The sequence below is a fragment of the Streptosporangium sp. NBC_01810 genome, from assembly GCF_035917355.1.
In the GTDB taxonomy this organism is placed as follows: Bacteria; Actinomycetota; Actinomycetes; order Streptosporangiales; family Streptosporangiaceae; genus Streptosporangium.
Window position 1 is genome coordinate 1 of record NZ_CP109070.1, and the last position, 230,686, is coordinate 230,686.

Sequence of the window (230,686 nt, forward strand, 5' to 3'; positions counted from 1 at the left end):
TGTACGCGTCCGTTTCTTGAGAACTCAACAGTGTGTTAAAAGCCAGTGCATGAAGCACAACCCTGTCCGACCTGCCCTTTGGGGTGGGAGGACGGATTCCTTTGGTTGAACATCCATCATGTGAGATGGGTGCTTTCAGCCGGGAGCAACTGTTCAGACATTGTTTGGAGAGTTTGATCCTGGCTCAGGACGAACGCTGGCGGCGTGCTTAACACATGCAAGTCGAGCGGAAAGGCCCTTCGGGGTACTCGAGCGGCGAACGGGTGAGTAACACGTGAGTAACCTGCCCCTGACTCTGGGATAAGCCCGGGAAACTGGGTCTAATACCGGATACGACACCTCCCGGCATCGGGTGGGTGTGGAAAGTTTTTCGGTTGGGGATGGACTCGCGGCCTATCAGCTTGTTGGTGGGGTAACGGCCTACCAAGGCGACGACGGGTAGCCGGCCTGAGAGGGCGACCGGCCACACTGGGACTGAGACACGGCCCAGACTCCTACGGGAGGCAGCAGTGGGGAATATTGCGCAATGGGCGAAAGCCTGACGCAGCGACGCCGCGTGGGGGATGACGGCCTTCGGGTTGTAAACCTCTTTCAGCAGGGACGAAGTTGACGTGTACCTGCAGAAGAAGCGCCGGCTAACTACGTGCCAGCAGCCGCGGTAATACGTAGGGCGCAAGCGTTGTCCGGAATTATTGGGCGTAAAGAGCTCGTAGGTGGCTTGTCACGTCGGGTGTGAAAGCTTGGGGCTTAACTCCAGGTCTGCATTCGATACGGGCTGGCTAGAGGTAGGTAGGGGAGAACGGAATTCCTGGTGTAGCGGTGAAATGCGCAGATATCAGGAGGAACACCGGTGGCGAAGGCGGTTCTCTGGGCCTTACCTGACGCTGAGGAGCGAAAGCGTGGGGAGCGAACAGGATTAGATACCCTGGTAGTCCACGCTGTAAACGTTGGGCGCTAGGTGTGGGGACCTTCCACGGTTTCCGCGCCGTAGCTAACGCATTAAGCGCCCCGCCTGGGGAGTACGGCCGCAAGGCTAAAACTCAAAGGAATTGACGGGGGCCCGCACAAGCGGCGGAGCATGTTGCTTAATTCGACGCAACGCGAAGAACCTTACCAAGGCTTGACATCGCCCGGAAACACTCAGAGATGGGTGCCTCTTCGGACTGGGTGACAGGTGGTGCATGGCTGTCGTCAGCTCGTGTCGTGAGATGTTGGGTTAAGTCCCGCAACGAGCGCAACCCTTGTTCAATGTTGCCAGCACGCTCCTTCGGGGGTGGTGGGGACTCATTGGAGACTGCCGGGGTCAACTCGGAGGAAGGTGGGGATGACGTCAAGTCATCATGCCCCTTATGTCTTGGGCTGCAAACATGCTACAATGGCCGGTACAGAGGGTTGCGATACCGTGAGGTGGAGCGAATCCCTAAAAGCCGGTCTCAGTTCGGATTGGGGTCTGCAACTCGACCCCATGAAGTCGGAGTCGCTAGTAATCGCAGATCAGCAACGCTGCGGTGAATACGTTCCCGGGCCTTGTACACACCGCCCGTCACGTCACGAAAGTCGGCAACACCCGAAGCCCGTGGCCCAACCAGCTTGTCTGGGGGGAGCGGTCGAAGGTGGGGCTGGCGATTGGGACGAAGTCGTAACAAGGTAGCCGTACCGGAAGGTGCGGCTGGATCACCTCCTTTCTAAGGAGCATCGGCTGCGGTCGTCTTCGGGTGGTCGTGGTTCAGGTCGTGTCTGCAGGCGTATGTTCTGCACACGGCGCGCTCATTAGTGGAGCGCTGGCTATTCGGTTCGGCGGGATCGCTGATCGGTTAGTACCGCCTTGGTTCTTCGGAGCCGGGGAGTGGGAACGGCGGTTGCGGGGTTTCGCTGGGGTGAACACACTGTTGGGTCCTGAGGAAACGGACTTTGAGGTGGGCCCGCTTGCGGCGGGCTTGCTGTCTGTTTGGGCCTCATGCGGGACCGATCATCTGTCATACCGGCTCGTTCGTGGCGCACCGTGGGTGCGACCCGGGTGGGTGTTGGTGGCGGGTCTGGTCTGGTCGCTGTTTGTTGTTTGAGATTTGCATAGTGGACGCGAGCATCTTTGTGGCCAAGTTTTTTAGGGCACACGGTGGATGCCTTGGCATCAGGAGCCGATGAAGGACGTGGGAGGCTGCGTTAAGCCCCGGGGAGTCGCCAACCAGACTTTGATCCGGGGATGTCCGAATGGGGAAACCTAGCACCAGTCATGTGGTGTTGCCTCCGCCTGAATGTATAGGGCGGTTGGTGGTAACGCGGGGAAGTGAAACATCTCAGTACCCGTAGGAAGAGAAAACAAATAGTGATTCCGTGAGTAGTGGTGAGCGAAAGCGGATCAGGCTAAACCGTAGGCGTGTGATAGCCGGCAGGCGTTGCGTTTACGGGGTTGTGGGACCCTCTGGGAGGGGCTGCCGTTCCTCCGGACAGTAAGAAATCCTTTCGATAGCCGAAGCTTCTGGGAAGTGGCGCCGTAGACCGTGAGAGTCGGGTAGGCGAAATCGGTTGGACTGTTGGAGGGGATCCCAAGTAGCACGGGGCCCGAGAAATCCTGTGTGAATCTGCCAGGACCACCTGGTAAGCCTAAATACTCCCTGATGACCGATAGTGAACAAGTACCGTGAGGGAAAGGTGAAAAGCGCCCCGGTGAGGGGTCGTGAAATAGTACCTGAAACCGTGTGCCTACAAGCCGTAGGAGCGTAAACATTCTTCGGAGTGTTTGTGATGTGACTGCGTGCCTTTTGAAGAATGAGCCTGCGAGTTATGGTGTGTGGCGAGGTTAACCCGTGTGGGGGAGCCGTAGCGAAAGCGAGTCTGAATAGGGCGTTTGAGTCGCATGCTGTAGACCCGAAGCGGAGTGATCTAGGCATGGGCAGGTTGAAGCGCGGGTAAGACCGCGTGGAGGACCGAACCCACCAGGGTTGAAAACCTGGGGGATGACCTGTGTTTAGGGGTGAAAGGCCAATCAAACTCCGTGATAGCTGGTTCTCCCCGAAATGCATTTAGGTGCAGCGTTGCGTGTTTCTTGCCGGAGGTAGAGCACTGGATGGCTAATGGGCCCGACAAGGTTACTGACGTCAGCCAAACTCCGAATGCCGGTAAGTGAGAGCGCAGCAGTGAGACTGCGGGGGATAAGCTCCGTAGTCGAGAGGGAAACAGCCCAGACCACCGACTAAGGCCCCTAAGCGTGTGCTAAGTGGGAAAGGATGTGGAGTCGCAGTGACAACCAGGAGGTTGGCTTAGAAGCAGCCATCCTTGAAAGAGTGCGTAATAGCTCACTGGTCAAGTGATTCTGCGCCGACAATGTAGCGGGGCTCAAGTACACCGCCGAAGTCGTGGCATTCACACATGTATCCGAGCCTTTGTGGTTTAGGTGTGTGGATGGGTAGGGGAGCGTCGTGCGGCCGGTGAAGCAGCGGAGTGATCCAGCTGTGGAGGCTGTGCGAGTGAGAATGCAGGCATGAGTAGCGAATCAGAAGTGAGAAACTTCTGCGCCGGATGACCAAGGGTTCCTGGGGCAGGCTAATCCGCCCAGGGTAAGTCGGGACCTAAGGCGAGGCCGACAGGCGTAGTCGATGGACAACGGGTTGATATTCCCGTACCCGCTACGATGCGCCAATACTGAATCCAGTGATACTAAGGGTCCTTAACCCCTCCGAGCCTTCGGGTTTGGGGTGAGGGTGAACGCCTGGCCTGAATTGGTAGTAGGTAAGCGATGGGGTGACGCAGGAAGGTAGCCCAGCCCAGGCGATGGTAGTCCTGGGGTAAGCATGTAGGGAGGATCGTAGGTAAATCCGCGGTCCATGTATCCTGAGATGTGATGCCGAGCCGATTGTGGCGAAGTGGGTGATCCTATGCTGCCGAGAAAAGCCTCTAGTGAGTGTCGTGGCGGCCCGTACCCTAAACCGACTCAGGTGGTCAGGTAGAGAATACTAAGGCGATCGGGTGAACTGTGGTTAAGGAACTCGGCAAATTGCCCCCGTAACTTCGGGAGAAGGGGGGCCTTCGCTGGTGATGAGTCTTGCACTCTGAGCTGGTGGGGGTCGCAGAGGCCAGGGGGAAGCGACTGTTTACTAAAAACACAGGTCCGTGCGAAGTCGTAAGACGATGTATACGGACTGACGCCTGCCCGGTGCTGGAACGTTAAGGGGACCGGTTAGTCGCACGTGTGTGGCGAAGCTGAGAACTTAAGCGCCAGTAAACGGCGGTGGTAACTATAACCATCCTAAGGTAGCGAAATTCCTTGTCGGGTAAGTTCCGACCTGCACGAATGGCGTAACGACTTCCCCGCTGTCTCAACCGCAGACCCGGCGAAATTGCACTACGAGTAAAGATGCTCGTTACGCGCAGCAGGACGGAAAGACCCCGGGACCTTCACTATAGCTTGACATTGGCGTTTGGAACGTCTTGTGTAGGATAGGTGGGAGACGGTGAAGCTATCACGCTAGTGGTGGTGGAGTCATTGGTGAAATACCACTCTGGTCGTTTTGAACGTCTAACTTCGGTCCGTGATCCGGATCAGGGACAGTGTCTGGTGGGTAGTTTAACTGGGGCGGTTGCCTCCTAAAGAGTAACGGAGGCGCCCAAAGGTTCCCTCAGCCTGGTTGGCAATCAGGTGTCGAGTGTAAGTGCACAAGGGAGCTTGACTGTGAGACCGACGGGTCGAGCAGGAGCGAAAGCTGGGACTAGTGATCCGGCGGTGGCATGTGGAAGCGCCGTCGCTCAACGGCTAAAAGGTACCCCGGGGATAACAGGCTGATCTTCCCCAAGAGTCCATATCGACGGGATGGTTTGGCACCTCGATGTCGGCTCGTCGCATCCTGGGGCTGGAGTAGGTCCCAAGGGTTGGGCTGTTCGCCCATTAAAGCGGCACGCGAGCTGGGTTTAGAACGTCGCGAGACAGTTCGGTCCCTATCCGCTGCGCGCGCAGGAGACTTGAAAGGAGCTGTCCCTAGTACGAGAGGACCGGGACGGACGAACCTCTGGTGTGCCAGTTGTTCCGCCAGGAGCACGGCTGGTTGGCTACGTTCGGAAGGGATAACCGCTGAAAGCATCTAAGCGGGAAGCTCGCCTTGAGATGAGGTCTCCCACCCTGTGAGGGGGTAAGGCTCCCGGTAGACGACCGGGTTGATAGGCTGGAAGTGGAAGCGCAGTAATGTGTGGAGCTGACCAGTACTAATAGGCCGAGGACTTGACCTCAAAGCATTTTTTGCTCGCGTCCACTAGGCAATTCTGAGACAGCAAACAGTGGTTTGTGTGTTTCATAGTGTTACGGCGGTTATGGCGAAGGGGAAACACCCGGTTACATTCCGAACCCGGAAGTTAAGCTCTTCAGCGCCGATGGTACTGCACCGGGGACGGTGTGGGAGAGTAGGTCGCCGCCGGACAATTTTTCATGTGAGGGCCCTCACCATTCGTGGTGGGGGCCTTCGTGTTTTCCGGGAGGTTTTCCTCCGAGGCGCTGCTCACCGGTGTCTGCCGGGGGCGCTCCACGCGGGCTGGGATCGTGTGACCTCCGGCGTCGCACGCTCGCCATCGTCTTCGACGGCCTCAGGGGGCCTGCGGGCCCGTCGATGATGTGCCGTCGCCCGGCGATGGGTCAGGTGTCGGCTGCGGCGTGGAGCAGGGGCTCGATCCGGTAGGGGACCTGGATGGAGAGGGCGATCGTGGTGTCGGTCCGCTGTACCGCGGGGGAGGCCAGGATGCGAGCGATGATCTCCTGGAGGTCGGGGGTGCTGCGCGCGACCACGCGACAGAGCAGGTCGGCCTGACCGCTGGTGCCGTAGACCTCCAGGATCTCGGGAAGAGGCTCCAGTGCCCGTACGGCCTCTTCCAGCCGGCCCTGGGCGATCTGTAGCGAGACGAATGCCAAGATCGGGTACCCGGCGCCCTCGGGGGCGACGGTGGGGCCGAAATCGGAGATGACGCCGCGGGCGGTCAGCTTCTCGACGCGGGCCTGAACGGTGCCCCGGGCCACGCCGAGCAGGCGGGCCAACTCGGTCAGGCCGATGCGCGGGTGGGCGCGCATGGTGACCAGGAGGCGGCAGTCCAACTCGTCGATAGACATCTCATCAGGATGTCAGCAGACTGGGCGGTTCGACCAGCGTAAGCGAGGTATGACCATACATTTCTGTGCGGATCGCCCAGCAATGCTGGCCGCTCTTGTCAATGTTTCCAGAAATTGCTGTCATTTCATATATGTTCGAGGAAGCGCAGTACTTCGCACCGGTGGCGACACGTGACGACGGCACGATCGAGGTCCAACTCGGTGCCGGTCATCCGGGTTTCGCCGATCCGGTCTACCGTGCGCGCCGCAACGCGATCGCGGCACTCGCCGTGGGGTACGTGCCTGGTACGCCGATCCCGACGGCCGAGTACACCGCACAGGAGCACGAGGTGTGGGCGCTGGTCAGCCGGGAACTCAGCCTGAAGCACCACAAATACGCCACCGTCGAGTATCTGGCCGCGACCGAGCGGCTTGGACTGCCCGCCGAGCGCATCCCGCAGCTCCAGGAGGTCAGCGATCTGCTGGAGCCACTGACCGGATTCCGCTATGTGCCGGCCGCCGGGCTGGTGCCGCTCAGAGATTTCTACGGTGTTCTGGCGGATGGGCTATTCCACTCCACGCAGTACATCCGGCACCACTCCACGCCGCTGTACACGCCGGAGCCCGACGTGATCCACGAGGTGATCGGGCACGCCAACGCGCTGGCCTCCGACCGCTACTCGCGGCTCTACCGGCTGGCCGGGCAGGCGGCGCGGAGGGTCGAGGGCTCCGAGGCGCTGGAGTTCATCTCAAAGGTCTTCTGGTTCACGATGGAGTTCGGCGTCATGACGGACCAGGGTGAGCTGCGGGCGTACGGTGCGGGCATCCTGTCCTCCTACGGGGAGATCGAGGAGTTCCGGGGCATGGACATCCGGCCGCTGGACGTCGCCGCTATGGGCACCACGCACTACGACATCACGAAATATCAGGATGTTCTCTTCCGAGCGGAGTCGCTGAAGCACCTCGAAGACGTCGTCGGCGAGTTCTGGGCGACCTGCGACGACGAGAGCATCGCCCGGCTAATCACCAAGGTTTCCCAAGGGTAGGTGCGGGTTCAGCGCGACATTTCAAGGCGCACGTCCTGTTTCTGGCTAGATTCGGCTTCATCGTCTTCTTAGTACCTGTTGTGGGATATATCCCGATCGTCACGTAATGGGGGAGACGGTTGGGGTGGATGATGAGAGCCAGGCATCGGGTGGTCGCGGCCGCCGTCCTGCTGGTCACCGCGCAGGCCACCGCCTGCAGCACGTGCCAGGGCCTGACGCCGGTGAGCATCTCCTCCCCGACACCGTCCCCCTGGCGGCAGGCGGCACCGGCGTCGGTGCCCCCTCCTGTGGGGCCGTTCCTGGCAGCGGCTCCTGCGCCCACCTTCCCCGGCACCACGGCGCTCAGGGCTCCGGGGCGGACGGGGTCCACCGGCTCGCCGAGGATCGTCTCCGGGAAGCTCACGCACACCCTCGACGGGTTTCTCGGCAGGTACGGCGGCGGCCGGACCACCGCCTCGGTGCGCGATCTGACCACGGGCAGGAACTACCACTACCACCGCGCCCTGCGACTACCGACGGCCAGCGCCTCCAAGGTGAGCATCCTGACGGCGCTGCTGCTCGAGACGAGGTGGCGTGAGCTCGGTGATCGGGCCAGGTCCGACGCGAGGCATATGATCCGCTTCGGCGACGACGGAGCCGCCGACCGGCTGTATGAGCGGATCGGTCTGGAGCCGGGCATGACCAGTGCGAACCGCAAGCTCGGCCTCAGGCGTACCCACACCCCCGGCGGGCGGTGCGCGGACCCGAGCTGCTGGGGCGCCACGCAGAGCACAGCCGAGGACCAGGTCCGGTTGGTCAAGGCGTTGGCCACGGGCAAGAGCCCGCTGGCCCCCGCGGAACGCCGGCGGGTGCTCGGGCTGATGGAGAGGGTGACTCCCGACCAGAAGTGGGGGATCAGCGCGGGGGCGTGCGAGAGCGACCAGGTGGCGCTGAAGAACGGCTGGCTGCGGCACGCGTCGAACGGGCACTGGGCGGTCGTCAGCGCAGGACTGATCCGCGGGCACGGGCATGACTACGCGGTGGCGGTCCTCACCGAGGACAGCCCGAGCATGAGTGCGGGCATCACCAAGGTCGAGGGCGTGGCCGCGCGAGTCATGGACGCCTTCAGGGGCGAACACGGCTGCGAGACGGGCGCGAGCTGAGTGGCGGGCGCGCGTTTCGCGGTGGGTACGCGTTACGGGGTCCTGTCGACCAGCCGGTAGCCCACCCCTCGCACGGTCTGGATCAGTTGGTCGTCGGTGTCGCCCAGACGCGCGCGGAGGCGCTTGACGTGCACCGCGATGGTGTTGGTCGAGGCGGTGTCCGTGGAGTTCCAGACATGCCGCATGATCTGTTCCCGCGTCACGGTGCGGTGTGCGTTACGCATCAGATAGTGCAGCAGCTCGAACTCGCGCAGCGGCAGGTGGATGATCCGGCCGCCGACCGTGACCTGGTAGGCGTTGATGTCGAGCTCCACCTTGCCGACCACGAGTACCCTGCGGGCCCCGGGCTCGCCGGTGAACGCGGCGTGAACCAGGGGCAGTAGCTCGGGCACCCGGTAGGGCCGGGCCACGCACGCGGTGGCCCCGGCCGCCAGCGCCTGAACGGCCTGCTGGGCGTGTCCCTCGCCCACGCCCAGCAGGACGGGTATCGCCCGCGTCAGCCGTACCGCGCGGACGAACTCCACAGCCCCCAGGACCGGTAGTGAGGCGCTGACGAGAACGACGTCGGGCCGTAGCGCCCCGGCCTGCAGGAGGGCCTGGGCGCCGTCGGTGACGCCCGTGACCCGCACCCCTTCGCGTTCCAGGGCCGCGGACAGGTCATGGACCATGGCCGCCTCCGGATCGGCCACCAACAGGATGGGCGCCGTCCGTCTGTCCCCTTCCACCTCTGGTGCCGTCTGCGGCTGGAGCACCCGGATCCTCCAATGTGGGTCAGCCGAAGCGACCTGTGATGTAGTCCTCGGTCCGCTTGTCACTGGGGTTGGTGAAAATGCGGCTGGTCTCGTCGAACTCCACCAGGCGGCCGTGCCGCACGCCGGCTTCGTCCACCTCGGCGGTGAAGAAGGCAGTACGGTCGGAGACGCGGGCGGCCTGCTGCATGTTGTGGGTGACGATGACGATCGTGTAGTCGCGCGTCAGCTCCTGCATCAGGTCTTCGATCTTGGTGGTCGCGATCGGGTCCAGGGCCGAGCAGGGCTCGTCCATCAGGATGACGTCGGGCTTCACCGCGATCGCCCTGGCGATGCACAGACGCTGCTGCTGTCCGCCGGACAGGGAGAGCGCGTTCTGCTTGATCTTGTCCTTGACCTCGTCCCAGAGTGCCGCCTTGGTCAGCGCCTCCTCGACGATCTCGTCCATGTTGCCCTTGATCCCGTTGACCCGGGGACCGTAGGCGATGTTGTCGTAGATCGACTTGGGGAAGGGGTTCGGCTTCTGGAAGACCATGCCGATCCGGCGGCGGACCTCGATCGGGTCCACGTGGTCGCCGTACAGGTTCTCGTCGTGGTAGAGGATCTCGCCGACCGCGCGGGCGCCGGGGATCAGGTCGTTCATCCGGTTGAAGCAGCGGAGCACCGTGCTCTTGCCGCAGCCGGACGGGCCGATCATGGCCGTGATCTCACGGTTGCCGATGGTCAGGTCGACCCCTCGTACCGCCTCGTAGTCACCGTAGAAAACGCTGAGGTTGGAGACGGTGAAGACCGGGTCGAGGGCCTCGATGGTGCGGGGGACTTCGGGGCCGCGCACGTTCACGTTCGGCACGGAAATTCCAATCTCAGACATTCTTACCTCACCAGCGCTTCTGGTAGCGGTTACGGAGCCAGATGGCGACGGAGTTCATCAGGAGCAGGATCGCCAGCAGGATCACGATCGCCGCGGAGGCGAGGATACTGAATTCCTCCTGGGGGCGGCTGATGAAGCTGTAGATCTGTAGCGGCAGGACGGTGAAACTACTCCAGATGCCCTCGGGGTTGAACCGGACCAGCGTCGCGGCGCCGAGCATCAGGAACGGGGCGGCCTCGCCGATCGCACGGGAGAGGGCCAGGATCGAGCCCGTCGCGATGCCCGGGATCGACGCCGGGAGCACCTGGCGGTAGATGGTCTGCCACTGGGTCGCGCCCAGCGCCAGCGAGCCCTCGCGGATCGACGGGGGCACCGCACGGATGGCCTCACGGGCGGAGATGATGACGATGGGCAGTACGAGCAGCGAGATGGTGACCGCGCCGGTCATGACCGTGAAGCCGAACTGCAGCCAGCGGGCGATGATGCCCAGGCCGAGGATGCCGTAGACGATCGAGGGAACGGCCGCCAGGTTGGAGATGTTCAGCTCGATCAGCTTGTTGTACCACTTGGTCCTGTCGGCGTACTCCTCAAGATAGATCGCCGCGAGGATCCCGGTGGGCAGGGCCATGACCGCGGTCAGCGCGATGATCCACAGGGTGCCGAGAATGCCCGACTGGATGCCGGAGGTCTCCGGGCGGCGGATCGAGGGCTGGTTCTCCCAGAGCATCGAGTTGAGCCGAGGCCAGCCCTTCTCGACGACGTAGAACAGCAGCATGGCCAGGAACGCGAGAGCGATCGCGAGACTGGCCAGCAGCGCTATACGGAAGAGGTGCTCCTTGAGCGGGCGTCCCTTGCTCGCCAGTTGCACGGCCGAGCGCGGGGTGGAGAGGATGGCCATCAGTCGTAGACCTCGCGATACTTCTGGACCATGCGGGCGCTGAGGTAGTTCATCGCGAAGGTGATCACGAAGAGCAGGGAACCCACCGCGAAGATGGTCTTGTAGGCGATCGAGCCGACCGAGGCGTCGCCGGAGCCAGCCTGGGCGATGAAGGCCGCCATCGTGGACATCTCGTTGCCCGGGTAGAGCGTGAAGACGGACTTGAACCCGCCCGCGATCGCAACGATCATCGTCTCGCCCGCGGCCCGGGAGATCGCCAGGATGACGGCGGCGACGATGCCGGAGAACGCGGCGGGGACGACGACGCGCACCGAGGTGAGCATCTTGGAGGCACCGAGGGCGTACGAGCCCTCGCGCAGGCCGTTCGGCACCGCGGCCATCGAGTCCTCCGACAGCGACGCGACGATCGGGATGATCATCACGCCGACCAGGAGACCGGCGGCGAGCGCGTTCTTGGCCTCCAGGTCAAGGAAGGGGAAGAGGTCCTTGAGCAGCGGTGTGACGAAGGTGAGGGCGAAGAATCCGAAGACCACCGTCGGAACGCCCGCGAGGACCTCCAGCACCGGCTTGAAGATCTTGCGGGTCCTGCGGGAGGCGTACTCCGACAGGTAGATCGCCGCGGCCAGGCCGAGCGGCACGGCGACCACGATGGCGATGAAGGTGATCTCCACGGTCGCGACGATGAGCGGCCAGACGCCGAACGCGGGCGGGTTGAACAGCGGTCCCCAGTCGGTGGACCCGAAGAACTCGCCGATGCTCACCGAGGCGAAGAACTCGACGGTCGGTTCGAGGAGCGCGATGACGATGCCGATCGTGGTCGCCACCGACACCATCGCCGCGGTCAGCAGAACGGCCTTGACCACGAACTCGCCGTAACGCGGGCGCGACCGCGCCAGGGACCCCTGGGCCCCTGGAACGGTCGCGCGATGCTGTGCCGACATCAGCCGGCGCTCTTCAGCGACGTGATGTCAGCCTTGAGCTTGGCCTCCTGCTCGGCGTTCAGCGGGATGAACTTGGCGTCCTTGGCGATCGCGTTGATGTTGGACGCGTAGTAGTCGAGGAAGGCCGCGACCTCGGGCCGCTTCACCGCGACGGCGGAGGGGTAGATGAACAGCGGGCGGGCGAGCGGGGTGTACTTGCCGCCCTGGGCCGCCTCGACGCTCGGGGCCACGCAGCCGCTGCCCGAGTCGATCTCCACGGCCTTCAGCTTGTCGACGTTCTCCTCGAAGTAGGTGAAGCCGAAGTAGCCCAGGCCACCCTTGGCGCCCGAGACACCGGTGACGATGTCGTTGTCGTTCTCGCTCGGGCTGTAGTCCTTGCGGCTGGCACCCTCCTCACCGTTGATCTCGTCGGTGAAGTAGTCGAAGGTGCCGGAGTCGGTGCCGGGACCGTAGAGCTTGAGCTCCTCGGCCGGGAACTTGGCGTCGACGTCCTTCCAGGTCTTGACCTTGCCCTCGGCCGCCGGCTCCCACATCTTCTTGAGCTGGTCGGTGGTCAGGCAGGTGACCCAGTCGTTCTCCTTGGAAACCACGACGGTCAGTGCGTCGGTCGCCACTGTGAGCTCGGTGAACGTGATGCCCTTCGCCTCGCAGGCCGCCTTCTCCTCGTCCTTGATCGCGCGGGAGGCGTTCGAGATGTCGGTCTCGCCTGCGCAGAACTTCTCAAAGCCGCCGCCGGTGCCCGAGGTGCCGACCGGCACCTTCACCTGCGGCTGCTCCTCGCCGAAGAGCTCGGAGGCGGCCTGGGTGAGGGGAGCCACGGTGCTGGAACCGTCGATCTTGACCTCGCCGCTCAGAGCCGCGCCCGCCTCGGTGGCGGGGGCGGCGGACGAGGTGCTGCCGTCGCTGCTGGGCTTGGCGTCGCCACCGCATGCGGCCGCGAGCGAAACGACGAGCGCGGCCGTCGCCACCGCGCTGAGGCGGCGCTGTCCACTGGTCACGGTTATGTTCCTTCTCCGTAGTGAGATCCGTTCTCGATGTCTTCGATGAAACTGTGGCAAGGTGAACGGAAGTGAAACGAGCAGTGACCGGCACCGGAAGAGGTAAGCCCACAGATGTGAATACCTGGGCTTTGCCGGGAGTTTCGTCTTGGCTTGCACTCCCGCGCAGCCGATAGGCCGCCCTTTGGGGCGTTTTAGCCGGAATGTGACCTGGTAGGCAGGGAGGCGTCAGCACATCATCGCTTCCGGCCGAGGCCCTCGCGGGCGTGTCGCTCCGTTCACCTTCCCGACATCCCTCCGGAAGGCGAGCGGAGCTGACCTTGGGCCGAGCACACGGGGCTGACCTCAGGCTGACCTTGGGCCGGGCGCATGGGTACGGCGAGTATCCAGGTGTCTTGGTGACGGCGACGGACGTGTGTGGAAGGCCGGACGGCCGTGCGGGGTCGTGAAGGGGGACTACACGGGGAGGGTGACCGGTCCGCTGCCGAGGCGCTCGAGGACCTTGGCGTGCAGGGGGCCGTTGCTGCACAGCAGGCTGCCACCGTCGATGTCGGGGACGCCCGACAGATCGGTCCAGATGCCGCCGGCCTCCTCGATGATCACGGTCAGCGCCGCGATGTCCCAGGGGGAGAGTTCGGGCTCCGCCGACACGTCGACCGCGCCCTCGGCGACCATCATGTGTGACCAGAAGTCACCGTAGGCACGGCTGCGCCAGACGGAACGGTTCAGGCCGAGGAACGCGTCGAGCTTCCCGGCCTCCTCCCAGCCGCCCAGGCTGGAGTAGGAGAACGACGCGTCCTCCAGGTAGGCGACGGAGGAGACCTGGCAGCGCGTGGCCTTGGTGAGGCTCTTGCCGGTCCAGGCGCCGCTGTCACGAGCGGCCCACCAGCGGCGGCCGAGCGCGGGGGCCGAGACCAGGCCCACGACGACGCGGCCCTGGTCCACCAGGGCGATGAGCGTGGCCCAGACGGGCACTCCGCGCACGTAGTTCTTGGTGCCGTCGATCGGGTCGATGATCCACGAGCGCTCGCCGTAGCCGCTCTTGCCGAACTCCTCGCCGATGATGGTGTCGCGAGGCCGGGCCCGGCCGAGGGTCGCGCGGATCGCCTGCTCGGTCGCCTGGTCGGCGTCGCTCACCGGCGTGAGATCAGGCTTGTTCTCCACCCGCAGGTCCAGAGCCTTGAACCGACGCATGGTCAGATCGTCGGCCGTGTCGGCCATGACGTGCGCGAGGCGAAGATCGTCGTTGTAACCCGTCACGGATGCCAACGTTATCGCGTCGGTGACCGAATTGAGGAGAGTAGGGGGCAAGGGGAACAATCGTGTCGCGTTCCATCGGTCGATGGAGGAACACGGGTCATCCGTTGGCACCGTGGTTACCAGTGAGTAGCATTCTGGCATGACCTTTGATGTGGGCGATTTCATGCTGCAGAGCGTGCCGTTCGCCAGGACGCTGGACATCTCCTTCGACAAGGTGGAGCCGGGTTTCGCCATCGCCCGCCTGGCGGACCGGGCCGAACTGCACAACCACATGGGCGGCCCGCACGCCGGCGTCCTGTTCAGCGTCGCCGAGACCGCCTCCGGGGCCGCCATGCTCGCGGCCTTCGGTGACCGGTTGTCGCGGGCGACCCCGCTGGCGGTGAACGCGACGATCCGCTACGTCAAGCTCGCGAGGGGCGAGGTCGTCGCGGAGGCCCGCCTCCAGGCGTCCCGAGAGGAGGTCGTGGCCAAGCTGGACGCGGGAGAACGTCCTGAGTTCGACATCACCGTCGAGATCAGGACCGCGGACGGCACTCTCGTATCCGAGATGACCGTCGCCTGGACGTTGCGTATCAATGGCGACGCCGGCGCGCGTTGATGGCGACGCCGGCGTGTGTTGTTGGCGACGCCGGCGCGTCGCGGTTCGGCCGCTGGGATCCGGCTCCTTCCCTCGTCGAGGGAGGCCGCTCGTTCCTCGCAACCTCCCTCTCCTCAGTCCAGTCCCCGGCGCGGCCTCACGGGTAGTCCTTCGGGGGGCGTCTTAGGCACGTCCTCCATGACGCTTCTGGGGGGCCTAGTCGTCGTCGGGGGCACCTTCGCGGCTGGCGAGGAGGCGGCGTAGGGAGGTCAGGCGGGCCTGGTCGGCGTGGCCGGCGGCTACCCAGGCATCCAGGGCGCACTCCTCGGAGAGGTGGTTGCAGCCCTTCGGGCACTGGACGGTGCCCTCGACCAGGTCGGGGAAGCCCGCCAGGACCGTTTCCACCGAGACATGGGCCAGACCAAAGCTGCGGACCCCGGGGGTGTCGATGATCCAGCCACTCTCCGGCAGTTCAATGGCGACGGCGGAGGTGGAGGTGTGACGGCCCCGGCCGGTCACCGCGTTCACGTGCGAGACGGCCCGGTTGGCATCCGGCACCAGGGCGTTGACCAGGGTGGACTTACCCACCCCCGAATGGCCGACGAGCACGCTGATCCGGCCCCTGAGGCGCTCCCGCACCTCTGCCAGGCCGCCGCCCTTGGAGACCACCAGGTACGGCACGCCGAGGGGGTCGTACAGCGAGACCAGCTCGTCGGGCGAGGCGAGGTCTGACTTGGTGAGGCAGAGCAGCGGCTCGATATCGGCGTCGAAGGCCGCCACCAGCATCCGATCGATCATGCGGGGCCGGGGCGGCGGATCGGCCAGGGCCGTCACGATGACGAGTTGGTCGGCGTTGGCGACCACGGGCCGCTCGATGCCGTCTGTGTTGTCGGTGTCGTCCGCGGAGCGGCGGAGCATGGAGACGCGGGGCTCCACCCGCACGACGCGAGCCAGCGTGTCGGCCATGCCGGAGACGTCGCCCACCAGGGCCACCCGGTCGCCGACCACGATTCCCTTGCGGCCCAGCTCGCGGGCCTTCATCGCGACCACGACCCGGCCGCTCATCGAGGCGCCCGCAGCCTGGTCCTTCTTGCGGCGGCGCCCCCGCTCGCCCGCCGACTCGACCAGGCACGTGTAGCGCCCGCGGTCGACGGCGACCACGAACGCCGGGATCGCGTCCTCATGGGCAGGACGGATCCGGGTCCTGGGCCGGGACCCCTTCCCCGGCCTGACCCTGACGTCGTCCTCGTCGTACTCGCGCTTTCTCAGTTTCTCCGCCTTGTCCGGCCCGGTGCGCCCCCGAGAAGGGCCGCGACTACCGGGCCTGCCGGCCGGTCGCCCCTCACCGCGCGCCGCGCAGCATGTCCGCCCACATGGAGGCGAACTCGGGGAGGGTTTTACCCGTGGTGGCGATGTCCTCCACCTCGACGCCGGGCACGGCCAGTCCGATGACCGCTCCGGCGGTGGCCATCCGGTGGTCGGCGTAGGAGTGGAACACGCCGCCGGTGAGCGGTCGGGGCCGGATCTCCAGGCCGTCCTCGGTCTCGTTCGCGTCGCCGCCGAGACCGTTGATCTCCGCGACCAGAGCGGCCAGCCGGTCGGTCTCGTGCCCGCGGATGTGGGCGACACCGCTGATCCTGCTGGGGGAGTCGGCGAGAGCGGCCAGCGCGGCGATCGTCGGGGTCAGCTCGGCCACGTCGCGCAGGTCCGCCTCGATTCCGGTGATCCGTCCGGTACCGGTGACCGCCAGCCCCTCAGCCGTGTGCTCCACCGAGGCGCCCATGTCGGCCAGCAGCGTGCGCAGCTGGTCACCCGGCTGAGTCGTCCGCGCGGGCCAGTCGGGAATGGTGACCGTGCCGCCTGTCACCATGGCGGCGGACAGGAACGGTGCCGCATTGGACAGGTCGGGCTCCACCGTGAAGTCCCTCGCCCCGATGGGGCCGGGCTCGACCCGCCAGACGTCCGGCTCGGAGTCGTCCACCACGACGCCGAACTCGCGCAGCATCTGAACGGTCATCTGGATGTGCGGCTGCGAGGGGATCGGCGGGCCGTCGTGGCGTACCGTCACGCCCTTCTCGAAGCGTGCGGCGGTCAGCAGCAGGCCGGAGAGGAACTGCGAGGAGCCCGACGCGTCGAGCCTGACCTCGCCGCCGGTCAGCGGGCCCCTGATGGTGAAAGGCAGTGCGTCACCTGTCACCTCGGCGCCAAGGGCGCGCAGCGCGCGGAGGATCGGGCCCATCGGGCGCTTGCGCGCGTGCGGGTCGCCGTCGAAGAACACTTCACCCCTGGCCAGTGCCGCCATGGGCGGCACGAAGCGCATGACCGTGCCCGCCAGTCCCACGTCGATGTGGGCGCCGCCGGTGACGGGGCCGGGCGTGATCGCCCAGTCGACGCCGGAGGCGCTCTCGTTGGAGGGGGTCATCGTCGCGCCCAGTGCCCGCAGCGCGTCCGCCATCAGGTCGGCGTCACGGCTGCGCAGCGCCAGCCGTACCGTGCCGGGTCCCTCGGCCAGTGCGGCGAGCAGTAGCGCGCGGTTGGTCACGGACTTCGACCCGGGCAGGGGAACGGTCGCGCGGACGGGTTCGGTCGCGGTCGGTGCGGGCCACAGCGGAGCGGACATGTCCAAAAGCCTAGCTGTGTTGTCGGCGACGCTGCGCGTCGCGGTTCGGCCGCTTAGACCCGGCTCTCCTCAGTCCAGTCCACGGCGCGGCCTCACAGGGCGTCCCTGAGGGGAGAGATCTTGGGTACTTCCCGGTGGGGGCTTCCGGTGTGCTGTGGCGTGGCAAAGTGGAGGTATGTGCGGGAGATACGCGTCTGCGCGGGACAAGCACGAGTTGCTGGAGGAGTTCCAGGTCGAGCTCGATGGGGCTGCCGACGAAGAACTCAGGCCCGACTACAACGTCGCGCCCACGAAACCGGTGTACGCGGTGATGAGCCGGGTGCCGAAGGCCGATCCGGACGGCCGCCCGGTCCGGCAGCTCCGCGTGGTCCGCTGGGGGCTGGTCCCCGCCTGGGCGAAGGACCCGTCCGTCGGCTCGAAGATGATCAACGCACGGGTGGAGACGGTGGCGGAGAAACCCGCCTACCGCAAGGCGTTCGCGGAGCGCAGATGCCTGCTGCCCGCCGACGGGTATTTCGAGTGGGTCGTGCTCGACGAGAAGGACGCCAAGGGCAAACCGAAGAAGCAGCCCTACTTCGTCCGCCCCGCCGACGGCGGTGTGCTGGCCATGGCGGGGCTGTACGAGTTCTGGCGGGACCGTGGCCGGGCCGAGGACGACCCGCTCTCCTGGCTGGTGACCTGTACGATCATCACGACCGATGCCGTGGACGAGGCCGGTGCGGTACACGACCGGATGCCGATGCTGATCGAGCGCGACCGGTGGAGTGAGTGGCTCGACCCGGGAGTGCCCGACGCGCGGGAGTTCCTGATCCCTGCGGGCTCCACGGGGCTGGAGGTCTATCCGGTCTCCACCGCGGTCAACTCGGTACGCAACAACAGCCCCGAGCTCATCGAGCCGATGTAGGAAGCCGATGTAGGAAGGGGAGGGCGGCGGCCGGCCGCCTCTCTGATCTCCACTGCGGTCGGCTCGGCGGGCGACAACAACAGCTCCGAGCTCGTCGAACCGGCGAGGCAGGGGGAGGGCCGCCGCCGGGCGCTCTTCTGAAAACGTTAGTTAATCCGGCGTGACGGGCGCTCTTCTGAAAACGCCGGTTAATCCGGTGTGAAACTTCTGACAAATGGGCATCCGCTGAGGAAAGCGGTGCCTCGTGACGAGTGTGCGAGATCACCGTCGCCAGAGCTCACCCCCTTGCGCCTGACGGGAGAGTCGGGGATCCCTTCACAGGCCGCCCTCGTTTCCCGGAGGTGCGGATTCGTGGATGTCGCGACCGCGCGCGAGCGTCTGAAGAGCATGCTCGCCGAACTCGACCGTTCCATCGGAGTCCTTCGCGGGGATTCACTCGCCGCGCGGGACAGATCCCCTGCGGACGCCGGTTCCGAGTTGACCGACTCCGATCGCGACAGGGCACTGCTGGAGGTGGCCACCCGGCACCGAGGCTCGGTGATCGAGGCGCTCAGGCGGATGGACGAGGGGTGCTACGGACTCTGCGCGGACTGCGCCATGCCCGTCCCGGAGAGCAGGCTGGAGGCGCGCCCCGAGGCCACCCGCTGCGTCCAGTGCCAGTCCAAACGCGACCGCAGACGCTGACCACCGCTAATAGGGCCGGCGGGCGCTGGCGACCAGGTGGATGCCCACCGTGTCGTCGTCTTCGGGGTGGGTGTCCAGTTCGGTGTTGACCAGCCAGGTGAGCGCGCGGGAGTCGGAGGCGAGCACATGGTCGACGGTCGAGGGAGACAGCACCGTGCGTGGCCGTACCCATTCGACCTCCAGGCCCGCCTCGGTGAGCAGCTCGCGGAGCTGGGCGCTGCTGAAGCAGCGGGTGATGCTGCCGTCGGGCCAGGGAACGAGCATGACCTCGCCGGTCTGGCGCAGGTGGGCCCAGTAGTTCTGCTCGGCGAGGATCGCCATCCCCAGCACCAGGGAGTCGACGCAGACCAGCGCCCGGCCGCCGGGACGCAGAACCCTGGCGACATCGTCGATCGCGGACTCGGCCATGAGCTCCACGGACATCGCCCGATCCTCGGCGAGCACGGCGTCCACGCTGCAGTCGGGCAGGAAGCGCAGGTCGTCGGCGCGTACCTGGCTGACCCTGGAGATGTCGTGCAGCGGCTGGTCGTCCGCGGGCCGACGGAAGTCGACCACCTCGATCACCCGGTGTCCCGCCTTCGCCGCCTGGACGGCCCAGCGGCCGTTGCCGCAGGACATGTCGAGGACGGTGGAGGGGGTTTCCGGCAGCCATCGGCCCAGTTGCTCGGCCGCGACCGCGTGATAGAAGGTCCAGTACGGCCCGAGCGCACCTGAGCCGTTCAGCTCTTCGGCCGGGATGGGCAGCACAAGCAGCTCCTGGCGTCGGGAGGATCCGGTGGTCTTTTGATTACCTGCCGGTACGTAACTTCTTTTCCCCGTACCGGGTTGTTCGTCACCTTCTATCTTGCGGGAACAGATGGCCGGACGAGCGTGTTGCAAGCGGACAACGCACGATCCTTTCGGAGGTTGGCAAACAGATGCTCGCCTTGATCGAACCCGTCACCCGCCCCGGTGATCGGGCCATCCCCGTTGAGCGGGTATCCTCCGCTCAGTACGGTGTCCCGCGTCAACAGGACTCCGGCGATCTTAAGGGGGTGGGTCCGGTCCCTGCGACAGACGAGGAGACTCTGGAGCAGCGGAGCACACGGTTCGAGCGGGATGTCATGCCCTATCTCGACCAGCTCTACTCTGCCGCACTTCGGATGACCCGGAACCCCGCGGACGCCGAGGACCTTCTTCAGGAGACCTTCGCCAAGGCCTTCGCGTCCTTCCACCAGTTCCAGCAAGGCACGAACCTCAAGGCGTGGCTTTACCGAATCCTGACCAACACCTTCATCAACAGTTACCGCAAGAAGCAGCGGGAGCCCAAGCAGTCAGGCGCGGAGGAGATCGAGGACTGGCAGCTGGCCAGGGCCGAGTCGCACACCTCGGCCGGGCTGAAGTCCGCGGAGGTCGAGGCGCTGGAGCACCTTCCGGACACCGACGTGAAGCGCGCGCTGGCAGCGCTTCCCGAGGAGTTCCGCATCGCGGTCTATCTCGCCGACGTCGAGGGCTTCCCGTACAAGGAGATCGCGGACATCATGGGGACCCCCATCGGGACCGTGATGTCGCGGCTGCACCGTGGCCGTCGCCAGCTGCGGACCCAACTTGAGGACTACGCCCGTGAGCGTGGCCTGGTTCCCGCGGAAGGTGCGAAGTGAGCGAGCGAGACAGGAACGGCGATCCCGCCCCGGCGGCCTCCTCACCCCTGGGCGGGGTGATCGCATGAGCTGTGGCGAGCACCACGACACCGACTGTCGTGAGGTCCTGGACAAGGTCTACACCTACCTGGACGGCGAGCTCGACGAGAGTAACTGCGCGGACATCCGCCAGCACCTGGACGAGTGCCACCCCTGCCTGGAGGAGTACGGCCTGGAGCAGGTCGTCAAGCAACTCGTCGCCAAGCACTGCGGCTGCGAGCACGTCTCGGAAGACCTGCGGGCCAAGGTGCTCAGCCGGATCGACCAGGTACGCTCCGAACTCGCCCACTGACAGTGATGGTGTAGGTGAGTGCCTCCTGGTGGGGGCCGACCCGACTACTGATCGACCTCCCGGGATTTCGGTACGGTCGTGGCCGTCGAGTCCGGCGAGGGCCGCCGGGTTCACCCGGCGGGTGAATCGCTTCCCTGTTATGGTTCCTGGGTTCGAAACGGTCATGGCTTGGCCGTCGGTTCCCTCGGCCGAGGAAACCGGGAAGCCACTCCCCTCGTGGAGCGGAGGAGTCACACGACGATGGGGGTTGCTCATGCGCATACTCGTGACCGGTGGGGCGGGGTTCATCGGATCCACCCTCGTTGACCGGCTGCTGGCCGACGGGCACGAGGTCGCGGTGGTGGACGACCTGTCCGGCGGCGACCGCGGCAACCTGGTCCGCGCCGCGGAGAGCCCCCTGTTCGCCCTGCATGTGATGGACATCCGGGACCCGGCCCTGATCGGCCTGGCTGCCGAGTGGAGACCCGAGGTCGTCTGCCACCTCGCCGCGCAGATCAGCGTGCGCAAGAGCGTGGCCGACCCGGTACACGACGCCAGGCTCAACGTCGAGGGCACCGCGTCGGTCCTGACGGCCGCCCACCACGGTGGCACCCGCAAGGTCGTCTTCGCCTCCTCGGTCGCGGTCTACGGCAGGCCGGCGGTCATTCCGGTCCCCGGCGCCGCGGCGACCGACCCGCGCTCTCCGTACGCGGCCTCCAAGCTCAGCGCGGAGACCTACCTGGCCACGTTCAAGGCGCTGCACGGCATCGACTACACCACGCTGGTGCTCTCCAACGTCTACGGTCCGCGCCAGTCGCCCGACGGCGAGGCGGGGGTGGTCGCCATCTTCACGGACGCGCTGCTCAACGGCACCCCCACGGTGGTGTACGGCGACGGTACCCAGACTCGCGACTACATCTTCGTCGACGACGTGGTCGACGGCTTCGCCCGCGCCTGTGGCACCAAGGGGGGCGGCGGCCGCTTCAACCTGGGCACCGGAGTCGAGACCACCGACCGGAGGCTGCACTCCCTGGTCGCCGCGGCGGCGGGGGCCGTCGACGAGCCGGGTGAGGCGCCGGCCCGTCTGGGAGATCTACCGGCCATGGCCGTCGATCCGGCCCCCGCCCTCGATGGGCTCGGCTGGCGCCCCCAGACAGACCTGGCCGCGGGCCTGAAGGCCACGGTCGACTGGGCGAGGACCAGGAACGCGAGCCTGTAGTACCCGGCGCCCGTTTCGTGGGCTGTCGGCGGGCTCCGCCGTGGCACACTCAGGGCTTGGGGCCGGGGTGCGAGTGGCCGACGGCCTCTCGGGTCTGTGGATTTTCCGGCGCCGGTGACTCCTTCGCTGCACGGAGACGCCGGGCCGACTCAGTAGACCTGGCGGCCTCGAACGTGGGAACCACAGCCGGGAGGCGACCCGTCTGCCGGGTGAAGTCGGCGGTCCCGGCGCCAAACGCGATGTCAATCGGTGATTGGCCGGTTACGCTTTGCTTGTGATTGGCTGTCTTGCCCTCCTGATCTGGTTCGCTTCTGTAGCCTGAGTGCGAAATCGACGTGGAGGCAGCGCATGTTGAAGGAAATGGTCGACCCGGCCCATCCTGGGATCTCCTGGACCTGAACGCGCGCCTTTCGGAACCCTAGGGTGGCCGCTTTGCGTGGACTGCCATGGTTTGCCAAGGTTTATCTGATCCTTGTCATCGGAGCCGCCTTCGTGCTGCTCGGATACAGCGTGGCGGCGGACGGTCGTCTGGATCGGCTCGACTGGTCCAACCTCATGGTGCTGGCCCTGCTGTTCCTGGTGTGCGAGTCGGTGCCCACCCTGCTGAACGTCAAGCAGGCGGCGGTGTCGGTCAGCTTCTCCGCAGTGCTCGCCGCGGTGGTGCTGCTCGGCCCCGAGGGGGCGGCGCTGGTCGGCATGACGGCCATGTTCAGCGTGCGGCCAGGCCTGCCGCTGGTGAAGCGGCTGTTCAACAGCGCCCAGTTCGCCATCTGTGGCTACGTCGCGGGCCGGGTCTACGTGGCGCTCGGCGGCAGGGCCGAGGTGCCCACCGTCGCCGGATTCGACGAGATCATCGTGCCGTTCGCGGGCGCGGCGGCCGTCTTCGTGCCCCTCAACTTCGTCCTGATCGCGTTCGTGCTGACGTTCACGGGCCAGGCCGATCAGGTGCCGCTGCGGGGCCTGGCCCAGTTCATGGTCTCCTACTTCGGTTACGCCACCTTCGGCCTGCTGATCGCGGGGCTGTGGGCCACGGTCAGCTCGATCTCCGCGGTGCTCGTGCTGCTCCCGCTCTTCGTGGCTCGCTGGGCCTTCGGTCAATACTTCGCGCAGCAGCGCTCCTACGACGCCACGATCGCCGCGCTCTGCCAGGCGGTGGAGACCAAGGACTACTACACGCGCGGCCACTGCACCCGCGTCTCCCTGGCCGCAGGAATGATCGCCGAGGAGATCGGCATGGGGTCCGAGCGGTTGCGCGCGATCCGCTACGCCGGAATGCTCCACGACGTGGGCAAGCTGGGCGTGCCGACCAAGGTGCTGCAGAAGGACGGCCCGCTCAGCGAGGAGGAGTTCGCGGCCATCCAGCTCCACCCGATGCGCGGGCTGGAGATCGTGCGCGGCATCGACTTTCTGGACGAGGCGTTCGCCGGGATCATGCACCACCACGAGCGGCAGGACGGCAAGGGCTACCCGATGGGGCTGGCGGGGGACGAGATCCCCGAGTTCGCCAGGATCATCGCGGTGGCCGACGCCTTCGACTCGATGACCTCGGACCGTTCCTACCGCAACGCCCGCCCGCGCGAGGTGGCCATGACCGAGTTGCGCAAGGGGGCCGGCACCCAGTTCGACCCGGTGATGGTCGTCGCGTTCATCAGGGCGGTCGACCGTGACGGCTGGGAGCCGCCGCGCACCGTCGTCACACCCCCGGCCGACGTGGCGGAGACCACCACGAAGGACCACGACGACCCGACCATGCCCATTCAGGTGGTGTCCGAGCGATGAACGGCTCCGGGGTCAACCGGGCTTTCCAGACGCTCGACTCGGGCCAGCTTCTGCTGATCTGCGCGGCGGGCCTCCTGGCGGTGGCCGGGGTGGCCCACACGGCCGCGACAGGGTTGCTCGATCCCCAGATCGCCGTCGCCTTCGGCGCGTTGATCGCGGCAGGGGAACTGGCCAGGCTGACCATGCCCGGCAACAGGGAGGTGGCGCCGATCGGCGCGGCGGCCGCGCTCGGTTACACGCTCCTGCTGGACATGGGCGGCGTTCCCACCCGGCACTCGGCGCTTCAGGTCGTCGCGGTGCTCTCGGTCGGCATGGTCGCCGGGGCACTGCCGCATCTCGCGGTGGGCCGCCCGCCCCGCCTGGACGCGATGGCGCGCAGGCTGCTCACCGGTGCCCTGCTCGCGCTGGCCTACCGGCCGCTGGCCGGGCCACTGTTCGACCTGGCCAGAGACGATGAGAGTGGCTGGTGGCCCGCACTCGGCGTGATGGCCCTGTTCATCCTGCTCATGGTGGTGGCCGACGTGCTGCTGGCCGCCATGCTCCGGGCCGAGCAGGTGCGTGCCGCCTTCAAGGTGGCCGTTCACGACGAGCTGTGGATGGCCGCGCCGCTGGGGGCCGCCGTCGCGGCCTCGGGCATCCTGCTCGCGCTCGCCTCACACAGCATGGACATGGCCGCGCTGCTGGTCTTCGCGGCACCGCTACTGGTCACCCAGGTCGCCTTCCGCAAGTATGCCGGGATCAGGGCCACCTACCTGCAGACCGTACGCGCGCTGTCGCGGGTCACCGAGGTCGGTGGCTACGTCGAGCCGGGGCACTCCCGCCGGGTGAGCCGCCTGGCGGTGGCGGTCGGGCGGGAGCTCGGCACGGCCGAGCCCGAGCTGCTGGAACTCGAATACGCCGCGCTCATGCACGACATCGGTCAGCTGTCGCTGCGCGACCCGATTCCCGGTGGTGCCACGGTCCTCACCGATCCCGAGCAGGCACGGCGCATCGCAGAGCTGGGTGCGGAGGTGATCAGGCAGACCGGGGTGCTGGACCGGGTGGCCGAGATCGTCCGTCGTCAGTGTGACACCTGCGCCGAGATGCCGCCCACGGCCAGCCACATCATCAAGGCGGCCAACGCCTACGACGATCTGGTAGGTGGTTCCAGCGACCGTGACCGGGCCGGTGCCGCGCTGGAGCGGCTCCGTCTCGGCGCGGGCAGGGAGTACGATCCGACGGTCGTCGAGGCGATGGCCAGAGTGATCGACAGGCTGGCCCCGATCCATCGGCTTTAGGCTTCCCCTACAGGTACACGCCGATTCCCGGAGGTTTCCGTCCGCTCACCCTTACGGGGTTCCTGCAGATCGCGTGCCGCGATCGGTGGTTTCGGGCGAACGGTTCCGCGCTCTGGAGCGCGCCCGGGAGGCTCTTGAGCTCTTGAGCGTACAGGAGGGTCTTGGAGTGTGCAGGAGGGTCTGGAGTGTGGCAGGAGGGTCTGGAGCGCGCCCGGGAGGCCGTGGCAAGCTTCTGGGGGAGGTCCGAAGAACAAACCTGTCGTTCTGCCTGGAGCCGCTGGAACGGCCGGAGTTCCTCGATGGAAAGTACGGCACAGGGCTGGTATCTCGTATGCGAGCATGATCAGCTCTGTCTGGCACAGTTGGAGAACGTTGAATGATGGGAGTTTCCGGTGGCTGAGATCCGCGCTGAGATGGTGGCGAATGTCTGGAAGATCCTCGTGGCCGAGGGTGACACCGTCGAGGACGGCGACACCCTGCTCATTCTTGAGTCGATGAAGATGGAGATCCCCGTCCTCACTGAGGACAGCGGCGTGATCGCCAAGTTGCAGGTCGCCGAGGGTGACGTCATCCAGGAGGGCGACCTGATCGCCGTCATCGAGTAGTTCCCCCTCCGGGGGTGAGGCGCGCGAGGAAGCGCTCGCGGTCGACGACGACGCGCTCGATCGTTCCGCTCGCGACGAGGGCCTCCCGGTCGCGGGCGGTGAAGCCGAAGACCAGGCGGCGGCCGTCGACCTCGGTGAGTTCGACGGCGACCTCGACGTGTGCGCCTACCGGGCTGGCCGCCAGGTGCTCCAGGGAGACCCGTGTGCCCACGGAGGTCTGGCCGGGGGCCAGAGCTCCCGCGACCGCCTGGAGGGTCGCCTGTTCCGCGAGGGCCAGCACGCGAGGGGTGGCCAGCACGGGGACGTCCCCGCTGCCGACCTTCGCCGCGGTGTCCTCTCTCTCCACCATGATGAGAAGCCGTGCCTGCAGACCGGGAGCGAGCGTCATGCGCGCCAGCATAGGGTCTGGTCTTGTGACCCCGTACTGTGACCACTGTGGCCGCCCGGAGGGCGAGGCCGACCACGCCGGGTGCCGGGCCGCTCGCGTGATGGAGCCGCCCCGTTACTGTGCCCGCTGCCGCCGCCGGATGGTGGTGCAGGTGACCCCCGGTGGCTGGTCCGCGCGCTGTGCCGAGCACGGTGTGACGAGCGGCTGACGGTGAGTACGGTGCGCCGGGCTTTTCCCTCGAATGTGGTTCGGTGGATATGAGCTGCTTTCGCCCCGGCTTACGCCTTATCTGCGTAGTCTTGTAGGGTTTACACGCTTTGCTGATGTGTCGCGGGTTGCCGTCGTGACATCCGGGTTGGCTGTTTCGAGCCTGCCTCCCGGGTCGCCCCGGACGCAGAGGCCTGCAAGGTGTATAAGTACGCCAAAAGTGCCGGATTTTGTGCGATGCTACGGCACGCGTCTTTTTTGCGAGCTATACGGCATGCAGGGTTTCGTTACAGCGCCGTGATGGTGCCGCGATGCGAATCCGCTTTGTTGGAGAGCTCTGGGGTAGGAGTGGAGAGGGTTACGGGGGAGTCATGGTGGCCCAAGGCACGACGCTGGCGGGGCGGTATCGCCTAAACACCCGCATCGGCGCCGGTGGTATGGGCGAGGTGTGGAAGGGCGAGGACATGGTCCTGGCCCGCACCGTCGCCGTCAAGGTGCTGCTCCCGGGCCGTACCGACGATCCGGGCTTCCTGGTTCGCTTCCAGGGCGAGGCCAGGGCGATGGCGACGATCAACCATCCCGGGGTCGTCGACGTGTACGACTACGGGGTTCACGAGGTACCCGGCGCGGGGGCTACGGCGTACCTGGTGATGAAGTTCGTCGACGGCGAGCCGCTCGACCGCCTGCTCGGGCGGCTGCGACGCATCGCCCCCGGGGCCGCGATGGACCTCATCTCCCAGGCGGCCTCGGCGCTGCAGGCGGTCCACGACCAGGGCATCGTCCATCGGGACATCAAGCCGGGCAACCTGCTGGTGCGGTCGGACGGCACCCTGGTGCTCACCGACTTCGGCATCGCCAGATCCGACACCGCCAGCCGGCTGACGGACGCGGGCATGGTGCTCGGCACCGCCGCCTACTGCGCGCCGGAGCAGGCGGAGGGCGCACCCGTCACGCCCGCCGTGGACATCTACGCGCTGGGCGTGGTGGCGTACGAGTGTCTGGCCGGGCAGCGCCCGTTCGACGGTGACACGCCGGTCACCATCGCGCTCAAGCACATCCGCGAGGCGCCGCCGCCGCTGCCGCCGGACGTCCCGCCCGCGGTCCGGGCGCTTGTGGAGCGCTCCCTCGCCAAGGATCCGGCCCGGCGCTTCCCCAGTGCCGCCGCCATGAGCGCCGCCGCCAGGCAGGCGGCCTTCGGCTCGGAGGATGCCACCGCGCTGTCGCCGCAGGCAGGGAACGTCCCGGAGACCGGATGGCAGGTGCAGGCACCCCAGCAGGGGCCGCAGGGACAGACCGGTTGGCAGGGCCAGGGGCCGGCCATGCCGCAGACGGGCGGCTGGCAGGACGCGGTGCAGCACCCCACCACGTCGGCGCACGGGGTGGGGCCGGTCACCGAGACGGTCTCGCAGCACCGCGGTCGCCGCGCCGCGCCGAAGCAGAGGCGCAAGGGAGGGGTGATCGCGGCGTCGGTGGCGGCGGGCGCGATATGCGTCGGCCTCGTCACGGTGGCGATCAACGGGCTGGCGGCCTCAGGCTCGGTCCCTGACCCCGACCTCATGGGGGGGCAAACGGTGCCCACCGTCAGCACGTCGCCGACGCCGCAGAAGCAGGGGAACCGCAAGTCGCGGACCCCCACTCCTACGGTGACCCGCCTGACCCCGGACGAGCGGCCCACGCCGACGGAAACCCAGGGCGACAGGCCGTCGTCCCCCACCCCGACGGCCACGAAGTCGCGGACCCCCACCCCGACTCCCACCCCGACTCCCACTCCCACCCCCACTTCGCTGCCGAAGAAGAGCGTTCCGGCCACCGTCGGGATGACGCCGGGGGCCGCGAGCGCGACGCTCAAGCAGGCGGGCTTCAAGGTGAAGCTCTCCTACAGTGCCGACGTCGACCACTCCCGGTGCGTCGGGGTGGTCGAGTCACGCCCCGGCGCGGGCACGATGTGGGATCCGGCCAAGCCGGTGGAGATCATCGCCGTCAACGTCGACTGCCCGCCCACGCCGACCCCCACGCCGACCCCCAAACCCTAGGCTCGCGAGGTAGCCGCCCCGGTCCCGCACGCGGGACCGGGGCGCGGGGCGTCTCTAGATGCCCGTGGTCTGGCGGGGGTAGGCCACCGAGGGGTCGGTGGCGATGTTGACCATGTAGGGCACACCGGAGTCGAACGCGCGGCGCAGGGCCGGGCCGATCTGCGAGGGGTCGGTGACGAGCTCGCCGCCGCCGCCGAGGGCGGTCACCACCTGGTCGTAGCGGCACTGCGGCTGGAGGTCCGCGGCCACGTCATAGCCGTAGAGCATCTGCATGGGGTGCTTCTCCAGACCCCACATGCCGTTGTTGCCGCAGATCATCACGACCGGCAGGCGGTGCCGCACGAGCGTGTCGACGTCCATCAGCGAGAAGCCGGCCGCGCCGTCGCCGAGCAGCAGCACCACCTGCGAGGAGGGGCGGGCCACCCGGGCGGCGATGGCGTAACCCAGGCCCGTGCCCAGGCAGCCGTACGGACCCGGGTCGAGCCAGTTTCCCGGCTGCCTCGGCTCGACGTACTTGCCCGCGTACGAGACGAAGTCGCCGCCGTCACCGATCACCACGGCGTCGTCGGCGAGGACCTTGCCCAGCTCGCCGTAGATCCGCATCGGGTGGATCGGGTCGGCCGCGGACTCCAGCAGGGCGGTGTCGGCGGCGACGGCGGCCGAGGCCGCCTCGGAGAGCCGGGTCACCCAGGGTGCGTAGGCCTTGGGAGACACGCCCGCTTCGGCACAGGCCATGCCGAGCCCCCAGAAGAGCAGCGAGAGGTCACCGGCGGCGGCGCCGACGGGGTCCATGTGCGTGGTCAGCTGCGACGGCGTGTCGGCCAGGTGCACGACCTTGGCGAGCGGGGTGCCGTCCTTGCCACCGAACCAGCCGTAGCCGAGGCGGAAGTCGATCGGGGTGCCGGCCACGATCACCAGGTCGGCCTGGGAGAACGCCATTCCCCTGGCCCGGGTGACCAGCAGTTCGTGGCCGGTGGGCAGGACGCCGCGGCCCTGGCCGTTGGGGATGACCGGCAGGCGGTACTCCTCGGCGAAGCTCCTGGCGACCTCCTCGGCGCGGTCCATCCACACGTCGGAGCCGAGCACCAGCACCGGGCGCCGGGCCTCGGCGATCAGACGGGCGATCGCGGCCAGCGCGTCGGGGTCGGGCTCCAGTGGCGACGGGGTCAGCGTCTCGGGGGCCCCTTCGAGCGGGGGTGCGGCCGAGAAGAGGTGGTCCATGTGGAAGTCGAGGAACACGGGGCCGCGGTGCGGGGCGAGGGCGGTACGGAAGGCCATCTCCACGTCCTGCGCGACGGAGTCGGGGCCCGAGCCGGTGAAGGCCAGCTTGGTGATCGGCGCGAACAGCGGTGGGTGGTCGATCTCCTGCAGCGCGCCCGACCCCCACCGAGACTGCGGGGCCCGGCCTCCCATGACCACGACGGGGGACCCGTTGAAGTGCGCGGTGGCCACCCCGCTGACGCCGTTGGTGATGCCGGGCCCCGCGGTGAGCACGGCCAGTCCGGGTTTGCGGGTAAGCCGCGCGGTCGCCTCGGCGGCGAAGACGGCACTTTGCTCGTGGCGGACGTCGAGGATGGACATCCCCTCGTGGACAGCCCCGTCGTAGAGCGGGAAGACATGCCCACCCGACAGGGTGAACATGGTCTCGATGCCGTATGCCTTGGAGACGGCGACCGCGATGTCACCTGCGTGCTTCGGAGACTCCATATCGCGCAACCTACCAGTCAGTCACTTAGCCGAACACGGATTGTTCTCCCTGCCCGGATCCCCTCGCCTGATGCGGGTGGCACATACGGCATCTGGCGGGAAACAGGCGACCGGCTTCGTCGGCGGGAGGCTCAGAGAGTGTCGGAGAGCGCCTTGATGGGCATCTTCAGGTCCGCCAGCAGGCCGAGGTCGGCCTCGGCCGTGCGGCCCAGGGTGGTCAGGTAGTTCCCCACGATGATCGCGTTGATGCCGCCGAGCATGCCGTCGCGGGTGCCCAGGTCGCCCAGAGTCAGCTCGCGGCCGCCCGCGTAACGCAGGATCGTGCGGGGTAGCGCGAGCCTGAAGGTGGCGATCGTCCGGAGTGCCTCGGCCCCCTCCAGCAGCGGGAAGGACTCGAAGGGCGTGCCGGGGCGCGGGTTGAGGAAGTTCAGCGGAACCTCGTCGGGTGCCAGCTCGCCGAGTTGCCCGGCGAACTCGGCCCGCTGCTCTCGCGTCTCGCCCATGCCCACGATGCCGCCGCAGCACAGTTCCATACCGGCCTCGCGCACCATCAGGCAGGTGTCCCAGCGCTCCTCCCAGGTGTGGGTGGTGACGACCTTCCCGAAGTGCGACCTCGCGGTCTCCAGGTTGTGGTTGTAGCGGTGCACGCCCATCTCGGCCAGCTCGTCGACCTGCGCCTGGGTGAGCATGCCCAGCGAGCACGCGACGTTGATGTCGACCGCCTCACGGATCGCCTTCACGCCCTGGCGGACCTGGTCCATCAGGCGCTGGTCGGGTCCTCTCACGGCGGCCACGATGCAGAACTCGGTGGCCCCGGTCGCGGCGGTCTCCCTGGCGGCCTCGACCAGTGAGGGGATGTCCAGCCAGACGGCGCGGACCGGTGAGGAGAACTGCCCCGATTGTGAGCAGAAGTGGCAGTCCTCGGGGCAGCCGCCGGTCTTGAGGGAGACGATCCCCTCGACCTCCACCTCGGGACCGCACCACTTCATCCGCACCTCGTGGGCCAGGGCCAGCAGCTCGGCCAGGCGGTCATCCGGCAGCTCCAGGCAGCGCAGGGCCTGTGCGGCGTCGAGACCGCGGCCCTCCTGCAGGACCTGCGTCCGGGCGATTTCAAGGATGTCGCTCATCAAATACCTCCGGTGTTGGAGATCCCGGGTGCCGACTCCGGGAAGATGGGGGATTCCCGGCTTCCACCGGGGGAGGGCGTCGAACGGTTCTGATCCGCGGCCGTGGCTACGGGGAAAGCCTAAGGGTGGTGCGGAAGGCGGCGGGGTCGAAGCCACCGCCCAGAGGCGGCCCCAGCCCCAGGTGGGCGGCGCGGGCGAAGGAGCCCCGCTCCAGCCGCCCGGCTCCCTCGGGCATGGCGCCCGCCAGTGGCCGGGCGGCCAGCATCTCCAGGTCCGCGACGTTGCTCCGCTCGGCGGGGCCGGGCTCGGCCGGCCAGGAGCCGATCACCACCCCGGCCGGCTCCAGCCCTCGGTGGGCCATCGCCTCCAGCGTCAGCGCGGTGTGGTTGAGCGTACCCAGCCCGGCTCTGGTCACCAGGAGCACCGGCGCCGAGAGCGTCCTGGCCAGATCGGCCAGGGTCGCCCCCTCCTCGTCGAAGCGGACGAGCAGCCCGCCCGCCCCCTCGACGATCACCAGCCGGTGCGAGCCGGCCAGCTCCCTGATCCGGTCCGCCACCAGCGAGAGGGAGACCGGCGGCAGGCCGGCCAGGCGCGCCGCCGCAGCGGGGGACAGCGCGGCGGGATACCTGGCCACCTCGAAGGTCGTCCGCACCCCGGACAGCCGGATGACGTCTTCCATGTCACCGGGCTCGGCACCGGAGACCCCGGTCTGCGCGGGCTTCACCACGGCCACGGAGGAGCCCCGCTCCCTGGCGAGCGAGGCCACCGCCGCGGTGACGACGGTCTTTCCCACCCCGGTGTCGGTCCCGGTGACCACGAGAATGCTCACCCGTCCCACCTTAGGTGGGTCAGGGGCGGCGCAGGCGGGTGACGAACTTGTAGCGGTCGCCCCGGTACAGGGACTGGGCCCACTCGACCGGGTTACCGTCCGCGTCGAAGGCGTGCCTGGTGAGCAGGAGCAGCGGCAGGCCCGCGTCGACGCCGAGCACCTGCGCGTCGTACGGGGTGGCCAGCACGGTCTCGATGATCTCCTCGGCGTCGGTCAGCCGCACGTTGTACGCGTTGTACAGCGTCTCGTACAGCGAGGAGTGCACCTCCAGCTCCCGCCGCAGGCGGGGGAAGCGCCGGGCCGACAGGTGGGTGGTGTCGATCGACATCGGCTCTCCGCTGGCCAGGCGCAGCCGGTGGATGCGCAGCACGCGGCCGCCGGCGTTGATGGCCAGGCGGCGGGCCAGCGGCTCATCGGCGGTGACGTAGCTGATGTCAAGGATCTTGGTGTCGGGTTCGAGGCCGACGGTCCGCAGGTCCCCGGTGTAGGAGGTCAGCTGGAGGACCTGGGCGACCTTGGGCTGTGCGACGAACGTCCCCTTGCCCTGGATGCGCACCAGGCGGCCCTCGACCACGAGCTCGGACAGGGCCTGGCGCACCGTGGTGCGCGACGTCTCGAAACGGACCGCGAGGGCTCGCTCGGGGGGCAGAGCGCTGCCCGCGGGCAGGCTCTTGGTGAGGGTGAGCAGGCTGCGCTTGACGTCGTAATATTTCGGGATTCTTGGGGAGTCGTCGCTCACATGGTCACCTTCATCTCGGCCACGGCGGTGAGTGCACCCCTGATCACCGCTAGATCGTCGGAACTCAGATTGGCCCGTGCCGTCAACCGCAGGCAAGAGCGGCCGACCGGTACCGAGGGCGGCCGGAAGCATCCGACGCGCACCCCGTGTTCCACACAGATGAGGGCGGCCCGAAGTGCGATCTCGGGTGGGCCGAGCACGACGGGGACGACCGCACCCGCTGGATCGCCGCTCTCCAGGCCGAGATCGCGGGCCACAGCGGCCAGCTCCCTCGCCATGGTTCGCACGCGTCCGGGCAGTTCGGGCTGATGGTGAAGGATATCGACAGCGGCGAGTGCCGCGGCCACGCTGCCGGGCGCCAGTCCGGTGTCGAAGATGAACGACCGGCCCGTGTCCACAAGGGTTTGGATCACCTCGGGCGCGCCCAGTACGGCTCCCCCCTGGGACCCCAGGGACTTGGACAATGTGATCGTTCTCACAATGTTCGGCTCGGCCGCCAGCCCCGCGGCGTGCACGGCGCCCTGTCCGCGGGGCCCGACGACCCCGATCGAGTGGGCCTCGTCGACGACCAGCAGCGCACCCTGCCGTACCGTCGCCGCGTGCAGCTCCGCGAGCGGGGCCAGATCGCCGTCCACGGAGAAGACCGCGTCCGTGACCACGATCGCGTGCGCCTCGTCCCGGTCGGCCAGTGCCTTCTCCACGGCCGTGACGTCCTTGTGCGGGGTGACCACGACCCGCGAGCGCGACAGCCGGCAGGCGTCCACTATCGACGCGTGGTTGCCCGTCTCGGAGACCACCAGGGCATCCCTGCCCAGGGCCGCGACGGCGGCCAGGTTGGCCAGGTAGCCGGAGGAGAACACCAGGGCGCCCTCCGCGCCGGTGAAGGCGCACAGGCGCGCCTCCAGGCGCGCGTGCAGGGCAGTGGAGCCGGTGACCAGGCGGGAACCCGTGGAGCCCGTGCCCCAGATGCGTGTCGCCGCCACGGCCGCCTCGGCCAGCCGCTCGTCCCTGGCCAGGCCGAGGTAGTCGTTGGAGGCCAGATCGATGAGGCCGTCGTCGTCCGGCGTGCGGGCGCGCAGGGTCCGCCGCAGCCCCGCGGCCTCCCTCGTGGCCGCTGCCGCACGGAACCGGATCAGCGGATCAGGAATCTGCTCCATAAGCGGCATCTTTTCAGCAGGACTCACCCGATTCGCGTTCGGGCCTGGAAAGAACGCATGATGCACGGGTGCCGACTCTAAGCGACCTGGCGGTCCGTCACACCGCGCTAGACGATGCGGACCTTGAGTGGATGCACTCGCTGGTCTCCGACTGGCAGCTCATCGCGGACCTGTCCTTTGCCGACCTGATCCTGTGGATCCCGCTGAAGGACGGCTCCGGCTGGATCGCGATCGCGCAGATGCGGCCCACCACGGGGCCGACCGTCTATCACGACGACATCGTGGGCATGACGGCGGCGAGGGGGGAACGGCCGCTTCTGGAGATCGCCTGGAACGAGCGACGTATCTGCCGTGAGGGCGATCCGGACTGGTCGAGCGGGGTGCCGGTCCGTGAGGAGACCATTCCCGTACGGCGGGCCGACCACTTCCTGGGCATCATTCAGCGCTCGACGAACCTGTCCTCCGCGCGGACTCCCTCCAGGCTGGAGCTGACGTACCTGCAGAGCGCCTCGGACCTGGCCCAGATGGTGGCCGAGGGCCGCTTCCCGTTCTCCGGCGCCGAGCCGATCCTGGTCCGCTCGCCGCGGGTGGGCGACGGGCTGCTCCGGCTTGACCGGGCGGGCCGGGTCACGTACGCCTCACCGAACGCGCTGTCCGCCTACCGGCGGCTGGGTCTCACCGCCGACCTGGTCGGCGCGGAGCTGGGCCGTACGACCGCCACGCTCTGTTACTCCGACGAGCCCATCAACGAGAACCTGATGATCGTCGCGAGCGGGCGAGAGCCCAGGGAGACGGAGGTGGAGTCGGGCGGCACCGTCGTGCAACTGCGGGCGATCCCGCTGATCGTCGGTGGCGGGAGGATCGGCGCGCTGGTGCTCATCAGGGATGTGACCGAGCTGCGCCGCCGCGAGCGAGAGCTGATGACCAAGGACGCCACCATCCGGGAGATCCACCATCGGGTGAAGAACAACCTGCAGACGGTGGCCGCGCTGCTTCGGCTCCAGGCCAGACGGCTGCAACTGCCGGAGGGCAGGGAGGCGCTGGAGGAGGCGGTGCGCAGGGTCGGGTCGATCGCGATCGTGCACGAGACGCTCTCTCATACGCCCGAGGAACAGGTCGACTTCGACGACATCGCCGATAGGGTGATCGCGATGACGGGAGAGGTCGCTGCCCCGGAGACGCAGGTCGTGCCGCGCCGAATCGGGACCTTCGGGGTGCTACGCTCGGAGATCGCGACGCCGCTGGCAATGGTCCTCACGGAGTTGCTGCAGAACGCGGTCCAGCACGGGCTGGCGCAGCGTCAGGGTAAGCTCCAGGTGATCGTGTCACGGGGGGCCGAGCGGCTGGACGTGATCGTGTCCGACAACGGCAGCGGGCTGCCAGAGGACTTCGACCTCGACCAGACCACCAGTCTGGGCCTGCAGATCGTGCGGACACTGGTGGTGAGCGAGCTGTCCGGGCGGCTGGCCATCGAACCGCGCCAGGGTGGTGGCACCGAGGTAAGCCTGAGCATTCCTCTCCCCGCGGCCTAAGCGACGGGGCAGAGGAAACGCATCACATCAAGACCTTCACTCAGGCCGCGCTGGGGACTGGACTGAGGAGAGCGGGGCGGGAGGAACGAGCGACCCCGCTCGGCGAGCGGAAGGGATTGGGGCTGAGCGGTCTCACCGCGACGCGTGGCGTCGCAGTCGACGCAGCTCAGGCGTTCGTGCGGGCGCGAGCTCGGGCCGTACGGCGCTTGAAGGCGCGTCGCTCGTCCTCGCTCAGGCCGCCCCAGACACCGGCGTCCTGCCCGGACTCCAGCGCCCACTTCAGGCATGCTTCACTGATGGTGCACGTACGACAGACCTGCTTCGCTTCTTCGATCTGCATCAGGGCGGGGCCGGTGTTGCCGATCGGGAAGAACAGCTCGGGGTCCACGTCACGGCAGGCAGCTCGGTGGCGCCAGTCCATGCGTCCACTCCTTAGTAAAGAGGAGCCCTTACGTGCTCCAGCGGTTCACTTTGTGAAGAGTTTCACTAATCAGCGCGAACGATTCCCCGATCCGTGGTTCGGGTCGGGGCATGTCCGCTTGATCGCCGATGGCCTGGGAGCGGGGTGCCGCTCAAAGGTCCTACGTTCCGACGTCAATCTCGAGATTGTCAGCCACGCTCAGTACACGCAAGAGGTTTGGGAGAACGTTTTGCCTGAAATGGATGTCGGATGCGTCACATGATGACGGCACGTAACGGGCTAGACCACTACTCGTAACGCATTGGGGATAGAATGGAATGTTATTCGCTCAACCTCCCCCAGGTAGTCCCCGTCCAGCTGAAACGCCACGGGCCGCCTGGCACTCAGCGTGAACTCTTTCTCGTCGTGGAGCTGCACCAGGTGACGACCGGTGGGAAGAGTGTCGCGGGCACCGATGATCTGGGGTATCAGCTGGAGCATGGCCGGCAGGCCCAGGCGCTGTAGACCCAGCAGGTCAAGGCCGGTCTCGAAGCTCGCCCACGGGGTCGGTGAGACCGGCCGCGGGCCGATGTACGTCCAGGGTGAGGTGTTGGAGACGACGGCTATGTAGATGCCGCCGGTCGGCGGCACCTCCGGGCCCTCGACGGTCATCGAGGGGTGACGCTTGTCCGTCGACAGGTAGTGGTGTAACGCGGTGTTCACGTAGCGCGCGGGCGTGGCCTTGCGACCGGTGCCCCGTATCCCCTCGACCGCCCTGATCACCTCGGCGTCGTACCCCAGGCCACTACAGAACGTGAAATATCTACTCTGGTCATCCCAGATCGCCTGGCCGAGGCCAACGATCCGCTGCCGGCCGTCACGGATCGCCTCCAGGATCGCCCCCACCGACTCGACCGGGCTGCTCGGCAGGCCAAGAGCCCTGACGAAGACGTTGGCACTGCCACCGGGGATGGCCAGCAGCGCCGGCCGATCGACCGCGCTGCCCTCGTCGCCGCCCTTTCCGTCCACCGGATCGAGCAGCCCGTTCACCGCCTCGTTGATGGTGCCGTCACCGCCGAGCACGGCCAGCACGTCGTAACCGGAGGCGTGGGCCTTGCGGGAGAGCTGCGTCGCGTGCCCCCGGTAGCGGGTCTCCTCGACGGTCAGGTTCATCGTCGCGCTCAGCGCCCTGATGAGCACGTCCCTGGTCCGCTGGTTGGTCGTCGTCGCCTTCGGATTCACCAGGAGCATCGCGCGCATAATCTCAGCGTATCCGCCGGAATCCAGGATTCCGCCGAAACCTGACCTTCCGCCGAAACCTGAGCCGAGGTGGCGAAGAACGGTGCGGCACCACCCGGCGATAGGGTTGGCCCCGTGTCGAACCGTCCGATGACTCTCACCGTCGCCGCCGCCGTCATGGCGGTGGAAGGCGCCACCGCTCTGCTCCTCGGCGGTTACGTCGGCGTGGAGACGGTGATCGGCCGGCCGTCCGACCTGATGACCTCGATCGCCGTCGCGGTGTTCGGGATCATCATCGGCGCGGCTCTGCTCTGGGTCGGCTGGGGCATGATCCAGGCCGAGCGATGGGCCCGGAGCCCGGGCGTGCTGACGCAGATCTTCGCCATCCCGGTCTCGGTCACGCTGATCCAGTCCGACCAGCTGGTGATCGGCATATCGCTGATCACCCTGGTAGTGATCGGACTGGTCACGCTCCTGTCTCCGCCGACGACGCACGCCCTCTACGGGGACCAGGAATAGCCCCTTGTCGCCTACCGCGGTCGGTCAGACGGTGCCTCGTCCGCGTTGCCGCCGGTCACCGCAGTACACCGGCTCCCTCCTCAGCCTCGCGAGGCACCGTCTGACCGATCCTCGCCAGGATCCGTCGGCTGGGGCCTAGTCGTCCACGGTCAGGCCCTCGCGGAGCTGGGCCAGGGTCCTGGCGAGCAGCCGGGACACGTGCATCTGCGAGATGCCGAGCTCGGTGGCGATCTGAGACTGTGTCATGTTGCCGAAGAAACGCAGCAGCAGGATCCGCTTCTCACGCGGCGGCAGTCGCTCCAGCAGGGGCTTGAGCGACTCGCGGTATTCGACACCCTCCAGGGAGTCGTCCACGATGCCGAGGGAGTCGGCCACCGCCGGCGCATCGTCGTCGCCGGAGTCGGGCGCGTCGAGGGAGACCGTGGAGTAGGCGTTGGCCGACTCCAGCCCTTCGAGCACCTCCTCCTCGGTCATCTTCAGGAACGTGGCCAGCTCGGCCACGGTCGGCGCGCGCCCCTCCCGCTGGGAGAGCTCGCTGATCGCCTTGGTGAGCGAGAGCTTCAGCTCCTGAAGCCGGCGCGGCACGCGGACCGCCCAGCCCTTGTCGCGGAAGTGGCGTTTGATCTCACCGACGATCGTCGGAGTGGCGTAGGTGGAGAACTCCACACCTCGGCCGAGATCGAATCGGTCGATTGACTTGATCAGCCCGATGGTCGCGACCTGTGTGAGGTCGTCCAGCCACTCGCCCCGGTTACGGAACCGTCGGGCGAGATATTCGACGAGGGGCAGGTGGAGCTCGACGAGCTCGTCACGGATGCGCTGGCGCCGGGGGTCGTCGGAGTTCAACTCCACCAGCTCCGCGAAGAGCAGGCGCGCACGCACCCGGTCGGGCACCGCGTGGTCGCTGGCGGCCATGGCACGAGTCCTTTCCGTCACGCCGGCCTCGCCGCGCCTCGGCGCTTGCGGAGGACGATCGCCATACGGTCGGGGGAGTCGGTTACGGCATCCACATCATCAGCCAGGGCGGTGAGCACCATCCACGCGAAATCGTCGCGCTTCGGGGGGGTGCTTCCCACCGTGCTGACCTCGACCCGCACCTTCATCAACTGCCCGGTGAGCTCGAACTCGGCGGTCAGATCGGTGCCGGGGACGGCCTGGGTCAGCAGCATCGCACACGCCTCGTCGACCGCGATCCGTAGATCCTCGATCTCGTCCAGCGTGAAGTCCAGCCGTACGGCAAGTGCGGCTGTCGCCGTACGCAGCACGGACAGATAAGCACTCGTTGCCGGCAGCCGGACGCTCACCACGTCACGGATCCCGCCCATGCCGACCGCGGGCGCCTCGGTGTGTTCGGTCACGTTCCTCCTCGCAGAGTCGCTGACTGCAACCTACAGCCCTGAGACGGTGGTTGGCCCATTTGGACTCGCGATCGGGGCGATTTGACTGTATTGATTGCGAAGCTAGCGCGTGTCGTTCCTATGGCGACGCTGCGCGTCGCGGTTCGGCCGCTCAGACCCGGCTCCCTCCCTCGTCGAGGGAGGTCGCTCGTTCCTCGCGACCTCCCTCTCCTCAGTCCAGTCGCCGACGCGTCCTCACGGGTTGATTGTGAGGATTTTAGGCGGCCTTGGTCTCCCAGAAAATCTTGGAGATCTCGTCGATCTTGCCGAGGAGCTCGTCGGCCTTGGCGACGTCGACGGTGCCCTTACCGCCGGCCGCGCCCGCGAGCTTGGTGGCCTCCCAGAACAGCTGGTGCAGCTGCGGGTAGGTCTCCAGGTGCGGGGGCTTGAAGTAGTCGGTCCACAGCACCCACAGGTGGTGCTTGACCAGTTCGGCCCGCTCCTCCTTGATGGTGAGCGCACGGGAGCGGAACACCGGGTCCTCGTTTCCGGCGTACTTCTCCATGATGGCCTTGACGGACTCGGCCTCGATGCGGGCCTGTGCCGGGTCGTACACGCCGCAGGGCAGGTCGCAGTGCGCCGACGCGATGTGCTTGGGGCGCATAAGTCGTGCGAGCATCGGAAATCCTTCCTTGATGCCATGTTCAGAATGGTCCGGTTAACGACCTTACTCGTCTCAGAATGTCCGTGCGGTAGGGGGTTGCGCTCGATGAGAGTACGTGTCGCGGGGGACTCGATGCTGCCCGCGCTGCGGTCCGGCGACTGGCTCTGGGTACGGCGCGGAGCGGTGGTGAGGCCCGGCGACCTGGTCGTCGCCCGGCTGCCGTCCGACCCCGCCGTGCTCATCGTCAAACGCGCGGTCTGGGAGGCGGACGGCGGCTGGTGGCTGGAGAGCGACAACCAGCGCGCTCCCGGCAGGCGCGACAGCTGGGACTTCGGCGCGCTGCCTCCGTCGTCGATCGTCGGCCGGGTGGTGCTGCGTTACTGGCCGACCTTCTGGCGGGCCCGGTAGGCGGCGACGTTGGCACGGCTGGCGCACCGCTCCGAGCAGTACCGGCGCGACCGGTTGGAGGAGGTGTCGAGGTAGGCCCTGCGGCAGGGCGGCGCCTGGCAGAGGCCGAGCCGGTCGACGCCGAGATCGGTGATCATGGTGGCGAGTCCCATCACCGCTCCCACGGCGTACTGGTCGGCCATCCGGCCGCCCTCGGTGAGGTGCAGATGCCAGCGCTCGCCGTCGTGCCCGGAGATCTGTGGCTGGACCGGGTGGTGGATCAGCAGCGAGTTGAGCCGGTCGACCACCGCCTCCTCGTCGCCCGCCTCGGCGGTCTCGAACACGACCATCAGCTCTTCGCGCAGGTCGCGCAGGGCTTCCAGGTCGCTCCTGGTGATGCGGCAGCCGGGCCGGTAGCGACCGCCCTCTTCCAGGAGCGTGCGCAGCCCTTCGAGACCGGTCAGCCGGTCGGGGCTGTTGATCAGTAGCACGGCCAGCTCAGCGTAGGAGGTCAGGTCCATCTGGGGATCCGTCAATGTAAGAGGTGGCATGGACTTCGAGTATTACACGGCGTGGCGAGGTTAACACCGGGACGACAAAAGTATGGGTACCTACCCGTGGCGCCAGTCTCAACATGTGGCACAATCGAGCAACGGGTGACCCCCGTACCCTCCAGACGACCGTACTCAGTGAGCAGGCCCCGAGCGGCTACAGAAGCCGGGGACAGGCTATCTACGGTTGTCTCAAGGAACTATCCGTCTGACTGACTGAAATACAGGGGTCGCTGTGGCCACCATGCCATCTTCCATCTCTCTCGAAGCACTCGAAGCCCTGGATCTGGATCCGGCCTTCGCCCTGCACCGTGGGGGCAAGCTGGAGGTTCGCTCCACAGTTCCGGTCCGCAACGCCGACGACCTGGCGCTCGCCTACACACCGGGTGTGGCCAGGATCTGCAGTGCGATCGCCGAGGAGCCCGAACTCGCCAAGGACTACACCTGGATCTCCAACGTGGTCGCCGTCGTCTCCGACGGCACCGCGGTGCTCGGTCTCGGAGATATCGGGCCTGCCGCCGCCATGCCGGTCATGGAGGGCAAGGCCCTGCTGTTCAAGCAGTTCGCGAATGTCGACGCGGTGCCCATCTGCCTCGACTGCACCGACGTGGACGAACTGGTCGAGACGGTCGTCCGGCTCGCCCCCTCCTTCGGGGGGATCAACCTCGAGGACATCAGTGCTCCCCGCTGTTTCGAGGTCGAGGCGCGTCTCCGTGAGATCCTCGACATCCCCGTCTTCCACGACGACCAGCACGGCACCGCGATCGTCGTGCTGGCCGCGCTGAAGAACGCTGCGCGGCTGACCGGCCGCTCGCTGGGCGATCTGCGGGCCGTGGTCGCCGGTGCCGGTGCCTCCGGGATCGCCGTCAGCCGGATCCTGCTCAACGCGGGCATCGGTGACATCGCGGTGGCCGACTCCAAGGGCATCATCCACGAGGGCCGCGACGGGCTCAACCCGGTGAAGGAGGCCCTGGCGCGCGACAGCAACAAGGCCGGCCTGCACGGTTCCACCGAGCAGGCGCTGGCCGGGGCCGACGTGTTCATCGGGCTGTCGGGCTCGACGGTCTCGGAGGGGGCCATCGCGTCGATGGCCTCAGGCTCGATCGTCTTCGCGCTGTCCAACCCGACGCCCGAGGTGCGGCCGGAGGTCGCGCGCAAGTACGCGCAGGTGGTCGCGACCGGTCGTTCCGACTTCCCCAACCAGATCAACAACGTGCTGGCCTTCCCCGGTGTCTTCCGAGGGGCGCTCGACGTCCGCGCCACCACGATCACCGAGAACATGAAGGTCGCCGCCGCCGAGGCGCTGGCCGGGGTGGTCGGGGACGACGATCTGTCGGCCGACTACGTGATCCCCAGCCCGTTCGACGAGCGTGTCGCCCCGGCGGTCATCGCCGCCGTCTCCGAGCAGGCTCGTGCCGACGGGGTCGCCCGCCTCTAGGCCGCACCCGCCACGATCATTCAGGTGCGGCGGCAGGCGAACTTTGCCACCCGGAAACCTGAGCACGACCACAACATGAGCACGACCACGCTCACCAGGCATCCAACCGTGAACGCCCCTCGCCCGACCGGCGGGGGGCGTTCACGGTTTCCGGGAACCCTGACATCCGTCGCGCGTCGTGTCGTGGGAAGAGCCCTTCGAAGGCCAGGGCGGCGTTGGACGAACGGGGTGGGTAGCCCTCCTGCCCTCGGCGCGGAAAGCCTTCACCGGTGAGAATCCGGTGGGAATGGCCGAAGGGGCCCGGCTGGTGCCGGACCCCTTCGGGTGAAGCTGGTGGAGCAGGTGAGCCTGGAGGTTTGGACGCTCAGGCTCGGGTGATCGTCGGTGAGCTACTACTTCTTGACGATCGAGCCGGACCACACGTTCGCGGCCTTGGTGTAGATGGCAGCGGTCTCACCGTCGAAGTACGGCGAGGTGATGAGGTCGTAGCGGCCGTTCTCGTCCTGGTCACCGAAGAGGCTGGTGACGCCGTTGACGTAGCCCAGACGCTTGGCGTTGCTGTACTTGGCGAGCCAGGGGCCACCGTCGGCGCCGGGGGTGAAGGAGCTCTTCAGACCGACGTGCTCTTCGGTCTTGGTCGCGGCCTGCACGTACTTCTGGGCGTTGGTCTTGCCGTAGGTCCACTTCGGCGTGACACCGGTGTAGGCCTTGTTGCCGTCGGGGTGCGCGTCGGCCGGGTAGCCGAACACGAACACCGTCTGCTGCGGCTTCTGGTTCCAGGTGAAGCCCTGGCCGCCGACGTTGTCACCCAGGCGACCGACGTCCTTGATGAAGCCGTCCACCACGTAGAAGACCGTCTTGAAGTACCCCTTGACGGAGGTCTCCTTGACGAAGTACTTCACGAAGTAGTGGGTGATGGTGTAGTTGCCCTTGTCGAGCTTGCGGTAGCCCGGGCCGGTGTAGGCGTCGTACTGCGCCTTGGTGACGTGCTCGACGGTGGTCTTCCAGGGAGCCTTGGCGCCGTTGAGCTTGCCGGTGGGGGCCTTGTCGTAGGCCTCCTTGGAAACCTCCTGGAACACCTTCACCGCGCCGGGGTAGTCCGGGCCGACCTGCTCGCTCAGCTTGTCGGTCTTGGCCCAGGCAGCAGCCGTCTCGCCACCGTGCAGGTCCACGGTCTTGTTGTACTCGGGCTCGGAGATCGGGACGTCCTTGGCGAACTTGGCGCCGTCGAAGGCCTTGTAGTCGCCCTCGCTGACTTCCTTGGCGGTGCCGCCGCCGATCTGGATGCCGCTGTACACGGTCACGAACGCGTAGTCGCGGTCGTAGTCCTCGTAGTTGGCGAAGTCGTAGTGCGTGTAGGCGGTCTTACCGACGTAGATGCCCCACGGGGTCTTGCCCTGGTAGTAGCCGGGGACGAAGACCCAGTTGTCCATGACGCTGGAGTCCTTGGCGTCGTCGTAGACGCAGTGACCGGCGGTGGAGACCAGGTTGCGGTACTTGCCCTGGATCGAGGTGGCGGAGCACCACTTCAGCTTGCTGTCCTCGTCGACGAAGAACACCTTGCCGATGGACTTCGGCAGGTTGATGTTCTTGACCTTCGCGACGGTCTTCTTCTCTTCGCCGATCGGGGCGACGATGCCGGGCTTGCCGTCGGCGACGTAGCCGCCACCGGCGTTCAGCTTCGGCGTGGCCTTGGTCTCCCAGGTGTAGGGAGTGGCCTTGGCCAGGTTGTTCGTGGTGCCGTTGACCTCGAGCCAGAACTTGGCGACGGCGACCGCGGACGGGGCGTCCTTGGCCATGGTGTCGTAGGCCCAGTCCGGGACGGCGTTGGCGGTGCCGGCCAGACCGGCGGCCAGCAGACCGGTGGCCAGAACGGCGCCACCGGCGGGGAGGAGGATGCGCTTCAAGGGAACTCCTTGGTCTGATGTGGAACGCTTCTTGCGTCCCATGCGTCAGTAAAGGGAATGCCAGAAACATACAGCGCCGATCTTGAACACCGGAAGCCGCTTTGGGATCAAAGGCAGCCTTGATCGCGTCGAGACCATTTCGTGATGTTTGAGCACCCTTGAGGTTGTTGCTGAGATCGAGGGGTGGGCGACGTGTTTGCGCAGATGGGCCTGGGTTTGGGGTGAAAGTGGCCGATGTGGCGTGAGAGGGTCGGCGCTTTCGGCAACCACCCTCATGTGATGTAGATCACATCGACTTGATGGCACCGATTTCGCCGTGGGCACGTCTAACGCCCTGTCGATTCGGGATCCGGGGCGAGGAGAGGCCGAACAGGACGCGGAGCGGGTGCCGGGAAACGGGGTGAAAGCCCTTCGGCGGCCTCTCGCGGAGGCATGATCCTTTCGCTGCCGGGCGCCGGCTGCGGGGGAGGGGACCCGGGGCGGAGATGTTCGACCTCGCCGGAGAACGCGTTGTGGCGTCGCGGAAGTGGGACGGTCACGCTCGCGGGTACGCGAGACGTCCGGTGGGGAAAGTGCACGAGATCCCCCGCGGTCGACGTCGTCGAGCTCCAGCCGGCTATGTCTCCAACACAAAGGGCCCGGCATCTGCCGGGCCCTTTGACATCTATGTGGAGCCGGTGGCCGCTTCCACGACCCCGGTGGGAATGGCCGAAGGGGCCCGGCTGGTGCCGGACCCCTTCGGGTGAAGCTGGTGGAGCAGGTGAGCCTGGAGGTTTGGACGCTCAGGCTCGGGTGATCGTCGGTGAGCTACTACTTCTTGACGATCGAGCCGGACCACACGTTCGCGGCCTTGGTGTAGATGGCAGCGGTCTCACCGTCGAAGTACGGCGAGGTGATGAGGTCGTAGCGGCCGTTCTCGTCCTGGTCACCGAAGAGGCTGGTGACGCCGTTGACGTAGCCCAGACGCTTGGCGTTGCTGTACTTGGCGAGCCAGGGGCCACCGTCGGCGCCGGGGGTGAAGGAGCTCTTCAGACCGACGTGCTCTTCGGTCTTGGTCGCGGCCTGCACGTACTTCTGGGCGTTGGTCTTGCCGTAGGTCCACTTCGGCGTGACACCGGTGTAGGCCTTGTTGCCGTCGGGGTGCGCGTCGGCCGGGTAGCCGAACACGAACACCGTCTGCTGCGGCTTCTGGTTCCAGGTGAAGCCCTGGCCGCCGACGTTGTCACCCAGGCGACCGACGTCCTTGATGAAGCCGTCCACCACGTAGAAGACCGTCTTGAAGTACCCCTTGACGGAGGTCTCCTTGACGAAGTACTTCACGAAGTAGTGGGTGATGGTGTAGTTGCCCTTGTCGAGCTTGCGGTAGCCCGGGCCGGTGTAGGCGTCGTACTGCGCCTTGGTGACGTGCTCGACGGTGGTCTTCCAGGGAGCCTTGGCGCCGTTGAGCTTGCCGGTGGGGGCCTTGTCGTAGGCCTCCTTGGAAACCTCCTGGAACACCTTCACCGCGCCGGGGTAGTCCGGGCCGACCTGCTCGCTCAGCTTGTCGGTCTTGGCCCAGGCAGCAGCCGTCTCGCCACCGTGCAGGTCCACGGTCTTGTTGTACTCGGGCTCGGAGATCGGGACGTCCTTGGCGAACTTGGCGCCGTCGAAGGCCTTGTAGTCGCCCTCGCTGACTTCCTTGGCGGTGCCGCCGCCGATCTGGATGCCGCTGTACACGGTCACGAACGCGTAGTCGCGGTCGTAGTCCTCGTAGTTGGCGAAGTCGTAGTGCGTGTAGGCGGTCTTACCGACGTAGATGCCCCACGGGGTCTTGCCCTGGTAGTAGCCGGGGACGAAGACCCAGTTGTCCATGACGCTGGAGTCCTTGGCGTCGTCGTAGACGCAGTGACCGGCGGTGGAGACCAGGTTGCGGTACTTGCCCTGGATCGAGGTGGCGGAGCACCACTTCAGCTTGCTGTCCTCGTCGACGAAGAACACCTTGCCGATGGACTTCGGCAGGTTGATGTTCTTGACCTTCGCGACGGTCTTCTTCTCTTCGCCGATCGGGGCGACGATGCCGGGCTTGCCGTCGGCGACGTAGCCGCCACCGGCGTTCAGCTTCGGCGTGGCCTTGGTCTCCCAGGTGTAGGGAGTGGCCTTGGCCAGGTTGTTCGTGGTGCCGTTGACCTCGAGCCAGAACTTGGCGACGGCGACCGCGGACGGGGCGTCCTTGGCCATGGTGTCGTAGGCCCAGTCCGGGACGGCGTTGGCGGTGCCGGCCAGACCGGCGGCCAGCAGACCGGTGGCCAGAACGGCGCCACCGGCGGGGAGGAGGATGCGCTTCAAGGGAACTCCTTGGTCTGATGTGGAACGCTTCTTGCGTCCCATGCGTCAGTAAAGGGAATGCCAGAAACATACAGCGCCGATCTTGAACACCGGAAGCCGCTTTGAGGGGGAAGTAGCGGGCCTGGAGTGTCGAGACCGCTTTGTGATGTTTGAGTGGCTCCAATGTCGACGCTGTAACCAAAACTTGCTCAAGGTGTTTGCGCAGCTAGACATGATGTTGGGATGAAAGTGGCAGATGTGGCGTGAGTGCCCGCTTACTGTGAGCCACCATGTCTATGTGATGTAGATCACATCAAGTTGATGGCACCGATTCCGCCGCGGGCACGTCTAACGCCCCCCTCAAGGTCCGATCCGGCTTTCGCGCCACCTCGCAGCCCGGCTTCCGCCCCCCCGAATCGGGCCATTCCCGCCCCGGAAACGGGTGCGGGACCCGGCGCGTGGCGCCGGGTCCCGCTGGTGGGTCAGGAACTTCGAAGGTGCGCGAGCTACTTGTAGAGCTCGCCGTTCGGACCGACGATCCTGCCGGACCACACGTTGGCGGCCTTGCGGTAGATATCGGCGGTCTCACCGTCGAAGTACGGCGAGGTGATCAGGTCGTAGCGGTCGTTCTGGTCCTGGTCGCCGAAGAGGCTGGTGACACCGTTGACGTAGCCCAGGCGCCTGGCGCTGCTGTACCGCGTCAACCACGGCCCGCCGTCGGCGCCGGGAGTGAAGGCGCCCTTGAGGCCGACGTGCTCCTCGACCTTCTCCGCCGCGGAGACGTACTCCTTGCCCGACGTCTTGCCGTACAGGTACTTGGGGGTCACCCCGCTGTAGGGCCTGTCGCCGTCGGGGTGCGGGGCGGCGGGGTAGCCGAAGACGTAGACGGGCTTGCCGGTCCTCTGGTTCCAGGTGAAGCCCTGGCCGCCGACGTTGTCACCGAGGCGGCCGACATCCTTGGAGAGCAGGATGTAGTAGTGCGAGCCGCGCGACCACTTGGGGCCGCTGAATCCGCTGTACTCGGCCTTGGTGACCTGCTTGACGCCGTTGAAGGCGACTCCGTTGTAGACCGTGACGAAGGCGTAGTCCTTGTCGTAGTCCTCGTAGTTGGCGAAGTCGTAGTGCGTCCACGCCGACTTGCCGACGTAGATGCCCCACGGGGTCTTGCCCTGGTAGTAGCCGGGGACGAAGACCCACTTGTCGAGGGTGTCGCTGTTGCTGCCGGGGTCGTAGACGCAGTGGCCGGCCGTGGCGACCAGGTTGCGGTACTTGCCCTGGATCGAGGTGGCCGAGCACCACCGGTACTGCCCGTTGACGACGAAGAACACCTTGCCGATGGTCTTGGGCAGGTTGACGTTCTTGGCGAGCGACGGGGTGGGCTTCTGCGAACCGGTCGGGCCGACGCTGCCGGGACTGCCGTCGGAGGAGAAACCACCACCGACCTTCATCTTCGGGGCACCGGGATCCGCGTTGTAGACGGTCGCCCTCTTGAGGGCGGCGAAGTTCGAGGCGGCCCAGAAGTTGATGACCGAGACCGCCGAGGAGTTGTTCCCGGCCATCGGATCGGTCGCCCAGTCAGGGGCCGCCTGGGCAGTGCCGACCAGGGGGCCGACCAGGGTGGTGGCCAGCAGGGCGGCGGCGGCTGCGGCGCCACCGAGGGGAAGAGAGTGCTTCAAAAGACGAGCTCCTTGCGCTGCAACGTTCCCGGACGTCCGGGAACTGCGGGACGACAAGCTACGAACCTATGCGGGGATCGCCGGACCAGACGCCGCCTAAACCTCTCTTAAACCTCTCTTAAGCCTCTCTTAAGGTGGCTTTATGGTCGGGGCGCCTGCTGAGTGGCCGCCCAGTGGTAGGCGACGTAGGTCGACGCGATGAAGTACGGGGAGGAGATCCTGTCGTACCTGCGGTCGGTGTCTGTGTCCCAGGCGAAGCTGTTGACGCCGTTGAGGTAGCCGAGCGCGGTCCTGTTGTCGTAGGAGATCAGCCAGGGGCCGCCGCTCGCACCGGTGGTGAACTCGCAGGTCAGAGCGATGCCCTGCTCGACCAGGCGTGCGGGGGCCTTCACCCTGATGGTGCGCCCGTCGCACGACTTGAGCCTCTGACCGTCGTAGGGCCTGCTGCCGTCGGGGTGTGGGGCGGAGGGGTAGCCGAAGGCGAGGGTGAACAGGCCGGTGCCTCGGTTGGTCGCCAGGCCCTGCCCGCCGACGTTGTCCTCCAGGCTTCCGACACCCTCCATCTCGTAGGTGCCGGCGGTCTTGCCCGCCTTCCACCTGAAGCCGTCGTGCACGGTGACGAACGCGTAGTCGTAGTCGTAGTCACCCCTGCCGACGAAGTCCTCGTGCAGGTTGAGCGAGTGACCGACGTAGATCCCGTACGGGGTGTTGCCCTTGTCGTAGCCGGGGATGAAGATCCAGTACTCGGCCTGACTGCCCGTCTTGGCGTCGTAGGCGCAGTGCCCGGCCGTCGCGACCAGGTTGCGGTTGGCCGCCGCCACCGAGGAGGCGGAGCACCAGTAGTCCTTGTCGCCGATGCGGAAGAACACCTTGCCGACGGTCAGCGGGGAGCCGCCGGAGCCCGGAGCCCGCTTCTTCGGGAGGGTGGGCCTGACGAGCGGTGCGGTCCCCCCGGGCTTGGCGGCGCTCTTCCCGCTACTGGTCGCGGCGGTGGCCTTCTCGGTCCTGGTCGTCGCGCCGCCTGCCTCCCCGGCGGCGGCGGCCGTGGCACTTCCGGTGGTGGCGCTTCCGGCGCTGGGGGACGGCGAGGTGGTGGTGCCGGATTTTCCCCCGGGGGTCGCGGGCACCCCGGGTGTCGCCGGCCCGTTGTCCATGGCCTGCTTGAGCCTGGCCGGGCTCCAGTACTCCGCGATCCGCCGCATGTCGGCGACGCTCTTGGTCAGGGGGATCGAGGTGATGCCGCTGGGCACCCCGTTCAGTGGACCCGCCGCGGCGCTCCCGGCGAATGCCGACGTCATGGTCACGCAGGCGGCGACCAGCGCCCCAAGTGTGGCCGTGAGCCGCCGTACGCGGGAGGACATGCGGGGATTCCTTTCGGGGGTCAGGGGGCTACTACAGGCGCAAGGGGTGATTTTTCCAGATCAACTTGGTTTTGGGCAGTTCGTTGGACCGATCCGCTCCTACTCCGTTATCAGATCAGTGTGCCCAAGGGTGTATAAGCACCCTGTGAAGGTACGGGAAGGGCCCGGTGTGCACCGGGCCCTTCCTGTCTCACGGAGACCGCGTTCTAGGCCGGGAGCTTTCCGGTCCAGAGGTTGGCCGCGTGCTTGTAGATGCCGTACGTCTCACCGTTGAAGTACGGGGTGGTGACGCGGTCGTAGCGGTTGTTCTTGTCGCTGTCGACGGTCAGGCTCACGACGCCGTTGAGGTAGCCGGTCCGCTTGCTGTTCTTGTACTGCAGCAGGAAGGGGCCGCCGCTGGCGCCGGGGGTGAAGGCGCACTTGATCGCCTGGTGCTCCTCGGCCTTGTAGGCCGGGACGACGGGCGCGGCGACGGTCGTGCCGTAGCACCACTTCTGGGTGTGACCGGAGTACGGCTTGTCGCCGTCCAGGTGGGCCGAGGTCGGGTAGCCGAACGTGAAGACCTTCTTGCCCAGCTTCTGGTTCCAGCTGAAGCCCTGGCCGCCGACGTTGTCACCGAGGCGACCGGCGTCGGCCACCGCCGAGATGTAGTGGCGGAAGATCACGTACTTCACCGACGCGGTCTTCTTGATGTACTTCACCAGGTAGTAGTACGTGATGGTGTAGTTGCCCCTGTTGTCGATCTTCCGGTAGCCCGGACCCTTGTAGGCGTCGTACTCGGTCTTGGTGACGTTCTCGACACGGATCTCGAGCTTGGAGCCGGCCTTGGGCCAGTCGCCCTGCGGCAGCTCCTTGTTCTTGAGCGTGACCTTGTCGTTCTTCAGGCCGTAGACCTCGCCGGTGACCTTCTCCCAGGCCCACTTGTCCGTCTCCGCTGCGACGGCGAGGGCCCCCTTGTACTGGGGGCCGACCTCGTCCTCGGAGGAGATGTTCTCGACCTTGCCCAGGCCGCCCTTCTGGGTCCACCTGTCGTAGGTCTCGAAGTCGACGGTGCCGGCGGCCTCGCGGCCCACCCCGCCCTTGTCGACGTGCGCCTTGAAGGTCTTGTAGTCGACCTCCTTCTCCGGCTGCTGCTTGATGCCGTTGTAGACGTTGACGAAGGCGTAGTCGTAGTCGTAGTCCTCGTAGACCGTGAAGTCGTCGTGGGTGTTGACCTTGGCGCCGACGTAAATGCCCCAGGGAGCCTTGCCCTGGTAGTAGCCGGGGATGAACACGAAGTTGTCGAACGGCTTGTTCGTGTCGGTGTCGTAGACGCAGTGGCCGGCGGTGGCGACCAGGTTGCGGTACTTCGACTGCACGGAGCTGCCGGAGCACCAGCGCTCCTGCCCCTTGTTGTCGACGAAGAAGACCTTGCCGACGGTGATCGGAAGGTTCACGTTCCGCGACCGGCCGGCGGACTTGCCGCCCTCGCCGGTGGGGGCGACGACGCCGGGCTTGCCGTCGGCGGCGGCCCTGGCGGCGCCGGTCTTGGTCAGCTTCGCCGAGACGGTGGAGTCGGAGAGGTAGGTCTTCGCCGACTTCAGCTTCGAGGCGGTCCAGTAGCCCGCGATGGCCTTCGCGTTACCGGAGGGGGTGAGCGCCGCCGACTTGATGTCGGGGGCGGCGGTGCTCGCCTGGGCGGTGGCGGGGAGGGAGGCGCCGATCATCGCGGCTGCCGCAAGGGCGCCGCCGAGGGGAAGGACGAGGCGCTTGGCTCGGGGGTTCAATGAAGCTCCTTCTTTGTCATGGATCGCTCGGGACGCAATCCACGCATGCGTAAAGAGACAAGAGGTGACCGTACTCGGCAAAGATGGGGTAAAGGGCTACAAAACAGGCAAGGGCTCGGACCGATATGATTTCGTTACCAAATTTGGGGAACCAGAAATCCGTTCTGCCCGTCTGATCTCCTCTTGCTTGATCGAGAGGTCTCATGCGGGTCGTGTGAGCCTGTGAACTGCGGAAATACCGAGGTCGGTGGTTGTCCTGACGGAGGGGCCCTGCCGGTCCCGGAACGTTCCGGGACCGGGCCCGTGACCGGCGATGCGAGAAGGGGCCCGATCTCACGACCGGGCCCCTCGTCGAGCGGGGCCGCTCGTTCCTCGCGACCCCGCTCCCCTCAGTCCAGCCACCGGCGCGCCCTCACGGGCCGTCGGCGACGCTGGCGCGCCCTCACGGGTCGGTCACCGGTCACCGGTCACGTGGGTCAGTCGGTCCAGCGGTTGGCCGCGGCCTTGTAGACCTTGTAGGTGTCGCTGTTGAAGTACGGCGAGGAGATCTTGTCGTACCGGTCGTTCTTGTCGGTGTCCCAGGCGATGCTGTTGACGCCGATCAGGTAGCCGGTCCGGCTGGAGTTCTTGTACTTGTAGAGCCACGGGCCGCCGCTCGCGCCCGCGGTGAAGGCGCACTTGAAGCCGACGTGCTCCTGGACGTTGTACTTCGGCGCGGCCGGCATGGCGCCGGTCTTGCCGTAGCACCACTTCATCGTGCGGCCGGAGAAGGGCTTGTCACCGTCGGGGTGCAGGCCGGCCGGGTAGCCGAAGGCGAAGACCGCGTTCTTGATCTTCTGGTTCCAGGCGAAGCCCTGGCCGCCGACGTTGTCGCCGAGCCGCCCGACCTTCTTGATGATCGGGTGCCACTTGCCGTCCTTGTCCTTCTCCCAGTTCACCTTGAACCCGGAGTGGACGTTGACGAAGGCGTAGTCGTAGTCGTAGTCCTCCTTCACCACGAAGTCGTCGTGCGCGTTGAACCACTTGGCCGCGTAGATGCCGTAGGGGTTCTTGCCGTCCCACGCCTGGTCGCCGTCCCAGTAGGACGGGATGAAGATCCAGTTGTCGTAGAACTGGTTGGTCTTCACGTCGTAGACACAGTGCGCGGAGGTGGCGACCACGTTGCGGTACTTGCCCTGGACGGAGCTGCCGGAGCAGTACTTCCAGCTCTTCGGGTCCGCAGGGTTGGCGCCGGGCAGGGTGAAGAAGACGCGGCCGACGGTGTTGGGCAGGTTGACGTGCTTGCTCTTGGAGGACTTGGCGCCCTCCTCGCCGATCGGCGGGACCGACCCGCCGGGGCCGTCGGGGCCCGCGGCGCCGGAGGCCTTGCCGCCCTTGATGCTCAGGTCGAGGTCGCCGGTGGCGTCCGTGGCCTTGCGCATGCGCTCGGGCGACCAGAAGGAGGTGGCCTCCGTGGCCGTCTCCGAGGCCGGGGAACCGACCACGTCGTTGGGGGCTTGAGCGGCGTTGGCACCTGTGGTGGCGCCGATCACTCCGGCGATCATGAGAACGCCGGTGAGGGGGATCGTGAGGCGCCGTGCTCGGGAATTCATGGAGCTCCTTTCGCGCTCGGCGTGGAGACGGGACCTCTCCTCGCCGGGAAAACGATCGGAACGTTACTGACTGAATCGAGCACTCGGCCAGGAATTGACGGGAAAAAGCATCAGATGGTTCCAGGCGATGCGATCTCGTTATTTAAATAGCAATTTGTTATAATTTAACGAATGGGCATTCTCGCAGGTCATGGCATATATTTGGGTCCCTGTGGGCACCTTTGGCATCACCGGTAACAGTGATTATCGAAGGTTTCTTGAGTAACTCCGACACCCCTAAGCCATTAACTAGAATTATGTTCTTGTTGGATGTCGGCATGAGTGCAGATCCCCGCGTTCCGCCCCCGCGTTCCGCCCCCGCACCCCATGCCTCGTCGGCGTCGCCCGGCACACGGTCCGCGACCGGCCGGGGCCCGAGCCGTTGGATCTGTGGGAGCTCGCCGGCCGGCCCTGCACCAGGCGCACCGTCGCGGTCATGAAGGTGGGCCTGGCCGGCGAGGCGCGGGAACCTGTCGGCACCGAGGTGCGCCTGGTCACCGAGGGGCCGGTGAACGTCGCGACCTGGTGACCTCCTCCCGCCGGGCATCGAGCCCTTCGAGCAGCGCATGCTCTGGGCGCGCGGTCTGCGCGGCAGGGTGACCAAGGGCGGCTATCTCGTGCTCGACGCCAGGCCCCCGGTACGGCTGGCGGGGCCGGGGGAGACCTTCCGCGGCGAGCAGGTGGGGCCGCAACTCTGGTTCGGCGGGCCCGGGGAGACGCTGCTCGTGCTGGCGCCGGTGCCGGGCTGCGACGTCGCGTCGATCGAGCTCCCCGTCATCGAGCAGCGGCGTCGCTTCTCCGCCGAGACCTGCCAGGACGATGTGTACGTGGCGGCCTCGGGGGAGCGGGGACACGTTGAGAGGACCGTCGCCGAAATGATCGTCAGGCGGACAGCGTAAGGTGCGGCCATGTTCGCTGTAACCGCCACGCAGTTTGATCCCGACAACCCTCTCGCCGGCCTCACGCTCGGCGAGCGCCCAGAACCCGAGGTTCCCCAGGGGTGGACGACGGTCACGGTGAGAGCGGCCTCGCTCAACCACCATGACCTCTTCAGCCTGAAGGGCGTGGGCATCCGCGCCGAGCAGCTCCCGATGGTGCTCGGCACCGACGCCGCGGGGTACGACGAGGACGGCAACGAGGTCATCGTGCACTCGGTGATCGGCAGCGGTGCCGACGAGACGCTCGACCCGAAGCGCTCCCTGTTGTCGGAGAAGTATGACGGCACCTTCGCCGAGCGGGTCGTCGTGCCCAGGCGCAACCTCGTGCCCAAGCCCGCCGGACTCAGCTTCGAGGAGGCCGCCTGCCTGCCGACGGCCTGGTTGACCGCCTACCGCATGCTGTTCGACAAGGCCGGGCTGGAGCCGGGCTCGACGGTGCTGGTCCAGGGCGCGGGCGGTGGCGTGTCCACCGCGCTGATCCTGCTGGGCCGGGCCGGGGGATACCGGGTCTGGGTGACCGGCCGCTCGGAGAAGAAGCGGGCGCGAGCCCTGGAGCTGGGTGCCGACCAGGTCTTCGAGGACGGTGCCCGGCTGCCCGAGCGGGTCGACGCGGTGATGGAGACCGTCGGCCAGGCCACCTGGGGGCATTCGCTGAAGGCGCTGCGCCCCGGTGGCCGGATCGTGATCTCCGGCGCCACCAGCGGCGCGGTCCCGCCGGCCGAGCTGAACCGTATCTTCTTCCTCCAGCTCTCGGTGGTCGGCTCCACCATGGGCAGCCGTGACCAGCTGGGCAGGCTCGCCCGCTTCATGGAGCAGACGGGCACCCGCCCACTGATCGACCGGGTCCTCCCGATGGCCGAGGCTCGCGAGGGCTTCGCGGCCATGCACGAGGGCGAGCTCTTCGGGAAGGTCGTCTTCACACTGCCGGGCTGAACGCGATCCGTGGAGACGATGATCACGGCCGGGCAGCCGGTGTGTTCCGGGTCACCTGCATAAGTAATGGATTACTTTTTGGCTTCCCGGGTGATAGAACACGGATGAGCGATGTATCACCCGGGAGGCCCGGAATAGCCGACTCAACCGTGCACCATGACCCCGACGCGCCGTGCGCTCCCCTCGCCGCACCCGCCGGCCCGGGTGCGCGAGGTGCGGGTCTCGTCGGCGGCAGGGGCGGGCGCCGGCCGTACCGGAGGGTCATCGGAGCGCTTCGCGGATGCGGCGGGCCGCGTCGTACAGGGCGTCCTGCGCGGTGGCCAGGGTCTCCTCGCTGACCTGCGCGTTCGACGCGTCCCCGCGGACCTCCTCGACGAACTCGGCCAGCATCTGCCCGAGCCGGGCGTCACCGGCGCGCGAACCCTCACCGGTGAAGCCACCGGCCCAGATCCTCTTCCAGTCTTCCTTCCACTCGCCGGTCTGGCGCTGCCACTCGTGCTTCTGGCGCTGCCACTCCGTCTTCTGCTCGCGCCAGGCCCCGCGCTGGTCGTGCTTGGCCTGCTTCTCCTCGTGTCTGGCGCCCTGGCGCACGTCACGTGCCATCTGGGTGAGCTCCTCACGCAGCGACTTCACGGTGTCGCGCACGTCCTCCTTGACCTCGCGGGCGATGTCGCGGACCGAGTCGGAGATCTCCTGTTCCAGATCGGCGAGCTCGTCGAGGCGGTCGTTGAGTTCGGCGCGACCCCGGTCGCTGATCGTGAAGACCTTCTTGCCGTTCACGACCTCGTGGGTGACCAGCCCCTCCTCCTCCAGACGGGCCAGGCGTGGGTAGATCGTGCCGGGTGAGGGGGAGTAGACGCCGAGGAAGCGATCCTGGAGCAGCCGGATCACCTCGTAACCGTGGCGGGGGCTCTCCTCCAGCAGCTTCAGGAGATAGAGCCGGAGCCTTCCGTGACCGAAGACCGGGCTCATGCTTGGGCTCCCTTCAGCAGGGTGACGTCGGCGGAGACGGTGTGCGCCGTCAGGGACGCCATGCCGCCGCCGAGCCGGCCGGTCAGCGATCTCGCGCCGGCCTGGGTGGAGTTGTGGAGTTCGGGGAAGGCGGTGTCGAGCCTGCCCGAGGTGGAGCGGATCTTGACATCGGCATCCACGGCGTGCGGGAGCCTGAGCACGATGTCGCCGGTGACGCTGTTCAGCGTCACATGACCGGTCGGCGGGAGCTCCAGGTCGGCGGTGATCCGGCCGGAGACGGTGGTGACGCTGAGCCGCCGAGGGGTGCCCTGGGCCACGGTCAGCTCGCCGGAGACGCTCTTGAACGACAGGTCGCCGACCAGGTCGCGGCTCTCCACGTCGCCGGAGACGGTGTCGGCGTTGATCTCGCCGCTCACCCCGTCGAGCACGATGTCACCCGAGACGCTCCTGACCGAGGTGCGATCCTCGAATCCGGAGACGACCGCGGAGGCGGAGACCACCCCCACGTTGAGCGGGCAGTCCTTGGGAACGGTCAGCGTCAGCGTCGTCCGGCGGCGCCCCGGGCGCAGCCAGCCCAGCAGGCCGTCCCAGGTCAGGTCCTTGTAGGTGACGGTAAGCGTGCCGTCGTCGTCGTGGGTGACGAGCAGCGGCGTGGTGTCCACCTCGGTGATCTCAAGTGTGGCGGGGCCGTCGCCGGCCAGCACCGCCAGCTTGCCCGCCACGATGCGCACGTTCAGCTTTTTCACCGAGTCGAAGGTGCGCTGCTCTGGTTTCTCGATCGTCCACTGCCGCATGGTCGTGACCTCCTTGTACAAGACACGATATGTCGCGTCAGATGGGAGGTCAAGATATATCGCGTTTTTCTCAGTCGTCCTCGTCGTCCAGCCGGGCCAGCCAGGTGGCCAGTCGTTCCACCGGGGTCTCGAAGTCGGGGTTCAGGTCGACGAACTCGCGCAGCCGCTCGGCCAGCCACACGATGGTGACCTCTTCCTGGCCACGGCGCTCGACGAGCTCCTCGATGCCCCGATCGGTGAAGTACATCGTTCTCCTCGTGGTGACACTTGCGATAATGGGGAAGTCCCCCGCAGAGGTTCCTGCGGGGGACTTCCGTGGTGACGCCTGCACTGTGGACCGCCGGTGGCCGGCGGCCCGCCCTCCTAGATGAAGATCTCCCCCAGCATCTGCTGCAACTCGGCCTCGTGGGTGGAGTGCGAGCCGGTCGCCGGGGAGGAGTTGGCCTTGCGGGAGACCCGCTTGATCGAACGTCCGCCGAAGACGTCCGGGTTCTCGGCCATCTTGAGTGCCAGGAACGACCACGGACCCATGTTGAGCGGCTCGTCCTGCGCCCACACCAGCTCGATGTCGGCGGAGTAACGGCTCAGCTCGATCTCCAACGGGTTGCCGGGGAACGGGTAGAGCCGCTCAAGACGGACGATCGCCACGTCGTTGCGCCCCTGCTTGTCGCGGGCCGCCGCCAGGTCGTAGTAGAGCTTGCCGGAGACCAGCACGACCTTGCGGACGTTGCCGGGGGCGACCGTGGTGTCGCCCAGCACCGGCTGGAACGACCCCGAGGTGAAGTCGCTGACCGACGAGATCGCCGCCTTGTGCCGCAGCAGCGACTTGGGGGTGAACACCACCAGCGGGCGGTGCCGGTTCGACAGCGTCTGCCAGCGCAACAGGTGGAAGTAGTTGGCCGGCACCGTGGGCTGCGCGACGGTCATGTTGTCCTGGGCGCACATCTGCAGGAAGCGCTCGATGCGAGCCGAGGAGTGGTCGGGGCCCTGTCCCTCGTAGCCGTGCGGCAGCAGCAGGGTGACACCGGAGCGCTGGCCCCACTTCTGCTCGCCCGAGGTGAGGTACTCGTCGATGATCGACTGAGCGCCGTTGACGAAGTCGCCGAACTGCGCCTCCCAGGCGACCAGCGCCTCGGGCCGCTCCACGCTGTAGCCGTACTCGAAACCGAGCGCGGCGTACTCGCTCAGCAGGGAGTCGTAGATGTAGAACTTCGTGGTGCCCTGGTTGAACGCCTTGAGCGGGGTGTGCTCCTCGCCCGTGACACGGTCGACCAGCACGGCGTGCCGCTGGGTGAACGTGCCGCGCCGGGAGTCCTGGCCGACGAGGCGGACCGGGTGGCCGTCGATCAGCAGTGATCCGAACGCCAGGGTCTCGCCCATGCCCCAGTCGATACGCTCCTCGGTGACCATCTGCCCGCGACGCTGCAGCACCGGCAGCAGGCGCGGGTGGACGGTGAAGCCCTCGGGCATGTTGAGCTGGGTCTCCACGATCCGCTTGACGGTCTCCTCGGAGACGGCCGTCTTGACGTCCTCGTGGGACCAGGGGATGGTCTCCATGTCGACCGGCGGGCGGGGGAACTCGTCCGCCGACGCGTTGGCCGCCGCGCGGGTCTCGGTGAAGGCGTTCTCCAGCTTGGCCTGGTAGTCGCGGAGCGCGCCCTCGGCCTCCTCGACCGTGATGTCGCCCCGGCCGATCAGCGCCTCGGTGTAGAGCTTGCGGGTGGAGCGCTTGGCGTCGATCAGGTCGTACATCAGCGGCTGGGTGAAGCCCGGGTTGTCCATCTCGTTGTGGCCGCGGCGCCGGTAGCAGATCAGGTCGATCACGACGTCCTTGCGGAACGCCTGGCGGTACTCGAAGGCCAGGCGGCCGACCCGGACCACGGCCTCGGGGTCGTCGCCGTTGACGTGGAAGATCGGGGCCTGGATCATCCGGGCCACGTCGGTGGCGTACACGCTGGAACGCGAGCTGGCCGGGCTGGTGGTGAAGCCGACCTGGTTGTTGACCACGATGTGCACGGTGCCGCCGGTGCGGTAGCCGCGCAGCTGCGACAGGTTGAGGGTCTCGGCCACCACGCCCTGGCCTGCGAAGGCCGCGTCGCCGTGGACGAGCACGGGCAGGACCGTGAAGCCCTCCTCGCCGCGCTCCAGGAGGTCCTGCTTGGCGCGGACCACGCCCTCCAGGACCGGGTCGACCGTCTCCAGGTGGGAGGGGTTGGCCACGACCGAGGTCCTGATCTTGGAACCGTCGGGCGAGACGAAGTCGCCGCCGGCACCCAGGTGGTACTTCACGTCACCGGAGCCGTGGGCGCTGCGCGGGTCGATGTTGCCCTCGAACTCGCCGAAGATCTGCCCGTACGACTTGCCGACGATGTTGGCCAGCACGTTGAGGCGACCGCGGTGGGCCATACCGACCACGGCCTCGTCGAGCCGCTCCTCGGCCGCGGCGCTCAGCACCGAGTCGAGCAGCGGTATCAGTGACTCGCCGCCCTCCAGCGAGAAGCGCTTCTGCCCCACGAACTTCGTCTGCAGGAACGTCTCGAACGCCTCGGCGGTGTTCAGCCGCTCCAGGACGCGCAGTTGCTCGGTGCGGTCGGGCTTGGCGTGCGGCCGCTCGACGCGGGCCTGGATCCAGGCCCGCTCCTCGGGGTTCTGCATGTGCATGTACTCCACGCCGATGGTCCGGCAGTAGGAGTCACGCAGCACGCCGAGAATGTCGCGCAGCTTCATCAGGGGCCGGCCGCCGAAGCCGCCGGTGGCGAACTCGCGCTCCAGGTCCCAGAGGGTCAGACCGTGCGACTTGATGTCGAGGTCGGGGTGCTTGCGCTGCTTGTACTCCAGCGGGTCGGTGTCGGCCATCAGGTGGCCGCGGACCCGGAAGGCGTGGATCAGCTCTATGACCCGCGCGGACTTCGCCACGTCGTCGTCGTGCGTGGTGGAGATGTCATGGACCCAGCGGATCGGCTCGTACGGGATCCGGAGGGCCTCGAAGATCTCGTCGTAGAAGCCGTCCTCGCCCAGCAGCAGCCGGTGGACCTGCCGCAGGAAGTCGCCCGACTGGGCGCCCTGGATGATCCGGTGGTCGTAGGTGCTGGTGAGCGTCATGACCTTGCTCACCGCGAGGCGGGTGAGCGTGTCGGGGGAGGCCCCCTGGTACTCCGCGGGGTACTCCATCGCGCCGACGCCGATGATCGTGCCCTGCCCCGGCATCAGGCGCGGCACCGAGTGCACGGTGCCGATGGTGCCCGGGTTGGTCAGCGAGATCGTGGTGCCGGCGAAGTCGTCGACCCCCAGCTTGCCCGCCCTGGCCTTGCGCACCACGTCCTCGTAGGCGACCCAGAACTGGCGGAAGTCCATCTGCTCGGTCGCCTTGATCGACGGGACCAGGAGCTGGCGGGTGCCGTCGCTCTTGGCGACGTCGATGGCCAGGCCCAGGTTGACGTGCTCGGGCTTGACCAGCACCGGCTTGCCGCCGACCTCGGTGTAGGAGTGGTTCATCTCCGGCAGGACCTTGAGGGCCTTGATCACCGCGTAGCCGATGAGATGCGTGAACGACACCTTGCCGCCGCGACCGCGCGACAGGTGGTTGTTTATCACGATCCGGTTGTCGATCAGCAGTTTCGCCGGGACCGCGCGCACGCTGGTCGCCGTCGGGACCACAAGGCTGGCCTCCATGTTGGCGGCAGTCCTCGCGGCCGCGCCGCGTAGTCGAACTTCCTCGGCACCGGCGGGCAACTGCGTCTCCTGCTTGGATCGGTCCGCCGGAGCGGCCTTGGCCGCCGGCGCTGGGGTCGTCGCCACGGGGGCCGGGGTGGCCGGAGCGGCGGAGGCCGGGGCTGGGACAGCCGAGGCCGGGGCTGGGACAGCCGAGGCCGAAGGGGCGGTCGGTGTCGGAGGAGTGGACGCGGCGGTCGCCGCACCTGGGGGAGCGGCCTTACCGGCCCCCGAATCAGGGTTGTAGTCCGCGAAGAAGTTCCACCAGGCCCGGTCGACCGACTCGGGGTCCTGGAGGTATTTCTGGTACAGCTCGTCGACAAGCCATTCGTTCTGACCGAAGGCTGCCAGCGGGTTTGTCCGCGACGACTCAGACGACACGGCGGAAATCGCCCTCTTCCGCAGATCGGCGTTGATGATAAAGAACCTGTCCAAGGCTACTCGCCTTAGCCCGGACCTGCGCCACTCTGGCCGCAGCTTCCTTGTCGATCCTCTCAGAGTTGTTTAAAACGGTCACCCCTGGGTATCCGTTTCGGTCGCTGAGTCCCTGGTCGGCCGGATCCGGCGGGCTTCGTCAGTTCAATCCGACCAGTCGGAATTCTAGCTGTATCCTCGGGGTAATATCTTCGAGCAGGCCGGCCAGCTCGTCTCCGGCGGCGCGCAACTCCTCGGTGGACAGGGGCGCGAGCCGCTCCAGCAGGAACAGCGCATCCGTCGTCTCCTCGGTGATCCGGGTGCGGACGCACTGCCGCCAGTTCCACCGGCGGCAGGTGACGCCCCGGTCGTCGCGCCAGACGACCTCGCCGATCTCCGGGTGGTCGATCGCGGGCTCGCCTCTCTCGACGACCTCGAACGGCTCGTCGCCGGCCGCGCGCACCAGACGGGCCGTCCCCTCGTAGCGGGTCAGGTCCTCTCCGCCGATCGGCAGGCCGTGCCTGATGCTGATCGCGTTGTAGGCGTCGACCACCAGGTTGATCTCCGGCGGCGGCATCCGTCTGACCAGGGCGTCCACCGAGGGCCGGGTCCGCTGCGGCTTGGCGCCGAATGCCCGGTAGGCCTCCCGCCACGCCTCGACCCTCGCGTCGTCGACCGCCACCGCCTTCTCGGCCGCCTCTGCCAGCCAGGCCCGCGACCTGTCGTCCGTCGGCCCGTTGCGCAGCCCGTACACTCCCATCACCAGCACCGCGAAGTCCGGCCTGAGCGCGCTGACGGCGGGGTCCACCCAGATGTCCTCGATCACGGCCCCAGTTTAGGCGGCGTGCACGGCGATTCGAGGAAGGACGGGGTGACCGTTCAGCGGACGGCCACCCCACGCCGATAAGCCGCAGCGGGTGCAACCCCTCGGGTCGCTGGCCGTGGTTGGTGTAGGTCACCTTGCACGGGCCGGGGATGGTGGTCGAGTACGAGGGTCGTGTCAGGGAGCGGTCCAGTCGATCTCCGGCCCCCGCGGCACGATCCCGCTCGGGTTGACGTTCGTCTGCGTCACGAAGTAGTGCCGCTTGATCTGGTCGAAGTCGGTCGTGTCGCGGAACGCGGGGATGGCGTACAGCTCGCGGGCGTAGGCCCACAGGACCGGATAGTCGACGAGCCGTCGCACCGAGCACTTGAAGTGCGAGTTGTAGACCGCGTCGAACCTGGCGAGCGTGGGGTAGAGCCGCACGTCGCTCTCGGTGAGCGCGTCGCCGTGCAGCCGGCGCCGGGTGGTCAGGCGCTCCTCCAGCAGGTCGAGCGTGGCGAACACCGCGGTGATCGCCTCGTCGTACGCCTCCTGGGAGCGGGCGAACCCGGCCCGGTAGACGCCGTTGTTGAGGCCGTGAAAGATCACTTCGTTCAGCGCGTCGATCTCCTCGCGCAGTTCCTCGGGGTAGAGGTCGGGGGCGCCCTCGGCGTGCCACGGCGCGAAGGCCGTCTCCAGGGTGAGGGTGATCTGCGGGTAGTCGTTGGTGACCAGGCGCTCGGCGGCGATGTCCCAGACGCAGGGCACCGTGTAGCGGCCCTGGTAGCCGGGGTCGGTCGCGAGGTAGAGCTCGGAGAGGTGCGTGACCCCTGTCACCGGATCGCCGCCGGGTATCCGCCAGCCCTTCTCGTCCCTGAGTGGTGCCCATGCCGGGCCTCGCGCTGCTGGAATCGCAGCTCTCCGACCTCGACGCGGCACTCGGCCCCTGGGCCGACCGGGCCGGTCCGCAGGTGGCGGCCCTCGGGCAGAGGGCTCCGGTGTGACGCCGGGAAGAGATGGCGGCATCAATGGGTTCTGAGAAGTGTCTTTTATTCCTCAAAGGGGGAAAAGTGACCAAGTGGAGCATCTTGGTGGTACCCCGCCCGTCCCTGGGAGAGGCGTCATGACCGAGACCCTGTCCGGCCGAGCGGTCGACGCGGAGCGGTTCCGGCAGGCGCTGGCCGTCCACGCGGCCGGGGTCGTCGTCGTCACGGCGCAGTTCGAAGGTGTGCCGGTCGGTCTCACGGCCACCTCGTTCTCGTCCGTCAGCCTTACGCCCCCGCTGGTCTCCTTCTATGTGGACCAGTCGTCGAGCACCTGGTCCTGGCTCCGGCAGGCCGATCACTTCGCGGTGAACGTCCTGGCCAGCGACCAGGCCGAGGTGGCCGCGCGCTTCGCCAGGAAGGGGGTCGACCGCTTCGCCGCCCCCACCTCCTGGGCTCCGGGGCATCTGGGCGTCCCGCTGCTGGACGGTGTCTCGGCTCACCTGGTCTGTGCCACCCACTCCACCGTCGACATCGGTGATCACGTCCTGGTCGTCGGACTCGTCGTCGAGACGAGCCTTGAGCCCGGTGGCCGCCCGCTCCTGTACCACCAGGGCCGTTTTGGGCGTTTCACCCCGCACTCCTGATTTTGGAGGGAATTTCCGTTTAGTTGGATAAGGGGATGTTCCGCGATGGAGCGTTCCCTTCCACAGGCTCTGACGGTCGGTGCCCGCACGAATTCCACGGCCAATTTCCGGTTTCCGGATGGGTGAACGCGACGCGGAGGCGAGGGTTCACCGCGGGTGATCGATGCGCTGGCCTGAGCAGAGAATCTGCCTATTTCGGCAAAAGTGTTAAATACCGGATATCCCTAATCGGCGGATTCACGTGTGCCGGTCGCCATCGCGAACGAGGTCTCCGCCCGTCGTACGGCCGGCCTGTCGCGGGGCCGCCCGCGTGCTGTCTCGTGGTGGTGCCTCGCGGTGGTGCCTGGTAAGGGGGCCGAGGGGGATCCTCAGGCGAGGCGGACGGTGCCCCGGCCGGTGGCCAGGGGGAGATCCAGCGCGGTGCGGATGCCCGGTGGGGCGGCACAGAGGGCGGCCATGGAGTTCACCGCGTGGGCGGCGGCGCCGGCCAGTCCGTGCGAGATCTCGCTGACGCTGAGCATCAACTGGGGCACGCCCTCGATGTGGACGCTGAAACCGGGGTCGGCCCAGCGTTCCACCCGGGTGGCGTCGGCCTTGTAGACGCACTCCACGGTCATCAGGGGACGGCCGCGGACGAGCCCGCTGAACATCCAGCGGGACGCGCACACGGTGCCCGCCCTGACCAGCCCCGCGGCGATCTCGAACTCCTCTGAGGCAAGCTCGAACTCGTCGCTCTCCTCGACCTCGTCGAGGGTCACGCCGAGGTTGTCGGCCACGAACTGGACGCTCTCGGCGAACAGCGAGCGCTGGAAGGCGCGGAAGGGACGCACGCCGGCGATGTAGTCCTTGGCCGAGCGGGTGAAGCCGTACAGATCCACCACGATCTGCCGGGAGGGGTGTCCCCGGAAGTCGGACGACTCCCGGACGTAGATGTGGTCGACCCGGCTGGACAGGCCGGTCAGCGTGAGCGGCAGCACATCGCTCATGAAACCGGGGTTGATGCCCGTGCCGTGCAGGGACGCCCCTCCGGCCTGGCAGGCGGCCTCCAGGCGATCCACCACCGCCGGGCCGTAGCACTTGGGGTAGACGAACCCGGTGGTGGTGATGACGTTCTTGCCGGTGGCGAGCAGCGCGCAGATGGTCTCCACGTCGCTCGGATGGTCCCCGCCGAAGTGGAACGTCGGTAGCGGCATGTGCAGCACGCAGTCGGCCTCCAGGGCGAGGGTCTCCTCGACGTCGTCGGTGCAGATGACACCGGCCTCGGGGAGTCCCACGAGGATTCCCGCATCCCGTCCCACCTTGTCCGGGTCGTAGACCAGCACGCCGGCCAGTTCGAACTCCGGCCGGGTGATAACGCTGCGCAGGGCGTATCTGCCGACTGCGCCGGTGGCCCATTGGACCACGCGCAGGGGTGGAGATAAGGACATATGGGGCCTCCAGCCCGAATTGTTGGGCGGGGCCCTGTTGGGAAAGTGAGGGGTGTCATCATTGACCCTCGCCCGTGTGGGGCAGAAACTTTAGCAGAAATTAACACGCTCACTTACTATGCGCAATGATCTCCTATTTTTTGGTTACCGTCTGAGGTGATTTTGGTGCCTTTATCCGGGGTGCTGTGTGACCGTTTTCAGGGGTGTCGTCCGGGTTGCCGGGAGGGCGTCCCGGGCATCCTCGATGGCGTCAGGCGGGCCAAGCAAGCTATTGTTCGGTTGACCGGTGGGGCTCCGGTGAGGTCGTCCGCGGACGAGCGCGTCGAGGCGTCGGCTCGTAAACCCGCCGTGCTGAGCCCCCTGGCCCGTCTCGGGGAGACGCGCCACCTCGGACTGGTGGTCGCGCTGCTGCTGCTGGCGGTGGTGGGCCTGGTCACGGTGCCCGGCACCTTCGCGACCACCTCCAACGCGGGATCGCGGCGGTTCTGATCATGGCCAGGACCACGACGGGTTCCTCCACGCACGGAGATCTGTAGGAGCTGGACGCGATCGCGGCGGTCATCATCGGCGGCACGCTGCTGACCGGAGGACGCGGGTCGATCATCGGATCGATCCTGGGTCTGCTGATCTTCACTGTGATCACGAACCTGTTCATTGACAACTACGGCATGGGCGTCGCGGCCGGCCACTACATCGGCAAGAAGCTCAAGGACAAGGGGGTGGCCGACCCGGTGATCCTGGAGATCCAGGGCATCGCGACGCTGCCGCTGACCCAGGACCGCAGCAAGGGGTTCGAGGAGGCGCTGAAGACGTACGGGTTCGCGGTGACGGCCAAGCAGGACGCGCAGTTCACCGTGGAGTCGGGGACCAAGGTCGCGGCGAACCTGATGCAGGCGCACAAGAAGATCGACGCGATCTGGAACCACGACGACGACCAGGGCATCGGCGTGCTGGCCGCGATCAAGGAGGCCGGGCGCAGCGAGTTCTTCATGGTCGGCGGCGCCGGGTCGGCCAACGCGATGCGCGACATCCAGGCGGGGACGGGGGTACTGGAGGCGACGGTGACCTACAGTCCCACGATGGCCTCCTCGGCGATCAAGCTGGCCCGTCTGATCGCTCAGGGCAGGGGAATGAGCGACCTGGTGGAGAACCAGGTGCCCCAGTCGATCACACTGGCCTCGGAGACGATCACCAAGGAGAACGTGGACGCCTACCTGCCGCTGGGGTTCGAGTCCTGATGACCCCTACGGACGAGCCCACCTCCGCACCCGCGTCCGACCCGGCGCCGCCACAGGGGCCGGCGCCGGGGCCGATGCCGGGGCCGGGGGCGTTGGCACGGCCGGCGCTGGGAATCGGCATGGTCGGCTACGCGTTCATGGGCCGGGTGCACTCCCAGGCATGGCGTAGCGCGCCGGCGTTCTTCGACCTGCCGGTCCGGCCGGTGATGGCGGCGCTGTGCGGACGCTCGGCCGAGGGGACGGCGCGGGCGGCCGAGCAGATGGGCTGGGCGGCGGTCGAGACCGACTGGCGCGAGCAGATCGCCCGTGAGGACGTCGACGTGGTCGACATCTGCACCCCCGGTGATTCGCACGCGCGGATCGCGATCGCCGCGCTGGAGGCCGGCAAGCACGTACTGTGCGAGAAACCGCTGGCCAACACGGTCGCCGAGGCCGAGGCCATGGCGGATGCGGCACGGGCGGCCGCGGCTCGCGGGGTCTACGCGATGGTGGCGTTCAACTACCGGCGGGTGCCCGCGATCGCGCTGGCCGCCCGCTGGGTGGCCGAGGGCCGGCTGGGCGAGATCCGGCACGTGCGGGCGCAGTACCTGCAGGACTGGATCGTCGATCCGGATTTCCCGCTGGTGTGGCGGCTGAGAAGGGAGCTCGCCGGGTCGGGGGCGCTGGGCGACATCGGCGCGCACATCATCGACACCGCGCAGTTCATCACCGGTCAGCACCTGACACAGGTCTCGGCGCTGACCGAGACCTTCGTCACCCGGCGTCCGCTGGCCGAGACCTCGGCCGGGCTGTCGGCCGCAGGCGGCGGCGCCGAGACGGGGGAGGTGGACGTCGACGACGCGGCACTGTTCATCGGCAGGTTCAGCGGTGGCGCGCTGGCCTCGTTCGAGGCCACCCGGTTCGCCGCCGGGCGTAAGAACGCGCTGCGCATCGAGATCAACGGCTCGGCCGCCAGCCTGGCCTTCGACTTCGAGGCCATGAACGAGCTCTGGTTCCACGACCACGACCACGACCACGCCCTACCGGCCGAGGAGGCGGGGTTTCGCCGGGTGCTCGTCACCGAGCCGGGGCACCCGTACGCGGGGGCGTGGTGGCCGCCGGGCCACGGCCTGGGCTACGAGCACACCTTCACCCACGAGATGAAGGACTTCGTACAGGCGATCGCCTCCGGCACCGCGCCGTCCCCGTCGTTCGACGACGGGTTGCGGGTCCAGCGCGTGCTGGCCGCGGTCGAGCGCAGCGCCGCCGACCAGAGCCGGCTGACAGCGGTACGGCAGACGTGAGCGGGCCGGTCACCGGTGTGGCGCGCCCCCGAGCCGAGCGCGCGGGCGCACCACACCGGTGCACCCCCCTTGAGAACAGGTCCATCAACCGTGAGGAGGACGCATGAGCCGGCCGATCACCTTGTTCACCGGCCAGTGGGCCGATCTGCCCTTTGAGGAGGTCTGCCGGCTGGCGTCGGGCTGGGGATACGACGGATTGGAGATCGCCTGCTGGGGTGATCACTTCGAGGTCGACAGGGCGCTGTCCGAGGACGGCTACATCGATCGCAGGCGGGAGATCCTGGCCAAGCACAACCTGGCCGTGTACGCCATCTCCAACCACCTGGTCGGCCAGGCCGTCTGCGACCACCCCGTCGACGAGCGGCACAGGGCCATCCTGCCGGCCCGTATCTGGGGTGACGGCGAGGCGGAACAGGTCCGCCGCAACGCCGCCGAGGAGATCAAGAACACGGCCCGGGCCGCGGCCGGACTCGGCGTGGACACCGTGGTCGGCTTCACCGGATCGTCCATCTGGCACACCGTGGCGATGTTCCCGCCGGTGCCGCCCGCGATGATCGAGGCCGGCTACGCCGATTTCGCCGACCGGTGGAACCCGATCCTGGACGTCTTCGACGAGGTCGGGGTACGTTTCGCCCACGAGGTGCATCCCAGCGAGATCGCCTATGACTACCACAGCACCGTGCGGACCCTGGAGGCCATCGGGCACCGGCCCGCGTTCGGGCTGAACTGGGACCCCTCGCACATGGTGTGGCAGGAGATCGACCCGGTCGGCTTCATCCTGGACTTCGCCGACCGGATCTACCACGTCGACTGCAAGGACGCCAAGGTCCGCACCGGCGACGGCCGCCGTGGCCGGTTGGCCTCGCACCTGCCCTGGGGCGATCTGCGCCGGGGCTGGGACTTCGTCTCCACCGGCCGGGGCGACGTGCCGTGGGAGGACTGTTTCCGCGCGCTGAACGCGATCGGTTACAACGGGCCGATCTCCATCGAGTGGGAGGACGCGGGCATGGACCGCCTGGCCGGCGCCCTCGACGCGCTGGCCGTGATCCGCGGGCTCAACGCCATCACCCCGCCCTCGGCCGCCTTCGACGCGGCCTTCTCCTCCGACTGAGGCGGCCGGGTCACCGGTCCGCCGTGCTCAGGTGGGCGGCCCGGCGACCCGGCGCGCGGGCTCGGTCGGGACGGTGCTCAGTTCTTGACTTCCTCCCCAGAGCTGAAGCCCGGGGTCTCCACGCTGAAAAGAGTCAGATGACGACGATCTGGCGCAGGACCTCGCCGCCCCTGAGCGCCGCCACGGCGTCGTTGAGATCGGCCAGCTTGATGCGGGCGCTGATCATGCTCTCCAGATCGAGCTTGCCCGCCTTGTAGAGTCCCGCGAAGAACGGGAAGTCGCGCCGGACGTCCGAGCCGCCGTACAGCGAGCTGAGGATGTTCTTGCCCTCGAACAGCAGGCTGAAGGCGCTCAGCGGGACGTTGTCGTCCATCGCGCCCGCGCCCACCACGATCGTGTCGCCACCTCGGCGGGTCGCCTGCCAGGCCGTCATGATGGCGGCGGACTTGCCGACGGCCTCGAAACCGTAATCGAACCCGGCGCCGCCGGTCAGAGTGCCGAGCGCGTCCTTGAGCTGGTCGGGAGTGATGGCGTGGGTCGCGCCGACCTTCTTGGCGAGGGCGTGCTTGGACTCCAGGGGGTCGATCGCCAGGATCGTGGTGGCACCGGAGATGCGGGCACCCTGGATCACCGACAGGCCGATGCCGCCGGCGCCGACCACGGCGACCGTCGAACCCGCCTTCACCTTGGCCGTGTTGAGTGCCGCGCCGACGCCGGTGGTGATCCCGCAGCCGATCAGGGCCGCCGCCTCGAAGGGTACGTCGGGGTCGACCTTGATCGCGCCCTGCCAGGGCACGACGATCTCCTCGGACCAGGTGCCGCACCCGGCCATGCCGAACGCCGGGGTGTCGCCGCCGTAGCGGAAGCGGGCGTTGACGAAGCTGTCCATCACGTAGGTCATGCACAGGAACGGCTGGTTGACCAGGCAGTTCGCGCAGCTGCCGCAGGCCGGGGTCCAGTTGATGATGACGTGGTCGCCGGGCTGTACCGAGGTCACGTGGTCGCCGACCTCGACGACCTCTCCGGCGCCCTCGTGGCCGGGGATGACCGGCAGCGGCATGGGCAGCACGCCGCTGATCACCGACAGGTCGGAATGGCAGACCCCGGTGGCCCTGACCTTGACGCGGACGTCCGTCGGGCCCACCGGGGCGAGGGTGAAGTCATCGCGGATGTCGAGCCTGTCGTCGCCGACGGCATGCAGAAGCGCACCACGCATGGGGGGTCCTCCTAGTTCTCCTCAAGGGAGAGTGCGGCTTTGGGGCAGGACCGCACGGCGTGCCGGACGCGGTCCATCATCTCCGGCGGCGGCTCAGGCAGCAGCAGGTGCAGCTGGTCGTCGTCGTCGAGTTCGAAGACCTCCGGGGCGAGTCCCATGCAGATCGCATTGGCCTCGCAGACCAGATAGTCGACTTTGATTTTCATGCGGGCCTCCTAGCCGGGAATGGCGAGCTTACGGTGATCCCAGGAGATCACTCGAGTGGGCTCGACCACAAAGGCGACCCTTTTGTGGCCGGTGTAGGCCACGTACTCCGTGAGGAGTTCCTCCGCGTCGGGTATCCCGGCCATCCGCCTGGCCACGTTCATGCCGATGCCGAGGATGCCCTCGGAGTCGTCGATCCTCCGTGCCACCCCGTACACCGGTACGCCGCGCAGGTCGGAGTATTCCCCCCGGCCTCGATCAGGCGGCTCACCCGAGCGTCGCGCTGGATGTTGAGTGTCTTCTGGGCCTTGCCGTAGGTCCAGAACGAGATCTTGCCCTCGGTCAACGCATAGAACATCGTCACCATATGTGGTGTGCCGTCCGGGTTGATGGTACCGAGCTGTAGCTTCCGTGCCTCATTGATGAAAGCCGTCACCTCGTCGTCGGACATCACGATGCGGGTGCGCTGATTCACGGTGCAAAGTAGAACACGTTCCATAAGGTCGGGCAAGGGAAATCGGAATGTTGTTCGGTATGGGTAGTCTGCTGCGATGAGCATCGCCACCATGCCCGCCGACCTGTTATACGCCGCCCAGCACGCCAAGGGTTTCATGCCCCGCCAGGAGGGAGTCGCGCTGTTCGAGACCGCCGTCGAGTACGGCCCGCGCGGCCCGATCTGCGAGATCGGCAGCTACTGCGGGAAGTCGGCGGTCTACCTCGGCGCGGGTGCCCGGCAGGCCGGGTCCGTCGTCTTCACGGTGGACCACCACCGGGGCTCCGAGGAGATCCAGCCCGGGTGGGCACACCATGACCCCACGCTGATGGACCACCGCTTCGGCAAGATGGACTCGCTGCCCACCTTCCGTACCACCATCGCCTCCGCGGGGCTTGAGGAGGAGGTCATCGCGATCGTCGGCAGGTCCGAGCGCGTCGCCGGACTGTGGAACACCCCACTGGCGATGCTCTTCATCGACGGCGGCCACTCCGAGGGGCCGGTGACCAAGGACTACGAGGGGTGGGCGCCACACGTCATGCCGGGCGGCGTCCTGGCCTTCCACGACATCTACCCGGACCCGGCCAAGGGCGGGCAGGCGCCGTACCGCGTCTACCAGAGGGTGCTCGCCTCCGGCGCGTTCAGGGAGGTCCGGCAGGAGGGCTCGCTGCGGGTGCTCGAACGGGTCGGCCCCGGCATCGGCTGATCTCCCGGTACGGGGTGCCCGGCACCGTCGAGCCGCCGAAGAACAGGCGGAGGGGCCGTCCCAGCTCTCGGCCCGCGCAGACGATCACGAGGGCGAAGAACAGCCCGAAGACGACGTGGAACTGGACGAGCAGCCCGTAGACCGCCGCCGTGGCCAGGCCGAACACGACCTGGTCGCGCGCCCTGACCGGGGATGTGCCCGGATCGGTGATCACATAGCCGGTGTAGAGGGCGAAGGCGGTCCCGGTCATCGGCAGCAGAGCGCTGACCGTCGACACGTCGCTCAGGCCGCCCCTGAGACACGCCTGCAGGGCGAACCCGCCCACCCAGCCCAGGACCAGCGGCAGTCTTCCGGCTCCTCCGGCGTTCGCCGCCATGCCCCCTGCCAGCACGGCCATCGGCACGATCAGGTCGAAAGGACCCGAGACCCACGCGGTGAACTGGTAGGCGGGGGCGAGTCCGACCCATGGGAACAGCAGCAGCACGACGACGATCCCGAAGGCCACCGGGTTCAGGAACGCGGCGCCGGGCGCGTCCGGGCCGGTCCGGCTCACCCCGCTCGCCGCCTCCGGCGCCCGCACGCGGAAGACGTACGCGCTGCCGACGCCGATGCCGGCCGCCAGCGCGGTCGGCATCAGGTGCCCGTTGCCGTAAAGCAGCATCGCGCAGAGCAGGCCGCAGATGTAGGAGGGCAGGAAGAAGTCGGCGACCCGGTCGCGGGGCACCCCGAGGTAGCGGGCCGGGCGCCGCCACGCCCACGCCTCCACGGTCTCCAGCGCGAACTCGGTGGTCACGCCGGTGAGCACGCCGACCAGCGGCGCCAGGTAGGGCTGCTCGAAACCGAGCACGGTGTGTCCGAGCACGGTGAGGAGGGTGAGAGACCATGCCGACCGCCGGAGCGCCCTGCCTCGGCTCCGGCCGGGTCTCCCGGGTCTCCGGGTCTCGGATCTCCCGATCCCGGGTCTCCCGGGTTTCCCGGTCTCGGGTTTCCCGGTCTCGGGTTTCTCGGTCCTGGGGGACGGGCCGGTGTTCACGGCCGGCGGATCTCCGAGGCGCGGCCTTCGGCCAGCAGCACCTGGTGCCAGCCGGGCTCCAGGGACACCGACGCGGTACGGGCGCCGCCGCAGGCGTCCCTCCAGGAGATCTCGACGGGGACGGGGGAGTCGGGCAGGTTGTCACCCAGGCCGAACAGCAGCTCGGGTGCGGAGACGCCGTTGTGGCCGTTGGCGGGGTAGAGCTGCCTGCTGCGCGCGATCCCACCGGGCAGACGTACCGTGGCGACGGCCCCGATGGCGGGCCGCGTCAGCCCGGGGCGTGTCCACTCCCGGCGCGCCGGCTGGAGCTGTGTCCGGCCCGGTTGGGCCAGGGCGGGCCGCTCCGGTCCGGGGCGTGGTGCGGAGGATGGGGGGCAGGGGCCCGCGGGGAGACGGGGCCGCAGGCCCACGAACGGTGCCGTCGGGCCGTGGTTGCCGTAGAGCACCGACTCCGACCACTGGTTGGCGACCGCGAAGTCCAGTCGCCCGTCGTCGTCGACGTCGCCCACCGAGAAGGCCCGGCTGACCGTGCCGTCGCTGTCGCCGCCGACCCCGGCCCGCCGGGCCACATCCGCGTAGCGGCCGTCCTGCCCCCTGGTGAAGAAGGTGTTGGTGTCGCGGCCCGACAGGTCGTCCCCGGCCCGGATGCTCGGCCAGAGCGCCGGGCGGGAGAGGAACAGATCGCTCGCCGACGCCGCCTCCTGCAGTTGCGCCCACCGGTCGACCTCACCCCTGACGAACCCGGTCGCGTGCATGATCTCGTCGTCGCCGTCGTTGTCGAAGTCGGCGGCCTTGACGTCCCAGGACCAGCCGCTGCGGCTCAGCCCCAGCTCCTCACCGAGGTCGTCGTAGGGCGCGTGACCTCCGTGCAGGTCGCCGGGTCGGGACACGAAGGCGAAGTTGCTCTGGTGTAGCGCGTAGTCCTCGGTGAGGTTGCTCACCAGGATGTCCGGCCTGCCGTCGGCGTTGAGGTCGGTGAAGCCGACGCCCATGCCCTTGAACGAGTCGCGGCCGACGACCCTGGAGGCGGGAGTCGTCAGGTGCCTGGTGCCCCTGGCCTCGGTGAACCGGATCCGGCCGGGCACCGACTCGTTGACCAGCAACCGGTCAGGGCCGAAGTCATTGGCCAGGTACAGCTCGGGCCGCCCGTCGCCGTCCAGGTCCTGGGTGCCCAGCGCCAGGGTCCAGCCTCCGTTCCCGATCTCGTCGAACACCCCCTTGGCCTCGGCGAACCGCGCCGGTCCGCTCGCCAGGTAGAGCCGGGCGCCGCCGCCGTTGGCGGCGGCGGACAGCGAGTCGGGCATCACCGCGCTGCCGGGGTCGCCGTCGTTGGGGTCACTCTTGTTGAGAGCACCGTCCTTGGGAGCACCGTCCTTGGGAACGCCGTCGTTGGAGGTATCGTCGCCCAGCACCCGGACGCCGTCGGGGAAGTAGTCGCCGAAGACCAGGTCGAGGCGGCCGTCCCCGTCGAAGTCACCGGTCGTGGCGGCGCTGGTGTTCCAGATCTCAGGCTCCGTGGTCAGCGCGCGGTGGCGGAAGGCGGTTCCTGAGGGGGGCACCCCGGGCACGCGCAGGAAGAGCGAGGGGGAGCGGCCCCAGTAGTAGACGACCAGGTCCTGCCAGCCGTCCTGGTCGAGGTCGGCGGGCAGGCAGCCGGTCGGCGCCTCGTACCGCCTGCGTTCCGGGGGGACCAGTGTGAACGGCCGGTAGCCCCGGGGCGTCCCCGGTGCCTGCCTGACGGTCACCGTGTCATGGCGGGGATCGACCAGGCACAGGTCGTCGGCGACGACCTCGTTGTCCACGTCGAACAGTGCCACCCCGGCGCCCAGCGACGACACCCAGCCCTGGAGCCCGGTGTAGCCCGCCGCGACCGGACGCAGGGTGCGGTCACCGGGTCCCGAGGGCGGCCCGAGCGGCCTCGCGTGGAAGGAGAAGTCGGCCGACGTCTCCGCGACCGAGGTGTCCGGCAGGCCGGTCAGCCTCCATCCGGCGGCGGCGGCGATCAGGGCGAGGGCTCCCGCCGCGTACCTGCGAACCCCTGACATCGCTTTCACCGCCCCTTCGAGCCGCAGGTGACGATTTCGGCCGAGATCGGATCGCCGTGGCGTGGTCCGGCATCGCCCGCACCGATCCTTCGAGCCGCGGTCATGAATTGCGGTCGCGTCGTGCCCAGGCCTTCCGGATTCCCGCCCGCCAGGCCTGGTAGTGGTCGCCGCTGTGCGCGTTGTGGCCCAGCGCGACGAGCGCGGTGTCGGTCCAGCCCGCGGCCTCGTCCACCTCGGCCCCGCACAGCACGGGTGCGGCGGCGACGGTGTGCTCGGGGACGACGGCCGAGATCAGCCGGGAGGCGCAGGCGAAGGCGCAACCCTGGGCGAGGTGGGCGCGGAAGCCGTCCTCGGCCGCGGCCGAGGCCAGCCGCCCCAGGTCCGCGGTGCTCGCGCCCCCGGTGTACGTGGCGGCCAGACCCACGCCGCTCCACAGGTCGGCGCGGCGTCCCGCGGGAAACTCGGCGATGCGCAGCACGACGTCGCCCGCCCCCGCGCACTCGTGGAACCAGAGCATCCGCCCCAGTCCCTGATCGAAGATCGCTCTCCGGGTCCGATCCATGAGCCCCGCCGTGCGCTGGCGTCCCACCGTACGGTCCGCGGAGAAGAAACCCTGGTGGAAGCCGAACCCGTCGTGGGCCAGCCAGCGCAGCAGCGGGTGCACGGAGCGGACGCCCCACATCGGCCGTAGCCGCATGCGGGCGTACGCCCGGCCGGTGCCCATGTGGATGAGGTGCGGATAGCGCATCCCCTGCCCGCTCAGCAACTCCCGCAGACGGCGCCCGCCGGTGAGGGTGAGAACGTCGAGGGTGGCGCAGGCCATGCCCGCGCCCTCGTACGCGAAACCGCGCAGGTCCTCCTGGAGGTCGTCGATTCGCTCGGCCTCCCCGGAGAGCACCGCGTTGAACCCGGCGGTGAACGACCGCTCCGCGCCCTCCAGCCGTTCGCGCGCCGGCCCCAGCCGGAACCGCCGCACTCCGAACCCCACCCGGGCGGGGTTCTGCCGGAGCAGCCGGGCCACGCCCTTCGGCCTGGGCGCCGGCGCCGGCGCCTCCGGAGCCGACACCCTCGGCTCGGAAAAGTCAGGCCCCGGAAAGCCGGTCCCGGAAAAGTCAGGCCCCGGAAAGCCGGTCCCGGAAAAGTCAGGCCCCGGAAAGCCGGTCCCGGAAAAGTCAGGCCCCGGAAAGTCAGGCCCCGGAAAGCCGGTCCCGGAAAAGTTCGGCAGGGGGGAGGGAGCCGATGACTCCCGCGGGCACGAGGGCTCGGGTGAGGTGGGCGATCCCGGCAGGGCCGGGTGCTCGGCGGGTTTCGGGTGGCCGGTCGAGCCCGCGGGTTTCGGGTGGCCGGTCGAGCCCGCGGGTTCCGGCGGATACGGGGGGACCGGAAGGTTCGGAGGGGGCACGAGGTCCGAGGGGGTGAGGAGCGGCGGGTCCGGGGTGCTGTCCGGGATGCCCCCGGTGCCGGGCTCCGTGTCGGTTCCTGTGCCGGTTCCAGCGCCGGCCTCCGTACGGGCCTCCGTACGGGCCTCCGTACGGGCCTCCGTGCCGGCCGTCTCGACGTCATCGCTCTGAGCTACCGTCCGAGTGCCCTCCGCATTACTCACGGACCCGAACGTAGTGAGCCGCATTCAGCCCTTCAAGCACCGTGTTTCTGATTCCGTGCAAAGAAAACGCCGACGCCTCGGCCGATGTCGTGGCCGGAGGCCGGGAGGTCAGCTCCTGGAGTGGGTGTGGCTGCAGCCGCAGGCGGCGGTGGGGCGGTCGGTCAGGTACTTGCCCGCGTCGCGGAAGATGCCCGCGGCGGAGGTGTGCCCGCTCAGCGCGTCGGCGGCGAGCACGACCGCGGCCGCGGTGTAGGCGGAGTGCTCGTGGGGGAACCACTTCTCGTTCACGAACTGCCAGCCGGTCCAGTAGGAGCCGTCCTCGTGCCGCAGGTGCTGCATGTCCGAGAAGAGTCTCCGCGCCCGATCCCGGTCGCCCAGCGCGTCGAGGGTGAGCACCAGCTCGCACGTCTCGGCGCCGGTCACCCAGGGCTGGTCGGAGACGCAGCGGATGCCGAGGTCCGGTTCCACGAAGGTGTCCCACTCCTCGGCCAGCCGAGCCCGCGCGGCCGGGCCGCGCACCGCGCCGCCCAGGATCGGGTAGTACCAGTCCATCGAGAAGCGGCTCTTGTCGGCGAACGCCTCGGGGTGGGCGGCCAGCACGTGGCCGAGCTGGTCGGCGGCCAGTTCCCAGTCGGGTTGCGGGTCGCCCAGGTGCTCGCCGAGCAGCACGCCGCAGCGCAGGCCCTGGTGGATGGAGGCGCAGCCGGTCAGCAGCGCGTACCCGGCGGGCCTGCCGTCGGCCGCGCGCTCCCAGACGATCTCGCCCCGGGTGGTCTGCAGGCCGACCACGAAGTCCAGTGCCGTCCGGACCGTCGGCCACATCCGCCGGGCGAAGTCCTTGTCCCCGCTCACCAGCAGCTCGTGCCAGACGCCGACCGCGATGTAGGCGGCGTGGTTGGACTCCCCGCCCTGCTCGACGGCCTGGCCCCCGACCAGCTTCATCGGCCAGGAGCCGTCGGACCGCTGCGTGCGGACCAGCCAGTCGTACCCCCGGCGAACGGGATCGGTCAGCCCCGCCACGCTCATCGCCATCAGGCACTCGATGTGGTTCCAGGCGTCCACGTGTCCCTCGGGCCACGGGATGCCGCCGTCGTGCTCCTGTACCGTCGCGATGCTCTGGGCGGTCTGCACGACCTGTTCCCAGGAGATCATGCGGGCTTCCGGACGTAGAGCACCACGCTCTTGCCGATGAGCGGGTTGAGCACGGCCTCGGCGATCCTGGTGGCGGCGGGGCGCTTCATGATGTCCCAGACCAGCAGTTCGTGGTACGCCTTGGCCAGCGGGTGGTCGTTGTTGTCGACGCCGACCGCGCACTTGATCCACCAGTACGGCGCGTGCAGGCCGTGGGCGTGGTGGTGCGGGCCGATGGTGAAGCCCGTCGACTTGAGCTTCGCGCTCAGCTCGGCCAGCGTGTAGATGCGGACGTGCCCGCCGGGAGCGGTGTGGTACGCCTCGTCGAGTGCCCAGCAGATCCGTTCCGGCAGGAAGCTCGGCACCGTGACGGCGGCCTGGCCGCCCGGCTTGAGCACCCGGAAGATCTCCCGCATCGCGGCCATGTCGTCGGGGATGTGCTCCAGCACCTCGGCCGCGATCACCCGGTCGAAGCTGCCGTCCTCGAACGGCATGTCGAGCGCGTCGCCCGTCACGGTGTCCGCCGTCGCCTCGGGCGGCACCTCGCCGGCCTTGTCCATCGCGGCGAACATGTTCGCCACACCTTCCAGCTCTCCCGCGTCCATGTCGAAGGCCACCACGTCGGCACCGCGCCGCAGTACCTCGAACGCGTGGCGTCCGCCGCCGCACCCCAGGTCCAGCACCCGGGTTCCCGGACCGACGGGCAACCGGTCGAAGTCGACAGTCAGCACTGGCCGCTCCTTGTGAGAGGTGATCGTTTCAGGGTGTCGCTCACTTCGCGCGGCGGGCCTGGATGGCCTCGTGGTAGGCCTCCACGGTCCGCTTGGCGACGACGTTCCAGGTGAAGCGTTCCATGACCCGGTCGTAGCCCTTCTTGCCCACCGCGGCCCGCTCCTCGGGAGAGTCGTGCAGGCGGCGCAGCACCGCGGCCAGTTCCTCGGGGTCGCCGGGGGCCACCTGTATGGCGGCGTCGCCGACGACCTCGGGCAGCGCTCCGGTGCGGCTGGCGACCAGCGGGGTGCCGCAGGCCATGTGCTCGACGGCGGGTAGCGAGAAGCCCTCGTACAGGGAGGGGACGACCGAGATCTCCGAGGTGGCGATCAGCTCGCCCAGTTCGGTGTCGGAGATGCCGTGCACGAATCTGACCCGGTCCCGCAGGGCCAGCTCGCCGACGAGCTTCTCGGTCGGGCCACCGGGGGTGGGCCTGCTGACCACGGTCAGGTGGACGTCGCGCTCGGTGGCGAGCTTCGCCACGGCCCGCAGCAGCGTCGCGACGCCCTTCATCGGGGAGTCGGCGCTGGCCACCGCGACGATGGAGCCGGGCCGTTTGGGGAGCTCCGGGCGCGGGTGGAAGTAGCGGGTGTCGACGCCCAGCGGGATGAGCCGCATGTTCTTCTGGGGCACGTTGAAGTCGCGGTGGATGTCGGCGAGGGAGGACTCGCTGACGGTCAGGATCGGGCTGAGCCGCGGCGCGACCTTGGCCTGCATGCGTACGAAGCCGTACCAGCGCCTCATCGAGAGCTTCTTGCGCAGCGGGGCCGCCTTCAGCTCGATGCGCCGGTCCACGCTGATCGGGTGGTGGATGGTCCCGACCACGGGGAACAGCTTCTGGATGCCGAGCAGTCCGTAGCCGAGGGTCTGGTTGTCCTGCACCACGTCGAAGTCGCCGACGCGCTTCTTCAGCTCGCGGTACGCCCGCAGGGTGAAGGTCAGCGGCTCGGGAAACCCGGCGGTCCACATGGTGCCGACTTCGAGCAGGTCGATCCAGTCGCGGTACTCGCGGAGGCCGGGGGTGCGGAAGGGGTCCTCGTCGCGGTACAGGTCCAGGCTGGGGACCTTGGTGAGGATGACGCCCTCGTCGAGCTCCGGGTAGGGCTGGCCGGAGAGGACCTCCACGCTGTGCCCGAGGGCGATCAGTTCGCGGCTGAGATGACGCAGGTAGACGCCCTGCCCACCGCAGGTCGGCTTACTGCGATACGACAGCAGTGCCACCCGCAGTGATTCAGCACCCGGCACGGCAACCCCTTTCTCACCCTGCCCGAAAGGGGACAGGTACCGTGAAAGATGACCTTAGTCCTCGGACACTACCATTCGGTGGCTCTGTTGTACCTGATGTGGAATTGTTCCTAGGGTGCGCCTCACCGGGTGCGAGCTGGGAGGTTAACCTGACCGAACAGGATTCGATGGAACGTGTTCTAGGTACGCTGTGAGGGAGATAGTGCTCACACAAGGGTGTGACGGTACATTCGCCAATCGAACGGCATAAGACCAGGCATAGGTCCTGCACCCGCAAGCGAGGAGGACGCGTTGGCCAGGCGCGCGCTGATCACAGGTATCACCGGGCAGGACGGGTCCTATCTGGCCGAGTTCCTGCTCGGTCAGGGCTACGAGGTCTTCGGTCTGGCCCGGGGACAGGCCAATCCACGCGTCTCAAGGCTCCGCAAGCTCCTGCAGGGCGTTCAGCTCGTCCGGGGCGATCTGCTCGACCAGGGCTCGCTGATCTCCGCGGTCGAGAAGGTCCAGCCCGACGAGGTCTACAACCTGGGCGCCATCTCGTTCGTCCCCATGTCGTGGGAGCAGGCCGAGCTCACCGGCGAGGTGAGCGGCATGGGCGTGCTGCGCATGCTGGAGGCCATCCGGGTCTGCTCCGGGATCTCCTCCTCGCGTACGGCCGCGGGTTCCGGGCAGATCCGGTTCTACCAGGCGTCCTCCTCAGAGATGTTCGGCCAGGTCCGCGAGACCCCGCAGACCGAGACCACCCCTTTCCACCCCCGCTCGCCGTACGGCGTGGCCAAGGCGTACGGGCACTTCCTGACGCAGAACTACCGCGAGTCGTACGGCATGTACGCGGCGTCGGGGATCCTGTTCAACCACGAGTCCCCGCGCAGGGGCGCCGAGTTCGTCACCAGGAAGGTGAGCCTCGGGGTGGCCAAGATCAAGCTCGGCCTCGCCTCCGAGCTGCGCCTGGGCAACATGGAGGCGCGTCGTGACTGGGGGTTCGCCGGGGACTACGTCCGCGCGATGCACCTGATGCTTCAGGTGGACACGCCCGAGGACTACGTGATCGGCACCGGCCGCACCCAAACCGTCCGCGACCTGACCGAGGCCGCTTTCACCGCAGCCGGGCTCGACTGGGAACGGCACGTCGTCATCGACCAGACCCTGCACCGCCCCGCCGAGGTCGACCTGCTCTGCGCCGACCCGAAGAAGGCCCGTGCCCAGCTCGGCTGGGAACCGGAGGTCACCTTCGAGGAGCTGGTGGCGATGATGGTCGAGTCGGACATGAAGCTGCTCTCCGACGGCGGCGACCCCGACCAGGACTCCTCCTGGCCCTGAGAGCTTGGAGAGCCCTGAGAACCCGAGAGCCCGGAGCATCCGAGAGGAACCGCTGGAACCGCCGCGGGGGAAGGTGGAGGCGTGAGGCGAATCACGGTCCACCTCGGCAGGACGGTGGCACGGCTGAGCCCGTCCCGGTGGTGTCAGGTCTTCCCGGCCTCCGGGTCCCCGGGTTTGGCGGCGGTGCGGCCGGCGAGTCGTTCGTAGCGTTGTTTGGCCGCCTGGGGGGTGCCGAGGCCGAGACCGAAGGCGATCTCCTGCCAGGTGAGGTCGCGGCCTCGTGCCATGAGAAGGAGCGCCGCCTCCAACTCGTCCATCTCCGCGCGGGCCCGGGGGAGACGGTGGGCGTTGCCTCCGCCCCCGCGAGGACGGAGGCGGCGGATCTCAGGTGATGGAGACCGGCAGGTCCTTGATGCCGTTGATGAAGTTGGAGCGGAGCCGTCGGGCGGGACCGGCCTGGGCCAGGTTCGGCAGTCGCTCGGCCAGCACCTCGAAGAGCACCCGCAGTTCCAGCTTGGCGAGGTGGTTGCCGAGGCAGAAGTGGGCGCCGCCGCCGCCGAAACCGATGTGCGGGTTGGGGTCGCGGCCGATGTCGAAGGTGCCGGGGTCGGCGAATACGTCCTCGTCCCGGTTGGCGGAGCCGTAGAAGACCACGATCTTGTCGTCGGCCTTGACCTCCTGGCCGCCGATCGTCGTGTCCTCGGTGGCCGTACGGCGGAAGAGGTTCACCGGGGAGACCCAGCGGACGACCTCGTCGGCCGCGGTGCGGGCGAGGGTGCGGTCGGTGACCAGGCGCCGCCACTGCTCGGGGTGTTCGAAGAAGGCGAGCATGCCGCCCGAGGCCGCGTTGCGGGTGGTCTCGTTGCCCGCGACCACGAGCAGCAGCACGAACAGGTCGAACTCCTCCTCGGTGAGGGTCTCCCCGGCGGCGTCGGGCATGATCAGCTTGGTGACGATGTCCTCGCGGGGCTGTTCCCGGCGCTCGGCGGCCAGGGTGTTGGCGTAGTCGTGGATCTCCGTGGCCGCGTCCGTGCCCTCGGCGGGGTCGGATGCGTAGTCCGGGTCGTTGGCCCCGATCAGCCGGTTGGACCAGTTGAAGATCTTGTCCCGGTCCTCGACGGGGACGCCGAGCAGCTCGCAGATCACGTACAGCGGCAGCGGGGCGGAGATGTCCCTGACGAAGTCGACCGAGTCGCGCGCCTTGGCCTCGTCCACCAGTTCGTGGCAGATGTTGCGGATGTGCTGTTCAAGGGCGCCCATCATGCGGGGGGTGAAGCCCCGGTTGACCAGGGAGCGCCGCCGGGTGTGCTCCGGCGGGTCCTGGTTGAGCATCATCAGCCGCTGCAGGGCGAGCTGGTCCTCGGGCATCTCGTCGAAGAGCGAGAGCTTCCTGCTTGAGGAGAACAGATCGGAGCGGCGCGAGACCTGCACCACGTCGGCGTGCTTGGTGACCGCCCAGAACCCCGGCCAGTCCCGCTCGGCGTCGCCCGGGTGCGCGTAGACCGGCGCGTTCGCCCGTAGCCAGGCAAACTGATCGTGGGGCGCGCCGTTCCGCCAGTAGAAGTCCTGGTCGACCAGATCGATGTCCATCGGTCCTCCTGCGCGAACCGGGTCCCCGGTCCTGTGACGCGGCTCGTTGTCGGTGCGGCCTGCGGTGCGGTCGGCGGCGTGCCCTCCCGGTCGCGAGGCGTGTTCCTCGCGGGACATCCGTCGTGGACACGGCGAGCGCGGGACCTGTCGATGTTCCCGCCTCCCGCCGGGGCGCGCTGAACCGCCAGATACTTTATCGAGCGCTTGGGCGGACTACTTTCTGAAACGTGTTCTATTACGCCAGGGGGGTCGCGTCAAGTCGCGGTCTCCCGGGGGCGGTCCTTCGCGATCTCGGGGGGCGGCCACCTCGTTGACGATCGTGTAGGATCTGTCGGCCCGGGCGTCGATGGCCAGGACGGCGCCGTCACGGCCCGGGACGAGTGTTCCGCCTCGATCGTCCAGGACCTGGTGGATTCTTCACTCACTGTCTCGTGCTCGCCGACAGCCCGACCGGCCGGGGGAAGCGTGCGACGAACCGTGCTCCGCAAGAGCTGTCTTCGATCGTGAGGGTGCCGCCGTGGGCTTCGGCGATCTGCCGGGCGATAGCCAGGCCCAGGCCGCTGCCGCCGGAGTCCTTGGCGCGGGCGTCTTGCAGGCGAGTGAAGCGCTGGAAGATGAGTTCCCGCTGCTCGGGCGACACCCCGTTCCCGTCGTCGTGGACCTCCAGCACCGCCACGTCGCCCCGGTGCTCGATGGTGACCGTGACGCTGGTGCGGGCGTGGCGTTCGGCGTTGTCCAGGAGGTTGTGCAGCAGTCGTTCCAGGCCGATCCGTTCGCCATGGACCATCACGCCGCTGCTGAACCTCCTGACCACCCTGACCTTGCTTTGCCGGCGGTCGCGCTGCCGATGGTCGAGCTCGCCGTCCACTAGGACGGCGAGGTTGAGTAAGTCGTGCTGACCGATGATGCCCGCGTCAAGTCGGGAGAGCTCCAGCAGGTTGGTCACCAACTCCTGTAGCCTCTCGACGCTTTCCAGCAGCTTGTTGCCGGTTTCCCCCCAGTCGGTCTCCTCCGGATCCATGAGCGCTTCCTCGATCTCGGTACGCATGGCCGTGAGCGGGTGGCGCAGGTCATGGGAGGTGTCCGAGGCGAACCTCAACTGCTGCTGGATCGCCGTCTGGGCCCGTTCCAACGTTTGGTTGGTGCTCTGCGCAAGCTTCTTGAACTCGTCATCATGGTTCGGCAGCGGAACCCGCTCGCTCAGATTGGAAGGCCGGATCGTGGCGAGTTTCCCGCTGATGGCGCACACCGGCTTGAGGGTCTTGCTCATCATCCAGTACGTCCCGAGCGCAGTGGTCGCGATCAACAGAAGTGAACCGCCGATGAGTCCGGCCAGGACGGCTACGTTTCCATAGAGCGGAGGCTGGGGAGCGGCTATCAGCAGCAGCAGGGTGGCGGAAGTGCAGACCAGCGCCATGACGGCGCTCGCCACGGTGGTCACACGGGTTTTGACGGAGCAGTGATGCCATGCGCTCAAGGTGATCACCCCAGCAGCGCCCTGGATGCGGCTGCGGACGAGATACTGGTCCAAACAGCGGATGAGTTCTCCTTATTCCGATATGGCCTAACCTCGCAGCGCCAAGCCGGCCGACGCAGTTGCCGAAAGAATCCGAGCCGTCCGCTCAATCTCTGCGGCGGTAGCGATCAAGGGCGGCCCCATGGCCGCGCGGCCCGCCGCGCGCCCGGCGGCCAGCCGGCCGGACATGCGGCTTAGGGGCCGGTCCCGGCCGGCGCCGCCCGGTGCGCTCCCACCGACCGACACTGCCGCCCAGTTCCTAAAGGGGGTCCGGCCAAGGTGAGCTCAAAAGCCGCAACGCAAGATCAACAACACTGCGGCCTGCACGATGAGGAGGACTTTGTCGAGCTTGGCCCAGCAGGCAAGCTTCCTGCTGGGCTTGCTGTAAGCGGCGAACCGCCGGTCATGACGGGACTGGGTGCACGGCGACGCCGGCGCCGAGCACCTCGGTGTCATCCCTGTGGGACTAGGGCCAGCGCCCTGACCGCCTCGCGCAGGGAGTTGCGCGAGAGGCCGAGCCGGTCGGCCAGGTCGGCCTCCTTGGGCAGTCTGCTGCCCGGGGAGAGCTCGCCGGACAGGATCATCTGCTTGATCCTGTCGATAGCGGCGTCGGTGACCGCCACTCCGCACCGTCCTCAGGTTTCGCCAGACATCCGATGTCTACGAGTGTATGGCGAACCGGACCGGATCCACCCCCGTCACGCGGCGGATGATCCCGCGAACCTCGAGCGTGCGCAGATGTGCCGCCGCCTCCCCGGCCGCCATCCCGCGCAGCATGGGGGGGAAGTCCTCCCACGGGCGGTTCCAGATCATCCGCCCGGCGATCTCCCAGATGGTCAGCGGCTCCTCCGCCTCGGCGAGCAGGTCTGCCAGCCATCGGAGCTTCTCCTCGTGATGGATACCGATCTCCGCCGCCCGAGCCGCCGTGTCCGGAAAAATCCATTCATGGGCGGGCATGGCTTCGAGTTCGCCCAGGCCCTTCACCTTCTCCAGCGACTCCAGGAAGTCGGTGAGCGGGTCGACGTCGGCCCGGTCGTACGGGTAGATGCCGATGTGCGGGGTGATCGCCGGCAGCACGTGGTCGCCGGTGAAGAGCCGGTCGGCGTCCTCCAGGTGCAGGCAGACGTGGCCCGGTGTGTGGCCGGGGGTCCAGATCGTACGGAGCCTGCGGCCCGGCAGGTCGATCAGGTCGCCGTCGGAGAGAACGCGGTCCGGCAGCGCGGGCGGCTTCGGCCGGTTCCCGGTCACCTCCTCCACCTCGACGGTGCCCGCCCCCGCGCGGCGCAGCATGTCGGCCTGAAAATCGCGGTGCGCCTCACCCTCAAGCTCGCGCATGAAGCCGACCAGTGCGGCGTCGGCCTCGTGCATGGCGATCCACGCGCCGGACTCCTCCCTGACCTGTCCGGCCAGCCCGGCGTGGTCGGGGTGGAAGTGGGTGACGACCACCCCGCGCACGTCGCGTACGTCCATGCCGACCGCGCCCAGCCCGTCGCGCAGGGCCAGCCACGCCTCAGGGGCGTTCCAGCCCGCGTCGATCAGCACCGGCCCGGCGGGGGACTCGATCGCGTAGACCAGGGTGTAGCCGAGCGGGTTTCCCGGAATCGGGACGGGCACGCTCCACACACCGCCACCGGTGTCGAACGGACGCTGCTCGCTGTACGGCCTGCGGCGGGATTTCAACGGTGGTGCTCCTTACCGGCGCCGCTCAAAGGCGCTCCAGGACGGTCGCGGTCGCGAGCGCCCCGCCCGCGCACATCGATACCGGCGCGGTCGAGGAGTCGGACCGCTCAAGCTCGTGCAGGGCGGTGGTGATCAGCCGGGAACCGGTCGCGCCGACGGGGTGGCCGAGTGCGATGGCGCCGCCGTTGACGTTGACCCGTTCCATGTCTGGCTTGTGCACCGATGACCAGGATGGGACCACCGATGCAAAAGCCTCATTCACCTCGTACCTATCGATATCAGACGCGCTCATCCCGGTGGCGGACAGGGCCTTGGCCGTCGCGTCCACCGGCCCGTCCAGGTGGTAGTACGGCTCGGCGCCGACGAGTGCCTGGGCGAGGACGCGGGCCCTGGGGCGCAGGCCGTGCCGGGCGGCGGCCTCCTCGCTCATCAGCAGCACCGCCGCCGCGCCGTCGGAGATCTGTGAGGAGGTGCCTGCGGTGTGCATGCCGCCCTCGCCCATCACGGGCTTGAGCCCGGCCGGCCCTTCGACCGTGCTCTCGCGCAGCCCCTGGTCCCTGCCGACGATCACTGCACCCATACGATCACTGCACCCATACGATCTCCTCGCCCGTCGGCTTGGAGTTCGCGGACACCGGGCGACCGTTCCCGTTCGCCCGCCCGCGCGTCGCTCCAGAACGTCGCTCTAGTCGCCTGTCAATGCGACTGTAACGGGTTCTAATTTCAGGCGGAAGGCGGGGGCCGGAAATCGGCGAGCAGGCGCTCGGCGGCGATCTCGATGCGCCGCTGGATCTGCTCGTAGGTGCGGCGCCCCCTGAGCATCTCCAGAAGCTCGTGCACCCAGATGCTGGACAGCGAGCCCGCGAGGGCGAACTGCTCCTCGGTGGCGGTGTCAACGGTGAGGTCGTCGCCGGCGACGCGGAGCAGCAGCCCGGTCATCCGGTCGCCGAACGGCGTCTCGACCTCGGCCATGATCAGCGAGCGGATGAGCGCGTCGGCGAGTTCGGGTTCGCGCATCAGGCCGCGGGTGGCGCGCATCAGGATGTCGACGGCCCGCCCCGAGGCCGCGGTGGCGCTGGGCGGGCGGCGCTCGATGCTGCTTTCGAGGAGATCGATCTCCTCGCCCACGACGGCGACGACAAGATCCATCTTGGAGGGGAAGTACCGATAGAGCGTTCCCAGTGCGACCCCGGCGCGCTCGGCGACGGTCCGCATCTGCATCGCCTCGACACCACCCCGCGAGGCGAGCGCGGCGGCGGCCTGGACGATGCGCTTGCGTCGCTGGTGCTGGCTCCTGGTGCGGACGCCCGTGGACGCCGGTTCGCTCTGCATGCCGGATGTCTTCTCGGTCGTGACCGGATCGAGGTCTCTCGGGACGTGCCTGTCGGCCGCGTGCCGGGTGACCGGCACGTCGGTTGACACATGCGGGGTGCGCATGAGAACACGTTATCTGATTTCTGGATACTCCGGCGGGTTACTCGCTGGTCACAAAGATGCCCCGCGCTTACACGGCATATGCGGTGCTGCGGTTATGCGGTGATGTGTTGTGATCAGTCGGCTCTGGACACAGAATAGAATCTGTTCTACTTTTCGGGGCGGCTGGCCTGGGCATCCTGGCGGGAGGCGCAATGTCCGAAGAGACGCCGGCGGCATCGACGACGAGTTCATCCGGCACGGGCGAGCCGCGCCATCCGCCGGGGCCGGTCTGCCCCTCGTGCCGCTCGGTCGCGCGCACGTACGTGACGGCGAGCGGTGAGGGCGAGGTCTACAGCTACGTCGTCCACCACAACCCCCCGGTCCCGGGGCGGGAGACGCCCTTCGTGGTCGCGGTGGTGGAACTGCCGGAAGGGGTGCGGATCGTGGGCAACGTGGTGGACTGCGCCCCTACGCGGGTGGGTATCGGTATGCCGGTGCGCCTGACGTATCGCCAGATGGACGACGAGCTGATCCTGCCCATGTGGGTCCCCCGGGAGGCGTGATGCGGATACTTACCGACGACGAGGTGCGGGTCGGAGCCCTCCTCCCCGAGCTCGTGATCGAGTTGACCCCCACGCTGGTCGTCTCGACCGCACTCGCGACCATGGACTTCACCCCCGTCCACCACGACGTCGAGGGTGTGAGGGCGCAGGGGTCAAAGGACATCTTTCTCAACATTCTGACCACGATGGGCCTCGTCGAGCGCTATGTCACGGACTGGGCCGGACCCGAGGCGATCATCCGCGGTATCAACGTCAAGCTCGGCGTCCCCGCGTACGCGGGCGACAGGCTGGCCTTCGGCGGCACCGTGGTCGCCTGCGAGGACGGCGAGTTCACGGTCGAGGTCCACGGCAGGGTCAGCCTCGGCGACCACGCCTCGGGCACCGTCAGGTTCGCCCTCCCGTAGAAAGGCCCTCACCAGCTGCGCAGGCACGCCGCCACCAACCCGGACGCCTGGTTCCACGGGCGCCCGATCACGCTGGAGGAGCACCAGGCGTCGAAGTGGATCGCGGAGCCGCTGCACCTGCTCGACTGCTGTCAGGAGAGCGACGGCGCGGTGGCGCTGGTGGTCACCTCCGCCGAGCGGGCCAGGGATCTGCGCAGGTCACCCGCGCTGATCACCGCCGCCGCCCAGGGCGCGGGCGCCGACCAGATGACGATGACCAGCTACTACCGGGACGACATGACGGGCCTGCCGGAGATGGGGGTGGTCGGCGGCCAGCTCGGCGAGGCGTACATCCACGGGATGAACGGTATCGCCGAGGCCGTCAGGCAGATCCGCGGCACCTCGGCCAACCAGCTCGCCTCGGTACGCAACGTGCTGGTCACCGCGGGCACGGGCGTGCCGACCAGCGGGCTTGTCCTGTCGGCGGAGTGACCCGGCGCCGCTCGCGGCGGCTTCTGGTCGCACCTCGGCCGGACCCGTATCAGCCCTCTCCGGCTTACTCGGTCTGCCCCCTGGCTAGTGGGGCGTCTCCGAACCTTGACCGGGCTTTTCCGGGCCGGAACGTCTGTTCCCCGCTGCGGGTTTCCCGGTCAACGTTCGGTGTGGGGCCACTAGGACAGGAGGGAGGTGTAGGCGACCGAGTGCTGTTGCCCGGACATGAAGGATAGGAACTGCCTGACGAAAGCGCTGCGCGAGTAGCTGTCGTCTCTGCCGGTCAGATCTCGGTGGAAGGCCGTGCGGAACAACGTCTGATACTCCTGGGCGTCGATCTTCTGGTCGTCGTCGACGTCGGTGACGTCGAACAGCACGTCGGCGATCCTGACCAGTCCGGAGCTGGGCAGAGAGGCAGCTGAGGTGGCGTATTCCTGACGCGTGACGCGTCCGTCGCCGTCGGCGTCGAGATTGGTCTGCAACTCCCGCCACCAGGCGGCGTAGGCGTTGTAAAGCCGCTCCTCGCCCTGTTCATCCAGGTCGAGCCGAGTGGCGATCTCCCTGGCCATGGCGGCCAGGTCGGGCCAGCCGAGGTAGCCGTCGCCGGTCTGGTCCAGGACCTCGGCGAAGAACTGGTCAGCCGAGCGTGTGGCCTGACTGACCTCGTCGGGAGCCGGGGTGATGAGTCTGAGCATGGCCGCGGCCTGGTCGGCCTTGCGGCGTACGTTCTCCCACGGTCCGGAACCACCGGCGTGGTCGGGATCCAGCAGGCTCATGAACGAGCCGACGTGCACCCAGCTGTTTGGAAGCAGGCGGGTGGCGAACCCGGTGGTCAGGTAGGCCGCGTGCATGAGCACCCGCGCCCCTGGAAGGTCAGGCAGGGCGGCACGTCGGCAGAAGGATTCCGGCAGCGACGCGATGGTGACCGCGGCGGCCACCGGGCCTGCCACGGCCCGGCCCGCGGCCCACACCGCGGGATGGCCGCGCAGCAGGGGCGGCGCGGGCACATTGGCGAAGAGCCGGTAGATGATGACGCGCACCGCCTCGGTGCTCTCCAGGCGATGGTCGATCATGTCGTCGTAGTAGGGCCAGAACTCCTGCAACGTCGCGGGAAGCTGGTCGCTGTTGCCCTCGAGCAGGGCCAGGAGCGTCCGGAACTCGGCGTAGAGCTGTTCCATCGCGGGCCTGTCGAGCGACTCACCGCTCAGCCGATACATCGTCACCGCCGACTCGAACAGGGTCGCCACCACCCAGGCGCGTGCTTCGGCGTCCATCGCGTCGTAGCGGCGGCCTTGCGGGTCGGTGCCCGAGATGCGGGCGTGCAGGCGGTTGAGGCGAGCCGCCTCCCGGCTGCGAACGTGCCGGTCCGGGTCGAGCATCCGCTGCGTGCTCACCATGGTGTTGCGCAGACGCCGCCACGGATGCGTCACGAACGTCGAGTTTCTGATCAACGCCGCGCCGATCTGCGGGTGTGCTGCTTCCAGAACCGTGGCGCGGGCCACCGCAAGGCCCCAGCGTGCCTCGTTGGCGAGGCGGTGCAGCATCGAGTTCGGACCGAAGGCGTCGGCGGTCTCCTCAGCGGTGGTCTGGTTCATCGAAGTCCCTCTCCCGTCGTGGCGGTCGGCTGGCGGACATCGCCGAATCGGCGCTGGCGCCGCCGGTAGGTGTCAAGGCATTCCCAGAGGTGGGTCGCGCGAAAGTCGGGCCATAGAACCTGCGGGAAGACCCATTCGGCGTAGGCCACTTGCCAGAGCATGAAGTTGGAGATCCGTTGCTCTCCCGAGGTACGAATGACCAGGTCCACATCCGGTGTGTCGGAGTATGGGAGATGCCGGGCGAAGGTGGCCTCGGTGACCTGCTCGGCGGGTACGGCGGCGTGGATCAGTGAACGGGCGGCTTCCACGATGTCGCGACGTCCCCCGTGATCGAAGGCGATCGTCAGCGTCATTCGCCTGTTGTCATTGGTGAGCGTCATCAGATCGGCGATGTCCTGAGCCAGCAGTGGCGGGATCCGCGGATCGGTCATGCCCAGGAACCTGCACCGGACACCTCGCGCGTGCAACGCCGGCGCATGCTTGCGGATGGTCCGGCGCACGAGCCTCATCAGGATGTCGACCTCGCCCGCCGGCCTCCGCCAGTTCTCGGTGGAGAAGGCGTACAGGCTCAGCCACTTGATGCCGGCCGAGCGTGCCGCCTCGATGGCGTCGATTACGGCGGCCTCTGCCGCCTCGTGGCCTGCGGTGCGCGGCAGCGATCGCTGCGCGGCCCACCGCCCGTTCCCATCCATCACGCAAGCCACGTGACGCGGCAATCCACTGATGATTTCCATAGCGAAGCGTGACTATAGCATTACCCACGGTATTGCCTGGTGTCGCAGTCCGTAACCGCCGGATGGCGGCACGGAGGAAGGGGGAACGGAGGAAAGGCGAACAAGGGAAGGGGGAGCGCGGGAAGGGCGCGGCCGGTGGGCGGCGTGCCGCCGCAGGTGCCCTTGTCGGTCCAGACGGCGGCGGTGCCCGGGGTCTCGTTCTGGGTCCACCACTGCGCGTACCAGTTGCGGCTGTTGTACGAGGCGGTCATGCCGCCGGTGTAGACGGCCGAGGAGTTCCATGCGGCCGCGCAGCTCTCGGCGGAGGCAGAGGACATCGGCAGGACGACCGCGAGCACGCCCGTGACCGCCAGGGCGGCGAGGGTTGCCATGATGCGCTGTCTCAACACTAGATCACTCCCATGGGGGAAACCGGATGGTTTGGGGTGTCCGGACGGTCGGACTTTGGTGCGGTGCCGGCCTGCGTCATCGCGTTCGCGCAGCTCACGTTTGGATCGGGTGGGTCTCCCACTAGGCGGGGGCCGCCAACCCGATATTTCTCTTAGGAAAATTTCCTAAGAGTTATCGTGATGCCAGCCTTGACGGATCGCTGTCGCAACCTGTTCGGTCGTTGAGTTCCGGCATCGCGGGCCGGGCGCGTTCCAAGTGCGGGAAACCTCGTGCACCACCGGCTCACCAAAGCGCATTCCGCCCAGTTAGCTATTAGATGTAACTTTTATCGGCGTTTGGGGTGCCATCATTGCGACATGTTGCAACCCCTCGGGCTCGATCCTGTGGAGGAGCGCGTCTACCGGTTCCTGGTGACCACCGCGGAGGCGGACGTCACCGACCTCATCGGGAACCTGGGCATCGATGCCGAGACGGCGGAGACGGTGCTGGTCTCCATGCGGGTCAGGGGACTGGTCAGGACTGTCTCTCCCGGCAGGCGGCGGTTCACCGCCGTGGCACCGGACATCGTGCTGGGCTCGCAGCTTCTCCGCCACCAGCAGGCGCTTGACCGGGCGCGGCGCGAGGTGGAGCGACTGTCCGAGGAGTACAGGGACAACGCCCGCCGCCGCGACGCGGGCCTGCTGGTCGAGGTCCTGCCCAACCACGTCGCGCTCCGGGAGCAGTTCGACCACCCGTTCGAGGGCTACTGGGCGCGGGCGACGCCGCCTCGGATCACTGAGAGTGGCGACTTCACTGAGGGCGACGGCTTCATCGAGGGCGACGACTTCATCGAGGGTGGCGGCTTCACTGAGAGTGGCGGCTTCATCGAGGGTGGCGGCTTCACTGGCGGAGGCTTCACTGAGGGCGGAGGCTTCACTGAGGGCGGCCACCTCATCAAGGGCGACGACTTCCCTGAGGGGACGACGCCCTGCCCGCTCGGCCCCGACGACCTCTACCTGCTCTCGCTGCTGGTCGCGGGCGTGCCGGACAAGTCGATCGCCACCCGGCTGGGAATCAGCCAGCGGACCATGCGGCGACGCGTCGCGAACATCATGGAACTCGCCGGAGCCCAGACCCGCATGCAACTGGCCTGGCGCGCCGCCACCGACCGCTGGCTTTGACCCGCTCCAGAGGGCCGCGCCGCCACCTAACGCTGCTCCAGAGGGCCGCGCCGCGACCGGACGCCCCTCGGCGATACCACCGGCTTCCCGTCCGCCTCCCGTCCGCTGTTCCGCGAAGATCAGGGGAACGGCAGCGGGATTCCCGTCCGGCCCGTCGACTACCCGCGGAGATCGGGTGCTCGAAGGGCCGGAAGAGGAACTAGGGGGTCGTGATCATCGGTACCGCGAAGAAGACGATCATGGCGATCGCCACCGCGATGATGAAGCCGATCACTTCCCAGGCCCAGTCGTGGTGGGAGACCTTCGCCGGCACCTTGTGACTGCGTGCCGCCCGGCGGCCCGCGCGCCTGCGGGATCCGGTCCGTCCGGAAAGGTCGAGTCCGCTCTCCGACGCCCACGCCGTCCCGGCCTCGTCGGTCCCCGCCGGCTCCGCACCCGAATCGCTTCCCGGCGCGGTCGCCGGCTCGCTCCACTGCGCGTAGTGCGACGCCGGGGTGTGGTCCGGAGGAGCGGTGTAGTTCGGGGGCACGGTGTGGAGCGGGGCGTCACCCGGTTCGTCGACCCGCATGATCCAGCTGGGCAGGCGAAGCTGGGCACGGCCCGCCGAGGTGCTGAGATGGTCCGGCCGCGGAGACCAGTTGGGGAGGGCCGTCGAGGTCTCATCCGGAGTCTCGTCCGGGGTCTCGTCGGTGGTCTGGGGGGCGCTTCCAGTGCCGGTCTCTGTTCCTGTCCCGGTCCCGGTGCCGGTTTCGGTGCCGGTTTCGGTGCCGGAGGGGGCGGCGTCCGCGAACCAGTTGACCGCGGGAGGCTGAACGGGGTCGGCCGCCGATGTGGCCCAGGTGGGCATCGGCGGTTGTACACGACCGGTTTCGGGGTCGGCGGTCTGTGCCTGTGTGGCCCAGGTGGGCATCGGCGGTTGCACGCGACCGGTTTCGGGGTCGGCGGTCTGTGCCTGTGTGGCCCAGGTGGGCATCGGCGGTTGCACGCGACCGGTGCCGCTGTCAGGGGTCTCCACCCGTGCGGCCCTGACGGGGAAGAGAGGCCGGTGGCGCTCGGCGTCGGAGAGGGCGTCGAGCTGGTCGGTCTGCAGGGGCCAGCCGGGGAGCGGGTGCTCGGCGGGGTGCTCGGCGGGGTGCGGGTGCGCGGCGGGCACATCGTCCAGTACATCCCCCAGCACGTCCCCGTACTGTCCGGGAACCGGGGCGCCCGCGAAGGGCGGGTGAGGGGCATCGGCGGACAGAGCCCCGGGCGTCTCGACGGGTGCGAGATCGACGGACGAGGGATCGACAGGCGAGGCATCGACGGGTGCGGCCTCGGGGCGGGGCGCGGCGGCAACGAGCCTGTCGGTGTGGATGCGGGTCGCCCGTTCCTCAGGGCTGAGCGGGCTGAACAGGCTCTCCCGTACGGGGGCGTCGTCCAGCACGTCCCCGGGGATGGGGGCCGACATCGGCATGGCCCGGCGCGGTTTGGGGCGCTGGAGCCGGCGGCGAGGCCGCAGGGTCGCGGTGTCCAGGGCGGTGAGCACCGAGTTGCCGAGCTTGGGCATCGGCTCGGTGCTGGCCTCGTGGGTGGAGACCGTGTCGGGGTCCCTCGGCGCGAAGGGGTCGGGGAAGCGGTCGTCCGCCATGTGGTCCGGCGCGGGAAACGCCGAGGCGCCGGTTGGGGCGCCGTTTTCCGTGGACGGCGGCGGCCATCCGGGCGACGTCGGCCACAGCTGCCTGACCAGCGGGGATGTTGACCGCCTGGCGATGGGAACGACCGGTGCCCGCGGTCCGAGCACGGCGGCGCGCAGCCCGGAGGGAGGAGTGACCCAGGGGGCGAGGATGAGCACGTCACGGACCGGGGCGACGGCGAGGGCGCCGAACACCTCCGCCAGGTGCGCGGGGATCCGGGCCGAGGCCAGGGCGGAGCCCAGCGACTGGGCGAACCTGCGGCAGGCGCTCACCGTCAGCTCGTCGGCGGTGTCGACGGCCACATCGAGCACCCAGGACAGCTCGGCGGCGTTCATCTCACACACGCCCGACAGGTACAGCACCTCACGCTGGTGGGTGCGCAGCTCGCTCAGGACGCGCTCGATGAGGGTGGGGACGGGATCCAGGCTGGTGACGGGGGGCGAGTAGATGATGTCGCGCAGGGAGATCTCGCGACGGGCGAGCGCGTACAGCGCGGCGCGCGGGGGGTGGGTGTCCGTGACGCTGGACAGAACGGTCACCAGGACGTCGAAGGCCGAGTCCGCGTCGCCCAGCTGGTCGTGGGAGTAGGCGTACAGCCCTGCTGCGTGGCGGTCGTAGAGCTCGGCGACCAGTTCGTCGCGCGAGCGTTGACCGAGGAGCGGTTGGGTCACGAGACCGGTTCCTCTGGTGGTTCGTCGAGCGTGGTGAAGAGTGGGGTGGCTGTGAAGCCTGTGAAGCCTGTGAAGCCTGTGAAGCCTGTGACGTACGGGGCCAGAGGGATTAACTCCAGCAATGTGGGTAATCATGTCAAGTCATGGGCACCTCCCGCACTACCGAATGCCCTTTTCGTGAGAAATACACATGTCGATCTACCGGACAAATCCGGGAAGACAGATCGGAGAAGTGGGGCATAGGCTGACTTGGGCCAGATTAGGGGGGCGGCTGGGGCAGGGAGGCCGTAACCCGGTGAAAACACGAGGTTGCGCATGATCACATTCAACGGTGTCACCAAGCGCTACGCCGACGGCACCGTAGCGGTGGACAACCTGAGCCTTGAGGTGCCCACCGGGGAGATCACCGTCTTCGTCGGACCCTCGGGGTGTGGCAAGACGACATCCCTCCGCATGATCAACAGAATGATCGACGCCACGGAGGGCCGGATCCTCCTGGACGGCGTCGATGTCAAGACCATAGACCCGCCGACGCTACGCCGGGGCATCGGCTACGTCATCCAGCAGGCCGGGCTCTTTCCGCACCGCAAGATCGTCGACAATGTGGCGACGGTTCCCCTGCTGCTCGGCTGGGAAAAGAAGAAGGCCCGCGACCGGGCGATGGAACTGCTGGAGCGGGTCGGACTCGACCTGAAGATGGCCGACCGCTACCCCTTCCAGCTCTCCGGCGGCCAGCAGCAGCGCGTCGGCGTGGCCCGCGCGCTCGCCGCCGACCCGCCCGTGCTGCTGATGGACGAGCCGTTCAGCGCGGTCGACCCGATCGTCCGGACCAGCCTGCAGGAGGAGCTGCTGCGGCTCCAGGCCGAGCTGAACAAGACCATCGTGTTCGTCACCCACGACATCGACGAGGCGGTCAAGCTCGGCGACCGGGTGGCCGTCCTCCGCGTCGGGGGCCGCCTGGCCCAGCTCGACGACCCCGCGACGCTGCTGGCCAGGCCCGCCGACGACTTCGTCCGCGAGTTCCTCGGCCGCGACCGGGGCATCCGGCGGCTGTCGTTCGTCTCGGCCGAGGGGATACGGCTCCGCACCGACCTGCTCGTCCCGGTCTCCACCGACGCCGCGTCGGCCTCGGCGCGTGCCGGGGGAGAGCCGTGGCTGGCCGTGCTGGACGCGGGGAACCGGCCGCTGGGCTGGATCGCGGCCAGGGACCTGCCCGAGTCCGGCGGTATCCCCGCCGACGTGGAGCTCGCGCCGTACGGGACGTTCGTCAGCGGGCGCGACTCGCTGCGCGGCGCGCTGGACGCGACGCTGCTGTCGCCCTCGGGCAACGCCATCGCGGTGGACGGCGAGGGCAGGGCCGTGGGCGTCGCCACCCGCGAGGCCCTGGACGAGGCGCTGGCCGAGGTGGCAGGAAGCGTCGGCGGGTCCGTCGGGAACGTGGGAGGTTCCGGCGGGTCCGCAGGGGGCGCGGGGAGTACCGGTGCGGGCGCGGGAGGCACGGGGGACGCGGGTGAGTGAGGAACCCCTGGTCCGCTGGGACTGGATCGGGCGCAACTGGCCCACGATCCAGGGCCTGCTGGCGGACCACATCGTGATGGCCCTGGTGCCGATCGTCGTCGGGCTGCTCATCGCGCTCCCGCTCGGGCTGGCCGGAGTCCGCTGGCGCTGGCTCTACCAGCCGACCGTCGGCGTGATGAACGTGATCTACTCGCTGCCCTCGCTGGCCGTCTTCATCGTGCTCATCCCGGTCACCGGCCTCGCGACCCGGCTGACCGTGATGGTCCCGCTCACCTTCTACGCCATGGCGGTGCTGATCCCGGCGGTCGTCGACGGGCTGGGCTCGGTCCCCGACCACGTACGGCAGTCTGCGGTGGCCATGGGCTTCACCCCGCTGCGCAGGCTGCTCCAGGTCGAGTTGCCGATCGCGGTGCCGGTCGTGCTGGCCGGGCTCAGGGTGGCCACGGTCGCCAGCGTCAGCCTGGTCAGCGTCGGCGCGCTGGTCGGCAGGGGCGGGCTCGGCTACCTGTTCATCGACGGCTGGCAGCGGCAGTTCTACACCCCGATCGTGGTCGGCATCGTGCTGGTCGTGGTGCTCGCCGGGGTCGCCGACCTGCTGCTGATCCTGGCGCAGCGCCTGCTCACCCCATGGTCGCGGGCAAGGGGGTCCGCGTGAACCGGCTGATCGACCTTTTGAGTGACCAGGTCGGTGCGGTGCGCCGGATTTCCAGGCGCCGCCTCGCCGGAAGCCGTATGTCTGCTCAGCGATCCAGCGGGACTCCCATCACCCCGTGGACGAGGGGGACCGCGTGAACTGGCTGATCGACTTCTTTGGCGACCCGGTCAACTGGTCGGGCCCGGACGGGATTCCCGTCCGGCTGCTCGAACACCTGGAGTTCGCCGGGCTCTCGCTGCTGCTGGCCATGCTGATCGCGCTCCCGCTGGGGCTGCTGATCGGCCACACCGGCCGGGGCGCCCTGCTGGTGGTCTCCATCGCCAACGCGGCCCGCGCCCTGCCGACGCTCGGCCTGCTCGTCCTCATCGTGCTGCTGATGGGGGTCGGCACCATCCTGCCGGTGCTGATCCCGCTGGTGGCGCTGGCCGTGCCGCCCATCCTGGTCAACACCTACGAGGGCATCCGCGGGGTGGACCCGGACCTGCGCGACGCCGCGTACGGGATGGGACTGCGGGGCGGCCAGGTGCTCGGCCGGGTGCTGGTGCCGGTCGCGCTGCCGCTCATCCTGCTCGGCCTGCGGCTGGCCGCCATCCAGGTGGTGGCGACCGCGACGGTGGCCGCGTACGTGGGCCTGGGCGGCCTCGGCCGCTTCATCATCGACGGTCTCGCGACCAAGAACTTCCCGAGCACGATCGGCGGAGCGGTTCTCGTAGCACTGCTGGCGCTGCTCGTTCAGCTCGGGTTCACCCTGGTACAGCGCGCAACGGTCTCCCCGGGGGTGAGCGAGCGCCAGACCATCCGATAGTCTCCATTACCCCCCGTTTTGGAAGGGAATAGCACCATGAAGCGCCTGTTCAGCACCGCGGCGATCCTCCTGTCCGCGGCGCTCACACTTACCGCATGCGGCGGCGGAGACCCCCTCACCAGCGCGTCCCCGGCTCCCGCCGAATCCGGGTCCGCCTCCGAGCCGGCGGCCGGGGGGAAGGTCATCATCGGGTCGGCGAACTTCCCGGAGAACGTCCTGCTCGGCGAGATCTACTCGCAGGCCCTGGCCGCCAAGGGCGTCCAGGTCGAGGAGAAGTTCAACATCGGCAGCCGCGAGGTCCTGTACGACCAGGTCAAGAGCGGCGGCCTGACCATCCTGCCGGAGTACATCGGCTCGCTGCTCGCCTTCGTCGACAACACCGCCACGGCGAAGTCGAAGGACGACGTCGTCGCCGCGCTCAAGGAGAAGCTCCCGGCCGAGCTGGAGGTGCTGACGCCCGCCGCGGCCGAGGACAACAACTCGCTGACCGTCAGCAAGGAGACCGCCACCAAGGAAGGTCTCACCACGATCGAGGACCTGGTCAAGGTCGCCAAGAACTACGCGGTGGGCGGCCCGCCGGAGTTCAAGAGCCGCCAGGAGAAGAACTTCAAGGACACCTACGGCCTGGAGTTCAAGGAGTGGAAGAAGACCGGCGACGCCACCGCCGACGCCATCAAGGACGGCACCGTCCAGGTCGGCAACGTCTTCACCACCGACCCGAAGATCATCATCAATGACCTGGTCTCCCTCCAGGACAACAAGAACGCCTTCGCCGCCGAGAACATCGCCCCTCTGGTCAACAAGGCGGGCGTGAACGACACGGTGAAGACCACCCTCGACGCGGTCTCCGCCAAGCTCGACACCGCCGGTCTGGTCGCGCTGATGAAGCGCGTCGCGATCGACAAGGACGACGCCGAAGCGGTCGCCAAGGACTGGCTCACCCAGAACGGCCTGCTCTAGCGATTCCCCAGCCGGCCCCGGACGAGATTTTCCGTCTCATCCGGGGCCGGTTCGCGTTCTCGGAGAACGGGGGAGGCCGCTTCTCGACCTACAGCCGGTCAGTATGACGAGTCCGAAGGCCGCGGGGGGAAAGAAGACGGCGAATCACAGGGCCACTCTGCCCTACGGTGAGGCGAGGTACGCCTCGACCTGAACGCCCACCTGAGCATCGGCGATCTCGCCTCGCTGGGCGGCGGCGGGGGTTGAGCAGCAACCGAACGGCCATCGGATGCCGCACCGGTTCGGCTACGCCGCGTCACGTCGCAGAAGGTTCGCGATCAGGTCACGAAGGCGGCCAAGTGGCCTCGCGTTGGCTAGCCTCACCGGCATGCCTCTCGCCTCGATTCCCAGTCCTTCCGAAGGGGTCTGGCATCTCGGATTCATCCCGATCCGGGCCTACGCATTGTGCTTCATCATCGCGATCGGCTTCGGCATCTGGCTGAGCGAGCGCCGCTGGCGCGCTCGCGGCGGCGAGAAGGGCACGATCGGCGACATCGCGGTCCCCGCAGTGATCTTCGGCCTGATCGGGGCTCGCCTCTACCATGTCATCACCGACTGGCAGACCTACTTCGGCCCGCGCGCGATCAAGGAGCCCTACCAGGCGCTGTTCGTTTGGGAAGGCGGGCTCAGCATCTGGGGTGCGGTCGCCCTGGGAGGCCTGGGCGTGTGGCTGGCCTGCCGCCGCCGGGGGCTGTCCCTGGGCGCCGTGGCCGACACGGTCGCGCCCGGCATCGCGTTCGGGCAGGCGATCGCCCGCTGGGGCAACTGGTTCAACCAGGAGCTGTACGGTAGTCCAACCACGTTGCCGTGGGGCCTGGAGATCGACCAGGCGCACGGCGGCGAGCCAGGCGTGCTCTACCATCCGACGTTCCTGTACGAGTCGCTGTGGGACGCGGCGCTCGGTTTCGGACTGATCCTGGCCGGCAGGCGATTCACGCTGCGCCACGGCCGCCTTTTCGCCCTCTACGTCGTCGGCTACACGTTCGGACGGTTCTGGATCGAGGGGTTGCGGATCGACCCGGTCGGTGGGGTGGACCACGCGGTGACGCTCCTGGGGCTGCGGATCAACCAGTGGACTTCGATCGTGCTGTTCATCGGCGCGCTGGTCTACCTCTGGGTGACTCGTAACAAGGACACCGAACAGATCGTGGTGCCGACCTCACAACATAAGGCCTCGCACGAGGAGAACGGCGGGCAGGTCTCCGATCCGATCGAGAGCACCTGACGCGACCAACATGCCGTGAGACTCACGAATACTGCTGCGGCAAATGCGCGCTTCAGGCTTTCCCAGCTGGAGCGACATCCGCGCGGACATCGTCGCGGACTCCGGCGGAGAGAAGGCCGTAGACGAAGCGCGGCACCGACACTCACACCGCGTAACCCGCTCCCCCTCGCTCAGGTGAACGGCTCTACCCGTTGGAGTCCGACCAGTAGTGCGCCGAGCGGACGGAGGCGGAGACGATGGCCGTGCCGTCGAGTTCGACGGTCGTCAGCTCGACGCCGCCCAGCGGCCACTCCACGGCGAACTCGAAGTTCTCGGCCGGGGGCAACGGCCACAGCCACAGCCCGAAGCTGTTGAATCCGAACTCGCCGCCGCGCATGCCGCTGCCCATCGGAAGCCAGGACAGCAGAGGCCCGGCCGGCGGATCGCCGGAGGCGCTCTTTGGGCTTCGTGCCCATTCGAGGGTGGTGACCTTCGTGCCGTCGGCGAACCGCACGCCCAGCCGCAACAGCGAGTCCGGTCGGCTGCCGCGCCCGAACGCCTGGGCGATCGGGGCCCCGGCCAGCTGCACGTACCACCAGTCCTCGGCGGACAGGTCACCCTGCTTGGACACGACCTCCACATCCAGCATGCAGCCGGTGCTGAAGACCCGGATCGTCGGCAGGAGCACCACGACGTTCGCACTCCGGGCCACCACCCGCTCGACCGCGAGCACCGCTCCGATCTCCTGCGAGGGCGGCGCGGACCATGGCGGGAGCTCAGGTCGGGCGATGGGTTCCTGTTCCGTCGGTACGGGATCGAAGAACATCACTTCACGCTCCTTAAAACCGCCAATGCTGACAGGCGTCTTGTCGGTCCGATCTTTTGTCACCGCTCATTCGGCCAGGCCGAATGAGCCGAGTTCGAACCAGATGACGGTTCCGGTGAAGTCGCGGTGAAATCCCCAGCGGGTGGCGAGGTCGTTGACGAGCATGAGTCCTCGGCCGCCGGTGGCGTTCAGGCCGGGCTTCCTCGTACAGGGGACCTCCGAGACGCCGGGGTCCTGGACGGTGATCAGTACGCCGTGGGGGAGGAAGGCCACTGTGACGACGAACTCCCGGGGCCGGGCGACCGGTTCCGCGTCGCGCGGTCCGGTGTCGGCCGGTCGGGCATCGAGCGGTCCGCTGGAGTGCTCGACGGCGTTGGTGGCGAGTTCGCTGGTGAGGAGTACGGCGTCGTCGCGGAGCGGGTGGTCGTCGCCGAGGAGTTCGGCGACGAAGACGCGTGCGGGTCTGACCTGGTCGGGGGTGGCCGCGAACCGTTGGGAGATGACGGGCGTGTGGCCCAGAGGCGCTGACCAGCCGGGGATTCGGCCCAGGTGCGGTGACCGCATGGCGCTGTCGGCTGGTGTACGGAAGCGGTCAGCGAGTACGCCGACGAGTGCGGACAGCAGGCGCGTTGCCATCTCGGTCACCTCCCGTGCTCGCGATCCCGTTGTGCTCGGGATTCCCGGCGACCTTGACGTCCGTGCTGCCCCCGGGGTGCGGGGCTTCTTTCGTTGAGAGGGGGCGGTTGGGCTGGTCGGGGGCGAGGTGGGGGTGGAAGTTCTCGATGTGCTGCATCTGGGCGGCCAGTTCGGCGGGGGTGTCGGCCTCGATCAGGCCGATGCGCTGCCTGCACCAGACGGGGGAGAGCGCCCACCAGTGTCCGGTGGCCTTGCCGTACCAGAGGCACCACCCGGTAAACCGCAACGCCAGCGCACGCGGCGCCCGGTCGTATCCGTCGTCCCGCGACGTGTGTTGCGGAAGCTCGGCGGCCTGGCACGGATCCATGGTGATCACCAGTGGGGGGTCGCCCGGCATATCTTCTCCCAGTGAGATTGAGTAACTCTGTGTAATTTCCTTTCAAGAGAAGCGCAGGTGAGTGACGATGAAAGGAGCCTCGTGGGGGCCTGCGCCGAGGGGCCGCCTTGAAGGCCAGATCAGTCGCGAGGGGGCCGCTTCCTGGCCTACAGATGGTGAGCGAAAGGAGCCAGGGCGTGGAGGGTCTGACGATTGAGGAACTGATCAAGCAGTCCCGGCAGGCCAAGGGCCTTACGCAGGCGAGCCTCGCCGACCGGCTCGCCCGGGTGTCCGGACAGTCCACGATCACTCGTAACGAGGTCTCCCGCTGGGAACGCGGCAGGCGGTTGCCCTTGGCCTGGCTGCCGTGGTTAAGCATCGTGCTGGACCTCCCGCTGGCCGTGCTGGACCAGGCGGTCGTGCTGTCCCGTGCCAAGCGATTGGGCGTCACCCCGCCGAGCATGAACGGCGATCGCCTGACGCTGTTCAGTGACGGCTGGACGCGAGAGAGCAACAAGGCGATGGCCGCCGGGCTGGTCGCCGAGAGCGAGGCCATGTCGGAGGAGTCCGCGCTTCGCGTCGCCCACGAGTGGCTGATCGTGGAGCCGCCGCAGCTCCATGAGATCCGGTCAGGACGTCGTATCGGTCATTCACTGATCGACAAGATCGAGACCCGGGTCGACCATTTGCGGCACCTCGATGACTACGTGGGCGGCACGGACCTGCACGCGCTCGTCTCCCAGGAGTTGGAGGCCACCGCCACGGTCGCCAGGGAGGCCGCCTACAGCGAGGACGTGGGCCGCCGACTCCTGAAGGCTGTGGGAGAGCTCTGCCAGCTCGCGGGATGGGTGACCTCTGACGCTGGACTGTACGGTCGCGCTCGGACTTACTACGTCAAAGGCATCCAAGCCGCGCATGTCGCCGGAGATGGGCCGACGGCGGCCAATCTGCTGTCCTCGTTGAGCTATCAGATGGCCAACGTGGGTGATCCCCGAGAGGCGGCCATGATGGCCCGTACGGCGGTCAAGGGCGCCGAGCGATCAAGCACCCCGCTCACCCGTGCCCTGCTGCTGGAACGAGTGGCCTGGGCGCACGCCAAGGCGGGTGACTCGGCGATCACCGAACGGGCGCTTGGCGAGGTTGATCAGGTGTTCGAGCAACACCAAGAGGGCGATGAGGACCCGAAGTGGGTCTACTGGCTGGACCGGGGCGAGGTCGACGTGATGGCCGGCCGGTGCTTCACCGAACTCGGCCGCCCGCTCAAGGCAGAACCGTTCCTCACCCAGGGCATCGACAGCTACGACGCCACGCGCGCGCGGGAAATCTCCCTCTACCTGAGCTGGCTCGCCGATGCCTACGCCCAGGCCCGCGAGATCGAGCAGGCCACAGCGGCAGCCTCGAAGTCGTTGAACCTGGCGGTCAAGGTCAACTCAGCCCGCGTCACCGACCGCATAGAGCTCATCCGCTCCCGCCTCCGCCCTTTCGCGGACACCGCAGCGGTCCGAAGATTCGAGGACCTTTACCAATCAACGATAGAAGCGGTCTGAAGCCGACAGCATGACTCCGACGTAGAGGCGACAACCGTGGATCAAATCTCCCCTGAGCTCACTTGGCACAAGAGCAGTAAAAGTGCTCAACAGGACAACTGTATAGAGGCGGCAGATCTTCCAGGTGGAGGCCGCGCCATACGAGACAGTAAGGACCCGAATGGGCCTGTGCTGTGTTTCGCGAGCAGCGAGTGGCGGTCATTCATCCGCGGTATCAAAAGCGGAGGATTCGACAACCTGGGCTGCTGACTAACGGCCTAATTAACTTCCTTCCAAACACGGCGTGCGGACGTGCTCAATGGCTACCGCGGTATCATCACCGCGACCCACCCCGACCGCTCGGTGAGCGTGCAGTGGCGCCGCCCGGGCGCAGACGGCCCGGCCCTGATCGTCGAACGGGGGTGGATCGACCGTAACGGCAGCAGCATGAAGCAGAGCGTCTGGGTGCCCTGCACCTCGTGCGCTGGGACGGGACGGCAATGACCGACCCGATCACCTGACCCGAATGCGAGGGAGAAGGAGGCCGGCGTCTGAGCCGCCTGCGTATCGCCTGTCCGTTATGCCACGGCCGGGGCTGGGTCGGCGTCGAGCACGAGCCCGCCGAATCCCCCTACGGCCCGCCAAGCCGCCACCGGCCTGGGAGCACCGCACCTGGTCGGACTCCGCGGTCGCCGCCTTCCTGGGATCGAAGACGGTGGCTCATCTGGACAAGACCACCCGCACGCTGGTGATGGCGCCCTGCCGATGCCGGACACCGGGAGACCGCTCAGGGGGTGCGTAGACCCCTTGTCGTACGTCCAGCGCTGGCAAAGAGAGATATAGCCCGAAGCTGGACGTGGATTTCACCCGACTCCGGGAGCAGGACCTGATCGCCGAGGGCTTCTGCCTGATCGCCTGAACTGCTGCTCCCTCGGGGGCCGACGGCGGCCAACCTCCCGGCCTGGCGTCGACGGTATCAGGTCAGTCACATAAGAGGCCTTGAGGTTGTACAGCGCGTGCTCCTGGTGGTAAGCATTCAACAGGTTCAAGATCGAGTACGAGGTGAAAGCGGTCTGCTGGCCGTGGGATGATCTTCGGGTGCAGGCTGGGGATGGGCGTCCGTCGTATGACGAGCTTGCCGCCCTGGTCGTGGAGCAGGCGCGGCTCATCGCCGACTTGCGAGCCGAGAACGAGCGGTTAACGGCTCGGGTGGCCGAGCTGGAACGAGGCTGGGCCGCAACTCGGGCAACTCCTCGCTGCCGCCCTCGGCCGACACGTTCACCCGGCCGGAGAAGAAGCCGGTGCCCAAGAGCGGACGGCGACGCGGCGGCCGGCCGGGATCATCCGGTGGCGGGTTGGCGCTGATCGAATGCCCGGACACGGTGGATGATCACCTGCCCGTGCGGTGCGATGGATGCGGGTCCGGGCTGAGCCTGGCCGACAGCACGGGCTTCGAACGCCGCCAGGTGTGGGACATTCCCCTGGTCACGGCGACCGTCACCGAGCACCGGGCACACAGATGCCGATGCGCGTGCGGCACGACGAGCAGGGCGGCGATGCCGGAGCAGGTGCCCGGCGCGCCCGTCTCCTACGGGCCGCACCTGCGAGCGTTGGCGGTCTACTTGCTGGTCTTCCAGCACATCCCGGTCCAACGCTGTGCTCAGCTGATCGCCGATGTAACCGGCGCGAACGTCTCGACCGGATGGGTGTCGAGCGTGCTGGGCCAGGCAGCCACCTTGGTGGCCGACAGTCTGAAACTGATCCGGGCGCTGCTGACGCTGGGGCACGTGCTGCACGCCGATGAGACCACTACCCGAATCGGCAGCGGCCGCAGGTGGCTGCATGTGGCCTGTACCGAAAGGCTGACCCTGCTCAAGCTGGGGCCACGCTCCCGGCAGGGTGCCAACGCGCTGGGCGTGCTGCCCGACTTTCGCGGTGTGGTGGTCCACGACTGCCTCGCTCTGTATGACGGATACCCCGATGCCCGGCACCGGCTCTGCGGTGCCCACCTGGTGCGGGAGTTGACGGCCGCGGCCGAGGATCACCCTGCCCAGCGCTGGCCGGTGCAAGTCCGCTGGGCCCTGGCGGAGTTGAACAAGCAGGCCAGGAAAGCGCGCGAGCAGGGCTTGAGCGACATCCCGCCGGAGCGCGCGCTGGTCTACCTGGAGTCCTTCCATCAAGGGGTCGCCGTCGGGCTGTCCCTGCACCCACGAGCACCAGGTCGTAAACAGAGCCCGACCCGCAACTTGCTGGAGCGCCTGCGCGACCGCGGCACCGACGTGCTGCGCTTCGCCGACCTGCCCGGCCTGGTGCCCTTCACCAACAACACCGGCGAACGCGCGCTCCGCCCGGTCAAGACCCAGGTGAAGATCTCCGGCTGCCACCAGTCCGAGACCGGCGCCGCCGCCTGGCTGACCGTCCGCTCCTACCTCGACTCGGCCCGCAAGCATGGATTGAGCGCCTTCGACGCCATCCGCCGCGCCTTCACCGGCGACCTCTGGATGCCCCCGATCGCTCTGGCCGACTGACCAGCCAGCATCACACAACGTCACAGCCCTGATGAATGCTTACTCCTGGTGAGCTTGCGACGGGTACCTGTCCAGCTCATCGGCCACCGTAAGAGGTCTCGGTAGTAATTGGCGAAAATTTAACGGATATCGCTAATCAGCGTCGACGTGGAGCACTCGGGCAAGGTCAGCGGCATACTCACTCCGGCCGCCGTATTTACCAACTGACACATTAGAGCAGCTCGGGGGCGCATTCGTTGGATTTTACGCAATTGCTACCGGGGTCCCTAAATGAATTAATAGGTTCTCGCCGGTCGAAATCGATGAAGCTTTTCATGTTATAGTGCTGACTGAAATTTGATTCGCTATTAATTCTGCTTAACGAACGCGAGGCCGATATGGAGATTCTATTGTATCTCCATCGAGAACAGTCGTGTTAGCAGTGGAAAGCGTCGCCCTATCTCGCCTTTATTGCTAAAGTTCCATCGTTGCCCTGGGGGAACTTCATCGGGCCTCTCTTCAAGTTCCTCCGGGAACTTTATTTGAGCCGCACGCTTCGGGGGGAACTTATTCACGATATGATCAAATGCCTGTTCGGCGGCATACATAAGCTCTTCCATTTGCGGGAAGTCGCTATCGGCTCTAGAGCCGACCCTCTTTCCAGAAAGGTTGATTATTTTTGAGTGATTAGCCAGTGTGTCTGGATTATTTACGGCACGGGAGAACACTTCATTACCTTGCGCAATTATCCAGAGTCGGAAGTAGCAGAACTCGTCTTGGGAGCACGAACCTCCGTGTATCATTGTAGCCGCCCCCCACAGATCCCAGGTTAGGGCAACGCGTGCGACCCGAAGCATGGAACAATGGAACTCTACTATTCGCGGGATAGGTAGCCGAGCTAGCTCAGATGCTAGCACCTGAGCCATGCTCTCATCTGTGCTTTGACTTCGAACTCTCTTAATAAGAGCCCAGAACTTATCCATTTGCTCTTGTGTCATGATTCCATCTAATCACAGGCACCTCTACGGACGTCATCGAGGGCTCCCTCCCATGACATGTCCGTCGAAATGACACCTGCATGATCCTCGAGATTAAAAGGTCCTGGAACACGTTTCGTAAGATAACGCTCTGCGGCGAGCGCTTCCTCCTTCGTGTCGTAATTATTTATGATCTGCATGCGCATTCGATTTCGAATGTAATCCTTTGCTGGATATCTCGAATAATTTGGGTTGTTGTTTGTGTAGATTCCCCATTTTAGGATTTCGTTATTATGTGTATCCCACAGAACGTACAGTGCTGTCTGTCCCCTATCGGGGCGGGGGCCATCAACAAAATCCCAGGGGCTTGGCCGCCTATCATTGTGGACCAGGATGGCTTGGTCGCCTGCGAGGACATGATAGGTGTGCAAGCCATCGACGGTGAGGTTGTGGACGCGTTGGGGGGCGGTCCACTTCTTGATGGCGGTGAGTAGGACGTAGGTGCCGGCGCTGGTTCGTAGGAGCATGCCGGGCTGGAGTTCGCCGGCCTTGACCCACTTGCGGAGGTCGGGGACCCAGAACGGGTGGCCATCTGTGGCGATCAATGTTCCGGATTTGCCGGTCGTTCTGTCCGGAGTGACGGTGATGCGGACGAGGTGTTTTTCACCGTCGCCGGTGATCAGGTGGCTGACGCGCCTGGCGGCGGTCAGTCCTGTTGCCGCGTCGGCGGCTACCACCCAGTCGCCTACCTTGATGTCTTCGATCGGCTTGGTGGTGCCGTCGGCCATCAGGACCTTGGTGCCCGGGACGAAGCTGTTGAAGCCGGAGGGTGAGCAGGACACCGGCGGGGGTGGCGGGGCGTCGGGGTACCGGTCGGGATCGATGCCGGTATCGGGGACGGGGAAGTTACGTGGGCGAGCTGTGCCGTTACCTAGATCGTTGCCGGAACTGGGCACACATCCGGACACCGAAGTGGAGAACAAAAAGCCGATGGATTCGCTGCAAGCGTCTCTTCCGCAGTTTCCTGGATTCCAGTCCTCGCATGAAATTCCCCCGCCGGCACCGCCGCCGGTAGCGCCATTGATTTCAATGCCGACATGGCCGCCATAACTTCTGCAAGGTCCCAGAGTGCATAGGTATTGTTGCCACTCGCGCGGAGTTCGGCCTGATCCCGGACCGCGATCTTCTGTTCCGTTGTTCGGATCGTTTTTGAATTCCTTACTGTTCGGATCAAAGTCGGGTTTGTACGGCTCAGGCTTCTTAGGGGTCGGGGGTTTTTGGGAATTCGGGGGTTTTGGTGTGGAGTTGGTAGATTTGCAAGTCGTGCAGGGTCCGGAACTGCCACCGGTTGTGGTGGTTTGTTTGACTCGTGTAAGGGGAGGTCTTGTTGGCCTCGGAGGATTCCAGGGCCTAGTGTTGGGCTGGAGCTTTGTATTTGTATTGTTGAGTGTTAGCGGCTTTCCGTTTATCGAATAGTAAACTATGCCGCCGATAAACATATACTGTCCGACTCTTTTGGCAAGCCCTCGGCCTATTGCCCCCATAACTTTAGAGCCGAGGGAAGATTTGGGAGGTGACTTAGTAGCAGGCCTGGGAGGCGAGTAAGTTCCTCTCCCTCCGCTAGTATCCATAGCGTTCCAATGGCCCGAAGGGTCACTATTAACCATCGGATTACCGTTGCCATAGGTGTAACGATTGGCCTGAATTGATGGTTGAGGGTCAAGTGTCCAGTCGTCGCGGGAGGTGAAGGCGCCGGTGCCGGGCTGGTACCAGCGGGCGTGCATGTTCACCTTGCCGGTGTCCGGGTCGGTGTACTCGCCCTGGTAGCCGAGGGCGCGCTGGGTGCCGGCGCGGTGGGTGACCTCGCCGAAGGGGTCGTAGGCGGTCGAGTCGACCAGGGCGGTGCCGGAGAAGGTGGCGACCAGGTCGTCGTGCAGGTCGGTCATGGTCCCGAGAGCGGCTGTGCCCCCTTCCTGGAGGCTGAGCAGGCCGCCGAAGGGGTCGCGGCCGTACTTGGCCAGGGTGGTGTTGGCGCCGTCGGCGACGGTGGTGATGTCGTTTTCCAGGCCGGAATAGACGAAGCGTCGCTGATCGACACCCTTGGTACGCGAGGTCATCCGCCCCAGGGAGTCGTAGCCGTAGGTGGCGTCGCCGTCGGAGATGAGGCGGTCGAAGGCGTCGAAGGTGAGGTCGCGGGTGACGCCGGCCTTGGTCTCGGTGGCGGTGGTGCCACGAGGGGTGTAGGTGTAGTCGGTGCCGCCGCCGGAGACGATCCGGTTGCGCTCGTCATAGGTGAAGGTCTTGGCGCCGGCTGTGGTGCGGTTGCCCGAGTCGTCCCACGTGTAGGCGGTGACGGCGCCGCCGGGGGCGGTCCAGGAGGTGAGGCGTCCGGCGTGGTCGTAGCTGTAGGTGTTGGTGCCCGCTCCCGCGGTGCCGGTGGTGGTCTTGGTGGTGAGATTGTCGTCCTTGTCCCACCCATAGACGATCTTCGACAGCTCGGTGCCGGAGCTGTTCTTCAGGCTGTGGGAGGTAAGGCGGTCGACGGTGTCGTAGACGTAGCTCTGGGTGTTGACCGGGCTCGCAGAAGTCTTGCTGGTGAGTCGGTCGGCGTTGTCGTAGCCGTAGGTCCAGGTCCGCCCGGTGACCGGGTCGCTCGCGGTCTTGAGCCGGTCGGCGTTGTCCCAGGTGTAGTTCGCCGTCCCCGCCGGGTCGACGCGCTGGGTAGGGTTGCCCACGGCGTCGTAGGTGTAGGTGGCGACCTGGTTGGTGGCCTTGGAGACCTTGGTCAGCAGGCTGCGGTCGTTGTATTCGAGGGTGTAGTCACCGATCGCGGTGATGCGGCCTGCGGCGTCGTAGGTGAAGTTTCGCGTCGGGGTGGTCACCGAGGCACCGCTGCCGCTCTGTTCGATCACCTGGCCCAGGGGGTCGAAGGTGCGGTCGATGCGTACTCCGCCGGGCTGCAGGGTGGCGACGGTGTTGCCGGAGGCGTCGTAGACGTTGGTCCAGGTCCGGTCGGCGGCATTGGGGTGGGCGGCGGTGGATGGTTCGATGATTGACTCGGCTAGGCCGAGGGTGTTGTAGCTGGTCCAGGTCGCGTTGCCTCGGCCGTCGGTGGTGCGGGTGCGCGCGCCGGTGGCGTCGTAGCCGAACGTCGTCGTGATCGACGTGCCGGTGGTGACCGGCTCGATGAGCGAGGTCATCTGGTCCGTGGCATCGAAGGTGCGACGGGTGACGTGCCCTTCGGCGGAGGTGGTACTGGTCGGGTTGCTGGCCAGGTCGTAACCGAAGCCGAAGGTGCGAATGGTGGTCCCGGTGCTGTTGAGGTCCTTGGCGGCGATCTGTCGTGCGGCCAGGTCATATTCAGCCTCGGTGGCGTTGCCCAGCGGGTCGGTCACTTTGGCGGTTCGGCCAAGGAAGTCGTAGGCGACGGTGGAGGTGTGGATGAGCGGGTCGGTCACGGCTGTGACCTGTCCGGCGGCGTTGACCGTGTAGTCAGTGGTCTTGGGGCCGGGGGCGACGCTTTTGGTGAGGTTGCCCGCGGTGTCGTAGGTCAGCCTGGTGGTATGCGCCGCAGTGGTGGGGGTGCGCTCGACCTGCGTGCTGGTGATCTTTCGGCCCAGATCGTCGTAGGTGGCCTCGACGCGCGCACCGGTGGGATCGATGACCGCGAGCTGCTCACCCAGCAGGTCGTACTCCGCCAGCCAGACGCCACCCGGTCCGGAAGGGCCGGGGTCGGTCACCTTGGCCGGGCGTCCCAGCGCGTCGTAGACGGTGGAGGTGACGTAATTGCGTGGGTCGGTCACCGTGGTCTGGCGGCCCGCCGCGTCGTAGCCGAAGCTGACCTTGGGGATGACGGCGCTGCCACCCGGCGGGGTGTAGGACGGGGCGATCGTTGAGGTGAGGCGTCCGGCCTTGTCGAAAGTCGAGGTGATCGTACGGCCTTCGGCGTCGACCGTGTGGGTCGCCAGCCCGGCACTGTTGTAGCCGTACTTCAGCGTGGGCCGCCCGTCGGCGGCGGACCCGTTCTTTTCGATCTTCACTTGCGGGGCCTTCGACTCCACCAGTTGACCGGCGAGGTCGTAGCGCATCGTGGTGGTGAAGTCGGCGGCGGTGGCGCCGGAGGCGTTGCCGCGCGGGTCGACGGTCGCGGTCAGTAGACCGCGGTCGTCATAGGTGCTGGTGGAGACCAGGTCGTCGGCGCCGTTCTCCACGGTCTGCCGGGTCACCAGGTTCAGCGCGTTGTAGACGTAAACCGTGGACTCGGTCCGGGTGGTGCCCGCGCCGGTGAAGGTCTGCTTGGTGACGTTTCCGACCGCGTCGTACTCGAAAGCGGTCTTGCGCCCGAGGCCGGCCGGGTCGAACGTGGTGGAGGTGACACGGCCGGCGGCGTCGTAGATGTAGTCGGTGGTCGCCTTCCCGCCGCCGGTGACCTGCTTGGTGAGATTACCGGCCGCGTCGTAGGTGTTGGCCTCCAGTACCACGTCGGCCGGGGTGGTGGAGCCGTTCAACCTGACGTCGTCACCGATCACCTGCGACAGGCGGTTGTCGGTGAAGTAGGTGTAGGCCCTCTTGCGGCCCATCGCGTCGACCTGACCGGCCAGCCGCCCGGCGGGGTCGTAGGAGCGGGATTCCAGCACCACATCCTGTGGGGCCTGTGGGCTGACCGGGCTGCCGGTCCAGTTCTTGATTGTTGTAGAGGCCGGCTCGCCGCGCTTGGTGTAGGCGTAGGTGAGGACGGTGCCCAGGGGGTCGGTAGTCGAGGTCTGGGCGCCGGTGACGTCCCAGGCCGAGCGCACCACGCCGCCCTCCGGATCGGTGACCGTCTCCACCCGGCCCTTGGCGTCGTAGGTGTAGGTGGTCGTACGGGCGGGATCGCCACCGGTCAGGTCGGCCACGGTCTCGGTGAGTCTGTTGCCGTCGGCGTCGTAGGTCAGCGTGGTCTTTGCGGTGTGGGTGACGTCGGTGATCTCGTTCTTCACCCCGGGCTCGGTCCGGGTGAGCAGGCGCCCGAGGTTGTCGTAGGTGAACGTCGTGGTGACCCCGCTGGGGTGGGCCTCCGACACCTGGGTGCTGGAGGTCACCCGGCCCAGCGCGTCGTAGGCGAGCTGGGTCTTCAGCCCCGAGGGGCTGGTCTGCTCGGCCAGGTCACCGGCGGCGGTGTAGCGGTAGGTCGTCTCGTTGTCCTTGGAATCCTTGGCCGACTTGCGCAGGCCCGCCGGGGTGGTGCCGCCGCCGACGGCGGGTTCGGTGCCGTCGGTGTAGGTGAAGGTCGCCGAGCGGCCACTGGGGAAGTCCGAGGTGGCCGGGGTCGTCACCTTCGCCACGTCACCAAGAGTGGTGTACTCGGTCGTGGCGGCGTAGGTGTTGTCGGTGGCGCCGGCCGAGCGGGCGTCGCGGCTGATGGTCACCTGGTCGTTGCGCGGATCGAACTCGTCGGCGGTGTTGTGGTAGAACGTCTGGCGGCCGGTCTGGCAGCTTCCTGTTGCCCGGCAGGTCTTGACGGCGGTGACGTTGCCGCGGGCGTCGTTGACCTGCTCGGTGACGACGCCGTTGGGATCGGTGACCTTTGTGGGGAAGCCGCCGGTGTCGTACTCGTAGGCGGTGATCTTACCGAGCTGGTCGGTCCGGCTGACCAGGCGGTTACCGCGCCAGGCGTCGTAGGCGTAGCCGAGGGTGTTGTTGTTGGGGTCGGTCACGGTGACCGTCGAGGTGCCGGTGCTCCAGGTATGGGCGGGAGCGCCGAGATTCCAGGTGCCGCCGTGCTGGTCGACGTGGGTGGTGATGCGTTCGCTGCCGGTGTCGTAGGTGTTGGTCGCCCACACCCGCCCGGACGGCAGCTCGATCTTCGTCAGCTTGTGCGGGGCCTCGGCGCGCGCCGCATGGTGCAAAGCCACCTCGGCCGCGGTAAGCGGCTTACCGTAGACGGCGACCTCGTCGACCAGTCCCTTGAACGGGAACTCCTGGGAGCCGGTCCCGGTCGGCAGCCCTGGAGCCGATCCCTGAGTGACGATCCCGTTGCCGACCGCGGCGTACGGGCGCCAGGGGTTGGCCGAGCCGGTCATCGTGCCGATCTGCGTACCGTCCAGATACAGCACCTGGGCATCCCCGGCGACCGTCAGCACCACGTGGTGCCAGGCGTTGTCGTTGACCGCGGCGGTGGAGGCCATGGGGGAGCTGACCATTTTGAACGCACCGCGCAGCTTTCCGTCTGTGCCGACATACAGCATCGGACCCTGCGGCACGGAGCCGTAAGCATCTGTGGCGGCCATCAGCACGCCCGACTGGGTGGTCTTGAACCACAGCTCTATCGACACCTGATCGCCCAGATGCGCCAGAGCATACTGAGGCAGATCCACCCTGGAGGTGCTGAACTCCACCGCCGTATCCGGAGTGCCCGCCAGCGCGCCGGGCTTGGCGTAGGCCGCGATCTGGCTGTACTCGGCGCTGCCCGCGCCCGAGCCTAGGTCCTCGGCCTCCCACCCGGAGGTCTCGCCCAGCCGCCAGTACCCGTACGGTTCGGCGTCCTGGACGATGCCGCGGTACTGTGAGCCGCTGTCGTAGGTGTAGCGGGTGCAGTTGGGCGCCGCGATGGGGGCACATACCGCGGTCAGCTTGTCGCCCTCGTAGTGGTAGGTCCAAGTGATCGCGGAGCCGTCCACCGGGTCGCTGGAGACGCTGGTGACGTGCGCGCCCGTCCAGGCGAACGTCAACGACCGGCCGCCGGTCGCGGTGACCTCCTCCAGCTTGCCGCCGGTGCCGTAGACGAGGTCCTGGGTGCGTCCGCGTCCGTCGGTGACCTTGGTCAACCGGCCTTGGGCGTCGAACAGGTAGGAGGTGGAGGATTTGTCCATCAGCCGCCAGCCGCCGCCGGTCACCTCCGCCAGGGTGGCGTACATGCCCGGCGGCGGCTGGTAGCTGCCGTCGCCGTTGGCCGCGAAGCGCACCTGGCGCCCGTCGGGGTAGGTCACCAGCACCGAGACCAGCGACCCGCGCACCTCGGGGATGAGCTTCATGTCCCAGCGGGTCGACCAGCCGGCACCGAAGAGCCCGTCGGTGCGCGGGTCCATGCTGTTGTAGGAACGCGTCACCGACAGCGGCGGCCCGGCCGTGGCCACCGACAGGTCCGTGGCCGCGGTGGTGTAGTTGCCCGGCAGCTGGTGGAACTCCTGGCCGTTGACCCCCGCGCGGCCAGTTGCGAGCCGATCACAGGCTGGCGCACCCCGGTGGTGAAGGTCCTCACAGACGACGTCGTCTTCAGGCCGTTGGAGGTGTCGGTGACGGTGACGTTCCACCAGTACTGCTTGCTCCAGGCCAGCTTGCCGGCCGGGACCTTCCACGCGCCCGACCAGTAGTTGTTCACCACCGCGGAGGTGGTGCACCCGGTCGTCATCGCCGCGTTCTCACACACCTTGAAGGTGAAGCCCATCAGCGTGACCGAGGAGGTGTCGTTGCTGCGCCCCTCACCCCGCAACGTTGGCGTCCGTGACTCCATCAGCATCCCGTCGTACGGGTACACGACATTGGCCGTCGGATTCTGGTGGAAGGAACAGGTCCCCACCTTGAACCAGGAATGGGTGGCCAGTGGAGGCGGCGTGCCGACCGGTGCGCTGAACCCGATGATCTGCCACAGATCCGTGCTGTAGTCGACCACATTCTGGTAGCTGTAGCTCGCGGTCGAACTCCACGTCGGATAGTCGTCACACCAGCCGTCCGACGCCGCCAGCATGACACTGGCCGTAGCATTCGTGCTCTGCGCCTTCCGCGCCGCCGCCGCGGAGGAACCGGCCTTGTCCGCTGCTTCGGCGGCATCCCCGATGGAGCGCTCCTCGATCGGCAGTGCCCCCTTACGCTGCCGGGGATCCCGCTCGGACCCTTTGGGCGGCTTCACCTTCACCGCCGTCGCGGTCGCCGCGGAATCGACCAGCGACGCAAGCCCCGCCGCGGAGCCGGTCATTTGGTCAGGCGTATCCGGGGCGCCCTGGAATAACGCGACCGATTGTGTCGTAGCACTTACCGGAAGCGCTTGGAACAGCAGCAGGCCTGGGGCCACGACCGTGGTGACGGCCACTGCCACCCAGGTACGCACGCCTGCGGAAAACGTCCACGACAAACTCCGGCGCATACGCCGTCATCCTCCGAACACGTCAGCGCGAGAACGAGCGTCCCCGCGTTACCCCAGCCCGTCATGGAAACCGGACGAGACCGGAGCTGACGGTTCAGAGTGCATCAGGTGCAAGCAAACGATCAAAAAGTACATATAGATCACTTAAGTCCGCAAGATCTACATAAGGAACAAATAAAGAGCGCGATGGTCAGGTTTGGGGAGGTGGGATATCGAACACGTGAGTGAGATATGACGCATAGTCGTGGAGTGATGAGATAAAAACGACGATGCAGAGGAAAGGTGTGATCACCTTCGGTCGTCTCGCGCGGTTCGCCTGGGAGCGGTTTTCTTAAAAGCCCAGTTCACGCCTGGTGAGGGGCGGCGGCATACATGAGAAACAATGGCGAAAGCCATGTTTTCGGGCATCCGCTAATGATGAGGACATCGCATCACCGGCGACGGGCGTGGCGGGAAGATTGTGACCGGATACGGTCAAGATCGACATCGCCTGGTGCCGTCACGGTCCTGCCCGGCAAAAATCTGAGACGGCGGCCTTGCCGGGCGGTGGCGGAGCATCTGCCCGGCTCCGGGATGATTGCCGCATGAACGAGTTCGTCGAGTCCATGGCCCAGGTGGTGACCGGGGTGACGGTCGTCACGGTGAAGGACGAGCGGGATGACGTGGGGACGACGGTCGCCACGCTCACCTCGATCTCGCTGGATCCGCCGCTGGTGATGGTGAGCCTGGACAACGCCGGATACCTCAACGAGTTGCTGCTCCGGCACGACCGCTGGGCCGCCAGCGTGCTGTCGGCCGGGCAGAAGGCGATCGCCAGCCGGTTTGCGACCGCGGGCCGTCCCGGTGCCAGGTTGCTGCTCGCGGGCACGCCGCATCACCGGGGCGAGCTGAGCGGGGCCCTCATCGTGGACGGCGGCGTCACCGCGCTGGAGGCCGAGACGGTCAAGGTCGTCCCGGCCGGGGATCACACGCTCTTCATCGCCAGGGTCCTCGGGATCGACTACGTCGACACGTCCGTTCCGCCGCTGTCGCGTTACCGGAGCCGCTACCGCTGACCTGGTGGGTCGCCGCTCGTCCTTTTCGTACGGGCAAGAGAGCCGCCCCGTCCGAACGGGGCGGCTCTCTCGGTGAAGAAGGTCAGCGGATCGTCCACGAACCCGGCAGGATGAGCGGGCCGTACGAGGGCAGGCCCAGCTCGCCGGCGAGATGGGCGAGCGGGCCCCACGCCTCCACGCGGACTCGGGCCAGCGCGGCGGCCTTGTCCTCGCTGGACTCCGCGGGGCGCAGCCGCTCCAGTGGGTTGAGCCTGGGGTAGGCGCGCACCGGGGCGTCGACGGGCAGGCCGGCCTTCCTGCGGGCCACGGCCAGGGCGTCCTCCAGGCCGCCGAGCTCGTCGACGAGTCCGTTCTCCAGGGCGTCGGCCCCGGTCCAGACCCGGCCCTTGGCCAGCTCGTGGGCGCGCTCGCGGGTCAGGCCGCGACCCTCGGCGACCTTGTTCACGAAGTCGTCGTAGACCCGGTCGAGCCAGGCGTTGATCCGCGCCCACTGCGCCTCGGAGAAGGCGTTCGTGGGGGAGAACATCCCGGAGTTGGCACCTTCGCCGACGATCTCCGAGGTGACGCCGATCTTCTCCAGCAGGCCGCCGATGACCGCCTTGCCGCCGAACACGCCGATGGAGCCGGTGAGCGTGCCCGGCTGGGCCACGATGACGTCGGCGGCCATCGAGACCATGTATCCGCCGGAGGCGGCCAGGTCGCCCATCGAGATCACGATGGGCTTGCCGGCCTTGCGGGTGAGTACGACCTCGCGCCAGATGGCGTCGGAGGCCACGTACGAGCCGCCGGGGCTGTCGACCCGGAAGACGACCGCCTTGACGCTGTCGTCGCGGCGGGCGGCGCGCAGTGCGGCGCAGATGGTGTCGGAGCCCATCGCGCCACCACCGCCCATCGGGCTGCGGCCGCTGCGGCCGAGCCGGATCGCGCCGTTGCCGCGGACCAGCGCGACGGCCTGCTCGCCCGGGTGCGGGAGCTTCTTCGCGGTCAGCGCCTTGGCGTAGCGGCCGACGTACAGCAGCAGCGCGTTGTCGCCGACGGCCTGCTTGACCTCGTCGTAGACCTCGTCGCGGTAGGCCATCCGGTCGACGAGCCCGGCGTCGACGGCCTCGGAGCCGATGAACGGGCCCTGGTCGATCAGCTCGCGTACCCTGGCGGGCTCCAGCGCGCGCCCCTCGGCGACACCCGCCACGACCTGCTCGGTGACCGACTCGGTGATGCGGCCCATCGACTCGCGGTGGGCGTCGGTCATGTGGTCATGGGTGAAGGTGTTGGCGGCCGTCTTGTACTCGTGCCGCTGGCCGAGCTGGTACTCGACGCCGAGCTTGCCGAGCGCACCCCGCAGGAAGCGCTGCTCCATCGCGACGCCGGTGAGCCCGACGTCACCGGACGGCTGGAGGTAGACCCGCTCGAAGGCGCTGGCCAGGTAGTAGGGGACGGTGCCCCCGCTGAACTCGCCGAAGCTCTCGGCGAACGCGACGGTCAGCTTGCCCGAGGCCCGGAAGAGGGCGACGGCCTGGCGGAGCTCCTGGACGACCGCGAGCCCCGGTGACTGGGTGCCGATCTTGACGATCAGGGCCTTGACCCGGTCGTCCTTCCTGGCACGCTTGAGCCCGGCCAGTACGTCGGCCAGGCTCGTCTTGCGCATCGCGAGGATGGCGCCCAGCGGATCCGACGGGGGAGCGTCGGTCAGACCTTCGGTGAGGTCGAGTTCAAGGACCAGTGGAGCGGTACGCCGCTGCTTGAACCGGTCGACGGTATCGATGATCACCTTGGTCGCGTCCATGTCCTTCACCCTAAGCGACACATACCGGGCTTATGCGGATCGGTGGAGGTTCGCCGCTTTCCGGGCAAGCGATATGGCGGCCCTTCACCGGCGGTGCCGGGCTTGTGGGGTGTGGCGAGATTCACGCGGCCCGGCGGGCGTTCACCTTCTTCTTGAGCAGCGAGGTGGACGCGGCGGGAGAGGTGCCCTTCAGGCGTTGCTTCTCCACCGAGGTGAGGACCGTCTTCAGCGTCGCCGTCTCCTTGATCTTCGCGGTGAAGTTCACCCCGCCGTTCGCCCAGTTCAGCCAGGCGGCCAGCAGTTCGCTCTCCAGCTTGGCCTTCGACGTCTTCTTGGCCGGCTTGAGCACCTTGTACGCGGTGCCCAGGGTGGAGGCGCGGGTGACCTCGGAGAAGACCTTGCTTGCCTTGCTCACCAGGCCGAGGTAGCAGCCGAGCGTCGCGTCCGGGATCGTCCCCTTGCCCCGGCTGATCTCCGTCGCCCACTGCGCGGCGGTCAGCGTCTTCGCGGACTTGCCGCGCGTGCACACCGTGGGAGCCGTCGCCGGGGGAACGGTCACCGTCACGGTGACCGTCACCGTCGGCAGCGGGATCGGCGTCGGTACCGGGTCGGTCGGCGTGGGTGTGGGTGCGGGACCCGAACTCGGTTCCGGGCTGGGCTCCGTGCCGGTTTCCGGGTCGGGGTCGTCGGTGGGATCCTCGCCCGGGTCGTCGGAGGGAATCTCAGGGGCGGGGGGAGTGACGGGGGCACCAGGGGTGCCCCCGGCGATCGCGGCGTTCAAGTCGAGGCGGGGGGTGGTCACGCCGACGTAGACGACCGGCCGGCCCGCGGTCTTCAGCGCGGCCTCCAGCGCGTCCGGGGTACCCGGGGCCTTCTGGGCCATCAGCGCCAGGGCGCCGGTGATGAACGGGGTGGACATCGAGGTGCCGCTGTAGACCTGGTGGCCGCCGCCCGGCACCGCGGAGTCGATCTCAAGGCCGGGGGCGAAGAGGTCGAGCACGGAGCCGTGGTTGGACCAGTAGGGGATGTTGTCGTCGTCGCCCGTCGCGCCCACGGTCACCGCGCCGGAGAGGCAGCCGGGGGCCCCGGCACCGACCACGCCCTCGTTCCCGGCGGCGGCCACCACGGCCACGCCCCTGGCGCGAAGGTCGTCGATCCTGCTCTTCAACAACGCCACCTCGGGCTCGGCGTCGCAGGCACTCTCGTAGAGGCCGCCGCCGAGGCTGAGGTTCACCGCGGCGACGTTCCTGCCGCCCTCCTTGAGTTTCGCGACGTGCTCCAGGGCGAGCAGGATGGTGGACTCGAACGCGCTCAGGCAGGCTCCGCCCGCGTCGTCGCAGTCGTTGAACCTGCTGAAGACCTGGATCGCCACGATGTCCGCGTCGGGGGCGACGGCGTGGGCGATGCCCGCCACGTGGGTGCCGTGGTCGCAGAGATTGACCTGCCCGTGGACGCAGGCGGGGGTCTCGGCGTCGGCGGATCCGGGGTCGCTCGTCTGCCCGTTGGGGCACAGGGACTGCGCGCCCTCGTCCGTCGCGGAGAAGCAGGCCTGCTCCACGACCTTGCCCCCGAAGTCGGGGTGGTCGGCGTCGATCCCGGTGTCAATGATCGCGATCGTCTGGCCCGCCCCCTTGGTCCCGGCGGCGTGTGCCTTGTCCGCGCCGATCACCTGCAGGCTGGAGGCCAGTGAGCCCAACGAGCCCAGCGAACCCAGCGAGGCGGGGGAGTAGGTACGGTCGCGGCGGATGGACAGGACGCGCGGGTCCTCGGCCAGTTTGGCGAGCGACTCGCCGCTGCCCTCGACCACGATGAACGAGGTACCGGAGGGTTCGAGGACGACCTGGGCGTCGGGGAGTCGCTCCGCCTCCCCGGCGACCGGCGCCGCCTCCTCGGGGGCCGCCAGCTCAACGATCACCCGGGCCCCCTCGCTTTCCGAGGCGAGCCCCGCCTCCAGCTTCGGCTGGGCCTCGCCTTCACCAGGCGGGGCGCCTTCACCAGGCGGGGCGCCTTCACCAGGCGGGGCGCCTTCACCAGGCTGGGTCCCGCCGTCACCGGGTGGGGTCCCGCCGTCACCAGGCTGGGTCCCGCTTTCACCGGGTGGGGTCCCGCCGTCACCGGGCTGGGCCTCGCCGTCGGCGGGAGGGGCCGGTACGTCGGCGGGCGTCTCCTGACCGCCGGTTTCATCCGGGGCGGGGGACGGACTCGCGGAGGCGCTTGGGGGAGCCGGAGAGTTCTCGGCGAGGGCGGGTACCGCAGGGGCGATGCTGAAAACCAGCGCCATGGCCACGAGGGCTCGAACTCGCACACGTCCTCCGGGGGATCAAACGGGCGTTTCGGAGTCTAAACAGCCGTATGCGCCGAGTGAATACTTTGCCCCGGATTTTGAGGATCTTCTCGGAAAAATGCTCGGCCCCCCGCGGCGTGACGCACACGGAGGGCCGAGTGATCGAAATATTACTTGAGTCCGTTGGACATCGCGGTAATGAGCTCACCGTTGGCGGTGTCGCCGCTGGTCTCCCAGAAGAACGCGCCGCCCAGACCCTGGTTCTTGGCGTAGGTCATCTTGCCGGTGATGGTGGCGGGGGTGTCGTAGCCCCACCACTGGCCGTTGCAGAAGCCGTAGGCGGTGCCGGCGACGGTGCCGGTGGCCGGGCACTTGGTCTTGAGGACCTTGTAGTCCTCAGCAGGAGTTGGCGAACGCGGTCGGGTTGGCCGCGGCCTGGGTGAAGCCACCGGACCAGGTCCAGCCACCGATGGAGAAGAGCACCTTGATGTTCGGGTACGCCTTCTTCAGCTTGCGGAGCTGGTTGAAGTCGACGGTCGGGGTCGGCGTGGGGGTGGGCGTGGGGGTGGGCGTGGGGTCGACGGTCGGGGTCGGCGTGGGCGTCGGGTCGGGGCCGCCGGTGCCGTCGCAGGTGGCGCCGTTCAGCGTGCAGTTGAGCACGCCGGACACCCCGCCGGGCGCGCCGTTGAAGCCGAAGCTCACCGAGGCGCCCGCCGCCAGCGCGCCGTTCCACGACTTGTTGACGAAGGTGTAGTGGTTCCCGCTCTTGGTCATGTCCGCGTCCCAGGCCGAGCTGATCGACTTGCCGGCGGGGAGGTCGAATTCGACCCGCCAACTCGTCAGTGCGCTCGTGCCGGCCTTGACGATGACCTTGCCCTCGAAGCCGGAGCCCCAGTCGGAGGCGGTCGAGTACGTCGCGGTTGCGGGTGTGGCGGCCGTCGCGGTGCCGATCCCCAGGGGAATCAGCAGCGCCGCCGCTGCGATGAAGGAGCCGATGGCAATTCGTCGCAAGGGTCGCTCCAGGTCAGAGAGTTCCAAGCTCCCGTACTAATAGGAAAGTTTCCTATTGATTTCAGGGCGTAGGTTCTCCTTTGCCGACGGTCAATGCCTCGTTCACGGATATAAGGCCGATTTAAGGTTTCGGGGAAGCGGGTGGTGAACAGGGGGCTGAGTCCGCGGCGGTCTTCTGGAGTGAGCCGCTCAGCCCCCTGCTGCTGGGGCTCACGCCAGGGTGGGAGGAGAGAACACCCCGAACAGGTTGCCGGCGGGGTCGCGTAGATAGGCGTTCGCAGGTCCATCGCCGGAGGCCGCTTGCTGGAGCACCACCGTGCCGCCGAGCCGTTCGACCGCCGCGCACACGGCCGCCACGTCGCGCACCGCGATCGAGAACACGGCGTGCCCCGAGGTTGCGCTGCCGACACCCAGGATGCCCCCGGCCGGTGCGCCGCCGTGCCCGGTGGTGAATCGCAGACATCGGCGAGGCTTCGGAAGCCGGGGGTTCGGCGGGGCCGGATGTTGAGCTCGGCTATCTTGCCGGTCGCGGCCGGAACTTCGGAAGATGATCTCTAGTAGTGCGGATGGTGAGAAATTTCTCACCATCCGCACTGGTCAGAGCGTTTCGTCGGCGGCCTGAACGATCTCCACCGCGGGCTCCGTCGTGGACTCCGGTGCGCCGGGGTGGCGCAGCCAGAGGGCGCCCAGCGGCGGGACACGCAGCGTGGTGGAGTACGGCAGGCCGTGGCGCTGCTCCTCGACGGCCTCGACGGCGCCGAGGTTGCCCACGCCGCTGCCCGCGTAGTCGTAGGCGTCGGTGTTGAGCACCTCCTCCCACTGGCCGGGGAAGGGCAGACCGAGGCGGTAGTCATCGTGCGGGGCGCCGGAGAAGTTGGCCACGCAGGCCACCGCCGAGCCGTCCTCTGCGTAGCGGAGGAAGGAGAACACGTTGCCCAGCGCGTCGTCGGCGTCGATCCAGCGGAACCCTGCCGGGGAGGCGTCCACGCTCCACAGGGCGGGAGAGTCCTTGTAGACCCGGTTGAGGTCGCGGACCAGCCGCTGCACCCCCTTGTGCCCGTCGAAGCCGAGCATCCACCAGTCGAGCCCGCGCTCCTCCGACCACTCCGAGCCCTGGCCGAACTCACCGCCCATGAACAGCAGCTGCTTGCCGGGGTGGGCCCACATGAAGGCGAACAGCGTGCGCAGGTTCGCGAACCGCTGCCACTCGTCGCCGGGCATCTTGCCGAGCAGTGACCCCTTGCCGTGCACCACCTCGTCGTGCGACAGCGGCAGCATGAAGTTCTCCGAGTACGCGTACATCAGCGAGAACGTCATCTGGTGGTGGTGATACTGGCGGAAGACCGGCTCGTGCTTGAGATAGGCGAGCGTGTCGTGCATCCAGCCCATGTTCCACTTGAACCCGAAGCCGAGCCCGCCCAGGTGCACCGGGCGTGAGACGCCCGGCCACGCGGTCGACTCCTCGGCGACGGTGACGATGCCCGGCGCCTCGCGGTAGACGACCGCGTTCATCTCCTTGAGGAACTCGACCGCGTCGAGGTTCTCCCTGCCGCCGTACTCGTTCGGCGTCCACTCGCCCTCGCGCCGCGAGTAGTCCAGGTAGAGCATCGAGGCCACCGCGTCGACGCGCAGCCCGTCGACGTGGAACTCGCGCAGCCAGTACACCGCGTTGGCGACCAGGAAGTTGCGCACCTCCCTGCGGCCGAAGTCGAAGATGTAGGTGCCCCACTCCGGGTGCTCGCCCCGCGCGGGGTCGGCGTGTTCGTACAGCGGGGTGCCGTCGAACCTGGCCAGCGCCCAGTCGTCCATCGGGAAGTGCGCGGGCACCCAGTCGACCAGCACTCCGATGCCCGCCTCGTGCAGGCTGTCGACCAGGTGGCGGAAGTCGTCGGGGGAGCCGAAACGGGCGGTCGGCGCGTAGTAGGACGTCACCTGGTAGCCCCAGGAGCCGCCGAACGGATGCTCGGCCACCGGCATGAACTCCACGTGCGTGAAGCCCATGTCCACCACGTAGTCGACCAGCTCGACGGCCAGCTCCCGGTACGACAGGCCGGGCCGCCACGAGCCGAGGTGCACCTCGTAGACGCTCATCGGCTCCCGCACCGCGACGCTGTCCGCGCGGCGCCGCATCCACTCCTCGTCCCGCCAGGTGTACTCCGACTTGTCGATCACCGACGCGGTCGCGGGCGGCGTCTCGGTACGCCGGGCCATCGGGTCGGCCTTGGCCCGCCAGATCCCGTCCGCGCCGAGGATGCTGAACTTGTAACGGTCGCCGGGGCCGAGGCCGGGGATGAACAGCTCCCACACGCCCGACCTGCCGAGCGAGCGCATGGGGTACGCGCCGCCGTCCCAGAGGTTGAAGTCGCCGATGACCCGGACGCCGCGGGCGTTGGGCGCCCACACGGCGAAGGCCGTGCCATCGGTGTCCTCGTGCCGGATGACCCGCGCGCCGAGGGTCTCCCAGAGCCGCTCGTGGCGCCCCTCGCCGATGAGGTGCAGGTCCACCTCGCCCAGCGTGGGCCAGTGCCGGTAGGGGTCGGTCGTCTCGTAGGGCTCGGCACCGGGGTAGGTGATCCGGAGCCGGTAGTCGGGAATCTTGTCGCGGCCGGGGAGCGTCACCGCGAAAACGCCGTGGGCCACGTGCCTCATGTTGTGGGCCTCGCCGTCCACGAGCGCCTCGACCTGCTGCGCCAGCGGGCGCAGCGTCCTTATCGTCACACCCTCGGGCTCCTGGTGCGCCCCGAGGATCGAGTGCGGATCGTGGTGCGCTCCGCCCGCGAGTCGGTCCAGATCCAAGTGCGCGTTCATGGCTACTCCTGTAGATCGATAGCCCCTACCTTGCCCTATTCGGGTGTCCCAACCCATGCCCATGTCCGCTATCACCATGCGTGTCGGGAAAACGTGCAGATCTGGGTGAGATAAAAGTAGCGATTTGTCGGTTATATGGGTAGGTCGGAACGCGCTCCGCCGACCGTTTCCAGCCATCGGAGGCGCCGGGCACGGACCCTTGGCGGTGCCCGGCACGGGCTTTTGAAGGTGCCGGGCACGGGTTCTCGGTGGTGCCGGGCGCGGGCTTTTGAAGGTGCCGGGCGGAGGTTCTCGGCGGCGTCAGTACGGGTTCTTGGCGGTGACGTCGCGGGGGGTGATGCGGAAGCCCTGCCAGTGGCTCGGCATGGGGTCGGCGTCCTCGTCGCGGGGGACGTGGTGGTAGCCGACGTTGACCCACAGGACCGGGTCGGTCAGTCGCTCGCCGTTGGTGTAGCGGTCGACGGACTTGGCACACTGGGGGGTCGGGTTGACGCTCGCCAGGCGCTCGCAGGAGCGGTAGTCGGTGACGTAGAGATCGGCCCGGGTGAAGGCCTCGTCGGCGGGGCCCCGGTACTGGGCGCTGTCGGAGTTGTTGATCTCCCAGGAGACGCGGTGCCCGTCGGCGTTGCGCACCTTGCGGTCCACCACCCGCCACCAGCGCATCGGCCTGCTGACGGCCTTGGCCTCGGTGGTGAACGTCGTCCGCTCGATCCGCCGGCTCGCGGTGCCCGAGCCGCTGAAGTCGTACTGCTCCACGACGTCGTCGGCCCGGCCCGCCACGTCGAAGTCCAGGCGCCAGAAGATGTTGTGCGTGTGGCTCGCCTCGAACTTGTCGTCGCCCACCCCGATGGGCCAGCCGTGCTCCGGCGTGGTGGTGAATCCGGCGAGTGACCCGGTGGCCCCCACCCGCGGGGTGATCGTGCCGTCGTCGGAGAAGGCCCATTCGGCCAGGTAGGTGTACCAGCCGACCTGGAAGGCGGCGAACACCACCAGGTCACGCCCCTGGGCGGTCAGGTTCGGCTGGTCGGGGACCGACTTCAGGTACGCGTGGCCGCGGGCCCTGGTCGTCACGCAGACGAACTGCTCGCGACGCTCGCCGAGCGGGCAGTCGGCCGCCCGCAGCGGGACGGCGGTGTAGCCCAGCGATCCGATGTCGTGGTAGCGCGGCCGGCCCCTGTCGTAGGGCACGTGGATCTGGGCCAGCGAGGTGCTGCGCAGCACGGCGATCGCCCGCTGGTTCCTCGGCGTGTAGACGACCCTGGTCAGGGTCAGCCCCTCGACGTTGCGCATCTCCCAGCACAGCTGCCAGCGCGCCCCGTTGGGCAGGGTCTTGTCGATCCGGTACGGCGCGTTGCACGGTGCCGTCGCGGGCTGCGTGGCGGCCGCCCCAGCCGGAGCGCCGGAGGGGGCGCCGGACAGTGCGCCGGACGGAGCGCCGGAGGGGGCGCCGGGTGCGGGGATCGGCGGTATCGGTGCGTACCGCGGTGCGGTGAGGGCTCCGGCGAGCAGGGCGCAGGAGAGGGCGAGGCGGAGGAACACTGATTACCACTCCAGGGTGTGGATCTTCTTGGCGGACAGGTCGACGACGAGCCGGCTGGTGTCCAGCCAGGTGCCGTCGGGCAGCCGGACGAACAGCCGCAGGCACCGGTGGACCTCACATCGCCTGGCCGGTCCCTTCTCGCCGGACGGGGTGAAGATCAGCCCGCGCAGCCCCAGGTCCGCCGCCGACCCCAGCCGCCCGCCCCCCGCCCTGGCGTACGCCTCGCGCGCGACCTTGCCGTATCCGGGGTGGGCCAGCAGGAGCCCGGCGGCCGTCGTCTCCTCCTCCTTCGACGGCGGCGGCTGCACCCCCCGCGCCACGGTCTCCCGCACGACGGTGCCCTGGCCGAGGTCGACGGTCCGCACGATGAGCCTGTCGCTGCCGTAGTCGTAGAGGTACGCGTCGGCGCGTCGGCGGTCCGAGATGTCCTTGTCGTCGTCGCGCTCCACGTAGAGCAGCTTGATCCGCCCTGCGGCCATGTGCGATCTGGAGCCCGCCGACGCGATCGTGGTGGCCCGGGCGACCTCCTGACCGGTCAGCGGATCCTCTCGCGCGGGCATCTGCGGGACGGACCTCGCCGCCTGCGACCCCTGCTCGCCGGAGACGAACAGCAGTGCGCCGGCGACGACGGCCACCCCCGCCCCCGCGATCGCCGTCACGATCAACCTTCGCCCCATGAACGTCCTCTTTACTCACCGTTGACTTTTAATTGCGAAGGGTAGCGATCGAGGAGGGGGGTGGCGGGTCTAAAGGCGTATTGCGTTTTTGGTGGGTGTTACTGAGGTTTGTGGAACTTTGATGGCCTTCTTGTGCTGCGAGGGCCTTGGGGGCCGCCCCGGCCGCTCGGGGCGCCTCGCCGATCGCTGGGAGCGCGTCCGGTCGCGATAGCGACATTCGGCTACTAAAGGCTATAAACCGCCTGGTCAGCCATCAATTACGTGATGTACTTACTTGACAGGCTATTGATCTTTGCTATATACCACAGCCCCGGACTGAATGGCATAAGTCATATATAACCTTCATGTGAATATTTGCTTACAGCATTTAAGTGTGCCTGGTATGACCTTTTGGGGCCTTGGTGAATATTTGGCCTCTGGTGAGGATTCTTGCCAATTGCGCACTTCATTCCAGAATGACCAACTACCTGGGGTGTGCGCGAACTGGAGGAATCTTTCATGAGGAGCCCCCTCAACGGGAGGAGAGTCGGTCGCGCCGCGGCCGTACTCGCCCTGCCCCTTGCCTTCAGCCTCAGCGCGATGCCCGTGCTGGCCGACCCGGCCCCGCAGGCCAGTGAGGTGGCACCCGACCGGGAGTCCAGCACAGAGCAGAACGGTGTGGCGCTGCTGCGCGTCCTCGTCCCCGACCAGGAGGCCGTCGACCGGCTCAACACCATGGGCGTCGACCTCGCGGAGTACAAGAGACCCGTCGACGAGGGGCTGGAGGTGCACGCCGTACTGAGCCCCGAGGAGGCTCAGGAACTACGCGTCCTCGGCTTCGACGTGCGCGGTGCCATCTCCGACCAGACCGATGTGGCCGAGAACCGGGCCACGCGGCAGGAGGCGCTCACGAAGGCGGCGGAGGCGGCGGCGGACGTCGACAGGCTCACCCCGCTCCGCGCCGAGTGGTTCACCAGCCTCGACGGCAAGCACTTCCTCTCGGTGGAGGTGAAGTCGAGCGCCACCGACGCGCAGACCGTGCTCACCGCCACCTGGGACAGCGGAAAGAAGACCGCCCCCGACTCGGGCGGCACCACGACGATGTCGCGCTTCACCGACGCCGGCCAGTACATGTACCACCGGTTCAACTCGCCTCTCGCCCTCACCGCGGTTCCCACCAAGGTCACGATCACCGGCAACCGGGGCGGCTCGGTCACGGTCCCGGTGACCAAGTGGCTGGGGGAGAGGCGCAAGGCTCCGAGCAAGCACTACGTCGCGGACTTCGTCGACCGCTACATGGACCCCACCGAGCTCACCAACCGGATCACCGCCCTGGCCGCGGAGTTCCCGAAGATCAGCCAGATCGTCGACCTGCCCAACAAGACGAACGGCTACCGCCGACCGGCGCAGGCCCAGTTCGGCACGGTCGCGGCGAGCACGTTCTACGTGAGCTCGAAGGCCTACGGGCACCAGGGCGGCAACGACATCAGCGTCGCCCTGGTGAAACCGGACGCCGCCTCGGTCGCGCCGAGCGTCTCGGTGAGCGGCAAGGACGTCCTGGTCAACCTCGGCACCGACGCGTCCGGTGCGATCAACAGCACCGCCGTCCAGGTGGTCACGGCGCTCAACGCCGACGCCGCGGCGTCGGCGCTGCTGACCGCCGCCACCTACCGGGGCAACGCCGGCACCGGCCTCGTCGCCGCCGCCGCGGTGACGAAGCTGACCGACAACCTCAAGGCGCCGGCCACCGTCTCGCGTGATCCGTTCCAGATGAAGGCGCTGCGCATCGGCAAGAAGCGCGACGGTTCGAAGACCGGCGTGTTCCTCTACTGCCAGGAGCACGCCCGCGAATGGGTGACCCCGCTGGTCTGCCTGGAGACCGCCGAGCGGCTGCTGCGCAACTACGCCGGTGACGGGCAGACCAGGAAGCTGGTCGACGACCTCGACATCTTCATCGTGCCCACGTCCAACCCCGACGGCGGGCACTACAGCATGTACGACTACAACATGCAGCGCCGCAACATGTTCAACCACTGCGACGTGACCAATGGCGACCCGGCGCGGCGCAACTCCTGGGGCGTGGACCTGAACCGTAACTTCTCGGTCGGTTCGGTGTTCGACGGCTACAGCGGCGCCTCGACCACCTGTACCAGCGACACCTTCGCCGGCCCGGCCGAGCTGTCCGAGCCTGAGGCGCGCAACCAGGTCTGGCTCACCACCCGGTTCCCGAACATCAAGTTCGCGATGAACACGCACTCCTACGGCGGCTACTTCATGTGGCCTCCGGGTGCCTACAAGGCCGCCGGGCGCGAGCTGCTGCCGAGGGTCGACTACGGCATGGAGAACTTCTTCTGGAAGGCCTCCGACCGCATCCTCTCCGCGGTCCAGTCCTGGCGTGGTACGGCGATCTGGCCGGGGCGCACCGGCCCGGTGCCGGACGTGCTGTACTCCGCGGCCGGTAACAGCGCCGACGAGCACTGGTACAACCGGGGCATCATCGGCTGGGACTTCGAGGTCGGCGCGGACATCTACCACCCGGAGACCAAGCGCTTCCAGGCGGTCGGCTTCCAGCCGCCGTTCACCGAGGGCCACGAGGAGGCGATGGAGTTCGCCGCCGGTCAGATCGGCATCCTGGAGGTCGCCGGCTCCTTCTCCGACGACAACGAGCAGCCGAAGTCGGAGCTGAGCGTGACGGGGCGGACCAGCACCTCGGCCACCTTCACTTTCAAGACCGACGAGCCCGCCAACGTGTACTACACGCTGGACGGCAGCCGCCCGACGCTGAGCTCCACCAAGCTCGCCGCCGCGGGAATGCGCGAGGGCGCACAGCAGATCACGGTCGACAAGACCACCGAGGTGCGCTGGTTCGCCGTCGACATCGCCGGCAACGTCGAGAACGGCTACAAGCCTGACGGCAAGGGCGACAACTTCCGCAAGGAGAAGTTGAAGGTCCGCGACGCTCGCTGACCCCGTCTGACGTTCGCACGGCCGCCGGTTCATCGACCGGCGGCCGTCGCTCGTTCGCGTCTCCCCGGACGCGGCGCGGGAGGCGGGGCTGAGTGTGCCGGCCGTCTGCCCCTTCTACCTGGCCTGGATCAGCCGCCACCCGGAGTACGCCGATCTCCTCTTCCAGAACCGCAGCCGGGTCAGCGACTGAACAACCGGAACAAGGCGGCGAAGGAGGCCGGCACGAGGGGCGGACCCGGGGCGGGCCGACCGGCAAACCACATCCGGCGGTGGATCCTCGGTGGAACCTTGCCGCCCTGGTCCGGCTCTCATGACTCACCGGACAGGCCTCAGGGCGCGTCGGGCAGGAGATCCCACTCCTGCCAGGAGATCTCCCTGCCAGGCCAGCGGACCGAGGCGTACGGCCACGCCTCGCGCAACCAGGTGCGGATCACCGGATCCAGTTCCTCCTCCAGGCCCGTGCCCTCCTCGTCGGCCCGTACCCAGAACGACACGTCGGCGTCGGCCCCCCGCTTCTCCGGGGGATCGATGTAGACGCACCCGAGCAGGCGAGATCCCTCCGGGCTCATCACCGCGTAGTTGAACGACCTGCGCAGCAGTGCCTCCTTCTGGTGCCAGGCCAGATCGATCAGGTTGTCCTCCAGCGTCATGTCGTCGAGCGGCCAGCCGCCCCACAGCGGGAAGTGCTCCCGCAGCCGGGCGGCGCTGCTCATCACGGCGTCGAAGTCGCGCACCGTGTCGTGCACCGTGATGGGCCGGATGTGGAACCGCTCATGTTTCACGCCCGAGGGGATCTTGTGGGTTCTCGGTAGGAATGACATACGGAACAGCCTGACGCGTCCGCCTTGGCACCTGCTGAACTCCCGCTTGCCCGAGCACCGGGCTGGGCATGTGCCTGTTTCCCCTGGTTGGGCTATGGTCAGCATCATGGCGACCTCGTGGCGAACCCCACGTGAGTCCACCGCCCTGTCCGTGGTGGTGGGCTTGGTTCTGGCCGCCCTCCTGCTCGCCGCCCTGGCTCCGGCCTCGTACGGCAGCGGTCCCGCCCAGCGGTCCGCCGGAGTGATCGGCGATGTCTGGGAGCCAGGGAACTGGCTGGAACAGTCGTCGACCATGCCGCGGGCATCCGCCGGCGCCTTCGAGCACATGCCGGCCTTCCGGCGGCTGTACCAGCGGTCCGTCTCCGATCTGGCGAACCTGCTACCGCTCCTGTCCCCCGCGTGGCGGGATCCGGACATGGTACGCAGCCCACAGCTGGCCACCCACCGGACCTCGGGCTCGCGCAGCCCGCCCCTGAGCTAGCCGATCCATTCCCCTTCACCACCTGCCGGGCCACGCGCTCGACCGGAGGGTGGCGTACGCGCGCCGGTGTTCACCGAACATCCCGGTGCGCGCTCTGCCGCCCGCCGTGTCCTTGTGTCCCCGTGTCCCCGTGTCCTTGTGTCCCCGTGTCCTTGTGTCATCGGACAGAGCCGCGGAACGGCCGCGGCTTCGCGAACGCCGCCATTGAGGCCGACACCCCCGCAGGTTCCATCGGGCCGTACCCCGGCCCGTTTCACGCCATGCCCGCAGGGCCGCGACCAGGCCCCGGCGGGCGGACTCGACGACGAGCGCGGTCACATGCGCCGCTTGGCGTTCTCAGCTTTGGAAAGGACTTCCGATCATGTCAGTCAGTAGTGAGGGCACCCGCCTCAGCAGCGTGCAGGTCCGGATCATCCGCGAGGAGCTGGACGAGCAGCTCCTGTGGCGTACCACCCGGTTGAACGAGCTCGAAGCCTCTGTGGAGGATGAGGAGGTCTCGTCCCGGCAGGATGTGCTCGTCGCCATCGCCGTCGCCGGCCGGGATCTCGCGGAGACCAGGCGTGCCCTGGAGAGCCTCGCCGCCGACACCTACGGCCGGTGCGTCGGCTGCGACGCGGACATTCCCTTCGAGAGACTGAAGATCCGTCCGCTCGCCCGGTACTGCATCGCCTGCCAGCGGCGCCACGAGGCCCGCTGACCTCCTGGCGGTCCCGCCCGGTGTCCACCCCACCGGACGGGGGCGGGGCCGCCACACCGGCGGGGAGACCGGTCCGGTGCCCGGCAGTAGAAGAAGACCGGGCAACGGGTCAGGGCGCGACCGGGGGAATCTCCGCGTATATCTTGAGGTGTCGCCGGGCGCTCGCCGTCCAGGTGTACCTGTCCGCCAGTCGCAGTGCCGCGGCACGTAGCCGGGTGCGCAGGTCCTGGTCGTCCAGGGCGTCCGAGAGGGCGTCCGCCAGTGCCTCGGGGTCACCGAGGGGGACCAGAAGGGCGTCGCGGCCGGGAACCAGCCACTCGCGGAACACGGGGAGGTCGCTGGTGACCACGGGAACGCCGGCCGCCATCGCCTCCAGCGCGGCCAGGCCGAACCCCTCCTTCACCGAGGGGAACGCCAGCACGTCAGCTGCCGCGTACCAGGCCGCCATCTCGTCCTCGGGGACGGTGCCGAGCTCGATGATGTCCTTGCCCAGGGTCAGATCGAGGGCGTCGAGGCTCGCCAGTACCCTGTCCCGGTAGGCACGGTGGTCCTGGAAGGAGTGGCCGCCGAGCACCGTGAGCACCGGTGCCGGGGTGCGCTTCTTGACCAGCCTGGACAGGGCGGCCACCAGGGTGTCCGTGCCCTTGCGCGGCTCGATCCCGCCGACGGCCAGCAGCATCGGACGGTCGCTCGCGCCGACGCGGGCGCGTAGCCGCGCCACCAGTTCCGGTGAGGCCTGACGGTATCGGCGAGTGTCCACCCCGTTGGGCACGACGTCCGCGCGGACACCGTACTCCTGCCGCAGGATGTGTTCCCAGATCCGGGTCACCACGAGGATCCGGTCCGGTTCGAGGATGGCCCGGGTCTGGCAGTCCATCAGGGACTCGCTGTCGAAGTCGTCGACATGGTGGACTGTGCGGACGACCCTGCTGGGAATCCCGGCGTCTCGCACCCGCGCCGCCGCACGCGCCGAGATGCAGTCCTGCGTGTGCAGGATGGGGTGCGTGGGGGCGATGTCCGTCAGGGCGGTCTCGAGCGCGTCGATGTTCGCCGCCACCTTCTCCTCAAGCCCCCCGAGGGTGGTGGGAGCGGGGACGACATGGGTCGGGGCGGCGACCGGCCGGAAGAATCCCTGCTCCGGGTCCCCGAGGCCGACGATCAGAACCTCCTGGCCGAGAGCGTGCAGAGCCTCGCCCAGCGCGAGCGTGTGTGCGACTCCGCCCCGCGGCTTCGTGCTGTAGGTGACCAGGGCGACGGGCGGCAGACTGGGGCTCTCGGTCACCGGTGCACCTCTGCGATCTCGGGTCGGCGGCTCGCGATCGCCGCCGCGGCGTATGCGGCGCGTGCCGCGGTCTCGGTCACCAGACAGCCGATCCGCTCAAGTGCGGCGCGTTGCCCGGCGTAGCCCTGTGGATCGGCGCCGGAGCCGAGGACGTAGGCGACGACACGGGGGCCGCCCTCCGCCATGATCTCCTGGAGGACCGGTGCCAGCTGTCCTGCCGGGTCCTCGTGCGAGCCGTAGCCGAGCACGACGTCGAGCAGTACCACCGCGACATCCGGGTCGCGAGCCTCGCGGCGCATGATCTCCAGACGGGTACTGGGATCGATCATCGGGTGGGGCCGGCCGACGGTGTACTCCTCCGCGCCGAGGTCGAGCAGCACGTGCGTGTGGGGGGGAGCCGGAAGCGTATGGCCGGGCAGGAGCGGCTCGTTGGAGTACACGTTCCCGAGCAGCTCTCCGATGATCAGTTGGGCCTCGTAGCACAGCGTTCCGCCGGAGTAGTACCCGCGGATGGTGCGCCGCTCGTCGCTCAGCCCGGCGAGCCTGTCCTCCACCTGCCTGCGCACCCCCTCCGACGTCGTCGCCGGCGTCGTGCCCACCAGCTGTGCGGCGGCGAGCGCGCCCTCCTCCAGCGTCCGTGCCATCTTCACGCCGGGGGGCGTCTCCAGCTCGGTGAGACCGAGGAAGGTGGCCACCGCCGGGGTGGACGTGCACTGGCTCAGCACGTCGCGGGCGACCGCCTCGCTGGGCGGCTTGGACACCAGCAGGATCGCCTTGGTGGCGGGGTCCTCGTCGAGAGCGCGTACGGCCGCCCTCGCCATCCGCCCGCCGATGCTCTCCGACAGGTCACGGCCACCGACGCCGATCACGTGTGAGACGCCGACGCCCCAGCGATCGAGCAGTGCCGAGACCTCCTGTGCCCCGGTACCCGCGGCCGCGACGACGCCGACCGGCCCCCGGCGTACCGCGTTCGCGAAGCCGAGGCCGACACCCGAGATCACCGCGGTGCCGGCGCCGGGCCCCATCACCAGCAGGCCGAGCTCGTTCGCGCGTTTCTTGAGCTCCGCCTCCTCTTCGACCGGCACGTTGTCGCTGAACAGCAGGACGTGCAGCCCTTCGGAGAGCGCGTGGTGAGCTTCCAGCGCCGCGTAGTCCCCCGGCACGGAGATGATCGCCACGGAGGCGTCCGGCATCTGCTCCACGGCTCGCGCCGTGGACCGGGGCGCGGCGACGGCGCCACCCTGCTCGGCCGATGCCTCCGCGTACGCGCTCTCGGCGCCGGAGTCGAGAGCGGCCTCCGCCGCGGTCTCATCGCTCGCGCGCACGGCGAGAACGAGGTCGTTGGAGCCGACGGCACCGGTGACCTCCTCGCCGAACCCCTCGGCGGCGAGGCTCTCGCGCCCCGAGGGGGTGGCCATGACCGCGCCGGCCCAGGAGACGTCCTTACCTTCGGACATGACCGAGGTGGCGACGAGCAGGCGTAGCGAGTCGCAGTACGTGCCGCGGACGACGCGGACTCGGGCGATGTGGTTCGTTGTGTTCATGCGATGCTCATAGCTGTCTCGGGAAGAATGCGGGTGCCGACCTTGCCCGCCGGATCCAGTGCTTGGAGCATGTGCTCCGCGGATGTGATGACGGCCGCCTCGCCGCCGTCACGGACGAAGTCGATCCCCGCCCGCACCTTCGGTCCCATGCTGCCGGCGGGGAACTGGCCTTCCGCCAGGTACTTCTCCGCGAGGGCGAGGGGCAGCTCGTGGATCACCCGGGCCTGTGGGGTCCCGAAGTCGATGGAGACCGCGTCGACCCCGGTCACCAGGATCATCACCGCGGCCTTGACGGACCGGGCGAGGCGGACGGCCGCCGAGTCCTTGTCGATCACGGCGTCGACGCCCCGGTAGCGTCCGCCGTCCTCACGCGATACGGCGATGCCGCCACCTCCGGCGGCCAGCACGACCTTGCCGGCCGTGAGCAGGGTCTCGATGGAGGACGACTCCAGCATCTCCAGGGGGCGAGGAGAGGCGACCACCCGCCGGTATCCGCGTCCGGCGTCCTCCTGCATGTTCCATCCACGCTCCTCGGCCAGGGTGAATGCCTGCGCCTTGGTGAAGAACGGGCCGATGGGCTTGGTCGGCGTCTCGAATGCCGGGTCCTTGGAGTCCACGGTCATGTGTGAGATGAGGGCGACCGCCGTGTCGGCGCCCCGGATGGAGTCGATCGCGCGTACCAGGACGCTGCCCAGCTGCCCCTGGGACATCGCGTTCAGGGCGTGCAACGGCTGGGGCGGCACGAGATCGGCTCCTCCCTCCTGCTGGATGGACAGGTTGCCGACCTGGGGGCCATTACCATGAACGACGACCACTCTCCATCCCGCATCGCATAGATTTGCGATCCCCTCAGCCATCTGGGCGGCATTGTCCTCGATCTGTTCGGGGGTGCCCTCCTGATCTGCTCGGGTCAGGGCGTTCCCGCCAACTGCCACCACAGCGACATCGCTCACGAGTCGTCCCGTCTCAGTATCCGATACTAGATGAATTGTTTACTATAGTGAACCTTACGGGAGGAATTATCAATGTCAGAGCCTGATCCGAGATCCACGGCGGAGTCCCGGAAGGCCGCCGAAGACCTCTCCCGCCTGTGGACCGCGGCCTCCGAGCGGGCGTTTCCCGCGAGCATCCATCAGCCGGAGATCTACCTCCGGACCACGCGGCTGGTCGGTGCGGTGGCGCAGGAGCTTCGCGGGAGCGGGCGAGGTGTCGACCCCCTGCTGGAGGCGTGGTCCGAGCGCGGTGACCTGGTCCGCAGGGTGGCCGACTCCGACGACCTGCTGACCGTCGACGGCCTGGACGTCGAGGTGGTCGCGGGCGTCGCGTTCGCGATGCGTTATCGGGAGGTCCTTGAGGAGGTCGCGCTCGACGATCGGCTGGCCGCCTTCGCGGCGGCCCCGCCGGGCGCGGGCTGGCTGGTGCTGGAGGAGTCCGGCTATCGCCCCGGGGATCCGTTCGTTCCCTACCGGCGGCTGGAGGCCGATGCCCGCAGCGGACGCGCGCTGCTCGTGACGACGCGGCCGGACGAGACGCTCACCGCCTGTGTTCACGTTGTAGAGCAGGGGTTCATCGACCTTGAGACCGGGCGGCTCGTCGCGCGCGATCCCGACGACCCCGGGCGGGGAACCCGGGAGGTGCGTTCCGGTGAGGAGCGAGAAGCGCTGGTCGAACGGCTCAAGTGTCTACCCGAAGGTGATGGCTCCGACTGAACGGCGGAGCAAACTGTTGCCACTATGTGGGCCTTTACTATAGGAATTTCCTATAGTAGATGAAAAGTCTCAAGATGGTGCAGGACAGGCACCGTCACGAGTAGGCCCGACAAGGAGCCACATCATGACCGAGGCGAACGACCGTGTACTCGATGCGACCGGGCTCGCTGAGCTGATCACCAAGCTGCAGAGCCTCGGGTTGCGGACCGATGTCTCAATCGGGGCGCGCAACGGGGGCGCCGGTCCCGCCGACGCGGGAATGCTGTGGATCGATGGCGCGCCTGCCACCGTCCCGACCACGGCCGCCTATGTGCAGGATTCGCCGTACACGCTGCGGCAGGAGGACAACGGATTCGGCATCTACGAGGGCTCGCTCCGGCTGGCGGACGCGTCGCCGGCACCGCGGCCGAAGTACTACGACATGGAGACCGCGGACGGCGTCCCGTACTGGAAGATCGCCCTGATGCACCTCGACTCCATGGCGAGTACGGTCCTGCAGACCTGCGCCTACTGGGGGAACTCCGATCAGTGCAAGTTCTGCGGCATCGGGGTCTCCCTCGACGCCGAGCGCACCATCGCGAAGAAGACGCCCGAGATGCTGGCGGAGGTGTCGGTGGCGGCACGGGATCTCGACGGCGCCGTCGACGCGACGCTGACGACCGGTAGCACCGCCACTCCGGACCGCGGCGCGCTCTACGTGGGCAGGTGCGCCCAGGCCGTGAAGGAGGCGTCGGGACTGCCGGTGCAGGTCCAGTTCGAGCCCCCCGCCGACCTCGACGTGATCAACCGCGTCCGCGACATGGGCGTGGACTCCGTCGGCATCCATGTGGAGACCTTCGACGCCAAGGTGCTCGCGGAGATCGCGCCGGGTAAGGCGCGTTGGGGCATCGAAGCGTACTTCGCGGCGTGGGAACGCGCCGTCGAGGTCTTCGGCGCGGGCCAGGTGTCCACCTACGTCATCCTGGGGATGGGCGAGGACCCCAAGGTCACGGTCGATCTGTGCAGGCGCGCGGTGGACATCGGCGTCTACCCGTTCATCGTCCCGCTGCGTCCGGTGCCCGGCAGCCTGATGGAGGACGTGCGTCCCCCGTCCGCCGAATACGTCGAGAAGATCTACCGGCAGGTCGTCCCGCACATGCTGCGGCGTGGGCTCACCGCCACCGGGGTCATGGCCGGCTGCGCACGTTGTCAGGCATGCTCCGGGGTGGCGGCCCTGGAACGTGCCGGTTCGGCTTCGGAGAAGGGGCTTCCTGATGGGCGCGTATCCCTCCCGCTCCTCGTCTGACGTGATCGCACCGACCCTGACCTGTCGTTCGGTGGTGTCGGCCGGCGAACTCGCGCAGCATGCCCGGATCCGGCACTCGGTCTTCGTCGAGGAGCAGGGGTTGTTCGAGCGGACCGACCAGGACGAGTTCGATCACGACCCCACGACCCACCACGTGGTCGGGTACGCGGAGGGCGTTCCGGTCGGCACGGTGCGGCTGTACCGGGTGCCCTCGCCGGACGGCGACGAGGCGCTGTGGCAGGGGGATCGGCTTGCGGTCCTGTCCGGCCACCGGCACCTGATGCTGGGCGGTCCGCTGGTCAGGTACGCGACCGAGACCGCGGCCGCGGCGGGCGGTGACCGTATGATCGCCTTCGTGCAGCCGGCCAACGTGACCTTCTTCCGGCGGCTCGGCTGGTCGCCGGTCGGCGGGCCGGTCGCCTACGTGGGCGTGCCTCACCAGCAGATGAGCATCGACCTCACGTGATGATCTCGTACAACGGGCAGGCCCGGGTCACCTCAGCGACCCAGCCGGGTCACCGACTCCCGCTTCAGGTCGAAGACGACCGCCGACCCCGAGGCGTCGCCGATGCGCACCTCACCGGTGTCGTCCAGCGTGCCGATTCGCTGAGCGGTGAGGCCGCGGGAGGTGAATGCCTCGACGCATTCCCCGACCTTCTCGGCCGGCGTCGTGAGCAGGAAGGCGAAGCAGGGGAAGCAGGACAGCCAGTCCACGATGGGCACCCCCGCGGGCACCGGGAGCACGTCCAGGTCCACCTGGACGCCGAGCTTGCGCGCCTCCAGAAGCATGGCCAGCGAGCCGATCATCCCGGCCATGCTGACATCCTTGGCGGCCACCGCGGCGCCCCGCTCGGCCACGTCGGCCAGGACGCGTACGTCACCGGCGAGGCGCTCACCTCGCTCCTCGAACGACGGGTAGAACAAGAAGTCCTCCCGCATCCTGCCGTCGAGACAGCAGGCGAGCACCAGTGCCTGGCCGGGCGCGGCGTGCGTCGCCGAAAGCACGAGCTCGGCGGCGCCCAGTCCGAACGCCGACAGGCTGGGCGGGCCGTCCGTCTCGGTGAGGTGCCCGCCGACGATCGGCACCTGGTACGCCTCGCCGGCCCACTTCAGGCCCTTCAGGACCTCCTTGACGACGCTGCGCGGGCCGGTCACCGTGTCGACGAGCGCGAGCGGCCGGGCGCCCATGGCGGCGAGGTCGTTCACGTTCGCGAGGACGGCCGCCACACCCGCGCCGTACGGGTCCTGTTCCACGAAGGCGGGCAGCATCGCCTCCCCTCCGACGATCAGAGTGCGTCCCCGGTCGTGCACGACGGCTCCGTCGTCACCGGGACCGGACCACCAGTCCCCGCCGCCGAACACATCGGCGACCACACCGATGGAGCTCTTGGCCGTGACGCCGGGAAGGCTCCGCAGTCTGCGCGCCAGTTCTTCGAGGTCGTGGGTGTTTTCGGGCATGGTGAACTCCCTTGTGTTCGGGGGGGTCCGGCAGACGTACCAGCCGTTGACGGCGTCATCCTAGCCAGTGAGGAATCCGTTTCCGTGACAGGACAACCTAGTCGTGACCGTACCTTCCCCCTGGACCTGACCGCGGCGGAGCCCGACTTCCTCACGCTTCCGCCTCGCACGGAGAAGCCTCGCCGGCACGGCGTCTCCCATGTCCTGGACAACGGCATGTCCGTGGCCGAGGTCGAGCAGCGGCTGAAGGCCGCCGCCGCGAGCATCGACCTGTGGAAGTTCGGGTGGGGGACCGCCTACATCGACTCGTCGCTCGGCGAGAAGCTCGAACTGCTGGCCGAGCACCAGGTGCTGGCCTGCACCGGCGGCACGCTGCTGGAGATCTCCTGGCAGCGGGGCGTGGTGGACAGGTTCATGGATTGGGCCGAGTCCGTGGGATTCCCGTGCGTCGAGGTGTCCTGCGGCTCGGTGGAGATGTCGCGCGCCGACAAGGACAAGATCATTGACATGGCGGCCTCCCGGTTCGTCGTCCTGTCCGAGATCGGGCTCAAGGATCCCGACGTGGCCCCGTCGGCCGGGAAGTGGGCCGCCGACGCGCGGGCCGACCTGCGGGCGGGCGCCCACTGGGTGGTGACCGAGGGGCGTGAGAGCGGCACCGTCGGGCTGTTCAACGCCGAGGGCAGGGTACGCGCGGACATCGTGGACGCCGTCGTCTCCGCCGTCGGCCTGGAGGCCACCTTGTTCGAGGCCCCGCGCAGAGCGCAGCAGGCGTGGCTCATCCGGCGCTACGGCGCGAACGTGAACCTCGGCAACATCCAGCCCGCCGAGGCGCTGGCCGTCGAGACGCTCCGGCTGGGTCTGCGTTCCGACACCATCGGGACGTTCTCCCAACTGGGAGAGGTGTACGCAGGAGTGGAGAGACCATGATGATCCCGTATCAGTATCGAACCGTGGCGTTCACCGACGTCGTGGTGGATCTCGACGGCGACTCCCTGCGGAAGTTCTTCCTCAGCCGGCAGGTCTACCGCAGGACTCGCTTCGTCGTGGCCCGCAACCAGGACAGGTACGCCGTTGTCGAACTGACCAAGGCCGACGAGGTCGAGCTGTTCGTCGACGTCACCGACGTGCGCGTGCTGGCCGGGCCGCACGAGACGCTTTTCGTCGACCGGCCCGACATCGACACCGCCGTGCCCAGCCAGTTGCTCCGCGCGGCACACGACATCGCCGCGGCACGCGACATCGCCGCGGCACGCGACATCGCCGCGGCACGCGACATCGCCGCGGCACGCGACATCGCCGACGTGCCGCGCTGCGTGGTCGTGCGCGGGCGCTACGAGCACGTCAACTTCATCCTGGACGCCGCCCCGCACCGGGTCCACGTGCTCGACGTCGGGCCGCCCTGGCCGGCGAAGCTGAACGACCAGGTCCAGCGCGTCGTCGACACCGCCGAGGAGCTTCCCGCGACGGAGTACGTGCCGCAGGTCGTCGACCTGGAGGAGATCGCCGCCGGCGAGCCGGCCGGGCACTACCTGCTTCCCTGTCGCGGAGGCGGCATGTCGGTCCCGGGCGCCGAGATCTCCTATCTCGACGAGGTGCCGCCGCAGGCGGACTGGGTCCTGCTCGGATGCGCTCGCTCGCGTGCGATCCACGACCACTTCTATCCGGAGAAGGCATCGAGCGTGCGCCAGGTCGACACCTGCCCGGCAGCCCTGGCGACCCGGATGCCACTTCCCCCCGGCGAGGCCCGCCTCACCAAGTGCTGCCTGCTGGAGGAGAGCATCGAGACCCGCGGCGACACGGTGGTCGTGCCCTGGGGAGCGTCGTTCACGCTGGTCGCGGAAGGTCTGGCCGCGGCGTCCGAGCTGGCCGGGAGGCTCCGGTCCGGCACGGAGCGGGGCGGGGGCACGGCATGAGCGCGCGCATCGCGGACTCATCGGCCTACGCCCACCTGTGGGGCACGGACGAGCTGCGGCAGATCTTCGAGGAGAGGGCCCGGCTGCAAGGGTGGCTCGACGTCCTCGCCGCACTGGCCAGGGCACAGGCGGCGGAGGGGTTCATACCCGCCGACGCCGCTTCGATCATCACCGACGCGCTGCGTGTCGACCGGCTCGACCTGGACCGGATCGCGCGGGGAACCCGCGAGACGGGGCACTCGACGCTGGGCCTGATCCACGAGTTGCGTCGCGTGCTGCCCGAAGCGGCACGCGAGCACGTCTACGCCGGGGCGACCGTGCAGGACGTCACCGACACCTGGACCTCGCTGGCGATGCGCGCGGTCGGCGGCATCGTCTGGCGTGACCTGCGCCGCATCGAGGAGCGGCTCCTCACCCTGGCCGTCGAGCATCGCGAAACGCCGATCGCCGGCCGGACCCACGGCCAGCCGGGAGCGCCGGCGACCTTCGGCTGGAAGGCGGCGTCCTGGGCGGACGAGATTCGGCGGCATCTCGACCGGCTGCGCGAAGGCGCTCCGCGATGGCTCGTGGCACAGCTCGGCGGGGGCATCGGCACCCTGGTCGCCTACGGGGACCGCGGACTGGCCATCCGGGCGCGCTTCGCCGCGGAGCTCGGGCTCGACGACCCCGTCATCTCGTGGTTGAGCGCACGTGACCGGATCGCGGAGTTCGGGAACGTGCTGGCCCTGGTCACCGGCACGCTCGCCCGGATCGGCGAGGAGGTCTACGAGCTCCAGCGCCCGGAGATCGGGGAACTCGGCGAGCCACGACCGGCCGGAGTGGTCGGCAGCATCACGATGCACCACAAGCGCAACCCGGAGGGCAGCGAGCACCTGAACACGCTCGCCCGTCTGGTCCGCGCCCACGTCGGCGTTCTCATGGAGTCGGTCGTCAGCCAGCATGAGCGCGACGGGCGGGCCTGGAAGGCGGAATGGGTCGCCCTGCCGGAGGTCTGCCTGCTGTCCGGTACGGCGCTGGCGCTCGGCGTCGGGCTGGTCGAGGGGCTTGAGGTGCACTCCGATCGGATGGCGGCCAACGTGCGCACCTACCTCGGCGACACGCAGAACCCGTCCGACACCGGTTCCGCCACCGGCATGGTCGACCTGGTCGTGGCACGCGCCCGGCGTATCAGAACCGAGGAGCCGCACTCATGGCCGTCACACCGGATCACCCGGGAATGACCCTTCCCCGCGCCGAGCTCGGCGTGCTGCCCACCCCCCTTCATGCGGCTCCGCAGTTGGCGGAGGCACTCGGCGTTCGCGGCCGGCTACTGCTGAAGCGCGACGACCTGAGCGGCTTCGCGGTCGCCGGCAACAAGACACGCCCGTTGGAGATGCTCATCGCCGGCGCGTGGGCATCCGGTGCCCGAGTCCTGGTGACCGGGGGGACCCCCGGTTCGAACTTCTGCCAGGCGGCGGCCGCGGCCGCCGCCTGGGCGGGCCTGCGGTGCGTGCTCGTCTACGCCGGCTCTCCCTCGCCGGTCCGGCACCCCAACGAGGCCGCCGCGATCCACTGGGGCGCCCGGATACGGTGGACGCACGACCCGGACCGCGCCTCGGTGGACGCCGCGATCGAGAAGACGGCGGCCGAGCTGACCGAGGAGGGCCAGACCGCCTTCCCGGTGCCGCGCGGCGGTGCCACCCCGCTCGGCGCCACCGGGTTCCATCTGGCCGCGCTCGAACTCGATGCCCAGCTCGACGGCCCCGCCACGGTCGTCGTGGGCACCGGTTCCGGAGGGACGCTGGCCGGTCTCGTCTCCGGGGCGGTGGCACTGGGACGACGGCTGCGGATGCGGGGGGCGTCGGTCAGCCGGCCACCGGAGGAGACCGCTCGGCGGGTTCTCGAACTCAGCAGGGGGTGCGCCCGGCTGATGGGAACAGAGCCTCCCCGGGAGGCGGACGTCGTCCTCGACGACGCTCGCGGCCCCGGGCACGGGCGCCCGTCCGAGGAGGGCGAGCGCGCGGCGCGGCTCGCGCTGCGCGCCTCGGGAGTCGTCCTCGACCCGGTGTACTCGGCGAAGGCGCTGGGCGCCCTCGCACGGATCCTCGGGGACCGGCGCGCCGACCCTGACCTCACAACAGTCTTCTGGCATACCGGCGGCCTGCTCGACGCCGTCGCGGGATGGGAGTCACGATGATCGATAATGGACTGCCGTCCGCCCCTTCGGCACACCATCGGGGCGGGCTCGACCGGCTGGGGCCACCGATGGGAGGTCCGGCCCAGGAACTGATCGACAGCGGGTTCGCACTCGAGAACGCCGACGCGCCGCTACTGCACACCGGCCTCAACCTCGCCGACATCGCGCATGTCATCGATCTTCACGAGCGCGGGGTGATCCCCCACGCCGCCGCCGAACAGCTCATGCGGGTGCTGCTGAAGGCGGTGCGCACCTCCGCCGAGGACTTCCCGTACGACCCCGCGTTCGGCGAGCCGTACAACTCGCGGGAGCGGTACTTCACCGCGCAGATCGGGAGCGACGCGGGCTGGCTGCACGCCGGGCGGCCCCGGCGGGAGGCCGTACGCATCGCTCTTCGCCTGCACGTGCGCAGCGTCCTGGAGGATCTGGTCGAGGACGCGGCGGAGCTCGCGCACGCCATCGCGGTGGTGGCGGCAGAGCACAGCAGGACCTGGCTGCCCGACCAGACCTATCTCCAGCATGCGCAGCCCTCCACGTTCGGCCACTACCTGGTGAGCTTCGCCTACCCGGTTCTGCGGGACGCGGAGCGGCTCATGGACGCCTTCGAATGGGTCAACACGAGCCCGGGCGGGGCGGGCTGCGTCAACGGGAGCCGGCTGCTGGCCGACAGGAGCAGGGTCGCCTCGCTGCTGGGATTCGAGGGCTTCATCGAGCACACCCGCGACGCCATGTGGCAGATCGACGGTCTCATCGCGGCGCTCTCGCACGCCTCCAGCCTGCTCACCACGCAGAGCAAGCTGGCCGAGGACCTGGAGATCTGGGCGAGCAACGAGTTCGACTACGTGACCATCGCCGACGGGTTCAGCCGCTCCAGCGTGCTCATGCCGCAGAAGCGCAACCCGTACGCCCTGTCCATCATCCGCGGTGCCGCCGGCACGCTGATCGGCCGCCTCACCGGGTTCCTCGCGGTCAGCAAGAGCCCGTCGGCGCGGAGCGACAACCTGATCTACGCGTACGGCGAGATCCCCCGCGCGCTGGACCTGGCCCGCCGCACGACGCGGCTGACCAGCGGGGTCGTCCGCAGCCTCACGGTCAACGCCGACCAGATGTGGGCCGCCCTCGAGTCCGGTTTCAGCCAGGCGACGGACCTGGCGGAGTTCGTCATGCAGACCTGCCACCTCGACTACAGGACCGCGTACCAGGTGGTCGGCATCGCCGTTCGCGAGGCGAGCCGGGAGGGACTGCGCGGAATCGATCTCGACGGGGCCCGGCTGGAGGCCGCGGCCCAGCAGCACGCGGGGATCTCCCTGGGGCTGGAAGGCCAGGACCTCAGCGACATTCTCGATCCGCGGCACATCGTGGAGACGCGGACGCTGGCCGGCGGGGCGGCGCCGCCCGTGGTCGAGACGATGGCCGCGGAGTGCGTCAAGAAAGCGAAATCGCTCCGGGACCGTGCGAGAGCCCAGCGCACTTCGTTCGAACAAGCCGAAGCCGCACTGGTCGCCGAAGCGGGCGACTTCATCGAAGGAGAGAGTGATGACCGCAGTTGAGACCGCCGCCTTGGTGCGCCTTCCGGAGGAGGTCAACGTCCTCAACCTCGGCCTGCCGCTGTTCGCCGAGGCGATCGGCCGGCAGGGACGCCCGGTGGTCCAGGTGGACTGGCGCATCCCCGGCGGCGGAGATCTCGCCGTGGTCGCCGCCCTCCGGCGTCTGTACGGCCCGCACGCGCGCACGGTCGACGCCGCCAACCAGGAGGTCTTCCGGCGGCTGGACCGTGGGACACCCCACCTGGTCGCCGTGCGGACCGCCGCCGACGTGATCCCGGTGTTCGCGCAGGGGAGGGTCCTGCTGCACTGCGGGCCGCGCATCTCGATCGAGAGAACCACGGACCCGCTGCGTCGTTCGATGCGTGCCGCCGTCTGCGCGGAGGGTTGGGCGGGAACGCCCGAGGAGGCGGACGCCCTGCTCCGGGACGGCACGGTTCGCCTGGAGCCGGCCAACGAGCATGGCGCGGTGGTCCCGATGGCGACGGCGATGGGGCCGCGCACGCCCGTCTGGGTGGTCGAGCTCGCCGACGCGGGCATCCGCACGTACGCTCCGGTCGGGCAGGGGTCGGGGGATGTCGCGTGGTTCGGCCGGGACACCCCGGGCGCGATCGCGCGTCTCGTCCTGCTGCGGGAGGCGGTCGGTCCGGTGCTGGCCGCCGCCGTGCAGGAGTACGGGCCGGTCGACGTGATGTCCCTCGCGGCGCAGGCGATCGCGATGGGGGACGATGTCCACGTCCGGACCCAGGCCGCGACCAACCTGCTGTTGCGCAACCTGCTGCCCGCGCTGGTGGCGGGCGACCATCCACGCCGGCACGAGGCGGCGACCTTCCTGTCCGGCAACCACCTGCTGTTCCTCAGCCTGGCCATGGCGGCCGCGCGGGCCCTGACCACCTGGGCCGCCCAGGTCGAGAACAGCTCGGTCGTGACCGGCATGGCCCGTAACGGCACCGACTTCGCCGCCTGGCTCGCCGGACCCTCTTCCGAGTGGTTCGTCACCCCCGCGCCGATGGTGGGGCGGGCGCTCTACCAGCCCGGCCGCGGCCAGGCCGACGCCGCCCCGGACATCGGGGACAGCTCGGTGCTGGAGCTGGTCGGGCTCGGAGGCGCGGCCGCGGCCGGGTCGCCGGCGGTGGCGCAGCTGGTCGGTGGCACCATGGCGCACGCCGCCGAGCTGACCGCGCAACTGGACGAGGTGTGCGTCGGCAACTCCAGCCGCTTCATGATCCCGACCTGGGGGATGAAGGGTTCTCCGGTGGGCGTCGACGTGCGCAAGGTGGTCGAGCTGGGCATCACTCCGCAGGTGACGACCGGCATCCTGCACAACGCCGACGGCAGTGGCCAGGTCGGTGCCGGAGTGGCCGAGGCGCCGATCCAGGTGTTCGTCGACGCGTTGCTGGCGCTGGACGCGAAACTGACCGGCGAGGCCTGACCGAGCGGTGAGGGCCCGGTGAACCGTTCAGGTTCACCGGGCCCTCACCCATCGGCGTCGTTCCTGTTCACCTCGACCCGGGGCGAGCGGGCCAGCGTGTTGGAGACATAGCAGGCCCGGGAGGCCGGAGCGAGCAGCGGTTCGAGCTTCTCCGCGGGGAGGCTGGAGCTCACGCGCAGCCGGATCCCGCTGAAGCTCGGGCCGTCATACTCCCCGATCGCCGAGACCGACAGGTCGGGTAGCTCGATCCCTCGCTTGCGCGCACACCACGCCAGCGCCAGTGCGTAACAGGAGGCGGCCGATCCCAGGAGGTACTCGGTCGGCATCGGACCGGTGAAGGTTCCGCCGACCTCCTCGGGCTCGTCCACCGCGAACGAGAACGGTCCGGCGGTGACGGTCGCGCGCCAGCCGCCCTCCCACCGCGCGACGACTTCGTTCGAGTCTCCCGACCTTGCCAAAGCTCGCTCCCTTCGATGTTCGGTCGCTTCGACGTTTGGTCGTTTCGACGTTTGGTCGTTTCGACGTTTGGTCGTTTCGACGTTCGGTCGCTTCGACGTTTGGTCGCTTCGACCGCAGACAGCACGGGTCCCAGGCCGACCGGCCTGGGACCCGTGCCTTCGATCAGCCGTAGAGCCGGTCGAAGTTTTCGTGGAAGACCATCTCGGTCAGCTCTCCGCCACCCGTGGCCTCGACCAGGCGGTGGTACTCACCGGCGAATTCGCCCCACGGCTGGTCGGAGGCGAACAGCACACGGTCGCCGCCGATGCCGCGCCGGTCGATCTCGCGGGCGAGCCACTGCGGCGCGAAGCCCACGGACCAGGTCAGGTCCGTGTAGACCTTCTTGCCGGACTCGATCCAGTCGAAGAACCGCGTGCCGATGAGCTTGATGTGGCCGCTCACCCCGCCACCGAAGTGGACGAGATGGATCGGCGTCTCATCCGCGTAGCGCTCCACCAGCAGGCCGACCTTGTCGATGTCCGATGCCGCACCCGGTGAGGTGTGCACGTGGACGATGAGGTCGTTGGCCTTCGCGGCGGCGAAGATCTTGTCGAGATGGATCAGGCACTCGGGGTCCTCGGCGGATCCGCCGAGAAGAAAGCTGATCTTGAGGGCCTTCACCCCGCTTTCGGACGCGAGCGCCAGCGCCTTGTCGGTGAACTCGGCGTCCTGCGGTCGCGGTGACGCCCAGAGTGCGGCGCTGAGGCGGTCGCTCCGGCCGGCCGCCTCAATGACGAGCTCGTTGAGCGCGAACGAGTGGCTGGGGTCGGGGACCCCGTAGTTCGGGATCACCAGGGCCCGCTCGGTGCCCTCCCTGTCCATGTCGGCGATCAGCTCGTCGATCGTGGCACGGGCGTTCACATCCGGGTTGACCGGCGGTCCGCCGTAGAACGGGAATGCGGGCAGCACGCCGATATGGCGGTGAGCGTCGACGTGCCGGGAGGGTGCCTTGGCCATCACATGGTCCAGGTGTTGAGCTGGAAGTGGCCCTCCCGCCAGGCGGTCAGCGCGGAGTCGAGCACGTCCAGCGGGTTGAAGGCCTTGACGCCCGGGATCAGGTCGTCCTCACGCATGCCGTACAGGGCGCCCATGGCGAAGCGGCAGGCGTAGATCGTGGCACCCTCGTCGAGGAGGACCTTGAGCTGCTTGTTGACGGACAGGTTGCCGGGGAAGCCCTCGGTGCCGACGGCCGGGTAACCGCGGCCGGCGGCGGCCAGCAGCACGGCGGGTCCGTAAAGGACGATCGTCAGCTTGAACCCCTTGCGCTGGAGGCGCGTGGAGGTCATCAGGTTGACGAGAGAGACCGATCCCTCGAACGGCACCGAGTGGATGAAGACCGTCGCCTTCTGTCCCTCGTGGGCCCGGATGTCGTCGAACACCTTCTCACTGGTGTCCCACAGAACGTCCCCTGCCTGCGGCGTGGCAACGGTTACAGTCTTGGTGGACATGTCACTCCTTTGTGGCGTTTGCTGGTCCGGTAGGGGACCTGCGACGTATCAGATCCCGCGTCGTGTCAGATCGCGGGACCCTTGGACGGCGGCTGTGGCTTCCAGGGTTTCCGGTGGCTTCCCGGCATGCGGGCGATGACCGACTGGCGCAGCCTCAGGGGCAGCCGGTGGAAGATCGGGACATAGACCCGGCGCCAGAAGATCTCGGCTCCACGCGGTGGCCTGGGGCGCCCGGCACCGAGGCGGGCGCCCACCTTGTCCTGTGCGTCGATCATCAGATAGTGCTCGGATCTTTCGCGAACCCAGCGCGTCAGGCCCATCTCAAGCTCCCACCTTCGTGAGCGCGTTCTGGGCCGCGAGTGCGATGGGCTCGTTGAGCGCGCCGATCGGCGGACTGTAGACGTTCTCCATGGTCGCCAGGTCGTTGAGCGTGATCCCGGTGCGCACGGCCATGGCGAGGAAGTCTGCGCGTTCCTTGATGCCCTCGCCGCCGACGAGCTGGGCCCCGATCAGCCGGAGGTGCTCGGGTTCGGCGAGGAGCTTGACCTTCACCGGTTTCACGTCGGGGTAGTAGCGCGCCCGGGAGATGCCCTGCGCGTTGCCCACGATGAAGGGGATGCCGAGCGCGGTGGCCAGCGTCTCGCTGAAGGACACACCGCCGATCATCCACTTGCCGGCGACCATGCCCCAGGGGACGTAGACGGCGCGGTACTCGCGGGTACCGCCTGCGGCGTTCACACCGGCGACCTTGCCCTGGGAGTAGGCATGGCTGCCGGAGAGCCCCTGGATCGGGACGTTGGAGACGCCGTGCGGGATCTCGGTGCAGTCGCCCGCCGCGTACACATCGGGGGCCGAGGTGCGCATCCGCCCGTCGACGATGAGGCCGCCGCTCATGCCGGTCTTGAGGCCGGCCGCGGTGGCGAGTGCGGTGTTGGGCGTCTTCTTCGTGGCCACCACGGCCAGATCCGCCGTGATGTTCCCCTGCGAGGTGGCGACCTCACGGAGCTTGCCGCTCTCCCCGATGAACCCGGTGACCTTGGTGTTGAAGTGCAGCTTGGCGCCCATCTCGATCCAGGAGTCCTCGACCGGCTTGATGATGTCGGGATCGGTCGCGGATGACATGGCCCAGGGTGCGGGGTCGACCAGGTGGGTCTCGATGCCGCGATGCGCGAGCGCGGTGACCATCTCGGCGCCCAGCGGCGTGGCCTCGTCGACGACCGCGGTCTTCACCGTGTCCAGGACCTTGTCCCACTCCATCGCCTGGCGAATGTTCTTGACGTAGTAGATGCCGCCGAGGTCGCCCCCCGGTACCCCCGGGTCGGCATAGGTGAACCCGGTCGCCAGCACCAGCGAGTCGTAACGCTCGACGGTCCCGTCGGTCGTGGTCACCGTCTTGGCCTTCACATCGATGCCGGCCACGGTCGTCTCATAGCGGATGTCGATGCCCTGCTCGACGTAGTGCTGCTTGGTCGCCATGAACAGGGACTCGAAACTGGAGATCTCCCTGCCGTGGACGTAGGGGATCCCACAGGGGCTGTAAGCCGCGTCCTCATAGTCGGTGAAGACGATGACCTCGGCGTCGGGGTCGGTACCCTTCGCGGCACCGGCGGCACCCATCCCTGCGGCTCCGCCGCCTATCACTATGATTCGCCTGGTCATCTCGACTTCGATCTCCTCAGGAAGCTTCGATCGCATTGAGCATGCGCAAAGTTCTATTGAGCATACTTGACGTACCTGTTGGGCGACGTCAAGGTATAAATGAGTGCACCTTACGAAGTGCGAACCTCGATACCCCCATCGGAGGCGCGGCGTGAGCACGCGAGTAGCCGCAGTCGTCTCTGGCATCGGCCCCAAGATCAAGGCCCTTCGCAAGCAGAACGGCTATTCGCTGCAGTCGCTCGCGGAGCGTGCCGACGTCTCCGCGGCCACGATTCACAAGATCGAGCAGGCCGACATGGTGCCCACGATCACGACCCTGCTCAAGATCGCCGTGGCTCTGGAGCGCCCCGTGTCGTACTTCGTGGAGGACGACGACGAGCAGTATCCGACGGTGTTCATACCGGCCGAGAACAGGCGCCCGATCTACACCTCACACGCGGGGATAGACCTCGCTGGGATCAGCGGCCCCTACGGCGACTTCCTGGTCGCCGCAGCCATGGCGACGGTGATCCCGGGAGCGAGCAGCGGCAGCAAGCCGATGCAGCACCTCGGCGAGGAGCTCGTCTATCTGGTAGCGGGCAGGCTCGAGTTCGAGGTCGGTGGCGTGGTGCACGTACTCAACCCCGGTGACTCCCTCCACTTCCGCACGCAGCAGCCGCACTCCTGGCGCAACCCCGCCGACGAGGACGCCTCGGCGATCTGGATGGCGCTGCGCCCGCAACAGTGAGCCGTCCACGGCGATGGGCGCACCCTCCCGTGACCCCACCTTGCCGCCGTGTAGATCGACATGAAGATGGGCGCGTTGGACGAGCAGAGCCGACGGCTGTGGTCGGTGATCGCACGGTGGAGCGATGGGGATGGGGCTCAGCCGGTGGGGCTCAGCCGGTGCGGCCGAACCCGGAGGCAGGGGGTTCGTAGGCTTCGCGGGCGTCGAGCAACTCGTCCCAGTGCCTCTCCGCCCAGGTGCACACGACCGCCATCGGCCCCAGCAGGCTGCGGCCGAGCGGGGTCAGCTCGTACTCGACCCGCTGCACGGCCCCACCGGAGGCGGCACGCGAGACGAGGCCGTCCCGTTCGAGCCTCCGGAGCGACTGGGTGAGCACCTTCGCGGTGATGCCGCGCAGGGGAATCCGCAGCTCGGAGAAGCGCCGAGGTGTGGTCGGCGTACGGAAAATCACCCGGCAGGTTCTTGTCATGGATGCTGAAGTTCTTCAGGCGTGCCACCCCACCGCTGTTCCGTGCGGTACTGGACGAAGGCGTTCTGCATCGTCTGGTCGGCAGCAAGGAAGTCATGCGTCGGCAACTCGAACGCCTTGTGGAGGCGGTAGAGTCCCCGCGAAGTAGAGTCCCCGCGAATCGGCATCCAGGTCATCCCCGCGACGCTGGGGGTGATGACGGGAATTCTCGGCGGCTTCGTGATCGCACAGCTTTCAGGGAGTCCGGATACGGCGTATATCCAGTCCGCAAAACATTGAATTCGACCGGCTTTCCATGCCGGCCGGCGGAGAGACCGATGAAGATCTTGCTGTCCGTGGTGTCGGCCGGGTCTTTGATGCGTACGCTGAGGGAATGGTGGTGTCCATGGAGCTGTTCGCCCCGATACCGCTGGCCGAGTGGCGGGATACCAAGGCCACGCTGCACCGGTTCTGCCAGGTGGTGGGCAAGATCCGGCTCGCCGCCGGGGTCCGGCGCAACCACTGGTGGAGCGTGCCGTTCCATCTCACCGGCCGAGGGCTCACCACCCGGCCGATGGGGCAGGCGGACGGCAACCCGATCTTCACGATCGACTTCGACTTCGTCGGCCACCAACTGCTCGTCACCGCGCTGGACGGCCGGGCGGTGTCGTTCCCGCTCTACGGGCAGTCGGTGGCGTCCTTCTATCAGAGAGTCATGCTGACGCTGGCGGAGCTGGACGTGCAGGTAGACCTGGACATACCGTGGCCGTTCGACCTGCCGGACTCCGGCCGGCCGTTCGTCGAGGACACCGAGCACGCGGCCTACGACTTCGCCATGGTCACGCGCTACTGGCAGGTTCTGAGCCAGGTGAACCTGATGCTGGAGGAGTTCGCCGCGGGCTTCTCGGGAAAGATCAGCCCGGTGCACCATTTCTGGCACACCTTCGACATCGCCTGCACCCGCTTCTCCGAACGCCAGGTCGACCAGCCGCCCTCGGTCGACTCAGTGACGCGGGAGGCCTACTCGCAGGAGGTGATCAGCTCCGGCTTCTGGTTCGGTGACGACTCCTTTCCCGAGCCCGCCTTCTACTCCTACACCGCTCCCGAGCCCGAAGGGCTGGAGAACGAACCACTGCGGCCCGAGGCCGCGGAGTGGGTCGCGCAGCGAGGCAGTCACCTGGCCGTGCTGCGCTACGCCGACGCCCGCGCCGCAGCCGACCCGCACGCCGCCGTACTGGCCTTCTATGAGAGTGCCTACCAGGCCGGAGCCCGGCGTGCCGGTTGGGACATCGCCCGGCTCGCCTGCCCGGGCGGGATCACCGATCCGCAACAGAGAGCCGGAACCTGACAGGCGGCGCGCGCCGGACCAGGCCATCGCCGCGGACACTTCCCGTGGACGTCGCGCAGCATTCGGTGAGTAACCGCGGACACTTCCCGTGGACGTCGCGCAGCATTCGGTGAGTCACTTCGGACCGGTCGGCGAGGGAGCATCCCCTCAGGAGCCGATCCAGCGGACCAGATCATCCAGCGGCAGGCGTCCCGAGGGAATCGCGGACCTGCCACGAGGCGCGGGCGCGGGGTAGCCGAGGGAGATGGCGGTCCGGACCTTCCACGGAGCCTCGACGCCGACCATCCGGCCGGCCTGCTCGGCATTGGGGGAGGGGAAGAACGAGGCCGGGCAGCTTCCCAGGCCAAGGTCGTGCGCGGCGAGCATGAGGCTCTGGGCGGCCCGGCCCGCGTCGAACTCCGCGTCCTCGCCCCCTGTTCCGTGGTCCACCGCGAGCAGAACGACCACGGGAGCGGCGGCCAGGTGAGCCGCGTAGCCTCCCAGCAGGCTCAACCTCTTCTGCAGGCCGCGGTCCCTGACCACGACGAATCTCCAGGGCTGGCGGTTGCGCGCCGACCCGGTCCAGCGAGCCGCCTCCAGCGCCCGCACGATGTCGCGCGTCGGTACCGGCGCGTCGGCGAACCAACGTGTGGCCCGCAACGGCTCGCCCACCTGCCCCATGCTCATCTCCCCGATCCGCTCGTGTCGCCTCGCGCCCCATCATCCCGAAGGCCGGCAAGGTGCCCGCACAGCGGGGAGCCCGAGGTGGCTCAGTCCCAAGGGCGGAGCCCACCCCGGACGCCTTGGTCTTGCCTCCCGCCGTGGGCGCGAGCAGCAGGGCGTCCTGTCCCGAGGCGAGCGGCCCCAGCGCCCGCTGCTGTAGGGGGCGCAGCGACGGCCACCCGAGCGTGTTGACGACATGGTGCGCCAGAGTGGGGTGCAGATGCGCAGGGTCGCTCACAGATCTGTTTCCATGTCGGTCGGCTCCGAGGGTGCCAGAGGGGGATGCGCCGGATCGTTCACAGGTCCAGTTCCACGGCGTCCGCCGACATCGCGTTCCGCTCCACCTCGGTCAGCTCCGAGGCGGCCAGGGTGAGCGCGTAGTGCCGCCGGGGGTCGAACTCCTCGAACTGGTCGACGCGGTCCATGACGTCGACGAGCTTGCGCAGGAACAGGCGCGGCGCGACCCCCACCTGGCCGCCCAGCTCTCCCGTCACCGCACGGCCGAGGTCCGCCAGGTAGCCGTCGTCCACGACCGAGGCGATCCGGCCGGGTACGGAGGCTCCACCGGCGTAGAGGTCACGGACCCTGGTTCCCAGCTCGCCGAGGGAGTCGAGGGTGAAGCCCGGTAGCCGGATCTGGATGGCCCGGGGATTGTCGAAGCGCGGATCTCCGGTGAAGTCGGTGGCCAGCCGCTGCGCGAGGGGCGCCAGCCGCTGCGCGCCCTGCGGCCCCTCGAAGAAGGCGGGCGTCCCGGTGATCAGCAGGTAGAGGCCGGGGAAGCGGCCTGAGTGGACCTCGTCGATGAGCTGCCGCAGTGAGTTGAGCGCCTTGTCCCGGGCGTCGGATCTGACCCGTTGCAGGGTCTCGACCTCGTCCAGCACGAGTACCAGGCCGGGATGGCCGGAGTCGCGCAGCACGGTCAGCAGCCCCTGGACGAAGCCCAGCGCGCCGAAGTGGTCGAGATCGCCTCGGACACCGGCCGTGCGACGTGCGGCGGCGGCGACGTTCGGCTGGCCGCCCAGCCACGCCAGGATCGCGTCGGCGGTCGCCGCGTCCCCGGCGGCCGAGGCACCCCGGTAACCGCGCAGGGCCGCCGCGAAGGTGGGTGCGGACCGGCTCACCCCGGCCAGCCGCTCGGCGAGCAGTTCCTCGACCGCCTGCCCGAGCTCCGAGGGGTCGGCGCCGGCGGTGAGCGCGTCCTCTTCGAGTACGTAGAACCACGCGTCCACGACGGGCCGCAGGGCGCTGGGCGGGTAACTCGCCGTGCAGAGGCGTTCGGTCAGTCGCCGGTAGACGGTTTCCAGCCGGTGCAGCGGGGTCTCGTTCTCCGAAACCTGGACCTCGGCCGTCGCCATGCCCCTGCGCTTGGCCTGCTCGGCGAGCCAGCGGGTGAAGAAGGTCTTCCCCGAGCCGTACTCACCCCTGACCGCCTTGAAGACCGAGCCGCCGGAGGCCAGGGTGTCCAGCTCGTCGCCGACGGTGTCGCCGAACCGGCCGAGGCCGACCGCGAGCAGGTCGAGACCCGCCTGCGGCACGGCCCCCTGCCGGAGCGCGTCGATCACCTCGCGCCGCCGGACGGCACTCACCGACACGTCTGCTGTCACGACGGCCGTCCTCTCAGTTCCGCGGATTCCCGAGCCCGAACTGCTCTCTCAGCAGATGTGCGTCGAGCCGGGCGCTCCGGCCATTGTCGGTGATGGAGAGCACCGGATAGTTGTCGACGTTGAGGATCCGCTGGAGCGTGGCGACGAACCCCGCCGCCCGTACGGTGTGCTCTCCCGAGCTCTGGGCCACGACCGGAAGGGGGAGCGGGCCGCCCGCGTCCAGCAGGGCGAGCAACACGGCGTGGATCTTCGCCTTCGGCACCCTGCGCGGCATCATCTGGTGTTGCGCCGCGAACAGTTCGGTGGCGAGCAGGTCGGTCACCAGGGTCTCGTTCGGGTTCGAGGCCGCGGGTTCGTCGAACGCGGCCGAGCCCGCCCCCTCGTCGAAGTCGTCGAACAGCGTCGGGCCCTGTGCGATCTGCGGGGTCTTCCTGCCCTTGGTACGGGGTCCGGCGGGGGCCTGCGGCACCGGAGGCACCGGAGGCGGCGGGGGCGCTGCCTCCAGTGACCACCATTCGGGACGCTGGTCGGGCAGGGCCCGCCACCCGTCGGGCACCGAGGAGCCGAGCGGGAGGAACGCGAGCAGCGGGACCGTGACCTCGGCCAGCGAGGCACCACCGTGGTAACCGGCCTTGCTGGGCAGGTAGCGCAGGCAGGGGTCCCAGAGCGCGACGAGACGCCCGCCCGCCACCCTCGGACCGGTGAGCTCCACCTCGCCTTCGCCGACCGGCGCTCCGGCGTCGCGGTGGCGGGCCGAGCGGGGATCGGGGACGGTACGCAGTGTGCCGCCCCGCTCCAGTACGTGGCCGTGGTCGCTGGTCAGGATGACCGCTCTGCCCTGGAGCCGGGCGTGGTGCAGCAGGGTACGCAGGATTCCGACGTCGGCCACCCCCCACGCCTCGTCGACCCGACCCCTGCCCTTGTCCAGCGTGTCGTCGATCGTGTTCAGCACCACACCGACGTGCGTCGACACGTCCTCCAGCGCCGTGGTCAACTCCTCTCCCAGGGATTCGCCCGCAGCGCCGGAGAGGCTGCCCTTGTGGAACAGCCGGACCGTCCGGCCTCTCCAGAACGGGTGGTTCTCGAACGCCTTGCGCTCCTCGGCGGCGCCCCCCGTGACGAGGCGGGCGGCGAACAGGCTGGCCCGGGAGACCCTGGTCAGGGTGGGGATCGCCGCCACCACCGCACGCCTGCGTGCCCGGCCTCCGGAGCCCGGCACCGGGTCGTACTCCTCCCAGTTCCGCTCGCGGAGTTCCTCGGCCAGCTCGGTGGCGACGGCGGCGCTCATCCCGTCCAGGACGACGAACAGCAGCGGACGGCTCCGGTCGGACCTGTCCGCGACGAGGGGCGCCACCACGCGCGGGAGCACGGTGTCGACGGTGAGCAGGTCACCGGGTCCTGTGGCGGTCCAGGCGGCGAGCTTCTCGGCGAACGCCCTGTTCAGCTCGTGTCCTCGGGCGTGGACGAGGTCGTGGAGCCTCCGGTACGCCTCCTTCAAAGGTCTGTGGTGCGGCTCACCGAGCCAGAGGTCGTCGCGGGCACGGTCGACCCAGCCCCACTCGTCGATCTGTGCCTGTACGGCCGGGCCGACGCCGCCGATGAGCTCGGCCGTGACATGTGGCCGTACCAGCCACTGGAGGAGCCGCTGAGCCATCTCGGCGCGGCGCACCCGGTGGCTCTCCGCTCTGGCGAGCACGTGCGTCCGCAGCCCCGCGACCGCGTCGGCCAGCACCGCCAGGCTCTGTGCCGAGCGCTCTTCGAGTGCCGCCGACAGCGCGGACGCGACATCGTCGATTCTGTCCTCGAAGCCGGAGCGGAGCAGGTCGCTGTGCCGGGCGGCGGCCCTGGCACCGAACTGGACGACGAGGTCCTCGGCCCGCTCCAGGGTGGAGTGCGCCAGACGTGCCTCGCCCGTGTCACCCCCGTCGCGGAGCATCCAGGCCACGAAACGTTCGGCGGTGGCGGCGAAGGCGCGGATGCTCGCGTCCTCCACCGAGGGGGGCGGGCCATTGCGCGCAGAGGTGTCCGCGCTCATGGCCGAGATGTAGGCGAGCGCGCCCCCCTGGGCGCGCTGCGCGACGCCCTCCGCGGCAGGGTTCCAGAGCGCGCCGCAGACCAGGCCCAGCGCGAGGGCGTCGGAGGCGTGGCCGTCGTCCACGAGCTGGAACAGCACATCGACGGTGCTGCCGGCGGTCTCGCGGAGCCACGACCGCAGGCCCTTGCGCTCGGCCTCCCGCAGGCCGCGGAACGCCTCCACCGCGGCGGCGTCCGAACTCCAGAGCAGCAGCGCGGCGGCGCTCAGCTCGTCGGCGTCGATGCCCAGCCGGTCGAGGCGGAGCCGCCGGGCCGCGAGCTGCCCGAGCGCGGTCTCCCGGGTCAGCATGGCGCCGGTCAGTCGTGGCCACCCGCCGGGAGGCATCGCGTCGATCAGGGCCTCGGCCGCCCAGCCCTCCGCCACCAGCCGGGGGTCCGTCCGCTGTGCGCCGAAGCTCTCCTCGACCAGCCGCCAGGGCTCCACCACGAAGATCCGCTGCCGGATCACCCTGCTCAGCAGACCGACTCCGAGCGTGCTCTCCTCGGCGTCGGTGAGCACCACCAGCACGGAGCCGCCGTCGTCATCGCCGCCGCTGTCGTCGTCGCGGTCCAGGTGTGTCGTGACCTGCTCCATGACCGCCAGGGGCGACACACACGCGGCGATGCGCACGGTCCGCCCGTCCAGCGTGGTCTCGTCCGCGCCCGCCCAGTCGGGGGCGGCACGGATGAGCAGCACCCGCTGGTCGCTCTTGGCGTATCTGCGCAGCAGCCGGGCGACCTCCTGCTCCAGGGCGGCGATCGTGATGGGCAGCGGCCGGGAGGCGACCGGGGCCGGGCTCACCGGCGGGGGACCGATCGCATGGAGATCTCGACGTCGGCGCCGGGATCCGCCTTCGCGAGGGCGCGCGCCTGGGTGAGTAGATCGGTGAGCCTCGACTCCAGGTCGGGGTTGGCCTCCGAGAGGGTACGGGCATCCGTGAGCAGCCGCGACAGCCGCTCCTCCAGCCGTGAGACCGGCCCGCTGTAGATGACCTCCGGCCGGGGGCCGGGTGGGGGCTTGGGAACGGGGCCAGGACCTAGGGGGTCCGGGACGGGGTCCGGGGGGCGGCGGATCGCCTCGCGGATCAGGTCTCCCGCGGCCGAGCCCGCCCGAGCCAGTGCCGGGGCCAGCGGGAGGGTCAGCTCGTCGGCGAGAGCCACCTGGCGCAGCTCGCCGATGATCAGCTCGGCCCTGGCCTTGAACGGTTCGCCCAGGTCGGCGAGATGGGCGAAGTTGTCCCAGCGAGCGGTACGCAGGGCGGTCACCACCGCCGCCGCGCTCTTGATGCTCCTGCCCACCCGCTGCGGGGCCTCGCCGACGTCGGCGGACGCGAGCTGCTCGATGATCTCCAGCTTGCCGTGCCGCGACCCCAGCCCGTCGAGCAGGTCGGCGGCCTGGCGGGCGGTCCGCAGCCGCCCTTCCCGCGCGTCGAGGCCGAGTCCGAGCAGGTCCCCGCGGTTCTCCAGCTCGGTCACCAGGGCGTGCGCGTTGTCGCGGTGGCGGCGCGCGTCGTCGGAGAGCTCGCGGGCGAAAAGTCCGGCCAGCCGCGCCCGGCGTGCGACGGGAGGGTTCCGGCCGAAGATCTCCATCGCCCGTCGGCGCGCGGTCTCCCAGGCCTTCTCGCCGGGCAGGCTCTCCTCGCGGAGTGCCATGTCGTCCCTGATCTGGGTGAGCTCGGGATTGACCGGACCGCCGTGCTGGGTCCAGGACCGGTCGGTCTGCTCGGCGAAACAGGCGATCACCAGGTGGGCGACGAGCCGGTCCAGGCCACGCCGTTCCGGCCGGTCGATCCAGTCGAGCAGCACGGGGATCTTGAGGTCGCCGGTCACCCGGTCCTGTGCCGCGCACCGGTTGAAGTGGCCGCGCCAGTGCGAGCCGAGGACGAACGCGGCCTCGTGCATCTCGCCGAGCAGCAGCGGGTTGGCGACGCGGCGCATCGTGGCGCGGTGTGGCTTGTCGACCTCCACCCGCCCGTCGGGTGCCTCGACGGCCTTGCGGACGTAGTCGAGCACCAGCCTGGCGTCGGCCGCCTTCACCACGGCGGCGGCGCCGACGCGGTCGGGGTCGAAGTCGGGGTGGGCGGGGAACTGGCAGGTCAGCATCTGCCCGGCCAGGCCACCCATGGCGTCTGCCAGGGACGCGCCGGAGGGCAGGCGGGGGTTCAGCTCCTCCGACAGCGAGAGCAGGTGGTCGTCGAAGCCGGTGACGACGTCGCCCTGCTGCTTGCCGGTCAGGCCGTACGCCTGCCGGAGTGTCTCGGCCAGCTTGTTCGAGAGCACGACGCCCTGGCCGGTGAGGGTCTGGCGGGCCCGGTGCCGGTCGGTGGGGTTGAGGTCCTTGGCGACCTCGTCGAACCGCTTCCCGTGCAGGGCGTACTCGATCGTCACCAGCCTGCGCAGGTCCTGGGTGCGCTCGGCGGACAGGGAGGCGGGCACCCAGCAGAGCGTGCGGTCACGGAAGCCGTTCGCGAACATGAGCTGCACCCGGTTGCGGTCGTCGGCGGGGGTGTAGTCGCCCTCGTCGAACGGGTAGTCGACGATGACCCGCCAGCTCGTCGGGTCGGCCGGGTGGAAGGCGTCCTCCCGGAGGTCGTCGTGGTCGCGGATATTGCCGAAGACGACCTCCACGGACCGCTTGCTGCCGCGCCAGGCGAGCTCGAACCGGTCGCCGCCGTACTGCTCGGTCTCGGTCACGCCCAGCTCCTTGTACAGGAGCTTCCTGATCAGGTTCTTCCGGGTGCCGGTGGTGTCGGCTCCCGCGTTGCGGGCGTTGTCCAGGATGGAGTCGATGTCGACGCCGACGAGTTCGAGGCCGACCCCCGGATCGTCGGCCTTGGCGAACTTGATCTCATTGAACTGACCGGCCCACTCCTCGACCTTGCGCGCCACCAGCCCGACCTCGCCACCGGAGATCGGGCTGGTGACGCTGCCGTGGTTGAGGGCGGCGAGGCGGCTCGCGGTCAGGTTGTGCAGCGCGGGCACCGTCGGCGCGAGCGCGGAGAGCAGCAGCGTCTTGATCAGCCGGTCGTCGCCGGTGAACGCCCGTACTCGCCCGGCCGGCCGGGGGTCGGTCTCGGTGCCGCGTCGCACCCTGGCGATCTCGTCCTCGGTGAGGTCGCCGTAGCGGCCCAGCAGGTACGGGCGGAGCTTGGTGTCGTACAGCTTCTGCGCGGCCTCGAACTCGACCTTGAGCTTCTGGGTGAACGGCTCGTCGCCACCCTCGGAGATCACGTCGTAGAGGTCGCCGAGCGGGATCAGGTCGCCCAGCCGCAGGTCGTCGCGACGGCGGATCAGGATCCGCCGCATCAGCTTCAGCGCCGTACGGGAGCGCTGGAGCGCGCTGGAGATGTGGACGAGGGTGTCCATGAAGGCGGGGCTGAAGGGATAGGTCCTGCGGAAGGCGTCGATGTCGGCGCCGGTGGCGTTGCCGGAGCCGAGCAGGGTGTCCCAGACCTCGCGCCGGACCTTGCTGGTCTGGTCGAACGCGCGGGCCAGTGCGGTGGCGGACGCGTCGTCCTTCGCGGTGAGCAGTCGCTGCTGGGCGATCACCGGCAGGTCGCGGTCCTCCAGCGTGATGGTGTCGAAGCGGCTCTTGGCCAGGTCGAGCGTGTCCTGGAAGCCCAGCTCGACGGCGCCGACCACCTCCTCGCCGATCAGGTCGCGCAGGTCGCGCTGGCGGGCGATGAGGCTGATGACCGGGATCGGGCGGGTCGCGTCGCCGGACTCCACGAAGTTCGTGATCTTCTGTACCTCACGGGACACGAACTTCGGATCACCCACCGAGTTGGTGAGCCAGAGGACGAGCTCGTCGAGAAAGAGGATCAGCGCGTCGTAGCCGAGGTCCTTGGCGTGCCTGCTGATCTCCAGCAGCCCCCGGTCCAGGGAGACAAACCCCTCCGCGTCCTCCTTGGCGTTGGTGAAGAACCCCGTGTTCCAGGTCTGCAGCAGCTCGTTCACCAGCCTGCGCCGGAGCTCGTCCTCGGCGGTCAGCACGATCGGATGCTCGTCGTGGCCGTCGGAGGCGTCGGCGTGGGAACCGGCGAAGGCGGAGTCGAGCTGCTCGGGGGTCCAGGACGGCCTGGGTTCGCCCCACTCGTCGACCTCGTCGCCACCGGGGAGCCCTTGGATGAACGCCTCGTCGCCGATCCGCGCGCGGAGGTGGGCCGCCTGTGCCAGCAGGGAGTCGGTGCGGTGTACGGAGGGGATGGGCGCGTCGGGTTCGAGGGAGCGGACGTAGTCGACGTAGCGTCCCAGCACCCGGTGCTCCAGCGACTTGGCGTCGAGCAGGTGGAACGGTACAAGCAGGAAGCGCCTGCCGACCAGCCAGTCGTGCTTGGCCAGCAGCCCGGCGAACTCCACCCGCTCTCGCGCGGCCTTCTCCCCGCGCAGCAGCGCGTGCAGCACAGCCATGAAGTGGGATTTACCGGCGCCGAACGATCCGTGCAGGTAGGCGGCCTTCGAGCTGTGCCCGGTGACCGCCGCCTTGATCAGCCCGAGGGCTCGATCGAAGTTCGCGACCAGGTCCTCGGTGATGACGTAGTCGCGAAGCGTCGACTCGGCGTCGGTCACCCCCTCGGCGAGCTTGAGCACGAAATCGCTGTCGCTCATCCCCTCGGGAATGTCGATGAACTCCCGAAGCAACGGCGGCTGGCTCGGCGTCGTCATGGCCCTCGCTTGTTTACCTGTGGATGGGGATTTCTTGAACTCCTCAAAATAGCTCCGAGGGAACGGCAAGGGAACGATCTCTCGGATGTTCATGACCTGCCGGGCCGCACTTCACTACCCGCGGCTTCTGACGGAGCAGCAGCAGGTCGTCACGATGACGGCGACGGGGGCCTCCAGCGAGCTGCTTCCCCAGTATCGACTGACCGACCTGGACGGTGCCTGGTCCATCGTGGTCGGTCGGAAGCATCTCACCCTGGAGACGACCCGCTACGCGACCTGGACATCGTTCAGGCAGAGGTTAGAAGCCGCACTCGCCGCCGCTGGCGACATCACAAATACTCGCGTTCGAGAATGTGTCGGTCTTCGATATATCAATCGCATTGCACATCGCTGATTTCGGACGCCTGCGCGGACGCGCTGAGCGGCTCCTGAGGTTCAGGACGATGCCCGGGTAGCCGCGGTTTGACGGGGAAGACGCCAGCGGGCCCAGACGGTTTTTCCGGGGCGGTTGGGGAGGACGGTGACGCCGGTGTCGTGGGCCAGGGCCCTGACGATGGTCAGGCCGCGACCGTGCAGGGACTCGGGATCCAGGGTGAGGTGGCGTGGCTGTCCGGGGCCTCGGTCGGTGACCTGGACCTGGAACTCGTCGGCGTCGGCCCACAGGGAGAGCCTGATCACGGGCTCGCCATGGATGATCGCGTTGGCGAGCAGCTCGCCGACCACCAGGACGACGTCGTCGACGAGCTGGTGCAGCACCCAGGCGACGAGGGTCTCGCGCACCATGGCGCGGGCCTTGCCGACGATCGGCAGGTCGTGCGGCAGATCCCAGCAGACGGTGCGAGGGTCGTCCGGGGGGTGCGGTGTGTCAGAGGTCTCGGGCATGGTCCCTCCTTGGGGTGGTGGTGTGCTGTGTTCGGCCTCGCGCATCAGGGCGCGTAGCTCGTCGGCGGTGCGGGCCCGCACGCTCAGGGGTACGGGAGTGGGCCAGATTGCGACGGCGTGGAAGTGCCGGGTGCCGGGGCCGTACCAGACGGTCCAGGCGGGCTCGACCTGGTCGAGTTGCTCGGCACAGGCCCGTTCGGCCGGGTCCCAGGGCCGGGAGCCGACCTGCTCGGTGACGGTCCCGCGCCGGTGCCGCCCGCTCTGCCGGGGCTGTGGCTCGCGTCCGTTCATGCCGTCGCCCCCTGCCGGTACGGGGTGTGCTTGCCGGGGGTACGGGAACCCGGCGGCCGTCCACGCCGGTACGGCACGGCGGCCGTGACCCCGGACTGCTCCGGCCGCCGGTGCCGGCCGGGGGAGACCTCCGGGAGTCGCACCGGGGAAACGACGGGAGGTGTGGGGCCGGGGATCGAACGGATGGGCGTCGCGACCGGTGGGTGGCCGGAGAGGCCGAGGCGGCGGCGGGTGGTCATCCGGGCGTGCACCTGGGCGGGGGTGGGCTGCTCCCAGTGGTGGTGGGCGCGGTGCGGGAGGCTGGCGGCCTCGTGCGCGTACGGGGGATGACCGCACCAGCGACAGCCGAGGGGCATCGGCGGCCGGTTCGCGTGCCAACGGACCCTGATGGGCCGGGGGTTTCCTCTAGGGTGATGCATCGGGTCGGACCTCCGATGTCCGGTCAAGGGACTCGTCCCGGCCTGCGATGCCGTGGCGGGTCCCGCTTTCGTTTCTGCGGTGGGGACTGTGTTTCCGGGGCGGGAGCGGTGCTGTCCGGGTGTTTGTGCCTGCGTCAGGTGACTTCCGCCTGTCCGGTCAGGGCTTGCCGAGTGGTGACAGGTCTGTATCCGGCGGATGCATGAACTACCTGTCGATGTCGCATGTTCCGGCACCTCGGCGTCATTTCCCGCCCTCTTTTCCGGACATAGCCAATTATTTTGGCGACGGGTTTGTGGGGTCTTTCGCGGCATGTGGTAGGAGGGCTTATCCGATGGTTTTCTCGCGCCTTCTGTCCCTTCACAGGGTGCCCTCGACCGGCTACGTTAGGTACCGAAACTCCCCGCACACCACCAGGACACTTTGTAGTGGACTGTGTTTTTCTGTGTTGCCGGAGTAGCGCCCCCACAGGACGGAGCTGAAATGTCCGTTTTCTATGAACCCGATCCTTCTATGAAGCCTCTAGTCCTTTTGGGGGCCGAACTTCGTAAACACCGAAAAAGAACAGGTATCTCCATAGAGCGTCTGGCGGAGGTCATCCAGTTCAGCGCGAGCCTGATCGGCTTCATCGAGCGAGGGCAGCGCAGGGCCGGCCGGAACTTCATGGAGCGCTACGACGAGGCCATGGACGCGGGCGGGGAGCTCGTCCGACTCTGGGAACACCTCACCCGCTCGGCGAGCCCCCGGTGGTTCCGAGGCTGGCTGGACATCGAGCAGGAAGCGCATTCCCTGCATACCTGGGAACCGCTCCTCGTTCCAGGTCTGCTGCAGACCGAGGAGTACGCGCGAGCGGTTATCCGGAGCGAGCCTGGCATAACCAACAAGCAAACAGAGAAGGCTGTCGTGGCCCGTATGAAGCGGCAGGAGATCTTCGCTCGCGACACCCCGCCGCTGTTCCGTGCGGTGCTGGACGAAGGCGTTCTACACCGTTTGGTCGGCAGCAAGGAAATCATGCGTCGGCAACTCGAGCGCCTCGCGGAGGCGGTAGAGTCCCCGCGAATCGGCATCCAGATCATTCCCTTGAAGCTGGGGGTGATGACAGGACTTCTTGGCGGTTTCGCTATCGCGCAGCTTCTGGGAAGCCCAGATAGCGTCTACATTGAGTCCATAATTCACGGAAACGTGACAAGTCGCCCGGAAGACATCGAAGCTATCCATAGCAAGTACGACACTCTGCGAGCCGAGGCGCAACCTCAGCACATGTCCATCGAGTTGATCAGAGAGGCGGAGAAACTGTGGACCTGAGTGATGAGCTGGAGACCGCAACCTGGCGTAAGGCCACCAAGAGCGGAGCCAATCAGGGCAACTGCCTGGAGGTGGCCCCGCTGTCGGGTGGTCGGGTGGGCCTGCGGGACACCGAGGCTCCCGAGCGGGCGCCGTTCGTGGTGAGCGCGAGCGTCTGGGACGCCTTCGTGGACGGTGCCAAGAAGGGCGAGTTCGACTTCTGATTCTCGCTCCCTGCCGTAGGGGGAAGCTCCTGGTCGTTGCCGGGGGCTTTCCCATGCACCGTTATCCGCTCTCCGCCGGGGGCGAGCACCGCCTGGACAACGGGCTGCTGCTGCGCTCGGACATCCACCCCCTCTTCGACCGCGTTTAAGTTCGTGGTCGGCCATGGACGGTTAGATGATTCCCCCCCCGGTGATCCAACCGCTGGAGTGAGAGGCGTAGCGAAACTCGCACTTGGCTGAACACGGCTCAGGAGATGTCCGCCGCGAAATCCGTCAGGGATTCGACGAAACCGATCATCTCGATGTGCAGGTGGCTCTTCCGCTCGGATGGGAAGCGGATATTGTGCCGGTGGTACCGGTGAAAGGCGATGATCAGGGCCGCGTACTCGACCGAGGCCGGGAGCGCAGCGAGCTCTTCTGCGGATAGCGTCCGCTCCGCCAGGTAGCCCGCGACGATCTTGTGGGACCGTGCCCGGTCGAGCCGGCCGTCGACCTTGGCAAGTCCCAGGAGCGTCATGCCCAGGTCCACCAAGGCGCTGTCGAGCGAGACGGTCTCCCAATCGATGAGGGCCAGGCTGTCGTCGGGCCTGACGATGAGGTTGTCGGTGAACACGTCGCCGTGGCTGATGACGTTCGCCGTGGCCAGGTGGATCATGGACGTTAGCCTTGGCTCCGCCAACCGGAAGGTCAGCCAGGCGGCGAACTCACGGTCCGGAAACTCCGAGATCAGCGCCTGCTGCGCGGCGGAGAGCCGCCGGGTGCCGACGGGCAGGTCGGGCATCTCAGTGGGCGGCAGTCGATGGAGCCGGGCGAGGAGGCCACCGGCTACGGCGTACAGGTGGTCGGGGAGCTGCTCAACGACCCTGCCTTCGATCCATCGCTTGAGCAGGATCGGGCGCTCACCGATCATGGAGATCCGGTCGCCGTCGAGATTACGGATGATCTCTACGGTAGGCATGCCGAGCCGGAACAGTGTCTCGGTATGTGCGGCGAGCACGTCGGCGTCCGCCTGGCCGACATAGTTGTCCAGTACGGTCAGCACGAAGGTGCCCGCCGCACTCGTCGCCTTGAAACTGGAGTTGGCGGCCCCGCCGCTCAGTGCCTCCAGCTCCAGGTCGGGCAGGCCGTAGCGGGCGGTTATCAGGCCGGGATCCAGCTTGTCGAGAGAGGTGTAGGTAGCCACCCGCGTCAGGGTAATTCAGGCCGACAGTGAGCGGCGGCGCTCCGTCACCAGTGTCACCCATCGGTTACGGGTCGCCTCGGCCCCATCGATCCACACGGCCCGGGGCAGCTCGGCCGGGGCCTCCTCCCCGGTCAGGTAGTGGGCGAGTTCCAGCAGGTAGGCGAACTCCGCGCCGCTGACGCACTCGCTCAACCGCGCTCTACCGTCCTGAACCAGTACGGGAGAGCCGATAATGGCCGCGTGGAAGCACGCTACGAAGCGGGCATAGGCGACACACGATGACAGGCCGTCTCCGGCGGCCAACGCGGCGATCTCCTCCGCTCGTTCCGGCAGGTCCGGCGCCGATCCGCACTCCATCAGAAGTCGGGCGTTACGTATCTGAAGCTCGGCGAACCTGGCGTGCACACCGGACAGCAACTGCTCGCCCTGCAGAATCTGCTCGTTCGCCCTGGCCCGGTCTTGGAAGGAGGCGGCGAATGCCAGGCATGCCTGGGAGAGTGCTGCTTCACCCCGCTGGCCCAGCGCGAGAGCCTCGTCGCGTCCCTTGGCATAAGAGGAGCAGGAGAGGGTGATGTCGCCCTGCGTCCACCACAGATCTCCCAGAGTCCGATGGTTCTTACCTTTGGAGCCGAGCTCGTGGGCGGTCTCCAGCACCAGAGGGAACCGGCCGACCCGCCGTGCCAGATGCAGGATGCCCCGCCTCGCGTCCGCCGCCAGTCGTCCACCCGCCGCCGCGACCTGTCGCATCCCCTCCATCGAGGCGTCCACTCGCCCGAGATCGCGTTCGCACTCGGCGAGGAAATAGCGCGGCAGTTCCAGGAGATCAGACGGCAATTGCCCAGAGGCCAGCACCACGTGCAGCCGATCCGCGGTCAGAGAGCGGTCCTGCCGCTGCCGCTGCGCGATCGCCGTCAGTGTCTCGGCCAACGCGGCGGATGGACTGTCGACGGTCAGCGCTCCCTCCAGCTCGACCGGTTCCCACACATAGTCCGCGACGTAAGCGAACGCCGCATCGGCCAGCCAGCCCAGGGGGAAATCGAAATCCCGGGCCAGCCGAAGCCCCTGTCTCAGGCATCCCAGGAGCACTCGCCGATCCGGGTCATCGCTGTGCTTGACCAGCTCGGAGCCGAGCGCGTCGAAGGCTCGCTGTGCCGCGCGTCGCCAGTCGGCGTCGCTCCACCGGTCCTCGCCGGTGGAGTCTGCGTCCCGTACCGCCGCGCGTACCAGGTCATGCACCTGGTACGGCCAGACAGCGCCAGGTATCACCTCCACGAAGGGGCGGTCGACCAGCCGCAGGGCCGCCGCGTCGCGGTCCATGCCGGCGGTCGCGGTGGCCAGCTCGATGGAGAAGGAGTCCAGTAGGCTCACAGCCCGCAGGATCTGCCGTTCGTCCGGGGTGAGGTCGCGGAAGGTACGGGCGACCAGGACCGGGAAGTCGTGCCGGAACTCGCTCACATCCGGAGCATGCCCGGTCCGCTCGTACAAATCCAGGAACCGCAGTACCGCCAAATCCAGATACAGCGGCAGGCCCAGGGAATGCTTCACCAGCGCCTGCCGGGCGGGCCGGTCCATCAACGGCTGATTTCCTACCGTAAGCCGTCGATGGAGATAGTCCTCGCTGTCGTGCTCCGAGAGATATCCCACGCGATGCTGACGAGGATTCTCGGTGGCCTCCGGTACCAGTCCGGGCCAATGGTGACCGCCGACCCAGTCAAGCTGGCCTGCCAACCGTTGATCGTCCCATTGAAGACGGTTGCGACCGGTGATGATGAACAACGCGTTCGGCATGAGCCAGACCATCCGCTGGATCAACCGTTCGAAATCCCGATGCGCGCGGTCCCCGACATCCTCGAAAGTGTCCAGGAGAACAACCGGCGTCGCGGTTTTACCCTCCGGTAGCCGTGACAGGTCCCAGGCGAGCAGATGCGAGTAGTACGACAGGGTGTCTTGGTCAGGATCGGCCTCCAACAGATCTGGAAGGCGTCGACATCCGGCCAGTGCCCGGAGCCTGTGGTGCCGCTCACGCAGCACCCGTACCACCAGGCGCAGGCTCTGCCCGACCAGTGTTCCCAGGGTGCCCACGCCGGTGACGACCTGCGACAGATCTGCGAGCACCGAGTCCATCTGCTCTCGCAGGATTCCCGCCGATGACAGACGCGCGACCAAGGTGTGCCGCCGTAGGTACTCCTCGATCGGCTCGCCCGGGTGATTGAGCGCCCAGTAGCGGTGAAACGCCAGATCGAAGGCGGGCATCGGCTGCCCCAGATCCGCCACGGCGAGTCGCACGGCCAGCATCACTGTTTCGAAGCTCGCTCCCGACTGTCGGGACAGGTCAATCCGTATGGGCAGGATCCGGCCGAGTTCCGGGGCCGATGGCGTCCAGTGCGCGGGTCCGTTGCCCGGGTCTGCGAGATGTTCCGCGATCTGCCTGGACAGTGTCGACTTCCCGATCCCGCCCACCCCGTAGAACACCAGCACGTTCTGGCGTGGGGCCTGCACATCTTCGATATCGAAGGCCGGATCGCGACGCGTCGCGACCAGGTCGGCCAGACTCAGGCCGACGGCGGACCACTCCTCTTCCCGATCGGCGAATATGTCCGCAGCGGTGAGCGCTCGGCTGTTCGTGCGGAACAGGGCACGCAAATCTGGCCGAGACACCAAACCGCCACCTCCGAAGGGATCCGAAACCTCTGCGGTAAGGCTCGCACTTTACCTAATCCCCAACAAGCCGTGACCGCATATTTTCCAGCCCGGAGTGGGTGGTTTTAATAATGTACTGGCCGATTATCCGCTTATTGGATAGAACGCCACCGGCCGAAGCGAGGGGGTGGGACGTAGGGTTGGGGGAACTTTGCCGGCAGCACGGAAAAGGAAGGCACTAACCGCGGGTTGAACATTTGCCGACCTGCCTGCTCCTACTGTTTCCACAGGTGACAAAGAGGTGGCGAGCACCCCGGCCACCCGGTCGGCCGCGCCGGTGGACGTCTACGCCCACGCGGACTTCACCGCCGACGAGACCCTTTGACGAATTCGTGGACGGGGCCAAGAAGGGCGAGTTCGACTTCTGACCCTGCTCCTGGAGACGACTGAAGCCCTCGGCCAGGTGGCCGAGGGCTTTCAGCGGTCAGGGGTTTCGCTCCCGTCAGCGGAGCCGGATCTGCATGTCGCTGAGCTTCGTCTCGTTGATCGCCATGAACCAGGGGCCGGGACCGCGCTCCTTGATCTCCCGCTCGATGTCATCCCATCGGCGAGTCAGCAGGCACATGGTGTCCCAGTTGGACAGGTCCTTCTTGCCCGCGATCCAGAAAACGCGTAATCCGTTCTCGGCGTAGAGCATGGTCTTCGCGTGCTTGGTGCGGATGCGCTTGTCACGTGTGATCACCACCAGGTCCCTGGTCGCCACCTGGGGAATCCAGTCGTCGTCCAGGGTGCCGAGGGGCACTTCGGGGATGAGACGGTGGTTGGTGTGGATGACGTCCCTGCGCAGGAGCGATAGGGCCCGGCCGACGCCGAGGGAGGTTTCGTCAACGAAAAAACGCAGGCTCTGCGGGTCTGTGGGGGGCACGACTTTCCAGAAGGTCAGGCGCTGCGGCGCTTCTCGAACAGGACTGCGGCATTTACCTGTTCAAGGGACAGTTCGTACAGTTCGGAGATCAGTTCTTCGGGGTCGCCCGCCCTGACCTGCTCGGCGATCACCTCGGTGGGGACGGATCTGACGGCGGGCTCGCCGAATGCCCGTAATGGGTCGATCTTGACCTCGGGGACTCCCGGGTCGGGGCGCATACGTACGGCGGTTCCGTTGTCGAACTCCACCGCGTTGACGAAAATCTCCACGGGATCGGCCATGACGAGCTGGCCACTGCGCAGCACCACCAGCAGAAGCTCGGTCTGCAGGCCGACCTGCTCTTGGACTCGCTGGACGAGCTCCTTGCCGTGCGGAGTGACGAAGTTCGCCGAGTGGGCGAGAGGGTAGCGTGATCGAGTTTCTGCCCGCAGTCTTGCCATGGCCGGCCGCAGGTTGATGATGGGGACGCCCGCGTCACGGTATCCGGCCAGTAGACGAGTCTCGACGAACTCGCCCCAGGTCGCCATCTCCTCACCGGTGTGACGCTCCCGAACAACCGGATCGTAGGCGCGGCCACCGCGGGTATACCCGTCGATCCACCGTCGCGCGGTGCCTGAGCGCAGGCCAAGCAGGCGATCGACCTGTCTCATCGTGTAGATCGGCCGTTCGAGGAGGTCGACGACGCTCATGACGTAAATCATCCCATCGATGCTTTCTTTGAAACCCTTACCGCTGAGCGGCGTAAGGATCACATCATGAGATTGGCATTCATGTGATCGATTTGAGTAATGTCCCGTCCGATTTGCGGTTTATTAGAGGTAAAAACTATTTCCTGTTGTGCTTTCACGAGCCGTACCGAACATGAAAGCTCGACGTGACACGCGATCATGCCTCTGACCTGCAGTGACAGGCACGTTCCGGGTAACGTCGACCTTTGATCATCAGTACTGACGATCAAAGGCGAGCGTTCCCCGGACTGCCTGTCACCGTAAGTCGGAGGTGCGACCGCGCGCCACGTTTCCCGCAAACCTGTTCAGGGTTGCTTGCGGAGGCGGGTCGTCTTCCGGGGGCGCCAGACGGTGAGGTCGTCGTCGCTGAGGTGCAGGCGGTCGCGGGTCTGGGTGAGGAAGCCTTCGTAGATGTCGGCAGGGCTGGCGCCGTAGACGTAGTCGAACTCGTCGTGCCACTGGCGGACCCAGGGCAGGATCTCGCGGAGCCCGGCGAGCAGCGGGGTCAGCCGGTCGGCGTCCCAGCCGTGGTTCTGCTCCCGGTCGACGATGACGGTGGCCAGTGCCTGAGCCTGCTCCTTGTGGTCCCAGCCGGCCCAGCCGAGCACCAGGTCGTCGTCGCGGCCCGCGTGCGGGTAGGAGATGAACCGCTCCTTAGGTACGTCGAGCTTGCCGCGGTTACGCCAGTACGACACCTTGAGGAAGTCACCCGAACCGTACTTCGGCGGCACCGGGATCGCGTCCCGGATTCTCTTCACCTCAGCCTCGGCCCTGACCTGCTCAGCCTTGAGCCTGGCCCACTCGGTGGCGGCCCGCTCCCGCTCCGCCGCGTCGGTGGCTTGCTCCTGCTCCGCCGTGTTCGTGGCGGCGGTCCGCTCCCGCTCCGCCGTGCTCTCGGCCCCGGCCGTTTCGCGCTCCGCTAGCTCGCCCGCTCCCTCGTCCATTGTCCGCTCACGCTCGGTTTTCTCGATCTCGTCGATGACCTTTCGCTGCTCCTCGGCCGCCTGCCTGGCCGCGTCCGCGACGGCCTGGGCCGTGTCCTCCCGGCGCTGCCGGTCCCAGACGTCCTCCCAGTCGGCGCGCTTGCTCAGGCCGGAGTCCTTGTAACGGAGCTGCGCGAGATAGGGCACGTGCTCGTCGGCGACCAGCTCGGCGACCACCTTCTCCAGGTCCTTGCCGGGGGCGTACAGCTCGGCGACCGAGACGAAGTCCACATCGGGCCGGAGCAGGTCGGCGAGCTGCGCGGTACTGAGCATCCGAGGCTGCTCCATCCCGTCCAGGTAGTGGAACCAGAGCTCCCTCGCCTCACACCGGTCCAGCAGCCAGTTGCGCAGGGCCTTCGCCTGAAGGGAGTCCCATCCCTCGGTGGCCCAGCGGCGCTTGCACTCGGGCCGCTCGATCAGCCCGATGTTCCGATCCGTCTCGATCAGCGCGATCCGTTTCTCCACCACGGCCTTGTACTCGGCCGACCAGTGTTCGGGCAACTCGGTGATCGGCGTCGAACCATGCCGCACAAACCACTGCGTCTCTGCCTCCCCCCGCGCCATCTTCCGAGCCAGCACGATCTCAAAGGCACGTTCCCCGAGCTTCAACTCCGGCACGACCTCCGCCGGAGCGGTCATCTCATCATCCAGCAGCCCATAGAGCGAGTAGACCTCCCAGTCCAACTCCTCCTGAAGTGCGACCATTCGTGCTCGGGCTGAATACCATTCTTTGCGCGCCAGATTCAAACGCCATCGGGTGGGTGCGGCTTCCGCCACCACGCTATGTGGCCGGGTCAGTAAAATCTGCCGAGCTATCCCATCTAACCCACTGCCGAGTTCTGGTGACAGTTTTGCGGGGAGAGGAAAATTCTGCAGTTTCGTTACTGTGAACTCATACCGGCTCTCCCACGCCTCATCTTGGACCCCTCGCCCGATTCCGCTGCCGCCCTTGGGTTGGCTAACCTGCTTCAGCCAGAAGCAAGCTGTGGAGCTATTAAGCAAAGCCGTCAGATCTAAATGCTGTTCTTTGGTCGACTCTGGCGGTAGTTTAACTACAGGCGCATGGCGGTTAAAAGCTTTTCTGTCGTGACTGAAAGCGAAATGGTTGTGTGTGGCGACAGTGCAGAACGCGATGTTCAGTGATGTTTGAAGCTTGCTGCGGTAAAGTTCGCGATACTCAAACCAGGCGATGTTTTTGATATTTTCAATAGCTACACTAAACCGCTTGCGCTGTTGCAGGCTCCTGCGATTTGGCCAAAACCAGCTGAGCAATTCGGGTGTCAAGGGAGAGGCCTGATAGGAAGAATCGTATGGCCAGACGGTTTTAGTATTCTCGTCGATCATATAGTCGCGGACCTCCTCCCCTTCGACGATGTTGCTGATGGGAAGCCCTGGAATTCTATGCTGAAGGGAGGGGGGGACAAGAAAAGCGTCATCGTCCCCCGTGGTAGTAACAACGCCTATGCTGGAAGTTGCTGAGAGTTTTCGACTCGAACTCGCTTCGATGGCCTCCTTTAGTTCAGCAGCACCTCCTCCGGTAAGGCTCCACGGATAGATAGCCAACTTGTCCCGCGTGAAGTCCGTAGAGCTGAGCCAGCTAGTTTCCGAGTTAGGCTGATTTGTTTGGGAGAGGATGGCTTGCCATACAAGTCCCTCAACCGGGTTTCTTGGCTGTTCTGGTTCACCGCGGATGGACAGGACCATGCGAATTTTTTCTCGGCGCTTCCACTTCTTATTTCGGCCAGCCAGAATAACGGTTGGGGTTCCATGGCCTGGGATATAGGCGCCAGAAGTATCGACTATATGTGTCAGTTCAACTTCGTGGGCAAAAAAATTCTCGATAAGTCTCCGCCCGAACTCCCGCTTCATGAAGGAGTTGGCGGTTATTTGGCCTATAAAACCCGAGCCTCGCCCGTCGGGGCCTGCTAAGAGTGCCAGCTCAAAAAAACGCTGAGCAAATGGGACTGAAAGTGCATATTGGCCAGAGCAGGAATCGTAGAGATCGCGGTACAGCTCGTTAAGTTTTTTGTCCCCGACAGTGATGTAAGGCGGATTGCCCACGACCACGTGGTAGCTGCCCGGCCTCAAGATGCCCGGGAAATTCTGGATATCCTCGGTGGTATAAGCGAACTCAGCCAGTTCGTCCCTCGGGAGGTCAGCGGCCTCTTCCTCGTAGGTCTGCGAGAAAAGGTCACCCTGTTCGTTGGCGGCGGCGAACAGCCTGCCCTGTTCGCTGACCCCGTGCAGGATCGCGGCGTCGGACTCCATGGTGGGCAGCGCGAGCTGCCGGGCCTTGATCAACGAGTCGCCGATGGCCAGGTTCAGCGGGAACTCGTAGTTTCTCGCCTCGGCCAAAGTGGTGAAGCCCGAGGCCCGCAGCGCCGCGATGAGGAGCCGGAAGCGGGCCACCGCGATGGCGAACGGGTTGAGGTCCACCCCGTGGACCGAGGTCAGCGCCAGCCGTACCAGCTCGCGTCTGTCCCGCATCGGCGCGTGCCGGGTCCACTCGTCCAGCAGCCGGTGGAAGGCGCCAAGCACGAAGTGGCCGGACCCGCAGGTGGGGTCGATCATCCGGATCTCGTCGTAGCCGAACTCGGCGATCGCCGGGGTGAGCGTGTAGTCGAGGATGAACTCCTCGACGAACTCCGGGGTCTGCAGCAGCGCGTACGTCTTGCGGGCCGCCTCGGACAGGTCCTGGTAGAGGTCGCCGAGGAAGCGGGTGTCCCAGTCCTCGGTGGCGAGGGAGTGGACGAGCACCCCGTCCTCGCCGCGCCGCCGCCAGAAGCCGATCAGCTCCTTGGCCGCGTCGTGCGAGATCGGGATCTGGTAGAGCGGGTTGTGCCTCCGGTCGAAGAGCAGCGCGCCCGCCTGGGAGCCCGCGATCTCGGCGAACGCGGCGAGCAGCCAGCCCCGGTCGGTCTCGGCCGGGTTGACCCGGAAGAACTCCTCCTGCGCCTCCTCGGCGAGCACCATCCGCTCGGGCGAGGGACCGGCGAGGTAGGGCGAGGTCAGCAGCCCGTTGTCCTCGCAGAACCGGACGAAGACCGTGCCGAGCACCCAGGCCGCCGCGGCCTGGGTGACCCGCTCGTCCCGCCACGCGGCCCAGGTCGCCGCCGTACGACCCAGCCGGAACGCCAGCCGGTACTCGGCGTCCAGCCGGTCGCGGACCTTCCTCGCCGTGCGGCCACCGTCCGAACCACCGCCGACGTGCCGGGCGCCCCCGCCGACGGCACCTCCGTGGTCGGCACCCCGATGCTCGGCCCCCCCATGGTCGGCACCGCTACCGGGGTGCCCGGTGCCGTCGGTGCGGACGATCTCCGAGGCGGTCTCCACCTGGTCCCGCAGGTCCTTCTCCAGCGTCCTGACCTGCTTCTGCAGGTCGGCCAGCAGTGCCTTGCGGTCGATCACGACGCTCTCGCTCCACTTCGGTGCTGGTTGGCCACCCAGGCGTCGGGCAGCTTGATCCACTCGTTCGGCAGCTGGGCCGGGGTCAGTGCCCCGTCCAGGTTCGGTGAGCGGTTCGGGTCGGTCATTGGGCAGAGCAGCCAGACCGGCGGCCCGCCGGCCCGCGCCCGGTCGGCGAGGCGCCGGATCACCCCCAGCCCGTCGTACCGGGCGGCGGCCGCGGCGTCGTGCAGCAGTAGCGGCCCCGCCCCGCGCCCGGAGCCAGAGTGCCCGGAGTCAGAGTGCCCGGAGTCAGAGTGCCCAGGGCCGGTGTGCTCAGGGCCGGTGTGCTCAGGGCCGGTGTGCCCGGTGTTCGGGCGCCCGGAATCCGGATTCGAGGTCTCCGGATGAGGGGTGCCCGGGAACGGGATGGCCGGCAACAGCGCGTCCAGGCGCGGAGCGACCAGTGCCCAGGCGTCGCGGGCGTACTCGGCGAGCTTGAGCGCGCCCCTGCTACCCGGCTCGGCCAGGTCGGCACCGAGCACGGTCTGCCATGTCGGCAGCGGCCGGGGATCGATCAGCTCGTGCAGTGCCGCGACGAAGAGGCCGGTCACGTTCACCGGCCGGGCGGCGAAGCGGCCGATCAGCTCACGGCGGCCCCGCTCGTACCCGGTCAGGCCCACGGTCAGCGCGCGGAAGCCGCCCTGTCCGGCCGAGGTGAGCCGCTCCTCGGTGCGGAGCGCCTCGGCCAGCTCGGGGGTGGCCGCCGTCCAGCGGGACGCCCCGGTACGGGTGGACCGGCGCCGGATGACCGTGCCGGAGACCGAGTCGGGCGACTGCGGCGGGACGTACCGGCCGTCCCGCCAGCGGACGTCGAAACCGGCGTCGCGGAGCAGCGTGTCCAGGCGCGGGTGGCCGGGAAGCGGGGCGAGCGCGGGGAAGCGGGCCCGCACCCGCTCGTGTACCTGCTCGGGTCTGAGCCCCGCGGGGCGCCCGTCGCTCCCGCCGAGCGGGACCACGCCCGCCTGGGTGAGCCGGAGCGCCCGCACCGGGTCCAGGTCGCGCGGATAGATCTCCAGCCGGGAGGTGGCCGCGGCCCGCAGCGAGGCCGCGGCGGCGAGCTGGACCAGGCGGCGGTCCTCCAGCACCGGGGCCTGGCCGGGAACGGGTACCGCCCGCAGTTCGCGAAGGACCGCCGCCGAGGTCGGCAGCACCTCCTGGGCGGCCAGCCGGTCGGCCGCCTCGCCCAGCGTGTCGGCGTAGTCGAGCAGTGCCGGGGCCGCAGGGGTGTCGGGGGAGTCGTCCGCCCCGACCTCCAGCGCCACCATCAGCCGTTCGCCCGCCCGTTCACCCGCCCGTTCGTCGTGCCGGTCATCGTGTCGGTCGTCGTGGCGGCGGAGCAGCAGCCGGGGCTCCTCGGGCTCCTCCACGACCGGGTCGATCTCCACCGCCGCTCGTACGGCGGCCAGGGCCAGCGCCCGGCGCAGCGCCGGGTCGGTACGGCTGGAACCCCGGGCGGCGAGGACCGCCTCGGCCAGCTCGGCCACCGCCATCACCCGGCCACTCTGGGCGAGAAGCTCCAGCAGTTCGTCCCGTACGCTGCGGATCACCGGTTCCGTGTGCCATCGGCCGCGTTGCCGGGTGAGCATCTGGGCGACTCGGCCCCTGGTCACCGTGACCGCCGTGGCCACCGCCTCCTGGCGCGGCCACGGCGGAAGGCCGGGCAGTGCCCCGGCGGAGTCGGGAAGCCCCAGCAGCAGCCGGATGGCCTCCACCTCGCCTGCGTTGCGGCCGTTCCTGTGCCGTTCGGGGACCAGCAGGGCGGCGACGGTGTCCAGGCCGATCCGGCTGAGCACCACCTCGTCGTCGCCGTCCAGCGCGGCGGCCTCCTCGCGGGCGGCGACCCGATCGCCGGTGGTGATCGGCTCGCTCTCGTCGAGCCGGGTCCGCCAGTCACGGATCCGGCGCTGGAGCTCCTGGCGGGTCTTGGCACCGAGGCCGGGGAGGGTGAAGAGGGTCTTGGAAGGGAGGCTCAGCAGGTCGCCGACCGTGGTGGCGCCCAGCCGGTGCGCCGTCGACACCGCACGGGAGGTCAGCCCGGCGGTCTCCAGCACGGTCGCGCGGGTGGCGGCCAGCGCGGCGGCGTCCCGCGCCTCCTCGGCGGTGACCTCCTCGGCGGGCAGGTCGCCCGGGTGCCCCGAACTCACCGGGGGCACCGCGTCCGAGCGCCGGAACACCTGGAACCAGGCGTTGCGCATGTCCTTGAGCGACTCGAACCGCTGCCGGGCCTCGCGGTGCAGCGCCCGCAGGAAGAACTCGACCAGCCCTTCCCGGACGGACGGGTCGAACGCCTCGGCGGCCAGGGTGGGCGGGCCCTCGGTGTAGCGGGGCTCGGTCGCGTTGTCGCCCCAGGCCGGCAGCTCGCCGGAGGCCATCTGGTGCAGGGTCACCGCGAGGGCGTACCGCTCGGCGTGCGTGTCGTAGACGGTCCGCTTCGCCGTACCGAGGAAGGGATCGAGGTAGTACGGGGTGCCCGCCTCGATCTCCCTGACCGAGATGCCGGCCAGCGAGAAGTCGAAGAGGACGAGCTGGCGGGTACGGTTCGGGCGGACCCTGATCGCGATGTTGTCCGGCTTGATGTCGCGGTGGGTGACGCCCTCGCCCTCCAGGAAGTCCAGCGCGCCGAACAGGTAGTCGCTGTAGGTCTCCAGCTCGTCGGGGGTCAGCGCGCCCTGCTCGCGGATCTTGCGGGCGACGGTGTGCTCACCCGCGTGCTCCAGCACGATGCAGGTACGGTCGCCGATCCGGATCGGCTCGGGGCGGACCAGCTTGATGACGCGCGAGTCGTCGCGCAGGTCGCGCAGGACCGATGCCTCGTGGTCGAGCCTGGCCGCCTTCTCGTCCGACAGGGCGACCTTGAGCACCTCCGGCCTCCCGCTCCGCAGGTTCGTCACCAGCAGGGCGCGGGAGGTGGAGCCGGTGCCGAGCCGCTTCTCCACCCGCCACTCGCCGCCGATCACGTCGCCCTGCCTGGCCTCCAGCGGATCGAGGTCGTCTCCCGGCTGCTCGTCGGCGGGGTGGACCGACTCGGGGGCGGTCGCCTCGTCCTCGACGGCCTCCAGCATCTCCAGGAACTCGGCCACGCTGGTCAGCCGCTGTACGGGCACCGGCGCGGTGGCGGCCTGGACCAGCTCGTCCATGAACCCGGTCACCGAGTCGTCGACCGTCGAGGGACGCAGGCCGTTCTCCTTCGCCAGGCGGGCGAGGAGGTCGGCCCGCCGGTCACTCGGGGGCAGGCCGGTGAGCAGCAGGTAGGACAGGGTGCCCAGGCCGAACACGTCGAGCGCCACCGGGTCGGGGCTCGGCGTGTTCAGCTCCGGGGCCAGGTACGCCTGGGCGGACGCCTCCATGTGCTGGCCGACGTGGCTGCTGGAACTCATCCCCGGGGTCGTGCCGTCGGTGCCCTCACCTCGGGTGGCGGTCTGCCAGTCGCTGATCTGGAGCTGCGGGTTGAGCCAGCCCTGCTCCCGCGCGCCCTTGGGAGCGCGGCCCGGCGTGACCAGCACGCTGCGCGCCGACAGCGCCCGGTGATGCAGGTGCCGCCCGTGGGCGTACGACACCGCCTCGACGAGTTGGCGGATCAGGTTGAGCCGGGTGAGCAGGTCGAGGCGCGGGCCGTACTCGCCGATGTAGTGGTCCAGGCGCATGGCGCGCGGGTCGTGCCGGAAGATGAGCGCCGGGCCCATCTCGTGCTGCTCCAGGGTGTCGACCCGCACGATGCCCGGGTGGCTGATGCCGTGCAGGGCCAGCACCTCGCGGCGGGCCGCCCGGCCCATGCTGGCCCGCATGTCCTCGTCGGCGTTGCGTTCGACCAGGTAGATGCGGATGCGGCGTTTCTCGGTGTCGATGTCGCGGTGCGTGGCCAGGTGGTCTTCCCAGGTGGGCCCGGCGTCGAACGGGCGCGGCTCCAGCTCCCAGGCTCCCACCTGGAGGTGGGCGCGGCTCTTGGCGATCCCCACCTTGCGCAGCCAGCCGCCGAGTGGCCGGGAGATCTCCGGGGTGATGCGGCGGCGCTGGTCGCGGGGTGCCACCGTGAGCAGGTCCGACAGGATCTTCAGTAGCCGGCCGTTCTCGGGCCCGTAGACCCCGGTGAGGTGCTGGTCCGGCAGCCCCACCTCCAGCGAGGGCACGGAGAGGAAGACCGCGGCGTGGATGTAGGGGATCCGCACCCGGGGTCCGGCGGCCTGCTGCAGCAGCGACTTGAGCTGCTTGGCCTTGGAATCGGCCAGGTGTAGCGGGTTGTCGAAATAGCGGGTGCGGTTGCCGGTCGTCTGCACCCAGTTGGCGCCGCTCGCGCCGAGCCGCCCGTGCAGGCTCTTGATCTCGATGAGGAAGAGCCCGGCGGGCGCGGCCACGAACAGGTCGACCTCGCGGACGTGCCCGGTGTTGGCGGTGAAGGTGAAGTTCGACCAGGCACGGTACGGCTCCGCGTCGGGCAGTCCCGAGCGGACGTGTTCCAGGGCCTCGCGCTCGTGCTGGTACTGGGAAGGCGTGATCGTGGTCCAACGGCCTTCTAGCACGTTAGGGATCTCCAAGGCAGTGGGGGCCTGCGTGGCTGTGTATCAGGGTAGATCACGGACGCTCCGGTCTCAGGAACTCTTATAACGGGCTGCTCACAATGGGCAATTGCAAAACGGACCAACTAGCCCTGCGGGCTTGGCTCCACTCCCGGCAACGAGAGAAGCCCCCGGCCAGGTGTCCGGAGGCTTCTGCCGTTGTACGAGCCATGCCACGGTGTATTCGACGTCGCCGAAGTCGGCCGCCGCACGAAGCCGTCCGACGAGGGCCTCGACGTAGGAACGCAGGGTCGCCGCCTCGACGCGGTCGACCTCCCCGGTGTTCGGCGGAAGGAGTTCCGTCGCGGCGTGCTGGATTCTTCTCTGAATACCATTTGTTTGCCGACTTGAAAATGGCTGCCGCGTTTTTCTCTTTGGTGGATGGGTATTTCCGATTTAAATCATTGGCAATGATAAAAAGTCGGATTCTCGCCACAAAGGGATATAAGTTGACTCCTTATGAGAACGGAATAATTGGGAGACTTGTCGGTCGTCGCTTCTTGACGCACGCGGTGGTCCTGGCCATGGTGGGGGCGATGCTGCCGGGCCAGGTATCGGTGAGTGCGGAGATCGGGCCCGCGCCGGGGACGTATGTCGGAGTGGTGGTAGAGGGGAATGCTTCCTTCGGGTCCGCCCAGCGGGGGGAGTGCCGCCACGGACCGTGCCGTCGTTGTGGCCGTTCGTGCCACCGGTGCCGCGGATTCTGCGAGCGCGGAAGGAGGGGCCCCAGAGGGATACAGGGTATTCCGGGACGCCGAGGCCCGGAAGGACCGGAGGGGCCGGAGGGGGAGCGGGGCCCGATGGGTTTTCCGGGACTGCACGGTAAACCTGGGCCTCAGGGTGAGAAGGGTGCTCAGGGCGGCCTGGGTCCGGTGGGTCCTCAGGGTGAGAAGGGTGATCCCGGTCTGCAGGGGCTGCCAGGTGAGAAGGGTGCCCAAGGTGACTCAGGTCCGGCGGGTCCTCAAGGCGAGAAGGGTGCCCAAGGTGACTCAGGTCCGGCGGGTCCTCAAGGGGAGAAGGGTGAGAAGGGTGATCTGGGACCGGCGGGTCCCCAAGGTGAGAGGGGTGTCCGGGGGCCGGCGGGTGCGGGAGGGCCAAGAGTCGGGGTCGCCTCGGTTTTCCGGGGTAATACGCAATATATCGCTTATGTCCTCTGCGATGGCCGTACCTTCATCAGGGATCCGGAAACCACTCCGCGCTGGCACAATCTCTCGTCCGTGACCGGTTATCCCGGCCAGGCGGTGAGTGCCACCCTGTCGACGCTGGGAAGTCGCCTGTACATCACCGTGGTGAACATCGCCGAGAGGGTGGCGCAGACCTCGTGCAAGGTCGGTCCGGCCCCCGGCGGTGGGGGTAACCCGGCATGGCCCGGCAACTGCGATGATTTCGTCGATCTGACACCGCCTTCCGGACGGAGTGCCGTGTCGGGGGTCACCTGGAACGTCAACGACGAGAACGGGGCCGGGGTGCAGCCGAACGCGTGCGCGATACGGATTCCCTGACCTCGCGGGCGGATGATCACGAATGATCATCCGCCCTTCCGGTCAACGGGACGAGAGGTCCCAAGGCCGCCGAGAGCGGGCGGGGTCAGTCGGCAGGGCCTACGAGGTCGGCAGCCGGGAAGGCCTCAGTCGTGCTCTCGGCGGTGTCGCAGCAGGTGCCGGACGAGAAGTGTGAGGGCCAGTACGACCAGGCCGATGAGCAGGTAGCCGAAGTAGCGGGCGATCTCGTCGTACACCTCGCCGATGTAGGTGCCCACGGTGTACCCCAGCACCGTCCACACCGGGACCCACAGCGCCGCGCCGAGGGTGTTGAACGCCAGGAAGCTGACCCCGCTCCGCGCCGAGTGGTTCTTCAGCCTCGACAGCCGGAACTTCCTGTCGGTGGAGGTGAAGTCGAGCGCGACCGACGCGGCGACGGTGCTCACCGTCGCCTGGGACAGCGGCGCGGGGACGCCCCCGGACTCCGGCGGCACCGCGACGATGTCGCGCTTCACCGACCGGCGGCCGTCTGACGTCTTGGTGGCCTCTTCGCGCGGCGGGCGGGCGCCTAATGGCCGGTTTCGAAGGCGGCCATCGGGATGTGCAGCCAGCTCGGGCGGTTGCGGGCCTCGTAGACGATCTCGTAGGCGGCCTTGTCGAGTTCCAGGGCGCGGAGCAGGACGGCGTCCTCGGCGCGCAGGTGGCCGCCTCCGGCGGAGTAGCCGGCCAGGAAGGCGGAGCGGTTGAGCTCGGCCCACTCGACCGCGCGGGGGCGCAGCTCGTCGGCGTCGGCCTCGGCGTGGTCGGCCAGCAGGTGGCGGGCCGCGTAGTCGAAGGAGCGGAGCATCCCGGCCACGTCACGCAGCGGCGAGGACAGGGCCCGGCGCTCGGCGATGGGCTGTCCGGGCTCGCCCTCGAAGTCGAGGATGACCCAGTCCGTGGTGGTCCGCATCACCTGGCCGAGGTGGTAGTCGCCGTGGACGCGCTGGACCGGCATCTCCTTGGCCACCTCGGAGACCCGCTGGTACGCCTGCTCGGCGACGTGGACGTGCTCGCGGAGTTCGGGCACCTCGGCGACCGCGGCGGCCAGGCGGCGGCCGAACTCCTCGACCATCCGTTTGACCTCCTGCGACTCGATCACGTCGACGGGGAAGGCGGCGGCCATCTCGTGGTGGACCTGGGCGGTGGCCACACCGAGGCGGAAGGCCTCGGCGCTGAAGTCGCCGCCCGCCTCCGAGGCCGAGGGCTCCAGGGCGCCGTAGAGGTCGCGGACGCTGGCCAGCGCCAGCGCCCAGCCGTCGTTGGAGTTCGACAGGAACTCCTGGGTCATCGCCAGCGTGGTGGGTTCGTCGTCGAGTTCGGTCTCGATCCAGCCGTACGGCTGCGCGATGTGGGTGCCGTCACGGAGGGCCAGGGCGGTGACGATCTCCAGTTCCGGGTTGACCCCGGGGGTCAGGCGGCGGAACAGCTTGCAGATGTAGGTGTCGCCGTACACGAGGGAGGTGTTGGACTGCTCGGCGTTGAGCACCAGGCTCCGCAGGGAGGTGTCGATCTCCACTCCGTCGAGGTGGCGGAAGCGGAGCGGGCCGATATCGCGGTCTTCCGCCATGCCGGTCAGCAGGGTGCAGGTGAGGTCGGCGTCGTAGGCGGCGTCGTAGTAGCCCTCGCCGATGTGGGCCGGCTTGAAGCGGTACTCCTCGGGCGCGTCGGTGCCGAGCAGCAGCTGGTAGCGGTCGCGCGCCCCGGCCTGGTGAACCGAGATGATCAGATGGCGTAGGCGTGGTGAGAGTTCCAGGTCCGAGTCGACGACGAGATCGTCGATCGGGCGCCCCTTACCGGCGAACCATCGTTGATGGGTGATCCAACCGGTAAGGAGCTCCGTCAACACGGCTTTACGCCTCCTGGGATGCGGGTGGCAGGGTGAACCAGTAGAACCCATGCCCAGGAAGTGTCAAAAGATACGGAAGCTCGCCAACTGGTGGGAAAGGAACCCCGCCCATCGTCTCCACCGGAATCGACCCCTCGAAGCGGCGGAGGTCCAGTTCCACCGGCTGAGGGAACCTGGAGAGGTTGTTGACGCACAGGATCCGGTCGTCGCCGAGCTCCCTTACGTAGGCCAGGACGCTCGGGTTGGAGGAGTTCAGCTCGGTGAACGCGCCGAGGCCGAAGACCGGATGACGCTTGCGGATGTCGATCATCCGCTTGGTCCAGTGCAGCAGCGAGCCCGCGCTCCGCTGCTGGGCCTCGACGTTGAGCGCCTGGTAGCCGTAGATCGGGTCCATGATGACCGGGAGGTACAGACGGCCGGGGTCGCAGTCGGAGAATCCCGCGTTCCGGTCGGGGCTCCACTGCATCGGGGTGCGGACACCGTCGCGGTCGCCCAGCCAGATGTTGTCCCCCATCCCGATCTCGTCGCCGTAGTACAGCACGGGAGAACCGGGCAGGGAGAGCAGCAACGCCGTGAACAGCTCGATCTGATTGCGGTCGTTCTCCAGCAGCGGCGCCAGCCGCCGCCGGATGCCGACGTTGGCGCGCATCCGGGGATCCTTGGCGTACTCCGAGTACATGTAGTCGCGCTCGTCGTCCGTCACCATCTCAAGCGTGAGCTCGTCGTGGTTGCGAAGGAAGATGCCCCACTGGCAGTTCTCCGGGATCTTCGGCGTCTGGGCCATGATCTCCGAGATCGGGTAACGCGACTCCCGCCTGACCGCCATGAAGATGCGCGGCATCAGCGGGAAGTGGAACGCCATGTGGCACTCGTCGCCCCCGGTGGCGGGGTCGCCGAAGTACTCGACCACGTCGGCGGGCCACTGGTTGGCCTCGGCCAGCAGCACCCGGTCGGGGTAGAGCCGGTCGACCTCCGACCTGACCCGCTTCAGATACTCGTGGGTCCTGGGCAGGTTCTCGCAGTTGGTGCCGTCCTGCTCGAACAGGTACGGGATGGCGTCCATCCGGAACCCGTCGATGCCGAGGTCCAGCCAGAAGCGGAGCACCTCCAGCATCGCGTCCTGCACGTCGGGGTTCTCGTAGTTGAGGTCCGGCTGGTGCGAGAAGAAGCGGTGCCAGTAGTACTGCCCCCGGACCGGGTCGTGAGACCAGTTGGACGTCTCGGTGTCCACGAAGATGATCCGGGCGTCCTGGTAGAGCTCGTCGTGGTCGTTCCAGACGTAGAAGTCGCCGAAAGGACCCTCGGGGTCGTGCCGGGAGGCCTGGAACCACGGGTGCTGGTCGCTGGTGTGGTTCATCACCAGGTCGGCGATGACCCGCATGCCGCGCTTGTGCGCCTCGTCGACGAGCTTCACGAAATCTCCGAGATCCCCGAAGTCGGGAAGGATCTTCATGAAGTCGGCGATGTCGTATCCGCCGTCGCGCAGCGGCGATTCGTACAGCGGCAGCAGCCAGAGGCAGTCGACGCCGAGCCACTGGAGGTAGTCCAGTTTCTGGATGAGACCGCGGATGTCCCCGGTGCCGTCGCCGTTGGAGTCGGCGAAGCCCCGGATGAGAACCTCGTAGAACACGGCGCGCTTGAACCAGTAGGGATCGCGCGGTTCTTCCTCGTCGAAGGTGTTCGGAATTGGCTCGTGTAGCTGACTCACCAGTGGACTCCCCGCTGTTCTGCCGGTATAGGCGTACCCGGCCGGCTCACCGCTGGTTCGCCGCCGCGGCACGCAGAGTGAAGACGTGCGCTGGGTGGATGTGGGGATCGAGGCGCACGTAGTTGTCCTGCCGCCAGCGATACGACTCGCCCGACAGCTCGTCGTCCACGACGAACTCGGCTTGCCAGTCGAGACCGAGGGCGGGCATGTCCAGCGACACCGTCGCCTCATGGGTGTTGTGCGGATCCAGGTTCACGACCACGAGGACCACGTCGCCCAGGCCGTGCCGTCGTGTGGCCGTGTCGTAGGCGCCGGGCAGCCGCTTGGAGAAGCAGACCATGTCCGGATGGTTAACGCTGTGAAACCGTAGATTACGCAGTTCCTGGAGCGCCGGGTGTGCTCTTCGGAACAAGTTGAGTTGCGTGATGAACGGGGCAAGACTACGGCCTTCTCGCTCAGCCCCTACCCAATCGCGGGGTTTGTACTGATATTTCTCACTATCTAGATATTCCTCACTGCCCGGTCGAACCGGTACATTCTCCGCAAGTTCATAACCTGCGTAGACGCCCCAGGTCGGCATCGCCGTCGCCGCGAGTACTGCTCTGATATGAAATGCCGGGACTCCCCCATGCTGAAGATACTCGTGGAGAATGTCAGGGGTGTTAACAAACACGTTCGGTCGCATGTAGGACGACGTCTCGTGGGAGAGTTCGCTCAGGTACTCCTCGACATCCGGGCGCGAGTTCTTCCAGGTGAAGTACGTGTACGACTGGTGGAAGCCGACCTTGGCCAGTGTCCGCATCATCGCCGGCCGGGTGAACGCCTCGGCCAGGAACAGCACGTCCGGGTCGGTGGCGTTGATGTCGGCCAGCAGCTTCTCCCAGAAGGCCACCGGCTTGGTGTGCGGATTATCCACCCGGAATATCCGTACGCCGTGATCCATCCAGATCCGTACCACTCGCCTGATCTCCTCGTAGATCCCCCGGGGGTCCTTGTCGAAGTTCAGCGGGTAGATGTCCTGGTATTTCTTCGGCGGATTCTCCGCGTACGCGATCGAGCCGTCGGCGCGAATGTTGAACCATTCCGGGTGCTCGGTGACCCACGGGTGGTCGGGCGCGCACTGCAGGGCCAGGTCGATGGCGACCTCCATGCCCAACTCGCGAGTCTGCGCCACGAAGGCGTCGAAGTCCTCGAAGGTGCCCAGGTCGGGGTGGATGGCGTCGTGGCCGCCCTGCTGCGAGCCGATCGCCCAGGGCGAGCCGGGGTCGTACGGTTCGGGGGTCAGGGTGTTGTTGCGCCCCTTGCGGAAGCTCTGCCCGATCGGGTGGATCGGCGGCAGGTAGACGACGTCGAAGCCCATCTTCGCGACGGCCGGCAACCGCTTCGCGGCAGTCAGGAAATTTCCGGACTTGGGGGCCGTGTCCCGCTCGATGATCGCGCCCTCGGATCGCGGGAAGAGCTCGTACCACGACCCGAACAGCGCCCTGCGGCGGTGGACCACCACCGAGCGCGGGGCCGACCTCGTGACCAGTTCCCGCAGCGGGTGCGCGCGCAGCAGCGCCGCCGTCTCCGGAAGCTGGGCGACGGTGAACCGGGCGCGCGGGTCGATCCGGGTGTCGCGGAGCCTGGCCGCCACCGCCTGGAGCGCGGCGCGGTGCCCGCACGCGTGTGCCTGCGTGACCTTGCCCCGCCGTGCCGTCCTCGCCGCGGGGGGCCTGCCGCTCACCGGCCTGCCGGTCGCGACGGTATCGGTCGCCGGCCCGCAGTCGGCGGCCCGTACGGCTCTCGCCGCGCGGTCGAAGAGCCGGGCACCTTCCTCGCACATCAGGTCGGCGTCCAGGTCACGCGGGATCTTGATGCCCGCGTCGTGCAGCCAGGTGGCCAGGGGATCGCCCCAGGCCTCCACCCGGAAGCGCCACCCGCCCTCGGTGGGCAGGGTCACCTCCACGCCCCAGCGGTCGCTGCCGGGCCCGAGCTCGGCCATGGGCAGCAGCGGCCCGCGCACGCCGTCGGGGCCGGTGAACACGACCCCTGCGGCGACCGCGTCGTGTCCCTCGCGGAACACGGTCGCGGAGATCTCGAAGGTCTCACCCGCAGCGGCCTTCGCGGGGTAGCGCCCGCATTCGACCGTGGGGTGGATGTCCAGGATTGGGATTCGTCCGATCATCGCTTCTCAAGGTAGCGGCGGCACGCCCGGTACCGCCGGGGAAGTCAGCAAGGAAAGATCTTCGATTTTCAAGCGCCCCCGGGCCGCTCTGAGGGCAAGGCGGAACCTTGCCCTGCCGGGACGGCCGGCTCCCGAGGGCAGTGCGTTCTGGCTCGTATGTCCGGTGCCCTAATAGTCCATCTTCATGCGTGCCGGTGGATAGAGTGCGGGACCTCTTACTCTTCGGCGAGTTGTCCTAATAGTAGATCGCCTACCTTTGATGTGTTTGAGGGGGATTGATAACGGTGAGAGGGATGACGCGTGAGTGTTCGAGTCGCCCTCGTGGCGCTGAGTAACTAGGGTTTGGCACCGTGAGAGCTATTCGCAGGTTTACCGTCCGCACCGTCCTGCCCCCCGAGCTGGCCCCGCTCGGGGAGCTCGTGCTGAATTTGCGCTGGTCGTGGCACCCGGAGACATTGGACCTGTTCGGCGAGGTCGATCCGGCGATCTGGGGACGCGTCGGGTACGACCCCGTCGCCCTGCTGGGTGCCGTGGAGGCCGACAGGCTCCGTGAGCTCGCCGCCGACCGCCGTTTCCTGCGGCGGTTGGCCGACGCGGCCGACGACCTCCGCGAATACATGACCGCTCCCCGGTGGTACCAGAGCATCTCCGACGCTCCCCAGGGCATCGCCTACTTCTCGCCGGAGTACGGCATCGCCGCCGCCCTGCCGCAGTACTCCGGCGGGCTCGGCATCCTGGCCGGGGACCACCTCAAGGCGGCCAGCGACCTCGGCGTGCCCATCCTGGCGGTGGGCCTGCTCTACCGGCACGGCTACTTCACCCAGTCCCTCTCGCCCGAGGGCTGGCAGCTTGAGCACTACCCCTCCCTCGACCCGGGCGGCCTGCCGCTGACCCTCCTGAAGGAGGAGGACGGCACCCCCGTACGGATCAAGATCAGCCTGCCCGAGCAGCGCACGCTGCACGCCCAGGTCTGGGTGCTCCAGGTCGGCAGGGTGCCGCTGCTGCTGCTCGACTCCGACGTGGCCGAGAACGACACCGCGGCCCGCGACGTCACCGACCGTCTGTACGGCGGCGGCACCGACCACCGCCTGCTCCAGGAACTGCTGCTCGGCGTCGGCGGCGTCCGCGCCATCCGGGCCTACTGCCGGGTCACCGGCCACGCCGAGCCCGAGGTGTTCCACACGAACGAGGGGCACGCCGGCTTCCTCGGCCTGGAGCGCATCCGCGAGCTCACCGAGGCCAGGCTCTCCTTCGAAGAGGCACTGGAGGCGGTGCGAGCCGGCACCGTCTTCACCACGCACACCCCGGTGCCCGCCGGGATCGACCGCTTCCCCGCGGAGATGATCGCCCGCCAGTTCGGCGGCGACAACGCGTGGCCCACGGTACCGACCGACCGCATCCTCGCGCTCGGCGCCGAGGACGAGCCCGGCAAGTTCAACATGGCCGCGATGGGCATGCGGCTGGCCCAGCGCGTCAACGGCGTCTCCGAGCTGCACGGTGCCGTGAGCCGGGAGATGTTCCAGTGGCTCTGGCCCGGCTTCGACGCCGACGAGGTCCCGATCGGGTTCATCACCAACGGCGTGCACGCGCCCACCTGGGTCGGCCGCGAGATCATGGAGCTGGCCGGCCAGGAGCTGTCCACGCTCGTCGAGCAGGCACAGGGCTGGGAGAGCATCACCAAGATCTCCGATGGCGACGTCTGGGGCATCCGGGGGCGGCTGCGCGAGAAACTGGTCAGGGCGGCCCGCGCCAGGCTCCGCCAGTCGTGGCTCAACCGGGGCGCCTCCCCGCCAGAGCTCGGCTGGATCGACGACGCCCTCGACCCCGAGGTGCTGACCATCGGCTTCGCCCGCCGGGTGCCCTCGTACAAGCGGCTCACCCTGATGCTGTCCGACCCCGACAGGCTCCGCGCGCTGCTGCTCGACCCGGTCAAGCCGGTCCAGATCGTGATCGCGGGCAAGGCGCACCCGGCCGACGAGGGCGGCAAGAAGCTCATCCAGCAGATCGTGAAGTTCGCCGACGCAGAGGACGTGCGGCACCGCATCGTCTTCCTGCCCGACTACGACATGGCCCTGGGCCAGCTGCTCGTCCAGGGCTGCGACGTGTGGATGAACAACCCGCTCCGCCCGCTGGAGGCGTGCGGCACGTCCGGCATGAAGGCGGCGCTCAACGGCGGGCTCAACCTGTCCATCCGCGACGGCTGGTGGGACGAGTGGTACGACGGTACCAACGGCTGGGCCATTCCCACCGCCGACGGCGTCGCCGACCCCGACCGCCGCGACGAGCTGGAGGCCACCGCCCTCTACGACCTGATCGAGCACGAGGTGGCCGACCGGTTCTACGACCGTGCGGACGGCCTGCCCCGGCGCTGGCTGGAGATGGTCAGGCACACCCTGGCCTCGCTCGGCCCCAAGGTGCTCGCCGGGCGGATGCTCCGCGACTACGTGGTCGGCCTCTACACCCCCGCGGCCCTCTCCGCGCGCGCCCTGTCCGCCGAGGGGTACGAGCAGGCCAGGAGCTTCGCGGCGTGGAAGCTCAGGGTCGGAAAGGCCTGGCCGGGCGTGCGGGTCGAGCATGTGGAGACCTCTGGTCTTGGAGACACCCCCGAGCTCGGGTCGTCCCTGGGGCTGAGGGCCACCATCGCCCTCGGCGAACTGGAGCCCGGTGACATCCGGGTCCAGGCGGCATACGGGCGGGTCGGGGACCACGACGACCTGGTCGCCCCCGCCTACACCGACCTGACGGTCGAGAACGAGGGCGACGACGGCAGGGCCGTCTTCGGCGGGACCGTTCCCCTCGACCGCACCGGTCCCTTCGGCTACACGGTCCGGGTCGTTCCCCACCACCCCCTGGTGGCGTCGCCCGCGGAGCTCGGCCTGGTCGAGGTGCCGGAGGAGCCCGTGGGCATGACCAACGGCACCCTGCGCTGACGAGCGCACGTCCACCCGGCGCGCGCTCATCGGCGCCGGGTGGACGTGCGGCGCGCGCTCATCGGCACTGGGCGGATGCGCGGCCCGCGGAGATCAGCACTGGGGGGACGTGCGGCCCGCGGAGATCAGCACCGCAGGCCGAAATATCATCTCCAGGCGGACGAAAGCCCTTTTATCGGGCAAAACGTGACAATGGACGTCTTTTGTGTAGTTCTTTCTCCTTTGGTGCGGGAATGGCTAGATAGCCGATATATCGCACAAACTGGAGCGAGCATTGGACGCATGGACGTTCGAGGGCCAGCCGGGCCCGCTGGGCGACACCACGGTCACCCTGGTCGAGGGCGGTTCCTTCTGCGTGTGCGCGCGCAACGGCGACATCCGGCCCGGCGGGGCGCAGGGCGTCTACCACGCCGACACCCGGCTGCTGTCGCGCTGGGAGCTCAGGGTGGACGAGACGGCGGTGGAGCCCCTCAGGGTGCTGCCGGCCGAGCCGTACCACGCGACGTTCCTCGGCAGGACCGGCCCCCGTCCGGGGCGGGCCGAGAGCAGCCTGCTCGTGATCAGGGACCGCTACGTCGGCGGCGGCCTCCGTGAGGACGTGACCCTGCGCAACCTGGCCGACGAGCCCGCCGGATGCGTCGTCGACATCCACGTCGCCTCCGATGTGGCGGACCTGTTCGAGGTGAAGGCGGGCCGGGTCAGGCACGTGGCCGACGTGGAGATGACGGCCGACAGATCGGGGCTGCTGATCATCTCCACCTGCCGCTCGCGCGGCACCAGGGTGGTGGCCGAACCGGCGCCGTTCGCCGTGCCGGGCATGCTCATCTTCAGGGTCGTGGTGCCCACCCGGGGCGAGTGGACCGTCAGCCTGCAGGTCAACCCGATCCTGGAGGGTGAGGAGTCGCCGGCCTGGTTCTCCACGCGCTATCCCCTGGAGCACGCGGAGCCCGCCAGGCGCCGGGCCGACTGGGAGCGCCTCAGCCCGGTCGTCGTCACCTCCGACCGGCTCCTGTCAAAGGTGCTGGAACGCTCCAAGGAGGATCTCGGCGCGCTCCGGCTCTTCGAATCCGACAGGCCGGAGGAACCGCCGACCATCGCCGCGGGCGCGCCGTGGTTCATGACCCTGTTCGGCCGCGACTCGCTGCTGACCTCGTGGATGGCGCTCCAGATGGACCAGTGCCTGGCGCTGGGCACCCTGCGCCGTCTGGCCAGGCTCCAGGGCACCGTCACCGACCCGCTCACCGAGGAGGAGCCGGGCAAGATCCTGCACGAGCTTCGCTTCGGGACCCAGATCGGCGCCTCGCCGCAGGCCGGCCGCGCCTACTACGGCTCGGTGGACTCGACCCCGCTGTTCGTGATGGTCCTGGGCGAGCTACGCCGATGGGGCATGCACCGGGAGGCCGTCGAGGAACTCATGCCGCACGCCGATGCCGCCCTCGACTGGATCAACAGGTGCGCCGACCCGTTCCTGTCCTACCGGCGCAAGACCGACCACGGACTGATCAACCAGGGATGGAAGGACTCCTTTGACGGCATCAACTTCGCCGACGGCACCCTCGCCCGCCCGCCCATCGCCCTGGCGGAGGTCCAGGGCTACGTCTACGCCGCCTACATCGCCCGCGCCCACTTCGCCCACGAGGTCGGCGACACGGCCCTGGAGGAGCAGTGGACGGCCCGCGCGAGCCGGATCAGGGACGCCTTCAACGAGCGCTTCTGGCTGCCGGACCGGGGCTACTACGCCGTCGGTCTCGACGGCGCCGGACGCGCCATCGACAGTCTCGCCTCCAACATGGGGCACTGCCTGTGGGCCGGCATCGTCGACGAGGACCGGGCCGCCCAGGTCGCCGAGCGACTGCTCTCGCCGGAGATGTTCACCGGGTACGGGGTGCGGACCCTCGCCTCCACCATGGGCGCCTACAACCCGATGAGCTACCACAACGGCTCGGTCTGGCCGCACGACAACGCCCTGATCGCGGCCGGTCTGATGCGCTACGGCTTCACACGGGACGCGCAGCGGATCGCCTACGGCCTGCTGGACGCGGCCGAGGCCTTCGGCTGGCGGCTGCCCGAGCTGTTCTGCGGATTCGACCGGGCCGAGTTCACCTGGCCCGTGCCGTACCCCACCTCCTGCTCCCCGCAGGCGTGGGCCGCGGCGAGCCCCATCCAGCTGGTCAGGAGCCTGCTGCGCTTCGAGCCGTGGGTCCCCTACGGGCGGGTGTGGCTGGATCCGGTCGGGCTGGAGGGCCTGCGGATCCGAGGGCTGCCGCTCGCGGACTCCAGGGTCACCATCGAGGTCGGCGCGTCCGGCGCCACCATCAGCGGGCTGCCGGACGGGATCACCCTGATCAACGCGCCGCGCAGCCCGCTGACCGCCGCCCTGAGGCAGGTGCACTGACCGTTTCCTTCGTCTCTCCAGGTGAGGTCGCCATGGTTTCTTCCAGAGCTGTCCCGGAGTGGTCCGACGGCATGCGCATCCTGATGGTCGCGCCGCCCTGGTACGACGTACCGCCCCACGGCTACGGGGGCATCGAGTCGATGGTGGCGGGCCTCGTCGCCGGGCTGACCCGGCGCGGGCACGACGTCACGATGATCGGGGCGGGCACGGCGGGGACGCCGGCGCGCTTCCTGGCCACCTACGGGCGGGCGCCGTCCGAGCGGATCGGCGAGGCGCTGCCCGAGGTCCTGCACGCCGCCAGGGCGTACGCGATGAGCTCGAAGCTCGTCGTGGACGTGATCCACGACCACTCCCTGGCCGGTCCGCTGACCGCGCCCGCGCAGGCCGTGCCGACCGTGGTCACCTGCCACGGGGAGGTGGGGGGCGAGTTCGGCGAGTACTACCGGGTGCTCGGCGCGGGCATGTCCATGGTCGCCATCTCCGAGGCCCAGCGGCGCATCGCCCCCGACCTGAACTGGGCGGGGGTCGTCCACAACGCCGTCGACGTCATGGCCTTTCCCTTCAGGGAGCACAAGGAGAACTGGGCGCTCTGGCTGGGCAGGTTCAGCGAGGACAAGGGGGCCCACCTGGCCATCGACGCCGCCCGCGCGGCCGGGCGGCGCATCCTGCTGGCCGGCAAGCTCACCGAGAAGACCGAGCACGACTACTTCGACGCCCAGGTCAGGCCACGCCTGGGCCCCGACGCCGTATACGTCGGCGAGGCCGGCAACGCCCGCAAGCGCGAGCTGCTGGCCGCGGCCAGGTGCCTGCTCTTCCCGGTCGTCTGGGAGGAGCCGTTCGGGATGGTGATGATCGAGGCCATGGCCTGCGGTACGCCCGTGGTCGCCTTGGGCAGGGGCGCGGTGCCCGAGGTGGTCGTGGACGGGGTCACCGGATTCATCCGGAGCTCCCCCTCGGAGCTCTCCGCCGCCATCGAGGCGGCCGGCACGCTCGACCCGTACGCCTGTCGCTCCCGGGCGGAGCGCTTCTTCGGGGTGGAGACGATGGCCCGCGCGTACGAGGCGATCTACCGCAGGGTGATCGCCGGGCCGTCGAGGCGGGCAGGAGAGCGCGTCGCGGCGAGCGCGACGGCGAGCGCGACGGAGAGTGCGACGGCGAGCGCGGGGGAGGACAGGGACCTGGCCATGCCCGTCAACTGAGCGGCGCTCTATGTTGGATCACGGCGCGGCCGGCACCGGACCGGTCGCGTTGTGAATCTTGACGGAAGGACGTCCATGGGTGAGTTCGTGCGGGTGGAGAAGGCCGACGGGGTCGCGACGATCAGGCTCGACCGGCCGAAGATGAACGCGCTCAACCGGCAGGTCCAGTTGGAGATCGCCGAGTGCGCCCGGCAGGTGGACGCCGACGGGGACGTGAGCGCCGTGGTCGTCTACGGCGGACGGGTCTTCGCGGCCGGTGCCGACATCAAGGAGATGGCCGACATGTCGTACGCGGACATGGCGGTCCACTCGCGGACCCTGCAGGACTGCTTCACCGCCGTCGCGAGGGTCGGCAAGCCCGTCGTCGCGGCCGTGACCGGCTACGCGCTCGGCGGTGGCTGCGAGCTGGCCCTGTGCGCCGACATCAGGATCGCGGGGGAGTCGGCCAAACTGGGCCAGCCCGAGGTCCTGCTCGGCCTCATCCCCGGCGCGGGGGGCACCCAGCGGTTGCCCAGGCTCATCGGCCCGGCCAAGGCCAAGGACCTCATCTTCACCGGACGCCACGTGGCCGCCGACGAGGCGCTGGCCATCGGCCTGGTGGACCGGGTGGTCCCCGACGATGACGTGTACACCGAGGCCCTCGCGTACGCGGCCCAGTTCGCCGGAGGGCCGGCCCTGGCGCTGCGCGCCGCCAAGCAGGCGGTCGACCACGGCCTGGAGACCGATCTGGCCACCGGTCTGGAGATCGAACGCCTGCAGTTCTCCGGCATGTTCGCCACCGCCGACGCCGGGATCGGCATGCGCGCCTTCTCCGGGAGGTCGAAGGCCGAGTTCACCGGACGCTGAGGCATTCACCGGGCTTGCTGGGATCGGTCATGGGTGATTAAAAATTGCCGGTATCGTGCCGGATTATGGTGCGGTTGGTGAAGCGTGCGCTGGTGCCCGCCCCGCTGCGGCGGGCGGTCCTCGGCTGGTTCGACTCCCGGTACATCTCCAGGGCGGATTACCGGCAGGACGTCAAGGACGCGCTCTGGGAGGTCCAGACGCTGGCCAGGGAGGTCACCTCGCTGCGCGCGGAGGTCGTCGAGCTCCGTGCGCGGGTGGCCGGGGTCACCCTCGACCCCGTGCGGGCCGGGCGCTGGGACGACGCCCACCGGCTGGCCCAGGAGACCGCGGTCGCGCTGGACGGGGTCCTCCAGAACGAGGTGCTGCTCTGGCAGGCCGTGGACCGCGCCGCGGGAGAGAGCACGGGCCGGGCGGCACTCCCCGGGGTGTGCGGGAGCGTTCCGGACAGGGCAGCCGGGGGCACCGTGTGAGAGTGACCTGGAGTGCGGACGGCGGTACCTGGCATCTGGCGTTCCGGCTGGACCCCGAGGACGACGTCACCGGTCTCTGCGCCGACGGTCAGCCGTTGAAACTGGCCACGAACTCGTTCCGGGTCGAACTGCCGCGGGCCCCGCGCGACATCCACCCCGACCTGCTCGCCCTCGCCGCGTGGACCGTGGTCGCGCCGTGGACCCGGCGCCGCGTCACCTTCGACCGGCCGATCTCACCGGAGCTCGCGGGGGCGATCGGCGACGGCTGGGGGATCGAGGCCGGTCCCGAAGGCGGTCGGGCGCGGTCGGGTGACAGGCTGGCGATCTCCTACAGCGGCGGGGCGGACTCGGTCGCGGTGGCCGCGATGCTGCCCGACGCGCCCCTCGTGCACTTCCAGAGGGTCTCCCACCCGCGTGTGCCCAACCGGTGGACCCACTACCGTGCCGACGTGCTGGCCTCGCTGGCCGCCAAGACCGGGCGTGAGCTGACCGTCGTCCGCTCCGACCTGGAGTTCACGCTCGCCGAGCCGCGCCCCGGTTATCCCGAGCACCACGCGGTCGCCGCCGGCGCGCTGCTGCTGGCGGACGAGCTCGGCCTGGGGGGGCTGGCCTTCGGCTACGAGCTGGGCTCGCGCTGGCTGGGAGGCGACCGCTACCTGCTCCGCCACACACCCGACAACCCGATGTGGGCGCCGCACGGCGCCTGGGGCCGGGCGTTCGCCGCGGCCGGCCTGCACATCGTGCTCCCGGTGGGCGGGGTGAGCGAGGCCGTCACGATGCGGCTCGCCCTCGGCTCCGAGCTGCGCGGGCAGGTCCGCTGGTGCCTGCGCGGGGTGAGCGGCCCCTGCGGGACCTGCGGAAAGTGCCTGTACAAGGAGCTCATCCACGCCGCCGTCGAGCGCCGCCCGCTCCGCACCACGATCACCGCGGGCCGCCCGGTCGCCCGCAGATGGCAGCGGCCGCCACCGTACGGCGGCCAGGAGATGATCGAGTACGGCTGCGCCAGGGTGCCCGGCATCGAGGACACGGTCTTCGGCGCGGCGGCCGGATACCTGCGCGCGAGCGAGTCCTCCACCGCCTGGCTGGACCGCTGCTACCGGCCCGCGATCGCGGAGATTCCCGAACCGTGGCGTAAGCGGGTTCACGACTTCATGGATGGGGAGGTCGGTTTCATGAGCGAGGACGAGGCGCGGCGCGTCGAGACATGGGGGACGGCGTGAAGGTCTACCTCTCGGTCGACATGGAGGGTGTCACCGGTCTGACCGACCCCGAGGAGATGCGTGCCGGAGGGCGGGGCTACGAGCGCGGCTGTGAGCTGATGACCGGCGACGCCAACGCGGTCGTCGAGGGGGCGTTCGACGCGGGCGCCACCGCGGTGCGCGTCAACGACGCCCATGGCTCGACCAAGAACCTCAGGATCGACCTGCTCGACGAGCGGGCGACCCTGCTCAGGGGGCCCGGCAAGCCGATGCGGATGGGTCAGGGACTCGACGCGAGCTACCGGGCGGCCTGCTTCGTCGGCTACCACGCGCGGGCCGGCGTCCAGCACGGCGTCCTCAACCACACCTGGATGGGCAGGGAGATCCAGAACCTCTACCTCAACGACGAGATCTGCGGCGAGACCCGTCTCGTCGCCTCCTTCGCGGGGGCGCTCGGCGTGCCGGTGGCCCTGGTGACCGGGGACGAGGCGGTCTGCGAGGAGGCCAGGGAACTGCTCGGCGACGTGGAGACCGTCGCGGTCAAGAAGGGGATCGACAGGTTCGCCGCCGAGCTCCTGCCACCCGCCGTCGCCCACGCCCGCATCCGCGAGGCCGCCGCCCGCGCGCTCGACCGGGTGTCCGACTTCCGCCTCTGCGCCCCCGAGCCGCCGTTCACCCTCGGTGTCGAGTGGAACTCCACGGCCATCGCCGCCGGATGCGCGATCATCCCCGGTGTGAAGGCGGTGGGCCCCCGGCACACGGAGTTCACCACGGACGACTTCTCGCAGATCATGGCCCTGATGGGGATCTTCGCCATGATCGGCGGCCAGGTCGCCTGCGGCAGCGGCATCTACGGCTGATCCCCCCGATGTCTCCCGTGATGTCCCCTGTGATGTCTCCCCCGATGTCTCCCGGTCTCCCCCCGATGTCCCCTGCGATGTCTCCCGGTCTCCCCCCACGATGTCCCCTTCGAACCGACCTCCGACGGTGCCCGATGCCCTTGACGGCCTTCGATGATTGACGAGACGGGGCCTGCCGCCCAGGCCACCCCTGCCAGGGGCGGAGGACTGACGCGCAGGGCGCTGCTGGTCGGGGTGGGCGCGGCAGGGGGGGCCGGGGCCATGTTCGCGGCCATGGGCGCGCTCGGCCTCGCCCCGGAGTCCCAGGAGAGGGACTTCACACCCCCGCAGCCCTCCGACTTCTCCCTCAGCGGCCGCGCGGCGGCCAAGGTGGTCGTCCTCGGCGCCGGCATCGCCGGGCTGACCTGCGCCTACGAGCTGGGCAAGGCCGGATACGACTGCACGCTCCTGGAGGCGTCCGACCGGGTGGGCGGCCGGACCCTCACGCTGCGCGCGGGCGACCGGCTGGACGAGCTGGGCGGCGAGACGCAGACGGCCACGTTCGAGGAGGGCACCTACTTCAACGCGGGGGCCGGGCGGATCGCGCCGTGGATGGTCACCATGGACTACTGCCGTGAGCTGGGCGTTCCCATCGAGACGTTCGTCAACAACAACGCCTCGGCGTACGTCTACACGCGGGGCATGACCGCCCCGGTCCGGGCGCGCACGGCCCGCGCGGACCTGTACGGCTACGTCGCGGAACTGCTGGCCAAGGCGAGCAGCACCGGTGCGCTGAACCGCAGGCTCACCGCCGACGACCGCGAGCGGCTGGCGGAGTTCCTGCGGCGCTTCGGCGACCTCGGCCCCGGCCTCGCCTACCGGGGGTCCGGGCGGCGGGGTTTCGAGACCTATCCGGGAGTGGACGAGGGCGTTCCCCTGGGCGCGGCGCCCTCGCTGCGGGACGTGCTCGCCGCGGGCACCGGCAGGGCCGTCACCATGGACTTCGGCTACGACCAGGCGATGCCCATGTTCCAGCCGGTGGGCGGCATGGACGCGATCGCCGCCGCGCTCGCCGACGCGGTCGGCCGCGACCGGATCAGGACGGGCACCCGGGTCGCCGGGATCAGGAACCTGCCCGACGGGGTGGAGGTGACCCACCAGGGCGGTACGGTCCGCGCCGACTACTGCATCGCGTCCCTGCCGCCCCACCTGCTCGCGCGCCTGCCGCACAACCTCGGCACCCCGGTCACCGCCGCGCTCCGCACGCCGGTACCGGTCTCCGCGGGCAAGATCGGGCTGGAGTACGGCAGGCGCTGGTGGGAGATCGACGACCGCATCTACGGCGGCGTCACCGAGACCGACCTGGACATCACCCACATCTGGTACCCCTCCCACGGCTACCACTCCCGCAGCGGCCTGGTGGTCGGCTACTACAACACCGAGGAGAACGCCGACCGCTACGGCGAGCTCTCCCACCGCGACCGCCGAGGGCGCGCGCTCACCCAGGGCAAGAAGATCCACGGTGAGAAGTACCGTGCCGAGCTGCGCTCCAGCGTCTCGATCGCCTGGCGGCGCAGGCCGCACATCGAAGGCGGCTGGGTGAACTGGCCCTCCCACGAGGGGGCCTTCACCCTGCTGCGGCGCCCGGCGGGCCGGGTCTACTTCGCCGGCGACTGGCTCACCCACCTGATCGCCTGGCAGGCCGGTGCCATGGAGTCCGCGAGGAGGACGGTCACCGATCTCCACCGCCGGGTGCTGAGTGCGACCTCCTGACTTCTCCGTAGCGGCCGTAAGGTCTTCGGTGCGGGGAATCAGGAGAACTCTCAAGGAGATGGGGCAGCGATGGCGATCGGGACGTTGGACTGGGTGAGCGCGGCCGAGCGGTTGGAGCTGCTGGCCGAGCCGGTGGCACGGGCGGTAGGGGGGCTTGACGGGGTCGAGGTCGCCGAGATCGACCCGGAACTGGCCGACACGGCGGCCTTCTGCGAGCGCTACGGCGTGGACATGGGCGAGTCGGCCAACTGCGTGATCGTGGCGGCCAGGCGTGCGGGGGAGGTTCGCTACGCGGCGTGCATGGTGCTCGCCACCACGAGGGCCGACGTCAACGGCGTGATCCGGCGTCACATGGACGCGCGGAAGATCTCGTTCGCGCCGATGGACGACGCGGTCACGCTGACCGGCATGGAGTACGGCGGGATCACCCCGCTCGGACTACCCGAGGAGTGGCCCGTGCTCGTCGACGAGGCGGTGGCGGCCCATCCGGAGGTCGTGATCGGCAGCGGGGTCCGCCGCTCCAAGCTGGCGGTGCCGGGCTCCCTGCTGGCCGGGTTGAAAACGGCGCAGGTTCTCCGCCTGGCGAATTGAAGCGAAAATGAGATTGAGTGGGAACGGGATTCGGGAAACCGTCGGGGTTCTGTGAACGTTATTCAGTCGGAAAATGTGGCCCGATGGTTCATCTCATGGGCGGGGTCTAAGCCGATATGGTGCTTCATGCCATGAATCAGGACGACCGATTGGGTCCTTACCGGTTGCTGCGGCGGCTCGGCGAGGGCGGTATGGGTGTGGTTCACCTCGCAGTCGACCCGCAGGGTCGGCAGGTGGCGGTGAAGGTTCTCCGCGCCGAGGTGGCGGGCGACGACGTAGCCCGTCGCCGTCTTTCGCGTGAGGTCGAGACGATGCGGCGGGTGCGCAGCGAGCACATCGCCGAGGTCCTCGACGCCGATGTGACCGGCCACCGCCCGTACATCGTGACGAGGTACGTCGCCGGCCGGCCGCTGGACGAGGTGATCAAGCAGGACGGCCCCATGGAGCTGCCCGCGCTGCTGCGGGTCGCGCACGGCGTGGCGTCGGCGCTGGCCGCCGTGCACTCGGTCGGGGTGATCCACCGCGATCTCAAGCCCGGCAACGTCCTCATCCTGGACGGCGAGCCGGTCCTCATCGACTTCGGTATCGCCCAGGCCGTCGACGCGACCAGGCTCACCCAGACCGGCATGTTCATCGGCACCCCCGGTTACCTCGCCCCCGAGATCATCGAGGGACACGAGGCGGGCCCCGAGGTCGACGTGCACGCCTGGGCGGGCACCCTGGTCTTCGCCGCCACCGGCCAGCCGCCCTTCGGCAAGGGCACGCTGGAGATGATCTTCTACAACATCACCGCGGGCAAGGCGAACGTCGAGGCCGTCCCGCGGGAGCTTCAGCCGGTGCTGCGGGCCGCGCTCCAGCGCGACCCGGCCAGGCGACCTCCGGCCGCCGACCTGGCGGCGCAGGTAGGGCGCCTGCTGCCGGACACCGGCCGGCCCCGGGTGCCGGACGAGATCACCACGGTCGCGGAGTTCGACGACCCCGCTCCGGGTTTCCGCGGCGACCCCGGCGACGTGCCGACCCCGGTGGCGTCCCGCCCGGCGGCCCCGTCGGTCTCCTGGCCCCCCGCCCCCGTGGCACAGCCCCGCGAGTACGTCTCGCTGCTCGGCGAGGAGCAGCCCGACCCGTGGCCCACCCGCCGGGTGACCCCCGAGGAGCTGCGCCAGGCCACGGCGGCCCAGCAGCCCGCGCACGACCTGCCCACCGGCATGCTCGCTCCGGAGGACGTGCCCACCCGCGCCCCCGGTGCGGTCCCCGGCTCCCCGCCCGTCTCGGGTTCCGCGCCCGTTCCCACCGTCCGTGACCAGCCAGGGGCGCGGGTCAACGACCAGGGCTTCACCGCGCCCGCCTCCGACGGGGACATCCCCACCCAGCGGGTCCGCCCTCAGGATCTGCAGGAGTACATCCGTCAGTACACCAACCAGCCGGGCCAGCCTGGTCACCAAAACCAGCCTGGTCACCAAAACCAGCCGGGCCGGCCGGGCCAGCCTGGTCAGCAGAGCCAGCCGGGCCGGCCTGGTCACCAAAACCAGCCTGGTCACCAAAACCAGCCTGGTCACCAAAACCAGCCGGGCCGGCCTGGTCACCAAAATCAGCCGGGCCAGTACGGTCAGCAGAACCAGCCGGGCCGGCACGGTTACCAGGGGCAGCAGGGCCGGGCGCCGCAGGCGGGCACCCCGCAGCCCTACCCGCAGCGGCAGGACCCGTTCGACCAGCAGCAGACCCCGCACGTCCGCCCCCCCGCACCCCCGCCCTACCACCCCTACCCGCACCCTCAGCAGGCCCAGCAGTACCCCCAGCAGGCCCAGCAACCCCCCTCGCCGCTCCACCCCGGGCAGCGGCCGGGACACGCATTGCAGCGCTCCAAGGCGTACGGGGTGGTCAGCGTGCTGATGCTGGTCATCATGACGATCGCGGCGGTCATCGCTCCGCTGATCGTCGCCGCGGTGGCCATCCCGGTGGCGATCCTGCTGCGCGCCGCCGACATCGCACAGCCCGCCCTCAACGCCCGCAGGACCGCCGGTGAGGCGGCCACCGACGTCCTCCGGGTGCTCGGCCGGCCTGCCGCGCTCCTGAAGTCGATCGGCATCACCGTCGCCCTGGTGCCGTACGCGCTGATCCTCGGCCTGCCGGTGACGCTCCTGCTCGCCGTGCTGGTCGGGAGCATGCCCGTCACCAACACGCTGAGCTGGGGCGCGGCCGTCGCGCTCTGGACCGTCTGCGCCGGCCCCGGCGTGGAAGGCCCCAGCCGCCAGATGCGACGTACGCTGGCATCATTGCTGCCATCACGCGGTGCGGCCATGATCGCCGCCGCGGCGCTGGGCGCGGTGGCGGCGCTGATGGTCTTCCTGGCGATCGGCACCGTGGGAGACAGGGCACGGCCGGCGGTGTGGACGCCGGTCGACGTCGGAACGGTGGTGGACGAACTGAGAGACCTACGAGAGAAGGCGGCGTGATGACGGGGGACACGCGGGCGCACGAGAGGCTGGGCCCGTACCGGCTGCTCAGGAAGATCGGCGAGGGCGGCATGGGCGTCGTCCACCTCGGGGTCGACGAGGACGGACGCGAGGTGGCCGTCAAGGTCCTGCATCCGCATGTGGCGGCCGACCTCAAGGCCCGCGACCGGCTCACCCGCGAGGTGGAGACCATGCGGCGGGTGCGCAGCCCGCATGTCGCCGAGGTGCTCGACGCCGAGTTGACCGCCAAGCAGCCCTACATCGTGACCCGGTTCGCGCCCGGGCGCACGCTGGAGGAGACCGTCCTGCAGGACGGCCCGCTCCCCGCCGACCAGGTCATCCGGCTGGCTCAGGGCATGTGCGCGGCACTGGTGGCCATCCACGCCGCCGACGTCATCCACCGCGACTTCAAGCCGTCCAACGTGATGATCGTCAATGGTGACCCGCTGGTCATCGACTTCGGTATCGCGCACCTGGTCAACGCGACCAGGCTGACCCAGACCGGCATGTTCGTCGGCACCCCCGGCTACCTCGCCCCGGAGATCATCCGCGATTCCGAGATCACCCAGGCGGCCGATGTGCACGCGCTGGCCTCGACGGTCTTCTTCGGTGCGACCGGCAAGCCGCCGTTCGGCACGGGTAGCTTCGAGGTCGTCTGCTTCAACATCATGGAGGGCCGGGCAAACGTCGACAAGGCCCCCGCGTGGCTGCGAGGCTGGCTCAAGCGCGCGCTGGCCATCGACCCCGTCGCCCGGCCGTCCGCGACGGAGCTGCACCGGATGGCCCGCGCCCTCGACCCGACGGTGGCGACCTTCCACGAGACGCCGCCCACCTCCGTCCTCGACGGCGGTACGAAGATCCTCAACACCGACGGCACCCGTGTCCTGGACGGCCAGAGCCCGCCGCCCCCGCCCCCGCCGAGCGGCACCCGTGTCCTGCCGCAGGACGACGGCTACTCCGACCTGCTCCCGCCGGTCGAGTACGCCAAGCCGGAGCGGCGCGCCCGCTCTCCGAGGCAGGAGCCGGAGCGGCGCGAGCGCAGGCCGAGGCAGGAGCCGGGCCAGGCGTCCGGCGCGGCGGCTCCGCCGCCGTACGTCCCGGCCCCCCAGCCGCCGCCCTATGTCCCCGCGTCGCCTCCGGCGCAGGCCAGGGGCGCGGCGCCGCCGCCCTACCCCGACCAGCGGGTGGCCGGATACCCGGCGCCGCCGCCGAGTGGCCAGGCGCGGCCCTACCCGCCGCCGGTCCAGGCACGGCCGCACACCCCGCCGCAGGAGCGGTCCGCGCCCAGGACCCCGCCGCCGGTCCAGGCACGGCCGCACACCCCGCCTCAGGAACGGTCCGCGCCCAGGACCCCGCCTCAGGAGCGCTACCGCGCCGGCCACCCGCTGGCCGCGCTGCTGCTGCTGACGATCCTCGTGGCGGTGGCCTGCGTGCTGCCGGTGGTGGTGAGCGTGTTCGCGCTGGCCGCGGCGCTCTGCCTGCGGGTGGGGGAGTACCTCTTCGGGGACCTGGTCCAGCGCCGCTCCATCAGGGGCAGCAGCGCCACCGATCCCCTGCTCGCGGTGCTCGGCACCCCATGGGCGCTGATCAGGGCCACGTTCGCGACGCTGGTCACCTCGCTGCTCTCCGCCATGTTCGGCATGTGCGTGTGGGGGCTCCTGGTCTACGCCGGCGACATGAACAAGAACCACGCGGCCGCCTACGCGGCCGGTGCCTTCGCGGCAGGGCTGTTCATCCTTCCCGGCGGCGGCAAACCGCGCAAGGCCGTCGCCCGCGCACTGAGCGGGGTCATCCGGAGCCCCGGCGCGGGCATGGTGACCACGATCATCCTGGGCACGCTGGCGTTCTTCGCGGTGATGGCCGCGTTGAGCGTGACCCCCTCCTTCTCCCCGTGGCAGCAGCCGACCGATGTCGTCAACGATCTCACGGCGCAGTGGCGGCAGTCGGCGAACGAGGGCGCGATGGGCGCGCTCGACATCGTCGGCGGCCTCTTCAGCGACCTGATGACAAGTCTCGGCCTCGGGTTCCTGACGTTCTGGAAGTGACGATCTCGCCGACGGAGGCGGGCCTGTGGAGAACAATGGAGAGGACCCACCGGGAGGAGTCGCATGGTCGCGCCGGACGGTGAACGTCTTGGCCCCTACCGCCTGCTGTCGAGACTGGGGGCCGGAGGTTTCGGCGAGGTCCACCTGGCGCTGGATCCCCAGGGGCGCACGGTGGCGGTCAAGATCCTGCATCCCCACGTCGCGGCCGACGCGACGGCACTGACCAGGCTGGCCCGCGAGGTGGAGACCATGCGGCTGGTCCAGGGCGCGCACGTCGCCGAGGTCCTGGACGCCTCCCTTGAGGGAGACCGCCCCTACCTGGTGACCCGCTACGTGCAGGGACGCCCGCTCGGTGAGGTGGTCGCCGCCGAGGGGCCGGTCACAGGCGACGATCTCCTGCGGCTGGCGCGCGGCCTGGCCGAGGCCGTGGCGGCCGTGCACGCGGTGGGGGTGGTGCACCGCGATCTCAAGCCCGCGAACGTGATCCTGGCCGAGGGCGAGCCGGTCGTCATCGACTTCGGCATCGCCTACGCGCTCGACTCGCCCTCGGTCACCGCCTCGGGGGCGGTGCTCGGCACGCCCGGCTACCTGGCGCCCGAGGTGCTTGAGGGCACCGGGTCCGGTGCCGAGGCCGACGTCTTCGCCTTTGGGGCGACGCTGGCGTACGCGTCCACCGCGCGGCACCCCTACGGCACGGGCCCGGCGTCGGCGATCGGCTACCGCGTCGTTCATCACCCTCCCGACCTCGAAGGTGTCCCCGGCCACCTGGAGCCGCTGCTGCGGGAGTGCCTGCTGCGCGACCCCGCCGCCCGGCCGGACGCGGGTGCGCTGCTGGCACGGCTGGGTGCGGACCCCGTCGTGGGGCCGCCGCGGCCCCGTGCCGTGCTGGAGAGCGGGATGCACGGCCTCACCACCCGGGAGTGGCGGCCAGGCGATCGCCGCCCCCGCCCGCAGAAGGGCAGGCTCACGCCGGAGGAGGCCCACGAGCGTCGCAGGATCGTGCTGCACCGCCGCTGGGTCGTCGGCACCGGCCTGCTCGTCTCGCTGACGGCCGCGACCGCCAGGGAACCGCTGCCCGAGGTGGCGCTGCTGTTGCTGACCGGGTACGGCTCGGCGATGCTCGTCGACGCGGGCATCGCGCTGTTCGCCCGCCGGGACCGCGGGCGCACGATCCTCGATCTGTCCGCGGGCGCCGGGGCCGTCGCGCTGGGGCTGGCCCTCAGCACGTTCTTCAGCACGATCACCCTGGCGCTCGCGCTGGGCACCGTCGTCTTCGTCCTGGTCGCGATCCTGGTGGCCGGCTGAGCGGGCAGGGGGCCGGCCGGTCCCCGGGACGCGTTTTCGGTCAGCCGTCACCGGGATACCCCCCACACGCCAGGCCGCAGGGATCCTGACGGGCCTCGGGACGTGTTTCCGGAGCGCGGGACCCGCGCACAAGTACCGGAATATAGTTCGGTATGGTGGTGGGGGGATCCTCCGGGGAGACTCCGGACCGTCCGGTCGCGAGCCGTCCCGTCTGATGATTTGCCGCTAAGCTACTGATAAGTAACATAGTCTTGGGGTCGGGGTGGGCGTGTACCAACCCGGCTACCCGCTGCCACGTCGCTCTCGGGCACCTGGCAGTCTTGGCAAAGCGTGCACGTGCCACACATGTGCGCACCGAGTATCCGGCGCCAACCGCAGTGACGCGGTGGCGTAAGCGACCACGGGAGGTCGGCCACCAGCCATGAATATCGTCGTCTGCGTGAAGCAGGTCCCCGACACGGCGACCGAGCGCAAGCTGAAGTCCGATGACAAGACGCTCGATCGCGACGCCGCCGACGGCGTCATCAACGAGTTGTGCGAATACGCGGTCGAGGAGGCGCTGCGCCTGAAGGAGGCTCATGGCGGTGAGGTGACCGTTCTCACCATGGGTCCCGCCAAGGCGAGTGACACCATTCGCAAGGCCCTGGCCATGGGCGCGGACAAGGCTGTCCACCTGGTGGACGACGCACTGCACGGCTCGGACGCGCTGGGCACCTCCCACGCCCTGGCACAGACCCTCAAGAAGATCGGTTTCGATCTGGTCGTGCTCGGTTCGGAGTCGACGGACGCCCGCACCGGCGTCCTCGCCGCCATGCTGGCCGAGCGCCTCGGCGTGCCGCAGCTCACCTTCGCCAACCAGGTCCAGATCGACAAGGGCGCCATCTCCATTCAGCGCGTCACCGACTACGGGTACGACAGGGTCGAGGCCTCGCTGCCCGCCGTCGTCTCCGTGGTCGAGAAGATCAACGAGCCGCGTTACCCGTCTTTCAAGGGCATCATGGCCGCCAAGAAGAAGCCGGTCGAGAAGCTCGGCGTCGCCGACGCCGAGATCGACGCCTCCCAGGTGGGCCTGGCCAACTCCTGGAGCGAGGTCGTCGACTTCGCGGCCGCCCCGCCGCGCGCGGCGGGCACGGTGGTCAAGGACGAGGGTGACGGTGGCGTGAAGGCCGCCGACTTCCTCGCGTCGAAGAAGTTCGTCTGAGAGCGGGGGTAGCTGGAAATGTCTGAGATTCTCGTTCTGGTCGAGCACGTCGAGGGCCAGGTCAAAAAGGTCACCCTTGAGCTGCTGACGCTCGCCAGGAAGCTGGGCGCCCCCGCGGCCGTCTGGACGGGCGCGGGATACTCTCCCGAGGCGGCGGCCAAGCTGGCCGAGTACGGCGCGGAGAAGATCTACGTGGCCGACTCCGCCGAGGTCAGCGACTACGTCGTCGCCCCCAAGGCGGAGCTGCTGGCCCACCTCGTGGCCGAGCGGTCCCCGGCCGCGGTGCTCGTCGCCGCGACGGCCGAGGCCAAGGAGATCGCCGGTCGCCTCGCGATCAAGATCGACTCCGGTGTGCTGACCGACGTCGTGGGCATCGAGGACGGCCTGGTCGCCGACCAGTCCATCTTCGGCGGCGGCGTCAACGTCCGGTCGCGCGTGACCAAGGGCACCCCGATCGTCGCGGTACGCCCCAACTCGACGCCGGTCGAGGCCGCCGCGGGCGCGGGAGCCGAGGAGCGGGTCTCCTTCACCGTGTCCGACGCCGCCAAGGGCGCCAGGATCGTGGAGCGGGTCAAGCAGGAGAAGGGCGCGCGCCCGGAGCTCACCGAGGCCGCGATCGTGGTCTCCGGTGGCCGGGGCGTCGGCTCGGCCGACAAGTTCTCGATCATCGAGGAGCTGGCCGACTCGCTTGGCGCGGCCGTCGGCGCGTCCCGCGCCGCCACCGACGCCGGCTGGTACCCGCACCAGTTCCAGGTCGGCCAGACCGGCAAGACCGTCTCGCCGCAGCTCTACATCGCGGCGGGCATCTCCGGTGCCATCCAGCACCGGGCCGGCATGCAGACCGCCAAGACGATCGTCGCGATCAACAAGGACCCCGAGGCGCCGATCTTCGAGCTCGCCGACTTCGGCGTCGTGGGCGACCTGCACGAGGTGGTCCCGCAGCTGACCCAGGAGGTCACCAAGCGGAAATGACCCGGCAGGGTCACGGCGTACGCGCGGGGTGATGCGAACGCGAGACGGCACCGCACGACATGTGCGGTGCCGTCTCGCGTTCCGGGGTCAGGCCGCGATCGAGAGCTCTCGCCTGGCGGTCTCCGCGGGGCCGGCCGCCGCGCGGTGGCGGGGCAGGAACAGCGCGACCGCGGCGATCAGGACGCCGAGCACCACGGCGATGCCGAGGCTCGTCCTGAGCGTGGCCAGATCGGAGAGGAAACCGATGATCACCGGGCCCAGCAGCAGTCCCGCGTAGCCCATCGCACCGGTCTGGGCGATGGCGGGCCCGGGGCTGCCGGTCGCCTCGCCCGCCAGGGACATGGCCATCGGCGAGACCGTCGCCACGGCGACGCCCACGAACAGCATGGCCGAGAGGGCGACCGACGCAGTGGGGGCCGTGACGACCACGCCGAAGGTCGCGGCGGTGGCCAGGCCCGAGGTGACCATCATGCCGCGAGCGCCGAAGCGGGCCCGGACACGGTCACCGGCCAGGCGCCCGGCCAGCATGCCCGCCTCGAAGATCGGGTAACCCAGGGCGGCCACCGCCTCCGGGGCGCCCAGAGCGTCCCGCAGGTACAGGCCGTTCCAGTCGGCGACCGTGCCCTCCACCATGAACGCGCAGAAGGCGATCACGCCGAGCAGGTAGACCACCGGGGGCATCCGGAGGCGGGGAGTCGCGGGGGTGCCCTTCCCGTGCTCGGCGACGGCAGCCGGGTCGGGCAGGTAGGTGCGGCTGACAAGGACCGTGGCGGGAAGCGCGAGCAGGGCGACCAGCGCCAGGTGGGCGGTGATCGAGAGTCCCGCCGCGATCGCCGCGGTGCCCAGCAGGCCCGCGCCGATCGCTCCGGCGCACCAGCCGGCGTGCATGCCGTTCATCAGCGGGCGGTCGTAGGCGCGCTCGACCGCCGATCCCTGCGCGTTCATCGCGATGTCCACCGCGCCGAACGCCATGCCGAACAGGCCGCTCGCGGCCACGGCCAGGGGGAACGACGGCGCCACCGCCAGCAGGGCCAGGGTGATCGCGGTGAGGGGGGCTGCGACCCGGAGGATGCTCCGGCTGCCGAAGCGCGCCATCACGGCGCGCATCGACTGCATGGTGATGAGCGCTCCCAGCCCCCACGCCAGGAGGGTGACGCCGACCGACGCCTCGGACAGGCCGAGCTTGTCGGAGAGCGCCGGAATGCGCACGGTCATCGATCCACACATCAGACCGGCCAGCACGAATGTGAGAACCGCCCCGATTCGAGCCGTTCTCAGGTCGCGGGTCATGCTCAATCCCTTCAATAAATGTTTTGACAAACCGGTGAACGGGCACACCGAAAGCGGTCGCTTTCGCGCATGCGGAAGCGACCACCAATCTGTGTGACGGGTTGTCCCTGGCCGGGCACGCGATCAGGCGCGCGGGCGAGTGAGGGGTGCCAGGGGCAGAGGGGTGAAAGTCAGCAGAGGTGTAAAAGTCAGAGGTGTCAGGGTCAGGCGGGCAGCAGGGCCAGCAGACGCCGTTTCAGCTTCTCGTAGTGCTCGTCGTCATAGAGATCGGGGTCGTGGCTCGCCACATCCCACAGTCCCTCACAGGCGAGGCGCACGATCTGCGCCGCCTCCGGGTCGGGCTCGCTGTCGAGCCCCTCGCGATGCCAGCGGGCCATCGCCACCCGCAGCGGTGCCAGAAGATAGAGGTTGCCGGAGGCTCCGGTCACCACGGCCCAGCGCCGCAGCCTGCCGCTCCGCACGGCGGCGAACGTGGCTGCCAGGTAGTTCTTGGTGTAGGTGTCGTGGCCCTGGGCGGCGACGAGCTCGTCGAACTCCTCGATCAGCCGCTCGACCATGCCCTTGATCAGGGCTTCCTTCGTGCTGAAATGGTAAAGCAGACCGCCCTTGCTGCATCCGGCGCGCTCGGCGACGGTCGCCAGGGTGAGCGCCTGGGAGCCCTGGTCGGAGAGCAGATCCTCTGCCGCGTCCAACAGCTCGCCCCGTCTCATGGCCGCTACTGTACCGTCTGGACGGTTTAGTGGTCAACTCCGGGGATGATGCTCTTCGCGGGCACGGATACGCTTGGCAGGTTGACAGCGAGTTTGGGGGAGGGGATGCGGCCGTGAAGTCCGCCTATCTCGATCATGCGGCGACCACGCCGATGCTTCCCGAGGCGATCGAGGCGATGACAGTCCAACTGGGCCAGGTCGGCAACGCGTCCTCGCTGCACGCCGCCGGCCGCCGCACCCGCCAGGTCGTGGAGGAGTCGCGGGAGACCATCGCCGCCGCGCTCGGCGCTCGCCCCAGCGAGGTCGTCTTCACCGCGGGCGGCACCGAGGCCGACAATCTGGCCATCAAGGGCCTGTACTGGGCCCGTCGTGTCGGGGGCGCGGACAGGATCCTGATCAGCGCCGTCGAGCACCACGCCGCCCTGGACCCCGCGCACTGGCTGAGCGATCACCAGGGCGCGACCGTCGAACTGCTCGACGTCGACGAGTTCGGCCGGGTGCACCCGCAGACCCTGCGCGAGGCCATCGAGCGCGACCCGGACAGCGTCGCCCTGGTCAGCGTCATGTGGGCCAACAACGAGGTCGGCACCGTCCAGCCCGTCCACGCGCTCGCCGAGGTGGCCCGTGAGCACGGCGTTCCCTTCCACACCGACGCGGTCCAGGCCGTCGGTCAGCTCCCCGTGCTCTTCGCCGACTCGGGGATCGACGGGCTGACGCTCTCCGGTCACAAGGTCGGCGGCCCGATGGGCGTCGGCGCGCTGCTGCTCGCCCGGGGCGTCGACCCGGTGCCGGTGCTGCACGGGGGGGGCCAGGAGCGTGACGTCCGCTCCGGCACGCTCGACGCCCCCGCCATCGCCGGTTTCGCCATGGCCGTGCGGGCCGCGGTGGCCCGGCAGGCCGAGACCTCGGCCCGGCTGGTCGCGCTCCGCGACGACCTGATCCGCCGGGTCCGCGAGGCGGTGCCCGACGTGATCCTCAACGGCGACCCGGTGAACCGCCTCCCGGGCAATGCCCACTTCTCCTTCCCCGGCTGCGAGGGCGACGCGCTGCTCATGCTCCTGGACGCCAAGGGCGTGGAGTGCTCGACGGGCTCGGCCTGCTCGGCAGGGGTCGCCCAGCCCTCCCACGTCCTGCTCGCGATGGGCGCCGACGGGTTCCGGGCGCGCGGATCGCTGCGCTTCTCCCTCGGCCACACCTCGACCGAGGCCGACGTGGACCGGCTGGCCGAGATCATCGGTCTTGCCGTCGAACGCGCCCGCCGCGCGGGCCTGAGTTGATCGCGTGAGGCGTTCTTCGCGCGGGCCTGAGTTGATCGCGTGAGGTGCCCTTCGCGCCGCCCTGAGTTCGCGCCGCCCCAGGTTCGCGCCGGGGATTCCTAGGTGAGGAAGGGTGAGGTGGCGATCCGGCCGGGGTCGCCGGCCGAGGTGACCACGAGGGCCCGGTCGGCGTCGAGGCCGGGGGCGATCTCCCACACCGGTGACGGGTGGACGGCCGGCACGGCCGGCCCGATCCACTCGGCCAGCCGCCCGGCCTCGCCGGCGGCGACCATCGCGTCCAGTTCCGGTCTCGCCTCCGCCCACCACGCCCGGAACTCGCCGATACCGTCAGCAGGGTCGGCGGCGGGCTCGTTCTTCCGCCGGAACAGTCGCATGACCCCGGATTCTCCCAGCCCGACGGGGCGCCCGCCAACGCGGGTACGCTCAAGGGGTTATGAGTCTTCGTGTGCTTGCCGCCATGTCCGGCGGCGTCGACTCCGCCGTGGCGGCCGCACGCATCGCCGAGGCGGGCCATGACGTCACCGGTGTCCACCTCGCCCTTTCCGCCAACCCTCAGTCCTATCGGACCGGCGCCCGCGGGTGCTGCACGGTCGAGGACTCGCGAGACGCCCGCAGGGCCGCCGACGTGATCGGCATCCCCTTCTACGTCTGGGACATGGCCGAGCGGTTCCATCGCGACGTGGTCGAGGACTTCGTCAGCGAGTACGCCGCCGGCCGCACGCCCAACCCGTGCCTGCGCTGCAACGAGAAGATCAAGTTCGAGGCGGTGCTGGACCGTGCCCTCGCGCTGGGCTTCGACGCGGTGGCCACCGGGCACCACGCGCGCGTCACCGACGGAGTGCTGAGCCGCAGCCCCGATGCGGGCAAGGACCAGTCGTACGTGCTGGGTGTGCTCACCAGGGAGCAGCTCGGTCACGCGATCTTCCCACTGGGCGACTCCACCAAGGCCCAGGTCCGCGAGGAGGCCGCGCGGCGCGGGCTCATGGTGGCCGACAAACCCGACAGCCACGACATCTGCTTCATCGCCGACGGCGACACCCGAGGCTTCCTGGCCGACCGTCTCGGCGCGGCACCGGGTCCGATCGTCGACGAGTCCGGTGAGGTCGTGGGCGGCCACGAGGGTGCCTACGGCTTCACGGTCGGCCAGCGCAAGGGCCTGCGCATCGATCGCCCGGCCCCCGACGGCCGCCCGCGTTACGTGCTGTCCATCGAGCCGGTCTCCAACACGGTCACGGTCGGCCCGCGTTCGTCCCTGGCGGTCACGGGCATCGTCGCGGAGCGCCCGGTCTGGAACGGCCCGACCGGCGAGCCGCGCGAGCCGCTGGCCTGCACGGTCCAGCTCCGCGCGCACGGCGAGATGTACGGCTGCCGTGCCCGGCTCTCCGGCGGGGAGGTCCACATCACGCTGGACACCGCGGCCACCGGGGTCGCGGCGGGCCAGGCCGCGGTGCTCTACCTCGGCGACACCGTGATCGGCTCGGCCACCATCACCTCGGCCTCGTAGTGCGCGTCCCACCGCCGCGCGAACACGTCCTCGACGGTCGTGTCCCCGTACGGGCCGCGTTTGGCGAGCACGGCCGCGTTTGGCGAGCACGGCCGAGCCGGCGTCGCGCGTCCCCGCACCGGGTGTGTCCCACCAGGGCGTGAGGCCGACTCCCGGCTCGGGCGGGCCGGTCAGGGCAGGGTGACCGACTCGCCGGGCTTGAGACGGCGCATCTCGGCCTGCTGCTTACCCGACTCCATCTCCAGCCACCTGTCGATCAGGCCGAGCCCGATGTCGTTGAGCAGGCCGTCGTGGGTGGAGAAGGCCCTGGCCGGGCGGACCTGGCGCAGGTACTCGACCATCTCCGACGCCTTCATCCACGGCGCGTTGGTCGGCACCAGGAGCGTGGGCACCTCGACGCCCGGCGGGGTGAACGCGTCCCCCGGGTAGAAGACCTCCTCGTCCACCAGGAAACCGACATTGCGCACGATCGGCTGGTCCGGGTGGTTGGGGGCGTGCCACTCGCCGACGACTCGCACCCCGAAGCCGGCCGTGTCGAACGCGTCGCCGTGCCGTACCACCTGGATCTTCGCGGGGACATCGGTCAGCGTGGCGGCCACGCCCTCGTTGGTCCAGATCTCCAAGGACGGGTCGGCCTCGGCCGCCCGGCGCAGCCGGTCCGCCTCCACGTGGTCGAAGTGCTCGTGGGTGATGAGCACGGTCTGTGCCCCGTCGAGTGCGGACTCCTCACTGAAGGAGCCCGGATCGATCACGAGAGTGGAGCCGTCCTTCTCCAGGCGGACACACGCGTGTCCGAATTTCGTGAGTCTCATCCCTTCACCCTACGGGCGCGTCGGACCATGATCCGCGAGGGGGCGGTGCCGTCACGCGCTCCCGCCCTTGATCGCGTGCCGGCACGGCGCGGCGGGATTCCCCGGGCGGTAGGCGTGACCCGGCGGTCATAAGCTGGCGTGGGCGGGCGGGTCCCGCCTGCCTCCCAACGCGAAACCAGGAGCAGTCTTGAGCCAGTACCCATGGGGCGAGGCGACCGCGACCGGCATCGGGTCGCATCCGGGGGAGGAGCACGCCGAGGCGGTCAGGGTCGTCCTCGGCGAGTCGCCCGCGCTGCCGTACCTGCCGGAGCTGCCCGCCCGGGGCGTCGGCGCCGACATGATCGGGCGCACCGCGTCGCTCCTGCTGGAGATGCCGGTGGAGGTACAGCCGTCGGGCTGGCGGTTCGCCGACCGGCCGGGCCGCGACTTCAAGCGCGCCCGCGACCATCTCGTCCGTGACCTCGACACGCTGGAGGAGGCGGCACAGGGGTACGAGGGGCCCTTCAAGATCCAGGTATGCGGGCCGTGGACGCTGGCCGGAGCGGTCGAGCTCAGGTACGGCGACAAGGTGCTCGCCGACCCGGGGGCGGTGCGCGACCTGGTCGCGTCCCTGACGGAGGGGATCGCCGCGCACGTCGCCGACGTGCGCCGCAGGGTGCCGGGAGCCTCGCAGATCGTGGTCCAGATCGACGAGCCGGGGTTGCCGGGCGTCCTCACGGGCACGGTGCCGACCGCCTCGGGCTTCGGGCGGCTGGCCGCGGTCGACCGGCAGATCGCCGCGGACCGGCTCGGGGCGGTGTTTCCCGCGGGGACGTTCACCGTCGTGCACTGCTGTGCCCCGGCCGTGCCCTTCCGAGTCCTGCGCGCGGCGGGCGCGGCGGGCGTCTCGCTCGACGCCCACCTGTTGAACAGGCGCGACGAGGACGCGATCGGCGAGACCGTCGAGGCGGGGACGGCTCTCTTCCTCGGTGTCGTGCCGGGCGTGGACGCGAGGCTCCCCGACGTCGGAGTGGTCGCCGGACCGGCCGTCGAGCTCTGGCGCCGCCTCGGCTTCCCCGCCGCGACCCTGGCCTCGCAGGTGGTGCTCACCCCCGCCTGCGGCCTGGCCGGGGCCTCACCCGCCTACGCCAGGGCGGCCCTGGCCACCTGCCGTAAGGCCGCCCGGGTGCTGCAGGACGACCCCGGCGAGTGATCCCGGCCTCTGGGGGCTTCAACTCGGGGTAAGGAAGGACGCAGATTGTCGGTGCTTGAAGATACGTTTGGCTTGGCCGACGACGAGGGGGGAAGCGGGCGATGGGCGCTGAGGTCGAGGGCGTGCCGGTGCGGGCGTTGGAGCGGCACGCGGAGCTGACCGAGCTGGTCGAGGAGGCCAACTGGCGTTACCACGTGCTCGACTCGCCCACCGTGAGCGACGCCCAGTACGACGGGTGGATGCGCGAGCTGCGCGAGCTGGAGGAGGAGAGTCCGACCCTTCGCACGCCCGACTCTCCCACCCAGAAGATCGGCGCGCCGATCTCCAGCGATTTCAATCCCGTCAGGCACCTGCAGCGGATGGAGAGCCTCGACAACGCTTTCAACGCCGACGACCTCGCCTCCTGGCGGGCGAGGGCCGAGCGGCTGGCCGAGCGTGACCCCGCGCCCTACCTGTGCGAGCTGAAGATCGACGGTCTGGCGATCGCACTGGTCTACCAGAAGGGCCGCCTGACCAGGGGGGCCACCAGGGGCGACGGCCGCGTCGGTGACGACGTGACGGCCAACGTCCGCACGATCGTCAACGTGCCGCACCGCCTGACCGGCGACGACGTGCCCGATGTGGTGGAGGTCAGGGGCGAGGTCTACATCCCGGTCGAGGAGTTCAGGAAGCTCAACGAGCAGCTGGTCGAGGCGGGCAAGGCGCCGTTCGCCAACCCGCGCAACTCCGCGGCGGGCTCCCTGCGGCAGAAGGACCCGCGCATCACCGCGCAGCGGCCGTTGCACATGATCGTCCACGGGATCGGCAGGTGGGAGGGGGCCGCCGCGCCCCGCACCCAGTCGGAGATCTACGAACGGCTCGGCGCGTTCGGCCTGCCGGTCAGCGACCTCTACCGGGTCGTCGACGACCTCGAAGGCATCAACGCCTTCATCGACTTCTACAGCGAGCACCGCCACGACCCCGCCTACGAGATCGACGGCGTCGTGGTCAAGGTCGACCGCATCGAGCTCCAGCACAACCTGGGCTCCACCAGCCGGGCCCCCCGCTGGGCGATCGCCTACAAGTATCCGCCCGAGGAGGTCAACACCAGGCTCCTCGACATCCAGGTCGCGGTGGGCCGCACCGGCAGGGTCACGCCGTACGGGGTCATGGAGCCGATCGTGGTGGCGGGCTCCACCGTCGAGCGGGCCACGCTGCACAACGCCTCCGAGGTCGCGCGCAAGGGCGTGCTGATCGGCGACACCGTGGTGCTGCGCAAGGCGGGCGACGTCATCCCCGAGATCGTCGGCCCGGTCGCCGACCTGCGCGACGGCACCGAGCGGGCGTTCGTGATGCCGGAGCGCTGCCCGGAGTGCGACACCGAGCTGGCGTACGAGAACGAGGGCGACGCCGACCTGCGCTGCCCCAACACCAGGGCGTGTCCCGCCCAGCTCCGCGAGCGCGTCTTCTTCGCGGCCGGACGCAGGGCCTTCGACGTCGAGGGGCTGGGCTACGTGGCGGCCACCGCGCTGACCCAGCCGCTGCCGCCGCAGGAGCCGCCGGTCCGCACCGAGGCCGACCTGTTCGACCTGACGATCGAGCAGCTGCTGCCGATCAGGTCGGTGGTTCGCGACCCCGACACCGGACTGCCCAGGACCGATCCGGAGAGCGGCGAGCAGAAGGTCGTCACCTTCTTCGCCAACCAGAGCGGCGAGCCGAGCAAGAACGCCGAGAAGATGCTGGAGCAGCTGGAGAAGGCCAAGAGCCAGCCGGTCTGGCGGGTGCTCGTCGCGCTCTCCATCCGGCATGTCGGCCCCCCGACGGCCCAGGCGATCGCCGCGGAGTTCGGTTCCATCCACGCGATCGCGAAAGCCTCCCAGGAGGAGCTCGCCGCGGTCGAGGGCGTCGGCCCGCGCGTGGCCGCGGCGATCCGCGACTGGTTCGAGGTCGACTGGCACCGGGAGATCGTCAAGCGCTGGGCGGACGCGGGGGTCCGGATGGTCGACGACCCGCCGGCCGAGCAGCTCCCGCAGACCCTGGCCGGGCTGACCTTCGTGGTGACCGGCACGCTCGCCGATCTCACCCGCGACGAGGCCGGTGAGGCCCTGGCCGGCCGGGGTGGCAAGGTCTCGGCGTCGGTGTCGAAGAAGACCTCCTTCGTGGTGGTGGGGGAGAACGCGGGTTCCAAGTTCGACAAGGCGGTGAAGCTCGGCGTGCCGATCCTCGACGAGGCCGGTCTGCGGGTCCTGCTGACCGAGGGGCCCGAGGCGGCGGCGGAGGTGACGGTGCGGCCCGAGGAGTGACGGGACCGACCCGCCGCCGTGCGCCGGAACACGTGAATTTTCAGTGACGGACCGTGCGCAACCGGTTTCGCGAAGTGGCCCGTAGGCCGTACTCTCCCATAGTGAACTAATGGGGGTTTTGTTACTCATGGCCGACCCAATCGACACTCGCGATACCGGACCGCGTCCGGGGTCGCCCCTCTGGGCCTATCTCGCCACCGTCATCGCGGTCGGATTCATCGCCTTGGTCGTGCCCCAGCTGAGTGTGGACATGACCGAGGTCACGGAACTCGCCCGCAGCCCGCTGTTCTGGATGTTCGCGGTCCTTGTCGTGCTGGGCGAGTTGCGGCCGGTGGTCCTGTCGTCGTCGTCGACCGTGGGCGGCACCTACCCGTCGACCATGTTCACCTTCGCCGCGCTGCTCCACTACGGCCTGCCGATCGCGGTGCTGCTGCAGGCGGTCGCCATGGTCGTCAACGGGGCGGTCACCCGCAAGGCGTGCCATCGGGTCATGTTCAACATCGCCCAGGTGACGCTGGCCTGCACCGCCGCCTGGGTGGTGCTCGGGCTTTTCGGCGACCGGCCCGTCACGGTGGGCGCCGGGGTGCCCGACGGCGCCGACCTGCTGGCGATCGGGCTGGCCGGGCTGGCCTACTTCGTGGTCCGGGCCACGCTGGTCTCCGGCGCGGTGGCGCTGCACGAGCGCAGGTCGATCCACAGGGTGATCAGGACCACGATCGGCCACCAGAGCCTCGTCTACGCCGGGCTGCTCGGCCTGGCCCCGCTCGTCGTGGTGGTGATGAACCACTCGCCGGCCCTGGTGCCGCTCTTCCTGGCGCCCATGTTGGCCGTCTACTTCACGGCCAACATGTCGGTCCGCCGCGACCACCAGGCGATGCACGACGGCCTGACCGGGCTGCCCAACCGCAAGATGCTCGTGCTCAGCACGGAGGAGGCGCTCGCCGAGGCGCGGGAGGGCGAGCGGGTCGGCCTGTTCCTGCTCGACCTCGACCGGTTCAAGGAGATCAACGACACCCTCGGGCACCCGGTCGGCGACCGGCTCCTGCAGATGGTCGCGCACCGGCTCACCCACAGCGTCCGTCCCGGCGACGTGGTGGCCCGGCTCGGCGGCGACGAGTTCGCCGTCCTGCTGCCCTCGATCAGGGACGCGGCGGCGGCCAGAGAGGTGGCGGCGCGCCTGCGGGTGGCGATCACCGAGCCGGTACGGCTGGAGGGCATGAGCTTCGACCTGGACGCCTCGTTCGGCATCGCCCTCTACCCCGACCACGCGCCGGACTTCGAGATGCTCCTGCAACGCTCCGATGTGGCGATGTACCTGGCGAAGGAGAGCAGGACCGGGGTCGAGATCTACGCCGCCGACAAGGACCGCAACAGTCCCGAGCGGCTCACCCTTCTCGGTGACCTGCGCAGGGCCATCGACCGCTCCGAACTGCGACTGCACTACCAGCCCAAGCTCGACCTGTCGGGAGGGCAGGTGCGGGGCGTGGAGGCGCTGCTGCGATGGCGCCATCCGGAGCGAGGGATGATCTCCCCGGGGGAGTTCGTGCCGATGGCCGAGCAGTCGTATCTGATGCGTCACCTCACCGGATACGTCATCGACGCGGCCCTGGAGCAGGCCGCCCACTGGTGGCACACCGGCCTGCACGAGCAGATCTCCGTCAACGTCTCGGCCAGGGACCTGCTCGACTCGGCGCTCTCCGACCAGCTGGGAGCGGGTCTGGCGCGGTACCGGCTGCCGCCCAAGGCGATCCAGCTGGAGGTCACCGAGCGTATCCTGATGACCGACCAGGCGTACACCGCCGACGCGGTCGGTGCCCTGACCTCGCTGGGCGTGCCGCTCGCGCTCGACGACTTCGGCACCGGTTACTCCTCGCTGGTCCGCCTGCAGCGTCTGCCGGTGGCCGAGGTCAAGATCGACTCCTCGTTCGTCCGGCGCATCGGCGAGTCCAAGGACGACGAGCGGATCGTCCGCTCGATCGTCGACCTGGTCCGCTCCCTCGGCCTGCGCTCGGTCGCCGAAGGCGTCGAGTCGGCCGAGGTGGCCGGGCGCCTGGCGGACATGGGGTGTGATCTGGGCCAGGGCTGGCTGTTCGCCGAGCCCATGTCGGCAGCCGACACGACAGTATGGTTGCGCAAGCATCGAGAGCTCGCCACGCACGACTTCGGCTTCCTGCGCCCCACCGAGATCCTCGACCCCCAGCGGGCCTAGCGCTCCGCGAGCTCCCCGTCCAGGCCCTGGTCGCGGCGGCATTACAGGCGCGTATCGGGCGGTCCGGGAGCCGATTTCTCCGGCCTGGCGGGCCGGGGGCGGTCTGACCGCTTCGAGTAAGAGATCTTCGGTTGGTTGCGACGGTGTTAATGAGTCAGGACCCTCAGGCCACGAGCCATAGGATGACAGTGTCCAATTGCCATTCCACGAAACGGGTTCAACGACTCATGTCCGCCATAACCCGCGACGAGGTCGCTCACCTCGCCCGGCTGTCCCGGCTGGCGCTGGCCGACGAGGAGCTCGACCACTTCGCCGCCCAGCTCGATGTGATCATCGGTGCGGTCGCCCGCGTCGCCGAGGTGGCGGCCGACGACATCCCGCCGTCCTCGCACGCGCTGCCGCTCACCAACGTCTACCGCCCCGACGAGGTGCGGCCAGGACTGACGCCGGAACAGGCGCTGTCAGGCGCCCCGGCAGTAGAGGACGGCCGCTTCCGCGTGCCGCGCATCCTCGGGGAGGAAGCATGAGCCTCATCCGCAAGTCCGCCGCAGACCTGGGCGCGCTGATCGCGAGCGGTGAGGTCTCCGCCGTCGAGGTCGCTCAGGCCCACCTCGACCGGATGGCCGCCGTCGAGCCGAAGATCAACGCCTTCCTGCACATCAACGCCGAGACGACCCTGGAGCAGGCGCGAGCCGTCGACGCCCGCCGGGCGGCCGGCGAGGAGCTCGGCCCGCTGGCCGGCGTGCCGATCGCGCACAAGGACGTCTTCAGCACCGCCGACATGCCGACCACGGCCGGGTCGAAGATCCTCCAGGGCTGGAACCCGCCGTACGACGCGACCGTGACCCGCCGCCTGCGCGAGGCCGGGCTGGTGATCCTCGGCAAGACCAACCTGGACGAGTTCGCGATGGGCTCCTCCACCGAGAACTCCGCCTACGGTCCCACCCACAACCCGTGGGACCTGTCCCGCATCCCCGGCGGCTCCTCCGGCGGCTCGTCCGCCGCGGTCGCCGCCTACGAGGCCCCGCTGTCCACCGGCACCGACACCGGCGGCTCGATCCGCCAGCCCGCCGCGGTCACCGGCATCGTGGGCATGAAGCCGACCTACGGCGGCTCGTCCCGCTACGGCCTGATCGCTTTCGCCAGCTCGCTCGACACGCCGGGCCCCTTCGCCCGCAACGTGCTGGACGCGGCGCTGCTGCACGAGGCGTTCTCCGGCCACGACGCGATGGACTCGACCTCCGTCGACGCCCCGGTGCCCTCGGTCGTGGAGGCGGCGCGCAACGGCGACGTGGCGGGGCTGCGCATCGGCGTGGTCAAGGAGTTCGGCGGCGACGGCTACCAGGCGGGCGTGCTCGCGCGTTTCCACGAGACCGTGGAGCTGCTGGAATCGCTGGGCGCGAAGGTCTTCGAGGTTTCCTGCCCCTCGTTCACCACCGCCCTCCCGGCGTACTACCTCATCGCCCCCTCGGAGTGCTCCTCCAACCTGGCCCGCTTCGACGCCATGAGGTACGGCCTGCGCGTCGGCGACGACGGCACGCGCAGCGCCGAGGAGGTCATGGCCCTGACCAGGGCACAGGGCTTCGGCCCCGAGGTCAAGCGCCGCATCATCCTGGGCACGTACGCGCTGTCCAGCGGTTACTACGACGCCTACTACGGCCAGGCGCAGAAGGTCCGCACGCTCATCGCGCGCGACTTCGAGGCGGCCTTCCAGCAGGTGGACGTGCTCATCTCGCCGACGACGCCCACCACGGCGTTCCCGATCGGCGAGCGCGCCGACGACCCCATGGCGATGTACCTGGCGGACCTGTGCACCATCCCGGCCAACCTGGCGGGCAACGCGGCCATCTCGGTCCCGTGCGGCCTGGCGGACGAGGACGGCCTGCCGGTCGGTCTGCAGATCATGGCCCCGGTGCTCGGCGACGACCGCTGCTACCGGGTCGGCGCCGCGGTCGAGAAGGCCCTCCAGGCACGGTGGGGCGGCAGCCTGCTGTCCAGAGCCCCGGAGCTATAAGGGTTTTCTGGATTTCGGGGCGAGGGGGCGACAGGTGACAGGGAGAACGGCGGCATGATCACTCGGATCGAGATCGACGGGTTCAAGTCCTTCTTGAGCTTCGATCTCGATGTGCCGCCCTTCCTCGCGCTGGTGGGCCCCAACGCGAGCGGCAAGTCGAACCTCTTCGACGCCGTGGGGTTCGTGGCGGCCGAGATCGAGGGCCCCGGCGGGTTGCTGGGCGCGACCCGCGGGCTGCCTGGTGAGCAGTTCCACCGGGTCGCCCACGGCTCCGCCGTGGGCGGGTTCGTCGTCTCGGTGGAGGCGCTGGTCACCCCGGAGCCCGGCTCCGTGGTGCCGGTCAGGTTCGACGTGGGCGCGGAGATGGTGCTGAAGATCCCCAGGACCAGCGGGGCCGTCGTCAGCCACGTGGCCCAGCGGATCCCGCACGAGCTGCTGGATCTCCTGGTCGAGGACCCCGACCCCGAGAACACGCCCCGCCGTACGGTCTCCTCGTGGCGCCGCTACTCGCCGTCCCCGGCGGCGATGCGCCGCCGCTGCCCCGCGGCCAACCGGGGGCCGCTCGCGGCCGACGGTGCGAACCTGGCCGCGGTGCTCGGGCGGATGGCCGGTACGGAGGCGCTGGCCGACCTCGTGGTCGACCTCGCGGGGGTGCTTCCCGACGTCACCGGGCTGGTGCCGCGCACCGACCGGAGGGAATGCTCCTTCGACCTGCTCGTCGACGGCCAGGGAGCGGTACCGGCCACGCTGCTGTCCGACGGCACCCTGCGGGTCCTCGGACTGCTGACCGCCCTGCACGACCCCGACCACCCGGGCACGCTGCTGGTGGAGGAGATCGAGAACGGCGTCCACCCGGGGCGCCTCGGCGAGCTGCTGCGGCGGGTGCGCCAGAAGACCTCCGGGCCGGGGGGTGCCGAGCCGCCGCGGCAGGTGATCCTCACCAGCCAGTCCCCGATCGTCGTCGCGGAGGTCTACCGGACCGAGCCGGACGCGCTGACGTTCCTCGACACCGCGGTCCGCGTCGACCCCGACAACGACCGGGTGTCGCGGGTGACCGTGGCCAAGCCGATCCAGCCGGACGGTGAGCCGGGCACGTTCATCTCACCCCGGCAGGTCCGCAAGTACCTGGGAGCGGCCGCATGAGCCGCCCGCTGGTTCCGGGACTCATCGCGGAGGGGGAGACCGACGAGGGCTTCCTCGGCATCGTGATCGCCAGGCAGCTGCGCGAGCTCACCTGGATGTCACCGTACGCGGTGGACATCGAGGAGACGGAGATCGTCTCTCACGACCGGGAACACATGGTCACCGCGCTGGAGGAGCTCGCGGCCGACTGCCACCTGCTCTTCACGCACGACGACGGGCGGGAGCGCCGCCGTAGCGACGGCGTCCGCTACCACTCGCACTACCTGGTGCCGGTGATCGGTCTTGGTGACACCGAGGCCTGGCTGCTCGCCGACCGCGCGGTGTGGGCGGGGCTGGTCGGCAGCGACCTCAGCGGGCTGCCCGCACGGCCCCGCGACGTGGAGAGGATCGCCGACCCGGCGGGGGTGCTGGCCGCGACCGTTCCCCGGCGCGGCAAGCCGGTCCGCGACTACTTCGAATACATAGGACGCAACATCGATCTCGCCGTCCTGGCCCAGGTGCCCGCCTACGCGAACTGGGTGGCCGAGACGAGGAACGCGTTGAAGGGACTTGGTTACCTATGACGAGGACAATGAGAGTGGTGAACGACAGTGAGCGCTGAGAGAGCCCGACGCAGTGAGCGGAGTGGCGCGCGAGGAACGAGCGCTCCGCGTAGCGAGCGAGGAGTGGTGAACGACAGTGAGCGCTGAGACGTTGATGCCGTACGACGAGGCGCTGGAGCGCTTCGAGCCGGTGCTGGGCCTGGAGACGCACGTCGAGCTGGGTACGGCGTCGAAGATGTTCTGCGGCTGCCCGACCACGTTCGGCGCCCCGCCGAACACGCACGTCTGCCCGGTCTGCCTGGCGCTGCCGGGTTCGCTGCCGACGGCCAACGCCGCCGCGATCGAGTCGACGATCCGCATCGGCCTGGCGCTCAACTGCTCCATCGCTGAATGGTGCCGCTTCGCCCGGAAGAACTATTTCTATCCGGACATGCCGAAGAACTACCAGATCAGCCAGTACGACGAGCCGCTCTGTTTCGACGGCTACCTCGACGTCGAGGTCGACGGCAGGACGGTGCGGATCGAGATCGAGCGCGTTCACCTGGAGGAGGACACCGGCAAGTCCACCCATGTGGGCGGCGCGACCGGTCGCATCCACGGGGCCGACTACTCGATCGTCGACTACAACCGGGCGGGCATCCCGCTGGTGGAGATCGTCACCAAGCCGATTCCGGGGACCGACAGGCTCGCTCCCGAGATCGCCCGCGCCTACGGTACCGAGCTGCGCGAGCTGGTGCGCGGTCTCGGCGTCTCGGACGTACGCATGGAGGAGGGCTCCATGCGTTTTGACGTCAACGTCTCGCTCATGCCGCGTGGCTCCTCGGAGTGGGGCACCCGCACCGAGACCAAGAACGTCAACTCGCTGCGCAGCGTCGAGCGCTCCGTACGGGGTGAGATCGAGCGCCAGGCCGCGATCCTGGCCGGCGGCGGCCGGATCATCCAGGAGACCCGCCACTTCCACGAGAACACCGGCACCACCACCTCGGGACGGTCCAAGGAGGAGGCGCAGGACTACCGCTACTTCCCCGAGCCCGACCTGGTGCCGATCGCCCCCGACCCCGCGTGGGTCGCCACGCTCAAGGCGGCCCTGCCGGAGCTGCCGGGCGTGCGGCGCAAGCGGCTCCAGCAGGAGTGGGGCGTGTCCGACCTGGACATGACGTCCATGCACAACGCCGACGCCATCGGCCTGGTCGAGGCGACGGTCGCCGCCGGGGCCCCGCCGGTGGACGCCCGCAAGTGGTGGATGGGCGAGCTGGCCCGCCGCGCCAACGAGGCGGGGCTCCCGCTGAGCGCGCTGCGGATCACCCCGGACCAGATCGCCAGGGTGTGCGCGATGGTCGCCGGGGGAGCGCTGAACGACAAGCTGGCCCGCCAGGTGCTGGAGGGCGTGCTGAACGGCGAGGGCTCCCCCGACGAGGTGGTGGCCGCCCGCGGCCTGCAGATCGTCAACGACGAGGGCGAGCTGATGGAGATCATCGACCAGGTCCTGGCCGGTAACGCCGACGCGGCGGACAAGGTCCGCAACGGCAAGGTCGCCGCCGTCGGCGCCCTGGTCGGCGGTGTCATGAAGGCCAGCCGGGGCAAGGCCGACGCGGGCCGGGCCAGGGAGCTCATCCTGGAGCGCCTCGGCGTCTCCGAGTAATCGGCGTCTCCGGGCAACCCGCGCGTAGGGTTTCCCGGGAGCTCAAGCGAAGGGTCTGCGAGTGGCCCGCGCGTAAGGTTTCCGGGGAACTCACGCTGAAGGTTTTACGGGGAGCCCGTGCGAAGGGTTTCCGGGAGTCCGCGTGAAAACCCCGCCGCCCTGGCGGGAGCCGCGCTCGCGCCCGGGTGATCCGATCGCGTCCAAGCTCCGCGAGCGGCCCGTGGTTGCGTACCACCGCTCGCGAGAAGTTGGGCGCGACGGCACGGGAGTCGTCCCTCCGTGCCGCCGCGTTGCTCATGATGGGTTCAGCGGCTCGGCATAGTGCTCACCGAGCCGTTCGGCGATCCGGGCCGCGACCCGCACCAGGTCGTCCACGTGGCACCTGGGGACGAGGTTCGCCAAAGGTCGAGTTCCACCTGTTGCATGCGGTCCCACAGCTCGGCGGCGCTGTCCGCGTGGACGGTGCGGAAACACGCCGCGTCCCGGCAGTCCCAGGCTTCGAATCGCCGGTATCTCAGGCTCCACCAGACCAGCCACCCGTACGCGTACGCCTGTACCTGCTCGGCGGCCAGCGCCGCGTCGGCGTCAGCACGGGTCGACATGCTCTGCCAGGATCACGTCGGCCAGCAGCGGCAGCTCGCAGCCCAGCAGCGTGGTGAGGGGGCGGGCGCGCAGGATCTCGTAGTGCTCGGCGAGCCGTTCGGCGGCCGTGGCCGGGCCTGAGGCGGCGCTGAGTAGATGCTCACCCGATCCGTCAAGCTCAGGGCTGGTCCACCAGAAGTTCTCACCGTCGCTGTAGGCCAGGAGCCCGCGATAGACGGACACGATGGCGTTGCCGGAACGGAGCTCATGGATGTCGGCCGAGATGCCATGGGCGCGATCCAACTCGACGACCAGTTCTTCGGCGCGGAGCCGGGCGGCGGTCGGCGGCGCGGCGGCGTGCACCGGGGAAGGGAGACCGCCGCGCCTGCTCACGGAAGCGTCGCCACGCTTCGGGGCCGCGTTCATGCCGCAACCCCTCGCCGGTACGGCTCGCGCCGCCAGGGCGGGGAGGTGGTGTCCGGCGAGCGGCCCCCGCCATAGGCATCGATGACCGCCACCGGCCGCGCGTGACGTCCGGGGCGAACCTGGGAGGGAGCGGCGGGCGGGTGAACCTTCAGCGGGCGCGACGGCGCCGTGACCGGTAGCCGACCGCCCAGGCCCAGAAGCCGCCGCGCGGCCATCCGAGCGCACACCTGCTGGGACGTGGGCTGCTCCCACAGATGGTCACGACGATGCGGCAGGCTGCGCGCCTCATGGGCATAGGGGGCATGCCCGCACCAGCGGCAGCCCAGCGGCAGCGGCGGGGAATCCGCGTTCCAACGGATCCGGATGGCTCTAACCTTGGCCATGGATCAGGACTCGCTTCCTGGTCAAGGGGCCCGTACGGCGTATCAGCGCCTGCGGGCCCCGTTGCTGTTACATCTCCTTCCATCACAACGCTGCGTAATCCCTTCGGCACAGATGCGTTTGGAGGACGCTGGGGGCGACAGAACCTCCCCCCGAGTTACGGCGAAGAGGTGTACGTGATGGCCGCTGATCTCCCTGCGTGGGCCGTACGACTCCGCGAGGAGCGACGCAACCGGCTGTGGCCCCAGCGCGAGATGGCCCGCCGACTCGTCGAGGCGGCTGACGAGGAAACCCGCAACCACCTGCCCACTCGGGAGACCATGATCCGTCGGATCAAGGCGTACGAGGCCGGGCACAACCGGCCCGGCGACCCGTACCGCGTGCTGTACGCACGAGCGTTCGGCATCCCCGAAGCCGAACTGTTCCGGGAGGAGCGCCAAGTGGTGACGGGCGCCATCCCCACGTTCGCCAGGGCATTCCCGGCTTCTCCTAACCGCTACGTGGCACCGGAGCTGGTGGACTACTTCTGCCTTCAGCTACTAAGCCACTACGCCGCCGACGCGTTCCTGGGGCCTCGCCATCTGATAGGTACCGTCGTGGTTCAGTATCAGTCCATCGCCGAACTCGCAGGCCAAGCGAAGGGCGAAGTACAACGCGAGTTGCTTCGTCTCGGTGCGGGCTTCGCCGCCTTCGCCGGCTGGCTGTGCCAGGACGCCGGTGTGACCGACCAGGCGGCCTTATGGCTCAACGCCAACCTTGAGATGGCACATCGCGCCCAGGACGCCCAGCTCATCAGCCATGCCCTCACGAACAAGGCGATGCTGGCCGTAGACCTCGGTGACGCATCCGCGGTGATCGACCTCACCGCCGCAGCCCTGTCGAACCGGGCTGGGCTCATGCCGAAAACACAGGTACTCGCCCTACAACAAAGGGCCCACGGGTACGCACTGGCAGCAGACCGTACTCGCTGCGACGCACTACTGGATGAGGCCGCGACACTCATCGACGACATCGACGATGACCATATGTGGGGTAACGCCTGCCGAACGCCCAACTACGTGGAGATCCAACGAGCCACCTGCTACGGGCAACTCGGACTCAACGCTGACGCCGTCACCCTCTGGGATCAGATCCTTCCGTCCATGCCCGCCACGGCCCGCCGTGACATCGGGGTTTTCCTGGCTCGGCAAGGTGCCGCCCTCGCGGCGATTCCCGACCCTGAACGGGCAACGGAAGTGGCCAGCAAAGCGATCGAGCTTCTGCGTCAGACCGGCTCAGTGCGCCAACGTGCGGAACTGATCGCTATGCCAGCCCGCATGGGTGCGTGGGTGAAAACCGCTAAAGGACGCGAGATGACTGAGATGCTGGCAAATGTCACGCAGTAGGAACCTTGCGAGATAGGGAGGTGGTGGACATGGGTCTTCGTGACCCCCTGCCCGCCGAAGAGGTTACGCGGCGCCTGGCATCAAGCGGCTGGTCCGGCGACACCAACGAGATCAGCAAGAACTACTCGATCGACTACGACAGCGCGATGCGCGCCGTCGCCGAAATCGCACAGGTTGCCATCGAGCTGGAACATCGGCCAGACATCGATATCCGATGGGACCACCTACGGATCGCCATGACCACCCACACGGCGGGCGATGTCGTAACGGAGCTGGACTTTCTGCTTGCTGTCCGTATCAATAAGATCACCCAAAGGCACGGAGCCGCAACGACCTGATACGCACCCGTGACGTTTTATAGATGTGGCGGCTACCCCCAAAGCTGGCGCAAGGCCATATCGCCCACTCGCTTCCGCAAGGGGGCGCAGGCAACTCGGCGGTGCTATCGGGTCGCGTCCGCGCAGGTGGTGTACGAGTGTTTGAGATCGGTACCTGCGTCGCGCCTGGCTGATCGCCGTTGAAAAGCGCGGCGTAGTACGTGGGGAAAAGCGCAGCGAGGGCGGTGAAGTGGTTCAGGACCGCTCACCGGTAACGCATCGTGCGGGGTTGAAGATCAAAAGCGCGGCGGGGGCGGCGGAGTCGCTCGGGACCGCTCACCGGTAACGCATCGTGCGGGGTTGAAGATCAAAAGCGCGGCGGGGGCGGCGGAGTCGCTCGGGACCGCTCACCGGTAACGCATCGTGCGGGGTGGTGGCGGGCGTTGGCCGGGTGTGGGTGACAAGGGGCGGGCTGACGGAGCTCCGGGAGGGGGCAAAGCGGGTCATGGCGGGCGTGGAGGCGGGGCCGTGGTGGTGACGATCGGGGATTTTCCATGATCTGGGTGAGTTGGCACGCTGGGGGCGTGCGGATTCACCCAGATCAAGGAAGGCGCCGCTCCCGCCCCTCGGGGTGGGCCGCTTTTCGTGGTGGAAGGCCCGGTTCGTCCCCGCACCCGGCCGAGGGCGATCCGTGACCGAACGCCCCGCGGACCTTCGTACCCCGCACGGCGAGAGCCCCGCGCAAGGCGGCGAGGAGCGGCGAGGAGCGGCCCCGAATCTTTCCGCACTGCGGCGGACCCGTACCGATGGGCGGTCCTGGGGCCACTCCACTGCCCTCGCTGCGCTTTTGACCTTCGACCCCGCACGACGCGACACCAACGAGCGGCCCTGAACCACTCCACCACCCTCGCCGGGCTTTTCCCCACGGACGACGCCGTGCTTTTCCACCGTGACCGGCTTACCGGATTCGGATGCTCGTACACCACGTCCGTGGACGCGACCGTGGCCGATGCCCATGGCGAGCGCGTCGGCCTGGTCCCCGGTCAGGAGTGGCGGACTCTCAACGTCCGGCGCGTGTGGTGATAACACCCCGCTGGTCAGCTGACCTGCTGACCAGCGTCAGCGTCGAAGGAAATCGATCATCTCGGTTCTGGTCTCCTCGTGCGGTTCGACCGATGCCGCCTGCCGCATCCAGTGCCTTGCCTCGTCCGGTACGGCCGAGGCCGGCCAGGTGGCCAACGCGGCCAGGGCGGCGCGCCGGATCCGAGTGACCCGGTTGCGCAGTGCCACGTCGATCAGTGCCAGCCCGATGCCGGGGAAGGTTTCCAGCCCGCCCACGATGGACTCCAGCGCTCGATCCGGCCCGTACTCCTCGCCGATGTCGTGGCTGTCCTCTGGCCCATTGGCCAGATCGGCCAGGGGAAGAAGTCGTTCGGCCAGGTGGCTGAGCTGCTCGGCTTCCTCGGCGGTGGCGAGCCGGATGGCGTGGTGCCAGGCGAACTCATCCAGCGGATCAATCTTCAGACGGGCGATGATCTGCTCGACCACCTGTAGATGAAGTTCGTCGGCAGTCCACATCGCATGGCTGAAATCGACATGGTGTGGATCGGCCAGGCACCCCAGCACGAGATCGTTCCACCGAGGTTGGGTGGTGAGTTCCTCGTAGCGGCGGCGGAGCTGCGCGATCATGTCGGGCGGCCAGGGCGAATCGTCGTCGGGCTCGCGCAGGAAGGCCAGGATTCTCAGCACGGCGTGCAACCTGTCGAGCGTGGCCTGCCGGTCGGCGAGGAGGTCGGCGAAGCGATGCATGGCCGGTACGGCGTCGGCGTAGTCGCCCATGTCTTCGGCCGGACCACCCAGCGCCAGGGCGGCCAGGATGTCCGCGGCGCCGTCGAGCAGGGTGTCGTCGATGTCCGGCTCCAGCAGGGCCGAGTACAGGTCGCCGGTCGTGGCCGCGAGGTGGGCCAGGTATTCGTTCATGATCCCGTTGCGGAAACCATCCCTTAGCAACCAGGCCTTGATCTGTGGATCGTCGCATCCCTTGAGCCGTTCCACCGCGTGGATGCGGCCCCAGTCCCGCACTCGGCGGGCCAGTTCGTAGGCGGCACGTTGGCGGTCGGGCTGAGTGTGCTGCAGGGCCACCACCGCGTACAGGGTGAGCTCCTCCAGCGTGCCGAGCAGGAGCAGCAGCTCCCTGTCCCGCTCGTCCCCACAGGCGCCGAGCAGCACAATGCCGATCTTGACAGCGCCGCGCCGGGTACCGTGCTCGGTCAGATGCCGTCCGACTTCGCCGATTCGATCACGGGGGAGCCGCCGTCGCCGGATCTGGTCGACGAGGTCGTCGGCGATGCCGAGTGCTGATACGGTGCCGAGCCGATCATGTAGCCGCAGAAGATCTTCACGGGCGGGGTCGCCGGTGACGAGCCTGCTGATCAGGTCGGCGATTTCGATGACGGCGTTGTTGTCGGGCTCGATACCAAAGTGGTGGCTCTGGATGCCGTCCATGACGACGCTGGTGATGAACGGCTCATGGTCACGGCGGGGCGGGTCATCTGGGAGCCGGTAGGCGTCCTCGGGCCACGGGCCGGGCCCGTGGCGCAGGGACATCGCGAGTGCGTGAGCGAGGAAGGTGGGGCGATCGTCGAGGGGATCGTCACCCAGCTTCCACGTGCCGGGGTTCACCGGCTGGGGCGGTGGCCGCCCTTCCCATAGGTCATGCCCGCCATGATGGGCCACCGGGCGCCCGGATGGCAACCACGGGCCGCTCCCCTTGACTACGCCACCTCGAGATTTTGATCAATTTACGCCGGTCTCGTATCGCGTGAAGCAGGCGAGGTCAGCCCGGCGCGGCCTGGACGGCGACGAGTTCCGCGTATTTGCCGCCCGCGGCCATCAACTCGTCGTGGGTGCCGCGTTCCACGACGCGTCCGGAGTCGACCACCAGGATCAGGTCGGCGTCCCGGATCGTGCTCAGCCGGTGGGCGATCACGATCCGGGTCTGGGTGAGCCAGAACAGGTTGGACTCGATGGTCGCCTCGGTGGCGCTGTCCAGGCTGCTGGTGGCCTCGTCGAGCAGCAGGATCTTCGGCCGCGGCAGGATGGCGCGGGCCAGGGAGAGCCGCTGGCGCTGGCCACCGGAGAGACCGCCGCCGTCGGTCAGCATCGTCTCGTACCCCATCGGCATGGCCGCGATCTCCTCGTGCAGCGCCGCCACCTCGGCCGCGGCGACCACCCGCTCCAGGGACGCGTCGGGGAAGTTCAGCGCGATGTTCTCCCGGATCGAGCCGTTGAACAGGGAGGGATCCTGGCTGACCACGCCGAACTGGCGGCGCAGGGTGCGCAGGTTGAGTTCGGAGGCCGGAACGCCGTCGTACAGGATCTCGCCCTCCACCGGAGTGTGCAGTGTCAGCAGCAGCCTGGCCAGCGTGCTCTTGCCCGACCCCGAGGCGCCCACCAGGGCGACCTTCTGCCCCGGCCGGATGGAGACCGAGACGTCCCGCACCACCCACGGGCCGCGAGGGTCGTGCCGGAAGCCCACGCCGCGCAACTCCACCGCGCCGCGCAGCCGCAGTACCTCGATGCCCTCGCTGGGCTCGGGTTCGGAGGCCAGGATGTCGGACAGGCGGTCGAAGTGCGCGCCCGCCTGCTGCAGGCTCTGCAGGCCGGTCATCAGCGAGCCCAGGGGTGTCAGGGCGCCGAGCGCGATGGCGTTGAGCGCGATCAGCGCACCCACGGTCAGCTGCCCGTCGAGGACCCGCCACGTGCCGAGCCACAGCAGGCCGAGTGGGGCGATCACCCGGATCGCGGACAGCGCGGCCTCCAGCAGGCCCTGGGTGAGGCCGCTGCGTACGTCGGCGTTGAGCTGCTGGGTGAAGTGGGCCGACCACTGCTCCACCGCCCGATTCTCGGCCCCGGACGCCTTCAGCGTCTCGATGCCGGTGATCGCCTGGATGAGGCTGCTCTGCGACGCGGAGAAGGCGGCCAGCTCCTGCTGGGTGAGCAGGTTGATTCGGCGGGTGGTGGCCAGTACCAGGAGCCCCTGGGACACGACCACCCCGGTCAGTGCCAGTCCGAAGACGGGATCCCAGACGTACACGAGCACGAGGTAGCCGATGGCGAGCGGGCCGTCGAGCAGCGCCGCCACGATCTGGCCGGTGAGGATGTCGCGCAGCGTGGATACGCTGGAGGCCCGGGTCAGCAGGTCGCCCTTGCCGCGCTGTGCGAAGTACCGGTACGGCAGCGCCACCAGGTGGCCGATCACCCCCTCGGTGAGTTCCTGGTCGGCACGGGCCCGTACCGCCACCAGCAGCGCCGCCCGCAGGTAGCCGATCACGAACTGGGCCACGCCGGCCAGCAGCACGGCTCCGCCCAGCAGGGGCAGCAGGTCCGTGCCCCGCGACGGGATGACCTTGTCGATCATCAGCTGGGAGAGGAAGGGGAGGGCCAGCCCCAGCAGCTGCAGCAGCAGCGAGGCCATGATGACCTGCGCGAGCAGGCCGCGCCGGCGCCGGAACAGGGTACGGATGAACTCGCGCCGCCAGGCGCTCGCCATCGAGGACGTGCCGCGGTGAAACCCCTCGTCGGGTTCGAAGACCAGCAGCACGCCGGTGAACCCGGCGCTGAACTCCTCCGTGGTCAGCCGACGGCGGCCCTGCCCGGGATCGACGATGTCCACCCGGTCGGGTGCCCAGCGCTCGACCACCACGAAGTGCTTGAACTCCCAGTGTGCGACCGCGGGGAGCGGCACGCGCGCCAGGTCCTCGGGCGCGAGGGAGAAGGCCCGCGCCTTCAGGCCGTGCTCGCGGGCACCCTCCACGATGGCCTTGGCGCTCAGCCCGTCCCTGCCGACCTGGAGCCGTTCGGACACCTGGTGCAGGGTGGTGCGTTGGCCGTGGTGGCAGAGCACCATGGCCAGGCACGCCGCGCCGCACTCGGTGGCGGTGTTCTGCAGCAGGACCGGTACGCGGTTCCTCATCCGCCCGCTCCCAGCGCGAGCGTGACCAGTACGGCACCTGCCGCCAGGACGGCGGCCACCACGATCCACAACAGCAGGAACGACGGACCGCTGATCACCAGCGGCATCCGGGCGGCGGCGCGGGACTCGACATGCCGGCGCAGCGCCTCCTCCCGGTAGGCGAACCGACCCTTGCCGTTTCCGGGGCCGTTTCCGGGGCCGTTTCCGGGGCCGTTTCCGGCAGGGGGGCCGGGAGCGGCCGTCGGAGGTTGAGGCTGGGGGGCGGGGGGCGAGTAGGGGGACCTCGTACGGTACCCCTCGGTGTCCTCCCAGTGTCTGACCCTGTGCCGGCCGGGAGCCGGGACGGCCTGGGTGCTGTCCGGGTCGATCACGACCAGTGCCACTCGACAGTGGCCGCGGCGCGGCGCTCCGCCAGCCAGCCGGTGAACGCGGCGCGTCCGGCGGCGGCCAGTGTCTCCGGATCGTCGGAGGCCGGGCTCCTGAGCAGGACGGCACCGGTCAGGAAGTCGCCGCCGGGTAGCTCGACCGGGCCGATGACCTGGCCGGGCGCCGTGTCGCGCAGGGCCTCCGGCAGATCCGCCTCCCAGCGGGTCGCGAAGGTCACCGCGGTCTCCCCGATCGATGGCGTCGCGCTTTCCCTGATCGAGGTCACCGCGGTCTCCCCGATCGATGGCGTCGCGCTTTCCCTGATCGAGGTCACCGCGGTCTCCCCGATCGATGGCGTCGCGGCTTCCCCGGGCGAGGTCAGCGCCGTCTCCCCGAGCGAGGTCAGTCCGGCGAGGAGGTCGGCCGCGGTGCCGGCGGTCACCTTCTCCTTGCCGGTGACCCACACGGCCCTGACCCGGGCGAAGTCGCCGGGGTTCGCGGCCAGGTGGCCCGGAGCCAGTTCCGCCTCCTTGTCCCGGCGGAACCGGCGGCGGCGGGCGATCCCGGTGATGTACGCCTCGAACTGCTCACCCGACATACCGGCATCGGTCATCCAGGCCAGGGTCGACTCGCGGTCGTGCAGTCCCCGGCCCCTGCGGAACTCGTCGGCCGTGGCCTGGAGGTCGGCGGAGGTGAGCGGTTCGGTCTCGTCGACGGCCTCGACGAGCAGGCACTGGTCGACGATCTCCTGGTACGGCGACGCGTCCCGCCGGGAGAGCGAGCGCAGCATGGTCAGCGCCTGGGGGACCGTCACGTCCACGTCGTTGACGCTGACCAGGTACCCGGCAGCCCAGTGCGTCGAGTGGTCGATCAGCCAGGGCACCCCGTCCTCGGGCGGGGCGGTCAGCGCGACCGTGCCGCCGTCGGGATGGTCGAGGAGCAGGTCGTAGTCGACCACCGGGGTCCCGGGGCGCCGGTCGACGACGAGCTGTGCCCGGATCTCCGGATGCCGCGCCGCCCACTCGCCGACCGCGCGGTGGGCGTCGGCGACGCCTACGCTGCGGCGGGGCAGCGTACGTAGCAGGGAGGCCCCGGATTGCAGGGCCTTCGCGAAATCGGTCACGGTGTTCCTCCGTCAATGAGCCAGCCCGCGATCGCGTCGCTGACGGGCAGCCCGGTCCACAGCTCGACGAACCCCCACGCGCCGTTGGAGTTCAACTCAAGGAAGACGTACTCGCCGCCGGGGGTGACGATGAAGTCCAGGGCCGCGTAGGTCAGGCCGACGTCGGCGACCAGCCGGGCGCAGCGCGACGCCACCTCGGCAGGCAGCTCGTGCACGCCGTACCTGACCCGGTCGTTGTCGTAGTGCCGCCAGTCGTCCCTGGCCGCGCGGGAGGCCGACACGTCGATCTCCGCGGCGAATACCCGCTCTCCCACGACGATCACCCGCAGCTCGACCGCCTTGGGGACGTAGGGCTGC

Annotated in this window: 194 protein-coding genes, 3 rRNA genes and 3 pseudogenes (1 of these 200 cut by a window edge); 91 read left to right on the forward strand and 109 right to left on the reverse strand. The window is 68.5% G+C overall.

Going from position 1 to position 230,686, the window contains the following annotated elements; all coding sequences use genetic code 11:
- Window positions 1–161: 161 nt before the first annotated feature.
- From OIE13_RS00005 to rrf, 3 genes are all read left to right on the forward strand, one after another.
- Window positions 162–1,685: ribosomal RNA gene (locus OIE13_RS00005) — 16S ribosomal RNA — on the forward strand.
- A 408-nt stretch (window positions 1,686–2,093) separates the two neighbouring features.
- A 23S ribosomal RNA gene (locus tag OIE13_RS00010) occupies window positions 2,094–5,220 on the forward strand.
- A gap of 71 nt (window positions 5,221–5,291) precedes the next feature.
- A 5S ribosomal RNA gene (gene rrf, locus OIE13_RS00015) occupies window positions 5,292–5,408 on the forward strand.
- The 16S, 23S and 5S rRNA genes sit together here, the layout of an rRNA operon.
- Window positions 5,409–5,620: 212 nt before the next feature.
- Here the strand turns inward: rrf and OIE13_RS00020 are convergent.
- Entirely contained in the window at window positions 5,621–6,088 is a 468-nt protein-coding gene (locus tag OIE13_RS00020; protein WP_326644393.1) for an Lrp/AsnC family transcriptional regulator, read from the reverse strand.
- A gap of 131 nt (window positions 6,089–6,219) precedes the next feature.
- Here OIE13_RS00020 and OIE13_RS00025 point away from each other — a divergent pair, with 131 nt between their 5' ends.
- Together OIE13_RS00025 and OIE13_RS00030 are read left to right on the forward strand one after the other, a co-directional pair.
- Complete coding sequence (locus OIE13_RS00025) at window positions 6,220–7,113, forward strand: phenylalanine 4-monooxygenase (protein WP_326644391.1); 894 nt, start codon at window positions 6,220–6,222, stop codon at window positions 7,111–7,113.
- Between the two features lie 128 nt (window positions 7,114–7,241).
- Window positions 7,242–8,255 (forward strand): serine hydrolase, encoded by a 1,014-nt coding sequence (locus OIE13_RS00030; RefSeq protein ID WP_326644389.1) that lies wholly within the window; start codon window positions 7,242–7,244, stop codon window positions 8,253–8,255.
- 32 nt (window positions 8,256–8,287) lie between these two features.
- Here OIE13_RS00030 and OIE13_RS00035 read toward each other — a convergent pair whose 3' ends face one another.
- The 6 genes from OIE13_RS00035 to hisN form a co-directional block, all read right to left on the reverse strand.
- Window positions 8,288–9,007 (reverse strand): response regulator transcription factor, encoded by a 720-nt coding sequence (locus OIE13_RS00035; RefSeq protein ID WP_326644387.1) that lies wholly within the window; start codon window positions 9,005–9,007, stop codon window positions 8,288–8,290.
- A 19-nt stretch (window positions 9,008–9,026) separates the two neighbouring features.
- Window positions 9,027–9,845, reverse strand: a complete 819-nt coding sequence (gene pstB / locus OIE13_RS00040) for a phosphate ABC transporter ATP-binding protein PstB (protein WP_326646890.1) — start codon at window positions 9,843–9,845, stop codon at window positions 9,027–9,029.
- A gap of 37 nt (window positions 9,846–9,882) precedes the next feature.
- Window positions 9,883–10,773: a phosphate ABC transporter permease PstA gene (gene pstA, locus OIE13_RS00045; protein WP_326644385.1), complete on the reverse strand. Its 891-nt coding sequence runs from the start codon at window positions 10,771–10,773 to the stop codon at window positions 9,883–9,885.
- The gene (pstC, locus tag OIE13_RS00050) at window positions 10,773–11,714 is read right to left on the reverse strand and encodes a phosphate ABC transporter permease subunit PstC (RefSeq protein ID WP_326644384.1); all 942 of its coding nucleotides are present in this window, start codon (window positions 11,712–11,714) and stop codon (window positions 10,773–10,775) included. Before pstC ends, pstA begins: the two co-directional genes overlap by 1 nt.
- Window positions 11,714–12,712, reverse strand: coding sequence for a PstS family phosphate ABC transporter substrate-binding protein (locus tag OIE13_RS00055; RefSeq protein WP_326829365.1), 999 nt, complete (start codon window positions 12,710–12,712; stop codon window positions 11,714–11,716). Before OIE13_RS00055 ends, pstC begins: the two co-directional genes overlap by 1 nt.
- A 456-nt stretch (window positions 12,713–13,168) precedes the next feature.
- Window positions 13,169–13,972, reverse strand: coding sequence for a histidinol-phosphatase (gene hisN, locus OIE13_RS00060; protein ID WP_326644382.1), 804 nt, complete (start codon window positions 13,970–13,972; stop codon window positions 13,169–13,171).
- A 139-nt stretch (window positions 13,973–14,111) separates the two neighbouring features.
- Here hisN and OIE13_RS00065 point away from each other — a divergent pair, with 139 nt between their 5' ends.
- On the forward strand, window positions 14,112–14,570 hold the full coding sequence (locus OIE13_RS00065) for a DUF4442 domain-containing protein (RefSeq protein WP_326644379.1): 459 nt from the start codon (window positions 14,112–14,114) through the stop codon (window positions 14,568–14,570).
- 195 nt (window positions 14,571–14,765) lie between these two features.
- On the opposite strand, the gene rsgA is transcribed toward OIE13_RS00065, so the two are convergent.
- A complete protein-coding gene (gene rsgA, locus OIE13_RS00070; protein WP_326646889.1) occupies window positions 14,766–15,818 on the reverse strand; it encodes a ribosome small subunit-dependent GTPase A in 1,053 nt (350 codons plus the stop codon).
- Between the two features lie 73 nt (window positions 15,819–15,891).
- Entirely contained in the window at window positions 15,892–17,169 is a 1,278-nt protein-coding gene (gene aroA / locus OIE13_RS00075) for a 3-phosphoshikimate 1-carboxyvinyltransferase (protein ID WP_326644377.1), read from the reverse strand.
- Between the two features lie 175 nt (window positions 17,170–17,344).
- Here aroA and OIE13_RS00080 point away from each other — a divergent pair, with 175 nt between their 5' ends.
- Together OIE13_RS00080 and OIE13_RS00085 are read left to right on the forward strand one after the other, a co-directional pair.
- Window positions 17,345–18,073 (forward strand): SOS response-associated peptidase, encoded by a 729-nt coding sequence (locus OIE13_RS00080; protein WP_326644375.1) that lies wholly within the window; start codon window positions 17,345–17,347, stop codon window positions 18,071–18,073.
- Between the two features lie 351 nt (window positions 18,074–18,424).
- A complete protein-coding gene (locus OIE13_RS00085; protein ID WP_326644373.1) occupies window positions 18,425–18,757 on the forward strand; it encodes a TraR/DksA C4-type zinc finger protein in 333 nt (110 codons plus the stop codon).
- A gap of 6 nt (window positions 18,758–18,763) precedes the next feature.
- Here the strand turns inward: OIE13_RS00085 and OIE13_RS00090 are convergent, their stop codons facing one another.
- Window positions 18,764–19,504: a class I SAM-dependent methyltransferase gene (locus OIE13_RS00090; RefSeq protein ID WP_326644371.1), complete on the reverse strand. Its 741-nt coding sequence runs from the start codon at window positions 19,502–19,504 to the stop codon at window positions 18,764–18,766.
- A gap of 356 nt (window positions 19,505–19,860) precedes the next feature.
- On the opposite strand from OIE13_RS00090, the gene OIE13_RS00095 reads away from it, so the two are divergent.
- The 6 genes from OIE13_RS00095 (at window position 19,861) to OIE13_RS00120 (ending at window position 25,587) form a co-directional block, all read left to right on the forward strand.
- Window positions 19,861–20,397, forward strand: a complete 537-nt coding sequence (locus OIE13_RS00095) for a sigma-70 family RNA polymerase sigma factor (RefSeq protein ID WP_245651911.1) — start codon at window positions 19,861–19,863, stop codon at window positions 20,395–20,397.
- Between the two features lie 64 nt (window positions 20,398–20,461).
- Window positions 20,462–20,728 carry a mycothiol system anti-sigma-R factor gene (gene rsrA / locus OIE13_RS00100; protein ID WP_326644368.1) on the forward strand — a complete coding sequence of 89 codons (267 nt, stop codon included), beginning with the start codon at window positions 20,462–20,464 and terminating at the stop codon, window positions 20,726–20,728.
- Between the two features lie 253 nt (window positions 20,729–20,981).
- Entirely contained in the window at window positions 20,982–21,926 is a 945-nt protein-coding gene (locus tag OIE13_RS00105; RefSeq protein WP_326644366.1) for an NAD-dependent epimerase/dehydratase family protein, read from the forward strand.
- Window positions 21,927–22,349: 423 nt separating this feature from the next.
- Entirely contained in the window at window positions 22,350–23,705 is a 1,356-nt protein-coding gene (locus OIE13_RS00110) for an HD-GYP domain-containing protein (RefSeq protein WP_326829366.1), read from the forward strand.
- Window positions 23,702–24,982 (forward strand): HD-GYP domain-containing protein, encoded by a 1,281-nt coding sequence (locus tag OIE13_RS00115; protein ID WP_326644362.1) that lies wholly within the window; start codon window positions 23,702–23,704, stop codon window positions 24,980–24,982. Before OIE13_RS00110 ends, OIE13_RS00115 begins: the two co-directional genes overlap by 4 nt.
- 392 nt (window positions 24,983–25,374) lie before the next feature.
- Window positions 25,375–25,587 carry a biotin/lipoyl-binding carrier protein gene (locus OIE13_RS00120; RefSeq protein WP_326644361.1) on the forward strand — a complete coding sequence of 71 codons (213 nt, stop codon included), beginning with the start codon at window positions 25,375–25,377 and terminating at the stop codon, window positions 25,585–25,587.
- Here OIE13_RS00120 and OIE13_RS00125 read toward each other — a convergent pair.
- Entirely contained in the window at window positions 25,577–25,975 is a 399-nt protein-coding gene (locus tag OIE13_RS00125) for a thioesterase family protein (RefSeq protein WP_326829367.1), read from the reverse strand. The genes OIE13_RS00120 and OIE13_RS00125 overlap by 11 nt on opposite strands.
- Between OIE13_RS00125 and bsaP the strand changes: the two genes are divergently transcribed.
- Together bsaP and OIE13_RS00135 are read left to right on the forward strand one after the other, a co-directional pair.
- Window positions 25,974–26,183 carry a biotin synthase auxiliary protein BsaP gene (bsaP, locus tag OIE13_RS00130; RefSeq protein WP_326829368.1) on the forward strand — a complete coding sequence of 70 codons (210 nt, stop codon included), beginning with the start codon at window positions 25,974–25,976 and terminating at the stop codon, window positions 26,181–26,183. The genes OIE13_RS00125 and bsaP overlap by 2 nt on opposite strands.
- 370 nt (window positions 26,184–26,553) lie before the next feature.
- Entirely contained in the window at window positions 26,554–28,215 is a 1,662-nt protein-coding gene (locus tag OIE13_RS00135) for a serine/threonine-protein kinase (protein WP_326644354.1), read from the forward strand.
- A 54-nt stretch (window positions 28,216–28,269) separates the two neighbouring features.
- On the opposite strand, the gene OIE13_RS00140 is transcribed toward OIE13_RS00135, so the two are convergent.
- The 5 genes from OIE13_RS00140 to OIE13_RS00160 form a co-directional block, all read right to left on the reverse strand.
- Window positions 28,270–29,922: an acetolactate synthase gene (locus OIE13_RS00140; RefSeq protein ID WP_326829369.1), complete on the reverse strand. Its 1,653-nt coding sequence runs from the start codon at window positions 29,920–29,922 to the stop codon at window positions 28,270–28,272.
- Window positions 29,923–30,053: 131 nt separating this feature from the next.
- The gene (bioB, locus tag OIE13_RS00145) at window positions 30,054–31,049 is read right to left on the reverse strand and encodes a biotin synthase BioB (RefSeq protein ID WP_326644351.1); all 996 of its coding nucleotides are present in this window, start codon (window positions 31,047–31,049) and stop codon (window positions 30,054–30,056) included.
- Window positions 31,050–31,155: 106 nt separating this feature from the next.
- Complete coding sequence (bioD, locus tag OIE13_RS00150; RefSeq protein WP_326829370.1) at window positions 31,156–31,878, reverse strand: dethiobiotin synthase; 723 nt, start codon at window positions 31,876–31,878, stop codon at window positions 31,156–31,158.
- A gap of 19 nt (window positions 31,879–31,897) precedes the next feature.
- Complete coding sequence (locus tag OIE13_RS00155) at window positions 31,898–32,617, reverse strand: GntR family transcriptional regulator (protein ID WP_326644347.1); 720 nt, start codon at window positions 32,615–32,617, stop codon at window positions 31,898–31,900.
- Complete coding sequence (locus tag OIE13_RS00160) at window positions 32,614–33,774, reverse strand: 8-amino-7-oxononanoate synthase (RefSeq protein WP_326644344.1); 1,161 nt, start codon at window positions 33,772–33,774, stop codon at window positions 32,614–32,616. The genes OIE13_RS00155 and OIE13_RS00160 overlap by 4 nt, the downstream gene beginning before the upstream one ends.
- 68 nt (window positions 33,775–33,842) lie before the next feature.
- On the opposite strand from OIE13_RS00160, the gene OIE13_RS00165 reads away from it, so the two are divergent.
- The gene (locus OIE13_RS00165; RefSeq protein ID WP_326644342.1) at window positions 33,843–35,306 is read left to right on the forward strand and encodes a sensor histidine kinase; all 1,464 of its coding nucleotides are present in this window, start codon (window positions 33,843–33,845) and stop codon (window positions 35,304–35,306) included.
- A 166-nt stretch (window positions 35,307–35,472) separates the two neighbouring features.
- Here the strand turns inward: OIE13_RS00165 and OIE13_RS00170 are convergent, their stop codons facing one another.
- Both OIE13_RS00170 and OIE13_RS00175 read right to left on the reverse strand, forming a co-directional pair.
- Entirely contained in the window at window positions 35,473–35,727 is a 255-nt protein-coding gene (locus tag OIE13_RS00170) for a WhiB family transcriptional regulator (protein ID WP_326644341.1), read from the reverse strand.
- 279 nt (window positions 35,728–36,006) lie between these two features.
- Window positions 36,007–36,966 (reverse strand): diacylglycerol/lipid kinase family protein, encoded by a 960-nt coding sequence (locus tag OIE13_RS00175; RefSeq protein ID WP_326829371.1) that lies wholly within the window; start codon window positions 36,964–36,966, stop codon window positions 36,007–36,009.
- Window positions 36,967–37,080: 114 nt separating this feature from the next.
- Here OIE13_RS00175 and OIE13_RS00180 point away from each other — a divergent pair, with 114 nt between their 5' ends.
- Window positions 37,081–37,464 carry a hypothetical protein gene (locus OIE13_RS00180; protein WP_326644338.1) on the forward strand — a complete coding sequence of 128 codons (384 nt, stop codon included), beginning with the start codon at window positions 37,081–37,083 and terminating at the stop codon, window positions 37,462–37,464.
- A 135-nt stretch (window positions 37,465–37,599) separates the two neighbouring features.
- On the opposite strand, the gene OIE13_RS00185 is transcribed toward OIE13_RS00180, so the two are convergent.
- The 3 genes from OIE13_RS00185 to sodN all read right to left on the reverse strand — a co-directional run bounded on the left by OIE13_RS00185 (window position 37,600) and on the right by sodN (window position 39,480).
- A complete protein-coding gene (locus tag OIE13_RS00185) occupies window positions 37,600–38,379 on the reverse strand; it encodes an RNA polymerase sigma factor SigF (RefSeq protein WP_326644336.1) in 780 nt (259 codons plus the stop codon).
- 17 nt (window positions 38,380–38,396) lie between these two features.
- Complete coding sequence (locus OIE13_RS00190) at window positions 38,397–38,822, reverse strand: anti-sigma factor (protein ID WP_030924831.1); 426 nt, start codon at window positions 38,820–38,822, stop codon at window positions 38,397–38,399.
- A 256-nt stretch (window positions 38,823–39,078) separates the two neighbouring features.
- On the reverse strand, window positions 39,079–39,480 hold the full coding sequence (sodN, locus tag OIE13_RS00195) for a superoxide dismutase, Ni (RefSeq protein WP_326644334.1): 402 nt from the start codon (window positions 39,478–39,480) through the stop codon (window positions 39,079–39,081).
- Window positions 39,481–39,570: 90 nt separating this feature from the next.
- Here sodN and OIE13_RS00200 point away from each other — a divergent pair, with 90 nt between their 5' ends.
- Window positions 39,571–39,873 carry a S24 family peptidase gene (locus OIE13_RS00200; protein ID WP_030924827.1) on the forward strand — a complete coding sequence of 101 codons (303 nt, stop codon included), beginning with the start codon at window positions 39,571–39,573 and terminating at the stop codon, window positions 39,871–39,873.
- On the opposite strand, the gene OIE13_RS00205 is transcribed toward OIE13_RS00200, so the two are convergent.
- Complete coding sequence (locus OIE13_RS00205; RefSeq protein WP_326644332.1) at window positions 39,843–40,373, reverse strand: CGNR zinc finger domain-containing protein; 531 nt, start codon at window positions 40,371–40,373, stop codon at window positions 39,843–39,845. The genes OIE13_RS00200 and OIE13_RS00205 overlap by 31 nt on opposite strands.
- Before the next feature lie 274 nt (window positions 40,374–40,647).
- Here OIE13_RS00205 and OIE13_RS00210 point away from each other — a divergent pair, with 274 nt between their 5' ends.
- On the forward strand, window positions 40,648–41,841 hold the full coding sequence (locus tag OIE13_RS00210) for an NAD(P)-dependent malic enzyme (RefSeq protein WP_326644330.1): 1,194 nt from the start codon (window positions 40,648–40,650) through the stop codon (window positions 41,839–41,841).
- 392 nt (window positions 41,842–42,233) lie between these two features.
- On the opposite strand, the gene OIE13_RS00215 is transcribed toward OIE13_RS00210, so the two are convergent.
- The 6 genes from OIE13_RS00215 to OIE13_RS00240 all read right to left on the reverse strand — a co-directional run bounded on the left by OIE13_RS00215 (window position 42,234) and on the right by OIE13_RS00240 (window position 52,447).
- On the reverse strand, window positions 42,234–43,748 hold the full coding sequence (locus tag OIE13_RS00215; RefSeq protein WP_326644328.1) for a hypothetical protein: 1,515 nt from the start codon (window positions 43,746–43,748) through the stop codon (window positions 42,234–42,236).
- An 810-nt stretch (window positions 43,749–44,558) separates the two neighbouring features.
- Window positions 44,559–46,073 carry a hypothetical protein gene (locus OIE13_RS00220; protein ID WP_326644328.1) on the reverse strand — a complete coding sequence of 505 codons (1,515 nt, stop codon included), beginning with the start codon at window positions 46,071–46,073 and terminating at the stop codon, window positions 44,559–44,561.
- Between the two features lie 485 nt (window positions 46,074–46,558).
- Entirely contained in the window at window positions 46,559–47,728 is a 1,170-nt protein-coding gene (locus OIE13_RS00225; RefSeq protein ID WP_326644326.1) for a trypsin-like serine peptidase, read from the reverse strand.
- 140 nt (window positions 47,729–47,868) lie between these two features.
- Window positions 47,869–49,089 (reverse strand): trypsin-like serine peptidase, encoded by a 1,221-nt coding sequence (locus OIE13_RS00230; RefSeq protein WP_326644324.1) that lies wholly within the window; start codon window positions 49,087–49,089, stop codon window positions 47,869–47,871.
- A 206-nt stretch (window positions 49,090–49,295) separates the two neighbouring features.
- On the reverse strand, window positions 49,296–50,855 hold the full coding sequence (locus tag OIE13_RS00235) for a hypothetical protein (RefSeq protein WP_326644322.1): 1,560 nt from the start codon (window positions 50,853–50,855) through the stop codon (window positions 49,296–49,298).
- Window positions 50,856–51,331: 476 nt separating this feature from the next.
- Complete coding sequence (locus OIE13_RS00240) at window positions 51,332–52,447, reverse strand: trypsin-like serine peptidase (protein ID WP_326829372.1); 1,116 nt, start codon at window positions 52,445–52,447, stop codon at window positions 51,332–51,334.
- 605 nt (window positions 52,448–53,052) lie between these two features.
- On the opposite strand from OIE13_RS00240, the gene OIE13_RS00245 reads away from it, so the two are divergent.
- Together OIE13_RS00245 and OIE13_RS00250 are read left to right on the forward strand one after the other, a co-directional pair.
- Window positions 53,053–53,385 (forward strand): hypothetical protein, encoded by a 333-nt coding sequence (locus OIE13_RS00245; protein ID WP_326829373.1) that lies wholly within the window; start codon window positions 53,053–53,055, stop codon window positions 53,383–53,385.
- A gap of 9 nt (window positions 53,386–53,394) precedes the next feature.
- Complete coding sequence (locus OIE13_RS00250; protein ID WP_326644313.1) at window positions 53,395–54,357, forward strand: zinc-binding dehydrogenase; 963 nt, start codon at window positions 53,395–53,397, stop codon at window positions 54,355–54,357.
- Window positions 54,358–54,618: 261 nt separating this feature from the next.
- Here the strand turns inward: OIE13_RS00250 and OIE13_RS00255 are convergent, their stop codons facing one another.
- From OIE13_RS00255 to OIE13_RS00280, 6 genes are all read right to left on the reverse strand, one after another.
- Window positions 54,619–55,329 carry a PadR family transcriptional regulator gene (locus OIE13_RS00255; protein WP_326644312.1) on the reverse strand — a complete coding sequence of 237 codons (711 nt, stop codon included), beginning with the start codon at window positions 55,327–55,329 and terminating at the stop codon, window positions 54,619–54,621.
- Window positions 55,326–56,123 (reverse strand): DUF4097 family beta strand repeat-containing protein, encoded by a 798-nt coding sequence (locus tag OIE13_RS00260; protein WP_326644310.1) that lies wholly within the window; start codon window positions 56,121–56,123, stop codon window positions 55,326–55,328. Before OIE13_RS00260 ends, OIE13_RS00255 begins: the two co-directional genes overlap by 4 nt.
- A 70-nt stretch (window positions 56,124–56,193) precedes the next feature.
- Window positions 56,194–56,370, reverse strand: coding sequence for a DUF6104 family protein (locus tag OIE13_RS00265; protein WP_326644308.1), 177 nt, complete (start codon window positions 56,368–56,370; stop codon window positions 56,194–56,196).
- Between the two features lie 116 nt (window positions 56,371–56,486).
- Entirely contained in the window at window positions 56,487–60,215 is a 3,729-nt protein-coding gene (locus OIE13_RS00270) for a multifunctional oxoglutarate decarboxylase/oxoglutarate dehydrogenase thiamine pyrophosphate-binding subunit/dihydrolipoyllysine-residue succinyltransferase subunit (RefSeq protein WP_326829374.1), read from the reverse strand.
- A 193-nt stretch (window positions 60,216–60,408) separates the two neighbouring features.
- Window positions 60,409–61,074 carry a B3/B4 domain-containing protein gene (locus OIE13_RS00275; protein ID WP_326644304.1) on the reverse strand — a complete coding sequence of 222 codons (666 nt, stop codon included), beginning with the start codon at window positions 61,072–61,074 and terminating at the stop codon, window positions 60,409–60,411.
- A gap of 174 nt (window positions 61,075–61,248) precedes the next feature.
- Window positions 61,249–61,887 carry a glutathione S-transferase C-terminal domain-containing protein gene (locus OIE13_RS00280; protein ID WP_326644302.1) on the reverse strand — a complete coding sequence of 213 codons (639 nt, stop codon included), beginning with the start codon at window positions 61,885–61,887 and terminating at the stop codon, window positions 61,249–61,251.
- Window positions 61,888–61,928: 41 nt separating this feature from the next.
- Here OIE13_RS00280 and OIE13_RS00285 point away from each other — a divergent pair, with 41 nt between their 5' ends.
- Together OIE13_RS00285 and OIE13_RS00290 are read left to right on the forward strand one after the other, a co-directional pair.
- Entirely contained in the window at window positions 61,929–62,054 is a 126-nt protein-coding gene (locus tag OIE13_RS00285) for a hypothetical protein (RefSeq protein ID WP_326644300.1), read from the forward strand.
- 119 nt (window positions 62,055–62,173) lie between these two features.
- Window positions 62,174–62,680: a flavin reductase family protein gene (locus tag OIE13_RS00290; RefSeq protein WP_326644297.1), complete on the forward strand. Its 507-nt coding sequence runs from the start codon at window positions 62,174–62,176 to the stop codon at window positions 62,678–62,680.
- Window positions 62,681–63,048: 368 nt separating this feature from the next.
- On the opposite strand, the gene OIE13_RS00295 is transcribed toward OIE13_RS00290, so the two are convergent.
- Entirely contained in the window at window positions 63,049–64,107 is a 1,059-nt protein-coding gene (locus tag OIE13_RS00295) for an NAD(P)H-dependent amine dehydrogenase family protein (protein WP_326644295.1), read from the reverse strand.
- 297 nt (window positions 64,108–64,404) lie between these two features.
- Here OIE13_RS00295 and OIE13_RS00300 point away from each other — a divergent pair, with 297 nt between their 5' ends.
- The 4 genes from OIE13_RS00300 (at window position 64,405) to OIE13_RS00315 (ending at window position 67,739) form a co-directional block, all read left to right on the forward strand.
- Window positions 64,405–64,596, forward strand: a complete 192-nt coding sequence (locus tag OIE13_RS00300; protein ID WP_326644293.1) for a hypothetical protein — start codon at window positions 64,405–64,407, stop codon at window positions 64,594–64,596.
- A gap of 146 nt (window positions 64,597–64,742) precedes the next feature.
- Window positions 64,743–65,345 carry a substrate-binding domain-containing protein gene (locus tag OIE13_RS00305; RefSeq protein WP_326644291.1) on the forward strand — a complete coding sequence of 201 codons (603 nt, stop codon included), beginning with the start codon at window positions 64,743–64,745 and terminating at the stop codon, window positions 65,343–65,345.
- Entirely contained in the window at window positions 65,345–66,628 is a 1,284-nt protein-coding gene (locus OIE13_RS00310) for a Gfo/Idh/MocA family protein (protein ID WP_326644289.1), read from the forward strand. The genes OIE13_RS00305 and OIE13_RS00310 overlap by 1 nt, the downstream gene beginning before the upstream one ends.
- Window positions 66,629–66,731: 103 nt before the next feature.
- Entirely contained in the window at window positions 66,732–67,739 is a 1,008-nt protein-coding gene (locus OIE13_RS00315; protein ID WP_326644287.1) for a sugar phosphate isomerase/epimerase family protein, read from the forward strand.
- 133 nt (window positions 67,740–67,872) lie between these two features.
- On the opposite strand, the gene OIE13_RS00320 is transcribed toward OIE13_RS00315, so the two are convergent.
- From OIE13_RS00320 to OIE13_RS00335, 4 genes are read right to left on the reverse strand one after another with little or no spacing between them, the layout of a single operon-like run.
- Window positions 67,873–68,955 carry a Zn-dependent alcohol dehydrogenase gene (locus OIE13_RS00320; RefSeq protein WP_326644285.1) on the reverse strand — a complete coding sequence of 361 codons (1,083 nt, stop codon included), beginning with the start codon at window positions 68,953–68,955 and terminating at the stop codon, window positions 67,873–67,875.
- 11 nt (window positions 68,956–68,966) lie between these two features.
- Complete coding sequence (locus tag OIE13_RS00325; RefSeq protein WP_326644283.1) at window positions 68,967–69,161, reverse strand: ferredoxin; 195 nt, start codon at window positions 69,159–69,161, stop codon at window positions 68,967–68,969.
- Window positions 69,162–69,170: 9 nt separating this feature from the next.
- On the reverse strand, window positions 69,171–69,323 hold the full coding sequence (locus OIE13_RS00330) for a hypothetical protein (RefSeq protein ID WP_326644281.1): 153 nt from the start codon (window positions 69,321–69,323) through the stop codon (window positions 69,171–69,173).
- The gene (locus tag OIE13_RS00335) at window positions 69,320–69,634 is read right to left on the reverse strand and encodes a pyridoxamine 5'-phosphate oxidase family protein (protein WP_326644280.1); all 315 of its coding nucleotides are present in this window, start codon (window positions 69,632–69,634) and stop codon (window positions 69,320–69,322) included. Before OIE13_RS00335 ends, OIE13_RS00330 begins: the two co-directional genes overlap by 4 nt.
- A gap of 76 nt (window positions 69,635–69,710) precedes the next feature.
- On the opposite strand from OIE13_RS00335, the gene OIE13_RS00340 reads away from it, so the two are divergent.
- Window positions 69,711–70,358 (forward strand): class I SAM-dependent methyltransferase, encoded by a 648-nt coding sequence (locus tag OIE13_RS00340; protein WP_326644278.1) that lies wholly within the window; start codon window positions 69,711–69,713, stop codon window positions 70,356–70,358.
- On the opposite strand, the gene OIE13_RS00345 is transcribed toward OIE13_RS00340, so the two are convergent.
- The 6 genes from OIE13_RS00345 to OIE13_RS00370 all read right to left on the reverse strand — a co-directional run bounded on the left by OIE13_RS00345 (window position 70,294) and on the right by OIE13_RS00370 (window position 78,186).
- A complete protein-coding gene (locus OIE13_RS00345; RefSeq protein ID WP_326829375.1) occupies window positions 70,294–71,220 on the reverse strand; it encodes an enediyne biosynthesis protein UnbU in 927 nt (308 codons plus the stop codon). The genes OIE13_RS00340 and OIE13_RS00345 overlap by 65 nt on opposite strands.
- Window positions 71,221–71,387: 167 nt before the next feature.
- Window positions 71,388–73,436, reverse strand: a complete 2,049-nt coding sequence (locus OIE13_RS00350; RefSeq protein ID WP_326644274.1) for a CRTAC1 family protein — start codon at window positions 73,434–73,436, stop codon at window positions 71,388–71,390.
- 100 nt (window positions 73,437–73,536) lie between these two features.
- Window positions 73,537–74,457: a DUF1702 family protein gene (locus OIE13_RS00355; protein ID WP_326644272.1), complete on the reverse strand. Its 921-nt coding sequence runs from the start codon at window positions 74,455–74,457 to the stop codon at window positions 73,537–73,539.
- Window positions 74,458–75,147: 690 nt separating this feature from the next.
- Entirely contained in the window at window positions 75,148–76,191 is a 1,044-nt protein-coding gene (locus OIE13_RS00360) for a prenyltransferase (RefSeq protein WP_326644270.1), read from the reverse strand.
- Window positions 76,188–76,901, reverse strand: coding sequence for a class I SAM-dependent methyltransferase (locus OIE13_RS00365; RefSeq protein WP_326644268.1), 714 nt, complete (start codon window positions 76,899–76,901; stop codon window positions 76,188–76,190). Before OIE13_RS00365 ends, OIE13_RS00360 begins: the two co-directional genes overlap by 4 nt.
- Window positions 76,902–76,941: 40 nt before the next feature.
- Window positions 76,942–78,186 (reverse strand): glycosyltransferase family 4 protein, encoded by a 1,245-nt coding sequence (locus OIE13_RS00370; protein ID WP_326644265.1) that lies wholly within the window; start codon window positions 78,184–78,186, stop codon window positions 76,942–76,944.
- A gap of 291 nt (window positions 78,187–78,477) precedes the next feature.
- Here OIE13_RS00370 and OIE13_RS00375 point away from each other — a divergent pair, with 291 nt between their 5' ends.
- On the forward strand, window positions 78,478–79,506 hold the full coding sequence (locus OIE13_RS00375; protein WP_326644264.1) for a GDP-mannose 4,6-dehydratase: 1,029 nt from the start codon (window positions 78,478–78,480) through the stop codon (window positions 79,504–79,506).
- 143 nt (window positions 79,507–79,649) lie between these two features.
- Here the strand turns inward: OIE13_RS00375 and OIE13_RS00380 are convergent.
- The 7 genes and pseudogenes from OIE13_RS00380 to OIE13_RS00410 form a co-directional block, all read right to left on the reverse strand.
- Window positions 79,650–79,844 (reverse strand): annotated as a pseudogene (locus OIE13_RS00380) (DNA-binding protein); the annotation flags it as partial.
- Between the two features lie 46 nt (window positions 79,845–79,890).
- Window positions 79,891–81,096: a cytochrome P450 gene (locus OIE13_RS00385; RefSeq protein ID WP_326644262.1), complete on the reverse strand. Its 1,206-nt coding sequence runs from the start codon at window positions 81,094–81,096 to the stop codon at window positions 79,891–79,893.
- A gap of 421 nt (window positions 81,097–81,517) precedes the next feature.
- Entirely contained in the window at window positions 81,518–82,627 is a 1,110-nt protein-coding gene (locus OIE13_RS00390; protein WP_326644260.1) for a sensor histidine kinase, read from the reverse strand.
- Window positions 82,628–83,064: 437 nt separating this feature from the next.
- Window positions 83,065–83,235, reverse strand: coding sequence for a FadR/GntR family transcriptional regulator (locus OIE13_RS00395; RefSeq protein ID WP_326644258.1), 171 nt, complete (start codon window positions 83,233–83,235; stop codon window positions 83,065–83,067).
- 37 nt (window positions 83,236–83,272) lie between these two features.
- Complete coding sequence (locus OIE13_RS00400; RefSeq protein WP_326644256.1) at window positions 83,273–84,292, reverse strand: MBL fold metallo-hydrolase; 1,020 nt, start codon at window positions 84,290–84,292, stop codon at window positions 83,273–83,275.
- Window positions 84,293–84,317: 25 nt separating this feature from the next.
- Entirely contained in the window at window positions 84,318–84,872 is a 555-nt protein-coding gene (locus tag OIE13_RS00405; protein ID WP_326644254.1) for a hypothetical protein, read from the reverse strand.
- 143 nt (window positions 84,873–85,015) lie between these two features.
- On the reverse strand, window positions 85,016–85,624 hold the full coding sequence (locus tag OIE13_RS00410) for a TetR family transcriptional regulator (protein ID WP_326646888.1): 609 nt from the start codon (window positions 85,622–85,624) through the stop codon (window positions 85,016–85,018).
- Window positions 85,625–85,920: 296 nt separating this feature from the next.
- Between OIE13_RS00410 and OIE13_RS00415 the strand changes: the two genes are divergently transcribed.
- From OIE13_RS00415 to OIE13_RS00425, 3 genes and pseudogenes are all read left to right on the forward strand, one after another.
- A complete protein-coding gene (locus tag OIE13_RS00415; protein WP_326829376.1) occupies window positions 85,921–86,271 on the forward strand; it encodes a Zn-ribbon domain-containing OB-fold protein in 351 nt (116 codons plus the stop codon).
- Window positions 86,271–86,675 carry a MaoC/PaaZ C-terminal domain-containing protein gene (locus OIE13_RS00420; RefSeq protein WP_326644251.1) on the forward strand — a complete coding sequence of 135 codons (405 nt, stop codon included), beginning with the start codon at window positions 86,271–86,273 and terminating at the stop codon, window positions 86,673–86,675. The genes OIE13_RS00415 and OIE13_RS00420 overlap by 1 nt, the downstream gene beginning before the upstream one ends.
- Before the next feature lie 15 nt (window positions 86,676–86,690).
- Window positions 86,691–87,146 (forward strand): annotated as a pseudogene (locus OIE13_RS00425) (lipid-transfer protein); the annotation flags it as partial.
- Window positions 87,147–87,325: 179 nt separating this feature from the next.
- On the opposite strand, the gene OIE13_RS00430 reads toward OIE13_RS00425, so the two are convergent.
- Genes OIE13_RS00430 through OIE13_RS00440 form a run of 3 tightly spaced genes read right to left on the reverse strand, consistent with a single transcriptional unit; the run spans window position 87,326 to window position 89,846 of the window.
- Window positions 87,326–88,741 carry an EF-hand domain-containing protein gene (locus tag OIE13_RS00430; protein ID WP_326644249.1) on the reverse strand — a complete coding sequence of 472 codons (1,416 nt, stop codon included), beginning with the start codon at window positions 88,739–88,741 and terminating at the stop codon, window positions 87,326–87,328.
- Window positions 88,738–89,475 (reverse strand): polyprenyl diphosphate synthase, encoded by a 738-nt coding sequence (uppS, locus tag OIE13_RS00435; protein WP_326644247.1) that lies wholly within the window; start codon window positions 89,473–89,475, stop codon window positions 88,738–88,740. Before uppS ends, OIE13_RS00430 begins: the two co-directional genes overlap by 4 nt.
- Window positions 89,476–89,495: 20 nt before the next feature.
- Window positions 89,496–89,846, reverse strand: coding sequence for a carbohydrate-binding protein (locus OIE13_RS00440; protein WP_326644245.1), 351 nt, complete (start codon window positions 89,844–89,846; stop codon window positions 89,496–89,498).
- A gap of 375 nt (window positions 89,847–90,221) precedes the next feature.
- On the opposite strand from OIE13_RS00440, the gene OIE13_RS00445 reads away from it, so the two are divergent.
- A complete protein-coding gene (locus OIE13_RS00445; protein ID WP_326829377.1) occupies window positions 90,222–91,025 on the forward strand; it encodes a helix-turn-helix transcriptional regulator in 804 nt (267 codons plus the stop codon).
- A gap of 199 nt (window positions 91,026–91,224) precedes the next feature.
- Here the strand turns inward: OIE13_RS00445 and OIE13_RS00450 are convergent, their stop codons facing one another.
- Entirely contained in the window at window positions 91,225–93,369 is a 2,145-nt protein-coding gene (locus tag OIE13_RS00450) for a hypothetical protein (RefSeq protein ID WP_326829378.1), read from the reverse strand.
- Between the two features lie 315 nt (window positions 93,370–93,684).
- Here OIE13_RS00450 and OIE13_RS00455 point away from each other — a divergent pair, with 315 nt between their 5' ends.
- The 5 genes from OIE13_RS00455 (at window position 93,685) to lgt (ending at window position 98,571) form a co-directional block, all read left to right on the forward strand.
- A complete protein-coding gene (locus tag OIE13_RS00455) occupies window positions 93,685–94,887 on the forward strand; it encodes an ABC transporter ATP-binding protein (protein ID WP_326644240.1) in 1,203 nt (400 codons plus the stop codon).
- Window positions 94,880–95,542, forward strand: a complete 663-nt coding sequence (locus tag OIE13_RS00460; protein WP_326644238.1) for an ABC transporter permease — start codon at window positions 94,880–94,882, stop codon at window positions 95,540–95,542. Before OIE13_RS00455 ends, OIE13_RS00460 begins: the two co-directional genes overlap by 8 nt.
- Window positions 95,543–95,675: 133 nt before the next feature.
- Window positions 95,676–96,347 carry an ABC transporter permease gene (locus tag OIE13_RS00465; RefSeq protein WP_326829379.1) on the forward strand — a complete coding sequence of 224 codons (672 nt, stop codon included), beginning with the start codon at window positions 95,676–95,678 and terminating at the stop codon, window positions 96,345–96,347.
- Window positions 96,348–96,383: 36 nt separating this feature from the next.
- Window positions 96,384–97,307 (forward strand): ABC transporter substrate-binding protein, encoded by a 924-nt coding sequence (locus OIE13_RS00470; protein WP_326829380.1) that lies wholly within the window; start codon window positions 96,384–96,386, stop codon window positions 97,305–97,307.
- 367 nt (window positions 97,308–97,674) lie between these two features.
- Entirely contained in the window at window positions 97,675–98,571 is an 897-nt protein-coding gene (lgt, locus tag OIE13_RS00475) for a prolipoprotein diacylglyceryl transferase (protein ID WP_326644233.1), read from the forward strand.
- A 184-nt stretch (window positions 98,572–98,755) separates the two neighbouring features.
- Here lgt and OIE13_RS00480 read toward each other — a convergent pair whose 3' ends face one another.
- The 3 genes from OIE13_RS00480 to OIE13_RS00490 form a co-directional block, all read right to left on the reverse strand.
- The gene (locus tag OIE13_RS00480; protein ID WP_326644231.1) at window positions 98,756–99,376 is read right to left on the reverse strand and encodes a hypothetical protein; all 621 of its coding nucleotides are present in this window, start codon (window positions 99,374–99,376) and stop codon (window positions 98,756–98,758) included.
- A 66-nt stretch (window positions 99,377–99,442) separates the two neighbouring features.
- Window positions 99,443–100,012, reverse strand: a complete 570-nt coding sequence (locus OIE13_RS00485; protein WP_326644229.1) for an ATP-binding protein — start codon at window positions 100,010–100,012, stop codon at window positions 99,443–99,445.
- Window positions 99,969–100,409, reverse strand: coding sequence for a hypothetical protein (locus OIE13_RS00490; protein ID WP_326644227.1), 441 nt, complete (start codon window positions 100,407–100,409; stop codon window positions 99,969–99,971). The genes OIE13_RS00485 and OIE13_RS00490 overlap by 44 nt, the downstream gene beginning before the upstream one ends.
- A 176-nt stretch (window positions 100,410–100,585) precedes the next feature.
- Between OIE13_RS00490 and OIE13_RS00495 the strand changes: the two genes are divergently transcribed.
- The 4 genes from OIE13_RS00495 to tnpC all read left to right on the forward strand — a co-directional run bounded on the left by OIE13_RS00495 (window position 100,586) and on the right by tnpC (window position 104,442).
- Window positions 100,586–101,935, forward strand: a complete 1,350-nt coding sequence (locus OIE13_RS00495; protein WP_326644225.1) for a helix-turn-helix domain-containing protein — start codon at window positions 100,586–100,588, stop codon at window positions 101,933–101,935.
- Window positions 101,936–101,971: 36 nt separating this feature from the next.
- Complete coding sequence (locus tag OIE13_RS00500; protein ID WP_326644224.1) at window positions 101,972–102,184, forward strand: DUF397 domain-containing protein; 213 nt, start codon at window positions 101,972–101,974, stop codon at window positions 102,182–102,184.
- Between the two features lie 42 nt (window positions 102,185–102,226).
- On the forward strand, window positions 102,227–102,418 hold the full coding sequence (locus tag OIE13_RS00505; protein WP_326644222.1) for a hypothetical protein: 192 nt from the start codon (window positions 102,227–102,229) through the stop codon (window positions 102,416–102,418).
- Window positions 102,419–103,215: 797 nt separating this feature from the next.
- A complete protein-coding gene (gene tnpC / locus OIE13_RS00510) occupies window positions 103,216–104,442 on the forward strand; it encodes an IS66 family transposase (protein WP_442816032.1) in 1,227 nt (408 codons plus the stop codon).
- A 386-nt stretch (window positions 104,443–104,828) separates the two neighbouring features.
- Here the strand turns inward: tnpC and OIE13_RS36515 are convergent, their stop codons facing one another.
- From OIE13_RS36515 to OIE13_RS00520, 3 genes are read right to left on the reverse strand one after another with little or no spacing between them, the layout of a single operon-like run.
- The gene (locus OIE13_RS36515) at window positions 104,829–105,419 is read right to left on the reverse strand and encodes a DUF4240 domain-containing protein (RefSeq protein WP_442816034.1); all 591 of its coding nucleotides are present in this window, start codon (window positions 105,417–105,419) and stop codon (window positions 104,829–104,831) included.
- Window positions 105,420–105,427: 8 nt separating this feature from the next.
- On the reverse strand, window positions 105,428–112,513 hold the full coding sequence (locus OIE13_RS00515) for a polymorphic toxin-type HINT domain-containing protein (protein ID WP_326829381.1): 7,086 nt from the start codon (window positions 112,511–112,513) through the stop codon (window positions 105,428–105,430).
- Window positions 112,483–113,520 (reverse strand): hypothetical protein, encoded by a 1,038-nt coding sequence (locus OIE13_RS00520; protein WP_326644218.1) that lies wholly within the window; start codon window positions 113,518–113,520, stop codon window positions 112,483–112,485. Before OIE13_RS00520 ends, OIE13_RS00515 begins: the two co-directional genes overlap by 31 nt.
- Window positions 113,521–114,104: 584 nt before the next feature.
- On the opposite strand from OIE13_RS00520, the gene OIE13_RS00525 reads away from it, so the two are divergent.
- Window positions 114,105–114,575 carry a flavin reductase family protein gene (locus OIE13_RS00525; RefSeq protein ID WP_326644216.1) on the forward strand — a complete coding sequence of 157 codons (471 nt, stop codon included), beginning with the start codon at window positions 114,105–114,107 and terminating at the stop codon, window positions 114,573–114,575.
- A gap of 82 nt (window positions 114,576–114,657) precedes the next feature.
- On the opposite strand, the gene sppA is transcribed toward OIE13_RS00525, so the two are convergent.
- The 8 genes from sppA to OIE13_RS00565 form a co-directional block, all read right to left on the reverse strand.
- The gene (gene sppA / locus OIE13_RS00530; protein WP_326829382.1) at window positions 114,658–116,358 is read right to left on the reverse strand and encodes a signal peptide peptidase SppA; all 1,701 of its coding nucleotides are present in this window, start codon (window positions 116,356–116,358) and stop codon (window positions 114,658–114,660) included.
- Window positions 116,359–116,479: 121 nt separating this feature from the next.
- A complete protein-coding gene (locus OIE13_RS00535; protein WP_326829383.1) occupies window positions 116,480–118,273 on the reverse strand; it encodes a S8 family peptidase in 1,794 nt (597 codons plus the stop codon).
- A gap of 539 nt (window positions 118,274–118,812) precedes the next feature.
- A complete protein-coding gene (locus tag OIE13_RS00540; protein ID WP_326644210.1) occupies window positions 118,813–119,091 on the reverse strand; it encodes a glycosyl hydrolase family 18 protein in 279 nt (92 codons plus the stop codon).
- Window positions 119,039–119,653, reverse strand: a complete 615-nt coding sequence (locus OIE13_RS00545) for a cellulose binding domain-containing protein (RefSeq protein ID WP_326829384.1) — start codon at window positions 119,651–119,653, stop codon at window positions 119,039–119,041. Before OIE13_RS00545 ends, OIE13_RS00540 begins: the two co-directional genes overlap by 53 nt.
- Before the next feature lie 210 nt (window positions 119,654–119,863).
- Window positions 119,864–120,034, reverse strand: a complete 171-nt coding sequence (locus OIE13_RS00550) for a VOC family protein (protein ID WP_326644206.1) — start codon at window positions 120,032–120,034, stop codon at window positions 119,864–119,866.
- Between the two features lie 216 nt (window positions 120,035–120,250).
- A complete protein-coding gene (gene glgB / locus OIE13_RS00555; RefSeq protein ID WP_326829385.1) occupies window positions 120,251–122,461 on the reverse strand; it encodes a 1,4-alpha-glucan branching protein GlgB in 2,211 nt (736 codons plus the stop codon).
- Between the two features lie 300 nt (window positions 122,462–122,761).
- Window positions 122,762–124,000 (reverse strand): copper amine oxidase, encoded by a 1,239-nt coding sequence (locus OIE13_RS00560; protein WP_326644203.1) that lies wholly within the window; start codon window positions 123,998–124,000, stop codon window positions 122,762–122,764.
- A gap of 3 nt (window positions 124,001–124,003) precedes the next feature.
- Window positions 124,004–124,678, reverse strand: coding sequence for a hypothetical protein (locus OIE13_RS00565; RefSeq protein WP_326644201.1), 675 nt, complete (start codon window positions 124,676–124,678; stop codon window positions 124,004–124,006).
- A 498-nt stretch (window positions 124,679–125,176) separates the two neighbouring features.
- Between OIE13_RS00565 and OIE13_RS00570 the strand changes: the two genes are divergently transcribed.
- Both OIE13_RS00570 and OIE13_RS00575 read left to right on the forward strand, forming a co-directional pair.
- Window positions 125,177–127,624 carry a M14 family metallopeptidase gene (locus OIE13_RS00570; RefSeq protein WP_326644200.1) on the forward strand — a complete coding sequence of 816 codons (2,448 nt, stop codon included), beginning with the start codon at window positions 125,177–125,179 and terminating at the stop codon, window positions 127,622–127,624.
- 31 nt (window positions 127,625–127,655) lie between these two features.
- A complete protein-coding gene (locus OIE13_RS00575; protein ID WP_326646886.1) occupies window positions 127,656–127,814 on the forward strand; it encodes an N-acetyltransferase in 159 nt (52 codons plus the stop codon).
- Window positions 127,815–127,953: 139 nt separating this feature from the next.
- On the opposite strand, the gene OIE13_RS00580 is transcribed toward OIE13_RS00575, so the two are convergent.
- The gene (locus tag OIE13_RS00580; RefSeq protein ID WP_326644198.1) at window positions 127,954–128,406 is read right to left on the reverse strand and encodes a GNAT family N-acetyltransferase; all 453 of its coding nucleotides are present in this window, start codon (window positions 128,404–128,406) and stop codon (window positions 127,954–127,956) included.
- Window positions 128,407–128,551: 145 nt separating this feature from the next.
- Between OIE13_RS00580 and OIE13_RS00585 the strand changes: the two genes are divergently transcribed.
- Both OIE13_RS00585 and OIE13_RS00590 read left to right on the forward strand, forming a co-directional pair.
- Complete coding sequence (locus OIE13_RS00585; protein ID WP_326829386.1) at window positions 128,552–128,926, forward strand: hypothetical protein; 375 nt, start codon at window positions 128,552–128,554, stop codon at window positions 128,924–128,926.
- Window positions 128,927–129,287: 361 nt separating this feature from the next.
- Entirely contained in the window at window positions 129,288–129,623 is a 336-nt protein-coding gene (locus tag OIE13_RS00590; RefSeq protein WP_326644195.1) for a TraR/DksA family transcriptional regulator, read from the forward strand.
- A gap of 109 nt (window positions 129,624–129,732) precedes the next feature.
- Here the strand turns inward: OIE13_RS00590 and OIE13_RS00595 are convergent, their stop codons facing one another.
- Genes OIE13_RS00595 through OIE13_RS00605 form a run of 3 tightly spaced genes read right to left on the reverse strand, consistent with a single transcriptional unit; the run spans window position 129,733 to window position 133,402 of the window.
- Entirely contained in the window at window positions 129,733–130,905 is a 1,173-nt protein-coding gene (locus OIE13_RS00595; RefSeq protein WP_326644193.1) for an MSMEG_0565 family glycosyltransferase, read from the reverse strand.
- Window positions 130,902–132,449 carry an FdrA family protein gene (locus OIE13_RS00600; protein WP_326644191.1) on the reverse strand — a complete coding sequence of 516 codons (1,548 nt, stop codon included), beginning with the start codon at window positions 132,447–132,449 and terminating at the stop codon, window positions 130,902–130,904. Before OIE13_RS00600 ends, OIE13_RS00595 begins: the two co-directional genes overlap by 4 nt.
- Complete coding sequence (locus OIE13_RS00605) at window positions 132,446–133,402, reverse strand: carbamate kinase (RefSeq protein ID WP_326644189.1); 957 nt, start codon at window positions 133,400–133,402, stop codon at window positions 132,446–132,448. Before OIE13_RS00605 ends, OIE13_RS00600 begins: the two co-directional genes overlap by 4 nt.
- Window positions 133,403–133,474: 72 nt before the next feature.
- On the opposite strand from OIE13_RS00605, the gene OIE13_RS00610 reads away from it, so the two are divergent.
- The 3 genes from OIE13_RS00610 (at window position 133,475) to OIE13_RS00620 (ending at window position 135,909) form a co-directional block, all read left to right on the forward strand.
- Window positions 133,475–134,158, forward strand: a complete 684-nt coding sequence (locus OIE13_RS00610) for a hypothetical protein (protein WP_326644188.1) — start codon at window positions 133,475–133,477, stop codon at window positions 134,156–134,158.
- Between the two features lie 124 nt (window positions 134,159–134,282).
- The gene (locus OIE13_RS00615) at window positions 134,283–135,443 is read left to right on the forward strand and encodes an MSMEG_0568 family radical SAM protein (RefSeq protein ID WP_326644186.1); all 1,161 of its coding nucleotides are present in this window, start codon (window positions 134,283–134,285) and stop codon (window positions 135,441–135,443) included.
- A 1-nt stretch (window position 135,444) separates the two neighbouring features.
- Window positions 135,445–135,909 carry an MSMEG_0567/Sll0786 family nitrogen starvation N-acetyltransferase gene (locus OIE13_RS00620; RefSeq protein WP_326829388.1) on the forward strand — a complete coding sequence of 155 codons (465 nt, stop codon included), beginning with the start codon at window positions 135,445–135,447 and terminating at the stop codon, window positions 135,907–135,909.
- A gap of 32 nt (window positions 135,910–135,941) precedes the next feature.
- On the opposite strand, the gene OIE13_RS00625 is transcribed toward OIE13_RS00620, so the two are convergent.
- The gene (locus OIE13_RS00625) at window positions 135,942–136,901 is read right to left on the reverse strand and encodes an AIR synthase related protein (RefSeq protein WP_326644182.1); all 960 of its coding nucleotides are present in this window, start codon (window positions 136,899–136,901) and stop codon (window positions 135,942–135,944) included.
- A gap of 84 nt (window positions 136,902–136,985) precedes the next feature.
- Between OIE13_RS00625 and OIE13_RS00630 the strand changes: the two genes are divergently transcribed.
- Genes OIE13_RS00630 through OIE13_RS00655 form a run of 6 tightly spaced genes read left to right on the forward strand, consistent with a single transcriptional unit; the run spans window position 136,986 to window position 143,966 of the window.
- The gene (locus tag OIE13_RS00630) at window positions 136,986–137,828 is read left to right on the forward strand and encodes a phosphosulfolactate synthase (RefSeq protein ID WP_326644181.1); all 843 of its coding nucleotides are present in this window, start codon (window positions 136,986–136,988) and stop codon (window positions 137,826–137,828) included.
- Window positions 137,825–138,814: a DUF7714 family protein gene (locus tag OIE13_RS00635; RefSeq protein ID WP_326829389.1), complete on the forward strand. Its 990-nt coding sequence runs from the start codon at window positions 137,825–137,827 to the stop codon at window positions 138,812–138,814. Before OIE13_RS00630 ends, OIE13_RS00635 begins: the two co-directional genes overlap by 4 nt.
- Window positions 138,811–140,034, forward strand: a complete 1,224-nt coding sequence (locus OIE13_RS00640) for a class-II fumarase/aspartase family protein (protein WP_326829390.1) — start codon at window positions 138,811–138,813, stop codon at window positions 140,032–140,034. Before OIE13_RS00635 ends, OIE13_RS00640 begins: the two co-directional genes overlap by 4 nt.
- Entirely contained in the window at window positions 140,004–140,990 is a 987-nt protein-coding gene (locus OIE13_RS00645; protein ID WP_326829391.1) for a 1-aminocyclopropane-1-carboxylate deaminase/D-cysteine desulfhydrase, read from the forward strand. The genes OIE13_RS00640 and OIE13_RS00645 overlap by 31 nt, the downstream gene beginning before the upstream one ends.
- The gene (locus OIE13_RS00650; protein WP_326829392.1) at window positions 140,987–142,540 is read left to right on the forward strand and encodes an argininosuccinate lyase; all 1,554 of its coding nucleotides are present in this window, start codon (window positions 140,987–140,989) and stop codon (window positions 142,538–142,540) included. The genes OIE13_RS00645 and OIE13_RS00650 overlap by 4 nt, the downstream gene beginning before the upstream one ends.
- Window positions 142,527–143,966, forward strand: coding sequence for a DUF1116 domain-containing protein (locus OIE13_RS00655; protein WP_326829393.1), 1,440 nt, complete (start codon window positions 142,527–142,529; stop codon window positions 143,964–143,966). The genes OIE13_RS00650 and OIE13_RS00655 overlap by 14 nt, the downstream gene beginning before the upstream one ends.
- 44 nt (window positions 143,967–144,010) lie before the next feature.
- Here the strand turns inward: OIE13_RS00655 and OIE13_RS00660 are convergent, their stop codons facing one another.
- The 5 genes from OIE13_RS00660 to OIE13_RS00680 form a co-directional block, all read right to left on the reverse strand.
- The gene (locus OIE13_RS00660) at window positions 144,011–144,424 is read right to left on the reverse strand and encodes an OsmC family protein (RefSeq protein WP_326644169.1); all 414 of its coding nucleotides are present in this window, start codon (window positions 144,422–144,424) and stop codon (window positions 144,011–144,013) included.
- Window positions 144,425–144,587: 163 nt separating this feature from the next.
- On the reverse strand, window positions 144,588–145,421 hold the full coding sequence (locus OIE13_RS00665; protein WP_326644167.1) for an amidohydrolase family protein: 834 nt from the start codon (window positions 145,419–145,421) through the stop codon (window positions 144,588–144,590).
- On the reverse strand, window positions 145,421–145,912 hold the full coding sequence (locus OIE13_RS00670) for an MSMEG_0572/Sll0783 family nitrogen starvation response protein (protein ID WP_326644165.1): 492 nt from the start codon (window positions 145,910–145,912) through the stop codon (window positions 145,421–145,423). Before OIE13_RS00670 ends, OIE13_RS00665 begins: the two co-directional genes overlap by 1 nt.
- A 65-nt stretch (window positions 145,913–145,977) precedes the next feature.
- Complete coding sequence (locus OIE13_RS00675; protein WP_326644163.1) at window positions 145,978–146,232, reverse strand: hypothetical protein; 255 nt, start codon at window positions 146,230–146,232, stop codon at window positions 145,978–145,980.
- 1 nt (window position 146,233) lies between these two features.
- Window positions 146,234–147,571 carry an FAD-dependent oxidoreductase gene (locus OIE13_RS00680; RefSeq protein ID WP_326644161.1) on the reverse strand — a complete coding sequence of 446 codons (1,338 nt, stop codon included), beginning with the start codon at window positions 147,569–147,571 and terminating at the stop codon, window positions 146,234–146,236.
- Between the two features lie 151 nt (window positions 147,572–147,722).
- On the opposite strand from OIE13_RS00680, the gene OIE13_RS00685 reads away from it, so the two are divergent.
- Window positions 147,723–148,298 carry a helix-turn-helix domain-containing protein gene (locus OIE13_RS00685; RefSeq protein ID WP_326644160.1) on the forward strand — a complete coding sequence of 192 codons (576 nt, stop codon included), beginning with the start codon at window positions 147,723–147,725 and terminating at the stop codon, window positions 148,296–148,298.
- Window positions 148,299–148,449: 151 nt separating this feature from the next.
- Here OIE13_RS00685 and OIE13_RS00690 read toward each other — a convergent pair whose 3' ends face one another.
- Window positions 148,450–148,767: a winged helix-turn-helix transcriptional regulator gene (locus tag OIE13_RS00690; RefSeq protein WP_326644158.1), complete on the reverse strand. Its 318-nt coding sequence runs from the start codon at window positions 148,765–148,767 to the stop codon at window positions 148,450–148,452.
- 2 nt (window positions 148,768–148,769) lie between these two features.
- On the opposite strand from OIE13_RS00690, the pseudogene OIE13_RS00695 reads away from it, so the two are divergent.
- Together OIE13_RS00695 and OIE13_RS00700 are read left to right on the forward strand one after the other, a co-directional pair.
- Window positions 148,770–148,907: pseudogene (locus OIE13_RS00695) on the forward strand (Scr1 family TA system antitoxin-like transcriptional regulator); the annotation flags it as partial.
- A 245-nt stretch (window positions 148,908–149,152) separates the two neighbouring features.
- A complete protein-coding gene (locus tag OIE13_RS00700; protein WP_326644156.1) occupies window positions 149,153–150,094 on the forward strand; it encodes a DUF5996 family protein in 942 nt (313 codons plus the stop codon).
- 147 nt (window positions 150,095–150,241) lie between these two features.
- Here OIE13_RS00700 and OIE13_RS00705 read toward each other — a convergent pair whose 3' ends face one another.
- From OIE13_RS00705 to OIE13_RS00720, 4 genes are all read right to left on the reverse strand, one after another.
- On the reverse strand, window positions 150,242–150,760 hold the full coding sequence (locus OIE13_RS00705) for a nitroreductase family protein (protein WP_326644155.1): 519 nt from the start codon (window positions 150,758–150,760) through the stop codon (window positions 150,242–150,244).
- Window positions 150,761–151,092: 332 nt separating this feature from the next.
- Window positions 151,093–152,400: a BREX system ATP-binding protein BrxD gene (gene brxD / locus OIE13_RS00710; RefSeq protein WP_326829394.1), complete on the reverse strand. Its 1,308-nt coding sequence runs from the start codon at window positions 152,398–152,400 to the stop codon at window positions 151,093–151,095.
- 13 nt (window positions 152,401–152,413) lie between these two features.
- Entirely contained in the window at window positions 152,414–155,275 is a 2,862-nt protein-coding gene (pglZ, locus tag OIE13_RS00715; protein ID WP_326829395.1) for a BREX-2 system phosphatase PglZ, read from the reverse strand.
- Window positions 155,272–159,138 (reverse strand): hypothetical protein, encoded by a 3,867-nt coding sequence (locus OIE13_RS00720; RefSeq protein WP_326829396.1) that lies wholly within the window; start codon window positions 159,136–159,138, stop codon window positions 155,272–155,274. Before OIE13_RS00720 ends, pglZ begins: the two co-directional genes overlap by 4 nt.
- Window positions 159,139–159,223: 85 nt before the next feature.
- Here OIE13_RS00720 and OIE13_RS00725 point away from each other — a divergent pair, with 85 nt between their 5' ends.
- Window positions 159,224–159,532, forward strand: a complete 309-nt coding sequence (locus OIE13_RS00725; protein ID WP_326829397.1) for a TIGR04255 family protein — start codon at window positions 159,224–159,226, stop codon at window positions 159,530–159,532.
- Between the two features lie 41 nt (window positions 159,533–159,573).
- Here the strand turns inward: OIE13_RS00725 and OIE13_RS00730 are convergent, their stop codons facing one another.
- Window positions 159,574–160,311 carry an ATP-binding protein gene (locus tag OIE13_RS00730; protein ID WP_326829398.1) on the reverse strand — a complete coding sequence of 246 codons (738 nt, stop codon included), beginning with the start codon at window positions 160,309–160,311 and terminating at the stop codon, window positions 159,574–159,576.
- On the reverse strand, window positions 160,308–160,667 hold the full coding sequence (locus OIE13_RS00735) for a hypothetical protein (RefSeq protein ID WP_326829399.1): 360 nt from the start codon (window positions 160,665–160,667) through the stop codon (window positions 160,308–160,310). Before OIE13_RS00735 ends, OIE13_RS00730 begins: the two co-directional genes overlap by 4 nt.
- A 544-nt stretch (window positions 160,668–161,211) precedes the next feature.
- Here OIE13_RS00735 and OIE13_RS00740 point away from each other — a divergent pair.
- From OIE13_RS00740 to OIE13_RS00750, 3 genes are read left to right on the forward strand one after another with little or no spacing between them, the layout of a single operon-like run.
- Window positions 161,212–162,033 (forward strand): helix-turn-helix domain-containing protein, encoded by an 822-nt coding sequence (locus OIE13_RS00740; protein WP_326829400.1) that lies wholly within the window; start codon window positions 161,212–161,214, stop codon window positions 162,031–162,033.
- On the forward strand, window positions 162,024–162,236 hold the full coding sequence (locus tag OIE13_RS00745; protein WP_326829401.1) for a DUF397 domain-containing protein: 213 nt from the start codon (window positions 162,024–162,026) through the stop codon (window positions 162,234–162,236). The genes OIE13_RS00740 and OIE13_RS00745 overlap by 10 nt, the downstream gene beginning before the upstream one ends.
- Window positions 162,237–162,289: 53 nt before the next feature.
- The gene (locus OIE13_RS00750; RefSeq protein ID WP_326829402.1) at window positions 162,290–162,385 is read left to right on the forward strand and encodes an HNH endonuclease; all 96 of its coding nucleotides are present in this window, start codon (window positions 162,290–162,292) and stop codon (window positions 162,383–162,385) included.
- 98 nt (window positions 162,386–162,483) lie between these two features.
- On the opposite strand, the gene OIE13_RS00755 is transcribed toward OIE13_RS00750, so the two are convergent.
- From OIE13_RS00755 to pglW, 6 genes are all read right to left on the reverse strand, one after another.
- The gene (locus tag OIE13_RS00755; RefSeq protein ID WP_326829403.1) at window positions 162,484–163,419 is read right to left on the reverse strand and encodes a phosphotransferase; all 936 of its coding nucleotides are present in this window, start codon (window positions 163,417–163,419) and stop codon (window positions 162,484–162,486) included.
- Window positions 163,420–163,434: 15 nt separating this feature from the next.
- Window positions 163,435–166,077, reverse strand: coding sequence for a hypothetical protein (locus tag OIE13_RS00760; protein WP_326829405.1), 2,643 nt, complete (start codon window positions 166,075–166,077; stop codon window positions 163,435–163,437).
- 484 nt (window positions 166,078–166,561) lie between these two features.
- Window positions 166,562–166,984: a hypothetical protein gene (locus OIE13_RS00765; RefSeq protein ID WP_326829407.1), complete on the reverse strand. Its 423-nt coding sequence runs from the start codon at window positions 166,982–166,984 to the stop codon at window positions 166,562–166,564.
- 14 nt (window positions 166,985–166,998) lie between these two features.
- On the reverse strand, window positions 166,999–167,673 hold the full coding sequence (locus OIE13_RS00770) for a DUF433 domain-containing protein (RefSeq protein ID WP_326829408.1): 675 nt from the start codon (window positions 167,671–167,673) through the stop codon (window positions 166,999–167,001).
- A gap of 344 nt (window positions 167,674–168,017) precedes the next feature.
- Entirely contained in the window at window positions 168,018–172,103 is a 4,086-nt protein-coding gene (pglX, locus tag OIE13_RS00775) for a BREX-2 system adenine-specific DNA-methyltransferase PglX (protein ID WP_326829409.1), read from the reverse strand.
- Window positions 172,100–176,659 carry a BREX system serine/threonine kinase PglW gene (gene pglW, locus OIE13_RS00780; protein WP_326829410.1) on the reverse strand — a complete coding sequence of 1,520 codons (4,560 nt, stop codon included), beginning with the start codon at window positions 176,657–176,659 and terminating at the stop codon, window positions 172,100–172,102. Before pglW ends, pglX begins: the two co-directional genes overlap by 4 nt.
- Window positions 176,660–177,912: 1,253 nt before the next feature.
- Here pglW and OIE13_RS00785 point away from each other — a divergent pair.
- Window positions 177,913–178,197: a hypothetical protein gene (locus tag OIE13_RS00785; RefSeq protein WP_326644142.1), complete on the forward strand. Its 285-nt coding sequence runs from the start codon at window positions 177,913–177,915 to the stop codon at window positions 178,195–178,197.
- Between the two features lie 125 nt (window positions 178,198–178,322).
- On the opposite strand, the gene OIE13_RS00790 is transcribed toward OIE13_RS00785, so the two are convergent.
- The 4 genes from OIE13_RS00790 to OIE13_RS00805 are packed head-to-tail and all read right to left on the reverse strand — an operon-like array spanning window position 178,323 to window position 183,939.
- Window positions 178,323–178,691 (reverse strand): hypothetical protein, encoded by a 369-nt coding sequence (locus OIE13_RS00790; protein ID WP_326829411.1) that lies wholly within the window; start codon window positions 178,689–178,691, stop codon window positions 178,323–178,325.
- A 53-nt stretch (window positions 178,692–178,744) separates the two neighbouring features.
- A complete protein-coding gene (locus tag OIE13_RS00795) occupies window positions 178,745–180,064 on the reverse strand; it encodes a maltokinase N-terminal cap-like domain-containing protein (RefSeq protein WP_326644138.1) in 1,320 nt (439 codons plus the stop codon).
- Window positions 180,065–180,068: 4 nt separating this feature from the next.
- Window positions 180,069–181,772 carry a maltose alpha-D-glucosyltransferase gene (gene treS / locus OIE13_RS00800; RefSeq protein ID WP_326644136.1) on the reverse strand — a complete coding sequence of 568 codons (1,704 nt, stop codon included), beginning with the start codon at window positions 181,770–181,772 and terminating at the stop codon, window positions 180,069–180,071.
- Between the two features lie 46 nt (window positions 181,773–181,818).
- On the reverse strand, window positions 181,819–183,939 hold the full coding sequence (locus tag OIE13_RS00805; protein WP_326829412.1) for an alpha-1,4-glucan--maltose-1-phosphate maltosyltransferase: 2,121 nt from the start codon (window positions 183,937–183,939) through the stop codon (window positions 181,819–181,821).
- 350 nt (window positions 183,940–184,289) lie between these two features.
- On the opposite strand from OIE13_RS00805, the gene glgP reads away from it, so the two are divergent.
- The 14 genes from glgP to OIE13_RS00875 all read left to right on the forward strand — a co-directional run bounded on the left by glgP (window position 184,290) and on the right by OIE13_RS00875 (window position 204,157).
- The gene (glgP, locus tag OIE13_RS00810; RefSeq protein WP_326644133.1) at window positions 184,290–186,869 is read left to right on the forward strand and encodes an alpha-glucan family phosphorylase; all 2,580 of its coding nucleotides are present in this window, start codon (window positions 184,290–184,292) and stop codon (window positions 186,867–186,869) included.
- 274 nt (window positions 186,870–187,143) lie between these two features.
- Window positions 187,144–189,264, forward strand: coding sequence for an amylo-alpha-1,6-glucosidase (locus OIE13_RS00815; protein WP_326644131.1), 2,121 nt, complete (start codon window positions 187,144–187,146; stop codon window positions 189,262–189,264).
- A 32-nt stretch (window positions 189,265–189,296) separates the two neighbouring features.
- Window positions 189,297–190,463, forward strand: coding sequence for a glycosyltransferase family 4 protein (locus tag OIE13_RS00820; protein ID WP_326829413.1), 1,167 nt, complete (start codon window positions 189,297–189,299; stop codon window positions 190,461–190,463).
- A 75-nt stretch (window positions 190,464–190,538) separates the two neighbouring features.
- On the forward strand, window positions 190,539–191,309 hold the full coding sequence (locus OIE13_RS00825) for an enoyl-CoA hydratase/isomerase family protein (RefSeq protein ID WP_326644126.1): 771 nt from the start codon (window positions 190,539–190,541) through the stop codon (window positions 191,307–191,309).
- 77 nt (window positions 191,310–191,386) lie between these two features.
- The gene (locus tag OIE13_RS00830) at window positions 191,387–191,779 is read left to right on the forward strand and encodes a hypothetical protein (RefSeq protein ID WP_326644124.1); all 393 of its coding nucleotides are present in this window, start codon (window positions 191,387–191,389) and stop codon (window positions 191,777–191,779) included.
- Between the two features lie 2 nt (window positions 191,780–191,781).
- A complete protein-coding gene (locus OIE13_RS00835) occupies window positions 191,782–192,999 on the forward strand; it encodes a DUF6395 domain-containing protein (RefSeq protein ID WP_326644120.1) in 1,218 nt (405 codons plus the stop codon).
- Window positions 192,996–193,838: a M55 family metallopeptidase gene (locus tag OIE13_RS00840; protein ID WP_326644118.1), complete on the forward strand. Its 843-nt coding sequence runs from the start codon at window positions 192,996–192,998 to the stop codon at window positions 193,836–193,838. Before OIE13_RS00835 ends, OIE13_RS00840 begins: the two co-directional genes overlap by 4 nt.
- A 153-nt stretch (window positions 193,839–193,991) precedes the next feature.
- Complete coding sequence (locus OIE13_RS00845; protein WP_326829414.1) at window positions 193,992–195,590, forward strand: flavin monoamine oxidase family protein; 1,599 nt, start codon at window positions 193,992–193,994, stop codon at window positions 195,588–195,590.
- 69 nt (window positions 195,591–195,659) lie between these two features.
- Entirely contained in the window at window positions 195,660–196,181 is a 522-nt protein-coding gene (locus OIE13_RS00850) for a YbaK/EbsC family protein (protein ID WP_326829415.1), read from the forward strand.
- Window positions 196,182–196,312: 131 nt separating this feature from the next.
- A complete protein-coding gene (locus OIE13_RS00855) occupies window positions 196,313–198,634 on the forward strand; it encodes a serine/threonine protein kinase (protein ID WP_326829416.1) in 2,322 nt (773 codons plus the stop codon).
- On the forward strand, window positions 198,634–200,679 hold the full coding sequence (locus tag OIE13_RS00860) for a serine/threonine-protein kinase (protein WP_326644111.1): 2,046 nt from the start codon (window positions 198,634–198,636) through the stop codon (window positions 200,677–200,679). The genes OIE13_RS00855 and OIE13_RS00860 overlap by 1 nt, the downstream gene beginning before the upstream one ends.
- Before the next feature lie 63 nt (window positions 200,680–200,742).
- A complete protein-coding gene (locus tag OIE13_RS00865; protein WP_326644108.1) occupies window positions 200,743–201,984 on the forward strand; it encodes a serine/threonine-protein kinase in 1,242 nt (413 codons plus the stop codon).
- Window positions 201,985–202,405: 421 nt separating this feature from the next.
- Window positions 202,406–203,185, forward strand: coding sequence for an electron transfer flavoprotein subunit beta/FixA family protein (locus OIE13_RS00870; protein WP_326644107.1), 780 nt, complete (start codon window positions 202,406–202,408; stop codon window positions 203,183–203,185).
- A gap of 18 nt (window positions 203,186–203,203) precedes the next feature.
- Window positions 203,204–204,157: an electron transfer flavoprotein subunit alpha/FixB family protein gene (locus tag OIE13_RS00875; RefSeq protein ID WP_326644105.1), complete on the forward strand. Its 954-nt coding sequence runs from the start codon at window positions 203,204–203,206 to the stop codon at window positions 204,155–204,157.
- An 87-nt stretch (window positions 204,158–204,244) separates the two neighbouring features.
- Here OIE13_RS00875 and OIE13_RS00880 read toward each other — a convergent pair whose 3' ends face one another.
- Together OIE13_RS00880 and OIE13_RS00885 are read right to left on the reverse strand one after the other, a co-directional pair.
- Entirely contained in the window at window positions 204,245–205,447 is a 1,203-nt protein-coding gene (locus tag OIE13_RS00880) for an MFS transporter (protein ID WP_326644102.1), read from the reverse strand.
- Between the two features lie 203 nt (window positions 205,448–205,650).
- On the reverse strand, window positions 205,651–206,157 hold the full coding sequence (locus OIE13_RS00885; protein ID WP_326644101.1) for a TetR/AcrR family transcriptional regulator: 507 nt from the start codon (window positions 206,155–206,157) through the stop codon (window positions 205,651–205,653).
- 113 nt (window positions 206,158–206,270) lie between these two features.
- On the opposite strand from OIE13_RS00885, the gene OIE13_RS00890 reads away from it, so the two are divergent.
- On the forward strand, window positions 206,271–207,434 hold the full coding sequence (locus OIE13_RS00890; protein ID WP_326644099.1) for a cysteine desulfurase family protein: 1,164 nt from the start codon (window positions 206,271–206,273) through the stop codon (window positions 207,432–207,434).
- 98 nt (window positions 207,435–207,532) lie between these two features.
- Here the strand turns inward: OIE13_RS00890 and OIE13_RS00895 are convergent, their stop codons facing one another.
- A complete protein-coding gene (locus OIE13_RS00895) occupies window positions 207,533–207,808 on the reverse strand; it encodes a hypothetical protein (protein WP_326644098.1) in 276 nt (91 codons plus the stop codon).
- A gap of 59 nt (window positions 207,809–207,867) precedes the next feature.
- Between OIE13_RS00895 and mnmA the strand changes: the two genes are divergently transcribed.
- Entirely contained in the window at window positions 207,868–208,938 is a 1,071-nt protein-coding gene (gene mnmA, locus OIE13_RS00900; RefSeq protein WP_326644096.1) for a tRNA 2-thiouridine(34) synthase MnmA, read from the forward strand.
- A 170-nt stretch (window positions 208,939–209,108) separates the two neighbouring features.
- Here the strand turns inward: mnmA and OIE13_RS00905 are convergent, their stop codons facing one another.
- Complete coding sequence (locus OIE13_RS00905) at window positions 209,109–209,750, reverse strand: MBL fold metallo-hydrolase (protein WP_326644094.1); 642 nt, start codon at window positions 209,748–209,750, stop codon at window positions 209,109–209,111.
- Window positions 209,751–209,937: 187 nt separating this feature from the next.
- Between OIE13_RS00905 and OIE13_RS00910 the strand changes: the two genes are divergently transcribed.
- From OIE13_RS00910 to gatB, 8 genes are all read left to right on the forward strand, one after another.
- The gene (locus OIE13_RS00910; RefSeq protein WP_326829417.1) at window positions 209,938–210,942 is read left to right on the forward strand and encodes a methionine synthase; all 1,005 of its coding nucleotides are present in this window, start codon (window positions 209,938–209,940) and stop codon (window positions 210,940–210,942) included.
- Between the two features lie 101 nt (window positions 210,943–211,043).
- Window positions 211,044–213,224 (forward strand): NAD-dependent DNA ligase LigA, encoded by a 2,181-nt coding sequence (gene ligA / locus OIE13_RS00915; RefSeq protein ID WP_326644090.1) that lies wholly within the window; start codon window positions 211,044–211,046, stop codon window positions 213,222–213,224.
- Between the two features lie 127 nt (window positions 213,225–213,351).
- Window positions 213,352–215,433: a putative bifunctional diguanylate cyclase/phosphodiesterase gene (locus OIE13_RS00920; protein WP_326644088.1), complete on the forward strand. Its 2,082-nt coding sequence runs from the start codon at window positions 213,352–213,354 to the stop codon at window positions 215,431–215,433.
- Between the two features lie 227 nt (window positions 215,434–215,660).
- Entirely contained in the window at window positions 215,661–215,960 is a 300-nt protein-coding gene (gene gatC / locus OIE13_RS00925; protein ID WP_326644086.1) for an Asp-tRNA(Asn)/Glu-tRNA(Gln) amidotransferase subunit GatC, read from the forward strand.
- The gene (gene gatA, locus OIE13_RS00930) at window positions 215,957–217,447 is read left to right on the forward strand and encodes an Asp-tRNA(Asn)/Glu-tRNA(Gln) amidotransferase subunit GatA (RefSeq protein ID WP_326644084.1); all 1,491 of its coding nucleotides are present in this window, start codon (window positions 215,957–215,959) and stop codon (window positions 217,445–217,447) included. The genes gatC and gatA overlap by 4 nt, the downstream gene beginning before the upstream one ends.
- Window positions 217,448–217,501: 54 nt before the next feature.
- A complete protein-coding gene (locus tag OIE13_RS00935; RefSeq protein WP_326644082.1) occupies window positions 217,502–218,590 on the forward strand; it encodes an AAA family ATPase in 1,089 nt (362 codons plus the stop codon).
- The gene (locus OIE13_RS00940; protein ID WP_326644081.1) at window positions 218,587–219,153 is read left to right on the forward strand and encodes a hypothetical protein; all 567 of its coding nucleotides are present in this window, start codon (window positions 218,587–218,589) and stop codon (window positions 219,151–219,153) included. The genes OIE13_RS00935 and OIE13_RS00940 overlap by 4 nt, the downstream gene beginning before the upstream one ends.
- Before the next feature lie 115 nt (window positions 219,154–219,268).
- The gene (gene gatB / locus OIE13_RS00945) at window positions 219,269–220,774 is read left to right on the forward strand and encodes an Asp-tRNA(Asn)/Glu-tRNA(Gln) amidotransferase subunit GatB (protein WP_326644079.1); all 1,506 of its coding nucleotides are present in this window, start codon (window positions 219,269–219,271) and stop codon (window positions 220,772–220,774) included.
- Between the two features lie 305 nt (window positions 220,775–221,079).
- Here the strand turns inward: gatB and OIE13_RS00950 are convergent, their stop codons facing one another.
- From OIE13_RS00950 to OIE13_RS00960, 3 genes are read right to left on the reverse strand one after another with little or no spacing between them, the layout of a single operon-like run.
- Window positions 221,080–221,376 carry a hypothetical protein gene (locus OIE13_RS00950; RefSeq protein ID WP_326644077.1) on the reverse strand — a complete coding sequence of 99 codons (297 nt, stop codon included), beginning with the start codon at window positions 221,374–221,376 and terminating at the stop codon, window positions 221,080–221,082.
- Window positions 221,360–221,782, reverse strand: coding sequence for a hypothetical protein (locus OIE13_RS00955; RefSeq protein WP_326644075.1), 423 nt, complete (start codon window positions 221,780–221,782; stop codon window positions 221,360–221,362). The genes OIE13_RS00950 and OIE13_RS00955 overlap by 17 nt, the downstream gene beginning before the upstream one ends.
- On the reverse strand, window positions 221,779–222,165 hold the full coding sequence (locus OIE13_RS00960; RefSeq protein WP_326644073.1) for a hypothetical protein: 387 nt from the start codon (window positions 222,163–222,165) through the stop codon (window positions 221,779–221,781). The genes OIE13_RS00955 and OIE13_RS00960 overlap by 4 nt, the downstream gene beginning before the upstream one ends.
- A gap of 177 nt (window positions 222,166–222,342) precedes the next feature.
- Between OIE13_RS00960 and OIE13_RS00965 the strand changes: the two genes are divergently transcribed.
- Together OIE13_RS00965 and OIE13_RS00970 are read left to right on the forward strand one after the other, a co-directional pair.
- Window positions 222,343–223,548 carry a hypothetical protein gene (locus OIE13_RS00965; protein ID WP_326829418.1) on the forward strand — a complete coding sequence of 402 codons (1,206 nt, stop codon included), beginning with the start codon at window positions 222,343–222,345 and terminating at the stop codon, window positions 223,546–223,548.
- 29 nt (window positions 223,549–223,577) lie between these two features.
- A complete protein-coding gene (locus OIE13_RS00970; RefSeq protein WP_326644069.1) occupies window positions 223,578–223,886 on the forward strand; it encodes a 4a-hydroxytetrahydrobiopterin dehydratase in 309 nt (102 codons plus the stop codon).
- A gap of 1,098 nt (window positions 223,887–224,984) precedes the next feature.
- Here the strand turns inward: OIE13_RS00970 and OIE13_RS00975 are convergent.
- The 5 genes from OIE13_RS00975 to OIE13_RS00995 form a co-directional block, all read right to left on the reverse strand.
- On the reverse strand, window positions 224,985–226,547 hold the full coding sequence (locus tag OIE13_RS00975; RefSeq protein ID WP_326829419.1) for a hypothetical protein: 1,563 nt from the start codon (window positions 226,545–226,547) through the stop codon (window positions 224,985–224,987).
- Between the two features lie 154 nt (window positions 226,548–226,701).
- Window positions 226,702–228,840 carry a peptidase domain-containing ABC transporter gene (locus tag OIE13_RS00980; RefSeq protein ID WP_326829420.1) on the reverse strand — a complete coding sequence of 713 codons (2,139 nt, stop codon included), beginning with the start codon at window positions 228,838–228,840 and terminating at the stop codon, window positions 226,702–226,704.
- Window positions 228,837–229,223 (reverse strand): hypothetical protein, encoded by a 387-nt coding sequence (locus tag OIE13_RS00985; RefSeq protein WP_326829421.1) that lies wholly within the window; start codon window positions 229,221–229,223, stop codon window positions 228,837–228,839. The genes OIE13_RS00980 and OIE13_RS00985 overlap by 4 nt, the downstream gene beginning before the upstream one ends.
- The gene (locus tag OIE13_RS00990; protein ID WP_326829422.1) at window positions 229,208–230,329 is read right to left on the reverse strand and encodes a TIGR04500 family putative peptide maturation system protein; all 1,122 of its coding nucleotides are present in this window, start codon (window positions 230,327–230,329) and stop codon (window positions 229,208–229,210) included. The genes OIE13_RS00985 and OIE13_RS00990 overlap by 16 nt, the downstream gene beginning before the upstream one ends.
- Window positions 230,326–230,686, reverse strand: the end of a protein-coding gene (locus OIE13_RS00995; protein WP_326644060.1) for an MvdC/MvdD family ATP grasp protein. It continues 665 nt past the right edge of the window; only the last 361 of its 1,026 coding nucleotides appear in the window; its start codon lies off the right edge, out of view; it ends in the stop codon at window positions 230,326–230,328. The genes OIE13_RS00990 and OIE13_RS00995 overlap by 4 nt, the downstream gene beginning before the upstream one ends.

Coding starts and splice junctions, on each gene's coding strand:
- OIE13_RS00645 (WP_326829391.1), top strand. CDS start 140,004: ATGGCCGTCACACCGGATCACCCGGGAATGACCCTTCCCCGCGCCGAG.
- pstC (WP_326644384.1), bottom strand. CDS start 11,714: ATGTCGGCACAGCATCGCGCGACCGTTCCAGGGGCCCAGGGGTCCCTG.
- gatC (WP_326644086.1), top strand. CDS start 215,661: ATGTCCGCCATAACCCGCGACGAGGTCGCTCACCTCGCCCGGCTGTCC.
- OIE13_RS00955 (WP_326644075.1), bottom strand. CDS start 221,782: ATGAACGCGGCCCCGAAGCGTGGCGACGCTTCCGTGAGCAGGCGCGGC.
- lgt (WP_326644233.1), top strand. CDS start 97,675: ATGCCTCTCGCCTCGATTCCCAGTCCTTCCGAAGGGGTCTGGCATCTC.
- OIE13_RS00965 (WP_326829418.1), top strand. CDS start 222,343: ATGGCCGCTGATCTCCCTGCGTGGGCCGTACGACTCCGCGAGGAGCGA.
- sodN (WP_326644334.1), bottom strand. CDS start 39,480: ATGCTCGCACGACTTATGCGCCCCAAGCACATCGCGTCGGCGCACTGC.
- OIE13_RS00125 (WP_326829367.1), bottom strand. CDS start 25,975: ATGACGCTCGCTCCCGGTCTGCAGGCACGGCTTCTCATCATGGTGGAG.
- OIE13_RS00105 (WP_326644366.1), top strand. CDS start 20,982: ATGCGCATACTCGTGACCGGTGGGGCGGGGTTCATCGGATCCACCCTC.
- OIE13_RS00870 (WP_326644107.1), top strand. CDS start 202,406: ATGAATATCGTCGTCTGCGTGAAGCAGGTCCCCGACACGGCGACCGAG.
- OIE13_RS00615 (WP_326644186.1), top strand. CDS start 134,283: ATGACCGAGGCGAACGACCGTGTACTCGATGCGACCGGGCTCGCTGAG.
- OIE13_RS00480 (WP_326644231.1), bottom strand. CDS start 99,376: ATGTTCTTCGATCCCGTACCGACGGAACAGGAACCCATCGCCCGACCT.
- aroA (WP_326644377.1), bottom strand. CDS start 17,169: ATGTCCGCTCCGCTGTGGCCCGCACCGACCGCGACCGAACCCGTCCGC.
- OIE13_RS00455 (WP_326644240.1), top strand. CDS start 93,685: ATGATCACATTCAACGGTGTCACCAAGCGCTACGCCGACGGCACCGTA.
- OIE13_RS00065 (WP_326644379.1), top strand. CDS start 14,112: ATGACCTTTGATGTGGGCGATTTCATGCTGCAGAGCGTGCCGTTCGCC.
- pstA (WP_326644385.1), bottom strand. CDS start 10,773: ATGGCCATCCTCTCCACCCCGCGCTCGGCCGTGCAACTGGCGAGCAAG.
- OIE13_RS00205 (WP_326644332.1), bottom strand. CDS start 40,373: ATGGACCTGACCTCCTACGCTGAGCTGGCCGTGCTACTGATCAACAGC.
- OIE13_RS00805 (WP_326829412.1), bottom strand. CDS start 183,939: ATGATCGGACGAATCCCAATCCTGGACATCCACCCCACGGTCGAATGC.
- OIE13_RS00385 (WP_326644262.1), bottom strand. CDS start 81,096: ATGGACATCGATCTGGTCGACCAGGACTTCTACTGGCGGAACGGCGCG.
- OIE13_RS00200 (WP_030924827.1), top strand. CDS start 39,571: ATGAGAGTACGTGTCGCGGGGGACTCGATGCTGCCCGCGCTGCGGTCC.
- OIE13_RS00705 (WP_326644155.1), bottom strand. CDS start 150,760: ATGAGCATGGGGCAGGTGGGCGAGCCGTTGCGGGCCACACGTTGGTTC.
- OIE13_RS00250 (WP_326644313.1), top strand. CDS start 53,395: ATGTTCGCTGTAACCGCCACGCAGTTTGATCCCGACAACCCTCTCGCC.
- OIE13_RS00490 (WP_326644227.1), bottom strand. CDS start 100,409: ATGCCGGGCGACCCCCCACTGGTGATCACCATGGATCCGTGCCAGGCC.
- OIE13_RS00875 (WP_326644105.1), top strand. CDS start 203,204: ATGTCTGAGATTCTCGTTCTGGTCGAGCACGTCGAGGGCCAGGTCAAA.
- OIE13_RS00410 (WP_326646888.1), bottom strand. CDS start 85,624: ATGCAGAGCGAACCGGCGTCCACGGGCGTCCGCACCAGGAGCCAGCAC.
- OIE13_RS00290 (WP_326644297.1), top strand. CDS start 62,174: ATGACCGAGACCCTGTCCGGCCGAGCGGTCGACGCGGAGCGGTTCCGG.
- OIE13_RS00905 (WP_326644094.1), bottom strand. CDS start 209,750: ATGAGACTCACGAAATTCGGACACGCGTGTGTCCGCCTGGAGAAGGAC.
- OIE13_RS00320 (WP_326644285.1), bottom strand. CDS start 68,955: ATGCGTGGTGCGCTTCTGCATGCCGTCGGCGACGACAGGCTCGACATC.
- OIE13_RS00740 (WP_326829400.1), top strand. CDS start 161,212: ATGTCCGTTTTCTATGAACCCGATCCTTCTATGAAGCCTCTAGTCCTT.
- OIE13_RS00160 (WP_326644344.1), bottom strand. CDS start 33,774: ATGGAGCAGATTCCTGATCCGCTGATCCGGTTCCGTGCGGCAGCGGCC.
- OIE13_RS00640 (WP_326829390.1), top strand. CDS start 138,811: ATGAGCGCGCGCATCGCGGACTCATCGGCCTACGCCCACCTGTGGGGC.
- OIE13_RS00635 (WP_326829389.1), top strand. CDS start 137,825: ATGATGATCCCGTATCAGTATCGAACCGTGGCGTTCACCGACGTCGTG.
- OIE13_RS00255 (WP_326644312.1), bottom strand. CDS start 55,329: ATGAGCCCGGTCTTCGGTCACGGAAGGCTCCGGCTCTATCTCCTGAAG.
- OIE13_RS00485 (WP_326644229.1), bottom strand. CDS start 100,012: ATGGCAACGCGCCTGCTGTCCGCACTCGTCGGCGTACTCGCTGACCGC.
- OIE13_RS00825 (WP_326644126.1), top strand. CDS start 190,539: ATGGGTGAGTTCGTGCGGGTGGAGAAGGCCGACGGGGTCGCGACGATC.
- OIE13_RS00140 (WP_326829369.1), bottom strand. CDS start 29,922: ATGGAGTCTCCGAAGCACGCAGGTGACATCGCGGTCGCCGTCTCCAAG.
- rsrA (WP_326644368.1), top strand. CDS start 20,462: ATGAGCTGTGGCGAGCACCACGACACCGACTGTCGTGAGGTCCTGGAC.
- OIE13_RS00590 (WP_326644195.1), top strand. CDS start 129,288: ATGTCAGTCAGTAGTGAGGGCACCCGCCTCAGCAGCGTGCAGGTCCGG.
- OIE13_RS00860 (WP_326644111.1), top strand. CDS start 198,634: ATGACGGGGGACACGCGGGCGCACGAGAGGCTGGGCCCGTACCGGCTG.
- OIE13_RS00470 (WP_326829380.1), top strand. CDS start 96,384: ATGAAGCGCCTGTTCAGCACCGCGGCGATCCTCCTGTCCGCGGCGCTC.
- bioB (WP_326644351.1), bottom strand. CDS start 31,049: ATGAGCGACATCCTTGAAATCGCCCGGACGCAGGTCCTGCAGGAGGGC.
- OIE13_RS00265 (WP_326644308.1), bottom strand. CDS start 56,370: ATGTACTTCACCGATCGGGGCATCGAGGAGCTCGTCGAGCGCCGTGGC.
- OIE13_RS00170 (WP_326644341.1), bottom strand. CDS start 35,727: ATGGACTGGCGCCACCGAGCTGCCTGCCGTGACGTGGACCCCGAGCTG.
- OIE13_RS00350 (WP_326644274.1), bottom strand. CDS start 73,436: ATGTCAGGGGTTCGCAGGTACGCGGCGGGAGCCCTCGCCCTGATCGCC.
- OIE13_RS00185 (WP_326644336.1), bottom strand. CDS start 38,379: ATGGCCGCCAGCGACCACGCGGTGCCCGACCGGGTGCGTGCGCGCCTG.
- OIE13_RS00315 (WP_326644287.1), top strand. CDS start 66,732: ATGAGCCGGCCGATCACCTTGTTCACCGGCCAGTGGGCCGATCTGCCC.
- OIE13_RS00750 (WP_326829402.1), top strand. CDS start 162,290: ATGCACCGTTATCCGCTCTCCGCCGGGGGCGAGCACCGCCTGGACAAC.
- OIE13_RS00675 (WP_326644163.1), bottom strand. CDS start 146,232: ATGGGCCTGACGCGCTGGGTTCGCGAAAGATCCGAGCACTATCTGATG.
- OIE13_RS00430 (WP_326644249.1), bottom strand. CDS start 88,741: ATGAACCAGACCACCGCTGAGGAGACCGCCGACGCCTTCGGTCCGAAC.
- OIE13_RS00020 (WP_326644393.1), bottom strand. CDS start 6,088: ATGTCTATCGACGAGTTGGACTGCCGCCTCCTGGTCACCATGCGCGCC.
- OIE13_RS00665 (WP_326644167.1), bottom strand. CDS start 145,421: ATGGCCAAGGCACCCTCCCGGCACGTCGACGCTCACCGCCATATCGGC.
- OIE13_RS00820 (WP_326829413.1), top strand. CDS start 189,297: ATGGTTTCTTCCAGAGCTGTCCCGGAGTGGTCCGACGGCATGCGCATC.
- OIE13_RS00115 (WP_326644362.1), top strand. CDS start 23,702: ATGAACGGCTCCGGGGTCAACCGGGCTTTCCAGACGCTCGACTCGGGC.
- OIE13_RS00690 (WP_326644158.1), bottom strand. CDS start 148,767: ATGACAAGAACCTGCCGGGTGATTTTCCGTACGCCGACCACACCTCGG.
- OIE13_RS00415 (WP_326829376.1), top strand. CDS start 85,921: ATGTCCGAAGAGACGCCGGCGGCATCGACGACGAGTTCATCCGGCACG.
- OIE13_RS00980 (WP_326829420.1), bottom strand. CDS start 228,840: ATGAGGAACCGCGTACCGGTCCTGCTGCAGAACACCGCCACCGAGTGC.
- OIE13_RS00135 (WP_326644354.1), top strand. CDS start 26,554: ATGGTGGCCCAAGGCACGACGCTGGCGGGGCGGTATCGCCTAAACACC.
- OIE13_RS00260 (WP_326644310.1), bottom strand. CDS start 56,123: ATGCGGCAGTGGACGATCGAGAAACCAGAGCAGCGCACCTTCGACTCG.
- bsaP (WP_326829368.1), top strand. CDS start 25,974: ATGCGCGCCAGCATAGGGTCTGGTCTTGTGACCCCGTACTGTGACCAC.
- OIE13_RS00405 (WP_326644254.1), bottom strand. CDS start 84,872: ATGGGTGCAGTGATCGTCGGCAGGGACCAGGGGCTGCGCGAGAGCACG.
- OIE13_RS00585 (WP_326829386.1), top strand. CDS start 128,552: ATGGCGACCTCGTGGCGAACCCCACGTGAGTCCACCGCCCTGTCCGTG.
- OIE13_RS00770 (WP_326829408.1), bottom strand. CDS start 167,673: ATGAGCGTCGTCGACCTCCTCGAACGGCCGATCTACACGATGAGACAG.
- OIE13_RS00230 (WP_326644324.1), bottom strand. CDS start 49,089: ATGTCCTCCCGCGTACGGCGGCTCACGGCCACACTTGGGGCGCTGGTC.
- OIE13_RS00650 (WP_326829392.1), top strand. CDS start 140,987: ATGATCGATAATGGACTGCCGTCCGCCCCTTCGGCACACCATCGGGGC.
- OIE13_RS00420 (WP_326644251.1), top strand. CDS start 86,271: ATGCGGATACTTACCGACGACGAGGTGCGGGTCGGAGCCCTCCTCCCC.
- OIE13_RS00440 (WP_326644245.1), bottom strand. CDS start 89,846: ATGGCAACCCTCGCCGCCCTGGCGGTCACGGGCGTGCTCGCGGTCGTC.
- OIE13_RS00445 (WP_326829377.1), top strand. CDS start 90,222: ATGTTGCAACCCCTCGGGCTCGATCCTGTGGAGGAGCGCGTCTACCGG.
- OIE13_RS00845 (WP_326829414.1), top strand. CDS start 193,992: ATGATTGACGAGACGGGGCCTGCCGCCCAGGCCACCCCTGCCAGGGGC.
- OIE13_RS00670 (WP_326644165.1), bottom strand. CDS start 145,912: ATGTCCACCAAGACTGTAACCGTTGCCACGCCGCAGGCAGGGGACGTT.
- OIE13_RS00700 (WP_326644156.1), top strand. CDS start 149,153: ATGGAGCTGTTCGCCCCGATACCGCTGGCCGAGTGGCGGGATACCAAG.
- OIE13_RS00655 (WP_326829393.1), top strand. CDS start 142,527: ATGACCGCAGTTGAGACCGCCGCCTTGGTGCGCCTTCCGGAGGAGGTC.
- sppA (WP_326829382.1), bottom strand. CDS start 116,358: ATGGACGCGACCAAGGTGATCATCGATACCGTCGACCGGTTCAAGCAG.
- uppS (WP_326644247.1), bottom strand. CDS start 89,475: ATGGAAATCATCAGTGGATTGCCGCGTCACGTGGCTTGCGTGATGGAT.
- OIE13_RS00310 (WP_326644289.1), top strand. CDS start 65,345: ATGACCCCTACGGACGAGCCCACCTCCGCACCCGCGTCCGACCCGGCG.
- OIE13_RS00240 (WP_326829372.1), bottom strand. CDS start 52,447: ATGAATTCCCGAGCACGGCGCCTCACGATCCCCCTCACCGGCGTTCTC.
- OIE13_RS00880 (WP_326644102.1), bottom strand. CDS start 205,447: ATGACCCGCGACCTGAGAACGGCTCGAATCGGGGCGGTTCTCACATTC.
- OIE13_RS00960 (WP_326644073.1), bottom strand. CDS start 222,165: ATGGCCAAGGTTAGAGCCATCCGGATCCGTTGGAACGCGGATTCCCCG.
- OIE13_RS36515 (WP_442816034.1), bottom strand. CDS start 105,419: ATGACACAAGAGCAAATGGATAAGTTCTGGGCTCTTATTAAGAGAGTT.
- OIE13_RS00920 (WP_326644088.1), top strand. CDS start 213,352: ATGGCCGACCCAATCGACACTCGCGATACCGGACCGCGTCCGGGGTCG.
- OIE13_RS00725 (WP_326829397.1), top strand. CDS start 159,224: ATGTTCATGACCTGCCGGGCCGCACTTCACTACCCGCGGCTTCTGACG.
- glgB (WP_326829385.1), bottom strand. CDS start 122,461: ATGAACGCGCACTTGGATCTGGACCGACTCGCGGGCGGAGCGCACCAC.
- OIE13_RS00295 (WP_326644295.1), bottom strand. CDS start 64,107: ATGTCCTTATCTCCACCCCTGCGCGTGGTCCAATGGGCCACCGGCGCA.
- OIE13_RS00565 (WP_326644201.1), bottom strand. CDS start 124,678: ATGGGGCGAAGGTTGATCGTGACGGCGATCGCGGGGGCGGGGGTGGCC.
- OIE13_RS00330 (WP_326644281.1), bottom strand. CDS start 69,323: ATGAACGTGGCCAGGCGGATGGCCGGGATACCCGACGCGGAGGAACTC.
- OIE13_RS00525 (WP_326644216.1), top strand. CDS start 114,105: ATGAACGAGTTCGTCGAGTCCATGGCCCAGGTGGTGACCGGGGTGACG.
- OIE13_RS00610 (WP_326644188.1), top strand. CDS start 133,475: ATGTCAGAGCCTGATCCGAGATCCACGGCGGAGTCCCGGAAGGCCGCC.
- mnmA (WP_326644096.1), top strand. CDS start 207,868: ATGAGTCTTCGTGTGCTTGCCGCCATGTCCGGCGGCGTCGACTCCGCC.
- OIE13_RS00175 (WP_326829371.1), bottom strand. CDS start 36,966: ATGCGCGCGATGCTCCTGGTGAATCCGAAGGCGACGACGACCAACCAG.
- OIE13_RS00325 (WP_326644283.1), bottom strand. CDS start 69,161: ATGAAAATCAAAGTCGACTATCTGGTCTGCGAGGCCAATGCGATCTGC.
- OIE13_RS00360 (WP_326644270.1), bottom strand. CDS start 76,191: ATGATCTCCTGGGAACAGGTCGTGCAGACCGCCCAGAGCATCGCGACG.
- OIE13_RS00735 (WP_326829399.1), bottom strand. CDS start 160,667: ATGCCCCTCGGCTGTCGCTGGTGCGGTCATCCCCCGTACGCGCACGAG.
- OIE13_RS00625 (WP_326644182.1), bottom strand. CDS start 136,901: ATGCCCGAAAACACCCACGACCTCGAAGAACTGGCGCGCAGACTGCGG.
- OIE13_RS00865 (WP_326644108.1), top strand. CDS start 200,743: ATGGTCGCGCCGGACGGTGAACGTCTTGGCCCCTACCGCCTGCTGTCG.
- OIE13_RS00030 (WP_326644389.1), top strand. CDS start 7,242: ATGATGAGAGCCAGGCATCGGGTGGTCGCGGCCGCCGTCCTGCTGGTC.
- OIE13_RS00950 (WP_326644077.1), bottom strand. CDS start 221,376: ATGTCGACCCGTGCTGACGCCGACGCGGCGCTGGCCGCCGAGCAGGTA.
- OIE13_RS00340 (WP_326644278.1), top strand. CDS start 69,711: ATGAGCATCGCCACCATGCCCGCCGACCTGTTATACGCCGCCCAGCAC.
- OIE13_RS00940 (WP_326644081.1), top strand. CDS start 218,587: ATGAGCCGCCCGCTGGTTCCGGGACTCATCGCGGAGGGGGAGACCGAC.
- OIE13_RS00095 (WP_245651911.1), top strand. CDS start 19,861: ATGCCCTATCTCGACCAGCTCTACTCTGCCGCACTTCGGATGACCCGG.
- OIE13_RS00730 (WP_326829398.1), bottom strand. CDS start 160,311: ATGAACGGACGCGAGCCACAGCCCCGGCAGAGCGGGCGGCACCGGCGC.
- OIE13_RS00970 (WP_326644069.1), top strand. CDS start 223,578: ATGGGTCTTCGTGACCCCCTGCCCGCCGAAGAGGTTACGCGGCGCCTG.
- OIE13_RS00080 (WP_326644375.1), top strand. CDS start 17,345: ATGTGCGGGAGATACGCGTCTGCGCGGGACAAGCACGAGTTGCTGGAG.
- OIE13_RS00855 (WP_326829416.1), top strand. CDS start 196,313: ATGAATCAGGACGACCGATTGGGTCCTTACCGGTTGCTGCGGCGGCTC.
- OIE13_RS00570 (WP_326644200.1), top strand. CDS start 125,177: ATGAGGAGCCCCCTCAACGGGAGGAGAGTCGGTCGCGCCGCGGCCGTA.
- OIE13_RS00600 (WP_326644191.1), bottom strand. CDS start 132,449: ATGAACACAACGAACCACATCGCCCGAGTCCGCGTCGTCCGCGGCACG.
- OIE13_RS00245 (WP_326829373.1), top strand. CDS start 53,053: ATGCTCTGGGCGCGCGGTCTGCGCGGCAGGGTGACCAAGGGCGGCTAT.
- OIE13_RS00935 (WP_326644082.1), top strand. CDS start 217,502: ATGATCACTCGGATCGAGATCGACGGGTTCAAGTCCTTCTTGAGCTTC.
- gatA (WP_326644084.1), top strand. CDS start 215,957: ATGAGCCTCATCCGCAAGTCCGCCGCAGACCTGGGCGCGCTGATCGCG.
- OIE13_RS00025 (WP_326644391.1), top strand. CDS start 6,220: ATGTTCGAGGAAGCGCAGTACTTCGCACCGGTGGCGACACGTGACGAC.
- OIE13_RS00720 (WP_326829396.1), bottom strand. CDS start 159,138: ATGACGACGCCGAGCCAGCCGCCGTTGCTTCGGGAGTTCATCGACATT.
- OIE13_RS00210 (WP_326644330.1), top strand. CDS start 40,648: ATGCCATCTTCCATCTCTCTCGAAGCACTCGAAGCCCTGGATCTGGAT.
- OIE13_RS00895 (WP_326644098.1), bottom strand. CDS start 207,808: ATGCGACTGTTCCGGCGGAAGAACGAGCCCGCCGCCGACCCTGCTGAC.
- OIE13_RS00520 (WP_326644218.1), bottom strand. CDS start 113,520: ATGCGCCGGAGTTTGTCGTGGACGTTTTCCGCAGGCGTGCGTACCTGG.
- OIE13_RS00885 (WP_326644101.1), bottom strand. CDS start 206,157: ATGAGACGGGGCGAGCTGTTGGACGCGGCAGAGGATCTGCTCTCCGAC.
- OIE13_RS00680 (WP_326644161.1), bottom strand. CDS start 147,571: ATGACCAGGCGAATCATAGTGATAGGCGGCGGAGCCGCAGGGATGGGT.
- OIE13_RS00850 (WP_326829415.1), top strand. CDS start 195,660: ATGGCGATCGGGACGTTGGACTGGGTGAGCGCGGCCGAGCGGTTGGAG.
- ligA (WP_326644090.1), top strand. CDS start 211,044: ATGGGCGCTGAGGTCGAGGGCGTGCCGGTGCGGGCGTTGGAGCGGCAC.